Source organism: Pleionea sediminis, from assembly GCF_007570825.1.
Classification (GTDB): Bacteria; Pseudomonadota; Gammaproteobacteria; order Enterobacterales; family Kangiellaceae; genus Pleionea; species Pleionea sediminis.
This window is the reverse complement of sequence record NZ_SUNB01000001.1, coordinates 1,384,116-1,614,801: the sequence shown is the minus strand read 5'-3', so window position 1 is coordinate 1,614,801 and position 230,686 is coordinate 1,384,116. Positions and strand designations below refer to the sequence as shown.

The 230,686-nt window shown below is 39.4% G+C and carries 181 protein-coding genes and 1 riboswitch (2 of these 182 only partly in view); of the genes, 121 read left to right on the top strand and 60 right to left on the bottom strand.

From position 1 onward, the window contains the following. The 8 genes from FAX86_RS06495 to FAX86_RS06460 all read left to right on the top strand — a co-directional run. Positions 1-797 carry the 3' portion of a cobyric acid synthase gene (locus tag FAX86_RS06495; RefSeq protein WP_144392525.1) on the top strand. Its footprint begins 661 nt before the window's first position, so the window shows 797 of its 1,458 coding nt (coding positions 662-1,458); its start codon lies off the left edge, out of view; its stop codon occupies positions 795-797. Positions 798-864: 67 nt separating this feature from the next. Further along, positions 865-1,458 carry a cob(I)yrinic acid a,c-diamide adenosyltransferase gene (gene cobO, locus FAX86_RS06490; RefSeq protein WP_144392524.1) on the top strand — a complete coding sequence of 198 codons (594 nt, stop codon included), beginning with the start codon at positions 865-867 and terminating at the stop codon, positions 1,456-1,458. Then, positions 1,455-2,288, top strand: coding sequence for a cobalamin-binding protein (locus FAX86_RS06485; protein ID WP_144392523.1), 834 nt, complete (start codon positions 1,455-1,457; stop codon positions 2,286-2,288). Before cobO ends, FAX86_RS06485 begins: the two co-directional genes overlap by 4 nt. 57 nt (positions 2,289-2,345) lie before the next feature. Next, a riboswitch (cobalamin riboswitch) is annotated at positions 2,346-2,496 on the top strand. Positions 2,497-2,560: 64 nt separating this feature from the next. Then, the gene (locus FAX86_RS06480; protein WP_144392522.1) at positions 2,561-4,372 is read left to right on the top strand and encodes a TonB-dependent receptor domain-containing protein; all 1,812 of its coding nucleotides are present in this window, start codon (positions 2,561-2,563) and stop codon (positions 4,370-4,372) included. A gap of 42 nt (positions 4,373-4,414) precedes the next feature. Beyond that, the gene (locus FAX86_RS06475) at positions 4,415-5,002 is read left to right on the top strand and encodes a histidine phosphatase family protein (protein ID WP_144392521.1); all 588 of its coding nucleotides are present in this window, start codon (positions 4,415-4,417) and stop codon (positions 5,000-5,002) included. Between the two features lie 33 nt (positions 5,003-5,035). Continuing rightward, the gene (locus FAX86_RS06470; protein ID WP_144392520.1) at positions 5,036-5,788 is read left to right on the top strand and encodes a hypothetical protein; all 753 of its coding nucleotides are present in this window, start codon (positions 5,036-5,038) and stop codon (positions 5,786-5,788) included. 103 nt (positions 5,789-5,891) lie between these two features. Beyond that, positions 5,892-6,881 carry a serine/threonine dehydratase gene (locus FAX86_RS06465; RefSeq protein ID WP_144392519.1) on the top strand — a complete coding sequence of 330 codons (990 nt, stop codon included), beginning with the start codon at positions 5,892-5,894 and terminating at the stop codon, positions 6,879-6,881. Between the two features lie 24 nt (positions 6,882-6,905). Then, complete coding sequence (locus tag FAX86_RS06460; protein WP_144392518.1) at positions 6,906-7,229, top strand: DUF2956 domain-containing protein; 324 nt, start codon at positions 6,906-6,908, stop codon at positions 7,227-7,229. Here the strand turns inward: FAX86_RS06460 and FAX86_RS06455 are convergent. Further along, on the bottom strand, positions 7,226-8,635 hold the full coding sequence (locus FAX86_RS06455) for a tryptophan 7-halogenase (RefSeq protein ID WP_144392517.1): 1,410 nt from the start codon (positions 8,633-8,635) through the stop codon (positions 7,226-7,228). The two genes, FAX86_RS06460 and FAX86_RS06455, sit on opposite strands and share 4 nt — an antisense overlap. After that, on the bottom strand, positions 8,632-10,149 hold the full coding sequence (locus FAX86_RS06450) for a tryptophan halogenase family protein (RefSeq protein WP_144392516.1): 1,518 nt from the start codon (positions 10,147-10,149) through the stop codon (positions 8,632-8,634). Before FAX86_RS06450 ends, FAX86_RS06455 begins: the two co-directional genes overlap by 4 nt. Positions 10,150-10,358: 209 nt before the next feature. Between FAX86_RS06450 and FAX86_RS06445 the strand changes: the two genes are divergently transcribed. Then, entirely contained in the window at positions 10,359-10,766 is a 408-nt protein-coding gene (locus FAX86_RS06445) for a hypothetical protein (protein ID WP_144392515.1), read from the top strand. Positions 10,767-10,803: 37 nt separating this feature from the next. Here the strand turns inward: FAX86_RS06445 and FAX86_RS06440 are convergent, their stop codons facing one another. From FAX86_RS06440 to FAX86_RS06425, 4 genes are all read right to left on the bottom strand, one after another. Further along, on the bottom strand, positions 10,804-12,366 hold the full coding sequence (locus FAX86_RS06440) for a cation:proton antiporter family protein (RefSeq protein WP_144392514.1): 1,563 nt from the start codon (positions 12,364-12,366) through the stop codon (positions 10,804-10,806). A 3-nt stretch (positions 12,367-12,369) separates the two neighbouring features. Then, positions 12,370-13,209 carry an SDR family oxidoreductase gene (locus FAX86_RS06435; RefSeq protein ID WP_144392513.1) on the bottom strand — a complete coding sequence of 280 codons (840 nt, stop codon included), beginning with the start codon at positions 13,207-13,209 and terminating at the stop codon, positions 12,370-12,372. Between the two features lie 63 nt (positions 13,210-13,272). After that, positions 13,273-14,004, bottom strand: coding sequence for a TMEM175 family protein (locus FAX86_RS06430; protein WP_144392512.1), 732 nt, complete (start codon positions 14,002-14,004; stop codon positions 13,273-13,275). 10 nt (positions 14,005-14,014) lie between these two features. Further along, positions 14,015-14,722: an alanyl-tRNA editing protein gene (locus tag FAX86_RS06425; RefSeq protein ID WP_144392511.1), complete on the bottom strand. Its 708-nt coding sequence runs from the start codon at positions 14,720-14,722 to the stop codon at positions 14,015-14,017. Between the two features lie 254 nt (positions 14,723-14,976). On the opposite strand from FAX86_RS06425, the gene FAX86_RS06420 reads away from it, so the two are divergent. The 4 genes from FAX86_RS06420 to FAX86_RS06405 are packed head-to-tail and all read left to right on the top strand — an operon-like array spanning position 14,977 to position 17,866. Further along, entirely contained in the window at positions 14,977-15,207 is a 231-nt protein-coding gene (locus FAX86_RS06420) for a hypothetical protein (protein ID WP_144392510.1), read from the top strand. Between the two features lie 9 nt (positions 15,208-15,216). Next, complete coding sequence (locus FAX86_RS06415; RefSeq protein ID WP_144392509.1) at positions 15,217-15,609, top strand: GntR family transcriptional regulator; 393 nt, start codon at positions 15,217-15,219, stop codon at positions 15,607-15,609. Between the two features lie 2 nt (positions 15,610-15,611). Continuing rightward, on the top strand, positions 15,612-16,484 hold the full coding sequence (locus FAX86_RS06410) for an ABC transporter ATP-binding protein (protein ID WP_144392508.1): 873 nt from the start codon (positions 15,612-15,614) through the stop codon (positions 16,482-16,484). 44 nt (positions 16,485-16,528) lie between these two features. Then, entirely contained in the window at positions 16,529-17,866 is a 1,338-nt protein-coding gene (locus FAX86_RS06405; RefSeq protein WP_144392507.1) for a hypothetical protein, read from the top strand. 5 nt (positions 17,867-17,871) lie between these two features. Here FAX86_RS06405 and FAX86_RS06400 read toward each other — a convergent pair whose 3' ends face one another. From FAX86_RS06400 to FAX86_RS06390, 3 genes are read right to left on the bottom strand one after another with little or no spacing between them, the layout of a single operon-like run. Next, a complete protein-coding gene (locus FAX86_RS06400; protein ID WP_281286384.1) occupies positions 17,872-18,459 on the bottom strand; it encodes a DNA-3-methyladenine glycosylase I in 588 nt (195 codons plus the stop codon). Further along, entirely contained in the window at positions 18,440-19,129 is a 690-nt protein-coding gene (locus FAX86_RS06395; RefSeq protein WP_144392506.1) for a helix-turn-helix transcriptional regulator, read from the bottom strand. Before FAX86_RS06395 ends, FAX86_RS06400 begins: the two co-directional genes overlap by 20 nt. 29 nt (positions 19,130-19,158) lie before the next feature. Next, positions 19,159-19,518: a VOC family protein gene (locus FAX86_RS06390; protein WP_144392505.1), complete on the bottom strand. Its 360-nt coding sequence runs from the start codon at positions 19,516-19,518 to the stop codon at positions 19,159-19,161. 167 nt (positions 19,519-19,685) lie between these two features. Here FAX86_RS06390 and glyQ point away from each other — a divergent pair, with 167 nt between their 5' ends. The 3 genes from glyQ (at position 19,686) to FAX86_RS06375 (ending at position 23,871) form a co-directional block, all read left to right on the top strand. Beyond that, positions 19,686-20,621, top strand: a complete 936-nt coding sequence (gene glyQ, locus FAX86_RS06385; RefSeq protein WP_281286383.1) for a glycine--tRNA ligase subunit alpha — start codon at positions 19,686-19,688, stop codon at positions 20,619-20,621. After that, a complete protein-coding gene (gene glyS, locus FAX86_RS06380; protein ID WP_144392504.1) occupies positions 20,618-22,693 on the top strand; it encodes a glycine--tRNA ligase subunit beta in 2,076 nt (691 codons plus the stop codon). The genes glyQ and glyS overlap by 4 nt, the downstream gene beginning before the upstream one ends. Before the next feature lie 155 nt (positions 22,694-22,848). Next, entirely contained in the window at positions 22,849-23,871 is a 1,023-nt protein-coding gene (locus tag FAX86_RS06375) for a GGDEF domain-containing protein (protein WP_144392503.1), read from the top strand. A gap of 1 nt (position 23,872) precedes the next feature. Here the strand turns inward: FAX86_RS06375 and FAX86_RS06370 are convergent, their stop codons facing one another. Continuing rightward, positions 23,873-24,808, bottom strand: a complete 936-nt coding sequence (locus tag FAX86_RS06370) for a LysR family transcriptional regulator (protein ID WP_144392502.1) — start codon at positions 24,806-24,808, stop codon at positions 23,873-23,875. Positions 24,809-24,929: 121 nt separating this feature from the next. Here FAX86_RS06370 and FAX86_RS06365 point away from each other — a divergent pair, with 121 nt between their 5' ends. Continuing rightward, the gene (locus FAX86_RS06365) at positions 24,930-26,345 is read left to right on the top strand and encodes an acetyl-CoA carboxylase biotin carboxylase subunit (protein WP_144392501.1); all 1,416 of its coding nucleotides are present in this window, start codon (positions 24,930-24,932) and stop codon (positions 26,343-26,345) included. A 14-nt stretch (positions 26,346-26,359) separates the two neighbouring features. Further along, positions 26,360-28,165 (top strand): sodium-extruding oxaloacetate decarboxylase subunit alpha, encoded by a 1,806-nt coding sequence (gene oadA / locus FAX86_RS06360; protein ID WP_144392500.1) that lies wholly within the window; start codon positions 26,360-26,362, stop codon positions 28,163-28,165. A gap of 94 nt (positions 28,166-28,259) precedes the next feature. Here oadA and FAX86_RS06355 read toward each other — a convergent pair whose 3' ends face one another. After that, entirely contained in the window at positions 28,260-30,017 is a 1,758-nt protein-coding gene (locus FAX86_RS06355) for an alkaline phosphatase D family protein (protein WP_144392499.1), read from the bottom strand. A gap of 523 nt (positions 30,018-30,540) precedes the next feature. Here FAX86_RS06355 and FAX86_RS06350 point away from each other — a divergent pair. Together FAX86_RS06350 and FAX86_RS06345 are read left to right on the top strand one after the other, a co-directional pair. After that, positions 30,541-31,389 carry a hypothetical protein gene (locus FAX86_RS06350; protein WP_144392498.1) on the top strand — a complete coding sequence of 283 codons (849 nt, stop codon included), beginning with the start codon at positions 30,541-30,543 and terminating at the stop codon, positions 31,387-31,389. An 89-nt stretch (positions 31,390-31,478) separates the two neighbouring features. After that, on the top strand, positions 31,479-35,498 hold the full coding sequence (locus FAX86_RS06345) for a hybrid sensor histidine kinase/response regulator transcription factor (protein WP_164503483.1): 4,020 nt from the start codon (positions 31,479-31,481) through the stop codon (positions 35,496-35,498). A 56-nt stretch (positions 35,499-35,554) separates the two neighbouring features. Here FAX86_RS06345 and FAX86_RS06340 read toward each other — a convergent pair whose 3' ends face one another. Then, positions 35,555-38,350 carry a TonB-dependent receptor gene (locus tag FAX86_RS06340; RefSeq protein ID WP_205859110.1) on the bottom strand — a complete coding sequence of 932 codons (2,796 nt, stop codon included), beginning with the start codon at positions 38,348-38,350 and terminating at the stop codon, positions 35,555-35,557. 437 nt (positions 38,351-38,787) lie between these two features. On the opposite strand from FAX86_RS06340, the gene FAX86_RS06335 reads away from it, so the two are divergent. Together FAX86_RS06335 and FAX86_RS06330 are read left to right on the top strand one after the other, a co-directional pair. Beyond that, on the top strand, positions 38,788-39,543 hold the full coding sequence (locus FAX86_RS06335) for a response regulator transcription factor (RefSeq protein WP_144392496.1): 756 nt from the start codon (positions 38,788-38,790) through the stop codon (positions 39,541-39,543). An 84-nt stretch (positions 39,544-39,627) separates the two neighbouring features. Beyond that, the gene (locus tag FAX86_RS06330; protein WP_144392495.1) at positions 39,628-40,392 is read left to right on the top strand and encodes a CPBP family intramembrane glutamic endopeptidase; all 765 of its coding nucleotides are present in this window, start codon (positions 39,628-39,630) and stop codon (positions 40,390-40,392) included. Positions 40,393-40,428: 36 nt separating this feature from the next. Here FAX86_RS06330 and FAX86_RS06325 read toward each other — a convergent pair whose 3' ends face one another. The 7 genes from FAX86_RS06325 to dnaA all read right to left on the bottom strand — a co-directional run bounded on the left by FAX86_RS06325 (position 40,429) and on the right by dnaA (position 69,463). After that, on the bottom strand, positions 40,429-44,292 hold the full coding sequence (locus tag FAX86_RS06325; protein WP_164503482.1) for an ATP-binding protein: 3,864 nt from the start codon (positions 44,290-44,292) through the stop codon (positions 40,429-40,431). Positions 44,293-44,541: 249 nt separating this feature from the next. Next, complete coding sequence (locus tag FAX86_RS06320) at positions 44,542-45,066, bottom strand: hypothetical protein (RefSeq protein ID WP_144392493.1); 525 nt, start codon at positions 45,064-45,066, stop codon at positions 44,542-44,544. A gap of 73 nt (positions 45,067-45,139) precedes the next feature. Then, positions 45,140-63,019 (bottom strand): glycosyltransferase, encoded by a 17,880-nt coding sequence (locus FAX86_RS06315; RefSeq protein WP_144392492.1) that lies wholly within the window; start codon positions 63,017-63,019, stop codon positions 45,140-45,142. A 385-nt stretch (positions 63,020-63,404) separates the two neighbouring features. After that, positions 63,405-65,828 (bottom strand): DNA topoisomerase (ATP-hydrolyzing) subunit B, encoded by a 2,424-nt coding sequence (gyrB, locus tag FAX86_RS06310; protein WP_144392491.1) that lies wholly within the window; start codon positions 65,826-65,828, stop codon positions 63,405-63,407. Positions 65,829-65,844: 16 nt separating this feature from the next. Beyond that, complete coding sequence (gene recF / locus FAX86_RS06305) at positions 65,845-66,951, bottom strand: DNA replication/repair protein RecF (protein ID WP_144392490.1); 1,107 nt, start codon at positions 66,949-66,951, stop codon at positions 65,845-65,847. Between the two features lie 12 nt (positions 66,952-66,963). After that, a complete protein-coding gene (gene dnaN / locus FAX86_RS06300; RefSeq protein WP_144392489.1) occupies positions 66,964-68,070 on the bottom strand; it encodes a DNA polymerase III subunit beta in 1,107 nt (368 codons plus the stop codon). 16 nt (positions 68,071-68,086) lie between these two features. Beyond that, positions 68,087-69,463: a chromosomal replication initiator protein DnaA gene (dnaA, locus tag FAX86_RS06295; RefSeq protein ID WP_425467773.1), complete on the bottom strand. Its 1,377-nt coding sequence runs from the start codon at positions 69,461-69,463 to the stop codon at positions 68,087-68,089. A gap of 738 nt (positions 69,464-70,201) precedes the next feature. Between dnaA and rpmH the strand changes: the two genes are divergently transcribed. From rpmH to mnmE, 5 genes are read left to right on the top strand one after another with little or no spacing between them, the layout of a single operon-like run. After that, a complete protein-coding gene (gene rpmH / locus FAX86_RS06290; protein ID WP_109764645.1) occupies positions 70,202-70,336 on the top strand; it encodes a 50S ribosomal protein L34 in 135 nt (44 codons plus the stop codon). 42 nt (positions 70,337-70,378) lie between these two features. Continuing rightward, a complete protein-coding gene (rnpA, locus tag FAX86_RS06285; protein ID WP_144392487.1) occupies positions 70,379-70,753 on the top strand; it encodes a ribonuclease P protein component in 375 nt (124 codons plus the stop codon). Beyond that, positions 70,738-70,992, top strand: coding sequence for a membrane protein insertion efficiency factor YidD (gene yidD, locus FAX86_RS06280; protein ID WP_144392486.1), 255 nt, complete (start codon positions 70,738-70,740; stop codon positions 70,990-70,992). Before rnpA ends, yidD begins: the two co-directional genes overlap by 16 nt. A gap of 13 nt (positions 70,993-71,005) precedes the next feature. Beyond that, the gene (gene yidC, locus FAX86_RS06275; RefSeq protein ID WP_144392485.1) at positions 71,006-72,700 is read left to right on the top strand and encodes a membrane protein insertase YidC; all 1,695 of its coding nucleotides are present in this window, start codon (positions 71,006-71,008) and stop codon (positions 72,698-72,700) included. A gap of 12 nt (positions 72,701-72,712) precedes the next feature. Beyond that, positions 72,713-74,071 (top strand): tRNA uridine-5-carboxymethylaminomethyl(34) synthesis GTPase MnmE, encoded by a 1,359-nt coding sequence (gene mnmE / locus FAX86_RS06270; protein WP_144392484.1) that lies wholly within the window; start codon positions 72,713-72,715, stop codon positions 74,069-74,071. Between the two features lies 1 nt (position 74,072). On the opposite strand, the gene FAX86_RS06265 is transcribed toward mnmE, so the two are convergent. Continuing rightward, a complete protein-coding gene (locus FAX86_RS06265) occupies positions 74,073-75,308 on the bottom strand; it encodes a hypothetical protein (RefSeq protein WP_144392483.1) in 1,236 nt (411 codons plus the stop codon). 164 nt (positions 75,309-75,472) lie between these two features. Here FAX86_RS06265 and mnmG point away from each other — a divergent pair, with 164 nt between their 5' ends. From mnmG to FAX86_RS06170, 19 genes are all read left to right on the top strand, one after another. Beyond that, complete coding sequence (mnmG, locus tag FAX86_RS06260; RefSeq protein ID WP_144392482.1) at positions 75,473-77,362, top strand: tRNA uridine-5-carboxymethylaminomethyl(34) synthesis enzyme MnmG; 1,890 nt, start codon at positions 75,473-75,475, stop codon at positions 77,360-77,362. Next, on the top strand, positions 77,362-78,003 hold the full coding sequence (gene rsmG / locus FAX86_RS06255) for a 16S rRNA (guanine(527)-N(7))-methyltransferase RsmG (RefSeq protein WP_144392481.1): 642 nt from the start codon (positions 77,362-77,364) through the stop codon (positions 78,001-78,003). Before mnmG ends, rsmG begins: the two co-directional genes overlap by 1 nt. Before the next feature lie 8 nt (positions 78,004-78,011). Then, positions 78,012-78,806, top strand: coding sequence for a ParA family protein (locus FAX86_RS06250; protein WP_144392480.1), 795 nt, complete (start codon positions 78,012-78,014; stop codon positions 78,804-78,806). Between the two features lie 15 nt (positions 78,807-78,821). Beyond that, positions 78,822-79,730, top strand: a complete 909-nt coding sequence (locus FAX86_RS06245) for a ParB/RepB/Spo0J family partition protein (RefSeq protein ID WP_246128507.1) — start codon at positions 78,822-78,824, stop codon at positions 79,728-79,730. A 327-nt stretch (positions 79,731-80,057) separates the two neighbouring features. Continuing rightward, complete coding sequence (locus tag FAX86_RS06240; RefSeq protein WP_144392478.1) at positions 80,058-80,438, top strand: ATP synthase subunit I; 381 nt, start codon at positions 80,058-80,060, stop codon at positions 80,436-80,438. A 25-nt stretch (positions 80,439-80,463) separates the two neighbouring features. Continuing rightward, the gene (atpB, locus tag FAX86_RS06235) at positions 80,464-81,315 is read left to right on the top strand and encodes a F0F1 ATP synthase subunit A (RefSeq protein WP_144392477.1); all 852 of its coding nucleotides are present in this window, start codon (positions 80,464-80,466) and stop codon (positions 81,313-81,315) included. Between the two features lie 58 nt (positions 81,316-81,373). After that, the gene (atpE, locus tag FAX86_RS06230) at positions 81,374-81,634 is read left to right on the top strand and encodes a F0F1 ATP synthase subunit C (RefSeq protein ID WP_144392476.1); all 261 of its coding nucleotides are present in this window, start codon (positions 81,374-81,376) and stop codon (positions 81,632-81,634) included. 48 nt (positions 81,635-81,682) lie between these two features. Continuing rightward, positions 81,683-82,153 carry a F0F1 ATP synthase subunit B gene (locus FAX86_RS06225; RefSeq protein WP_144392475.1) on the top strand — a complete coding sequence of 157 codons (471 nt, stop codon included), beginning with the start codon at positions 81,683-81,685 and terminating at the stop codon, positions 82,151-82,153. Between the two features lie 12 nt (positions 82,154-82,165). Continuing rightward, positions 82,166-82,702: a F0F1 ATP synthase subunit delta gene (locus FAX86_RS06220; protein ID WP_144392474.1), complete on the top strand. Its 537-nt coding sequence runs from the start codon at positions 82,166-82,168 to the stop codon at positions 82,700-82,702. A 20-nt stretch (positions 82,703-82,722) separates the two neighbouring features. After that, entirely contained in the window at positions 82,723-84,264 is a 1,542-nt protein-coding gene (atpA, locus tag FAX86_RS06215) for a F0F1 ATP synthase subunit alpha (protein WP_246128552.1), read from the top strand. A gap of 63 nt (positions 84,265-84,327) precedes the next feature. Next, positions 84,328-85,188: a F0F1 ATP synthase subunit gamma gene (gene atpG, locus FAX86_RS06210; protein WP_144392472.1), complete on the top strand. Its 861-nt coding sequence runs from the start codon at positions 84,328-84,330 to the stop codon at positions 85,186-85,188. 42 nt (positions 85,189-85,230) lie between these two features. Beyond that, entirely contained in the window at positions 85,231-86,607 is a 1,377-nt protein-coding gene (gene atpD / locus FAX86_RS06205) for a F0F1 ATP synthase subunit beta (protein WP_144392471.1), read from the top strand. A 25-nt stretch (positions 86,608-86,632) separates the two neighbouring features. Next, positions 86,633-87,058, top strand: coding sequence for a F0F1 ATP synthase subunit epsilon (locus FAX86_RS06200; RefSeq protein ID WP_144392470.1), 426 nt, complete (start codon positions 86,633-86,635; stop codon positions 87,056-87,058). 159 nt (positions 87,059-87,217) lie between these two features. Further along, positions 87,218-88,582: a bifunctional UDP-N-acetylglucosamine diphosphorylase/glucosamine-1-phosphate N-acetyltransferase GlmU gene (glmU, locus tag FAX86_RS06195; RefSeq protein ID WP_144392469.1), complete on the top strand. Its 1,365-nt coding sequence runs from the start codon at positions 87,218-87,220 to the stop codon at positions 88,580-88,582. A gap of 33 nt (positions 88,583-88,615) precedes the next feature. Beyond that, the gene (gene glmS, locus FAX86_RS06190; protein ID WP_144392468.1) at positions 88,616-90,445 is read left to right on the top strand and encodes a glutamine--fructose-6-phosphate transaminase (isomerizing); all 1,830 of its coding nucleotides are present in this window, start codon (positions 88,616-88,618) and stop codon (positions 90,443-90,445) included. 3 nt (positions 90,446-90,448) lie between these two features. Further along, positions 90,449-91,057 (top strand): thiol:disulfide interchange protein DsbA/DsbL, encoded by a 609-nt coding sequence (locus tag FAX86_RS06185; RefSeq protein ID WP_144392467.1) that lies wholly within the window; start codon positions 90,449-90,451, stop codon positions 91,055-91,057. Positions 91,058-91,246: 189 nt separating this feature from the next. Beyond that, positions 91,247-92,014: a DUF2884 family protein gene (locus FAX86_RS06180; protein ID WP_144392466.1), complete on the top strand. Its 768-nt coding sequence runs from the start codon at positions 91,247-91,249 to the stop codon at positions 92,012-92,014. Positions 92,015-92,109: 95 nt separating this feature from the next. Next, positions 92,110-93,021: a lysophospholipid acyltransferase family protein gene (locus tag FAX86_RS06175; RefSeq protein WP_144392465.1), complete on the top strand. Its 912-nt coding sequence runs from the start codon at positions 92,110-92,112 to the stop codon at positions 93,019-93,021. Next, positions 93,018-93,899, top strand: coding sequence for a lysophospholipid acyltransferase family protein (locus FAX86_RS06170; protein WP_144392464.1), 882 nt, complete (start codon positions 93,018-93,020; stop codon positions 93,897-93,899). The genes FAX86_RS06175 and FAX86_RS06170 overlap by 4 nt, the downstream gene beginning before the upstream one ends. A gap of 11 nt (positions 93,900-93,910) precedes the next feature. On the opposite strand, the gene FAX86_RS06165 is transcribed toward FAX86_RS06170, so the two are convergent. The 6 genes from FAX86_RS06165 to def form a co-directional block, all read right to left on the bottom strand. Then, positions 93,911-95,359 carry a TrkH family potassium uptake protein gene (locus tag FAX86_RS06165; protein WP_144392463.1) on the bottom strand — a complete coding sequence of 483 codons (1,449 nt, stop codon included), beginning with the start codon at positions 95,357-95,359 and terminating at the stop codon, positions 93,911-93,913. A gap of 22 nt (positions 95,360-95,381) precedes the next feature. Then, complete coding sequence (gene trkA / locus FAX86_RS06160) at positions 95,382-96,755, bottom strand: Trk system potassium transporter TrkA (RefSeq protein WP_144392462.1); 1,374 nt, start codon at positions 96,753-96,755, stop codon at positions 95,382-95,384. Positions 96,756-96,900: 145 nt separating this feature from the next. Further along, a complete protein-coding gene (locus tag FAX86_RS06155) occupies positions 96,901-100,038 on the bottom strand; it encodes an ATP-binding protein (RefSeq protein ID WP_144392461.1) in 3,138 nt (1,045 codons plus the stop codon). Positions 100,039-100,252: 214 nt separating this feature from the next. Next, positions 100,253-101,554, bottom strand: a complete 1,302-nt coding sequence (rsmB, locus tag FAX86_RS06150; protein ID WP_144392460.1) for a 16S rRNA (cytosine(967)-C(5))-methyltransferase RsmB — start codon at positions 101,552-101,554, stop codon at positions 100,253-100,255. Positions 101,555-101,556: 2 nt separating this feature from the next. Continuing rightward, the gene (gene fmt, locus FAX86_RS06145) at positions 101,557-102,501 is read right to left on the bottom strand and encodes a methionyl-tRNA formyltransferase (RefSeq protein WP_144392459.1); all 945 of its coding nucleotides are present in this window, start codon (positions 102,499-102,501) and stop codon (positions 101,557-101,559) included. Positions 102,502-102,504: 3 nt separating this feature from the next. Continuing rightward, on the bottom strand, positions 102,505-103,005 hold the full coding sequence (def, locus tag FAX86_RS06140) for a peptide deformylase (protein WP_144392458.1): 501 nt from the start codon (positions 103,003-103,005) through the stop codon (positions 102,505-102,507). 177 nt (positions 103,006-103,182) lie between these two features. On the opposite strand from def, the gene FAX86_RS06135 reads away from it, so the two are divergent. The 8 genes from FAX86_RS06135 to ppk1 all read left to right on the top strand — a co-directional run bounded on the left by FAX86_RS06135 (position 103,183) and on the right by ppk1 (position 111,291). Continuing rightward, positions 103,183-104,277: a LysM peptidoglycan-binding domain-containing protein gene (locus tag FAX86_RS06135; RefSeq protein WP_144392457.1), complete on the top strand. Its 1,095-nt coding sequence runs from the start codon at positions 103,183-103,185 to the stop codon at positions 104,275-104,277. Positions 104,278-104,324: 47 nt separating this feature from the next. Beyond that, a complete protein-coding gene (gene dprA, locus FAX86_RS06130; protein WP_144392456.1) occupies positions 104,325-105,416 on the top strand; it encodes a DNA-processing protein DprA in 1,092 nt (363 codons plus the stop codon). Between the two features lie 44 nt (positions 105,417-105,460). Further along, positions 105,461-105,934 carry a Smg family protein gene (locus FAX86_RS06125; protein WP_144392455.1) on the top strand — a complete coding sequence of 158 codons (474 nt, stop codon included), beginning with the start codon at positions 105,461-105,463 and terminating at the stop codon, positions 105,932-105,934. A gap of 76 nt (positions 105,935-106,010) precedes the next feature. Continuing rightward, the gene (gene purE, locus FAX86_RS06120) at positions 106,011-106,517 is read left to right on the top strand and encodes a 5-(carboxyamino)imidazole ribonucleotide mutase (protein ID WP_144392454.1); all 507 of its coding nucleotides are present in this window, start codon (positions 106,011-106,013) and stop codon (positions 106,515-106,517) included. 6 nt (positions 106,518-106,523) lie between these two features. Then, positions 106,524-107,084, top strand: coding sequence for an L-threonylcarbamoyladenylate synthase (locus FAX86_RS06115; RefSeq protein ID WP_144392453.1), 561 nt, complete (start codon positions 106,524-106,526; stop codon positions 107,082-107,084). Between the two features lie 41 nt (positions 107,085-107,125). Beyond that, complete coding sequence (gene hemF, locus FAX86_RS06110; protein ID WP_144392452.1) at positions 107,126-108,031, top strand: oxygen-dependent coproporphyrinogen oxidase; 906 nt, start codon at positions 107,126-107,128, stop codon at positions 108,029-108,031. 52 nt (positions 108,032-108,083) lie between these two features. Next, on the top strand, positions 108,084-109,091 hold the full coding sequence (gene hemB / locus FAX86_RS06105) for a porphobilinogen synthase (protein ID WP_144392451.1): 1,008 nt from the start codon (positions 108,084-108,086) through the stop codon (positions 109,089-109,091). A gap of 19 nt (positions 109,092-109,110) precedes the next feature. Then, a complete protein-coding gene (ppk1, locus tag FAX86_RS06100; RefSeq protein WP_205859109.1) occupies positions 109,111-111,291 on the top strand; it encodes a polyphosphate kinase 1 in 2,181 nt (726 codons plus the stop codon). Between the two features lies 1 nt (position 111,292). Here ppk1 and ppx read toward each other — a convergent pair whose 3' ends face one another. Together ppx and rhlB are read right to left on the bottom strand one after the other, a co-directional pair. Further along, positions 111,293-112,789 carry an exopolyphosphatase gene (gene ppx, locus FAX86_RS06095; RefSeq protein ID WP_246128551.1) on the bottom strand — a complete coding sequence of 499 codons (1,497 nt, stop codon included), beginning with the start codon at positions 112,787-112,789 and terminating at the stop codon, positions 111,293-111,295. 18 nt (positions 112,790-112,807) lie between these two features. Continuing rightward, positions 112,808-114,058 (bottom strand): ATP-dependent RNA helicase RhlB, encoded by a 1,251-nt coding sequence (gene rhlB / locus FAX86_RS06090; protein WP_144392449.1) that lies wholly within the window; start codon positions 114,056-114,058, stop codon positions 112,808-112,810. A 281-nt stretch (positions 114,059-114,339) separates the two neighbouring features. Between rhlB and trxA the strand changes: the two genes are divergently transcribed. The 4 genes from trxA (at position 114,340) to FAX86_RS06070 (ending at position 118,418) form a co-directional block, all read left to right on the top strand. Next, positions 114,340-114,666 (top strand): thioredoxin TrxA, encoded by a 327-nt coding sequence (trxA, locus tag FAX86_RS06085; RefSeq protein ID WP_144392448.1) that lies wholly within the window; start codon positions 114,340-114,342, stop codon positions 114,664-114,666. A 234-nt stretch (positions 114,667-114,900) separates the two neighbouring features. Continuing rightward, positions 114,901-116,157, top strand: a complete 1,257-nt coding sequence (gene rho, locus FAX86_RS06080) for a transcription termination factor Rho (protein WP_144392447.1) — start codon at positions 114,901-114,903, stop codon at positions 116,155-116,157. Between the two features lie 66 nt (positions 116,158-116,223). Continuing rightward, the gene (gene ubiD, locus FAX86_RS06075) at positions 116,224-117,696 is read left to right on the top strand and encodes a 4-hydroxy-3-polyprenylbenzoate decarboxylase (protein ID WP_144392446.1); all 1,473 of its coding nucleotides are present in this window, start codon (positions 116,224-116,226) and stop codon (positions 117,694-117,696) included. Next, a complete protein-coding gene (locus FAX86_RS06070) occupies positions 117,696-118,418 on the top strand; it encodes an NAD(P)H-flavin reductase (RefSeq protein ID WP_144392445.1) in 723 nt (240 codons plus the stop codon). The genes ubiD and FAX86_RS06070 overlap by 1 nt, the downstream gene beginning before the upstream one ends. Positions 118,419-118,457: 39 nt before the next feature. On the opposite strand, the gene FAX86_RS06065 is transcribed toward FAX86_RS06070, so the two are convergent. The 5 genes from FAX86_RS06065 to ftsY all read right to left on the bottom strand — a co-directional run bounded on the left by FAX86_RS06065 (position 118,458) and on the right by ftsY (position 123,372). After that, positions 118,458-119,276: a substrate-binding periplasmic protein gene (locus FAX86_RS06065; protein WP_144392444.1), complete on the bottom strand. Its 819-nt coding sequence runs from the start codon at positions 119,274-119,276 to the stop codon at positions 118,458-118,460. A 172-nt stretch (positions 119,277-119,448) separates the two neighbouring features. Next, positions 119,449-120,315, bottom strand: coding sequence for an RNA polymerase sigma factor RpoH (rpoH, locus tag FAX86_RS06060; RefSeq protein WP_144392443.1), 867 nt, complete (start codon positions 120,313-120,315; stop codon positions 119,449-119,451). A 230-nt stretch (positions 120,316-120,545) separates the two neighbouring features. After that, complete coding sequence (ftsX, locus tag FAX86_RS06055) at positions 120,546-121,529, bottom strand: permease-like cell division protein FtsX (RefSeq protein WP_144392442.1); 984 nt, start codon at positions 121,527-121,529, stop codon at positions 120,546-120,548. Further along, complete coding sequence (gene ftsE, locus FAX86_RS06050; protein WP_144392441.1) at positions 121,529-122,209, bottom strand: cell division ATP-binding protein FtsE; 681 nt, start codon at positions 122,207-122,209, stop codon at positions 121,529-121,531. Before ftsE ends, ftsX begins: the two co-directional genes overlap by 1 nt. 14 nt (positions 122,210-122,223) lie before the next feature. Beyond that, entirely contained in the window at positions 122,224-123,372 is a 1,149-nt protein-coding gene (gene ftsY / locus FAX86_RS06045) for a signal recognition particle-docking protein FtsY (RefSeq protein WP_144392440.1), read from the bottom strand. Between the two features lie 119 nt (positions 123,373-123,491). Here ftsY and rsmD point away from each other — a divergent pair, with 119 nt between their 5' ends. After that, positions 123,492-124,082 carry a 16S rRNA (guanine(966)-N(2))-methyltransferase RsmD gene (rsmD, locus tag FAX86_RS06040; protein WP_144392439.1) on the top strand — a complete coding sequence of 197 codons (591 nt, stop codon included), beginning with the start codon at positions 123,492-123,494 and terminating at the stop codon, positions 124,080-124,082. Positions 124,083-124,119: 37 nt separating this feature from the next. Further along, the gene (locus FAX86_RS06035) at positions 124,120-125,955 is read left to right on the top strand and encodes an ABC transporter ATP-binding protein (protein ID WP_144392438.1); all 1,836 of its coding nucleotides are present in this window, start codon (positions 124,120-124,122) and stop codon (positions 125,953-125,955) included. A gap of 15 nt (positions 125,956-125,970) precedes the next feature. On the opposite strand, the gene FAX86_RS06030 is transcribed toward FAX86_RS06035, so the two are convergent. Beyond that, on the bottom strand, positions 125,971-126,696 hold the full coding sequence (locus tag FAX86_RS06030) for a pseudouridine synthase (RefSeq protein WP_144392437.1): 726 nt from the start codon (positions 126,694-126,696) through the stop codon (positions 125,971-125,973). 175 nt (positions 126,697-126,871) lie between these two features. Here FAX86_RS06030 and FAX86_RS06025 point away from each other — a divergent pair, with 175 nt between their 5' ends. From FAX86_RS06025 to FAX86_RS06005, 5 genes are read left to right on the top strand one after another with little or no spacing between them, the layout of a single operon-like run. Continuing rightward, positions 126,872-127,522: a methylamine utilization protein gene (locus FAX86_RS06025; protein ID WP_205859108.1), complete on the top strand. Its 651-nt coding sequence runs from the start codon at positions 126,872-126,874 to the stop codon at positions 127,520-127,522. After that, positions 127,519-127,956 carry a hypothetical protein gene (locus FAX86_RS06020; protein ID WP_144392436.1) on the top strand — a complete coding sequence of 146 codons (438 nt, stop codon included), beginning with the start codon at positions 127,519-127,521 and terminating at the stop codon, positions 127,954-127,956. The genes FAX86_RS06025 and FAX86_RS06020 overlap by 4 nt, the downstream gene beginning before the upstream one ends. Further along, entirely contained in the window at positions 127,931-129,805 is a 1,875-nt protein-coding gene (locus FAX86_RS06015) for a putative bifunctional diguanylate cyclase/phosphodiesterase (protein WP_164503481.1), read from the top strand. The genes FAX86_RS06020 and FAX86_RS06015 overlap by 26 nt, the downstream gene beginning before the upstream one ends. Continuing rightward, entirely contained in the window at positions 129,798-130,625 is an 828-nt protein-coding gene (locus FAX86_RS06010; protein ID WP_144392434.1) for a DUF3034 family protein, read from the top strand. The genes FAX86_RS06015 and FAX86_RS06010 overlap by 8 nt, the downstream gene beginning before the upstream one ends. After that, complete coding sequence (locus tag FAX86_RS06005) at positions 130,619-131,041, top strand: group I truncated hemoglobin (RefSeq protein WP_246128506.1); 423 nt, start codon at positions 130,619-130,621, stop codon at positions 131,039-131,041. Before FAX86_RS06010 ends, FAX86_RS06005 begins: the two co-directional genes overlap by 7 nt. Before the next feature lie 26 nt (positions 131,042-131,067). On the opposite strand, the gene FAX86_RS06000 is transcribed toward FAX86_RS06005, so the two are convergent. Beyond that, a complete protein-coding gene (locus tag FAX86_RS06000; RefSeq protein ID WP_144392433.1) occupies positions 131,068-131,829 on the bottom strand; it encodes a class I SAM-dependent methyltransferase in 762 nt (253 codons plus the stop codon). A 76-nt stretch (positions 131,830-131,905) separates the two neighbouring features. Further along, a complete protein-coding gene (locus FAX86_RS05995; protein WP_144392432.1) occupies positions 131,906-132,181 on the bottom strand; it encodes a DUF2799 domain-containing protein in 276 nt (91 codons plus the stop codon). Positions 132,182-132,468: 287 nt separating this feature from the next. On the opposite strand from FAX86_RS05995, the gene FAX86_RS05990 reads away from it, so the two are divergent. Genes FAX86_RS05990 through FAX86_RS05980 form a run of 3 tightly spaced genes read left to right on the top strand, consistent with a single transcriptional unit; the run spans position 132,469 to position 136,234 of the window. Then, on the top strand, positions 132,469-134,826 hold the full coding sequence (locus FAX86_RS05990; RefSeq protein WP_144392431.1) for an efflux RND transporter permease subunit: 2,358 nt from the start codon (positions 132,469-132,471) through the stop codon (positions 134,824-134,826). Continuing rightward, positions 134,777-135,559 (top strand): outer membrane lipoprotein-sorting protein, encoded by a 783-nt coding sequence (locus tag FAX86_RS05985; RefSeq protein WP_342778943.1) that lies wholly within the window; start codon positions 134,777-134,779, stop codon positions 135,557-135,559. Before FAX86_RS05990 ends, FAX86_RS05985 begins: the two co-directional genes overlap by 50 nt. Before the next feature lie 30 nt (positions 135,560-135,589). Continuing rightward, positions 135,590-136,234, top strand: a complete 645-nt coding sequence (locus FAX86_RS05980) for a TetR/AcrR family transcriptional regulator (protein WP_144392429.1) — start codon at positions 135,590-135,592, stop codon at positions 136,232-136,234. Positions 136,235-136,490: 256 nt separating this feature from the next. On the opposite strand, the gene FAX86_RS22850 is transcribed toward FAX86_RS05980, so the two are convergent. Next, positions 136,491-136,670 (bottom strand): DUF6316 family protein, encoded by a 180-nt coding sequence (locus FAX86_RS22850; RefSeq protein WP_425467769.1) that lies wholly within the window; start codon positions 136,668-136,670, stop codon positions 136,491-136,493. A 276-nt stretch (positions 136,671-136,946) separates the two neighbouring features. Between FAX86_RS22850 and FAX86_RS05975 the strand changes: the two genes are divergently transcribed. The 6 genes from FAX86_RS05975 to FAX86_RS05950 all read left to right on the top strand — a co-directional run bounded on the left by FAX86_RS05975 (position 136,947) and on the right by FAX86_RS05950 (position 146,317). Next, positions 136,947-141,884 (top strand): alpha-2-macroglobulin family protein, encoded by a 4,938-nt coding sequence (locus FAX86_RS05975; RefSeq protein WP_144392428.1) that lies wholly within the window; start codon positions 136,947-136,949, stop codon positions 141,882-141,884. Between the two features lie 80 nt (positions 141,885-141,964). Continuing rightward, entirely contained in the window at positions 141,965-144,289 is a 2,325-nt protein-coding gene (gene pbpC, locus FAX86_RS05970) for a penicillin-binding protein 1C (RefSeq protein ID WP_164503480.1), read from the top strand. Positions 144,290-144,478: 189 nt separating this feature from the next. Next, the gene (locus tag FAX86_RS05965) at positions 144,479-144,805 is read left to right on the top strand and encodes a hypothetical protein (protein ID WP_144392426.1); all 327 of its coding nucleotides are present in this window, start codon (positions 144,479-144,481) and stop codon (positions 144,803-144,805) included. 88 nt (positions 144,806-144,893) lie between these two features. Further along, a complete protein-coding gene (locus FAX86_RS05960; protein WP_144392425.1) occupies positions 144,894-145,481 on the top strand; it encodes a DUF1287 domain-containing protein in 588 nt (195 codons plus the stop codon). A gap of 31 nt (positions 145,482-145,512) precedes the next feature. Next, the gene (locus FAX86_RS05955) at positions 145,513-145,932 is read left to right on the top strand and encodes a DUF1801 domain-containing protein (protein ID WP_144392424.1); all 420 of its coding nucleotides are present in this window, start codon (positions 145,513-145,515) and stop codon (positions 145,930-145,932) included. A gap of 13 nt (positions 145,933-145,945) precedes the next feature. After that, positions 145,946-146,317: a hypothetical protein gene (locus tag FAX86_RS05950; RefSeq protein WP_144392423.1), complete on the top strand. Its 372-nt coding sequence runs from the start codon at positions 145,946-145,948 to the stop codon at positions 146,315-146,317. A gap of 2 nt (positions 146,318-146,319) precedes the next feature. Here FAX86_RS05950 and FAX86_RS05945 read toward each other — a convergent pair whose 3' ends face one another. After that, on the bottom strand, positions 146,320-146,649 hold the full coding sequence (locus FAX86_RS05945; RefSeq protein ID WP_144392422.1) for a hypothetical protein: 330 nt from the start codon (positions 146,647-146,649) through the stop codon (positions 146,320-146,322). A 115-nt stretch (positions 146,650-146,764) separates the two neighbouring features. On the opposite strand from FAX86_RS05945, the gene FAX86_RS05940 reads away from it, so the two are divergent. Then, positions 146,765-146,995 (top strand): DUF3820 family protein, encoded by a 231-nt coding sequence (locus FAX86_RS05940; RefSeq protein WP_144392421.1) that lies wholly within the window; start codon positions 146,765-146,767, stop codon positions 146,993-146,995. Beyond that, a complete protein-coding gene (locus FAX86_RS05935) occupies positions 146,992-147,468 on the top strand; it encodes a YaiI/YqxD family protein (RefSeq protein WP_246128505.1) in 477 nt (158 codons plus the stop codon). Before FAX86_RS05940 ends, FAX86_RS05935 begins: the two co-directional genes overlap by 4 nt. Here the strand turns inward: FAX86_RS05935 and FAX86_RS05930 are convergent, their stop codons facing one another. Beyond that, positions 147,469-149,037, bottom strand: coding sequence for an FGGY-family carbohydrate kinase (locus FAX86_RS05930; RefSeq protein ID WP_144392420.1), 1,569 nt, complete (start codon positions 149,035-149,037; stop codon positions 147,469-147,471). It abuts the gene before it with no gap. A 214-nt stretch (positions 149,038-149,251) separates the two neighbouring features. Between FAX86_RS05930 and FAX86_RS05925 the strand changes: the two genes are divergently transcribed. Next, entirely contained in the window at positions 149,252-149,671 is a 420-nt protein-coding gene (locus FAX86_RS05925; protein ID WP_144392419.1) for a hypothetical protein, read from the top strand. 2 nt (positions 149,672-149,673) lie between these two features. Here FAX86_RS05925 and prlC read toward each other — a convergent pair whose 3' ends face one another. Next, on the bottom strand, positions 149,674-151,716 hold the full coding sequence (gene prlC, locus FAX86_RS05920) for an oligopeptidase A (protein ID WP_144392418.1): 2,043 nt from the start codon (positions 151,714-151,716) through the stop codon (positions 149,674-149,676). Between the two features lie 144 nt (positions 151,717-151,860). On the opposite strand from prlC, the gene gorA reads away from it, so the two are divergent. From gorA to FAX86_RS05905, 3 genes are all read left to right on the top strand, one after another. Further along, entirely contained in the window at positions 151,861-153,210 is a 1,350-nt protein-coding gene (gene gorA, locus FAX86_RS05915) for a glutathione-disulfide reductase (RefSeq protein WP_210247471.1), read from the top strand. Positions 153,211-153,326: 116 nt separating this feature from the next. Next, on the top strand, positions 153,327-153,866 hold the full coding sequence (locus FAX86_RS05910) for a gamma carbonic anhydrase family protein (RefSeq protein ID WP_342778942.1): 540 nt from the start codon (positions 153,327-153,329) through the stop codon (positions 153,864-153,866). Between the two features lie 15 nt (positions 153,867-153,881). Beyond that, positions 153,882-154,337: an OsmC family protein gene (locus FAX86_RS05905; protein WP_144392417.1), complete on the top strand. Its 456-nt coding sequence runs from the start codon at positions 153,882-153,884 to the stop codon at positions 154,335-154,337. Between the two features lie 14 nt (positions 154,338-154,351). Here the strand turns inward: FAX86_RS05905 and aroE are convergent, their stop codons facing one another. Continuing rightward, positions 154,352-155,152: a shikimate dehydrogenase gene (aroE, locus tag FAX86_RS05900; RefSeq protein ID WP_144392416.1), complete on the bottom strand. Its 801-nt coding sequence runs from the start codon at positions 155,150-155,152 to the stop codon at positions 154,352-154,354. A 172-nt stretch (positions 155,153-155,324) separates the two neighbouring features. Here aroE and FAX86_RS05895 point away from each other — a divergent pair, with 172 nt between their 5' ends. From FAX86_RS05895 to FAX86_RS05875, 5 genes are all read left to right on the top strand, one after another. Then, entirely contained in the window at positions 155,325-155,699 is a 375-nt protein-coding gene (locus FAX86_RS05895; protein WP_144392415.1) for a DUF3192 domain-containing protein, read from the top strand. A 98-nt stretch (positions 155,700-155,797) separates the two neighbouring features. Then, the gene (locus FAX86_RS05890) at positions 155,798-157,312 is read left to right on the top strand and encodes a YifB family Mg chelatase-like AAA ATPase (RefSeq protein WP_144392414.1); all 1,515 of its coding nucleotides are present in this window, start codon (positions 155,798-155,800) and stop codon (positions 157,310-157,312) included. A gap of 251 nt (positions 157,313-157,563) precedes the next feature. Beyond that, positions 157,564-157,773 (top strand): hypothetical protein, encoded by a 210-nt coding sequence (locus FAX86_RS05885; protein ID WP_144392413.1) that lies wholly within the window; start codon positions 157,564-157,566, stop codon positions 157,771-157,773. Between the two features lie 148 nt (positions 157,774-157,921). Further along, positions 157,922-159,934 carry a DNA helicase Rep gene (gene rep / locus FAX86_RS05880; RefSeq protein WP_144392412.1) on the top strand — a complete coding sequence of 671 codons (2,013 nt, stop codon included), beginning with the start codon at positions 157,922-157,924 and terminating at the stop codon, positions 159,932-159,934. 125 nt (positions 159,935-160,059) lie between these two features. Then, positions 160,060-160,950 (top strand): GGDEF domain-containing protein, encoded by an 891-nt coding sequence (locus FAX86_RS05875; RefSeq protein ID WP_144392411.1) that lies wholly within the window; start codon positions 160,060-160,062, stop codon positions 160,948-160,950. Between the two features lie 8 nt (positions 160,951-160,958). Here FAX86_RS05875 and FAX86_RS05870 read toward each other — a convergent pair whose 3' ends face one another. After that, a complete protein-coding gene (locus FAX86_RS05870; protein ID WP_144392410.1) occupies positions 160,959-162,989 on the bottom strand; it encodes a methyl-accepting chemotaxis protein in 2,031 nt (676 codons plus the stop codon). Positions 162,990-163,054: 65 nt separating this feature from the next. Further along, the gene (locus FAX86_RS05865) at positions 163,055-166,156 is read right to left on the bottom strand and encodes an amidohydrolase family protein (protein WP_144392409.1); all 3,102 of its coding nucleotides are present in this window, start codon (positions 166,154-166,156) and stop codon (positions 163,055-163,057) included. A gap of 212 nt (positions 166,157-166,368) precedes the next feature. Here FAX86_RS05865 and FAX86_RS05860 point away from each other — a divergent pair, with 212 nt between their 5' ends. The 15 genes from FAX86_RS05860 (at position 166,369) to FAX86_RS05790 (ending at position 178,984) form a co-directional block, all read left to right on the top strand. Continuing rightward, positions 166,369-167,328, top strand: a complete 960-nt coding sequence (locus FAX86_RS05860; protein ID WP_144392408.1) for a type IV pilus biogenesis protein PilM — start codon at positions 166,369-166,371, stop codon at positions 167,326-167,328. Then, positions 167,315-167,911 carry a PilN domain-containing protein gene (locus FAX86_RS05855; RefSeq protein ID WP_144392407.1) on the top strand — a complete coding sequence of 199 codons (597 nt, stop codon included), beginning with the start codon at positions 167,315-167,317 and terminating at the stop codon, positions 167,909-167,911. The genes FAX86_RS05860 and FAX86_RS05855 overlap by 14 nt, the downstream gene beginning before the upstream one ends. After that, positions 167,904-168,590 (top strand): hypothetical protein, encoded by a 687-nt coding sequence (locus FAX86_RS05850; protein ID WP_144392406.1) that lies wholly within the window; start codon positions 167,904-167,906, stop codon positions 168,588-168,590. The genes FAX86_RS05855 and FAX86_RS05850 overlap by 8 nt, the downstream gene beginning before the upstream one ends. Continuing rightward, the gene (locus tag FAX86_RS05845) at positions 168,565-168,918 is read left to right on the top strand and encodes a hypothetical protein (protein WP_144392405.1); all 354 of its coding nucleotides are present in this window, start codon (positions 168,565-168,567) and stop codon (positions 168,916-168,918) included. Before FAX86_RS05850 ends, FAX86_RS05845 begins: the two co-directional genes overlap by 26 nt. Before the next feature lie 7 nt (positions 168,919-168,925). Further along, positions 168,926-170,569, top strand: a complete 1,644-nt coding sequence (mshL, locus tag FAX86_RS05840; protein WP_144392404.1) for a pilus (MSHA type) biogenesis protein MshL — start codon at positions 168,926-168,928, stop codon at positions 170,567-170,569. Between the two features lie 11 nt (positions 170,570-170,580). Further along, positions 170,581-171,483 (top strand): ExeA family protein, encoded by a 903-nt coding sequence (locus FAX86_RS05835; RefSeq protein WP_144392403.1) that lies wholly within the window; start codon positions 170,581-170,583, stop codon positions 171,481-171,483. Continuing rightward, positions 171,480-172,667: a tetratricopeptide repeat protein gene (locus tag FAX86_RS05830; protein ID WP_144392402.1), complete on the top strand. Its 1,188-nt coding sequence runs from the start codon at positions 171,480-171,482 to the stop codon at positions 172,665-172,667. Before FAX86_RS05835 ends, FAX86_RS05830 begins: the two co-directional genes overlap by 4 nt. Beyond that, positions 172,667-174,391: a GspE/PulE family protein gene (locus FAX86_RS05825; protein ID WP_144392401.1), complete on the top strand. Its 1,725-nt coding sequence runs from the start codon at positions 172,667-172,669 to the stop codon at positions 174,389-174,391. The genes FAX86_RS05830 and FAX86_RS05825 overlap by 1 nt, the downstream gene beginning before the upstream one ends. A 51-nt stretch (positions 174,392-174,442) precedes the next feature. Then, positions 174,443-175,672: a type II secretion system F family protein gene (locus FAX86_RS05820; protein ID WP_144392400.1), complete on the top strand. Its 1,230-nt coding sequence runs from the start codon at positions 174,443-174,445 to the stop codon at positions 175,670-175,672. Positions 175,673-175,675: 3 nt separating this feature from the next. Next, positions 175,676-176,179 (top strand): hypothetical protein, encoded by a 504-nt coding sequence (locus tag FAX86_RS05815; protein WP_144392399.1) that lies wholly within the window; start codon positions 175,676-175,678, stop codon positions 176,177-176,179. 159 nt (positions 176,180-176,338) lie between these two features. Beyond that, a complete protein-coding gene (locus FAX86_RS22730; protein WP_144392398.1) occupies positions 176,339-176,818 on the top strand; it encodes a prepilin-type N-terminal cleavage/methylation domain-containing protein in 480 nt (159 codons plus the stop codon). A 16-nt stretch (positions 176,819-176,834) separates the two neighbouring features. Next, positions 176,835-177,269, top strand: a complete 435-nt coding sequence (locus tag FAX86_RS05805; RefSeq protein WP_164503479.1) for a pilus assembly FimT family protein — start codon at positions 176,835-176,837, stop codon at positions 177,267-177,269. Next, positions 177,253-177,765, top strand: a complete 513-nt coding sequence (locus FAX86_RS05800) for a type IV pilus modification PilV family protein (RefSeq protein WP_246128504.1) — start codon at positions 177,253-177,255, stop codon at positions 177,763-177,765. Before FAX86_RS05805 ends, FAX86_RS05800 begins: the two co-directional genes overlap by 17 nt. Positions 177,766-177,779: 14 nt before the next feature. Further along, positions 177,780-178,589 carry a prepilin-type N-terminal cleavage/methylation domain-containing protein gene (locus tag FAX86_RS05795; protein ID WP_144392395.1) on the top strand — a complete coding sequence of 270 codons (810 nt, stop codon included), beginning with the start codon at positions 177,780-177,782 and terminating at the stop codon, positions 178,587-178,589. Further along, positions 178,586-178,984, top strand: coding sequence for a hypothetical protein (locus FAX86_RS05790; protein ID WP_144392394.1), 399 nt, complete (start codon positions 178,586-178,588; stop codon positions 178,982-178,984). Before FAX86_RS05795 ends, FAX86_RS05790 begins: the two co-directional genes overlap by 4 nt. Before the next feature lie 60 nt (positions 178,985-179,044). Here FAX86_RS05790 and FAX86_RS05785 read toward each other — a convergent pair whose 3' ends face one another. The 3 genes from FAX86_RS05785 to FAX86_RS22165 form a co-directional block, all read right to left on the bottom strand. Beyond that, positions 179,045-180,922, bottom strand: a complete 1,878-nt coding sequence (locus tag FAX86_RS05785) for a M4 family metallopeptidase (protein WP_144392393.1) — start codon at positions 180,920-180,922, stop codon at positions 179,045-179,047. Between the two features lie 877 nt (positions 180,923-181,799). Further along, positions 181,800-184,043, bottom strand: coding sequence for a M4 family metallopeptidase (locus FAX86_RS05780; RefSeq protein ID WP_144392392.1), 2,244 nt, complete (start codon positions 184,041-184,043; stop codon positions 181,800-181,802). 484 nt (positions 184,044-184,527) lie between these two features. Then, complete coding sequence (locus tag FAX86_RS22165) at positions 184,528-187,953, bottom strand: hypothetical protein (protein WP_164503478.1); 3,426 nt, start codon at positions 187,951-187,953, stop codon at positions 184,528-184,530. A 270-nt stretch (positions 187,954-188,223) separates the two neighbouring features. Here FAX86_RS22165 and FAX86_RS05770 point away from each other — a divergent pair, with 270 nt between their 5' ends. Beyond that, positions 188,224-188,679, top strand: a complete 456-nt coding sequence (locus FAX86_RS05770) for a thioesterase family protein (protein ID WP_144392391.1) — start codon at positions 188,224-188,226, stop codon at positions 188,677-188,679. Positions 188,680-188,683: 4 nt separating this feature from the next. Continuing rightward, the gene (gene rarD, locus FAX86_RS05765; protein WP_144392390.1) at positions 188,684-189,607 is read left to right on the top strand and encodes an EamA family transporter RarD; all 924 of its coding nucleotides are present in this window, start codon (positions 188,684-188,686) and stop codon (positions 189,605-189,607) included. Between the two features lie 19 nt (positions 189,608-189,626). Here the strand turns inward: rarD and FAX86_RS05760 are convergent, their stop codons facing one another. Next, entirely contained in the window at positions 189,627-191,960 is a 2,334-nt protein-coding gene (locus tag FAX86_RS05760) for a TonB-dependent receptor domain-containing protein (protein ID WP_144392389.1), read from the bottom strand. 608 nt (positions 191,961-192,568) lie between these two features. Between FAX86_RS05760 and FAX86_RS05755 the strand changes: the two genes are divergently transcribed. Next, positions 192,569-193,294 carry a 1-(5-phosphoribosyl)-5-[(5-phosphoribosylamino)methylideneamino]imidazole-4-carboxamide isomerase gene (locus tag FAX86_RS05755; protein ID WP_144392388.1) on the top strand — a complete coding sequence of 242 codons (726 nt, stop codon included), beginning with the start codon at positions 192,569-192,571 and terminating at the stop codon, positions 193,292-193,294. Between the two features lie 63 nt (positions 193,295-193,357). Here the strand turns inward: FAX86_RS05755 and FAX86_RS05750 are convergent, their stop codons facing one another. Beyond that, positions 193,358-194,005: a Crp/Fnr family transcriptional regulator gene (locus tag FAX86_RS05750; RefSeq protein ID WP_164503477.1), complete on the bottom strand. Its 648-nt coding sequence runs from the start codon at positions 194,003-194,005 to the stop codon at positions 193,358-193,360. A gap of 235 nt (positions 194,006-194,240) precedes the next feature. On the opposite strand from FAX86_RS05750, the gene FAX86_RS05745 reads away from it, so the two are divergent. Beyond that, positions 194,241-194,780 carry a tetratricopeptide repeat protein gene (locus FAX86_RS05745; protein ID WP_144392386.1) on the top strand — a complete coding sequence of 180 codons (540 nt, stop codon included), beginning with the start codon at positions 194,241-194,243 and terminating at the stop codon, positions 194,778-194,780. Between the two features lie 4 nt (positions 194,781-194,784). Here the strand turns inward: FAX86_RS05745 and FAX86_RS05740 are convergent, their stop codons facing one another. Then, complete coding sequence (locus FAX86_RS05740) at positions 194,785-199,224, bottom strand: two-component regulator propeller domain-containing protein (RefSeq protein WP_144392385.1); 4,440 nt, start codon at positions 199,222-199,224, stop codon at positions 194,785-194,787. Positions 199,225-199,351: 127 nt separating this feature from the next. Here FAX86_RS05740 and FAX86_RS05735 point away from each other — a divergent pair, with 127 nt between their 5' ends. Together FAX86_RS05735 and FAX86_RS05730 are read left to right on the top strand one after the other, a co-directional pair. After that, positions 199,352-200,650, top strand: a complete 1,299-nt coding sequence (locus tag FAX86_RS05735; protein WP_144392384.1) for a threonine/serine exporter family protein — start codon at positions 199,352-199,354, stop codon at positions 200,648-200,650. A gap of 8 nt (positions 200,651-200,658) precedes the next feature. Then, the gene (locus tag FAX86_RS05730; protein WP_144392383.1) at positions 200,659-200,955 is read left to right on the top strand and encodes a hypothetical protein; all 297 of its coding nucleotides are present in this window, start codon (positions 200,659-200,661) and stop codon (positions 200,953-200,955) included. 4 nt (positions 200,956-200,959) lie between these two features. On the opposite strand, the gene FAX86_RS05725 is transcribed toward FAX86_RS05730, so the two are convergent. Together FAX86_RS05725 and FAX86_RS05720 are read right to left on the bottom strand one after the other, a co-directional pair. Then, a complete protein-coding gene (locus FAX86_RS05725) occupies positions 200,960-201,112 on the bottom strand; it encodes a DUF3149 domain-containing protein (protein ID WP_144392382.1) in 153 nt (50 codons plus the stop codon). Between the two features lie 127 nt (positions 201,113-201,239). Then, complete coding sequence (locus tag FAX86_RS05720; RefSeq protein ID WP_164503476.1) at positions 201,240-203,552, bottom strand: TonB-dependent receptor plug domain-containing protein; 2,313 nt, start codon at positions 203,550-203,552, stop codon at positions 201,240-201,242. Positions 203,553-204,002: 450 nt separating this feature from the next. Here FAX86_RS05720 and FAX86_RS05715 point away from each other — a divergent pair, with 450 nt between their 5' ends. After that, positions 204,003-206,585, top strand: a complete 2,583-nt coding sequence (locus FAX86_RS05715; RefSeq protein ID WP_164503475.1) for a TonB-dependent receptor plug domain-containing protein — start codon at positions 204,003-204,005, stop codon at positions 206,583-206,585. A gap of 131 nt (positions 206,586-206,716) precedes the next feature. On the opposite strand, the gene FAX86_RS05710 is transcribed toward FAX86_RS05715, so the two are convergent. Both FAX86_RS05710 and FAX86_RS05705 read right to left on the bottom strand, forming a co-directional pair. After that, complete coding sequence (locus FAX86_RS05710; RefSeq protein ID WP_144392379.1) at positions 206,717-206,908, bottom strand: helix-turn-helix transcriptional regulator; 192 nt, start codon at positions 206,906-206,908, stop codon at positions 206,717-206,719. Beyond that, the gene (locus FAX86_RS05705; protein WP_144392378.1) at positions 206,905-207,318 is read right to left on the bottom strand and encodes a hypothetical protein; all 414 of its coding nucleotides are present in this window, start codon (positions 207,316-207,318) and stop codon (positions 206,905-206,907) included. The genes FAX86_RS05710 and FAX86_RS05705 overlap by 4 nt, the downstream gene beginning before the upstream one ends. Before the next feature lie 241 nt (positions 207,319-207,559). Between FAX86_RS05705 and FAX86_RS05700 the strand changes: the two genes are divergently transcribed. From FAX86_RS05700 to FAX86_RS05685, 4 genes are all read left to right on the top strand, one after another. Then, positions 207,560-209,257 carry a DUF4856 domain-containing protein gene (locus tag FAX86_RS05700; RefSeq protein WP_144392377.1) on the top strand — a complete coding sequence of 566 codons (1,698 nt, stop codon included), beginning with the start codon at positions 207,560-207,562 and terminating at the stop codon, positions 209,255-209,257. A gap of 116 nt (positions 209,258-209,373) precedes the next feature. Beyond that, complete coding sequence (locus FAX86_RS05695; RefSeq protein WP_164503474.1) at positions 209,374-210,642, top strand: imelysin family protein; 1,269 nt, start codon at positions 209,374-209,376, stop codon at positions 210,640-210,642. Between the two features lie 80 nt (positions 210,643-210,722). Continuing rightward, complete coding sequence (locus FAX86_RS05690; RefSeq protein WP_144392375.1) at positions 210,723-212,945, top strand: TonB-dependent receptor family protein; 2,223 nt, start codon at positions 210,723-210,725, stop codon at positions 212,943-212,945. 291 nt (positions 212,946-213,236) lie between these two features. Beyond that, the gene (locus FAX86_RS05685; protein ID WP_205859106.1) at positions 213,237-214,043 is read left to right on the top strand and encodes a sterol desaturase family protein; all 807 of its coding nucleotides are present in this window, start codon (positions 213,237-213,239) and stop codon (positions 214,041-214,043) included. 4 nt (positions 214,044-214,047) lie between these two features. On the opposite strand, the gene FAX86_RS05680 is transcribed toward FAX86_RS05685, so the two are convergent. Together FAX86_RS05680 and rpe are read right to left on the bottom strand one after the other, a co-directional pair. Next, positions 214,048-214,626: an anthranilate synthase component II gene (locus tag FAX86_RS05680; RefSeq protein WP_144392373.1), complete on the bottom strand. Its 579-nt coding sequence runs from the start codon at positions 214,624-214,626 to the stop codon at positions 214,048-214,050. 55 nt (positions 214,627-214,681) lie between these two features. Beyond that, on the bottom strand, positions 214,682-215,362 hold the full coding sequence (gene rpe / locus FAX86_RS05675; RefSeq protein ID WP_144392372.1) for a ribulose-phosphate 3-epimerase: 681 nt from the start codon (positions 215,360-215,362) through the stop codon (positions 214,682-214,684). A gap of 74 nt (positions 215,363-215,436) precedes the next feature. Here rpe and FAX86_RS05670 point away from each other — a divergent pair, with 74 nt between their 5' ends. The 5 genes from FAX86_RS05670 to FAX86_RS05650 all read left to right on the top strand — a co-directional run bounded on the left by FAX86_RS05670 (position 215,437) and on the right by FAX86_RS05650 (position 220,280). Then, on the top strand, positions 215,437-216,435 hold the full coding sequence (locus tag FAX86_RS05670) for a zinc metalloprotease (RefSeq protein WP_144392371.1): 999 nt from the start codon (positions 215,437-215,439) through the stop codon (positions 216,433-216,435). Positions 216,436-216,588: 153 nt separating this feature from the next. Further along, complete coding sequence (locus tag FAX86_RS05665) at positions 216,589-217,404, top strand: TatD family hydrolase (protein WP_144392370.1); 816 nt, start codon at positions 216,589-216,591, stop codon at positions 217,402-217,404. Next, positions 217,404-217,838, top strand: coding sequence for a GFA family protein (locus tag FAX86_RS05660; RefSeq protein WP_144392369.1), 435 nt, complete (start codon positions 217,404-217,406; stop codon positions 217,836-217,838). The genes FAX86_RS05665 and FAX86_RS05660 overlap by 1 nt, the downstream gene beginning before the upstream one ends. Before the next feature lie 17 nt (positions 217,839-217,855). Beyond that, a complete protein-coding gene (locus tag FAX86_RS05655) occupies positions 217,856-219,736 on the top strand; it encodes an MFS transporter (RefSeq protein WP_144392368.1) in 1,881 nt (626 codons plus the stop codon). A gap of 10 nt (positions 219,737-219,746) precedes the next feature. Next, entirely contained in the window at positions 219,747-220,280 is a 534-nt protein-coding gene (locus tag FAX86_RS05650; RefSeq protein ID WP_144392367.1) for an SRPBCC family protein, read from the top strand. 2 nt (positions 220,281-220,282) lie between these two features. On the opposite strand, the gene FAX86_RS05645 is transcribed toward FAX86_RS05650, so the two are convergent. From FAX86_RS05645 to typA, 5 genes are all read right to left on the bottom strand, one after another. Next, positions 220,283-221,101 (bottom strand): DUF805 domain-containing protein, encoded by an 819-nt coding sequence (locus FAX86_RS05645; protein WP_144392366.1) that lies wholly within the window; start codon positions 221,099-221,101, stop codon positions 220,283-220,285. Between the two features lie 74 nt (positions 221,102-221,175). Beyond that, complete coding sequence (gene dtd / locus FAX86_RS05640) at positions 221,176-221,622, bottom strand: D-aminoacyl-tRNA deacylase (RefSeq protein WP_144392365.1); 447 nt, start codon at positions 221,620-221,622, stop codon at positions 221,176-221,178. After that, entirely contained in the window at positions 221,594-222,571 is a 978-nt protein-coding gene (gene pip, locus FAX86_RS05635; protein WP_144392364.1) for a prolyl aminopeptidase, read from the bottom strand. Before pip ends, dtd begins: the two co-directional genes overlap by 29 nt. Positions 222,572-222,885: 314 nt before the next feature. Beyond that, on the bottom strand, positions 222,886-223,224 hold the full coding sequence (locus FAX86_RS05630) for a hypothetical protein (RefSeq protein ID WP_144392363.1): 339 nt from the start codon (positions 223,222-223,224) through the stop codon (positions 222,886-222,888). Positions 223,225-223,234: 10 nt separating this feature from the next. After that, positions 223,235-225,049, bottom strand: a complete 1,815-nt coding sequence (gene typA, locus FAX86_RS05625; protein WP_205859105.1) for a translational GTPase TypA — start codon at positions 225,047-225,049, stop codon at positions 223,235-223,237. A gap of 187 nt (positions 225,050-225,236) precedes the next feature. Here typA and FAX86_RS05620 point away from each other — a divergent pair, with 187 nt between their 5' ends. The 5 genes from FAX86_RS05620 to FAX86_RS05600 all read left to right on the top strand — a co-directional run. Continuing rightward, positions 225,237-225,701 carry a hypothetical protein gene (locus FAX86_RS05620; RefSeq protein ID WP_144392361.1) on the top strand — a complete coding sequence of 155 codons (465 nt, stop codon included), beginning with the start codon at positions 225,237-225,239 and terminating at the stop codon, positions 225,699-225,701. 178 nt (positions 225,702-225,879) lie between these two features. Beyond that, on the top strand, positions 225,880-227,775 hold the full coding sequence (locus FAX86_RS05615) for a sensor histidine kinase (RefSeq protein ID WP_164503473.1): 1,896 nt from the start codon (positions 225,880-225,882) through the stop codon (positions 227,773-227,775). 39 nt (positions 227,776-227,814) lie between these two features. Next, on the top strand, positions 227,815-228,246 hold the full coding sequence (locus FAX86_RS05610; RefSeq protein ID WP_246128503.1) for a response regulator: 432 nt from the start codon (positions 227,815-227,817) through the stop codon (positions 228,244-228,246). Positions 228,247-228,248: 2 nt separating this feature from the next. Beyond that, a complete protein-coding gene (locus tag FAX86_RS05605; RefSeq protein ID WP_144392358.1) occupies positions 228,249-229,994 on the top strand; it encodes a two-component system response regulator in 1,746 nt (581 codons plus the stop codon). A 98-nt stretch (positions 229,995-230,092) separates the two neighbouring features. After that, a protein-coding gene (locus tag FAX86_RS05600) for an efflux RND transporter periplasmic adaptor subunit (RefSeq protein WP_144392357.1) crosses the window boundary here: on the top strand, positions 230,093-230,686 show its 5' portion. Its footprint extends 537 nt past the window's final position; only the first 594 of its 1,131 coding nucleotides appear in the window; it begins with the start codon at positions 230,093-230,095; its stop codon lies off the right edge, out of view.

The following is a 230,686-nucleotide window of genomic DNA, read 5'->3' as shown; positions in this document are numbered from 1 at the left end:
TTTTCGGTGTTCTACCTTATTTGAAACATCTAAAACTGGATGCAGAAGATGCGATTAATAATGAATCTTATTCAGGCTCGACTCGAATCAAAGTACCTGTTTTACCTCGAATTAGTAATCATACCGATTTTGATCCCTTGCGTTGGCATTCCAATGTCAACTTAGAATTTGTAGGTGCTGGAGAACCTCTTAACAATGCCGATCTTATTATTATTCCGGGCAGTAAAAATGTTCGCGATGATTTAACCTTTTTAAAACAGAATGGTTGGGACAAAGATATTCAGCAACACTTACGCTATGGCGGTAAGCTTATTGGTATTTGTGGTGGTTTTCAGATGTTAGGAAAAAGCATTAGTGATCCTGAAGGAATAGAAAGCACAGCAGGTACAACTGAGGGACTGGCCTTACTCAATTTTACAACCCGAATGTACCAGGAAAAACAGTTAAAACAAGTTGCAGGTGAGTTTCAATTTGGTTGTCATCAAGGTTCAATAACAGGATATGAAATTCATTGTGGAGTCTCCAACGGCCCAGCATTAGAAAATTATTTTGCTAGTTTAACGGATCAAAAAGGTCATCAATATAAAGATGGTGTTGTTTCACAAGACAATCAAATTATTGGCAGTTATTTACACGGACTTTTTGAACATCCTGATGTTCTACAACAACTATTGTTCTGGGTAAGTGGAAAAGAGCAAACAAGCATCGACTGGAATACAGTAAGAGACACCGAACTCGACCGACTCGCCGATTGCTTTGAAGAGCACTTAAATATTGAAAATATTTTGAAATTATAACATTCCAAAAGTTAAATTTTCAGTTGATACATTCAACAATAACGACAATTCATTTTAAGAGGTTTAAGTGGATAAAAACGAGAAACATAAAATTAAAGCACAGAAACAAAAAGAACGAGTCGATGCGAACGTTGCGAAAGCGCAAATAGAACGTGGAATAGTCATTGTAATTACAGGCAACGGAAAAGGAAAAACGACTTCCGGTTTCGGTACCGTTGCTCGCTGTGTAGGGCATGGTTATAAAGCCGCTGTCGTTCAGTTTATTAAAGGTCAATGGGATTGCGGTGAGCGAGAGCTTTTAGAAAGCCATAGCGTTCCATTTGCAGTCATGGGAACAGGCTTTACCTGGAACACTCAAGATCGAGAATCCGATATAAAAGCCGCTACCGAAGTATGGCAAGAAGCTAAAAAGTTTTTAGCCAACCCAGACTATCATTTAGTGTTACTCGATGAAATTACCTACATGTTAGGCTACGACTACCTGCCAAAAGATGAAGTGTTAACAGCCATCAAGAATCGTCCTTTAAATCAATCAGTCGTTGTCACCGGTAGAGGCGCAATTACTGAGTTGCGCGATTTAGCCGATACAGTCAGCGAAATTAAAGATGTTAAACACGCTTTTAAAGCAGGAGTTAAAGCGCGAAAAGGAGTTGATTGGTGAGACCATTAATTACAGTTACTTTGTTGTGCCTATTTTCAACTAGCTACGCTTTCGCCGCTAAAAATAAATCCGCTCAACGAATCGTTGCATTGTCGCCACACGCTGTCGAAATGCTTTTCGCTATTGGTGCAGGAGATCGAATCATTGGTGTCGTAGAACATTCTGATTTCCCAAAAGAAGCATTAGTTATTGAGAGAGTTGGTAATTACACCGGAGTTCAAATTGAGCGGATTATTGAGCTAGATCCAGATTTAGTCGTTGTTTGGAGCAGTGGTAATCAAACACAAGATATAAAAAAGCTTCGTTCTCTGGGCCTTAATTTATTTGACAGTCATCCTCAGAATTTAGCTGACATTGGCAATGAAATCATTGCACTAGGAAAACTAACAGGGTTAGAGAAGCAAGCTAATACACTCTCCAAAACATTGGCTGAGCGATATCAAGAGATAAAAGATAAATATAAAAGCAAAAATTTAGTTAAAGTATTTTATCAGTTATGGCACGACCCTTTTCGCACACTTGGGCCAGAAAGCTGGATTTCAAAAATGATTGAAGATTGCCGTGGTAAAAATATCTTTTTTGATGCACATGTCGATTATCCGGTGGTATCTCTTGAATCAATACTTGTAAAAAATCCAGAAGTCATTATCATTCCGGATCATTCGAAAAACGCGAAAGCTCATCGAGGCATTTGGGAGTCATGGCAGCAAATTTCTGCTGTTAAGAACAATCAGTTTTATGCATTAGATGGTGATTTGCTACATCGCTTTTCACCGCGAGCTATCGATGGACTTGAGCAGCTTTGTCAGGCAATTGACAAAGCTCGCTAATTTAAACCCATTCAGCCATGGGTGTTGAGTTTCAACAAAAGACGCTGAAAAACAGGGATGTCAAATCAAGTACTGAGTGTTTTGAACAGTGAATATACTGCAATCGAAAGTCAACGGGAAGTTGGTGAAAGTCCAACACTGCCCCCGCAACGGTAATGGGTAATTTACCACTCTAAGTCCGGAGACCGGCTCAGTCAGTTTTTATCAATTTAGAGAGTATTAAACTCTCAAAGCGCGCGGCGGGCGCATTAATAAATATTTTAGGGGAACCAATGAATCACTCAAGAATTGCTACGTCTGTAGCAACAGCATTACTATTGTCTTCAATATCCACTCAAGCTGAGAATAATACCAACACATTAATCGTTACTGCTAACAAAGTTGAGCAAAATATTAACGATACCTTGGCAATTGTAGAAGTTGTATCAAGGGAAGATATTGAACGATTACAACCACAGTCAATTACTGAGTTACTTAAAACAATTGCGGGTATCGATGTTGCAAATACTGGCGGACATGGACAAACCAGCTCTCTTTTTACTCGCGGTGCAAATTCAAATCAAACACTTATTTTGGTTGACGGTATTCGAGTTGGTTCAGCAACCCTTGGCGGAAAAGAACTGAATGTTGTTCCTATTGCGCAGATAGAACGAATTGAAATTGTTAAAGGTCCACGAGCAGCGCTATGGGGATCAGACGCAATTGGTGGTGTCATTCAAATATTTACTCGACGTCTTGATCATGGCAATGTTCATGCAGGCTTGACTCTAGGTAGTAATGATACTTTAAGTGGACATTCTAGTATTGGTTTTGGTAATGACAAAATTACCAATACTTTGACAATCGCAAATGCTTACAGCAAAGGATTTAATGTCCGAGAAGAAACTGACTTTTTTGACCTTCAACCTGATCGTGATGGTTATCGTAAATTGTCTGCTGCGCTTCGTGGTGATTATCAATTGGCAGATGACTTACTGTTAGATTGGGTTGCACAAAAAGAAGAAGGGAATCGCGAATTTGATTCGAGTTTCGGCGGTAATGAAAGCGATTTTACTAATGAAATGTTTAATATCCGCTATAGCTATACTAGTGATAAGTGGTTTTCACAGTTAGCAGTAAAACACAGCTTGGATTCAACGGTCGACTACGGAAATGGATTACAAATTTCGGACGGCAGTGTCTTCGAAACTCGACGAAAGCAAATCAACGGTTTGCTAAAACACCAAACAACCAGTGATCTGAGCATAACAGGTGCACTGGAGTGGTATGAAGATAACGTTGCTTACTCGACAACAGAATATGAGCAACAAGAAAGAGAAACTCAAAGTGCCTTTTTGAATGGAATTTACAATGATGGAACCTTCATTAGCGAATTAGCCATACGTCACGATGATATCGAGTCGGTAGATAGAGTGAATACATTTAACGCTAGTTTTGGTTATCAATTAAATGAAACAATAACTTTCGCTGTGAATCGGGCAAAAGGCTTTAAAGCCCCCAGCTTTAATGATCTTTATTTTCCTTTTGGTGGAAATTCGGAGCTTAAACCCGAAAAAGCTTATAACACTGAATTTAATATCAAAGCTTATTTTGAAGGGCTTTCATTAGTATTCAGTCATTATGAGTCTAACGTTACGGATCTCATTCAATGGACACCAGACAGTAATGGAAACTGGTCACCACAAAATGTTAACGAAGTGGAAATTAAAGGCCAAGAACTGACTGTATTCTACAAAGATGATTATTTAAATCACAAGTGGACTGCGACGTATAATGACGCCCGAGATAAAGCAACTGACAGTCAATTGATTCGTCGCGCAAAACAATATGGTAGTTATGAACTGTCTACAAATTACAGCGTGCTGAATAGCTTTGTTAGAGCTTATTATACAGGAAGCCGTATCGACGGCGGTACAAAACTAAAAGGATATACATCTATTGATTTAGGCTTGATCTATACTGTAAATAACAATATCGATATCAATCTCAATATTAATGACTTCTTTGACGATCAAAAGCCAACAGCATCGGGATACTTTGTACCCGGAAGAGAGTTTTATTTAACCGTAACTTATCGGCACTAACTAACGAATTGCCCCGTTTAATGACGGGGCTTATTATCTATTATGTATACAAACTTCTATTTAGCTCGTCATGGTGAAACCGAATGGAATACCGTAAAACGCCTGCAAGGACAACTCAACAGCCCATTAACCTCACAAGGTCTGGAACAAGCAAACCAATTAGCACTGAAGCTATCTGAGCAATCAATCACTCATATTATCTCCTCTCCATTGCAACGAGCTTACCAAACGGCAAAGATTTGCTCGAACCTACTTAACTTGGAACTAGAGACAGATGATGCATTAATGGAGAGACATTTTGGTCATTGGCAAGGTAAATTGTTTGATGAACTGAATAACCAACCTTACTTTGAAAAGATATTTTTCGAAGTAACAGAACATAGACCACCTGATGGGGAATCGGCAATAGAATTACAAGAAAGATTAACAATCGCTCTAAAAGGCTTGGCGAACAAGTATCAAAACGGCTCTATTTTAATCGTTAGTCATGGTGATTTAATAAGGTGCTTTCTTGCAAAGCTCCGAAATAAGAACTTTTGTGATGCGTATAGCCAATATGGAAATGGCAGCTACTTTTCTCTTAAGTACGATCATAAAATGGATAAATTTAAATTGGATCTAGATGTTTAAAATTGAAGCTTTGTGTATTTTTAACGGTGAGGTATGAAAAAAGTAGTTTCAGAACAGAACAAATTTGAACATTTAGATTTTACCTCCGTAGGCTTTTCGGAAGTCGGCTTGAATATGCATCATATTTTTTCAATACCTGCTCTATCCGGAGATTTGTTAAAACCAGTAAAAGAACTGAACATTAATATTAATGATTACAGTCAATTAATCATGATAGGCCATTCTGGGAATAAATTATGGCGTTCAATTCCTGAAAACTACAAGAACAATCAGCACCCTGTTGACTCATTTTGTGTTGATTTTTTTTCGGAACAATTTAAAAAACATTATCCCAAAATAAAATTTAAAGTTCTTTATCCCAGACATACAAATCCTTTAGTTCACTTTAATCTTCAGAAGTTCGGTGACTTAGCGGGCTGGCATCACACGTCACCGATGCGAATTGGGATTAACGAGAGTTTGGGTACCTGGTTTGCTTATCGATTGCTAGTTATTGCTCAATCTGACTTTTTGATATCTCAAAAAATTAAAACGCAATCTCCTTGTGAGAGCTGTGAAGACATACCTTGTGAAAAAGCATGTCCGGTACAAGCGGTGACTCGGAACGGAAATTACGATTGGCGAAGGTGTTTTGAATATCGAGCTAGCGCCAACTCTCAGTGCAACAATCGTTGCTTGGCCAGAATGAGTTGTCCCATCGCACAGAATAACCAATATTCACTTGAACAAATTCAATATCATTACAACTTATCTCTGAGCCATCTCGGCGTTACACCTAAAAAGTAAGTTTTATCAAAAACTGTACTGGTGTACTGTATTTAAACGCCATGAATATTTTATTGAATATTGTGCTAGGCTAGGAACAGATTGATTTTATGGACTGTTAGAAATGTTAGAGTTTAATGACATCGTCGAAAGTTACGAAAGAATTGCGCCTTATATTCATAAAACACCGATATTCAGCTCCCAAGTTCTCAATCAATGGCTAGGCCATAATATTTTATTTAAAGCAGAATGTTTGCAGAAAGTTGGAGCTTTTAAAGCACGCGGAGGATGTAATGCCGTCGCCAAAATAGCTGCCGGTTCCGTTCATGCAGAACGCATTATTGCGCAAAGCTCGGGTAACCATGCTCAAGCGGTTGCTTGGGCCGCTCAACGTTTTAACTTACCAGCAACGATATTTATGCCAGAAAATGTTTCCCAGGTGAAAGCTCAAGCGACAAAAGCTTATGGTGCAGAAGTTGTTTTTAAGAAAGATCGTAAAGCCATTGACGATGCAGTTGAAGCAAAAGCGAAAAAGTCAGGCACTGTCTGGATTCATCCTTACAACGATGAAAGAGTTATTGCGGGTCAGGGAACCGTTGCATTGGAAATTTTTGATCAAGTTAATGAAGTCGATGCAATCGTAGCGCCTTGCGGCGGTGGAGGGCTTTTATCGGGTTCGTCAATTGTTAGTCGACATTTATCGCCGTCGACAAAGATGATAGGAGTTGAACCGCTCGAAGCGAATGACGCCGCTCAATCTTTGCGGACGGGAAATATTGTATCGTTACCGGCACCACCTACAACACTGGCAGATGGAGCGCGAACTCTATCGGTTGGGCACTTAACTTTTCCCTATTTACAACAACTGGATAGTTTTTTTGAGGCAAGTGAAAAGTCTATAGCTTACTGGACGCAATGGCTCACTCATTTACTAAAACTAACGATCGAACCAACCAGTGCTATGGCAATGTTCGGAGTTTGTGAGTGGTTAAAAGTCCAGCAAACTCAGAAAACGGTTGTTGTTATTTTATCTGGCGGTAATATTGATAAACCGAGTCGTGATAAAATTTGGTCGACAGACAATTTGAGTCAACCTCCGTCTTTACACGATTAAATAAAATACACAAATAATAAAGTTATGGCTAAAAATAAAACTTCAGATAAAACAATTGAGGAAGCAATGGCTGCCGCAAAAGCAACTCAACGTCCCGGACAAACAAAAGAGCAAACTAAGCTTATTGCGCAAGGGGTGCAAAAAGGCATTGAACATTATAAGAAGCAACATAAAGCAAAGCTCAGAGAACAAGACAAGCGAAAAAAATCTAAGCAGAGACAGCAAGGCGATACAGCACAGCCCGAACAGCAATCACATTTACCTTCTCCACAACCACTTCCTTGGGTTCTTTTGGGGCTAAGTTGGTTTGTTTTTGCATCATATTTCGTTTTTAATAATTTTTTCTAGCGTTTAGGTATTAAATCACCTTTGTTATTTGTGAACTGTAACGCTATTTCAATTTGATTTTGAAGTCCCTTTACCTCAGCTTTTATTTGATTCGCATCTAATTCGTCGAGTAATGGATGATAACTCTTAGGTAATAAATGATTACCAATAAGAACACTAAAATAATAATGTGCTTTTACGGGCTCAATAGGCGACAATGAAAACCGACCGTGCGTTTTATAGAGCTCTATCATCTTTTTAATTTTCGAAGAGACTCCAGTAGAAGGAGTTAGTTTGGAACTTGCTTGATATAGTATGAGATGGTGTAAATCATCAATTGATTTCTGACGTTGATTTACCAACCGATTAAATTCTTTCGCATTGACTGTATTATTTTTCTCAACAGTAAACAGCCGAATAAAATCGGCTAACGAAGCTGCAAAATGTTCCAGTTCACAAACAACCAGTGGTGGTGTCTCTAAATTTGATAACGAAATATTAAGTTTATTGGCGCTCCATTCAATCGTGTCGCTAATAACATCCTCAATAATCGCAATCGTTTTATTATCTGCGGAATATATCGCTTCTATTTGCTGCATTGAAAGATATATCGGGTGATACCCTTTAATAAACTGCTTACCCATCAACTTCTGTTTTTTAATAATACTTTCTTCATCTAACGACCATTGCAGTGCTATATCACTATAGTCAGATTCTTGATTTACTATTTCGACCGTTCTATAAGATGCCTTAGAGGACTTTTTATTAGGCTGAGAATCAAAGTTGACTAAGGTATTAATAACATGTGAGATATTTTTAATCTTTTCTTCATCGACAGTCAGTTCATTAATAGTTCCATTAGCATCAGTTTTGAGCTGATAATTTGTAGATTGAATATACTGAACTCCCATAGACAAGGCGATAGATTTTATTTTCTCATGATACCGAGATGAATTTACCACGAATGAATAGTCAGGTATTGGACCTCGGTAACTTTGACTTGGCACTTTATTATTTTTTTCGAGTGCGAAATTTATGCTGTAACTTTCATTATAGTTTTTAAAGTTTTCATTTATTCGAGATAACAATTGATGAAAATGGAAAAAGCCTTTTTCAAATCCACTCGAGCTATATGGAATAAAAAATGATTTACTTTTATCACCAATTGAGTAATAACTTTGCCCAAAATGAATTTTGCCTTCGCAAAAATTAATCATATCGTTTTGAGTTAAGCCCAGAATTTTGTGAAATAAATGGGTCGTTGATCCTAAATTAATGTACTGTGCAATAGGATTACTTTGACCATTATCAACAATGGTAATTTCCACCAGATGATTCATCTTACGCTTGATGTAAGCTGCAGCCAACCAAGCTTCCAAGGTATTACCTAAAACAATTAATCGGTAAAGTTTATTGCTCGTTATCATAGATTTGACTCACTCGCCGAGCTGCAGTAATTCTGTATGGTTTGCTGATGCGTAGGGCATTGACTAACAGCATTACCAATCGCTATTTTCATTTGATTTAAAATATTGATGAGTTGTTCATTAGGAATTGTATCTGTTAAAGGATGATATGAATTTGGTTTAACCTTTTGTCCGATATAGACAGCCAGCCAATTGGGATCGACAAATATTTCAGAAGAACATTCTTGAATGTGGCCTGACGATTGAAATAAATTAAGACGCTCTTTTAGACTGTCAGGAATCGCCATAGTACGGCATTCGTCCCAAAATGGGATATCTTTTCGACCATTTTTAAAGTAATGAAGAATCAAAAAATCTTTAACTTGATCGAATTGCGAACACATTTGCTGGTTATAATCGTCTATGTCTTCTTGTGCAAATTGGTTATCAGGGAAATGAGTAATCAACTTCATAATCGCGGTTTGAATCAAATGGATACTGGTTGACTCAAGTGGCTCTAAAAACCCACTGGAAAGTCCGACAGAAACACAATTTTTCTCCCAAATTTTATCGCGCCGCCCTGTCGTAAACTTTAGAAAATTAGGCTCAGTTAATTGTTTACCTGGAACATTAGCATTGAGTGTCTGCCACGCTTCATCATCGCTGATTTGCTTATCGCAATAAACATAACCATTACCAACTCGATGCTGCAGCGGGATACGCCACTGCCATCCTGCATCTCGAGCGATCGCCCGAGTATAAGGAAGAGGCTCTTCAAGCGACTCAGATTGCACTGCAACAGCGCGATTACAGGGTAACCAGTGACTCCAATCTTGGTAACCAACTCCTAACGCTTTTTCTATCAACAGACCTCGAAATCCGGAGCAGTCAATAAATAAGTCACCTTTAATTTGAGTTCGGTCGTCCAAAGTAACAGAATCAATAAAGCCTGACTCGGGATTAAGATTTACAGTATCCACTTTACCCTCGGTACGCAAAACACCACGATTCTCAGCATATTTTCGCAAAAACACAGCATAACGAGACGCATCAAGATGAAAAGCATAGAAAAAAGTAGAGAAGATCGACTTAGGATCATTGTTTGGAAGCTTGAATTTATTATTGATTGCGAGTTGATAGGCCAAAGAAAATTCTTCGAGTTCAAATTTATGGCTTAATTGTTGTGATTTAAGCCAGTAGTGATGAAAAGGCACACCATTTAACTCATGACCGAAAAATCCAAAGGGATGCATATATTTATCATCGCCGCCGTTCCATCCTTCGAATTGAATTCCTAATTTGAAAGTAGCATGAGTGGCTCGCATGAAGTCGTTTTCATTTATGCCGAGTTTTTGGTTGAAGTCTCGAATTCCTGGAATAGTCGCTTCGCCAACACCCACAGTCCCAATCTGCTCAGATTCTATTAGACGAATGTGATAGTGCCCAGAAAACAGATATCGAGATAAAGCCGCGGCAGCCATCCAGCCTGCTGTTCCGCCACCAACAATTACGATTGTTTTTATGCGATTTGACATGCTTTCCTTTTAATTAGTACGAACAACCAACTAGTTAGTGTTTCTGTTATACCTTAACGGAGATCCGAAATGAACCAAGGAAGGGTGGTAATTCAGTTAAAATTTAAAATTGTTATTCAACAACTTTAGACTTTCATCTCATTTCTGAAATTGAACGGATATTTGAAATCGTTTATATTAAAGCCAGCTTTTATTGCGAAGGGATTCTAATGAAATTAATAGCCATAAGTTCCAGCATACTGATTCTTATATCTGGTCTTGTACTCAGAACTTTAGATGAGAACTGTTATGAGCGACGCTTAACTAGTAACGGAGAGTTTACTGTAAGCTTGGTTCAATGCTCATCTCATTCTGGTGAGAAAGAAGGCTCTCTCGAGTTGAAAGACCGTTTTGGTGACACGACAACATTATTAAGCTTTGATGGTTCCAGCGACTTATTCCAATTTCAATTCAACTGGAATCAACGCCGCTCACTCACTATTTCATATACAGATTATAAAAATGCCTTGAATGTTGAAGATGCACAAAAAAGTGTGCTCTCCAAACAAATCGCAGTGCGGCTAATTGAACGCAATTATCTGGCTTCTCAAGGGAAAAAAGGGCAGTCTTCCCTTTAGTAATCACAACATTTAAGAAATGATTAAGTTTATTTGACTACTTTATTAGCAACATACTCTCTTCAGCAAAACCTACACCCGCTTCATTATAAAAATTAAAGATCTTATCAATTCCGCATTGGGACAACCGTTCTACTTGGTCTTCATAACGAGCGATCGCCGCAACTTTGCCCTGATAATTCGCATTTTTTAGCTGTTCTTGAATGTTTATAATGTCTTGAATATAAGGCAATGCTATTAAAACCAATCGGGTATTCGACAGATCGAGACTTTTCCATAAGTCAAAATCTTCGGCATCACCAAATAATACTCGAAATCCCTCTTCCTTAAGTTTTTGGATTCGATCTTCATCAGCATCAATTCCCCACACTCGATTATCGGTCAATTGAACTAATGAATGATAAGTGCCTTTACCCACACGGCCCATACCAATGACCAAAACGTCGGCATCGTTAGGCATAACGAATACACCTTCTTTTCGTTTTCCTTTCTTTTCAAAACGCGTAATCAATTGCTGGCGATTTCGATAAATGGTGTGTGCCGAACGATATAAAATACTTGTGATAACAAATGAAAAAGAAACCGCTATGGCCAAAATGACAAGCCAATCTTGAGATAACCAACCTAAGCTCGTGCATAAAGCAATAACGATTAAGCCAAATTCACTGTAATTGGAAAGTATCAATGATGATAGGAATGCGGTTCGCGCTCTTAAATTAAGTAAAGTGAAAATGGCAAAGAAGAATATCGCTTTAATGGGTATGAAAATAGACAGCAACGCTGCAACGGCTAACATATCAACCGTTGGCAATGCCGTAAATCCAATGGATAAGAAAAATCCAATTAAGAATAAGTCTTTGAAACTCATTAATGACTTATAAAGCTCTGTCGACTTAGCATGCCCGGCTAACAAAACGCCAACGATTAGCGCGCCCAAGTCACCTTTAATATCAACTAAGGAGAATAGCTCATAGCCTCCAAAGGCAAGAAAAAATCCCATTAATGGCAGTAGCTCACCATGACCAACTTTTTCTAACAATTTGCCAATAATCGGTTTCAGAAAAATTAGGCCGATAAGTGCCGTCGCCCAGATTCCTGGAATTTTTCCAGTAGCAAACACCATAAAAACAACGGCAACGATATCTTGCATAACCAAAATAGCAACCGCAAGTTTTCCATGGCGCGTTTTTAATTCTCCGCTTTCCTCTAAGATTTTGACAATGCAAACCGTACTGCTAAAGCTTAATGCAAAGCCGACCAAAGCCGACGTTTGTAAACTAAGCTCTGCAAAATAACCAAGAGCCAGTACCGATAATCCGGTAAAAATTAATGTGCACAAAACAATCCATATCACCATATGTCCCAAAGTACTTACCCAAACATCTGTTTTTAACAAGTCTTTAATATTGAGTTTAAGACCAATGGTGAACAACATCAGGGTAATACCTAAATCAGACAGCAAAGTTAAACTATCGCTCGATTCCATGCCCATAAAATTGAGCAAAAAGCCAGCCAGGAGATAACCAATGAGTGGCGGCATGGCGATAGCCCGCGCAATAAAACCGCACAAAAACGCAAATAAGATCCAGATAAATTCCACGTTTTATCCTTTCGCTAATAAGTTATCGAGCCAACGAGTTGGTAATATTCTTTTTAGTACAGCAAAGAGTTTAGTAGGAAAAGTCACAAAATATCGAGCTTTCGGTCGCTTAGATTCTAGTGCATGAATTAAACGATTAGTCACTGAATCTGGCGACAAAGTAAATTTATTTCCTATATCTCTTCCTAGTCGATTCAATTGCTCTTGATAAGCCTCTTTATAGTGCGACTCTTCAATATTGATGTGTTGCTTAAATTTACTCAACGCATTTTCACGAAATCGACTTTCGATTGGACCTGGTTCGATTAAAGAGACGTCGATTCCACTCCCCATCAATTCGATCCTTAAAGTATCGGTCAATCCTTCAAGAGCATATTTGCTTGCATTATAAGCACCTCGAAACGGCATACAGACAAATCCCAATATGGACGAGTTTTGAATAATACGTCCATAACCTTGCGCTCTCATGACAGGAATAACCTGCCGCGTTAATTCATGCCAACCAAATAAATTAGTTTCAAATTGTTCTTTCAACACTTCCGTTGTTAAATCCTCAACAGCGCCCGGTTGTCCATAAGCACCATTATTGAATAGTGCGTAAAGTTGATTGTTAGTTTTTTTAAGAACAGTCGCCAGTGCCTGCTTGATACTCTCAGAGTCTGTAACATCCAATTGCAAGGCTTCTAATCCTTGATCAGATAGCTTATCAACATCATTCCTATCACGCGCTGTGGCAAATACACGATACCCTCTCTTCTGCAAAGTTAGAGCAGCATTAAGTCCAATGCCCGATGAACAGCCAGTAATCAGTATTGTGCGTTTTTCATTTTCTAAAGTTGCCAAAAATTATGATCCCTAATTGTTTAATACCGTATTTTCAATTTTATTTTATGGATGGCATTTTAATTATTTTTTTGAAAGTTTCTCCCAGTTTTTTCGCCGTTTCCAAGAAATGAGTGGATCAACCACCCCCAATAAAGCATATACAAAGCCAGTTATGGAAACCCATTTGTCAAGAACTAAATAAGGGAGTACCAACGCAATAACTCCTACACCAAGCATTCCCAAAGCTAAAAGGCAATTTGTTTCTGTCAAATAAACTTCATGTTTAGTGAGTTTCAATCCATCTTTTAATCTTAATGCGTAGTGATACATCAATAAAAATACAGTTCCAATCGCAATAAAACCAATCGCGAAAAAAGTGAATAAGTAGCGCAGTTCTTGATACGTTTTAAGCACAAACTCCGTCGGGAAAAATCCATCACTTAAAAAACTAAACATGCCCGCAAACATCATTTTAAGAGGATAAATATAGACCAAAACAATGATCAATAAAGCCGCTGACATTAAAACGGTTCGTCCATCCTCTAACCCAAAGCGTTTACTCCATAAACTGTGTCCATGCCAGATCCACATTAATTGAATAACGCTCGCTATAAATGCAGGTATTAGCTTCGAAGCTTGCATCAATTCATCCATGCTTCTTGGAATTTGATCGATGGATATAACTAACATGGTGACGGCAAAGGCAAAAGCAGCATCAACAAAGACTTCAATGCGAGTCATACCTTCTCCACGAAGTTTGTAACCATGCTCTTCGCGACAGCCATCGACAAATTCTTGTGTCAGATTAATCATTTAATGCAGCTCACTCTTCTAAAATAAGATGAATTCTTTTGTTTTGCTTTCCTTTGTTTTCAATTTTGGAGATCTTTACACGACCTATTTCTGATGTATTTTTGACGTGAGTTCCTCCGCAGGGTTGTAAGTCTATGCCCGGAATTTCTACCAGACGGACTTTGCCAAATCCCATAGGTGGTTTAACCGACATGGTTTTTACTAAATCCATATTGGCTAACATTTCTTCATCAGTGATCCAACGGTAATTCAGATCAACTGCTTCAGCAATTTTTTGATTCAATAATTCAGTCAGCTCATCTTTGTTGGGTTTGTCGGGAATATCAAAATCCAACCGACCTTTTTCCAAACTGATATTACCGCCAGTCACAGGGTAATCAAGAAGAGAACAGAAGACATGCATACAGGTGTGCGTGCGCATGTAGCGATAACGATTCTCCCAGTTAATTTTTAAAGTTACCGAATCACCAGGGCTCACTCCGGCAAGCTCTTCTCCTAAATGGTGCTCAATAGCTCCCGGAGTCGATTTCGACTTAGACGTATTAATAATGGGAAAATGACGCTCACCGATAATAACCTCACCAGTATCGCCAGGCTGGCCACCACCCAGAGGATAAAATACAGATTGATCCACAATCAGTTTATCAACCTCGAGGGCAACGACCGTTGCTGAACATTCTTTTAGATACGAATCGTCCTGAAAGAGTGGAATTGTCATTTTTTAGGCCTTTATTATTCTTTTAAAGAGGTTACCTAGAATAATACACCCTTATCTTTACCCTTGAAAATTATCACATAATTCATCTCACACAATATTTTTAACCTTATCTAAAGCATTAAAAAGTCAATATTTTCAAAAAGATAGTAAAAATCAAAGCTTGCAACGAGTGATTTTCGATCAAAAAATACTTGATCGCGTGTATGTGTGTATTATAGTATTAATACACTAGATTAAAGGAAGGAGTTAATTCAATGAAAGAATTAATAAGTCGAGCGAAGCAGAATTTGCAGATTAAAAAACGTGTCAGCCAGGTGAGCGAATGGCTTTTAGGTCCTGTAATTATCGTAAACCTGATCTCATTGACCATGGTCATCAATCTTTCAGACTTAAGCCAACATTACCGTGAAACTGGATTTTGGGAAGCTACGGGAAAAACCATCATGGTCGTGCTAGAAGCCATCGGTATTAAGGTAATCCTTTAGGAATTAATTATGACAAATCCCGAATTTGTATCATTGGAAATATCTCCTTCTTCAGGGGTTCCTATTTACCGACAACTCATGGAGCAAATTAGACGTATGATAGCTAGCAACCAATTATCACCGGGCGACGGCTTACCTTCGGTTCGACAGATTGCAACACAATTGTCTGTTAATCCTATGACGATCTCGAAAAGTTACAGTTTGCTCGAAGCCGAGGGATTGTTAGAAAGACAACGCGGTAAAGGAATGATTGTATCCAAGCAAAATACAACAACTCGTACATTAGAAGAGCGAATAGACTTGTTAAGTCCCGCCATTGATGAACTTATAAACGAAGCAAAACAACTAGACATCAATTCTGAAATAGTTATTTCGGAATTAAAGAAACGATTGGGTGATTAATTATGGAAAATATTATAGAAGTAAAGAATCTTCAAAAATCTTTTAAAAAGAATGTAGTTATTTCAAATTTAAGTTTTTCCGTTAAACAAGGAAGTGTACTTGGTTTGTTGGGAACTAATGGAGCAGGTAAAACTACGTTATTGCAAACCATGTTAGGTTTCGAGTCAAAAGACGAAGGTATTTGCACCATATTAGGAAGTGACTCACCAAACTTATCAGCAAAAGTAAAACAAAAAATTAGTTTCGTCCCGCAAGAACCTGGTTTACTTGAATGGATGAAAGTTAAACAAATTATCGCATACACAAAAAGCTTTTATTGTGAGTGGGACGATAGTCTTGTTGATCAGCTATTAAAAGAATGGTCAATCGACTCAGAGCAAGTTATCGATAAAATGTCAGTCGGTCAAAAGCAAAAATTAGCGATTATCTTAGCACTGGCTAATAAACCAGAGATTTTAATTTTAGATGAGCCTGTCGCAAGCTTAGATCCTGTTTCTCGTAGAAATTTTATTAAGAAACTCATCGAACTCAACTTGGATGAAAACCGCAGTATTCTCTTTTCTACTCATATCACATCAGACTTAGAACGAGTGGCCGCGGAAGTTATGATATTGAAAGACGGAGCTAACTTTTTTCAGGGTGAAATCGATCAACTCAAAGATAAAGTAGTGCGCTTACATGTTAAAAGCAAATCTCCCCTGCCTGAACACTTGGACTTCACGACAGTAAAATATGAGAGGTCGGGAAACACTGCACAAATCATTACCATGAACTTTAACGAATTAGATGTCGAACAATTAAAGCTCTCTCTCGACGCGGATATTCAAGTCGAGTATTTAAGCTTGGAAGACATATTTGTGGAGGTTCATTCATGAAAGCGACTCTGACACTTTTACTTCAAATCGTAAGAATGAATTGGATGCCAATTGCTTTAGGAAGCTTGTTAAATTTTATAACCGTTGCACTTATCGCTCTAACAATTTTTTTAGGAAAAGCACCTAATGAAGGCTTAATCAACAGCGTATACATTTTAATTTTACTGACTCAATCTGTTTTATTACTCGGTTTTTCAAGTCAAATAAAGTTGATGATAGAGTCCAAATATAACTTTTTACTTCCGGGATTTAACCGATCGATTATATTCATAATTCTCGGCATTTTATTTAGCTCTACATTGTTACCATTGATTATGTTACATGCGATTTCATCCATCGATGTAGCGATAATGTTTAATATTTTATTGTCAGGTATCGTATGTTGTGTGCTAAGCCTCTATTCACAAGGACTATCAGCACTAACCTTTCTGTTCTTAATTTCCTGGTTCTCTGTTGAAACGGTTCATGCACAAACCGACTCAAATTATCAACCATTCGATAATTTAGGATTCAACGTTAATATATTAGTTGGATTCCTAATTGCATTCTTGGTTTTATTGACTTACATGAAACTTTATGTTCGTCAATTAAGGCTAAAATCTGAAGTACTTAAACCTAGCACTTTACAATTAAAGCAAAAGAAAAAGCAGCGCTTTTATTTTGCGCCTCAAATAATGCTTTGGATCTCTAGTAAACTTGGTATAGAAAATAATTTAAAGGTTGATATTGCGTTCTTGAGTAAAAGCATCTCTACCAATGATAAAATCAAGATAATTCTTTTCACCTTTTTTTCTATAGATTACCTATTTGAACTGCAATTAACTTACAATTTCTTTTATGATTTTGTAGAAGGATTAGGCGCAAAACATCAATCTGTCCAAAGTATTTTTATGGCTGCATTACTAGTAATAGCGGCAAGTTTCGATATTAACTATTTCGAGCGTATGAGTTCAGCAAAACGCTTTTGCTGGCTTAGATTACCAGTTTCAGGAATAAGTCAGTTTAATTCAACCCTTGGTAAAAAATTCTTCAGAGCTATTACAGTAGAGTTAATTGTGACTACGCTAATTATTTTTATGGCTGTAAAGATGTTAAAGCTTAGTGACGATCAAATTATTTATTGCATGCTTAGCTTTTTCGTGATTAAGCTCTATTCCTTGCTATGGGCAGTACTAGCCAGTCATTTACCCGTTGGAAAAATAGGAATAGCAATATATATTCTGATATTAATGATTGCTACCTTCTTCTGGGTGATCAAACCGATAGCACTCACAATTCATTCAATTGTATTGTTTTTATCGCTAATAAGCCTATTCATCATATCCACAAGTTATGCAGTTAAAGTGATGATATTCAGCAATACAAAAATGTACATCAAGTGATGATATTAGTATCGTTTAAAAAACAAAAAGCAATCGGTGGTGTGATCATTCACCATTCCGGTAGCTTGCATAAATGCATAACAAATGGTTGAGCCAACAAAAGTAAATCCTTTTTTCTTTAGTGCTTTACTCATTTTATCGGATGTTTCAGTCTTTGCTGGAATTTCCGATAAACTTTTCCATGAATTAACAACCGGCTCATGATCAACAAAGCTCCATAGAAAATCAGAGAATTCTTTCGCATTCTTAAAATGATAATTTAGTGCCTGCGCATTTTTACGAAATCCATAGACTTTTAAACGATTACGAATAATGCCGGGATCTTGTAATAGTTTCTCCAGTTCACTATCTGTCATAGATGCAACTTTATTGATATTGAACTTATGATATACCTTTCGGTAATGCGCGCGCTTTTTTAATACTGTTATCCAACTGAGGCCCGCTTGAGCACCTTCAAGACACAGCATTTCAAAAAGCTTTTGCCCTTTAAACTCAGGTTTTCCCCATTCAGTATCGTGATACTTAACATACAAGGGATCATTGCCACACCAGGAGCATCGAGTTTTTGTAGTACTACCCACCATTTGAATCATTTCTTTCTCGCTCAATATAATCTGCCAGTCTTTGCCCCTTTTCTTGCTGAAAAGGTTCTATTGTTGGGTGTAAATTCTGAATCCGGTCGAGACGGAAGTTACGAAAGTCATCTCTTTTTTCACACCATGCCACCAATGTCCACACTTGCCCCCAAAACACCAAACCCAAAGGGCGCACTTTGCGCTCACTGACTTTATCTTTCAGGTCAATATAAACCAGTTCAACTTTTTGGTGACGATTAATCGAACTTCTTAACTGTGCCATTGATGTCACCATTGCTTCAGGAACATGAAAATCTGGCGCAAGCAATGTGTTGGCTTTTATTTGCTTTTTCAGTTGTTCCGGTAAGATTTTCTCAATTTTGCTTATCGCAGCATCGGCATCTGCCCTTAATTCACTATCCATCCAGGCTTTTGCTAATTTAATTCCGCTTAACAACGCCTCTAACTCGGCAGAGTTAAACATTAATGGCGCTAAGTCGTAATAACGAAGTCGGTAACCAATACCAGCTTCGCCTTCAACATCGACACCAGATTTTTGCAAATCGGCAATATCACGATAAATAGTGCGAACACTGACCTCGAGCTTGTCTGCAAGATACGCAGCCGTCGTTAACTGCCGACTGCGTAAGAGTTCAATAATTTGAAACAAGCGATCAGCGCGTCGCATAGTTTAAAGATGGTGTCCGCAATTTTTCATTAAATTTCCGGTTTAAAGTGGGGATTCTCAATCATCCCAATGTAGTTTCCAAATGGATCAGCCAGAGCAGCAACGCGTATGCCATCACCCACATCTTCAACGGGTTCAGCAAGTTCTGCGCCACGCTCTTTATAAAGTGCGACCGCCTCATCAATATTATCGACACGCCAATAAGACACTGAGTTGTTATCTTGTTTTCGCTCTCCAGGAAGCAACCCCAGCTCAAAGCCACTGATGTTGTAACCCACATAAAATGGCTCATCAAAATACGGCTCTAAATCTAGAACCTCTTTAACCCACTGCTTTGCTTGTTCTATATCGTTTACATAAAGTACGTTGGTTGCCAATTGTTTAAGCATTATTGTTCTCCTTTGCGTTAGTCTGAAATCAGTATACTGACGCCCTACTGACAACCTTATGTCAGCATTATCAACGTCTCAAGTGTTTTCAGCATAGGATCACCTGACCAGCCCTGATATAATCCCGCCTTTGCTCAAATTACAGACTGTTTACTGGGAGGCCTGGTTTGTCTGGGAAAAACCGAATCGAAGGTGCGCCACAAACCTTTCAAGGGTTAATAATGACCCTTCAACAATATTGGTCAGAAAAAGGCTGCGTTATCGTTCAACCACTCGATTTAGAAGTGGGCGCAGGAACTTTTCATCCTGCTACTTTTTTACGAGCCATTGGGCCCGAGCCATGGAACTCGGCTTACGTTCAGCCTTGCCGACGTCCAACTGATGGACGTTACGGCGAAAACCCGAATCGCTTGCAACACTACTACCAATATCAGGTTGTATTGAAACCATCTCCTAAAAATATCCAAGAGTTGTACTTGGGTTCGTTAAAAGCACTGGGTATTGATCCGCTCGAACACGACATTCGTTTCGTTGAAGATAACTGGGAGTCACCAACTCTAGGTGCTTGGGGTCTAGGCTGGGAGATCTGGCTTAACGGAATGGAAGTCACCCAATTTACTTACTTCCAACAAGTGGGCGGTTTAGAATGTAAACCTGTCACTGGCGAACTCACTTATGGCCTTGAACGAATTGCAATGTATCTGCAAGGTGTCGACAGCATTTACGATCTTGTTTGGACCGAAGGCCCCCAAGGAGTCGTCACATATCGCGACGTATTCCATCAAAACGAAGTAGAACAATCGACTTACAACTTCGAATGCGCCGATGTCGACTTCTTATTCAAACAATTTGATAACTGCGAAAAGCAAAGCCAGGAACTTATCGAAAAAGGCTTGCCACTGCCTGCTTATGAACAAGCATTAAAAGCCTCTCATGCTTTCAACTTATTAGATGCGCGTCATGCAATTTCAGTTACCGAACGACAAAGATACATTCTTCGAGTACGCGGTCTGGCAAGAGCGGTTGCAGAAAGCTATTACGCTGTAAGAGAACAACTCGGATTTCCAATTTGTCAGCAAAATAAACAAGGAGATGCCCAGTGAGCCAGACTAAAGATTTCCTGGTGGAATTAGGCACCGAAGAACTTCCACCTAAAGCGTTGGCGACACTTGCCAAAGCATTTCACCAAAATATTGTTGAGCGACTGGAAGCCGCAGAACTGACTTTTGCCAAAAGTGAATGGTTTGCGACACCGCGTCGTCTGACCGTTCGAGTGACTGAATTAAAAACTCAACAAGAAGATAAAGTGGTAGAGCGGCAAGGTCCTGCGGTGGCAGCCGCTTTCGATGGCGATGGAAATCCTAAACCTGCAGCCATTGGTTTTGCCAAATCTTGTGGTACTGAAGTCGATAAGCTTGAGCGCATTGAAACACCAAAAGGCGAAAGACTGGCGTTTAAAGCAGAAGTTAAAGGTGCAACAGCCAAAGAGTTGCTGCCTGAAATTATTGAATCTTCTCTTGGTAAACTCCCGATCCCAAAAGCCATGCGTTGGGGTGACAGTACGGCAGAATTTATTCGCCCACCACATTGGCTGCTTATTTTGCTGGGTGAAAACATTGTTGATGCGAATATTCTCGAATTAACTTCTGGTAATCAGTCATTCGGCCACCGTTTTCATGCGCCAGAAGCCATTACCATCACACAGCCTTCTAAATACGAAGATGCATTGCGAGAAGCGAAAGTTGATGTCGACTTTGAAAGCCGTAAAAGAACTATCACCAATCAGGTTAATGCCATCGCTGAGAAACACCAGGCAACAGCCGTTATTGAAGACGACTTACTGAATGAAGTTGCAGCTTTGGTTGAATGGCCCGTGGCACTCGATGGTCAGTTTGATGATGCCTTCCTGGAAGTACCGGCAGAAGCACTCATCGCAACTATGCAAGCGGATCAAAAATACTTTCACCTCGTAGATGGCAACAATAAATTGTTGCCAAGATTCATCACGGTTTCCAATATCGAAAGCAAACACCCGCAATCCGTAGTATCTGGTAACGAGCGTGTTATTCGGCCTCGTTTGGCCGATGCTAAATTCTTCTTTGATAGCGATAAAAAATCACCGCTTGATAGTTATCAGGACAAGCTTAAAAACGTTGTTTTCCAAAAGCAACTGGGAACCTTGTTCGATAAGTCGCAGCGAATTAAGCAACTAGCAGGCTTTATAGCCAACCAGCTTAATACGGATGTTGCTTCAGCAGAACGCGCAGCAGACATCTGTAAGTGCGACTTGATGAGTAGCATGGTGTACGAGTTTCCAGAACTGCAAGGCATTATGGGGCGCTACTACGCTGATTTACATGGCGAAAATGCTCAAGTATCAGCAGCGATGGACGAAATCTACATGCCACGCTTTGCTGGTGATAACTTGCCTCAATCTGACGCAGGTGTTGCACTAGCGCTGGCCGACAGAATGGATACTTTGGTAGGTATATTTGGTATTGGCCAGGCTCCGACGGGCGCAAAAGATCCTTTTGCATTGCGACGTGCAGCTCTTGGTGTTATACGCATCATCGTTGAAAAGGAATTGCCGCTTGACCTGGGTGAACTGATCGATGAGTCGGTTAAAGCTTTAGCGAACATTGAGCTAGATGCTTCAACGAAAACCCAATTGTTAGAGTTCTTTGCCGCTCGAAGCCACGCCTGGTATCAAGAGCAGTCCTTCTCTGCCCAAGTGATTCAGTCAGTAACCGCCCTCAACTTGACTCAACCCTTTGATCTTTCAAAGAGAATCAAAGCGGTTGCCGAGTTTAATGAAATGGAAGAAAGCGAAGCTTTAGCGGCTGCAAATAAACGAGTCGGGAACATCCTGTCCAAAAGTGATGTCGATGTAAATCAATTCACCATTCAAGATAGCTTGTTTGAGTTAACGGAAGAAAAATCTCTTCATCAACAGATCACGTCAATTCATGAACAAGTTGCTGAAAAAGTTAATGGGAAACACTACGACGAAGCACTGAAACTACTTGCAAGCTTGCGTCAGCCGGTTGATGCTTTCTTTGACAAAGTAATGGTTAACACCGACGATGAAGCTGTGAAAAATAACCGTTTAGCTCTGCTAAAATCTCTAAGAGATATGTTCCTTTCTATTGCAGATATCTCACTTCTGCAAAAATAAGTTTTAAGGAGCTCCCAACTTGGGAGCTCTGTTCACCTTTATTGACAAAGATCACTAATATCATCCGATAAATTGTCTAAACTGTAATCAGAAACCAAGTTTTTTAACGATAACTTTGACGAGTAAGGCGTCTTTAAGAGCCTTAATGGTATCCCTTGGCAAAATCTCAAAACGCGAAAACAAATCCAAAATTTGTCGGTAGAATATCTCTGCAGGCTCTAACTTGGTTGCGTGATAAAAACATTCCCGCCCAACCCCTCGCTTACGCTGTGAGTTACGAATACGTTCAAAAGCAGCTAACTGACTTAGTTGAACATATCGACGAGCATGAAAGTGAGGGAAATACTTTAGATGAAAACACGCTTTTTCAATTGTTCAGAGAATTTGTACTGCCCAATTACATTGATTTTGAAGGATTCAATCAATGCGTAAACGATATCGTTACAGAAACCGATCTGGCAATTGTTAATACTCGAGGTCAATTAAAAAGCTATTCGGGATTTTTAAATGAGACAAAATTAAAATTAGCGAAATCGAAAGAATTAGACACCGAAAATATTGTCGGGTTGCTTACCCAAAATACAGAAACGACTGAACTTACAATTAAGCAACTAGAATCTCAACTCCTAAAAATCTCTGAAGATGTCAGAATGCTCGAAAAGAAATTCAGTAGCATCATGCGTGAAGCAAGACAAGACCCTTTAACCAAGTTACTTAATCGCACAGCTTTACACGATCAGTTCGAACAATTAATAAGAGATCCAAAAGTCGATGAAATATCACTTTGCGTCGCAGATATCGATTTATTCAAAAACTTCAATGATCAGCACGGGCATCTGATAGGCGACAGAGTTTTAAAAGTGGTCGCAAAAACACTAAAATCAAGCTTGAAAGGCTCTGACGTTGTCAGTCGCTATGGCGGCGAAGAGTTTGTCATTTTACTACCGAATACCAACACGGCTGATGCTGTTAAATTAATGAACGCGATCCGCCGCGAAATATCCCAAAAAGAATTGAAAGTAGCAAAATCTGAAGAGCTTATTAACAGTATTACCATGTCATTTGGTGTCGCCGAGCTAGCAGAAGACGATAATTTCTTGAGTTTATTTGATCGCGCCGACCGCGCACTTTATCGCTCCAAACAAAATGGACGCAACCGCGTTTGTAGCGAATATTAATTTAGAATAGACGCTCTTTTATTACCGACAAACTGCTCTGAATATAATCGATGAACTGCAGAGCGGCGGGTGACAAACTCTTTGCTGTTGGATGCACCAAACACCAGGAGCGTTTTATCGGAAATCCTTGAATATCTCTCGTTTTTACTCGACCTAACTGCAACTCAGATTGCACACTCAACTTGGGAAGTACAGCCACTCCCAACCCAGAAATCACCGCATGTTTTAATGCTTCATTCGACCCCAATTCAATGCTTGGCGATAAATCAATTCGACTATGCGAACAATGTTGCTCCAAAGCTAATCGACTACCTGAGCCAACTTCACGAATTAATAAAGGCTGAGCGAAAAACTCTTCAGGTTGAATGTGCTCTTGCTTTAACAAGGGGTAATCACCAGGGAAAACTGGAATAAGGGCATTATCTAAAAAAGGAATGGATGACAAAGGTCGATTCACTGGAACGATATCCATTATGGTCAAGTCGTCTACATTGTTAGACAGTCTCTCAAGTGCTTCCGAGCGATTAACGAAATTAAGTCGCAATATAACTTGCGGAAATTGCTCACGAAATTCTTTGATCAAATAAGGAACAACGTATTGCGCTGTATTAACCGCTGCGATAGTTAACTCACCAGACACTTGACCTTTAATCGATGCCAAAGTGTTCTGCAAAGTTTCGAGCTCTTCAAATATTTTCTCAATGGTCGACGCAAGACTGTTTCCCGCGGATGTGTCGTACACTTTACGACCAATATACTCGAACAGCTTATGGTCGAGTATATCTTCAAGTTGACGTATCTGAGAGCTAACCGCAGGTTGAGTAAGTCCTAACTTATCGGCAGCTTTACCATATGCCTTTTCTTCATACACAGCTCGGAATACTTCCAGCTGTCGTAAAGTCAGTCGGTGAATTAATTGCTTAATGGCTAGCGGCATAAAGGGGCAATTTGATTATCATTCATAAGGTTAATCTTATCAAAAATATAAAAAACATTAATTATTAATTATATATCTTTTGCGGTAACGTAATTGCGACCTTATCCAACGGAGAATTCATGTGATCAAAAAAGTGCTCATTGCGAATCGAGGTGAAATCGCCGTTCGTATCATACGCGCTTGCGCCGAGCTCAAAATTCGCTCCGTCGCCATTTATACCGAGCCTGATCGCTATGGTTTACATGTTAAGCGTGCCGATGAAGCCTACTCACTGGGAAAAGATCCCATCAAAGGTTATCTCGAACCATCACGTATCGTTAATCTAGCGGTTGAAACCGGTTGTGATGCCATCCACCCCGGATACGGATTTCTATCGGAAAATGCCGAATTTGCGTCACTTTGCGAGAAGAAAGGACTCACTTTTATTGGCCCAAAATCTTCCGTTATCGCAAAAATGGGTGATAAAACCGCCGCACGAAAAACCATGATTGAAGCAGGCGTTCCTGTCACACCGGGTTCAGAAGGCAATCTAGAAAATTTGGAACAGGCAATAACACTGGCCGATGACATTGGTTATCCAGTGATGCTGAAAGCAACTTCAGGGGGCGGCGGACGAGGTATTCGTCGGTGTGACACTCCCGAAGAGTTAAAAACACAATATCCACGTGTCATATCAGAAGCCACCAAAGCTTTTGGCTCTGCCGAAGTCTTTATGGAGAAGTGCATTGTTGATCCGCTTCATATTGAAGCACAAATTCTAGGCGATGCAGATGGCAATGTGATTCATCTTTATGAGCGAGACTGTTCAATTCAAAGACGTAATCAAAAACTTATCGAAATTGCTCCCAGCCCACAAATCACTCCCGAACAACGCCAATACATTGGTGACCTGGCTGTTCGAGCAGCAAAAGCGGTAGGGTATGAAAGTGCCGGAACGGTTGAGTTTTTGCTGACCGGCAACGAAGTTTATTTCATGGAAATGAACACCCGAATCCAAGTAGAACATACCATCACAGAGCAAATCACTGGCGTCGATATTGTTCAAGAGCAACTACGAATCGCATCCGGACAATCGCTCCGCTACAAACAACAAGACATTAGCTTTCAAGGTTTTGCCTTACAGTTTCGGATAAATGCCGAAGACCCCAAGAATGACTTTCTACCGAGTTTTGGTCGTGTGACCCACTATTACGCGCCAGGTGGCCCAGGCGTTCGTGTCGATACTGCCATTTTTACTGGGTACGACATCCCGCCTTACTACGACTCCATGTGTCTTAAATTAATCGTGTGGGCATTGAATTGGGAAGATGCGCTCGAACGAGGCAAACGAGCTCTGGATGACATGCGACTCCACGGCGTTCGTACCACCGCTCAGTACTATCAGCAAATACTCGATCACCCTGAATTTCGAGAAGCCAAATTTAATACAAGTTTCGTGGCAACACACCCCGAACTCTTAAAATATTCCATTAAACGACATCCAAGCGAAATCGCGCTGGCGCTCGCCGCTGCCATTGCCGCGCACACCAACGCCTGATTAAGGAGATTTTTGTGAAGAAAATTGAAGTCACCGACGTTACTTTGCGCGATGCCCATCAATCATTATTGGCCACACGCATGCGCACCGAAGACATGCTCCCAATTTGCGACAAGCTCGATAAGGTCGGCTTTTGGTCCCTCGAAGTCTGGGGCGGCGCTACCTTTGATGCTTGCGTACGTTTTTTAAAAGAAGATCCCTGGGAGCGACTTCGTCAATTAAAACAAGCACTGCCTAACACACGATTGCAAATGTTACTGCGAGGTCAAAACCTGCTCGGTTATCGACATTATGCCGATGACGTCGTTCGAGAATTTGTTGCAGCCAGTGCCGAAAACGGAATCGATGTTTTCCGAGTATTTGATGCGCTTAATGATTTACGCAATATTTCCATTGCCATGGAAGCAGTAAAAAAATCAGGTAAGCATGCTCAAGGCACCATTTGCTACACGACCAGCCCCGTTCACACACTAGAGCTTTTTGTAAAACAAGCAAAAGATATGCGAGACATGGGCGCAGATTCAATTGCCATTAAAGACATGGCCGGTTTGTTAACACCTTATGCGACATTCGATTTAACTCAGGCGATTAAAAGTGAAGTCGATTTGCCCTTAGTTATTCACAGTCATTCTACTTCGGGTCTCGCACCAATGTGTCAATTAAAAGCCATCGAAGCTGGAGCCGATCGCATTGATACTGCTTCCTCTTGCTTCGCGGGAGGCACCAGTCATCCATCGACCGAAGCACAAGTTGCTGCACTCAAAGATACCGACTATGACACTGGCTTGGATCTCAATTTATTATCAGAAATAAATGATTACTTCAAAGAAGTCAGAAAGAAGTATCATCAATTCGAAAGTGAATTCACGAAAGAAGATATCTCGGTACAAATCAATCAAGTGCCCGGCGGTATGATGTCGAACTTGGCGAATCAACTAAAAGAACAAAACGCGCTGGATAAAATAAATCAAGTATTCAAAGAAATACCGGAAGTGAGAAAAGATCTTGGTTATCCACCACTCGTAACACCATCGTCACAAATTGTTGGTACGCAAGCCGTTTACAATGTACTTGCTGGAGAGCGTTATAAAACAATCACCAATGAAGTAAAACGATATTTACAAGGCGGCTATGGTAAACCTCCTGCCGAAGTTGATGAGGCTTTGCAAAAGAAAGCCATTGGCAGCGGTACCATTATGGAAGGTCGACCAGCCGAAGATCTCGATCCAGAAATGCAAAAGCTTACCGATGAAATTGGCGACTTAGCGCAAACGAAAGAAGATGTGTTGATCTACGCGATGTTTCCCGACTTAGGAAAAGAGTTTCTACAGCAGCGTAAAGATGGAACATTAACGCCTGAAGTATTGCTACCACCTAGCGCAGCCAATTCCGGTGGCTCACCCGTCGCCAGCGCTTCAGAGTTTAAAATAGATGTTCACGGTGAGACTTATGATGTCGTTATTACCGGTGTTGGTGATCATGGTAGCGGTAAACGTAAATTCTATATTTCTTTAGACGGTATGCCCGAGGAAGTTGTTTTCGAGCCTCTCAACGAGTTTTCAAAAGAAGCCGGACCCAACGGCCGTAAAAAAGTGGAAGGTCCCGGCGATGTATCGGCTGCCATGCCAGGTAACATTATTGATGTACTAGTGAAAGAAGGCGACACAGTGTCTGCCGGTGATGCATTACTGATTGCTGAAGCCATGAAAATGGAAACGGAAATTAATGCTGACATCGACGGTACGATAAAAGCCATTCATGTTGCTAAGGGCGATCGAGTTACTCCAGGTGAAACATTAGTAGAAATTGAAGGAAGTTAATAGAAAATCTGGATATTAACAAAATTGATAGTGCTACCTAACAAAGGCTCAAGCAAACGCTTGAGCCTTTGTTAAATTTTAATCAGATAAATAGTTAATACCCTAAATCACTACCACGAATAATCACATCATTAATTCTTACGTTATCATCCAGCGGATAAGTCGCATCGACAGCATCGGCTTTATTCATCTGTTTATAATAAGTGACCTTGATAAAGTTGTTTCTCGGATTACTATCCGTTGTATCAACATCGATCATGGTCCACGACCCATTGTTTCGATTACCGACTCCTGAGGAAATAATTTCTTGAACATCGTAACCGACTCTAAAGTCTGAACCTCTTCGGGCACCATGATTTGCGTACCGATTTTGATGCACATCGCCAGCATGAAATAGCACGCCTTTTATTCGATTCGCTCGAATAAAATCAAAAAGACTAAAGAGCTCCTCTCGTGCATGTATCCAACCTTCGGAACCACTCATAAGTGTCTGTCCGTTCGCGACAACCTTGAAAACGGCATCTGACTTACGTAATCCATTTTTCAGCCAATTCAGCTGCTTTTGACCAATAAAGACTCGAGGATTACTGTCTTTATTTTTAAAATATCGACCATCAAGCATAAAATACTCCACCGCGCCCCAACGAAATGAGTGGTAAACACCATCACCGTTTTCTCCATACGATGAATTTGCCCACACATCCATGAAAGCTTGGCGAGACCGTTCTCTTGCAGGATGCTCAGATACCGGACCACCTTGAGAATTATTATTGCCAAAATCGTGATCGTCCCAAACTGCGTAAGTAGGAGTATTGGCAATAAAATTCGCGAAATTCTGAATATCTCTTTGTTTTTTATGGTGAATATTTAGTCGCGCGTTTCGATCAACAGTATGAGCATAAACATTATCACCGAGCATTAAAGAGAAGCTTGGCCGTAGATCTAAAGCTTTACGATAACCCAACTGAACGGTGTCGTGCTGATAGCGGGAACAAGAAAATACCGCATATTTAAATCGATTATTTTTATTTGCCGGTGCCGTAGTAAACGCTCCTGAAGCGGCAATACGACCATCGACTAAGACATCGTATTGGTAACGTGTATTTGCATTTAATCCGGTCAACTTAGCCAGTGACGTGTTTTGTCGTTCTCGCCGTGGTTGCATTGAAACTGATTTACAATCGTCAATGTTATCGTTTTCTATTTTATATTGAAGCTCGACGTCTCGACCGGCTCCAGCGTAGGCATAAATTTCAGCTGTCGTTGCAGTCGTGTGACCAACCAACGCTTTGTGTTGAGGATATCTTAAAATACCACCATCATTTTCTATACATTGAGTTACCGGTGGTGGCTCATCACCATTTAGTTCAATAACAAAAGTTTCATACGATCGTAACCAGTCTCTATCAGCTTTAACGGTTAGATCAGACTCAGCGACCATGTATTTATCTTTGTGACTCAGAAATCCAAATCCATTTTCTTTCCGATTACTTGTATAGACTTCAAAGCGTTCCCAACTCCTCGCTTCTTGCCTATCGGCAAGCAAATCTTGATCGTTAACCGCAACGACATATCGATTCAAATAAGTTTTGAGGGCAACTTTATTATCGGACAAACACTCAATAAGAAACTTGGTTGAATTACTTTTTCCGCGTTTCGCTTCTAATCGAAAATCGGAGGTTGCTGAAATATAAAATCCATTGAAACCGTTATTATGGGTTTTTAAATGGATTGTCTTTCCACAATATCTCCAGTTCTTGATATTTACGGGGTCTGCTTTTACAGACTTTGAAAAACCAGATAGAAATAAAAGAAAAGACAGAATTAATATCATAGCTCTAATTAACTTCATCAACTCACCTCACAATCATGTTTTTTAAAATGCCTGCTTAAACTTAGTTGAGGTTTATTGAAAGACTATGGATATAAATAAAGATTAAGTTATCGATAGGGGAATAAAATTTGTATCTATTGAATGGTTCATCAACTTATATAAATCATCTCAGAATTTTGAACTTAAAAATATATCTATTTGAGAACGTACTGACTTAAGAAAGTTGTATAGCCTAAAGACCTAGATTAAAAACGGTACAATTTACATTGTTTTACAACGAGCAAGACCATAGTATCGACACCGATGAAGAGAAAGCCATGAAAAGCACACAAGCTATAAATTCCCAAGAGTAAGCATCACTTCTGCGAATCGATCATTTTACACTCAATTTATGCGCGTGTTTAATCTTACGAAAGCTTTTACTCAGTTAGTGCACTAGCTGAAATAGCCACAGCTAGAAACAATTGTTTAATTCTTCTCCACTAAAATCGATTACAAATTTCGACTTTAAGTTAAAAAATCAACAAGGATAAAAATAAAAATGAATGCAACAAAATTGTCTTTGAGCTTAGTAATTTTGCTACTCATCAGTACACCAAAATTATCGACAGCAGATGATCTTTTTAATTTTAGTTATTGTCAGTTTAACTTATACGATATTCCCGGATTGTTGATGTGTTACCAATACAATACCGAGCCAGAGTATGAGTGCCCATTAAATACGCCTTTTCAGTCTTTGGTTACATTAGATGGAAAAAAGAACGTATGTTACCTGGATTATAATAATAATTTGCCTATTAACTGTTCAGAGAATTCTGAACATCCACTTTGTGATAAGCCATTAGTGACTACTCATGGTTGTCCAGTTGGAAGTGCTTTCATATGGGGATTTTCAACACGCAATTACTGTGCATATCCAGATAATGAACCCGGCTTTGATATAAATGGAGCTGAAATTTGTGAGACAAAAGGCGGATTTGGCGCACTCGAATACAATGCCGACGGTTCGCGAACGTTATATTGTGAAGATGATTATACCCAAGAAGTTATTACTATTACCGAAACTGAAGACTGTGATGATGAAGTTTGCACTATAGACTTAATCTTAGAAGGCCAAGACTTTCTTCAATGTCCAGAAGGAACCATTTCTGTTCATAACAATTTTCGAAATTATTGTGCAAACAGTGAGGAAGATATCTTGTTAGATCTAAACGGATTTAACGTCTGCTATTTCGGTCAAAATAGAACTCGCTTTGATTCATGCCCTCCTTCAGAGTTAAACAGTAACCTTTCTAGTAATGAAAATATTTATTTCTCAATATGTTCTACTTCTTGCGGTCATGAAAGGCCAAGGAGCTCTGGTTTTAAAGGTGCGACTCTTGGGAATTAGTTGAAAATCTGTTCCAAATGAATTTAATTATTCAAAGGTCGATAATACTATTTATTGCGATTTCATTTGATCTGGCTCACGCGATCAATATGCTCCCTGTTCAGTTTCACTTTAAAAGTGTTCACAAAGAACAGGGGCTTTCTCATAATACGGTTAAAGCAATTGCGGAAGATTCCTACGGGTATATTTGGTTTGCTACAGAAAATGGCATAGGTCGATTCGATGGTTATAGAGTCAAAACCTACGATCATTTTTACAAAGATGATGAAAAGTCATCTGCTCAAAAAAATAATGCTCTCTATCTAGATTCAAAAAATAACCTTTGGGTAGGTAATGCTCAGGGGCTATTTTTTTACAATCAAAGCGAAGACAAATTTTTTCAAGTCAAACTCGACAATAGCGAAAATACAAGCATTTTTGCAATAGCAGAGAACTCAGAAAAAGATTTATTAATAGGCAGTCAAAATGCGGGTTTATTTATCCTAAAATATGATATCTCTTTAACTACATTTAAAGTCTTAAATATCAATGATAAATTAGATATTAATGCAATCGAAAAGGGCCGAAATGGTGATGTTTTTATTGGAGCAAATGATGGATTATACAGTCTGCAAAAAAATACTGTATTGCCAATAAAGACGATTAACTCTTTACGCAACAAAAAGAAGAAAGATATTCAGTCTATTTATTCTGTTAGTAGCGATTTAGTTCTTTTAGGTACTCGCGATGGATTAATCGAGTACCATAGAGATAACAAAAAGTTAATTTTTCATAATAAAATAGATGGAGAAAAGCACTCACTATCAAACAATCTAATAACTAGTATCATACAAGACAGTGATAATGAATTTTGGATAACCACCCAAAATGGTTTGAATTATTTTAACTTAAATAAAGCCCATTTTTATACAATAGATGAAAAACCAGGCGTTAGTGATAGTTTATCATCAAGCATCATTATAACCAGCTTTCAAGATTCAAATGGAATTATTTGGTTGGGAACATCAGATAAAGGCGTTAATTTTTTTAATCCAAAGCAACGCGACTTTGGTTTAATCCAAGAAACAACAAGCTATAGCGATTGTTTAAGTAAAAACTCAGTCTATTCAGTTTCTATGGATAGAAGCGGTAAAATATGGAGTGCTGCTTTTGGTTCCGGACTTCATAAGTTAGATCCTCAAACAGGTGAATGTCACTGGTACAAAAAAAGTAAAGGCCAAAATAACCTACATAGCAATGACATCATTAGTACCTATATTGATAGTAAGAATAACTTGTTCGTAGGTACCCTAAATAACGGCGTTAATGAACTTAATATAGATGAAAATCAATGGAACCATTATTCAATTGATTCCCAAAATGGAAATTCTTTAATTGACGGTTCTATAAATCATATTTCTGAGGATCCCGATGGCAATGTCTGGTTTAGTCAAGACGGCGGCGTTTCGATTTTAGATAGAGAATCCAAACAATTTAGTTACTTACTTAAAGAAAAGGATAACCCGAATTCTCTGAGTGATAATCTAATAAATTCAACTTTTCATGACAGAGATACTAGTTGGATTTCATCGCAAACGGGACCATTAGATAGCTACCAAAGATCTAGTAAACGATCATTTAAATTGCTTGCTTTAGATAATATTTTAACTGATGTATCAGCGCCAATTTACGCCATGACACAAGACAATTTGGGCAACCTTTGGTTAGGCACAACTGGTCAAGGTCTTGTCAAATATGACTTAAGTAGTTTGGAATTAGAAGTTTTCTCTTTGGCGACGGGATTTCCGAGTAATTTCATTTACAATGTTGTTATCGATAATAAAGATTATCTATGGTTGGCAACTGACATAGGACTAATTAAGTTTAATGCAGAAACAAAGACATTTGATGTATTTAAGAAGTCAGATGGATTACAAGATGATGAATTTGGTCCTGGCTTATTCTATGATAACTTATCAGACACCATTATTGCAGCCGGCTCTAACGGAATTAACATTTTTAATGCTAGCAATGTTAATAAACAAGCGTTTGATGCAAATCCAGTTATTCAAAGTCTATTTTTATTCAACGACGTAGACAATAAAGTATCACTAGCGCCACTATTTTTAACGGATGGTGTTCAGCTTCAGTCTAGTCAAAACGTATTTACATTTGAATTTTCAAATTTGAATTCTACAATTTCTAGCGGAAAATTTCAGTTTAAGTTAGATGGCTTCGACGTAGATTGGTCAACAACCCCGGAGAACTTAAGGCGCGCAACTTATACAAATTTAGACCCTGGCAATTATACCTTTCTGGTGAGAGTCCTAAATGAGGATGGTCTTCCATCTGGGAGCACATCAATAAATTTAACGATCGAGCCTCCTCTATGGTTAACCTGGTGGGCTAAGATTTTGTATGCTTTCCTTGCTATTGCGTTTCTTTTTATTGGTCACAAATTACGTATAAACCAATTAAGGAAAAGGTCAATCGATCTCGAATCAACCGTATCTGAGCGAACAAAGGAATTGGAAGCGGCTCATTCCAAAGTGGAAAAACTTTTAGATAGAAAAAACTCCATTTTCGCGAATGTGTCACACGAGTTTAGGACGCCATTAACGTTAATTCTCGGAGCTTTAGAAGGACTTGGTAAAGATTTCGAAAAAAAAGAGCAAGATAAACTCTTAATATCCGCCCTAAATAATTCACATCGACTCGCCAAAATGGTCGATCAATTAATCGATTTCTCTCGATTAGATTTAGAACCTAATGATAAAAATCATTCCTCGGATGTCAATAAAGCCATAAGTCAGCTAGTTGCCAATATGCATTCAGTTTTCGGAGGAAGAGAAATTAGACTGGACTTATCTGAAGATAAATTGACGGCAAATATTTCACACGATTCACTTTATAAGGTATTAATTAACTTGTTATCAAATGCCGTAAAGTACACTAGCGATACAGGATTAATTACTATAATAACAGCACAGAAAGGAGATTTAGCGCTAATCGAAATCAATGATAATGGAATCGGAATATCGGAAGAGGAACAAGGAAAGGTCTTTGATAAGTTTTACAGATCCAGTCAACAGAATTCGCGAAATATACCCGGCACAGGTATTGGTCTCTCATTAGTTAAAGAAACGATCAAATATTATGGGGGAAAAATAGAGCTTAGTAGTGAATTAAATAGTGGCTCGACTTTTTCAGTATTATTACCATTAAGTACGTTAGTATCACTCGAAGAGGATTCACACCAAGGGCAAGTACCGGCATTAAATTACGAAGTTAATGCCTTAAATTCTGATGAAATATCCAACACGGCAATTAGCAAGTCTAGTACTACAGGAAGTACTTCAGTAAACTCAGACAATAAGACAATACTGATCGTCGAAGATCACCCCGAAATGCAGCGGTTTATAGCACAATCATTAGCTGATGATTTCAAAGTTATCATCGCAAATAATGGTCAAGAAGGTATTGAATACGCATTGGCAGAGATTCCAGATCTTATTATCACTGATCTAATGATGCCGAAAAAAAATGGATATGAAGTCGCAAAGGCTATACGTGAGGATATAAAGACATCCCACATTCCTTTGATTTTATTAACGGCACGCTGCGATGAGGACGCCAGAATTTTAGCATGGCAATCGGATATTGATGAATTTATGGAAAAACCGTTTAATCACAATGAATTAAATATCCGAGTGAGTAATTTACTCAGTATTCGACAAATTATTAGTTCAAAGGTCAAAGATTCTTTAACCGACTTAGGTCGCTCGAAAATAAGCGGGTTAGACCAAAAAGACCAACAGTTTATTGAATTATTCAGAAAACTGGTAAGTGAAAATTTCTCTAATGCGGATTTAAATTCAAAAATACTCGCCTCTCAGTTAGCAATGACTGAACGTCAGCTACAACGAAAAGTAAAAGCTTTATTGGAACAAACTGTAACTGAATACATTCGAATCATTAGGCTAGAAAAAGCAAAGGCAATACTTCAATCTCAGGGCGACAACATTAGTAGTTTAAAAGAGCTGGCTTTTGATTGTGGCTTTTCTTCACAAGCGTATTTCAACAAATGTTTTAAAGCTTATTTTGGGAGCCCTCCTAGCGAGCTTTCATAAATTACGACATGGGTAAATAGTGAGCCACACCTTTAAAGATGTGGCTCAATAAACTACTAGAATCGATAGTCGCCTGATAAGTAGTAAGTTCTACCAAAGGCATCGGCATAACGAGGATCAAATCCAACTTGATGGCCAGCTCCGCCAGAACGAAGTGACAGATCAGGTTTACGATCAAGAATATTATTAATACCAAAAGAGACACGAATGTCGTCGGTTAAGTCGTATTGTGTTAACCAGTCAGATTTAACAAACGCAGAGACGCGTAATTGAACATCCACACAATCACCAAAAGCATCGTCGTAAGTTACCGCGCAAGTTTCAGCATCTTGCAACTGGTCTTGATAACCCGAGCGATAGAAAATCGTAAAAGTATGGGTGAATTTATCGTGAGTCAGTTCGTTGGTTATTTGAGCAATATTACGGAAGGTAACTTCTTGGTTATCTCCAAAACGCCCCATGCTTGAAACCCACTCATCGTCAGTACCCGGCAAGGTGTATTGACTGTCGATCATGTAAGTACCAGCGAAAGTTGTTTTAAGTTCACCAATTCCCAGCTCATTATCGATTTCAAATTTCCAATCTAAACCGCTGTTTTCAGATTTACCGACATTAACGGATGCTTGAATGATCGCCAGTTCATTTTCACCGGTCGCATTATTCATTCTTGTTGTAAATAAATCACGGTACAACTTGGGATTCGAGAAGATCTGCGATTCTGAAAGCGAAGTCACCTGATCTTCCATATCGACCGACCAGTAATCAACCGTCATTGAGAAATCGGTAGTTGGAGAATAAACTAAGCCTAGTGTTTTTTGCTCAGAAGTTTCTGGTTTTAGTTTGCTGTAACCTTGTAGATACACAGCATATTGTGAGTTACCCGATAAACAATATTGCTCCAAAGGATCGGTAGCGTCAAATGGACAAGCAAAGTTACCGCTGGTAACACCAAAATCACTTCTTGGTCGAGCAATCTCTAACATGTCAGGTGCTTTAAAGCCGGTACCCAATGATGCGCGCACACTCATGCTGTCAGTCGCTTTCCACAATGCACCTATTTTGTAGGTCACATCACTTTCCGATTTATTAACATCTGTCTGTCCCGATTTAATCGCACCAATGTTGTCGTAACGAATCGAAGCTGACACATCAAATGTTTCGGTAAACGGTAACGCCATTTCTGCAAACAAACCATAGGTATTTCGACGTAGATCGTATGGTGTATCCGCTGACATGAAGAGAACTTCTTCATTTAAGTTTGCATTAGATATCGTTTGTTCATAACTGGTAGAACGGAATTCGAATCCAGTTGCAATAATCGCTTCACCACCGGTCATCGCAAATAAAGGCTTTTGAGCAACAAAGTTTGCTGCATCAACCCAAGTTTTTGAGTTGTCCCAGTTGCCAATGTACTCCAAACCTTGAACATCATTACTGGTCACAACACCTTGAGGCGCAAAAATATTAATATCACCCGTTTCTACGGCACTGATAAATTCGTCCGCTAATAACCAACCTTTTGTATAGTTTTGATCCGTGTCGTTTTGTGAGCGAGTAAGCGTTGCTGTGTAATCGATGTCAGTTCCAATGTACCCCTCTAAACCAACAACAATGTGAGTCGCTTTGGTATTCCAGGTTGTCGTTCGATTACCAACAGGTAGTGCACGCCAGCGACCATCAACCGATACTAAATTATCAATTTGAACTTGTGTTAAATGAGGAAAAACTTCGTCAGTCACCAACCCAGGTATTCCCGAATTCGTTAATCGAACCCAACCCGTAGGAAACGGCGCTATACGAGTGGTCATTTCATAATCGGAATACAACAACTCGGCAAACAGCGTCATGTCTTCAGATAGTTGAAACTCAGCCTGTGTAATAAAACTATCTCGAGTAGACTCAGGATATATTTCGATAGTTGATGTGTAATCGAACCAACACTCGTCAACAATTGCTGATGTTTGCTCTGGACAAGAAACGTCGCCAAACGCACCTTGAGAAACACCGTATGGGTTAAAAATAATTTCTTCTTCTTCACCTGAAACAGGATCATTCCAACGAACTCGAGTATTCCCTGGAATGGAGTTTCCAGAACCATTAAAGAAATAAAGATCTCTTCCTTCGTTTCGGAATGAGATGATTCCGGTTTCGGCAAAGTCACGATCGACTGCAGCTAACTGCTCTTGTCTATCGTGTGCGTAAGAGAAAAGGAAGTTATATCCATCACCATGAATGTCGCCAAAACCACTACTGATATTAAAATTCCAGCTCTTACCACCTTCTTCCTGTGGTGAAGAATAACGAGCGTTAACGTGAGTTTCTTGTAAATCACGTTTTAAAATAAAGTTAACAACACCAGCAATGGCATCCGAACCATAAGTCGCCGAGGCTCCATCAGTAAGCACTTCAATACGTTCAATAGCCGCTAAAGGTATGCTGTTTAAATCAATGGTATTACCGTCACCTCTTGGCGCCATGCGACGACCATTTAACAATACCAATGTGTATGTGTCTCCAAGATCATGAATAGAAGCAGAAACGACACCGCCGCCGCCGCCGCCTACTGAATCCGTTGCATGAGTATAGCCCTGCATAACAGGCAGCTCTTGAATAAGTTCTCCGACCGATGCAACACCACTTCTATCAATATCTTCTCGATCAATCACTTGAACCGGTAATTCGCCTTCAACATCAGAACGCTTAATAGACGATCCCGTGATAACTAACTTTTCTGCTTTTTTACTGGCATCATCCTCTGCAGCAAAAGCTGATGAATTAAACGCTAAAGCGGCAGTACCGATTATTAGTGCCGATCGCACCGCCCTAGTAACTTTGTTTTCTTTGATTTTCACTTTGATTTCCCCGCAAAAATGAATACTTAATGATTTAGTTTTATTGTTTTGATAATTCGCCATTTGTTTTAGTCGATTGCTGACAAATTAGCGGGGCTGATCTTATCTAAACGATGGTTATATAATTGAGATTTTTATAACTAGAATACGTAACAAGATCATCTAATTGCATTTCAATTTGGAATTTACAGGACACCATTTAATCAAAAAGTACGAACGTACCATTAAATTTTGGGTAGGTCATAAGGCGTTCTTTGAACGCCGATAAAAAGCCAATAGAGAGTTATTAAATTATCTAAAGTGACAGACTCTAGTGCATTGAAGTCATCAAAGGGGCAAAGATCGTCATCTTTATGGTCTCACCAGAGACTTTTCGCTTATATCATTTACAACAAGTGCAGTTATTCTTTTGTTAAAGGAGAGACAATTTTCATTCGGTGATAGAATTAAATTATATTGAACCCTTAATAAAAAGTATGGTTAAAGCTTACGACTCAGAGTTTAAACAAAAGCGAATTCAGCAACTAAACGCAAAACTAAAACGAGGATATATTGCTTTATTCCTGTTAGGTTTAGTCGTTATAGGAGTGTTGGTCATCGCCTTGTTAGTTCCCTCAACATTTCCGCAAGACCAGCATTTCATTATTATCCCACTCTTATTTTTTTGGATGTTTTTGCTAAGAAATTACCCGAGACAATATTATCTGCTCAAGAAAGATCTAAATAGAGAAAACACAAGCCAGGTTACAGGACTGAGCTTTGTTCATAATAAGCCAGGCTTTCGAGTTCTTTTTTCACCACCACTCCAGTTAAGTGTTGAAGGTCATTCATTTGATCTAGATGAATATCCAGCCAATCAGCTTTTTATTGGTCAAACCGTGTGTGTGGAATACTTTGAGCAATCTAATATCTTGCTTTCTGTAACCCTTTTTGATCCTAAACAGGACTCGAGTTCTTCCGATACATCTAGTCCCAACTCGACCGCAAATGCACTATTGCTCTCTGACTTGGAAGTCTCGATCATTCGGCTTATGACGGCTGGACTTGCCGATAAGTTGATTGCACGAGAATTGGAACTGGAGCCAGCAACGGTTCGTACTTACAACTCAACCATCTACCGTAAACTTGGTGTCAAAAACCGTAAAGAAGCCAGCCAAAAGGCACAAGAACTCGGGCTTTTCGATGTCAATTGACATCAACTAACATATTAATTACAGCAACTTAGCAACAACGACATTAAGCTTGAATCTTACCAGTAGTTGTTTGAGGAGTTGCTCATGTTTCATTATCGCTTATCCAGTCCTTGGAATTTTAAGCAAGGATTCTTAATTCTTATTTCATTTATTTTGCTCTATTTCGGCCTCTCCGCAGCTCATATGATCTGGGTAAAAAGCACCCTTGGATTTGAGGAATATTTAAAAAACGATACTGACTTTTACACCAAAGTTTTAATTTTCAGCCAATTGACGAAAGCAATTGCCATTGCTATCGCAATTACTTTTGTTGGATTAAAAAGGTATCAACTCAATTGGGAGGTGTTAGGATTCCGCAGTACAACCCGAAGCTGGATTACCATTGCGATCTTACTCGCAATAGCTGGTTTCATCTGTCGTTTCTTATTAATGAAGTGGCTCTCGGTCGAAGTTCCAGCATGGGTTAAATTTATGCAGCCGCCTCTGCAAGATCTGAATATTAGCAGCGTTACGTTATTCTTCTTTTTAATACTGACTGTCGTGATTACCCCGGTTGTGGAAGAAACGTTTTTTCGCGGTTTCCTGTTTCAGTGGATGACTCAAAAACGACCCGTGTGGATAGCTGCGGTCATTAGTTCACTCATGTTTGGCGCATCTCACATTGTTCCACCACAAGCCATTGCAGCAGTAATTATGTCGTTTATATTCATCTTTTTATTTGTCGCCAGTCGATCAATTTGGCCTCCGATCATTGCACATGTAATTAACAATGCATTGTCGATAGGCGGCAATATGCTTGCGAGCGCTCAGTTACTACCAGAATACCTAATGCCGCCGGTAATTAGTTAATCCTCCCTAGACTCAATACCTATATTTCCAGGGATATTAAACATCTTGAGAGTTTTTATACTCTGACGGTGTCATATTGTATTGAGCTTTAAAACAATTCGAAAAATAAGTAGGTGATGAAAAACCTACTTGTTCAAAAACCTGACCGACCGGTTGACCCTGAATAAGAAGCTCGGTAGATTTTTTAAGGCGATATGCGCGTATAAATTCTGCTGGCGTTAAGCCCGATATAGCTTTGAGCTTCCTTTGTAATTGTCGCTCACTCATAGCAGTTTCAGAATATAGGTTCTTCGCGCTAAAACTTTCTTCTGTGTAATGTCGTTCAACAATCGTTTCTATTTTACTAATAAACAATTGCTCTTTATCAGATTGTACCTTGTTTGCCTTATCTTGATTAGTCTCAGGTCCAGAAAGCTTTTCTTTTGTTTGATAAATTATATCGTTACCCAAACGGGTTTGAAGTATACGTCGTATTGCTAGAATATTTTCTACCCTAGAAACTAACTCATGTTTATTGAAAGGCTTTGTTAAAAATTCATCAGCGAGATTCTCAAATCCTTTTATTCGGGAGTCACTATCACTCAAAGCCGTTAACAAAATAATTGGGATATGGCTGGTTTCATCATTATTCTTTATTGTTCTGCAGAACTCGTAGCCGTCCATTTCAGGCATCATGACATCACTAATAATAATATCCGGTATATTCTTACTGGCTTTAATTAACCCTTCTTTCCCATTAAATGCAAAGGATACTTGATAATTTGGTCCGAGTGACTGAGCAATATGAGCGCAAAGATCCTTATTGTCCTCAACGATTAAAACTTGAGTTTTATGATCTACTTCTTCATCATCCTTAAGACTTTTGTCACCGATAGAAAGCGAGTTTTCTAACTCTATCTGTAGTAACTGTTCGTTTACCTGTACTTCTTTTATATTCTCAGCGGAATTTATATTTGCTGGTAATGTAATCTTAAAGGTAGAACCTTCTCCGACAGTACTCTCAACGGTAATAGAACCATCCGATTGCTCTACTAGATGTTTAACAAGCGATAAGCCAATACCTGCACCAGACACTTTTTCAAATTGACTTTGTGAAATGCGATTAAATCGCTCGAATATAGCGTCCTTATCTCTCTCATTAATACCCATTCCTGTATCGGAAACTGAAATGATCAATTGGTCGTCTTGATACCGACATTCGATATCAATCGTACCATTTTTCTTATTATATTTAATTGCGTTTGATATAAGATTGGAAATGACTTTTTCAAAAGATTCTTCAGACATTTGCAATTCAATCACATTCGAACATTTAGAATACGAAAGCGACAAACCTTTTGACGCAGCCAATGTTTTAAATGGCTCAGTGATAAGCTCCATTAAGCCATTAACATCTTGTACTTTTTCTTCTGAGTGATGAGTTTTCGAGAAATCTAATAAGTGCTCAACCAAGCGAAGCAAACGTAGTGCATTTCTTTGAATTATTGATAATTCGTTATTATTCGTTTTAATCGAATTCTTTAAGTTCTCTATCGGACCGAGAATTAAAGTGAGCGGCGTTTTAAACTCATGAGTAATATTGGCTATAAATCGATCTTTTGTTTCCAATAAATCTTCTACTTGTTGATTTCTTTCGGTTAATTCCGCAGTACGCAAATTAACGGTTTCTTCCAGTTGTTTTTGCTTTGCAATAAGTGAACGATTGCGCCATTTCTGCAGTAGATATAAAAAGTAGATACCTAATACAAGTAAAGAAACCTTAAACCACATTGTTTCCCACCATTTAGGTAGCGCTTCTATTGCGATAGTAATCGATTGTTTATTCCAAACTCTAGCACCATTAGTTGATTTAAGTTCAAGTAGGTAATTACCATTCGGTATTTCATTTAATTGGATTACTCGATTATCGCTATCTATTTGACGCCATTTATCAATTAAATTTTTCACTCGATATTGGTACCGTATATTTTCACTGTTGTTGTAATCAATTGCTGAAACTTTGAAAGATAAATTTCGGTTATTAGAGGGTAATTGTAATTTAGTTGACTTTGCTTGATAGGATGATAGGTAGTTCACCGGAACATTGCCTATGGGTGAGTCTATATTTACGCTTGTTAATATTACCTTTGGTTCAAACTGTCGCACTTTAGGATGATGCTGATTTATTTTTACAAAGCCATTAATGGTCCCAAAAAAGATATTTTTATTCTCATCCATGTGGGAAGCTTTTAAAATATAACCCGCAGATTTAAACGCAGGGGTTACTTTAGAAACTTGATCATTTTTAACTGAAAAAAGTTGCTGTTCTGTTGCTACCCAAAGAGTGTCATTTTTATCCAACTCTAAGCTGACCGGTTTAAGCTCAATATCCTGATAAGTCAATAGATCATAGTTTCCTGTTTCAATATCTAACTCATAAAGATTATCAGAGTAGAAATATAAGGAATTCGACTTTGGGCCTTTAAGAATTCCTCTAACTTCAAAAGGGATCTGATAATCATACATTCCATCTTTATCGAAACGAAAGATTCCCTTACGAGACGCCATAAAGAGCTGTTTGTTTATATAAGATACATCGCGAACTGAAAGGTTTTCAAAAGCTTTCGGAAACTTTTCCGAGAGTAAATCATACTGTTGATTCTCTACATTATAAGATGCAAGAAATTCATAGCTCCCTAACCAGATCGTATTTTCATTTCTTGTTGATGAGATAAAAGGATTACTATACTTGGGCAATGGCCAATCAGACTGCTTACTGTCAGAAATGATTTTTTTCGTCGATTTATCAATTACAAAATGTCCCGTCTCCGTACTGAGTAAGACTGAGTTCTTGTCAAACTCGACAATTTTATGAATTGATGCTTTATGAATATAGGCACTACTACCATGAAAAAACTCATAGTGTTTTAGAAAATCACCCCGCTCATTGAAAATATAAAGCCCCTTTCCTCCACCAATCCAAATTTCTTCATTAAAAGTACTGATATGATACGCGTGATCAGAACTCGTTTGTTCCGTCGATAATGGTACAAACTGAAAGTTTATGTCTTCGGGCTGTAGTTTATTGAGTCCAGTACCAGTGCCAATCCAGATAGTATTATCCATTGTCTGTAGTATGGAAAAAACGCTATCGCTATATAATTGGGAATTGTTCGTATCAAAAAATTGGCTCTGGTTGGACTCTATATCGCATAAATAAAAGCCATTTCCCGATGCTATGAATATTGTTTTATCCTTTAGCGGATGAATTTTGGCGATAGCATTTTCAATATTGGGCAGGTTACATTCGACTGTCGATAATGTATTTTCTTGTAAGTTTAATGTATAAACTTGATTTGAAGTGTGTGCATATAAACCGTCAGATAATGAAAGCCAAAGAAGGTCGGATCTATTAATATTTGAGTCACGGAAGTTTAAATCGCTAACTAATGAGACTCGCTCGGTTTTGTAGTCGAAACTAAATATTCCTCCACAATAAATAAAATGAATCTTACCTTCTTTATCTTCTAATATACCGGCAATATAATTTTCTAAGGGTCGCTGACACTCATCTTGGATATTTGTTTTAACTTCTTTTACCTCAAGAGAACTATTAGTTCGATAAAGCGTTCTATTTTTAAAGTTAAACCATACGTTCCCTCTTGAATCGACAAATGACGGAGTTGAAACAAACTCATCATCACCAACTATTATGTCAGTCTCTCCCGATGAAATGGAATATCGCCTTACCCCTTTACCATAAATCCAAATGTAGCCACCTTCTTGATATTCCATATCATAGATATAGCGACTATGGATAAATTCATCGCTACTCTTAGCTTTATTGAGTTCAGTGCCGTTGTAATAATAAAGCCCTTGATAGTTACTAAGCCATAAAACACCATTTTCATCTTGAACCATTGCCCTAACGCGTCCAAGCCCATAGCTGTCTTGAACCTTACTAATAAAGACAGACTCTGCGTTGAGGCTTATTAACAGGCAAAGTAACAATAGATATCGAAACATAAGCTATAAGATGGATTCTTTTGGTCTGAATAGTATGGCATAGACCCGATGTTTTATCCTACTGGATGAATTATTACTAGAAGTGAAACGTAAGCACTTATTCAATCGACTATTAATAATAGGCGCTCTTTCTTGAACAAGGGATTACGGCTTTCTCGAATTTCTTGTTAGATTCAACTGCGCGGCTTTTAATAAACGAGCGGCATACCATTTGTGGAAAATCAATAACAGTTTAAAAAATAAGGTGAGTTTTGATTTTCCACTTTTATCTTTAGCAGAAGCAACTATGACCGTACCGAAATAGAGTTGAGTCTTAATTCCTGTATCTGTCTTTAAAGGAGTAACCATAAACCAGGAGCGAGTTTTTGATAAAAAATCGCACATTATCCATTGGTCATCAGTGTTTTTTTCGACTGACCAAGCCGAAAATTTTTGTCTCTCTCCCTTTAGTAATTGCTCTAACTGTTTGTCAGTGGAAGGTTTTAAAACCGTAAATGTGATAAATAGGCGTTCTAGTTTGAAAAACCAGCTTGTATAAAAGGCTCTTACAAACTCTTTGCAACTGTAATCTCCGTCAACCACGATAGATAAACAATCAACGTAGTTGTTATTTACCACATAATTCTGTAACAAACTTACTCTCGGAATTTCTGTTATTAATACTGACATACTGTTTCAAAGAATCTGGTAAAAAATTTAAGAAGCCTGATATAAATAAAACACAGGCTTCTCACTTATCTACTTACTCATCTGTAACTCTACTATCGGCAGTTAGGTGCTCTATGTCTAACAAATATGGTGGGACTGTATATTGTGAATCGATATCAAAATTCCCTGTGGGGCTAACAACATTTGACATAGCTACCATTCCTGTGACTGTGTTTGATCCTTGTTCAGAGAGTTCTATCATTTTACTAATACCACGATCAATGCTTGGATTCTGAGGCCTTGTGGCTATTTGAGCATTGAACATGCTTGAACCGGTAATTGCTCCTTCGATCATATAATTGGCATTATCTATATCGCTTCGTAAATTTCTAGAAAATGGCAAGTTTTCATTATTATAAGCTCTAAATGAATTTATTGCTTCGATCATTCTAGTTTCCCCTCTCTCATCACGAATTAATGTGCCTGTTAGAGGTATATCATCATGATTGTGTCGTAAAGTTAAACTCCCTAAATCAACTCTTTCCAGTCCCATATCTATATCTGCGTATAATCCTCCATCCTGCTTTAGAGCGGCCAACCTAACAAAGTCAGAATATTCTTTAACCTGTACCCACTGATTTTCTTTAGCCGCTTTCGCAGCGACTAAAGACATATTTTTAATTGTCTCGTTAAATCCGTCAATATTATTCTTTAGATCATCAGCATTTCGAATTTCATATCCAGCTGCTTTGAGTTCAGCAAATTGTTTATCCCTAACTTTACCCATTTCGCTTTTACTGGTTGTTAACCAACTTAAACCTTTTGGCGCGGCTTCTGAACCATAATCCACAGTATTATTTACTTTCTTAGATGTCCATAATATGTTATTCCACGTATTTTCTGGATTAGCTTTTGATGCTTCTGCTGTTCTTAGTAGGCTTCTCATAGCAGTATCACTTAGTTTTCCTCCAGCCCAAAAACGATGAATATTACGAGGAATTTCACTTCCACTCCAAGCATTAAATGCTTCATTGTTTGTCACGAGTCTAATTTTCTCTGTAATCTTTTCTTTCAAAAACTCACGATTAACAAGTGCTTTTACATCGGGGTCACCTAACGCTTGACTAATATTGTACTGATCATCATTAGCTACTATTTTAGCTTTTCTCGACAATACTGAGTTATCGCCTTTATTGGCACTGGTAACTATGACTTTATCGGCGTGAAAAACTTTATTGTTTTGTGCATCAGTCATTACCTTCCGGCTATCGGCAAGCACCGATAACTCATTGGTACGCGCATTAATTCTGTTAACTTGAATTCCTTTTTTACTTAAAGCGCCATAAAGATCATTAGCAAATGTGCTTCCTTTTAAATTGTGGCTACCCGCACTGCAACTCGCAAGACTTAACGTACCGATGCGATTTCCACCTGAATTCGCCATGTCAGGCTTCATGGCAAATGCTATGTCAGCCGCCAACTCTTTTGCTGTTCTACCACCTACTGTAAATTCACCTTTGTTTAAATCAAATCCACCATGATCGGTAATCACCAAGCGAGAAATGGATCCATTAAACTTGCCTAACTCACTCGGCTTAACTGCTTTAACACCTATTTCACGAGATAAATTTCTTACGGCATCATTTACGTTGCCACCAAAACTGGTCACTACATTTTTGCGACCATGCTTAGCATAGTTGTAAAAACCTTTAGCTATTCGATTGAATCCATTGGTAACAGACTTGTAACCTGTACCACTTTCGCGAGAAAACGCTCGTGCTGCAGCGACACCTCCACCAATAGCATCGAGGGTTGCATTTAATGCATCGAATTTTTTACCGTATACGGCCGATCTAACACCTTCTGCAATATAAGCTGAACCAATTGCTGCTACTCCAGCGGTTGCTCCCGCTTGAATTTTTGCTGATACGCTTACTCCTTTAAAGTTAATAGATTTGTTTCTAACCGCGAGCTTTCCTGCTATTCCACCGCCCGCTTCACCAACACCGCCTTGAATTGCTCCATACAACACCATGTCGGCATCAAAGCGACGATTTCCACCTCGGGCGGCATCATATGCTTCTCCTGCTGTTGCGCTAAAGGCACCTACTGCAGCTCCTCTCGCAAAGTTATTGGCAACACCAATGGACTTTGAGGCTATTTTTACGGCAGTTGATCCAAGTTTGGCGGCTTTAGCGACTTGAGTGCCCATACGCGAAGCCGCCGCTGCTACCTTAGCAAATTTGGCTGTTTGAGCAGCTAGCGTAAAACCACTCGATAAAAATCCGCCGGCTGCGCCCATGATGGCTGACTTGGCAAGTTCGTCCAGGTCGAACTTTTCCTGAACTCCACCAGCAATCATAATGCCCTGGGAAATAGAACTTGCTATAGCACCGACTCCTGCAGCAATTACGGATCCAACCACTACCGTTGTGGCAACAGTAGCAACGGTACCAGCGATACCTGTTCCAACTGCAGCCCCTGCAGCTGCACCAGCGGCAGTTGCAACACCAGCTGTTGCAAAAGTAATCAGTGCAGCAACAATTACGGCAGCAATCACCGCGGTAATCATGATGACGATGTCTTTACACGATTTTTCTGGAGGAGGTGCAGAGGGCAAGTAAGGATCGGTATTGCCAATTGCTTCATTGGCATCGTATGGTTTAAACGAGTCGAATTTATTCGATTGATTATCGTTTAATTGGGGAATTAAAACTTCACGACCTGCAGAAACAGATTCTGATTCTAAGCCATTCGCATTTGCAATAACGTACCATAAACTTGCATCGCCATAAGTTTGTTCTGCAATGGTTCTTAGGGATTCACCCGAGGTCACTTTTCGATAGTAACTTAGTACGCTCTGCTCGGTAGGACGATAAGTTAAATCGAAAGTTGCCTTATTCGATGTTAAATCTATTTTTCCAACTTGCTCACTTTTAAAGTAAAAGAATTTAGCCGGTGGTGTATAAGCATCGCCTCTAAGCGCTTTAACGCGCTTCTCAAAGTCACCATTTTTTGCAGCTTTTGCTTCATTAAAGTTATCTAATGCAACTTTGTATTGCTGTAAAGCAAAGTCATAAGCGTCTTTAGCGGCTTTTATTTCTTCTTCAGTTGATTCATCATTGTTTTTAACCTCTTGCCAATGGTTATAAGCATTGTCTTTACCTGTCTCTTTTGTATCATGTTCTTCTTCAATAGCGTTAAAAACATCGTTCCACTTTTCTTTATCTGCTAATTCGGTATTTTCAGTCTTTGAATAACGATCGATTATTTGACCATTGACATCATAGGTGTATCTCAATGTTTCCTGTCGTTGTCCACCTGTACTAGCACCACGACTGACATCGTGTTTTGTAACCTTAGTTAAAGAACCATCAGTCGCATACTCAAACTTTGAAATTCCGTCATTCCATTCGGAATTATTAATTCGTTCTCGATTAGTACTTCCTCGCATACGAACAAGAGTTTTTTGCCAAGAATCCCCTTTAATTTCAAACAATGTAGTTTGTGTATAGGTATCAACATCGCCATCGCCAAGTACTGTTCGAGTGACAACTCGATCGATATTTCCCTGGTCATCGTATTGCATACCAACGCGTTTATCGTATTCGTCTCCTTTCCTAACATCATGATCTTCATGAATAATTCGACCATAGATATCATATGAGAGTGTCTTTATTTTCTCATTATCGCCATCGTTAGTTCGTGTGAATGTATTTTTACCTAATGCATTGTAATCATGATCAACCAACAACTGACCACTTTGATAAACTTTGTCTAATTGTCCATCATAGGTATAAAGATAACTTAAGTTTTTAGAATCTGTCGTTTCGGATAATCTGAGACCACGTGCATCGTATTTGATATCAGTATTACCGACTCGCTCCATACGGTTCATTCCATCATAAATATACTTACGATCATTGATGCTAACTCTATTGCCCATCGCATCAAAGTTATATTCCGCTTTAGTAGATACGTTATTATCGACAGTATCATCATCCACTATGATACGTTTAATCCAATTTTGACTATTGTATTGGTACTCTTGAACACGTGTGTTCGATGATGAACTCGTTTGCTTTATTGTTTCCTTTGTTAAGTTACCATTCTTATCGTATTCATAATCTGTCACCGCTTTAAGAGTTCGATTTAGCATTTTTGTTTTGCGGCCGTAACGGTCGTACTGGTATTCGATATCCGTTCCTCCGCCAAGTTTACTGTCAACTATTCCAAATCCATTATATTTAATGACAATTTTATTTGGCGTGCTTGATGTATCGGATAGTAAGCCTTTCTTGACCATACGATCATGATAATCAGTCCACTCTGCTCTATAAGAAATTCCACCACCAGGGTTACTAAGAGTACTTAATTTTTTAAAGCCTCCTTGATAGTAACTGTATCCATTAGTAGTAACGCTACCATCAAATTTTCGAGCGGTCGCAACTCGACCTAATGCATCAAGTCTTTGATAACTCTGCAAAGTGTGAGTACCCGCTGACAATAAGCCAGTATCTCCCGATAGTCGATGAGCAATAAAAGACGTTGTTTCACTTCGCAACCAATTACCCGACCGTGAAAGAATACTCGTGGTATTTTGTTGCTGATGATTATTTTTATCGATATACCAAGAGTTTACTTTAGTACGACCCTGTATAAACTGTCCTTCATCAACTGTAAAATTATAGTTGGTTATTTTTTCGCTAGACTTGCTATAATCACGAACATATTGGCGTCTAAAATCAACAATTCCTGCTTCATGATCGTTTTCGGCTTTTCGCTGTTTGATCTCTTCTCGCAATTCACCCAATGCATCGTATCGATAAATAAATTTTGAACCATCAGCATTATCAACTTGTATAACTTTATCAAGAGCCCAAGTTTTCTGCGTTAAATTATTACGGGCATCGCGCATCGCGACTTGTCGGCCCTGACCATCGTAATAATAATGAGTTGTCGGAGAACTAACTATTTTTTCATCGACATTGAGAAAGCTAGCTTTCTTTTCTGTTAAAACTTCATTTAATGCATTAAAAGTCCACTCAGTCGTGTTCCCATTCGCATCGGTTCTCGATATGACGTTACCAAAACTATCGTACTGTTGATTAATTTTTGTTTGAGTCGATGTCGAAGCATTTTCTAAAATGGATTTCCAATTACTATTGGATGAAGTTAGTGACTTTTTCACTTCCTTCACATCGATTAATCGATTGTCTTGATCATAGGCAAATAAAGTGGCTTTTATTGATTCAAAATTAATCGAGTTACTATCCAGCGCTGCATAAAGGTCATTTAAGTCATTGATAGATGACCATTTACTATTTTCCTTAATTTGAATTTCAAGTGTTTTGTTATCGGCGGAATCATAACCATACAGTCGATAAACTCCATCGCCTTGATTTGAACGAATCATTCGGCCGGCATTGTCGTAAATACTCTGCTCAACAAGCACCCCGTTGCCATAAACCTCGGTTACTTCATTAAACGCATTGTATGCCATACGCTGCTTTTTCAGCTCTGATCCACGTGAGGCTATACCGTTAGAAACTGAATTTATTTGATAGGTTACTTTGTCTTTTAATAATCCATTATCATAATAACTGAAAGTTGAATCAGCCATTTTTCCGAAATCAACTTCTCGAGAAATATTACCGTCTTTATCGTATTCATAAGCGATATTCTTTTGGTAACCATAACTTTCGTCCAGTCGTGATCCGATATAATCATAGGACTGAGTAAGAACTGCCGAACCATCTGTATCGAGTTTTTGCTCTTTCGTTATTTGATTAAAGTAGTTGTACTTGAATTTAGTAGACTGCTGTATTTTTCCGGTTGCCCAACCATTGACACTAGTGAAACCGTTATGAGAATTAGAAGTTACGAGTATTTTTCTTCCCAGAGCATCATATTCTATTGTATTTATTTCTAAAGAACTCTCTCGTTTAACTTTCTCGGTTGTCCAATCGAATGAAGTGCCTTTCGAGTCTGTCACTTTATACGCAGCAACTGTCGTTTGAGTTACCATATTCATACCCGAATCGCGCAAATCACCATCAATGTCTTCTTTATAGTCGTAATGCGTAATTTGAATAGCATTAGCGCTTCTATTGATATTGGTATTTGAACGATCGTCGTAATGATAATTTTCGACCACTTTCATAGTTTGTCGATTTAGATTATCAAAAACCCAACGTGTTGATTGATCATTGCTGCTATAACTCAGCGCAATATCATTTAACCGTGATTCATCGGTTAACGTTGCCGATATTGGTGTTGCCAATTTAACCAAACGTGTTTGGTTACCAAAAGCATCGTACTCAAAAGCAGTGGCTAATCCTTCAGCAGTAACAACCAATGCTAATTGATTATTACTATTAAAAAAGTAACGAATATCATTACCCAAGGCATCGGTGCGTCGAATCACATTGCCTAAACTATCATAAACAAAGGTTCTCGCATTGTTTTGTGCTTCTTTTCCATTTTCAAACGAATAATTTGTAATTGTATGAGCTGAACTTGTTTCTATGACGCGTTGATTTGCATCGTATACAGAATAAAATTCTCGATAATCACTAACATTAGTGAAACCAAACGTAGACACCAAATCGCTCATTGATGATTTATCAAATAACGATTCTCGTAATTGTGAAGAGACTGCAGTGAACTGCGTATTGACAGTTCGCTCTTTCGTCACATTACCTAGTGAATCTCGCTCCATTAATGTAACGTAGCCTTCACCATCAATAGTTGCTACCTGTTGATTCAGTGCATTGTAGAAAAAGTATTTTGTATGCCCGAGCGGCGTCTTTTCTGCTATTAGGTTCCCTCGACCATCGAACTCTCTTTGAATACCGAGTGAATCAATCCTTAATTGATTAACATCTATCGATTCTGATCTTAAGTTATTCGAACTTCCTGATAGTCCTAACATTAAGTTATTGATAGATACGTATTGTCTACCTAAAGAATCCAGAAATTTCGCTTCAGCAGCTAGTTCGCCTACTTCACCGATCTGAGTTTGACGATTAAATGAATCGTAATCTTTAATAGTTTTGTAAGGACTCTCGCTACTATCAACGGGTTGAATCACACCCACTTCACGGCCGGCTGCATCGAACAAGTAGTAAGTTTGATGTCCGCGCGAATCCGTCATAGATACTTGTTGACCAAGCGCATTGTAAGTGTAGGTCTGCTTAACTTGCGCATCCAAGCTTACCGTGGAGTCATAGTTAAGAACTTTAACCGTCATCTGACCCAAACTGTTATATTCTTGATAAGTTATTTGATTGGAAGAATTACCTTGTAAATTATTTTCTATTAAAGTTTTAACTTGCGTGAAAGATTTATTATTTAAATCACTCGTTAAAGGCTGAGCATAAACAATAGTTAGTTCCAATAAGTCATCACTGTTGTATCGATATTCAGTCACAACTTTATTTGGCTCTATCGAAAAACGCAGCTGATTTTGATTGTCATAATAAAAACGCGACTCGTTACCTTCTGCATCAACGGCCAATGTAATATTGCCAAACGCATCATATTCAGTCCGTGTGACGGCACCTTCAGAATCAACATTAGCAATAACGAGCCCGCGCTGATTAGTTACTTGGTAAGTTGTTTGTCCTTTTGCATTCTCTATTGACTGTAAACGGTAACCAGGCTGCCAAAGTGAAGCTAAGGGTTCTTGATCTAATATTGGATCACGTTGTGGACCATGCGCTGCATGATAGTAATGTTTCGTAGTAGCCGCTAAATCAGTACCATACGCTTCTGTTTTACTTATCAACCGTTGATTAGTATCGTACGTCATATGTGTCACAGACGTTAACGATGAATTATTATTTGGATCAATATAGACAGTAACCGTCTCTTCATTGCCAAAGGCATCGTAGGTATACGATTCTTTCTTAAGAATACTATTCGTTAAGGTACCATTTTGATCAATGAACTGCTCTGTCACCGTCATTAGTACAACTTGACGATTCGCGTCGTATTCGTAATCCGTAATCCGGCGACGCCCCTGTGCCGGCATACCGTCAAGATATTTAGTTTCCGTTAATTGAACGGTTTCTTTGATAATATTATCAAACTCATCGTACTCATAAGCGGTAAAGAAACCGTATAATTCAACGATATTGGCATTTTGATCTTCTTCATAAACAGAAGCATCCGAAACAAAAACGCTGCCCGAGGTGTCTGTTGTTGTGGAAGTAAATTTTTGCTCAACTCGTCCTTGGTTATCATAAGTCATTATAGAATGTTGATATTTCGCCCCTACCGGAGAGTTAAAGTCGACTTTACCGTCCACGTCTAAATTAAATCGTTGGACATAAGTCTCTTCTAGATAACCTTGAGCGTTATAGTTATTCACATTCACTTGTGCAGCAACTCTGTCACCCGAGTCATTCAGTAAGAACCGAATATCATGCACAACATTACCTAACTGATCCAAATGTTGTTCTTGCGTCTGGCTCGCAGAAAGGCTTTGTGTACTTGAGTTTACAGAAACGCGAGATGCGAAGGCTTGAGTTGATAGCGACTGCCAGTCATTACCCAAATCAATAGCATCAGAAAAGCTATTCTTAGTAACAATCAAGCTTGCCGAACTTAGATTCACAGAGCTCACCGAATATTGGTGTTCAGTAATAAATGGATTTCCAAGATCGTCATACGCTGAAATTTCAAACCGAACACGACCTTTCGCATCGTAGAAAATAACTCCTGAACGCTCTTGCGCCAATGCTTCAGTTGTCGTCCAGTCTTCACGAACTTTTTCAATCGAAGCTTCACCATTAAATTCTAGAGGTAAAGTTAAACGAGTGGTTTTTTCTAGAGCATCGTTCAAACCATAACTGTGGCGCTTAACAAATCCTTGACCATCAATCTCAAATTCAAGCAAATCACGTTCGTTATAAACTTTATATTTAATATGGTCTTTTGTTTGATCAAAAGTTAACTCTTCCAACTTTGCTTCGAGTGGAGCTGTATCCATTACACGATTAACCAGAAAATCAGTGTTATCTGAATAACCGAGTAAATGATTAACATCTAAGTTAAGGTTTTCTGCGTATCGAACAGTTTGTGTTACTTTTTGATTATCACTGTAAATCCACTGCTCAACAAATCCCTGACCATCTATAACAAACTCAACGTTATTGCGCTCATTAAACGCAGTAAAGGTTACAGCGTCTTTTGCAGCTACCGAGCTATAGGTTTGTAAAATATTTTGTAGTGATTTTTCTCCCGTTAATGGTTGATAGTAATCGACTTGGGCAACATTGTTGCCTTGTGCATCATACCAAAAACGAGAGACACTGCCGGTTGGCGACAATTTAGCAACTAATTGATTCGCTTCATCATAGAACTGATAAGTTGTAGCGCCAGTAGAATCAATAATTTGAGTTACATTATCGTTTTTATCGTAAACATAAGAAGCGACAACTTGTTGGTCAATGATTTCCGCCACTCGTCGATTTAGCGAGTCAAACTGTGTCTCTTTAGTAAGTACAACAACTTTAAGGCTATTAATCGTATCTCGGTTTATTTCTGAGATGGAGGCTTGATTAAGATAGCCCGTTTCCTCTTTCGCTTTATTGCCCTGAGCATCGTATGATAAGTGAGTAAACTGTGCTTTCCTTTCACCGGCGCCATCCGGATCGATTACCGTCCAAGTTAATCGGTTATTTTTGTCATAACTCAATAGTGTCGTCGTTCCATCCGAGTCAGTACGGCGTATTTCATTACCTTTCGCATCAAATGATGTTGTCGTTACAAAGGCTTCACCACTTGCATCAATAGTTTCGCGAATGAGGCGTCGCGCTGAGTCGTATTCAAAAGTCGTGTCATAACCATCTTTTGTGGACGAAATAATTAGGTTTCGTGAATCAAACTCATTTTCAATAACACGTTCAACTTCTGTTCCAAGCGCATTCGTTTCTTTAATCAAATTACCACGACGATCGTATTCATAAACATGAGTTGCTCCATTATTATCGATGACTTTAACCGTCTCACCCTGTCGGTTAGAAAAAGATGTCATCTCAGAACCATCGGCAAATTTAACTGTTTGAGTTCTTGCATCATCGTTAAAAACAAACTCGGTAGTATTGCCGAGACCGTCGTGTTCTTTAATCACTCGATTAAAGGCATCAAACTCCGTAGTTTTCTTTCGTCCTAACGGATCGGTGACATCGGTCACGCGACCTAAAGCATCGTAAGTCGTTGTACTAACATTGCCATTACCATCAATGGTATTAACACTACGCCCAAATGCATCGTAGACTTGGCTTGTTTTAACTTTAGCAATCCATTGAGATTGATTATTTAGCGATGCATCAAATAATCGATGACGTTGTAGACCACGCTTATCGTATTCGTAAACGGCTGTTGTTGTCGCGGATAACGATGGATTACTCTCAATTTCACTTTGTGGTCGTTGCGCAATAAATTGGCTCACTTCACCAAAAGCATTGTATACCGAGTTCACAGTCTGGTTTTCTGCATCTTTGCTCGATATCTGATAACCATTGTTGTTAAATGTTTTAACAATGGTTGTATCGTTGTCTGAAGCAATTATTCGATTATTTTGTAATGCGCTATTTAAGCCACCGGTTAAGTCAGAAACATCAATTCGATTGACATAACGAGTTTCAGTCTTTTGCTCTCCAAAAATACTGTAGGTCCACTCGGTTACCTCTCCAAGATATAAATTAGATGAATTATTATTTGTGGTTGGATTACCGTTGTCATCAACTTTAATAAGGGAAACTTCGTGTGTTAAACGATTACTACCCGATTCATAGAAATAAAGTGTTCTGTCACCGTTATTATTTTTCTCTATTAATCGTCCAACATCGTCATAAAGATAATTGATGGTTGAAGCGATGTACTCCACATCGAGACCATTTTCTTCTCTAACATCAAAACTCGTTTCGGATAAAACCCGACCTTCACTATCATAGGTGCGCTTAACTTTTTGTGCATCTTTCGCCAAAGCGAAAGCTTGATCAAGGCCATCTTGCCCGGTGATATGTTGAGTTAAATTGCCCAGCGAATCGTATTGCCACTGGGTAACGCTATCTTCATGATTTATTTCAGAAGTGAGACGATTCGCTGCGTCATATCCATAGGTTTTGTTTTGATCGTCTTCAGTGCGATTGGTTTCAGCAGCTGTTATTAAATCATCGACTGAATTAAGAATAAAACTAGAAGCAATCCATTGATTGAATTTCTCCTCGCCCATTGATGTTGATAAGCGTGTCGATGTTTCTTGATTACCCTCACCATCGTATTCCATCAAATCGATATAGCCTAAACTATCTATTGAGCCAGTTAATCGACCCGCTGCATCATAATAAAAGAAGTTGTGCAGATCCTTTTTAATCGTATTTGTATTGTTTTTTATTGAATCTTCTTTGATAGCTTCAACAATTGATTTAACTTTATCTTTTGTACTTAAGGCTCCATCGTTATAAATCGTTTGGTAATGACTCCAGTTAATATCACTACCGTACTGAATGGTATGAGTGATATTACCTTCGCTATCGTATTCAAACGCTTTTAAGAATCCCTCACCATCAATAGATAGAACACTTCGGTTAAGACCATCATACAAATTAATGGTATGACGATCATTGTCTGATGTTGTTAGGTTAGTAGCATCTATAAGTTCAACAATTTGCTGATAGGTTGATGCATCTATTGTATGGCCAGTATCGATAAGGGCATTTAATGAGTTGTGCAAACCGTTATGGAAGGTTGCAAATTCTTGGGTCTCAATAAGATTATTATTTGCATCGTATATAAACTTATTAACTGCAGCTTCAGGATCTAGCGTTAACGTTAATCGGTTATCTTGATCGTATAAGTAAAAGGTTGTTCGATCGTATTCTGTATTGGCAATCGGAGTTTCTAAATTACTGGCTTGATCGTATTGAGCTGGCGTATGGTGAATCGTTTTTCTAATAAGATTACGATTATTATCGTAACTCATTGTTTTAACAAGTCCAGTGCTATCCCATTGAACTATAATATCGCCGCGATCGTTATATTGATAATAAATTGACTCACCATCAGAGCGCGTCATAGACAGCAATTGATTTTTATTATCGTATTCAAAGTTCGTACGATCGACAACTTGACCATTACTATGATTAGAAATAACTTCTTGTTGTTTTAGGCGACTTAATGCGTCGTATTGTAAGGTCGTTATTTTCTTTGCAATAAAAGGATCTTGACTGGTAATAGAGGCATCATTGTGACCTTCTTCTTGCCGAATTATATTACCAAGACCATCGTACTCGTAGCGCTTAACTAGAGCTAGACCATTAGGATCAACTGTTTCCTGAACTAAACGGCTATTTTTATCGTACTCAAATGTAGTTTCTACATTATTGGCATTAATTTGTGAGACAACTTCACCCTTAGCATTAAATACATAAGTTTGCGTTATATTTAATCCAATATAACCTGTCTTATTAGTATCAATGATTGTTTTTTCGAGCCGACTAGCATCATCATAAAAATATCTCGTTGTTACACCACGGCTGTCGGTTGATGTTTTTAATCGGTTTTCAGAATCAAAAAGATAGGACTGCTCGCCGCCTTCTGCATCACGAACTAAAATTAAGTTGCCTTGTTTGTCGTAGCTGTATTCCGTTTTACCTAGGTTTCCATCAATGCGTTTAATCACTTCACCATAAGCATTACTGAGCACCGAGTTTTCATTGCCTTCGGCAGTAATAGTTATGACTTCACGGAATTTTTGAAGGTAGTTGGTAACACGATTGAGCCCATCAATACTCGATGTTAAACGAGAAAAGCCATCATAATCGTAGCCATTGATTAATCGGCCATTAACGATTTGTTCTTTAACATTGCCGCGACGATCGTAAATATATTCACGAAGTTCATTTTCGCCGTTCGTGTGATTTTTTATTTGGCCAAAAGCGGTGATGCTCCATTGTTGATCAGTCGCCAAGGTAGAGTCTACGATACTATCTTTTGTTAATTCACCTAAATCTGCCAACGCACTCGCTTGGTGATTACTAACATGCCGAATAAGTTCGCTGCGTTTGTTATAAGCAAAAAGTTGATGCGCGAACAGCTGATCGGCTTTATGTTCACTGAGTTGGATTTTTTCACCAAAAATATTGTAACGGTGGTGAGTCGTATTTTGTTCTGCATCGGTTTGAGTAAATAAAAGACCACGTCGATCAAATGTCTGCTCATTAATACTCGCATTATTGGTAATGAGCGTATTAAATAGCTCTTTCACTTCTTGCGTGATCAAACCGCCTTTGAAAAGGTGCGTTGGAGCCTCATTCGCATTAACGGATAATCGCTCATCAGGAACAATCGATTTTGTCATTTCACCAAAAGCGTTGTACTCATAAAACTTAACTTCACCCAGTTCATTCATTTGATGAGTAATGCGATTCATCTTATCGTAGAAATTCCACGTTGATAATCCGTTACTATCGACCGACTGAATAAAACGGCCTGCTGCATCGTAAAAGAAGTTATCTTTTTGATCCGGACGCGAGTCGAGTGGCGACTGCTGATGAATAAGGCGACCTTGCACATCGTATTCATTAATCGTCTCTCGAATTAAATTTGAGTCATCTTGAATGTGTTTGTCAAAGCTTTTAGTAATTATTACTCGACCGCGCGAATCGTATTGGTATTGCGTAACCAATCCATCTTCACTCGTCGATTGTTTTAATTGTTTTCGAGCTGTGTAAGTAAATTCTGAAGTTCGAACTTTGGTTTGATCTATCATTAATAATAGGTTTTCCAAAGTCTCTGTTCGGGAAGCTTCTGCGATTTGATCGGCATAACGTTCAACCGACTTGATTTCGCCAATTCCGTTATAAGTGGTAAGAGACAAATAACCGTCGGCATCAAGATGGCCGACTTGTTGTCCATTATTGTTGTAATAGAAACGATCGATGCGATCGTCTTCAGACGACATTGGTGCGATGACCGATAAGTCTTCTGTGGTTAATAACTCATTATCAAAATAGTCATCACTGATTGGATTAGCAAATTGTATTGTTTGTATTAACTGACCGGCTGTATCGTACTCTGAAACCGTTAAATAATGCTCGGTATCAACAAATGCTGTTAACAGCCCACTGTCATCGTACAAATAGTGATTTATTCGATTTCCTGATGAGAGCCAATCTTCCGCGATGACCGGATCTTTGGGTAAACCTAGTAACTGCTGCTTCGAAACTTGATGCCCTTCGGCATTGATCGCCGTCCAGTTGATTACTGCACGATTGCCAAATAATGATTCGATCGTAATATCGGTTAATGTTGTATCCGTGTCGGTAATCGTAAAGGTGTCATGACGCTTTAAGCCCTGGGCATCTAAGTGTTGAACTCGAATGGAGGTTTCACCATCAACCTGTGATTGCCAAACGACGATTAAGCTTCCATCATCAAATTCAGTAACTTTGGGTAACGATTCCTGTGTTAAGCCTTCGTCGACAGCAAGCGTATATTCATTAAATGTTTCAAATCGATCGGCGCCATAGCGTCTCGCCTTAATAACGGACTCACCACTTTCATTGACTGACTGCCAAACACTAAAAAACTCTCCGCCTTTTAGCTGAATAACAGATGAGTCGCTTTGAACACCGTAAGTGTCTTGATTAATAAAGAAATCATCATCGATGAAAGTTTCATTATCGATACCATCTTTATAAAAGCGCTTTCCTTTAATGCCTGTTTCATCACCATCGGTTGCTTGCCAAGTCATGACAAAGCCACCATTATCAAGTGCTGATACATCCACTTTGGTTTCGTGGCCTTCATCAAAGCTGACAATACCATAAGTCAAGTTGGGGCTTATCGTTCCGAGTTCATTCGTTTCGCTGTCCCAATCGAGTCTCACCGCATGAACATCCCAACCAAAGCGGTCGAAATTACTTTGACGACGATACATTTGTTGAACCACGACCACCGAACCATCTTCTAATGTTGCAACGGATGGTAAGCGACCTTCTTCATAGAATGGAAATCCTGTGATGTAATTATTGTGACGTTTTTTGGAGCCATCAGCATAGAATCGTTGCCATTCTAATCTAGGTTTTGGATCCCACTCGTAACTATCGGGCGATTCCCAAAAAACAGCAAATCCACCATCAGCAAGATGAGTTACCACAGGGTCGCTTGCAGGTTCCCAGCCATTATCATCATCATGAACAAGAATAGCGTCGCCTTGATTGTTTCCATCTGCGGTAAACATTTGCGCATAAATTTTTCCGCCTTGCTCCCACACACTTACATAGCGACCATCGATAAGTTGAGAAGTTTCTACCGCGGCGGCATCAACTTCGTTAGGAACGGATATAACCGTAGAACTGCCTTGCAATTCTAATTCTGGATTCAGTAGTTCACGGACGGCTGCAACACCTTGTTTATCTTTGAACGCAATTTCATTAATGAGTTGCCCGGCACCATCGTAAATATTTTTGGTAATTCCGCCTTCAGGATCGACCGTATAAGTCAGTCGATCAGATGCATCGTAAAAATAGAATTGGTGTCGATCCGTTTGCGCATTTACGGTAGGACGCAAGTCAGTCAGTAAATCATCCCACTGAGTTTGCTTTTCCGGGTGATTAACATCAACGATATTTCCATCAGCGTCTTTAACGATTAAGTTTTGTATTTGCTCAGCGTTTAAGAAGTCACTGTATTCAATTTGTTCAACGATTAGATTATTTTCGTTGTACTTATATTCAATGAGCGCACCAGTTCCGTCAATTGATGCAATTACTCGTCCCACATCGTCGAAAATGGTTTGACTGAGTACACCGGTTGGATCCAAAACGCCAATTTGTCGGCCAAGCTCATCATAGAAATATCGAGTTTCACTGAGTGTCGTGTAATGGCTGTTTGCTTGCGACTGCTCTAAGCGTTGAACAATTTCACCAGCAGAGTTAGTCACGGTTAATACTCGTAAACCATCAGCATGTGTCACAGCAATGGTGCCACGTTGTAATTCTTCACCAACACCGTAAAAGTATTGTGTCGAGTTATGCTCGGCATCAGTGGTTACTAATAATCGTCCCATACCATCGTAGGCGTACCTGACTTCTTGAAACTCCAAACCACTTGGCCAGGCGCCACTAATAATGGTGTGTTTTAACTCATCGCTGCTTTCATCCCAATTAACGGTGTTAGCAAGGTCAAACGAGCTAAGTAAGCGCCCACTATCATCATAGATATACCGTTGCAATGTTGCATGACCACTACCTTCACCAGTAACTGCATCGGTATGAGAGAAAGAAATTATCTGGCTAATTTGATCGCGGAAATCGAAATAGCGATCAATTCTCTGCACGCCCGAATAATCACTTAAACCATTGACCCAACTTTCGAGTTGAGCGAGTGTAAGATCAGAATTTTCATCTAAGGCTGACACGTCGAATGCATTACTACTGTAAATATAATCACTGTGCTTTCCCGGTGTGACTTCGTTATCGGCATAACGCGTTTCAGTCACTCGGCCTTCACCATCGATCGAAAAACGCACTCGATGTTTTTCGTCATAAATAAAGCGTGAAGTATTGGGTTCGGAGGGTGCATTTGGGCCTAATCCGTCAGGATCGGCCGTTCGGTAAACTGTCGAACGAATTAATTGATTGTGTTGATCGTAAGCATAGGTTTCGGTATTGCCCGAGGCATCCATTCTACTTAGCACATTGCCATTATCATCGTAAGTCATGTAGGTCGTTTGATTACGGCCATCAGTTACCGAGCGAACGTTATCGTCTTCATCGTAGTGATAACTGGTGACTAATCGTTGGCCATTTTCATCGGCAGGCGAAATAACACGGTACAAACGTTCTTTATCATCATAAATATACGATGTCGTAATGCCTTGACCGACATTTTGTCCCGAAACTAAATCATTATCGTCTGCTGCAATGTAATTAAGATCGAGCACTTGAGTGACATCGGTGCGACGCTCGTGGTAATCAAAATGCATGACTTGCTTGTCGTCGCCTTCTCCTATTTGAGTCGACTTAACGCGCCAACCATCGTTACTGGCTACGTAATGAACCGATAATAAAGTGCCGTCGGATTGGCGCATCGATTTGATAAGATCATCGTGTTGATGAACGCGAACACCACCGATTTTTTCGCCCGGCTGATAATAGTGAAATTCGGTAATGTAAATAGCATCGCTTTGGTCATTTAAAATGCCGTCACCATTATCATCAAGGCGTGCGTTACTCGTATCCAAATCGATAATGACTTTGGTCATTCGCTTTAAGTCATCGTATTCGTAATGTGTAGCGTTCTGTAATGTTCCATTAGTAAATGACATTACGTTCGCTAACATGCGTCTGTTGCCATTACCTTGATAATCAAACTCGACTCGTTGACCGCCACTGTTTTGAATTGACTGAATATCACCCCAATTGGTGTATTCGATATCAGTTCGAGAACCTTCTTTATCAAGTATTGCTATGAGTTTTCGGTTAGAAGCAGAGCGATTACCAAAGACGTATTCGGTTTGAGTAGACCCATCAGTCATGGTCCATTGCCGGTTGGCGTAAGTTAAAGTTTCGTGTGCACCATCACCATCGGTTGAAACAAAATGCTTACCATGAGAGTCTTCATGACTTTTGCGAAAAACTGAATAAGAACCGTCACCATGATAAACCACTACATTGCGATCATTTTGCGTACCTTCGATACGCTTTTCCCAGTTGTATTTAAAGGCATCGTTTTGTTGAAAACGTCCCAAACTGTTGTACGTTCTTAATAGGTTTATATCCGTGCCTAAACCAACTTGGATCATATCTTGATGTTGCAACACCAAGTTACCCGAAGCAGCATTAATATGAACTTGTCCCTGATTTTGGCCTAAGGCTGGATCGCCATTTTGAACACCTAAGTTATTAAGAGACGAATGCAACAAACCAAGTTGTTGACCGGAAATAATAGACGGCATGAAGCCTCCACAAACAAATGAAAGTTTATTTTAAGAATGATCTGATTAACGGGCTCTTAGGGAGGGTTTAAAATTCGGTTTGATAAGAATCTTAAAAAGGACCTGCTAATATCCAGAAATTATATTTATTATGTATATGTATAGCTATATTATATCAGGAAAAGAGATTGTGAATATTGTGAGGATTTTAATCTTTAAATCTCCAAATTTAATACGCCCATTTGAAAATCGAAACGAAAATGATTAGGATAAAGTAACTTTGTGAGTACTTACTATCTTATGAGTGGTTTTTTTGGATGCTTTATGTTTGTTTATGAAAAAAGGTAATATAAATACAAGAGAAAACAGAACTCTCATACTAAAGATGAGAGCTCAAGATGATATATCAAACGTCTAGATTAGCTACCGCCAAAGCGTTCGTTTCGATAAACTCTCTACGCGGCTCTACATGATCACCCATCAAACAAGTGAATAGTTGATCAGCAGCAACTGCATCTTCAATAGTAACGCGAAGCATCCGGCGAGTTTCAGGATCCATTGTTGTTTCCCAAAGTTGGTCTGGATTCATCTCACCTAGACCTTTGTAACGTTGAACCGCTAATCCACGGCGAGATTGTTGCATTAACCAGTTAATAGCATCTTCAAAATTATCAACTTCATGTTGGCGCTCACCACGTTTAACAAACGCGCCAGGTTCAATAAGACCGATTAACTTCTTTCCGATTGCAATTAATTTTGCATAATCGTTAGAACCAAAGAATTCATGATCAAAGGTATAGGGATGCTCTAAACCATGGTGGATTACATTAACGATAGGGACATAAATATGTCGTTCAGTATTTTCTTTAATGGTAACTTCATATCTAACTGCGCCTGCAGTTTTGTCTTTATTAATTGAATTAAGTAAAGAATCGCACCAAACTTGTACTTTTTCTTTATCTTTCAAATCTTCATCTGTTAATTCAGGCAAGTAAATTAAGTTCTTCATTACCGCTGACGGATAAAGTTGAGCAAGTCGATTTATTAACTTTTCAACCTCACGATATTGATTAACCAATTCTTCAAGCGCTGCACCTTGGATGGCTGGAGCATCTTGATTGACATGAAGCGATGCGTCAGTTAAAGCCAAATTTGTTAGGTAAACTTCTAATGCTGGATCATCTTTAAGATAAGTTTCTTGCTTTCCTTTCTTTATTTTGTAAAGAGGAGGTTGAGCAATGTAAATGTACCCATTTTCTATAAATTCAGGCATTTGACGATAGAAGAAGGTTAGTAACAGAGTACGAATATGAGCACCGTCCACATCAGCATCGGTCATGATAATTATGCGATGGTATCGAACTTTCGCCGCATCAAATTCATCCCGCCCAATTCCGCAACCCAATGCGGTAATTAAGGTACCAACTTCAGCAGATGAAAGCATTTTGTCGAAACGAGCTTTTTCTACATTAAGGATTTTACCTTTAAGCGGTAAAATGGCTTGATTCTTACGGTTCCTACCCTGTTTGGCGGACCCTCCCGCAGAATCACCCTCCACTATATACAGTTCAGAAAGAGCTGGGTCTTTCTCTTGGCAGTCGGCTAATTTGCCAGGCAAACCAGCGATATCAAGAGCACCTTTACGTCTTGTCATTTCTCGAGCTTTACGTGCGGCCTCTCTCGCTCGAGCAGCTTCGACCATTTTATTAACAATCATTTTTGCTTCGCTAGGGTTTTCTAGCAGATAGTCTGAGAGTTTTTCACCCATTGCTTGCTCGACAGCACTTTTTACTTCTGAGGAAACCAGCTTGTCTTTCGTTTGTGAGGAGAATTTTGGATCTGGAACTTTTACTGATATTACAGCTGTTAGGCCTTCTCTCGCATCGTCTCCAGCCGTGTTTACTTTGCCTTTATTAAGCCCTTCTTTCTCGATAAAGGAATTTAATGTTCGAGTTAGAGCGGCTCGAAAACCGGCTAAATGAGTTCCACCGTCTCTCTGAGGAATGTTATTGGTAAAGCAATATATATTTTCTTGATAACCATCATTCCATTGCATTGAGACTTCTACGCCTATATCGTCTTCTTCACGTTGAGTCATAAAGTGAAATACATTGTTATGAATGGCAGTTTTATTTTGATTTAGGTATTCAACAAAGGCTTTTGTACCACCATCATACTTGAAATGGTCTTCTTTCCCAGAACGCTCATCTTTCAAAAATATGGAAACGCCAGAATTTAGAAATGAAAGCTCTCGTAGACGTTTAGCAAGAATGTCGTAGTGGAATTCGATGTTTGTGAATATTTCTTCACTGGGCTTAAATCGAAGCTCTGTACCCGTTTGTTCTGTTTCCCCAACAACTTTAAGGTCAGACTGGGGTTCTCCAAGAACATATTTTTGTTCGTAAACATTGCCTTGTCGTCGAATTGTAAGTTTCAGTTCTTCGGAAAGCGCATTAACTACAGAAACACCAACACCATGTAGCCCACCAGAAACTTTGTAGGAATTGTCGTCGAATTTACCGCCGGCATGCAACACAGTCATAATAACTTGAGCTGCGGAAACCCCCTCTTCTTCGTGAATGTCGACAGGAATTCCACGTCCGTCATCGGACACAGTAATTGAATTGTCCGTATGAATGGTAACTCGTATGTCATTACAGTGACCCGCTAATGCTTCATCGATAGAATTATCGACTACTTCAAACACCATGTGATGAAGACCAGTTCCATCATCAGTGTCTCCGATATACATTCCAGGACGCTTTCTAACAGCATCGAGTCCTTTGAGAACTTTAATACTTGAAGAGCCGTATTCTGTATTATCTGACATACAATTACCTTTGTTGTTATGAATCTTTTAACACTTGAAACACGCCATGTTCCACGTGAAACACGTCCCTATTATACCCCGAAATGGTCGCTGGCAGGGAGTCTTCTGTGATGGCTGTAACGATTATTTGTGTATTCTTAAGTCGCTGTAAAGCCTCTAGTAATTGGGCTTGATGTACCTTATCCAATTCAGACGGAAGGTCATCAACGCACACGACACATTCCTTATTTGTATTCTGTGAAAAGACTTTAATAACGCCTAACATGACAGCATTTATCAAAACCTTTTGCTGACCTCTAGAAACAAAATCGAAAGCATTTCCTTTCTCTGACCGAATGACAAGATCACCTCTATGAGGTCCTACTTGAGTAAATCCGCGCTTGATATCTGAGTCTAAAGTTTCTTCTAAGGATTCCCTAAGAGACTTATCACTGGAGTGTCCAAATCTGTACTTCAATGAATAATTAGAAAGCTGTTCTTCAAATGCCTCATTATTAGAATGAAAAGATTTCTGTAATAACTCCAAATAGGCCGTACGAAATCTATTGAGTTGATCGCCTAATTCTATGAGTTTTGTAGTCCAAAATTCTAAATCTCTAATGTCTGCTCTATTCTTTCCAATGAGCTTTAGCAAGGCATTTCTTTGCTTCAACGAACTTTTGTAGTTTTTCCAAACGTCAAAAAACGAATGTTCCACGTGGAACACTCCCCAATCTAAAATTCGTAATCTAGCAGACCTTTTTGCAGCCAACTCATCATAAAAACCTGGAACAATGATGAAAATAGGTAATAACTCCGACAGCTTATATTGGCCCTTTACTAACTCAGAATTTATCTTGGCGCGTGATAAGCCAGAAAGAGACTTTTGTATTCCCGCTGAAAATAGACTGTCATCGAACTGACCATTTACAAAAACAGTGAGATCGCTTGTGTCTCGCTTTACTAAGGACCTAACGTTATTGGACCGAAAAGACTTTCCATTAGACAAAAGGGAAAGCGCTTCTAAAATTGACGATTTCCCGGCACCATTGGCACCGGTAATAACAGAAAAACGATTTTCAAAAACTAGATGAGCTTGAGAAATATTTCGAACATTTCTCACCTTCAACTGACGTATTAACATTAAGAAGGCTGCTTACAGCCTCATCGGCATTATTACGTAAACACTTGAAGAACCGTCTATTTCTTCGACCAACAAACTACTATTGGCATCGGAGAAAGTTAACTTAACGTTATCGCTTGATACGGCATTCAACACATCGAGCATATAGTTTACATTAAACCCGATCTCTAGCTCTGTACCGTTATAATCTACTTCAAGTTCGATTTCAGCTTCTTCTTGCTCAGGATTATTTGAGTGTATTTTTACAAGACCGCTTTGCAAATTGAACCTAACGCCTCTAAATTTCTCATTACATAAAATAGACGCTTTTTGTAGAGCATCCCTTAGATTTCCCCTATCTGCCACTACAAGCTTATCTCCGCCCTTTGGTAATACCTTTTCATAATCAGGATACTTACCGTCAACAAGCTTTGAAGTAAAAGAAAAGTGAGTACTAGAGGCTTTTATATGATTTCCACTAATTTGCAGCTGTATCTCTTCATCGACGCTTGATAAAAATCGGTTTAACTCTATTACACCTTTGCGAGGAATTATCGCTTGTTGTCTTTCAGATATTTCAGACTCTATATCTGTCGATGACATCGCTAACCTGTGACCATCAGTAGCTACAGCTATTAACTTTTGCTCTGGGCTAAAGTCAAACAACATTCCATTTAGATAGTAACGCACGTCTTGCTGCGCCATAGCGAACTGAGTATCGCCAATTACTGAACGTAAGCTTGCTACATCTAACTTTACATCAGCCAGTCCTAGAGACTCTTCAAGGCTTGGAAACTCATTGGCAGCTAAAGTTGATAATGTAAACTTACTCTTGTGAGTCATTAACTTCACTTTATTTTCTTGAAGCTCGAATACAATTCGATCGTCACTTCCCAAGCTTTTGACAATATCTAATAATTTTTTAGCTGGTACCGTCGTTTCGCCCACTTCTGAAGGCTCGGAGAGAGGGATACTAGCTACCATTTCGACTTCTAAATCAGTACCAGTAATGGACAAGACACTATCTTCTACTTGCAACAAAACGTTAGCTAGTACAGGTAATGTTTGGCGTTTTTCTACCGCACCACTTACCAACTGAAGAGGACCGTACAAGGCTTGTTGCTCCAGCGCGAATCTCATATTTTTACCTTAGTTATCAACTAGTTAGGATTCTTAGAAGGTTTGTATAATCTTCTTCGATATCCATATTTTGTTCTTTTAATTCCTTTATTTTACGACATGCGTGCAAAACTGTCGTGTGGTCTTTTCCACCAAATGAATCGCCAATTTCAGGAAGACTCCGATTTGTTAGTTCTTTTGCCAAGCTCATAGCAACTTGTCGAGGTCGAGCAACTGATCGACTTCTTCTTTTAGATAGAAGATCTGCCACTTTTATCTTGTAATATTCAGCGACAGTCTTTTGTATATTATCAATGCTTATTTGTTTATCTTGTGCTGCAATTAAGTCTCTGAGGGCTTCTTTAACAAATTCGATGGTTATTGGTTTACCCGTAAACTGAGCATTTGCGATAACCCTCTTTAAAGCTCCCTCGAGTTCTCGCACATTAGAGCGGATTCTCTTTGCTATAAAAAATGCAACTTCATTTGCTAAAGTGATCCCAGAAGCTTCAGCTTTGGAGATTAAAATGGCTACACGCGTTTCCAATTCGGGAGGTTCAATTGCTACAGTTAAACCCCAACCAAAACGTGACTTTAATCTTTCTTCTACACCGTCTATTTCTTTTGGATATCGATCGCAAGTTAATATAACTTGCTGATTACCTTCTAGCAATGCATTAAATGTATGGAAAAACTCTTCTTGTGACCGTTCTTTATTCGCAAAGAATTGTATATCATCGATTAAAAGAGCATCAACCGAACGGTAATATCGTTTAAATTCGTCTATCGTGTTTGTTTGTAGAGCTTTAACCATGTCTGCAACAAAACGTTCTGAATGAAGATAAATCACTTTACCATTCGGTTTTTTATTCAGAATTAAATTTCCAACCGCGTGCATCAAGTGAGTTTTGCCTAGACCAACGCCCCCGTAAATAAACAACGGATTGTAAGCAGTACCTGGATTTTCAGAGACTTGTTTTGCAGCTGCAGTCGCTAATTGATTTGATTTTCCTTCTACAAACTTTTTAAAGCTAAAACTAGGGTTCAAGTTAGAACGGTGTTCAATTTCTACCTTTTTAGGTTCGTTGGCTCGAATGCTTCTATTTTGAACTCTTGCTGGTTTTGCAACTTGAGTCGTTTGATTTTGCGAAAATTGTGGAGCCCTAGAATTACCGTTAATTACTAACTTGATTCTTTTAGGGTCATTGTTGTTATCAATATCTTCTAGTAAATTATTGATTTTATTCAAATAGTTTTCACGCACCCAATCTAAAACAAACCTATTCGGAGCGCTTACTGTAATTAACTCTTGATCTTCTGAGACTTTTAAAGGACGGATCCATGTATTGAATTGAGTCGGTGCTAACTCGTCTTTTAATTTTTTTGCACAATATTGCCAGTGCTCAAGTTCCAAAATGATATGCCTCGAATGAACGATTTTTTCTTTTTCTGTGTGGACTGGGAAGTGTAGATCGAAATCTTGAGTTGATCCAACACTTTTCCACAATTTATTTTTTCCTATTGATCTTTTTTCAAGAAAATGGATCAGGATGATTTTTAAACACTTATAGCAAAAAGAAGCTGAATTTTTATTAAATTGATCAACTTTATGTAGTTTTGTTGTGTATAAATATAGATTCTTTTCTAATGATCTATTTATCCAAGTTTTATACATTTTTTATAAGCGACTTATTGGGTCTTTATTCATATACTTACTAAGTGCATAACTTACTATTTTAAATACCTTTTATTGAGTTATTAACAGATATTAGGAAGACTAATAATAGATCTTATAAGATCTTTTTATATTTATTATATTTTTAAATATAAAGTGGGCTGTGAATTGTTTGTGTGTAGTACTTGATTTTCCTTTTTGTATTGATTGGATCATATTTTGTGAAATTGACGTTATTTCGACTATTTTGGTGTTGATCAGCATTTTTTTTTATCCACAGTATTTGTGATATACCCCAACATTTTGGGGTTCTAAGAATTTGTTTTAGGCTATATAGTGATCTATTGAATTGTGATTGCGTAGGTAGTTCTTAATTGATCATTATTTGATTGATCTACGCCCGTGGTTCAGATAAAATTTCGCACCCTCTTTTGAGAGTAAACTTAAGTTTTAATTTTGTAACCGCGGGTTTTTACGATGAAACGTACATTTCAACCAAGTAACTTAAAGCGTAAGCGTACACACGGTTTTCGTGCGCGAATGGCGACTAAAAATGGACGGGCTGTTCTAGCGCGTCGGCGTGCCAAAGGTCGTAAGGTCCTTAGCGCTTAAGCCAGTCGAAAGTCAGAATAAACGTAGGCTCTTGCAAAACATATGGTGAGTTCAAACTCGGACTCATTATCGTTTTCGCGAGAGCTTCGTCTTTTAAAAGCGTCTGATTTTTCTTTTGTCTTTGATAAACCAGTAAGAATCGGCAATCGGGCCTTTACTGTCCTTTCAAGAGCAAACTTATCTTCTTCTCCTAGATTAGGATTGGCTATCGCCAAAAAGCAGGTCAAACTTGCCGTTGATCGCAATCTAATTAAGCGTAAAATTCGAGAGTCATTCCGTACTAACCAACATAACTTACCCAATTGTGATTTTGTTGTGATGGTTAAAAGAGCAATTAATGATATGAGTCGGGCAGAAATTGATTCTGCTTTACAACATGTCTGGCGAAAAGCGCGTAAATTATGCGAAAATTGCTGATTCTTATCATTCGACTGTACCAGAAAACTTTAAGCGTTTTACTTGGACAAAATTGTCGATTCAGTCCAAGTTGTTCTGAGTACGCTATTACGGCTTTAGAACGTTTTGGTATCCTAAAAGGAAGCTGGCTGTCGATAAGGCGGATATTACGCTGCCACCCTCTTAATGAGGGAGGAACTGATCCTGTGCCTGAAACATTTCACTGGCATAGTGATAAACAACAAAAGAATTCAGAATAGAGAAAGAAAAAATATGGAATCTTCACGCGGCATTCTACTTTTAGCCTTAGCATTTATTACTTTTTTACTTTACCAACAATGGCAAACTGATTTTCCTCCCAAGCAATTACCTTCTCAAGAAGTTTCTCAGCAAGAAATTGACAATAGTGGTATCCCTGATATTGAGCCTAATGGCGGTATTACAGAGACATCACAATCCGTAGATGCTTCTGATATACCCGAGGTGAAGCATGGGCAAAAGTCTCCTCAAAGCTCAACTAAGGGAGAGTTAATCAAAATTGCGAATGATGTCCTTGAGATACAAGTGGATACCCATGGTGGGGATGTTGTATTTGCGAAATTATTGAAATTTAACAAAAAGCTTAAAGATGAGTCCGACAAAGTAACTCTATTAACTAAAGAAAACGGACGCACGTTTTTTGCGAAAAGCGCACTTTTAGGTGAAGATTCTCCGGATCAAAAATCTTTTCGAGCCGTTTATAAAGTTAAAGAAATAGCTGACACTGATTCTGGAACTCAACTTACTTTACTGTGGACAAATGAGTCTGGGGTGGAGTTCTCTAAAATATTTACTCTTAATAATGGTGCTTACGACATTGATGTCCGTTATGTCGTTAACAATACGAGTCAGAATAAATTGTATTTCAAAATGATGAATGAGCTGATTCGAGATCAGTATGTCAGCAATTCTGAGAGTAGTGGTTTTGGAATTCAAGCCTATACTGGGGCCGCTTTCTCTAATGATGAGAGTAATTACGTCAAACATGATTTTGACGATATGGTTGATTCACCTGTCTCAGAAAAGGCTACAGGAGGTTGGATTGCGTTTTTACAACATTACTTTGTAGCGGCCTGGGTTCCTGAGCAAACCAAAGTTAATGAAATAAGAACGTTTATCAAATCGGGTACCAATTTGGCTGTGGTTCGTGTTTTACAAGATTGGGTTAAAGTTGGGCCAGGTGAAAAAGCAGAGATTTCTGGAAAGTTATTTGTTGGACCGAAAGATCAAGATGACTTGGCCCAATTGGCTGAAGGCCTTGATTTAACTGTCGACTATTGGATTTTTTGGTGGATTGGTCAGCCAATTTTTTGGTTACTTACTATGTTTCACGGATTGGTTGGTAACTGGGGTGTATCGATTATTTTGGTCACTATTTTCGTCAAAGTTCTACTTTATCCTCTAGCCAGCGCTCAGTACCGCTCTTTTGCCAAAATGAGAATGCTTGCTCCAAAGCTCCAACAACTCAAAGAACGTTATGGTGAAGATCGCCAGAAAATGTCAATGGCGATGATGGAACTGTACAAAAAGGAAAAAGTAAATCCAATGGGCGGCTGCTTGCCTCTCTTAATTCAAATGCCAGTATTTTTGGCATTGTATTGGGTTCTTTTAGAAAGTTACGAAATTAGACACGCTCCTTTCATGCTATGGATAACGGATCTTTCTGCAAAAGATCCGTTTTATATTTTACCAATCCTAATGGGTGCTTCAATGTGGGCAATGCAAAAACTTCAACCTACTGCTGCTACAATGGATCCAATGCAGCAGAAAATTATGCAGTTTTTGCCGCTCATGATGACTGTATTTTTCATGTTTTTCCCTGCTGGTCTTGTCCTTTATTGGCTTGTTAATAACTTGTTGTCGATCGCACAACAGCTTTATATTACAAACAAAATCGAAAAAGAATACGCGACCAAAAAGAAGGTCTAACGGAATACGTTTGTGAGTCAAGATACTATCGTCGCATTATCAACTCCACCTGGTCGAGGTGGAGTTGGAATTATTCGTGTTTCTGGTCCTCTTTCTTTATCCATCGCACAATCAATAGCCGGATTTCAACCGAAGCCAAGAAAAGCGCATTATTGTGACTTTTTGCTAGACAATAATGAGGTTATTGATCAGGGAATAGTGATCTTTTTTGAAAATCCACACTCATTTACGGGTGAGGATGTTGTCGAGTTTCAAGGACATGGTGGCCCTGTTGTTCTTGATATTTTAATTCGACAGATTGTTAAACTGGGTGCTCGTATTGCGCGACCAGGAGAATTTTCTGAACGTGCTTTTTTGAATGATAAAATCGACTTAGCTCAAGCTGAAGCCATTAGCGATCTGATAGAAGCGTCTTCGGAACAGGCCGCTAAAAGTGCTCTTAAAAGTCTCCAGGGAGATTTCTCCAAGCGAGTTAATGCTTTAGTGGAGGAATTGATACAGCTTAGATTGTATGTTGAAGCCGCCATTGATTTTCCGGAAGAGGAAATTGATTTTTTATCCGATGGAAAAGTTGAGGCTGACCTTCGAGCAATGCACTCCTCCATTTCTGAATTACAGAAGCAAGCACAACAAGGTGCTTTATTGCGTGATGGAATGAGTGTCGTACTTGCGGGAAAACCTAACGCTGGAAAATCGAGTCTATTAAATGCTTTGGCAGAAAAAGAAAGTGCGATCGTTACCGACATTCCTGGCACGACAAGGGATGTTTTGCGAGAACATATTCACATTGACGGGATGCCACTACATATTATCGATACGGCTGGATTACGTGAGTCAGGCGATAAAGTAGAGAAGATTGGAATTGAAAGGGCTTGGCGAGAAATCGAGCAAGCCGATCGTTTGTTATTAGTGATTGATATTACTGAAAGCGACGTTAATGATATTGGTGCTAATGTAATTAATCATTTGTCATCTAACATCAGTCGTGTTCCCCCGATTACTTTAATAATTAATAAATGTGATATTGCCGAAAAGTCGATTAATATTTCTTCGGACTTCGAAGCTGCAATAAAAATTAGCGCAAAAACGGGTGAAGGTATATCTGAGCTTAAGCAGCACTTGAAGGAATGTATGGGTTTTGAATCGACGGGCAATAATATATTTATTGCACGGCGTAGACACTTAGAAGCGATTTCGAAAGCTGAGCAACATACCAATCAAGCTATCAGCCAACTGGTAGACGCGAATGCTGGTGAATTGGTCGCTGAAGAGCTACGGAGCGCACAAAACGCCCTAGCAGAAATCACCGGGGAGTTTACCGCCGATGATTTACTGGGACGCATTTTTTCGAGTTTCTGTATTGGTAAATAGTTTACTTCTTTAATTTCTCTACGGCTTTTACTTGAGATGGTCTAAACCGAACTTCAGCAAAACCACCAGACTCTCTTATTTCTAGTTTTACCGTATATCGAGAGACAGATTTAATTTTTCCTATGAACTCTTTTCTATTTTCATCCATTAACATTATGCGTTCGCCAATAAGTGCTCTTAACTGTGATAACGATGGCGAATAAATAATATCTCTTTTGGGCTTTGAATCTTCAATAACTTCCGATTCATTCTTTGAAGCTTCTTCCAAATCCGTTTTACTTCGGTCGATGATCGATTCGACGGCTCGACCATTGATATTTATCGAAACACCTAATTTGTCAATGAAGGCTGCTAGATTTAAATCCTGGTATTCATTAAGTCTTATTCCAGTTAAAGGGTTCAGTGTAAAAGCTAAATTTTCAGGTGTTTGAATAAACTGCTGATATTTCTCTTTTAGTTCCTCACTCGCAACAATCTTCCTTTCTTTGAATAACTCCAGTAGTGACTGATAGTGTTGCTTTTTATAAAGCTCTATGGGTTGATCGTTCAAATACGCACAATACTTGTCCCTTATGGATAAAAACTTAGGATTAAAAATAATCCACTGACCGTAAACTAGATAAGGAGATTTATCACTGGTAGGTCTCACATCGTTAAACTCAAACTGCCATTCAAAGGAAGCAAAGTCGTGTAACTTCAAGCTACTTTGAACCTCCAGATTTTCAGCAATAGAATCAAAGTCGAACTTTAACTCTAGTTCACCATTTAACTCTGTAATATCGTTATAAAGTAGGTCACTAAATTTAAAGTCGTTTTTATCTCCACAACCTGCTGCAAAAATTTGCAGCAGTCTCAATTGACTGGGAGCTCGTAGGGTATTTGCAAGAGAACTTACAGGTATCGTTACTCCAGACAGTTGAAAATCGCCTTTAGGTAGGTATAAGCTAAGAATGATATTTTCTTCTAAATCCAACAGTGAAGTTAGTTTATCCGGCGTAAACTCGAGTTTATCGGCAGTCATTAATTGGCCGTACTGGCCATGACTCAATTTAATGTTCGTTAGAACAACATTTCCTTTGGAATTAAGAAAGTGCTCTTCATGAGTAAAGAGATATTCTGGTGGTAATTCTTTAACTGCGGTGTTGATCAGGCTGCCCAATTGTTGCAATCCTAAGTAACCAGCGAGAAATATTATCAACGCAATTAAAAGCAGTACCTTAAACAGCTTTTTGAACATCTACCTGATCCTAATTTAATTATTTTCTGAGTTAATATACGATATAAAAATCAATAGCTTATCCTACTTTATAGCAGATAAACGCATTAAATGTTTAGACGACGTTCAAAATTTAGGCAAAGTCAGGTAAAATCGGCGCCCCTCTTATTGAAGTGAGCAGTTAAATGCGATTCGCAGAGCAGTTTGATGTGATTGTTATAGGTGGTGGCCATGCTGGTACTGAAGCCGCACTGGCTGCTGCTCGCATGGGATCTAAAACACTCCTTTTGACACATAATATCGAAACATTAGGTCAAATGAGTTGTAATCCCGCTATTGGTGGTATTGGTAAAGGCCATTTAGTAAAAGAAGTGGATGCATTAGGTGGAATAATGGCGACAGCCATCGATAAAGGTGGCATCCAATTTCGAACCTTAAATGCTTCTAAAGGCCCAGCTGTAAGAGCGACACGTGGTCAGGCTGATAGAGCCTTGTACAAAGCTGCTATTCGTGAAGCGCTTGAAAATCAGCAGAATTTGAAAATATTCCAACAAGCTGCCGATGATATTATTATCGAGAATGATCGAGTCGTGGGTGTAAAAACCCAAATGGGGCTAGATTTTTACGCTCGGTCAGTTGTTCTGACGACGGGAACTTTTCTTGGCGGAGTTATTCACATTGGATTGCAAAATCACAGTGGCGGTCGAGCTGGAGATCCACCATCGATTGCTCTGGCTAACAGACTGAGAGAATTACCCTTTCGCGTTGATCGCCTAAAAACCGGTACTCCACCGCGAATTGATGCGAAAAGTATCGATTTTACGCAATTAGAAGCTCAGCCAGGTGATGAGCCAACTCCAGTATTCTCTTTTATCGGTTCGCAATCTGATCACCCTAAGCAAGTGAATTGCTGGATAACTCACACAAACGAAAAAACTCACGATGTTATCCGAGGTGGTTTAGATCGATCGCCTATGTATTCAGGTGAAATAGAGGGCGTTGGTCCCAGGTATTGTCCCTCTATAGAAGATAAAATCATGCGATTTGCTGATAAATCATCTCATCAAATATTTGTAGAACCTGAAGGACTGAGTACTCATGAGGTGTATCCCAATGGTATCTCAACAAGTTTACCTTTTGATGTTCAGTTAGACTTTGTGCGTTCAATTAAAGGATTTGAAAATGCTTTCATAACTCGACCTGGTTACGCCATTGAATATGACTTTTTTGATCCTCGAGACTTAAAGAATACGCTCGAAACCAAGTTTGTCTCCGGGTTATTTTTTGCCGGACAAATCAATGGAACTACCGGGTACGAAGAAGCTGCAGCGCAAGGTTTACTTGCGGGTCTTAATGCTTCGTTGCAAGCGCAGGAAAAAGACGCTTGGTCACCGCGTCGCGATCAAGCCTATCTAGGTGTTTTAGTTGACGATTTAATCACTTCTGGTACCAAAGAGCCTTACCGAATGTTCACCTCGAGAGCAGAATATCGACTGCTTTTGAGAGAGGATAATGCGGATCAAAGATTGACTGAAATCGGTCGTAACCTTGGTTTAGTCGATGATCATCGTTGGTCTTTGTTTAGTGAAAAGATCGACAACATAAAATCTGAAAAAGAACGATTTAATAAACAATTTATTCAAGTTGGAAGCGAACAGGCGAAAGCGCTAGAGCAACATATTGAAAAGCCTTTGAGTCGTGAAGCCCGCCTAATGGATCTATTAAAGCGACCGGAGCTTACTTACTCTGACTTGGTTGCAATTGAAGGGATTGGACCTGGCGTGCAAGATCCACAAGTGGCATTTCAGGTTGAAGTTGATGCGAAATATGCGGGTTATATTTCACGTCAAAAAGAAGAAATCGACCGCAGTTTGCGCTACGAAAATGCGCCTTTAGCTGACAATTTAGATTACAGTGATATTAAAGGTTTATCGTCTGAAGTGGTGCAAAAGTTACAGCAGTTTAAGCCAGAAACGGTTGGCCAGGCTTCACGTATATCAGGGGTTACTCCGGCAGCGATTTCTTTAATACTGGTTTATTTGAAAAAACGTAATTTGCTGAGAAAATCTGCTTGATGAATTTGCAAGAAAAAATCGCCCAAGGTGTAAAAACTTTGGGTTTGAGTGTTAGTGAGCACCAATTATCACAGTTTTATCAGATTATTGAAATGCTCATCAAATGGAATAAAGCTTATAACTTAACAGCGATTCGAGAGCCTGAACAAATGGTGATTACTCACCTGCTCGATTCGCTTTCCATTGCGAACCATTTAAATCCTGGTGTTGTTTTAGATGTTGGCACCGGACCTGGGTTTCCTGGTATTCCTCTGTCGATTTTATTTCCGGAAAGAGACTTTTTTTTACTCGATAGTAACGGAAAAAAAACGCGTTACCTCAAACAGTTAGTGTTTGAGATGGATTTTAAGCGAGTGTCAGTGCTAGACAGTCGAGTAGAAGAATGGCAACCTGAAAGACCATTCGATGTAATAGTTAGCCGAGCATTCGCTAGTTTGGATAAAATGATTGGATTGACGGACCATCTTCTTGCTAAAAATGGTGTTTGGCAGGCTATGAAAGGCGAAGATCCTGTTGAGGAGCTAGCCAAATTACCTGAAAATATAGAGGTGGTTTCGATTGATCGGTTGGATGTTCCTAACTTAAGAGCCGAGCGACACTTGGTGACATTAAAGAAAAAAGATAGCATCAGCGAATATTGAGGTTCATAGTGGCAAGAATCATAGCAATCACCAATCAAAAAGGCGGCGTTGGTAAGACAACGACTAGCATTAATTTAGCTGCATCCCTGGTTGCGACTAAACGTAACGTGCTACTGGTTGATTTAGATCCTCAAGGTAATGCTACGAGTGGTTGTGGTGTCGATAAAAACCAACAAGAGAAGAATGTTTTGGATGTTTTGTTGGGCGATTTAAAAGCAACCGATGTCGTTCAACGAGCGGAAAACGGTGGCTTTGATTTGTTAGCCGCAAATGGCGATTTATCGGCAGCTGATGTTCACCTCATGGAACTGGAAGATAAAGAATCCAGATTGAAAAAAGCGTTATCTGAAATTTCCAGTCGCTACGATTATATTTTTATTGACTGTCCTCCTTCGTTGAATATGTTAACGGTGAATGCTCTAGTGGCTGCGAATTCAGTTCTGATACCAATGCAATGCGAATATTACGCATTGGAGGGGATTTCGTCTTTAATGGAAACGATTCAGCAGATTATCGAACATGTAAATCCCGAATTAGAAATCGAAGGAATCTTACGTACCATGTATGATCCCCGAAACCGACTAGCGACAGAGGTTTCAAATCAACTTCACGAATATTTCGGTGAGAAAGTTTATCGCAGTGTAATCCCAAGGAACGTTAGATTAGCTGAAGCACCGAGTTATGGGATGCCTGCTTTGCAATATGATCGCTTGTCTTCTGGAGCAAAGTGTTATCTGGCACTTGCTGGAGAAATGATTCGACGACAAGAACAAAAAACTCCCCCTGCGGTTGCAGCTCAATAATTTTAGGAAATCATCATGAGTAAAAGACTCGGTCGTGGTTTGGACGCTTTTATCAGTAAAAAGATAGCCGAAAACAAATCATCAGATTCTTCGAGTAACACTGAAGCGGCAACTGAAAAGGATGACATAAAGGGAGAATTAAGAAAACTTCCTATTGAGTTTTTGCAGCCTGGACAATACCAGCCTCGAAAGATTATGACCGATGAGGCCCTTGAGGAATTAGCTGAGTCTATTAAAGCGCAAGGTGTTATTCAGCCCATAGTCGTCCGAGCGGTAGGCTCGAATAAATTTGAAATAATTGCTGGAGAACGACGTTGGCGTGCGGCTCAAATAGCCAAGTTAGATAGTGTTCCTGCTCTCGTTAAAGATGTTCCTGATGAAGCCGCAATAGCGATGGCGCTTATCGAAAATATTCAGCGTGAAGATTTAAATGCCATCGAAGAAGCTACAGCATTACAAAGGTTGATGGATGAGTTCGGTTTAACCCATCAACAAGCGGCGGATGCGGTTGGAAAAAGTCGAACAACAGTTACCAATTTATTACGATTACTGCACTTGAATGAGCAATGTAAAACGCTACTTGAACGTGGCGACATAGAAATGGGACATGCCCGTTCGCTACTCTCTTTGGATAAACAACAACAGTCTGATATTGCGAGAGTAGTTGTCGCTAAAGGTCTCACTGTTCGAGAAACTGAAAAGTTAGTACGTAAAACACTCAATCCTATTAAGGTTAATAATCCTGTCAAAGAAGAAGATCCTCATATTTCTTCACTTGAACAAAAAATTACGGACAAGTTTGGAGCTCCAGCAACGTTGCAGCATTCTCCGAAAGGTAAAGGTAAATTGGTTTTAAGCTATAACAGCCTTGATGAGCTCGATGGAATACTTGAGCAAATGGGCTTAAAAGAAGAATTTTCTTAGCTCACCAAATTTTACTGTATAAACTTTAGGCATTTGTTGATTGGATTTTTGATTTAGGTACTCTTGTTCCAGAAAAAGTTTAGTTGTTCAACGAACCTACATCTCGAGTACAACTCGATCAGAAACACCACATGTTGATATGTTATCGATGTATCTCAGTTTGACTCTAGTCACATCGTGCATAATCGCCTGTTACTTTAATACCCCTTTCCTTTTTCGGTTGAACTGGCGTCTTTAAAAATCTATAATTTGCCGGAATTTTTATAATCAATTGAGAATTATTCTCAGTTGATAAAGCGATAAACAAATAATAAGCAGGCCGATTGAATGTCGCAATCGATGACAAAAAAAGGACAATCAATCGCCTATCGAGCCTTAGCTTTTCAGTTTGCTCTAGTAGTTCTGGCATCGATAATCGCTTTGTTTTGGGGGTTAAAAATATCTTTATCGATATTTGCTGGTGGAATGATCAGCATTATCCCATCTCTATTGTTTGTTTATATCGTTTTTCAACACTCTGGTGCTCAGCAATCTCGTAAGGTTTTGCATGGGTTTTATAAAGGAGAAGCCATTAAAATTCTCCTGGCAGTGGTGTTGTTTGTGGTTGTATTAAAAACGTTGCCTGTATCGGCAGCAGCAAGTCTTATCGGTTTTATGGTCGCTGTCACAGGTCAAATGATAGCGCCCTTTCTAGTTAAGACGACGTAACTAAACTTCGAATGCGGAAGAGAATATGAGCGCAGAAAGCAGTTCAGGTTATATCAAGCACCATTTGCAAAATCTTCAAGTGTGCTCAACTGAAAATGGTTGGGTATGGAACACCATGGAAAACATGGAATGCAAAGGTAACTTTTGGACTTTTAACATTGATACCATTTTCTTCTCAGTTTTCCTTGGTATCTTATTCTTATGGCTGTTCCGCAGTGTTGCAAAGAAAGCGACTCAAGGCGTTCCTGGAAAATGGCAGTCCTTTGTTGAAATTGTTTACGATTTCGTAGATTCAAACGTTAAAGATACTTTTCATGGCAAAAGCAACCTGATAGCACCTTTGGGTATGGCAATTTTTGTCTGGGTATTTTTAATGAACTTTATGGATTTAATTCCGGTTGACTGGTTGCCCGGATTGGCCGGTTTAATGGGTATCGATTACTTGAAGGTTGTACCGACAACCGATGTTAATGCTACTTTCGCAATGTCCATTTCAGTCTTTATTTTGATTGTCTTCTTCAGCATAAAAATTAAAGGCATCGGTGGTTTTACTAAAGAGTTGACTCTTAACCCATTCAATCACCCGATTGCGATTCCTTTTAACTTCATATTAGAAGGTGTTGCTCTTCTGGCAAAACCTGTTTCTTTATCACTTCGATTGTTCGGTAACATGTACGCAGGCGAGTTAATCTTCATTTTGATTGCTTTGATGTATGCAGGAACTTTCGATGGGTTCGGTGGTGCTTCTCTAGGTATCTTCGGTGCACTGCTTCATTTTGTCTGGGCTGTTTTCCATATTTTGGTAATTACGCTTCAGGCTTTCATATTCATGATGCTAACTATCGTTTACTTAAGCTTGGCACACGAAGATCACTAGGTTTTTAGATTTTACTTTTAGTTTTAAACATCAATATACCTTTTAGTAGGAGAAAATAATGGAAACAGTAATCGGCTTTACCGCAATCGCAGTAGCTATCCTGATCGGTTTAGGCGCATTAGGCGTTGGTATCGGTATGGGTCTTTTAGGTGGTAAATTCCTAGAGAGTGCTGCTCGTCAGCCAGAGCTTGCACCTATGCTTCAAGTTAAAATGTTCATCGTCGTTGGTCTTCTTGATGCGGTAGCGATGATCGGTGTTGGTATTGCGTTGTTCTTCACCTTCGCTAATCCCTTCATTGCTCAATTCCAAGGTGCCTAAGCGATAACTCCGCAGTCCGTTGAATAAGACATATATAGGAGTTTTATAGTGGAACCGAATGCAACGATAATCGTACAAACAATCGCTTTTATTGCGTTTGTTTGGTTCACAATGAAATTCGTTTGGCCTTTGCTAGAAACAGCGATCACTGAGCGTCAAGGTAAAATCGCAGAGGGCTTAGCAGCCTCTGAAAAAGGCGCTCATGATTTAGAACTTGCGAAAGAAAAAGCTGCGCAAATTCTTAAAGATGCAAAGGCAGAAGCTGCTGAGCTGATTGATCAGGCTAAGAAACGTCATTCTGAAGTTGTTGAGACTGCTAAAGATGACGCACGTTCTGAAGCCGAGAAAATCAAAAAAGGCGCTCAAGCCGAAATCGAACAAGAAGTTAATCGAGCGCGTGAACACTTACGTGCGCAGTTAGCAACTCTTGCAGTTGCTGGTGCTGAGAAGATTCTTGAACGTAACATTGATGCTGCAGCTCAAAACGACATTGTTGAAAAGCTGGTCGCAGAACTTTAATAAGGGTGGACCATGGCTGAATTTACCACAGTAGCGAGACCTTATGCCAAAGCGGCATTTGAGCATGCTATGGCGGGCAATGCGTTAACCAATTGGTCCGATATGATTGGTTTTGCAGCCGCTGTTGTTGCCGACGAGCAAATGCAGATGCTATTGAATAGCCCGCATTTAACGAAAGAGCAACAACGTGACGCCATGTTGAAAGTTTGTGAAAGCAAACTGGATGCTCAAGGGCAAAATTTCTTAAAAATCTTGTCCGAAAATAACCGCTTATTGGCGTTGCCACAAATCGCAGAAATATATGAGTTCTTGAAAGCTGAGTTTGAAAAAACGATTGAAGCTCATGTAACTTCTGCTGCTGAACTGACAGCTGAGCAACAAGATAAGTTAAAACAGAAGCTGGCTTCAAAATTAGGGCGACAGGTCAATATCGACGTTACAGTTGATTCTGATTTACTGGGTGGCCTGGTCATCGAAGCTGAAGATATGGTCATTGACGGTTCGGTACGCGGTAAGCTTGCCAAATTGTCAGAGACGCTGAAAGTATAAAAGGAATCCAGAGCATGAGTATGCAACTGAATCCATCTGAAATTAGCGAGTTAATTAAACAACGGATTAATGAATTTGAAGTTGTTTCTGAAGCTCGTAATGAAGGCACTATCGTCAGCGTTTCTGACGGTATTTTAAAAATTCATGGCCTTGCGGATGCTATGCAAGGCGAAATGATCGAATTACCTGGCGGCAAATATGGTCTTGCTCTTAACCTTGAGCGAGATTCAGTCGGTGCCGTTGTGCTAGGCGATTATTCAGGAATTTCTGAAGGTCAAAAAGCGAAATGTACAGGTCGTATTCTTGAAGTTCCGACCGGAGAATGCATGTTAGGTCGTGTTGTCGATGCATTGGGTAATCCAATTGACGGCAAAGGCCCTATCGAAGGTGCAACGAATTCTCCAGTAGAGAAAGTTGCTCCCGGTGTTATTTCACGTCAGTCAGTTGATCAACCTGTTCAAACAGGTATTAAGTCTATCGATGCGATGATTCCAGTTGGCCGAGGCCAGCGAGAGTTAATCATTGGTGACCGTCAAACTGGTAAAACGGCTATCGCCATCGATGCGATCATTAATCAGAAAGGTACAGGTGTTAAATGTATCTACGTTGCTGTTGGTCAAAAAGCATCAACAATTTCTGGTATCGTTCGTAAGCTAGAAGAACATGGAGCAATGGAACATACCGTTGTTGTAGCGGCCGGTGCATCTGATGCAGCTGCTTTACAATATATTGCTCCATTTGCAGGTTGTTCGATGGGTGAGTATTTCCGGGACCGAGGTGAAGATGCGTTAATCGTATATGATGATTTAACGAAGCAAGCTTGGGCTTATCGACAAATTTCATTGTTACTTCGTCGTCCTCCTGGTCGAGAAGCTTATCCTGGTGATGTTTTCTATTTGCACTCTCGTTTACTTGAGCGAGCTGCTCGAATTAACGCCGAGCACGTCGAGAAAATTACTAACGGTGAAGTTAAAGGACAAACAGGTTCATTAACCGCCCTACCAATTATCGAAACGCAAGCTGGTGATGTATCTGCATTCGTACCGACAAACGTAATTTCGATTACTGATGGACAAATATTCCTTGAAACTGACTTGTTTAACTCAGGCATACGTCCTGCGGTTAATGCCGGTCTATCTGTTTCTCGTGTTGGTGGTGCAGCTCAAACAAAAATCATCAAAAAGCTTGGTGGCGGTATTCGTCTTGCGCTAGCCCAGTATCGTGAACTTGCAGCATTTGCTCAATTCGCTTCTGATCTTGATGAAGCGACTCGAGCTCAGTTAGAGCATGGTCAACGTGTTACTGAATTGATGAAACAAGCTCAGTACTCTCCTATGTCTGTCGCTGAAATGGGTGTTTCTCTATACTCTGCGGAAAAAGGCCACTTGAAAGATGTTGAGTTGGACAAGATTGGCGATTTTGAGTCAGCGTTGATTGATTATATGAATAATCAACATAAAGACTTGATGGACAAGATTAATGACACTGCTGGTTTTGATGATGAGATCGCAGCGGCATTAGAAGAAGCTGTCACTAAGTTCAAATCAACTCAAACTTGGTAATTGAATTGTCGGAGGCCTATTTGCCTCCTTTAATTTATTGTTTGAGAGATATAGGAAAAGATTATGGCCGGCGCTAAAGAGATTAGAACGAAAATTGGGAGTATCAAAAACACCCAAAAAATCACCAGTGCCATGGAAATGGTAGCTGCCAGTAAAATGCGTAAAGCACAAGATCGCATGGCCGCTACTCGTCCTTACGCCAAACGTATTCGCAGTGTAATTGGCCATTTGGCTCATGGTAATACTGAGTACCAGCACGCGTTTATGACAGAAAGAGAAGCTAAACGAGTCGGCTTCATTATTGTTTCGACAGACCGAGGTCTTTGTGGTGGCTTGAACATTAACCTGTTCAAAAAAGCCATGACGGAAATGAAACAATGGCATGATCAAGGTGTAGAAATTGATTTGTGTTTGATTGGCTCAAAAGCATTAAGCTTCTTTAAGCGGTTTGGCGGTAATGTAGTTGCTCAAGCGACTACATTAGGCGACGCACCTCAAGTGAGTGATTTAATTGGTGCAGTTAAAGTGATGTTGGATGCCTACAATGAAGGTCGAATTGATCGGATATTTATGGCCCAAAATGACTTTGTAAATACCATGACTCAGCAACCTGAGGTCAACCAATTGCTACCGATTGTCCCAAGTGAAGATGATGAGTTAAAGCATCATTGGGATTACATTTATGAACCTGATGCAAAAGCTTTATTAGAAGTTTTATTAACGCGGTACATTGAGTCTCAGGTTTACCAAGGTGTTGTTGACAACATTGCATGTGAGCAAGCAGCACGAATGGTAGCAATGAAAGCAGCATCAGATAATGCTGGTGATTTGATAGACGAATTGCAACTGGTTTACAACAAAGCGCGTCAAGCAGCGATCACTCAAGAGCTTTCTGAGATCGTTGCCGGTGCAGCAGCAGTTTAGTAGGTCAGCAGAAGAATTAAATTTGGTTAAGAGGACTGTGATATGAGCAGTGGTAACATTGTTGAAATTATCGGTGCGGTAATCGACGTGGAATTTCCACGTGACAATGTACCCAAAGTATATGACGCGTTGAATGTGGGCGGTAGTGAGATCGTTCTTGAAGTTCAACAGCAACTCGGTGACGGTGTTGTACGTTGTATTGCGATGGGTTCATCAGACGGTATGAAGCGCGGAATGGAAGTTTCAAATACAGGTGCTCCAATTCAGGTACCAGTAGGAAAAGAAACTCTTGGACGCATTATGGATGTTCTTGGTAATCCTATCGATGAAAAAGGCGATATTGGTGAACAAGAGCGTATGTCTATTCATCGGAAAGCGCCTTCTTATGAAGAGCAAGCCGCTACCAACGAACTTTTGGAAACAGGTATCAAAGTTATTGACTTAGTATGTCCGTTTGCGAAAGGTGGTAAAGTCGGTCTATTCGGTGGAGCTGGTGTTGGTAAAACCGTAAACATGATGGAATTAATCCGTAATATTGCGATTGAGCATTCGGGTTATTCTGTATTTGCCGGTGTTGGTGAGCGTACTCGTGAAGGAAACGACTTCTATCACGAAATGACCGATTCTAACGTAATCGACAAAGTATCTTTGGTTTATGGTCAGATGAATGAACCACCCGGAAATAGATTGCGAGTTGCCTTAACGGGTTTGACCATGGCTGAAAAATTCCGTGACGAAGGTAGAGACGTATTATTGTTCATCGATAACATCTATCGTTACACTCTAGCAGGAACAGAGGTATCGGCTCTTCTTGGTCGTATGCCTTCTGCGGTCGGATATCAGCCAACACTTGCTGAAGAAATGGGTGTTCTTCAGGAACGTATTACCTCGACTAAAACGGGATCGATCACCTCGATTCAAGCGGTATATGTACCTGCAGATGACTTAACGGATCCATCTCCAGCAACTACATTTGCTCACTTAGATGCAACTGTTGTACTTTCTCGTCAAATTGCTGAGTTAGGTATTTATCCTGCGGTTGACCCACTTGATTCTACATCTCGTCAACTTGACCCACTTGTTATTGGTCAAGAGCATTATGACGTAGCTCGTGGCGTTCAGTCAGTTCTTCAGCGTTACAAAGAATTGAAAGACATCATCGCCATTTTGGGTATGGATGAGTTAAGTGAAGAAGACAAGCAAGTGGTTGCGCGTGCTCGTAAGATTCAACGTTTCCTATCTCAACCATTCTTCGTTGCCGAAGTATTTACTGGTGCACCAGGAAAATACGTACCACTGAAAGAAACTATCAGTGGCTTTAAAGGCATCTTAAATGGTGAATACGATCATCTGCCAGAACAGGCTTTCTACATGGTAGGAAGTATTGAAGAAGCAGTTGAAAAAGCGAAAAGTCTTTAAGACTTAATTTGAAGGGATGAAGAAAATGCCATATACGTTTCATCTCGATATCGTCAGTGCCGAAGAAGAAATTTTCTCCGGCACGGTGGACATGCTTGTTGCGCAAGGGGAATTGGGTGAACTGGGTATTGCACCTGGTCACGCTCCTCTTTTAACTACCCTGAAACCAGGGCCGGTGAAAGTAACAAAGCATGGTGGCGACGAAGAGTTTTATTATGTTTCCGGCGGCATGCTGGAGGTGCAGCCTCATGTAGTGACTGTACTAGCGGATACTGCTGTCCGTGCGAACGACGTCGACGAAGCTGCTGCTCTTGACGCACAAAAAGCTGCTCGCCAAGCGTTGAGCGATCAATCCGCTGAGATTGAGTACTCTAAAGCTGCAGCAGAACTTGCTGAAGCCGCGGCACAGTTACGTACTTTGCAAGCTATTCGCAAAAAAGCAGGTAAATAAAGGATATATATATCTTTTCACAGTCCAATTTAAGGGAGGCTCGCCTCCCTTTTTTGGTTGTCTTGCTTGTGCCCTATTCCATTTATTTGAGGGATGAGGCAAGATAACGAACCAATTTTAAAGTCTTCTATTAATCACCGAACTTAAAAGGGATACTGTATGGGATTAAGCGTCATTATACTTGCCGCGGGCCAAGGAACTCGAATGCGATCGAGTCTACCAAAAGTGCTTCACCCTATTGCTGCCAAACCCATGCTGCAGCATGTTATTGAAACGTCTCAAAGCCTAAATGCCGATAGTATTTATGTCGTTTATGGTCATGGCGGAGATACTGTTAAAACAGCGATGTCTGATTTTCCAGTCAAATGGGTAGAACAAAAAGAGCAGCTTGGTACAGGGCATGCGGTTGATCAAGTAAGTGAGTACTTAAATGATGAAGACGACGTACTGATTTTATACGGCGACGTTCCCTTAATTCATCACGACACTTTATTTGAATTACTGTCGATAAAAGATGCCTCCGGTGTAGGCTTGTTAACTAATATTATGGTGGACCCTACCGGCTATGGAAGAATCGTACGTAATGGTGATAATAAAGTAACCGGAATTGTTGAGCAAAAAGACGCATCTGAAGAGCAACTTGCCATTACCGAAATAAATACAGGTATTATGGCTGCGAATGCTAAAGACATGAAAAACTGGTTGTCTCGTCTTAGTGATGATAATGCTCAGAAAGAATTTTATTTAACGGACATTATTGGTTTTGCCTCGTCTGATGGTCGCGATATTGTGACGGCTATGCCTAATGATTCCAGTGAGGTTGAAGGCGTAAATAACCGTTCTCAGTTGGCACAGCTAGAACGTACCTACCAACTTACTCGTGCTAAAGAATTACTTGAAGGTGGCGTTACTCTAATCGACCCACAACGCTTTGATATTCGTGGAAAAATAACGGTGGCTCCAGATGTAACTATTGACGTTAACGTTATCATTGAAGGCGAAGTAGTCATTGAAACTGGCGCTTATATTGGCGCGAATACCATTCTGAAAGATTGTACTATTGGAGCCAACTCGGAGATTAAAGCGAATTCCATCATTGATTCTGCGAAGGTTGGTTCCTCATGCACAGTAGGTCCTTTTGCTCGTTTGAGACCTGGAACAGAATTAAAGAACGATGCTCATATCGGTAATTTCGTTGAAGTGAAAAAATCGGTACTGGGTAGTGGAAGTAAAGCCAATCATTTGGCTTATATTGGTGATGCGGAAATTGGTGAAAAAGTAAATGTTGGCGCTGGAACGATCACCTGTAATTACGACGGTGTCAACAAACACAAAACGATAATCGGCGATAATGCATTTATTGGAAGTGATACACAGTTAGTTGCGCCTGTGACTATCGGTAAAAATGCGACGATCGGAGCAGGCAGTACAATTTCGAAAGATGTGTCGGACGACGTTTTGTGTATCTCTCGTGTTAAACAGAAAGAAATAGCAGACTGGAAACGACCGGTCAAAAAGAAGTAAGCAAAGTAGAACATTTGATGGAGTAATCAAACCATGTGTGGAATTGTGGGTGCAGTAGCACAACGGGATGTGGCAGAAATATTAATTGAAGGGTTACGTCGACTTGAATATCGTGGATACGATTCAGCAGGCGTAGCTATTTTGAATAACAATGATATTCAACGAGTTAGACGATTAGGCAAAGTTAAAGAGCTTTCTGATGCTTTAGAGGTATCTCCTCTTCCTGGTAGTACAGGCATTGCTCACACTCGTTGGGCAACTCATGGTGAGCCCAGTGAAGTTAATGCCCATCCTCATATTTCTGGTAGTGACTTCGCAGTTGTTCACAACGGAATCATTGAAAACCATGAGGAGTTAAAAGAGCAGTTAAAAACAAAGGGATATGAGTTTGTTAGCGCGACAGACACTGAAGTTATTGCCCACCTAATCGCCGAAGAGTATAAAAATTTTAAAGATTTATTAAAAGCTGTCCAATCTGCTGTTAAACAACTTGAAGGCGCTTATGGCGCCGTTGTTATGAACCGTAATAACCCAGAAGAGTTAATCGTCGCTCGATCGGGCAGTCCTTTAGTTGTCGGAAAAGGTATAGGAGAGATGTTTGTAGCTTCTGACCAACTGGCTCTGCTACCTGTAACACGTCAGTTTCTATATCTCGAAGAAGGCGAGGTTGCCAGAGTAACGCGAACTACTCTCGATATCTATGATACTGATGAAAAATTAATCGAGCGCGATTTCGAAGAATCTTCTGTTCAACATGACGCTGGTGATAAAGGTCCATATCGTCATTTTATGATGAAAGAAATTCATGAACAGCCAGAGTCAATCGCTAGTACGCTTGAAGGTCGAATAATTAACGGCGAAATAACGAGCGAAATTTTTGGCGTTAAAGCCAAGGAGATATTTGACGAAGTCGAAGCCATTCAAATAGTTGCTTGTGGCACCTCTTTTCACGCTGCCATGGTTACAAAATACTGGTGTGAATCATTAGCGAATATACCCTGCCATGTCGAAATTGCCAGTGAGTACCGTTATCGAAAAAGCTTCACTCCACAAAAAGCGCTTTTTATTACCATTTCTCAATCTGGTGAGACCGCAGATACTTTGGCGGCCTTAAGACTCGCAAAAGAAAAAGGATTTATGGCGTCGCTCACAGTATGTAATGTGCCTGGATCTTCGCTTGTTCGTGAGTCAGATCTAGCATTTATGACGCGAGCCGGAGCAGAAATAGGTGTAGCGAGTACAAAAGCTTTTACAACTCAACTGGCAGGATTACTCATGCTAGTTGGCTGTATTGCTAAACACAAAGGATTAAGTGAATCTGAGCAAGCTGATATTGTTCATGCGATAGAAGCCATTCCACGCGAGATACAAAAAGCATTAGAGCAAGATTCCCTCATTGAGCAGCTTGCTGAAGATTTTTCAGAGAAGCACCACAGCTTATTTCTCGGACGCGGTGAACAGTATCCGATTGCAATGGAAGGAGCTCTTAAGCTTAAGGAGATTTCCTACATTCATGCTGAAGCTTATGCCGCTGGCGAACTCAAACATGGTCCACTTGCTTTGATTGACCATGAAATGCCCATCGTCGTTGTTGCACCCAAAAATGAACTTTTGGAAAAATTGAAATCTAATATGGAAGAAGTGCGTGCGCGTGGCGGTCAGCTTTATGTATTTGCTGACAAAGATGCGCCGTTTAAAGAGGAAGATGGTGTAAAAGTTGTACGTGTTGAATCAGCTCATGATATTACAGCACCGATTATTTATACTATCCCATTACAATTATTGAGCTATCACGTCGCTGTCATTAAAGGTACCGACGTTGATCAACCAAGAAACCTGGCTAAATCAGTCACTGTGGAGTAATACATGCCAAAAATAAATGCACTCTTCGTATTGATCTTATCTTCATTTGCTTTAATGAGCGTTAATAGCTATTCCATCGATTTGGAAGAAGGTGTTCATTACGATGTTGTTAGCGCAGGAAAAAGCGCGAAAAAACAGGTTAAAGAATATTTTAATTATGGATGCGGAGGTTGCTATAAATCAGAAGCTCTTGCAGACATGATTAAAGTCGCTATTCCGAAAGATGCAAAGTTTAATTACGTGCCTTTTGAGAATCATCCTAGTTGGAAGATTTATGTCGAAGCTTACTATATCGCCGACATGCTAGGAATCACGAAAGAAGCACACAAAGCGATTTTTCATCAAGTTCATGTAGAAAAAAAGGCCATCCCTAATAAAGATGCGTTGAAAGAACTTTTTGTTAAGTTAGGAGCTGATGAGAAACGATTTGATCAAGCTGCCAACTCTTTTATGCTTAACTCTAAAGTGAGTAAAGCAAGAGAAGAAGCGAAGCAACATAAAATCTTATCGACTCCAACCTTTGTTGTTAACGATCATTACAGAATTAATAGTCGTGCTTTCAAAACTAACAATGAATTAATTGATGCCGTAAACGAACTAATCAATCGATAAGTGACTCAGGCCTCGCTTTCTATGGGGCATTTATACCTATTATAAGATTGATAACTTTTTCTTTTCTAGTTCTTTAAAAGGGCTCCTTTAGGAGCCTTTTTACATATTCTGTTACATTCCACTATTTATTTCCTCAAACTTTATGAGCCCCCTTTTCGACTAAGAGAATAATCACTACAGGAGGGTTTTATGAAACATACGATTAACAAAGTTATTTTCTGTACGGCAAGTTTGTTTGCGGGTTTTGCTAGCGCATCAAACATAAATTGTAATATGGATATGCCTTTTGACATTGAAATCGATGAGCGCGAAGTCTCTATCTCCAAAGAATCTAAAGAAATTTTATTAATTGATGATAGCAATCAATTATTTATTCATGGGAAAAAACAGTCGCTTAATACTGAACAAGAGCAACTCGTGACTGAAATGGGTGATGGTTATCGAAACCTATTACCTGCAATTGCTGCCGTTGCAGCAGAAGGAGCTGAGATTGGGGTGAAAGCAGCCACCATGACATTGAATGCATTGTTTGTGGATGATCCGGAGTTTAATGGCCAAATGCTAAAAAAGCTTGATGGTATCAGTGAGACAATTAAGGAAAATATCAACGCAACTCAATTCAACGGTACTTTGATTAGCCATGACAGCTTGGGAGACAAACTGGACAACGAAATCGGCGCGTTAGTTGAAGAGGCTGTATCCAAAGCAAGCGCAAAGACTATATTAACTGCAGTATCACAAGTATTTAGCGGTGATGAGGAAGAACTTAATGACTTAGAGTTTCGAATGGAAATGTTTTCTGCCGATATGGAGGCTGAAATAGAAGCCAGCGCTGTCCATCTTGAGCTGGAGGCTGAAAGGCTTTGTTTAGAAGTTGCTAACCTGGATCTGATAGAAACTAAACTTCAAGCGGCATTACCAGCCTATCAATCGATCGATTTAATTCACTCGAATTAGTCGCAATTTATCGGTCTTAGCCTGACTGTCGTTGGTAGTCAGGCTTGAGTTGGCTTAAAATAAGCGTTTATGCATATTAAGAACAACTGAATTGAATGACCGAATCTAACCAACCGTCTACGTCTTTCAAATTAATCATTGTCATTTTTATCATTCGAATGATAGCGAGTCTCCCGTTTTCTGTTGCGCGAGGATTAGGAAAAGTCATTGGGTTTTTAACCTGGATTTCGAAATCTCGTGATGTTCGTGTGACGATTCGCAATATTGAAATATGTTACCCCGATAAAGACGCTTCTTGGGTGAAGAAACTGGCCAAAAGAAGTTGCATTCATTCTGGTATGGTGTTTTTTGAATCTTGCTGGATATGGCAGCGTCCCAATAAAAAAGTGGCTGACAAAATTGTCGACGTTGAGGGATTCGAACTGATTGAACAAGCACAAAAAAACGGGCAAGGATTGATTTTGACCGGGCCTCACTTAGGAAACTGGGAAGCGCTTTTGGCTTGGGGTGGTATGAACTTGCCTTCTTCTTGTATGTACCGACGTCCCAAAATCGATGCGCTCGACCCTTTAATACGGAAAGCCCGATCAAAATCAGGTGTTGAGTTGATTATCGGTGAGCGTTCTAGTGTGCGTCAGATGCTTAAAACATTAAAGTCAGGACAATGTTTTTTGTTACTGTCTGATCAGAACCCAGCGAAGAACGCTGGCGTCTTTGCGCCCTTTTTTGAGCGCCAAGCATACACGATGGTTTTAATTCAGCGATTGATAGAAAAGACCGAATCAAGCTTACTGTTTTTTTACGCCAAGCGAGTCAAAAATGGATTTAAAATAATTATTGAGCCCGCAAACTTTACTACTCAAGGACTGTCTCAAGAAGAGTTCGCGACTTATTTAAATCAGGGCCTTGCAGGTCAAATCAACCAATGTCCAGAACAGTTCGAATGGTCTTATCGTCGTTTTCGTCCTCAGCCTGAGGGAATAAAGCCTGTCTATAAAGATTTATGAAAAATTTCTTTGTTAAGTCTGTTGCAAGATTAGTCGCTATTCTTCCATTTAATTTTGTGAGGTGGCTTGGATGGCAGTTTGGGCGCTTACTCTATTGGACTCGCTCTCGCCATTTCCGAACGACGATTAAAAACTTAGATTATTGTCATTTACCAGAACTAGCTGATAGCCAGCAGGTTATCGCCCGCGAAAGCTGCCGGCATACTGGTGCAATGGTCTTGGAGTCTTTATGGATTTGGCAAAGATCCAATCAGGATACTTTAAAGCTGGTTGTTGAGGTTGAGGGTGAAGCTTTGTTGAAACAGGCAATTTCACAGAATAATGGCGTAATTCTTACTGGCCCTCACTTTGGTAACTGGGAGCTGATTACCTTGTGGGTTGCTCAGTTCTACGAAACATCAGCGATTTACCGAGCTGCAAAACTTGAATCGATTGATCAAATAATTCGTAAGGGTCGTTCAAAGACCGGTGCAAAGCTTATTACTGGCGAACGCAAAAACGCTCGAAAGATTCTCACGGCACTTAAGAGAAATGAAGTTTTTGTTGTTCTTTCTGATCAGGAGCCAGAAAAAGGAAGCGGTGTGTATGCACCTTTTTTTGGGCGTCCGGCTTATACAATGACTTTACCGGCCAAGTTAATACAAAAAACCGGTGCGGCATTACTCACGTTTGATTTTAAGCGTGTCAAAGGGGGATTTAAATTAACCATTGGTCCGGCTGACTTTGCAAGTATCCATCAATTGGATGAGCTAACGTTTTGTCGTGAATTAAATGCCACGATAGAGCAGATTATCAAAAAGGATTTAGCCCAATTTGAATGGGGATACAAGAGATTTAAAACGCCGCCTGATGGCGATTATGATTTTTATCCTGAGTAATATTTAAAAAGTCATCGACGCCAAAATGCTGGTGTTAATAAAACGAGAAGAGTGAATATTTCCAATCGTCCAAATAACATGGCAAGGCTCAATAACCATTTTGCGAGATCTGAAATATTAGAATAGTTTTGAGCTACCTCTCCTAGGCCTGGACCGAGGTTATTCATACAGGCGGCTACAGCAGAAAATGCTGTTACTTGATCCATTCCATCAGCAATGAGTATCAACATAATAATAACGAAGATTGCAACATAAGTAGCGAAAAATCCCCAAACGGCATCGGACACTTTTTCGGACAGAATTTGCTTTCCTAACTTGACGCGAAAAATAGCATTAGGATGTATTAATTTACGTATTTCTCGCATTCCTTGTTTGAATAGTAATAGGAAACGAATGACCTTGATTCCTCCGCCAGTTGATCCGGCACAACCACCAACAAAACTTAAAAAGATTAATAACAAAGGAAGGCTTCCTGGCCAGGCAGAAAAATCACTGCTGGCAAAGCCTGTTGTCGTTCCTATTGAGATCGTGTGAAAAATGGATTTATAAATAGACTCTTTAAAGTTAAATTGCTGTGAAGCAAAAAGCCCAATAAAACAAATAACCGCCACGGCAACCATCAAGGTTATATAGGTTTTAAATTCTGGATCTCGACTGTAGGGTTGTATGCTGAGTTGTCGATATGCGACAAAATGTAATGAAAAGTTAACTCCGGAAATAAGCATGAAAATACTGCAAATAACTTCTATATTTGAGCTTTGAAACCATCCTATACTGGCATCGTGCGTTGAAAATCCGCCAATCGCGACAGTAGAAAAGCTGTGGCTGATAGCATCAAAAGGTGTCATTCCTGCTAACCAATAACTAACACCACAGGCGATGGTTAAACCTAAATAAATAAACCAAAGTGCTTTTGCAGTACCTGCTATTCTGGGGGTAAGCTTTGCGTCTTTAACTGGGCCTGGTGTTTCAGCTCGATAAAGCTGCATACCTCCGATACCGAGCATTGGTAGAATCGCTACTGCCAAAACGATAATCCCCATACCGCCTAACCATTGCAGTTGTTGACGATAAAATAATATGGATTTTGGTAAATTATCTAAGCCAGATATTACGGTGGCGCCCGTTGTGGTTAATCCTGAAAATGACTCAAAGACAGCATCAACCAAATGAAAGTTTTTGATATCTGCCAGATAAAGCGGAATAGCACCAAAAAAACTCAGTACAGTCCAAAACATAACAACAATTAGGAATCCATCGCGAGTTTTTAATTCTGCTTTAACTTTACGGTTAGGCCAAAATAAGAGTAAGCCGGTGATAAGACTCATGAATAAAGCAGTAACGAAATTAGAAGACGAGGTGTCGTGATAAATGACAGAAATGATGATCGGAGGAACCATGGTGGAACTGAATAGAACCAGCAAGATACCTAATATTCTTATAACGACACGACGTTGCATAGATTAATTGTCACGTAACAAATTAGAAGAACGCAAAGTCGACTTGGAACAGCTGTTCGACATCGCTAATGTATTTTTTGTCTACCAAAAACAAAATGACATGGTCATCAGATTGTATGACGATGTTATCGTGAGCGATAAGTACTTGCTCGTCACGAACAATCGCACCGATACTAGTTCCGGGTGGTAAATTGATCTCGCCGATTGCTCGACCAACCACTTGCGATGTCTGTTCATCGCCGTGAGCTATTGCTTCAATAGCTTCAGCAGCACCTCTTCTCAGCGAGTAAACATTAGCAACATCACCACGGCGGATATGCGTTAACAAACTACCGACAGTCGCTTGTTGTGGTGAAACTGCTATATCGATTTCTTGTCCTTGCATTAGATCGACGTAGGCCGAACGGCTAATCAACACCATTGTTTTTCGCGCGCCCATTTTCTTTGCCAAAATCGCAGAGAGAATATTTACTTCGTCGTTGTTGGTAACGGCAACAAAAACATCAATATCTTCAATATTCTCATCGCTTAGCATGTCTTGATTTGCTGCGTCGCCTTGTAAGATCAAGGTGTCATCTAGTTGCTCAGAAATGAGTTGAGCCCGTTTTACGCTGTGTTCGATAATTTTTACCTGATAGTCTTCCTCTAGCAGCTTTGCCAGACCAAGTCCGATATTACCTCCACCGGCAATCATGATGCGTTTGTATGGTCGTTCAAGCCGTTGCAGTTCGCCCATCACCGAACGGATATGATTTCTCGCAGCAATGAAGAATACTTCGTCGTCAGCTTCGATAACCGTACCACCGGTGGGCATAATAGCTTGGCCTTGACGAAAAATCGCAGCGACTCGAGTATCTATGGTTGGCATGTGCTCCTTTAAAGCAGACAATGCGTTACCAACCAACGGGCCGCCATAATAGGCCTTTACGGCAACCATTCTGACTTTACCGCCTGCAAAATCAACAACCTGAAGTGCGCCAGGATTTTCTATCAAACGATAGATCGACTGAACAACCAATTGTTCGGGACTGATTACAACATCAACTGGAATCGCATCAGTTTGGAAAAGATCTTTTTCTGAAAGGTAATTAGCCGATCTGACCCGTGCTATTTTGCGTGGTGTGTGAAATAAAGAATAAGCGACCTGGCAGGCAATCATATTGGTTTCATCACTATTCGTGACAGCAATAAGCATATCAGCATCTTCTGCCCCGGCTTGTCGTAATATATGGGGAAAAGAGCCGCAGCCGACTATGGTTCTAAGATCCAGATGATCTTGCAGCTCTCGCAAGCGTTTCGCGTTGGTATCAACAACGGTTACGTCGTTGTCTTCACCTGCAAGGTTGACTGCCAATGTGCCGCCGACTTGTCCAGCACCCAGTATTATGATTTTCATTGCGCTCGTTGGATTTTAGGCAAATTGTTTTATAAGACAAAGGCTTATGTGCATTGTTATGCATTATGCGCTATTTGGTATGATTTTCCAGTAAAAATCCTGATTATTGGTGATAATCACTTAGTAGTGCTTGAGTAAACTTAGGTTAGAAAACCAAAGCAGGAAGAATGCTGTCGCTATTCAGAGTGATTTGAGTGCAAAATCCTCGAAAATCGTCTAATTCTTGGCCGTTAGTTAGCTTTACTTCAATCGTCCCGTCGGAATCTTCGACAAAGCGTTTTACTGCGTCCATACCGACTCCGCGACCTGAAATTTCGGTAACTTCAGAGGCTGTAGAAAAGCCGGAGGAGAAAATTAGATTTGCTATTTCTTGATCTGACGGCTTCGGCTGATCGGCATCGATGATGCCTTTGTTGATAGCACTTTGGTAAATTTTATTTAACGCAAGACCACGGCCATCGTCTTCTATTGTAATAATGACTTTTCCTTCTCTACTTGAAACTTTGAGATCAATTTGTCCCTTAATTGGTTTGCCCTTGGCTTTACGTTCTTCGCCGCGCTCGATACCGTGATCGATGGCATTACGCATAATATGCATAAATACATTACCCAACATGGCGTGATTTTCCTTGCGTATAAAAACGTTCCCATCATCAATGTAAATATCTGGCTTGTCCTTTCCAAGCTGCTCTGCCAGCGAGTAAACAGATTCAGTGACGGTAGTAATTATTTCACTGAGTGGTTTAGCTTGCGTTTGTGCCAATACATCATAACTGTCTTTGATCCAGTTTTTCACATCCTTTGTGCTTGCGGAAAAATCGAGCTTTATCGCTTCATCGATTAAACGTTTGAGTTCATCCACATTTTTAATTTGACTATCACCCGTTGCACTACGAATTTTTAATTTATTTTTTGCAATATCTTTGTAGCGTTGAATATCTTTTTCTGCTTGCGTAAGTTCGTTTAATAACAAATCGGGCTCCCATTGGGAGTCGTCATTTTTGCGCAGCTCATCGTAGTGATGCTCAACTTGATGTACTGTATCCGTTAAATAACTGAATCCCATTGTTCGAGCGTTGCCTTTTACGGTATGCATGTTTCGGAACAATCTAGCTATCAACTCATGATCTTTACTATCTGACGATTTAATAAGTTCGCGACAATTGTTTACAAAGCCAAGCGAGGTGCTTAGAAACTCATTAAACTTCTCATCTTCCACGGATAAGATCTGCCCGATTATTTCCAACTCTTTGCGCTGTTGTTCAGCAGCTTCTTGAAGTTCTTTTAATTCTGTAACGTCACGAACGGTCACTAATAATTTATCCGTTTCATCGGTTTCTTGATTTACAATTGGGACCCATTCAATTTCTAGCAAGCGTTTTTCTCCGCTCGGGTTCGTTCGGGTTACCTCGTTCGCCAATAGGTGAGAGTTAAAGTCAAACATCATTTCTTCAACGCCAATCATCGCGTCTACGGCCGTTGAAATTTGATCGAGAGCGTTACTACCGAGATTGGTATTGGAGAATAGAACGTCCATAAAGTTTCTATTGGCGATATTCTCAGTTTCCAAAATCTTTTCTAAATACTTAGAGTATTCATTATGGATAACTCCACCCTCAGTAATCGTGAAGACACCTTGATGTAAATTGGCCATCATGGTTGCGATATCTTTATTTTTGCGTCTTAGTTCGGCTGTTCGCTCTTTAACTTTTTGTTCGAGCGTTCGGTTTTGTTCTTCGATGACTTCGCGCATACGAATGTTTTTGATTGTTGTGACCAGAAGTCGCGCGATGGACTCGGCAAACTCGTAATCACTGTCTTCAAACCGTACATTACCCACTGTTCCTGAAAAGTTCATAACGCCAATAAGGACATCCTTATCGACTAATGGAATGCATAGTAATGCTTTATCTGGCATGCCTTCTTGCTTAACGAAATCCGATTCACTGCCAGTATTTGGTACAAACTTAATCTTTTTATTCTCTGCAGCCTTTCCGAGAATACCTTCACCTAAAGAAAACTGAGCCGCTTTAGTATCGGAATCAATTTGTTTGGGTGGGTAGGAGGCTTTAACTTCTAGCTTCTCATCTTTATTCATCAAAAATACAGAGCCATAAGCAACGCCCGTTTGTTCGTGCATAGTACTTAAAACAGCCTCTAGAGCTCGACTTTGATCTTGAGTTGCTGCGAGTTCTTCTCCTGTAGAGTTTAGTTTTGCAAGATCAGCCATTTTCTTTTTGATGGATTTACGCATTGAATTAAAGTTTTGCCAAGCTAAGAGAATCAATACGATCCAGGCGATAATGACACTTTGACTTGAAAGTTTTACAGTGTCCATTACTTGTTGTTGACGCGAGTTAAAAAGTGTATCAGCTTTTAAGAGTAAGGCGTCAAACGTAGCGACAATGCTTTGTAGCGCTTTTTGTGACAGCTCTAGTTGTTGACGAGCGTTTAATGTCTGCTCAATTTGATTGACTTTGAAGTCAACGATTGAGTTTTCTCCGATAGATTGTTCTTTTAATTTTTCGAGTGTTGATAAGTATTCTTTCCATAGTGCCTTATCTTCTAATCCTGGTAAGTTTACTTCTGCATTTCGGTTTCTTACTTGAATACCATTAATTGAGTCTTCAACATTAAACTTTCCTTTTTTTAAAAATTCAATGTCACTACTATTATTAATGTCTTCAAGTACATTATAAAGTCCTATAACAAGACCATCGAGGCGCCCCGCTATGCCCTCAAACATCTCTCTTTTTTCTGAGTCATTCTCGTAGATTATCCATGGTATATCCAGCAAGTAGGCACCTGCATCATCAACCATATTACTGAGCTTGTTTAATTCTTCATTAGCATTGCTTTCTGCTTTAATGATTTCCTTTTTTGCTGTCAGCATAACGGTGACAGATTGAGTATATTCTTCATAAGTTTTTATAGCGGATGTGAGCTGTTCGAGCATGTCTGGATAACTTGACACCGTATCTTTCAGATTGTTGTACTGTTGTTTGAATTCTTTGTCTCCCTGCTCAAACTGGTTACTTACTTGAAGAATTTGTTCCAGAGTGTCAGCGTTATAACCTGAAGCACTAAGTTTACCGAGCTTGAGCAAACTTATTTGTAATTGATTACTTTGTTTTTCAATGGGAACTGCTGTTTCATTAACTTCCTGGGTTGCTTCGCTAATATCTAATAGATTGTAGAGGGCTACACCGCTAGACAAGGTGAGCAACGCAATAATAACTGCAAATCCAAGCCAAATTTTTTGTGAGAAGTTCAGTTTCAACATTGAGTGCAGCCAATAGAAATTAAAAAGCGTGTGGCAACGACTATTGGAATAGCTATTGCTTAATTAGATAGCTATTAATGACGTTTAACTCTTAAAAGTATGGCTTAAAAACAGGATTTTGCTAGAAATTACAACAGTGAATAGCAATTTTAATACCTTCGTCAAAATTAATTGGAATCAAAGGGATATGGTACGAAGTGATGACTTTGCCCGATCAATTACTTTTGGTTTTTCGCAATAAAGAGTAGAAAAAGCCATCATTATCTTGAGCTGGAAGTAATTGCATTCCAAAAGGTGTTTTCATGTGGTGGATGCTCGTTGGTATTTCCAGTGATACCAACTCTGCATCGTGAAATTGTTTTAAAAATCTTTTTATTTGCTTGTGATTCTCATCGGGCAAGATTGAGCAAGTCGCATAAAGAAAATAGCCATCGGGTTTCAAATTATCCCATAGGTTGGTAAGAATGTTTTGCTGAAGTTGAACGGTAGGGTAAATATCTTCATCTGTTCGGTGAAGTTTAATATCCGGTTGCCGTCTTATAACGCCAGTTGCAGAGCATGGAGCGTCCAATAAAATAGCATCGTATTTTTCGGGTTCAATAAATGAAGCGGCATCGACAATCTCGACCTTACAATTGAGACCAAGACGATTTAAATTTTCGTGAATCTTTTGAGCCCGCTTTTCGTCAAGCTCAATAGCGGTTAAATGAATGTCTTTGTGTTTTTCTAATATGTGAGCTGTCTTGCCGCCGGGGGCGGCACAAGCGTCAAGTACGCAATCGCCAGGTTGAATGGGAAGCAAATCTGCAGCCAGCTGAGCAGCACTGTCCTGAACTGAAAATCGACCTGTGGAAAACTCTGGAATTTCCTGAATTGGTCGTGCCTCTTTGAGAACAAATGCTGTTGGAAAATTATCAATAGACCGATAGTCGATGTTTGCTTGCTCCAGTAGATTAGCTGATTCATCAAGCGAGAATTGTTGATTCGCTCTAAGAATCAACGGGGCCTTTCTATTGGATTCTGAACAAATTTGCTGCCAGTTTTTGGGCCAAGCATTTTTGAGTCTTTTTAATAACCATTCGGGCACTTCATGTTTAACCCAATCCGGTTGTTTATCGTTATTGAGTAATGATTGTTTTTCTCTTAGTGCTGAACGTAAAACGCCATTGATTAGCCCACTCGCCCATTCTCTTTGCAGTATGCGAGTGGCTTCGACCGACTCTGATAATACGGCATGATCAGGAGTATCGAGATACAGCAATTGATAAAGAGCGGTAATGAGTAGTCCTTTAAGCTCCTTTTCCCGGGCTTTGAGGGGACGCTTCAGTAGTTGCTGAGCAATCCAGTTTAATTTTTCGAAATGTCGTGCACTGCCAAAAAGGCATTCTCGCGCGAAGGCTATTTCTCGCGTATCTGACAATTCTTGGTGTAAAGTCTGGTTTACTGCGTTGGCCGACAAGCCTTTATAAGCGATTTCGGCAAACCAACGAGCGATATTGACCCGTAAATTGGACATGTTTATTCACCGATAATCGAGCTAACTTCAAATAAGCTGGCTCGTGAATTTAACAAATCGGCAGCTGACATGGCTCTTTTTCCAGGAGGTTGTACGCTCTTAACTGTAAGACAACCCTCCCCGCAAGCAATAGTAATTCCATTTTTATCTGCGCTCAAAATTGTGCCTGGTTTTTCGTTGGTTAGTGCTTCTGAACTACAAGCTTCCCAAACTCTGTATGGTTGATTATCTATTTTGAAAAAAGCAACCGGCCATGAGTTAAACGCTCTGACTTTTCGCTCGAGATTTTTTGCCGATTGCGACCAATCCAATAGCGCTTCTGATTTATTTAATTTGTGAGCATAAATTGCTCCATCACTTTGGGGGGTCGGTTCACCTTTTTCGGATAAAATAGTAGGTAGTGTTTGAATCAGTGTTTTTCCACCTAAAGTGGCGAGCTTATCGTGTAAACTACTACCTGTCTCATTTTCTGTAATTTCGCAGCGAGCTTCTGCCCACAGAGGTCCTGTATCTAGTCCGGCCTCCATTTGCATGATTCCAACACCCGTTTCACTATCTCCCGCTTCTATTGCGCGTTGAATTGGCGCTGCACCGCGCCATTTGGGGAGCAGTGACGCGTGAATGTTAATACATCCAAGCTTAGGAATGTCCAACACAGCCTGAGGGAGAAGTAATCCATACGCGACGACGATCATGAGATCGGGCTGGTAGTCATTAAGTCTTTGAATATCTTGAGGATTTTTGAAATTTAATGGTTGTTCAACAGAAATTCCGTGAGTTTGGGCCAGTTTTTTAACTGGCGAAGGTTGCAGCTTCTTACCTCGGCCTGCAGGCCTGTCAGGTTGTGTGTAAGTGGCGACTATGTTGTAGCCTGCATCAAGCAAGTGCTGGAAACACGTTGCAGCAAAATCAGGCGTACCGGCGAATACGATACGAGGTTGTGGCATGCGTTAGCGGCTCTTTTGGAGTTTTTTAAGTTTCTTTTTTATTCGTTCGCGCTTTAGTGGCGATAAATAATCGACAAATAAACGTCCTTCAATGTGGTCTATTTCGTGCTGAATACACACAGCGAGCAAATCATCAGCATCTATCTTTATTGCTTCACCCTCGCGATTCAAGGCCTCTACGGTAACTTCATCGGCTCTCTCTACCTTTGCGTAAACACCCGGAAAGGATAAACAGCCCTCCTCCCGCTCTTCAACGCCTCTTTTATCAGTAATTTTAGGGTTTATTAGCACTAATGGACTATCTTGTTCATTAGATATGTCGATTACAATGAGCTGTTTGTGGTAATCCACTTGGGTTGCTGCGAGGCCGATTCCAGGCGCCTGATACATGGTTTCAAACATGTTATCGATTTGGCGCTGTAAATCGGGACCAAAATCCTCCACAGGCTCTGCTTTTGTGCGAAGTCTGGGGTCTGGGTATTCAAGAATTTCTAATATCGGCATATCTGTGATCTAAGTTCTAGTAAAAAAGTAACTTTTGCTGCTAAGATTATGATCATACTGAATAAGTCTGTGTTGAGATAGCGCTTTTCAAGTCTAAAGTTAACTTAAGAACTTGACGCTTTCGAAACAGAAGTTCAGTAGCGTAAACCCGATAGTATAAATTAAGGGATGGCTATTATGAAAAAGTTTATTGTCGGAATCGTGGCGATGGCGACATTTTTCGGTGGAGCTTGGGCTCAAGCTGCCGAATTAAAGCCGAATCATCCAGAGTTCCATGTTGTTCAACCTGGTGACACACTTTGGGACATTTCAGCTGCGTTTCTCGAAGATCCATGGCTTTGGCCGGAAATCTGGCACGTTAACGAGCAGGTCGATAACCCGCATTTAATTTTTCCTGGCGATGTTCTGGCGTTAGTTTACGTTGATGGCCAACCGCGGATTATCAAAACGGATCGTTTACCTGACGGAACGGTTAAGTTATCTCCGCAAATTCGAGAGGTCAGTCGAGGTCAGGCAATATCCACTATCCCTCTTGACGCGATCTTACCATTTTTGGTTAGCGCACGTGTTGTTTCTGAAGAAGACTTAGAAAACGCGCCTTATGTTTTGGCCGGAGATGAAGGCCGACTGGCGAATGCTGTTGATAATAAAGTTTATGTTCGTGGGATTACAACGCCAGAAGCGTCAAAATATACTTTTTATCGAGAAGGCGATGTATATGTTGACCCAGATACTGATGAAGAGTTAGGTGTAGAAGCTATTCATTTGGGAGCCGGTTTGAAAGTTCGGGCAGGTGACCCATCGACCATTCGAATTGAAACCTCGGTTTCGGAAATTTTAAAGGGTGACCGTCTCTGGCCGACAAATGATGCTCAGTTGAGACCCAATTACTTTCCGCATGCGCCAAATAAACAGGTGGATGCGACCATTATTTCGGTTTACGACGGTGTCGTTCAAATTGGTCAATATGATGTGGTAGTTATCAATCGCGGTGAGCGAGATGGTATGGAAGTTGGCCATGTTCTAGCTGTGCATCAGCGTGGTGAAACCGTTGAAGATCCTTACGCGAGAGATAATAAAAATGTGAATACCGATGGTGCGCTGGTTACCTTTTTTAAAGACATGACTTTGCAGAAAGAAGAAGTGACCTTACCTGATGAAGAAGCGGGATTATTAATGGTATTTCGCACCTTTGAAAAAGTTAGTCTTGGCCTTATACTCAAAGCTCAACGACCGTTGCACGTGCTTGATAAGGCTAAAACACCTTATTAATCTTAGCAGCCGTTTTTTATTAAAGAATACAATTAGGAGGTTCAAGGATGAGCCCAAAAAGACTTCAGTTATGGATTACTTTATCTAAAATCAATCGTATCGGTTGGTCCACCAGTAAGAAGCTACTGTCTCACTTCGAATCTATTGAACATTTATTTGATGCAACGGAAGAAGAGTTGGAGGCGACCGGCGCCTCGAATGAACTCGTGAAGAACATCTTAAGTGCCAAGCTGGAAGATATCAGCAAGCAATTGTCTTGGCTCGAAGAGTCCCAGGATCATTTCATAATTTATCCTGACCATCGAGATTACCCTCGCTTGCTAAAAGAATCTCCTGGAGCGCCCATTCTTTTGTACGCAAAAGGAAAGCTGGACCTTATTCATTCGCCGCAAATAGCCGTTGTTGGAACACGTAACCCAACCGTCGGAGGTAAAAACGCAACATCAGATTTTGCGGGAACCTTTGCCAAAAATGGTTTGGTCGTTACTTCTGGATTAGCGCTTGGCATTGACGGCTTTGCACATCAAGCGGCATTAAGGTCTGGAGGATACACGATTGCTGTAGCTGGAACGGGCTTAGACCGAGTATACCCTGCACGACATAAATCGTTAGCCTATGACATTGCCGAGCAAGGTTTGTTACTCTCTGAGTTTGAGCTGGGTACCGGTGTGAGAGGCACGAATTTTCCGCGACGTAATCGGATTATTAGTGGGTTAAGCTTGGGTGTGTTGGTGGTTGAAGCAGCGATCAAAAGTGGTTCGTTAATTACAGCTCAATATGCTTTGGAGCAAGGCAGAGATGTTTTTGCTATTCCCGGGTCTATTCATAATCCAATGGCGAAAGGCTGTCACTGGTTGATTAAAGAAGGAGCCCATCTCGTCGAAGACGCAGATGATATTTTGCAGCATTTAGGTTGGTTAGCAGAAGTAAATTCTGAATCAATGAAAGAAAGAACTGCTGAAAAATTGTCGCCTGAGCAAAATGAGTTGCTCAACCAGATTGATTTTTCACCAACGCCTTTGGATGATTTAGTAGAACGTTGTAAAAAATCGGTGGCTGAGCTTCATACAAACTTGTTAACATTAGAACTTGAAGGTTGGATCGTTAGCTCGGCTGGCGGTTTTCAACGACAAAAATAACCAAGACTACTGGCTATCATGTGTAGCTAGAATTAGGGGAATCCATGAAGAACGACGTTTTAGACGTCCTGATGTATATTTTTGAACGCTTTCAAGATCAGGAATTTGTCGTTATTGATGAGGCAAATAAACTGGCACCGGAACTAACAGAAGTTGGTTTTTCCGATCTAGAAATTGATTCAGCTCTTAGCTGGATCGATGAATTGAGTGATCTTCGAGAGAACTCCGAGCATCAGACTCCAAACACGCAAACGCAACAAATCTCAACCCGTGTATTTTCCGATGAGGAAATGGATGTTTTTTCAGTTTCGGCGCGAGGATTTTTATATCATCTCGAGTCATTAGGCGTTCTTGATTCGATGACCCGTGAGCTTGTTATCGAACGTATTATGGCTCTTGAGATGAAAGACGTTGATATTGAGCAAGTAAAATGGATATCTATGATGGTGCTGTTTAATTTACCTGGTCAGGAAAGCGCTTGCGCCTGGTTTGAAAATATTGACCATCATATTCATTAATATTTACCAGTTGAGGTGTGTGTTTGCTAAAATCTGCGCACACTAAACAACAGCCAATCGAAAATTAGGGTTAACCATGTCTGACAAATTTGTTGCAATTCTCATGGGTTCTGATTCAGACCTTCCCGTTATGCAGTCGACGTACGATACTTTGAAAAAGTTGGGTATCAGCGTAGAAATGAAAATCACTTCGGCACATAGAACTCCAGCCGCGACGCATGAATATGTGAAAGATGCTGAATCTAGAGGCTGTCAGATTTTCATCTGTGCGGCCGGTTTAGCAGCGCATTTAGCCGGCGCAGTGGCGGGAATCACTACCAGACCTGTTATTGGTGTGCCGATGGATGGTGGGCCCTTACAGGGTGAAGATGCTCTTTTATCAACTGTGCAGATGCCTGGTGGCGTTCCTGTCGCGACGGTTGCTATTGGTAAAGCTGGTGCGAAAAACGCTGCTTATCTTGCCGCGCAAATTATGGCGTTATCGGATAATACAATTGATAAAACTGTGCGTGAAGACCGCGAAGCTAATGCTCAAGCGGTTATTCAAAAAGACAAAGACCTTCAAGCAAAACTCAACGCCTAATATTCTATGGTCTCCAGTAAACCCCTTTGGCGTATTCAACACGCATCACATTGGGTGCGAGCTGGAGGCGTAATTGCCTACCCGACAGAAACAGTTTGGGGGTTAGGTTGTGATCCCTTTTGCCAAACTGCAGTTGACCGAATTTTAGCAGTTAAACAACGTGCGCCTGAAAAAGGCTTTATTATTATTGCTAGTGAAATCAATCAGTTGAGGTTACTAACTTCCACTTTGTCTTCAGAAAATATTCAAAAGCTAACAAGTCAGCCACGTCCGACAACTTGGATAATGAGAGCGCATGAAAGAGTTCCTTCCTGGGTGACTGGCGGCCGAGCAACCATTGCTGTCAGGCTAACTCAAGATCCTTTCTGCCAACAACTTTGCAATAGTGTTGGAGCGATTATTTCTACCAGCGCGAACCGATCCGGGAAAGATCCAGCAAGTTCTCGATGGGACTGTATCAGACAGTTTTATCATGAAGTAGACTGGGTTGTTCCCGGAGAAACACCGGAAAATTCAAAACCCTCTAGAATTATTGATATGCAAACGGGTGCGATTATTCGCGAATAATTCAACCATGATTGGCTGAATCTTCAAACTTTGAGAATCTCATGATAGATAAAAAGTCTGTAAAACAATTCTTGATGTCACTTCAAGATCGAATTTGTAATGAGCTTTCGGATATAGATGGACAATCTTTTCTGGAAGAAAGTTGGGAACGAGAAGCTGGTGGTGGTGGCCGTACCAGGGTTATTGAAAACGGTAATGTAATTGAAAAGGGAGGCGTCAACTTTTCGCATGTGATGGGTGAACAACTACCCGCTTCTGCGACCCAACATCGTCCAGAACTTGCCGGTAGAAACTTTGAGGCGATGGGCGTCTCATTAGTTATTCATCCCAAAAATCCAATGGTTCCAACCTCACACATGAATGTACGCTTCTTTATTGCCGAAAAACCGGGAGAAGATCCTGTTTGGTGGTTTGGTGGCGGTTTTGATCTTACGCCTTACTATGGCTTTGAAGAAGATTGCCGACACTGGCACCAAATTGCTTATGACGCTTGCCAGCCATTTGGTGAGGGTGTCTACGAAGAATTTAAAAATTGGTGCGATGACTATTTCTTTATTAAACATAGAAACGAACCTCGTGGAGTTGGAGGCCTGTTTTTCGATGACTTAAATCGATGGGATTTTGATACTTGCTTCCGGTTTATGCAGGCTGTCGGAAATGCATATCTCGATGCTTATACCCCAATAGTGAAGCGAAGAAAAGATATGCCCTACTCTGACAAGCAAGTGGCATTTCAGCATTATCGACGTGGCCGTTACGTTGAATTTAATCTGGTGTATGACCGAGGAACTTTATTTGGTTTGCAAACTGGTGGTCGAACCGAGTCTATACTTATGTCAATGCCTGCAAAAGTTAGCTGGGTATATAACTGGCATCCAGAAGAAGATACGGAAGAGCATCGATTGTATAGTGATTTTCTGCAACCCAGAAATTGGATCGAAAATTAGTCATACTTCCTTCAAATATAAAGAATAAGCGCAGGCTGTTAAGGAATAATCTATGAGTGGTTTTACATTTGGTTTTTATCCATCAACTCGCAAACGACGTAATCGAACGGACGACTTTGTACGCCGTCTGGTTGCTGAAAATACAGTTACAACAAATGACTTAATTTATCCTGTGTTTGTTCTACCGGGATCCAATCAGGAACAAACAATCGACTCTATGCCCGGAATTACCAGAAAGTCCGTGGACAATTTATTGACTGAGGTTGAAGAGCTTCTTGATCTTAATGTTCCTGCGATTGCGCTTTTTCCTGTCATTGAATCCGATAAAAAGTCGTTAATGGCCGAAGAGTCGTTCAATGAGAATGGGCTTGTACAAACCGCGGTAAAGGAAATAAAGCAACGGTTTCCAGAAATGGGAGTAATCACCGATATTGCACTCGATCCTTACACCAGCCATGGTCAAGATGGAATTATCAACGATGATGGCTATGTTATTAACGATGAAACAGTTGCTGTTTTAATCAAGCAGGCATTGTCTCATGCGAGTGCTGGCGCTGATATTGTTGCGCCATCAGACATGATGGACGGTCGAATAGGAGCTGTTCGTGAGTCATTAGAAGTCGATGGTCACATAAATACCAAAATACTCGCGTATTCTGCTAAGTACGCGTCTGCTTATTACGGTCCATTTCGTGATGCTGTTGGTTCTTCAGGCAATCTGGGGAAAGCTGACAAAAAAACGTATCAAATGGATCCTGCGAATAGGGATGAGGCGTTACATGAAATTGCACTAGATATCGAAGAAGGTGCTGATATGGTCATGGTAAAACCAGGCATGCCTTACTTGGATATCATTCATCAAACAAAAAACCAATTTAAAGTGCCAGTTTTTGCTTATCATGTAAGTGGTGAATACGCGATGCTTAAAGCGGCTTCTCAAAATGGATGGCTCGATGAGCAAGCTGTCGTGATGGAGGCAATGACAAGTTTTAAGCGAGCTGGTACAGATGCTGTGCTCACTTATTATGCGAAAACAATAGCACAATGGTTGAAACGTTAAAGAGTAAACCAAGAAAATTATGGCCAGTGAATCTGTAACAGAAGAGAATAACTCTGATGTGAGTAATCAGCCAATAGAGGAAATTAAATCTCTTCCAAGTTATTTGGAAGAGATGGAACCTCCCTTAAAGAAATCCGAAGTCGACCTTAAAAATCCAGAACTGTATATCAATCGAGAGCTTTCTTTTTTGCAGTTTAATTGGCGGGTACTTCAACTTGCCCTAGATGAAGATTTACCTATTCTTGAACGAATTAAATTTATTTTTATATTTAGCAATAATCTCGATGAGTTTTTTGAAGTAAGGGTTGCGGCTCATGTGCACACTGCAATTCATGATGAAGATCGCCGCGGTCCAGATGGTCTTACATCAAATCAGGTACTCAGTGAAATCAGCAAAACTTGCCACGAAATGGTTGAGGAACAATATCGGATATTTAATGATGTTCTTCTACCAAAATTATCAGAGAATGGAATCCACTTTTTGCGGCGAGCTCAATGGAGTGACAGTCAGTCAGAATGGATTAAAAATTATTTTATCGATGAGGTTGCACCTGTTATCAGTCCCATCGGTTTAGATTTGGCGCATCCGTTTCCTCGTTTAATCAATAAAAGCTTGCATTTCATCGTTGCGCTTGAAGGCAAAGACGCATTTGGCAGAAACAGTGGTTATGCAGTCGTTCATATGCCACGGTCATTACCAAGAATTATACAGTTGCCTGATGAAATATCGGGCAGTGGTGAAAGCTTTGTTTTTCTATCTGCTATTATTCATGCTAATGCTGAAGAACTTTTTCCCGGAATGACTGTTAAAGGTTGCTACCAGTTTCGTTTAACAAGAGACAGTGATCTTTTTGTTGATGAAGAAGATATCGAAGATTTAGCTCATGCATTAAAACAAGAGTTGCAAAGTCGTGATTTTGGCACGTCTGTTAGATTGGAAATTGCAGACAACTGCCCTGACAAAATTGCGGCATTTCTATTGCAAAAATGTAATCTCACTGAAGCCGAGCTTTATCGAGTTAATGGTCCTGTAAACTTAAATCGACTATTAAGTCTTACGGATATGGTTGATCGGCCTGATCTAAAGTTCCGTCCTTTTCGAGCAGCAACTCCAAAAGAATTTGATGAAGAGAATATTTTTGAAATATTAAAAGAGAAAGATATTTTGGTTCATCACCCTTTCGAAAACTTTGACTCTGTAATCAACTTTATTAAAAGTGCCGCTTCTGACCCTAATGTATTAGCCATTAAGCAAACGCTTTATCGAACTGGCTCGAGCTCTCCTGTTGTTGATGCACTCATTGATGCCGCACGTGCTGGCAAAGAGGTTACTGCCGTTGTTGAGCTGCGAGCTCGTTTTGATGAAAAGGCAAATATAGAATTGGCGAATAAACTACAAGATGCAGGAGCCCTAGTTGTCTATGGTGTTGTTGGCCATAAGACTCACGCTAAACTGTGTGTTGTTACTCGGCGAGAGAAGAAAAAACTTCGACATTATGCTCATTTAGGAACTGGCAACTATCACGCAAATACTGCAAAGTTGTACACTGATTTAGGTCTTTTTACGGCAAATAAAAAACTCTGTGAAGATGCGCAAAAAGTGTTTTTGCAGCTTACAGGCATGGGCAAAGCTTATGATATGAAGTTGATCCTTCAGTCCCCTTTTACTTTGCAAAGCGGACTTTTTGAGTTAATCGACAAAGAAATAGCAAATAAGCACTTAGGTAAAAAAGCGTATATCAAAGCCAGAATGAACTCTTTGACTGAAGCTAAAATAATTGAAAAATTATATGAAGCTTCTCAAGCAGGTGTTCAAATCGATTTGATTATTCGTGGTATTTGTTGTTTGAGACCTGGCCTTAAGAATATTTCTGAAAACATTCGTGTTGTATCAATCGTTGGCCGATTTTTAGAGCATTCTAGAGTTTTTTGTTTTGCAAATGATGGTAATGAAATGGTTTTTGCCTCAAGCGCCGACTGGATGGATCGGAACTTGTACCACCGAGTGGAAGTTTGTTTTCCAATAACCGATCCAAGACTTGCAAAAAGAGTGCGGCAAGAATGTTTAGACTATTACTTAAAAGATAACTCTCAAAGCTGGGAATTATCTAGTGACGGAAGGTATTTTAAGATGGTTCCAGGAGACGCTAAACCATTTAGGGTACAACGTAAATTACTCGAAAAGCTTAGTAATTACTAAGTTACTTAAAATTTAAGACCAAGTTTACTTTAGCAAGATAGTCTTGCTCTTGCTCTAAATCGGCATTCAATAGTGAGTGTTCTGCCAAGTAATCTTTTTTGAATGTTAAGCTTAATTGGTTGTCACTTACTGAAATATCAAATTTGGGCGCGTCAAAATCACGACGTCGATGATTTAATAATACTGCCAGGCGTAATATCTGAGCCAATCGAATCAGCTTTTCTTTGAATAGATCATCATCGATTATATCGTAATGCCCTAAGGGAAATTTACGCCTAAAGCTTCGAACTAATAATGCTAAGATTTGTTGTTGTTGAACACTGAATCCATTGATATCAGTATTTAGAAGAATGTACTGACCGTGCTTTTGCTGTTTGCTAAAATTAATGTTTAAACCAAGCTCATGACATTTTGCAGCCCAACTCAACATTTGTCGAAAATATTCACTATTTAAATCCCAAGCATTATCAACCTTACTCAAAATAGATAGTGCAGTTTGATTTACTCTTCTAGCTTGGTCAAGATCAACATGATGTTTATCCAGCAATCCCTTAATTGCCCTTTCTCGAATATCAAACACTTTTTCGATACCCGCTACTTCAAAAAGTACACCTTCTCGTAAAGCTGCTGGAGAAACTTCCATAGTTTCAATTTTAAGTGTTCGAAAAATAGCGATTAGAATGGCTAAGCCTGCGGGTAAAATTTCTCTTCGATTCTCAGCGAGCCCTTCTAGTTCTATATTTTCGAAGTTCTCCATGGTTATCAGTTGTTCTTTCAGATTCACTAAACAATCTAAAGAAACTGATTGAGAATTAATATTATTTTTTTCGCAAATGGTTTGTATTGATTCGATAGTTCCTGATGTACCGATAGAGATGTCCCAGCCTTCACGCAGGTATAGATCTTGAATCGTAATGAGTTCTAAGCGTGCTGCAGTGATTGCCTTTTTGAAATTGTTTTTTGTTAATTTATTATCGTTAAAATATTTTTGGCTGTATGAGATACAACCCATCTGAAGACTGTCGGTAAGTACTGGCTCGAAAGCTTCGCCAATGGCGAACTCAGTACTGCCACCGCCAATATCCACCACCAATTGTTTTTTCTGACTAAGTTGAAAGTGAGCTACGCCCTCATAAATTAAGCGTGACTCCTCTTTTCCAGAGATGATTTCGATTGGGTAACCTAGAGCATCTTGTGCTTTTAGTATAAATTCCCGAGAATTTTTGGCTTTGCGTAATGCGTAGGTTCCTACCGCTCGTACTTGAGTTTGAGGCATGTTCTCAAGCCGTTGTTTAAATTGCTTTAAACAGTCGAGCGCTCGTTGTTGTGCTTCTTGTGTTAAGTAATTACTTTCATCGAGACCTTCTGCCAGGCGAACTTTTTCTTTTAGTCGTCCGATTATACTAAGATTGTTATGTTGTACTTTTGCTAGTGTTAAGTGAAAGCTATTTGAACCTAAATCAACTGCAGCTACGATCGGAGATTCCTTATCTTGCATCACTGACACACTCCTCACTTATTTGGGTCGATTACTCGGTTTTCGCTTTCTGTTTTGATTAGCTTTATTACCTGGACGCTGTCTGCGAAATGGTTTTACCTCGGCAAGTAGCTCGGGATTAATTTCTGCTTTAGGAATTTCATGCTCGATATAGTGTTCAATTCCCGGTAACGAAAAAGCACTGTCTTCGCAGGCAAAGGATATTGCATCTCCTTCAGCTCCAGCACGAGCGGTTCGTCCAATTCTGTGAACATAATCTTCGGGATCTTCAGGGAGGTCATAATTGAAGACATGAGTGACATTGTCGATATGCAAACCTCGTGCTGCAACATCAGTTGCAATTAAAGCAGGTATAGAATCAGATTTAAATCGGTCCAACAAAGCCATTCTTTTCTTTTGCGGAACATCGCCTGTGAGCAATCCTACATTCCAATCATTTGCGCGTAGCATCGAGAAAATAGTTTCTGCATCACGTTTGGTGTTCACAAATATCATTGATTTTTCTGGACTGTACTTATTGAGCAAACCCAAAAGCAATGAAAGTTTGTCTGGGTTACTTGGATAGAATAAAACTTCACGGACTTTTTTAGCGGTAACCTGTTCTGGTTCTATTTGAACATGTTGCGGCGAATTCATATGTTCGTAAGCAAGCTCTTTGACGCGGTGCGACAGTGTTGCAGAAAATAACATGTTTAACCGTTCTGTCGGCGGTGGCATGCGTCGGAATAAATATCGAATATCAGCGATAAAGCCAAGGTCAAACATTCGATCTGCCTCATCGAGTACAACGACATCGATAGCGTCCAAACGATAAATACCTTGCTTAAAATAATCGATTAGGCGACCTGTAGTGCCAATGAGAATATCAACACCATTGATTAGCATCTCTTTTTGCTCTTCGTATCCCGTCCCACCATAAACCGCTCCGACGCGGAGGCCTGTGTATTTAATAAGTTGTTTTGCTTCTTCAAATATTTGAACGACCAACTCTCTCGTTGGCGCCATTATAATGGCACGAGGTTCATTTTGAAGGCGGTTTGGATCTGCGGGTAGAGTCAGCATTTCATCTAAAGTTGCCAATAGAAAAGCTATAGTTTTGCCTGTGCCTGTTTGAGCTTGTCCGGCAACATCTTGACCCTCGAGAGCGAGTGGAAGGCTCAAAGATTGAATAGGTGTGCAATATTCAAAATTCATTGAGTTGAGGGCTTTAACGAGACGAGGATCTAGGCCGAGGCTTGCGAAAGGTATATCGGTGAGGTGTTTTGCCATACAGATTTCTTCAGAGTTTATGCAGTTAACCGTCGCTAATTAAATTGGTAGTACAAGCAAATTAATTATAAATCAATTAGTTATAGGGTAAATGCAAGATTGTTTATAAAAGGGTTTTTGACTACTATGCGCCCAGTTTAATGGGGAAAACCTCGTTTGGAAACCGATTGTTTTGATATATGACTTGAAATTTGCCAAACTGAGCCCTAAATAGGGTTATTCAACGGCTCTTTGATTGGCCGTAACAATCAGTTGATAATTTTCATAGGAGATATCCGCTAATGAGCGACAAGATTGTCCAATTAAGTGACGATAGTTTTGAATCAGAAGTACTTCAATCGGATTTACCAGTGTTGGTTGATTATTGGGCAGAGTGGTGCGGTCCCTGTAAAATGATTGCGCCGATCCTTGATGAGATTGCAGCTGAGTATGACGGCAAAGTTAAAGTTGCCAAATTGAATATTGATGAAAACAGCGCAACGCCTCCAAAATATGGTATTCGTGGAATACCAACGTTGATGCTTTTTAAGAACGGTTCGGCAGAAGCAACGCAAGTTGGAGCCGTTAATAAGTCCCAGTTGGTCGCGTTTTTAGATTCAAATATCTAAGTTTAGCTTCGTTGGTGGCAAGGAATTGCCACCAACGAATTATAAGTCTTTACAGCGCACATTTTTAATGCTAACTTTCTGATTAGCTTTCCTGTGGGGCCTCCCAAGCAAAAATAATTTTCAGGCAAAAGCATTTTCACCTAAAGCGATTTAACTTTTATCAGAGTTATCGAATGTTTTCTGTATGTGAACATCAATCTACTTAAACTGTAATCACTCATAAAAAATCCAGCCATGAATCTAACGGAACTAAAACAAAAATCTGCTACGGAGCTGACAGAGCTCGCATCCACCATGGGCGTTGACAACATTGCCCGTAATCGTAAACAAGACATTATATTCGCTATTCTGAAAGCTCATGCTAAGTCAGGAGAAGATATTTTTGGCGATGGTGTTTTAGAAATCTTGCCTGATGGTTTCGGCTTCTTAAGAAGTGCCGACTCTTCGTACTTAGCGGGGCCTGATGATATTTACGTTTCACCCAGTCAAATACGTCGTTTTAGTCTGCGAACGGGTGATACGATTTCTGGAAAAATTCGTCCGCCAAAAGACGGCGAACGTTATTTTGCGCTGCTTAAGGTTAGAGAAATAAATTTTGATAGTCCGGAAAATGCCCGGAACAAGATTCTTTTCGAAAACTTAACGCCACTGCATCCTGATGAAAGAATGCGTATGGAGCGTGGTAACGGAAGTAGTGAAGATATTACCGCGCGTGTAATCGATTTAGCTGCACCAATCGGTAAAGGTCAAAGAGCCTTAGTGGTATCGCCGCCTAAAGCCGGTAAAACAATGATGATGCAGAATATTGCGCAATCAATAACAGGGAATAACCCTGATTGTACGCTGATTGTCTTGTTGATTGATGAACGCCCGGAAGAAGTAACCGAAATGCAACGTTCTGTGAGAGGCGAAGTTGTTGCTTCAACTTTCGATGAGCCAGCAAGCCGACATGTTCAAGTTGCTGAAATGGTTATTGAGAAAGCAAAGCGACTGGTAGAACACAAGAAAGACGTTGTGATATTGCTCGATTCTATCACTCGTTTAGCGAGAGCTTACAACACAGTAATTCCTTCGTCAGGAAAAGTGTTAACTGGTGGTGTTGATGCAAATGCTTTGCAGCGCCCTAAACGATTTTTTGGTGCAGCACGGAATATCGAAGAAGGTGGCAGCTTAACAATTATCGCAACCGCGTTGATTGATACTGGCTCGAAAATGGATGAGGTTATCTACGAAGAATTTAAAGGTACCGGTAATATGGAATTGCACTTAGATCGTAAGATTGCCGAAAAGCGCGTATTTCCTGCCATCAATATTAATCGCTCTGGTACTCGTAAAGAAGATCTATTAACGTCGCCAGATGAACTGCAAAAGATGTGGATATTACGAAAGATTGTCCATCCTATGCAGGAAATCGAAGCAATGGAGTTCCTTGTCGATAAGTTGGCGTTGACCAAAACGAACGACGAATTCTTTGAATCGATGAAACGCTAAACTCACTTCTGATAGGCGAAAGTTAGCGTATAATTATCAACGCTAACTTTCGCAGTACGGAATTTTATGAAATATCGAGACTTAAGGGATTTTATTGATCAGCTCGAAGCTCAGGGAGAGCTTAAAAGAATTACTCATCCGATAGATCCCAATTTGGAAATGACTGAGATTGCCGATCGCACTTTACGAGCTGGTGGTCCTGCGTTGCTATTTGAAAATCCAAAGGGCTCTGACATTCCAGTTTTGGCAAATTTGTTTGGAACGACCAAACGTGTTGCCATGGGAATGGGACATAATGACATTTCTGCGCTTAGAGAAATTGGTGAATTACTGGCATTTCTAAAACAGCCAGAGCCTCCTAAAGGAATAAAAGAAGCTTGGTCGCAGCTGCCTATTTTTAAGCAAGTTTTAAATATGGGGCCGAAAGTCGTTAAGAAGGCTCCGTGCCAAGAGCAAGTTTTGGAAGGTGATGCAGTCGATCTATCGAAATTACCGATTCAAACTTGCTGGCCAGGTGACGCGGCACCTTTAATAACATGGGGCCTCGTGATTACTCAAGGGCCGGAAAAGTCTCGTCAAAACCTTGGGATTTATCGGCAGCAAGTTATTGCTAAAAATAAAGTCATCATGCGTTGGTTATCACATCGTGGTGGCGCATTAGATTTTCATGAATGGAAATTAAAGAATCCTGGTAAGCCTTTCCCCGTTTCGGTTGCTTTGGGAGCAGATCCTGCGACGATATTAGGCGCAGTTACTCCAATACCTGATAACTTGAGTGAGTACGCTTTCGCTGGATTGTTACGTGGCAAAAAAACGGAACTTGTTAAATCTATTGGCAACGAACTACAGGTGCCTGCGAGCGCTGAAATTGTTTTGGAGGGCGTGATTCATCCCGATGAAATGGCTCCAGAGGGTCCTTTTGGTGATCATACCGGATATTACAATGAAGTGGATGAGTTTCCAGTTTTTACTATCGAGCGCATTACGATGCGGCAAAAGCCTATTTACCACAGCACTTACACGGGACGCCCACCGGATGAGCCTGCGATTTTAGGAGTGGCTTTGAATGAGGTTTTTGTGCCTATTCTTAAACGTCAGTTTCCCGAGATAGTTGATTTCTACTTACCACCTGAAGGGTGTTCCTATCGTATGGCTGTGGTAACCATGAAAAAGCAATATCCTGGTCACGCTAAACGAGTTATGCTCGGTGTTTGGTCGTTCTTGCGCCAGTTTATGTACACCAAGTTTGTATTGGTTACTGACGATGATGTTAATGCGAGAGATTGGCAAGATGTTATTTGGGCGCTCACGACGCGCGTTGATCCAGCTCGTGACACGACCATGATTGAAAACACACCCATCGACTATCTGGATTTTGCATCACCTGTTTCTGGTTTAGGGTCGAAAATGGGCATCGATGCGACAAATAAATGGCCTGGAGAAACCGATCGCGAATGGGGAGAAGTGATTGCCATGAGCGATGACGTTAAACAAAGGGTCGATACTTTATGGGATGAACTCAACATTTTGGAGTCATAATGGAAGAACTATTTTGTGAAGTTAAAGCAATTGATTTATTGGGTAAAGATGTACATCGTGTACGCCTGCACTCAGAAGCATTATCGAAGGTTGATTATCAGGGTGGACAATATCTGACACTGCAGGCTGATGGTGGACGATGGATTCCTTTTTCTATTGGTAATGCGCCTGAGGAAAAAGAATTCCTTGAGCTTCATATTAAATTAGTTCCAGGGCATGAACTTGCTGAGAATATTATGTCGCAATTGCGAAAAACTCGTAAGGCGCACGTTCAAATTCCAATGGGTAAATGTACATTACGTTCTGGTAAAAGGGATGTTGTACTAATTGTTGGTGGAACAGGGTTTTCTCCGGCAAAGGCAATTATTGAGTCAGCATTTGCAAAAAATGATTCGCGTCACTTCAGTTTATTTTGGGGGGCTCAATCGGCTGAGGATTTATATTTAGACGACTTACCTAAATCTTGGGAAACTAAAGAGTCTAATTTTACTTACGTCCCGGTGATTTCTGGTAATGACTCAAACTGGAATGGCGCAACTGGGTTTGCACACCATGCTGCAATGAATCATTTTAATAACTTACTCGAAATGGATTTTTATATATCGGGTTCTGAGGCCATGGTAATGGCGGTTTATCACGATCTAATGGATAAAGGTGTTCCAAAGGATCAAATTTTTGCCGATATTCTCGATATTAAGCGAGAGATGGGTGATGATGTATAAGTTTTTATGTTAGAGAGGGAGTCATAGCTCCCTCTTATTTCAAAGTAAGTACTTATCTAAAATTTCTTTGTACTTTCCTGAATTTTTGATTGAGCTGATAGCTTCATTGAAGCGAGAAACAATTTTGTGATCGACGGATTTCATACTAAACATCAAATGTACATTGCCACTATGTATGGTAAGTTCAAGTTGCTCTATTTGATCTTCCATCCCTTTTCTTTTCAGATTATAAGCACCAACAAAAGGGTCTTCGATAATAACATCGACATTATGCTGTAAGAGATTGTAGTAATTGGCCTCTCCTACAGTTGAATAGACAAATTGGTCTGAGTAATCATTAGAGTCTTGTAAATTTGCGACTTTTTCTCCGTAAATATAATCAGTAGTCACGCCAACTTTGTGCCCTGCAGTAATAATTTTATTAATATCAGCATCAAATTTATCAACTTCACCGGTTCGAACATAGAGTACGAAGTTTTCTGAGCGATAAGGATCAGAGAACATAGCAAACTCTTTTCGTTTTTCGGTTATTGATGCTCCTGCTACTAAATCAACTTCGCCTTTGCGAATCATCTCTAAAAGAGTCATCCAGTCGTGCTGCACAAATTTCAGGGAACAGCTCGCTTCTTCTGCCATAGCTTCGATTAACTCTATATCCAGACCTGACACATTATTGCCAGGTGTCAGGTACAAATAGGGCTCCCAAGGATCCCATCCCATAGTGAGTTGGCAATCGTTTTGAACAGACTGCTGGCTGGCTTTACTGACAGTTTTTTGTTTTGTTTCTTTATTTGGAGGTTCTCCACAAGCTGTAAGCAGTATCAAACTGATGAAGAACACAATAACTTGCCTTGACATAACCTTCTCCTGTTGGGAAGTTTTCTTATGAGCGAAAAGACTGTTATTAAAATTGTAGTTTAATTTCTAAAAGTTTATGTGAGGTCAGATAAGACTATTGAAGTAAAATAGTAAAAATTTTTTAACAGGCATAAAAAAAAGCGCCCTTCGGCGCTTTTTTTATTTATGAGATTTACGCAAGAATTGATGCTTTTAATTTTTTCATGGCGTTCTTTTCTAGTTGGCGAACACGTTCAGCAGAAACACTATATTGATCAGCCAATTCTTGAAGAGTTGCTTTCTCTTCATCAAGCCAACGCCGCTTTACGATATCTTGACTTCGTTCATCAAGTCCTTTCATTGCATTAAGCAATTTTGTTTCATGGTGGCTTTGCCAGTTATCTTTCTCGTATACAGATGCTGGGTCAGCTGAATGATCTTCTAAAAACTGTGAAGGAGCAAAGTTTGCACTGTCATCATCGTCACTACTGCTCGATGGTGCATCAAAGGCCATGTCTCTAGCGTTGAGTCTTCCTTCCATTCGTCGAACTTCAGCTTCGCTAACACCTAAATCTTTTGCTACCGCCTCAATCTCGCTATTGCTGAACCAACCAAGACGCTTTTTTGAGCCGCGTAGATTAAAAAATAATTTTCGCTGTGCTTTGGTGGTCGCTACTTTTACGATGCGCCAATTTTTTAAGACAAACTCGTGAATCTCGGCTTTTATCCAGTGGACGGCGAATGAAATTAAACGCACGCCAACATCTGGGTCAAAGCGTTTAACGGCTTTCATCAAGCCAACATTTCCTTCTTGAATCAAGTCTGCCTGTTGTAGGCCGTATCCACTATAGCTTCGTGCTATATGAACAACAAACCGAAGGTGGGATAGAACAAGCTGGCGAGCAGCTTCTAGGTCTTCGTTGTCTCGAAAACGCCGCGCTAGCTCTTGTTCATCTTCCGCACTAAGTACTGGAATGGCATTGACTGCGTGTACGTAAGCTTCAATGCTACCCTGAGGTACCGATAGAGCAAAATTTTGATTCGAAAGCTGAGTGTTCATGGTTCTCCTAATCTCCTGGAATTAGCGACTACATCCAGATTTTTGGACCGCGAATTTTAGCACAATCATATTATTAATGGCTAATATTAGCAGTCTTATTTATAGAGTGCTAATTCTCTTAAAAGTTTCATCCGTAAATGAAAATCGACCTACTTTATATGCCAGCGAACCTGCATATTTCAAGGCATTCTTACAATTGGTTACATCTGACATAACTTAAAAATATGGAGTTAGGTTGGTTCTATATCCTTTAAATGCCGCCCAACCGATATCCAAGACCCTAATAGTCCTAAAAACGAAGCAATTACAATAAGTTGCAAAGCCTCGACGAAAGCCAGGCCAGATAAACGAAATTGACTTTCGTAAAGGCCAGCTAGGTTTCTGACGGGGTCTTTTAGCCATAGTACACTGCTATTCACTAAAATCCATGCCAGAATTCCGGCAAAAATACCAAACCAAAGGCCGCTGTAAAGAAAAGGTCGCCTGATGAATGCATCAGTGGCTCCAACAAGCTTAATTATTTGAATTTCCTCACGTTTATTTTGTATCGCAAGCCTTATGGTGTTACCAACAATGAGTAGAACCGACAGGCCCAAGATAACGCCTAAGGCTGAAACAGCTTTTTGCGCAATGGCCATCATACTGTAAAGCTTGCGTACCCATTGCAAATCTAGCTGAGCAAGTTCAACTTCCGGTATTTCCTGTAGCTCAATAAGCAAAGCTTCTGATGCTTCTGGCGAACTGTGAGCAACTGTTGGCGTAATTACGAGAGTATCTGGCAAAGGATTTGAGTCCAGAAAGGATAATGCTTCACCGAATCCAGACAGTTCACTAAATTCTTTGAGCCCCTGATCTTTTGGAATCAAGCTGACATCAGCGATTTTCACCGAGTTTTTAAGCTCATTTTGAACTTTTTCAACTTCCTCTGCAGAAATTTCCATTTTTAGAAACAGGGATATTTGAGTCGCGTTATCCCATCCACTGGACACCATTTGGGCGTTTTTCAGAAAAACGTGGAATCCTGCAGGAAGAGCAAGTGCAATTGCTAAAACAGCAATAGTCATAAAACTTGAAATAGGAGCTCTGAATATCTCATGTAAACCCTTACTGCATTCTTGACCGTGATGCCTGATTCCCATTTTAAACCGAGAAATAAATGTGCTTCCGGAAGAGAACTGTGCTCCTTTAGGTCCGCCCAATTCTGATTGACTCATTAGGCGCCTCCTGTAACTTCATTATTGTCTTCAAGTAGTCGCCCTTCTTTGAGCGAAATAACCCGGTGGGGTAGTCGAGCAATTAAGCTTAAGTCATGCGAGGCAATGAGTACGCTTACACCCACTTGATTAAATTGCTCAAACAACGACATTATTTCTGCCGATAGCTCAGGGTCTAAATTTCCGGTTGGCTCATCCGCAAGAAGTAATGGCGGCTTATTAACCACTGCTCGAGCGATACCGACACGTTGTTGTTCTCCGCCCGATAGCATAATTGGATGCAGCTTTTCTTTTGACAGTAATCCAACTTTATCGAGCGCTGCCCTTACGCGCCGCCCTATTTCTCGGTGTGGATATCCTGCAATTATGAGTGGTAGAGCAACGTTATCGAATACAGTGCGATCAAAAAGCAAACGGTGATCTTGGAAGATCATTCCTATGTTTCGACGAATATAAGGAATTTTCCGACGTCCTACTCGCCCAACGTTTCGATTATCAATGATGACTTGCCCAGAAGTCGGCTTTTCCATGACACAAATCAGTTTTAGCAATGTACTTTTTCCAGCACCTGAGTGCCCTGTCAAAAACGACATTTCCCCACTATCGAGAGTGAAACTTATATTTCTTAGCGCTTCATGTCCGTTGGGATAACGCTTGGAAACCTCATTAAACTGAATCATATCGTCTGCTTTAATTATTCTTCTGAGGCATTTTCGTTCTGATCAAATAGCGCATCAATAAACTCGTGAGCATGGAATGGCCTTAAATCTTCCAAACCTTCGCCTACGCCAATGAATCGAATTGAAGTCTTTGCCTTTTGCGCAAGAGCAAAGACTACACCACCTTTGGCAGTACCGTCGAGTTTCGTCAGTGTTACGCCAGTTAGCTCTATGGCATTATTGAATTGTTCGGCTTGGTTTAATGCGTTTTGACCTGTTCCTGCGTCAACAACCAGCATCACTTCGTGCGGAGCAGAAACATCAAGCTTTTGCATAACACGTTTAACTTTTTTAAGTTCTTCCATGAGGTTGTCTTTAGTATGTAGACGGCCTGCTGTGTCAGCTATAACGACATCAACACCCTTTGACTGCGCCGACTGCAGTGCGTCATAGATGACAGAAGCGGAATCAGCTCCTTCATGCTGAGCGACGACGGGAATTTCATTCCGTTGACCCCAAACTTGTAACTGTTCAACTGCTGCAGCACGAAAAGTGTCCCCGGCAGCTAACATTACAGATAGGCCTTGACCTTTTAATTGCTTAGCAAGTTTACCAATGGTCGTGGTTTTGCCAACGCCGTTGACCCCAACCATTAAAATTACAAAAGGTTTGTGAGCTTCCAAGTCAATGGTTAGTGGATTAGCAACGGGTTCAATCATGTTGGCCAGTAACTCTTTGAGTCGAGCCATTAATGCTTCAGGATCAGTGAGCTCTTTTCTTGCTGTTTTTTCGGTCAAATCTTGAATGATGTGTGATGTGGCTTCAACACCAACGTCAGCCATTAGAAGTTGTGTTTCTATTTCTTCTAATAAGTCATCATCAATTGTTTTCTTTCCCAAAACTAAGCTTGCAATGCCTTCTGAGAAGTTGGAACGGGTTTTACTCAACCCCGATTTAAGCCGCGCAAAAAATCCCCTTTTCTTTTCAGTTCCGGGCTTTTCTCGAGTCTCCTCGATGAGTTCTGTTTTCGGCTCTTCGGTTTCTGTTTGCACAGATAAGTCGGCTTGTACCGGTTCCGTTGAGGCTTCCTGTGGTTCAGCCGGGGTCTCTGATTTGTCCTTTTTGAACCAGCCAAAAAGACCGCCGGACTTTTTCTTTGTGTTAGAATGTTCTTTGTCTGACATAAAACTCATTCTTTCGTTAAATTCAGTAAGTCGGTCTTTGGATAGTATTTAACCGACCGGGCTGGGAAATTGCTCGCTATCCTACCATTTTAAGCTCTAAAGCCATAGTGAGACAGTGCATGATTCACCAAACCAGGCGTAAGCCGACCAAAGGTTCTAAATTAGGTCACGTAAGAATTATTGGTGGTCGTTGGAAAGGACGTCGCCTTAAGTTTATAGAGGTAGCGGGACTTAGACCTACTCTCGATAGAGTACGAGAAACTTTATTTAATTGGTTAATGCATGACATTCACGGTGCTCGGTGTCTCGACCTATTCGCTGGAAGTGCTGCTTTGGGAATAGAGGCTCTTTCTCGTGGTGCCAAAGAAGTGGTTTTTGTGGAAAAAAACAAAAAGGCTGCAGATTTCATACACAAAAACCTTCAAGATTTAGAATTCTCTAATTACAAAGTTTTTAATACCAGCGCAGAAGTGGTTATTAAAAAAAATGAGACACCTTACGATATTATTTTTGTTGACCCGCCCTTTTTTCAAGAATATTTGCAAACGACGCTCAAATCGATCAACAACGAAAAGTTTGTTACGCCTGGTACATTAGTTTACGTTGAGCGTGAAAAACATTCTGATGAAATAGAATTTCCTGAAAATTGGGAACGCTTAAAGGAAAAGCAAGTGGGTGGATTAGAATTTTATTTATTTAGCATTAAATAGCCACTCAAGAACTCAGTAACCCAAGATTTCGTTATCCATGAAAACGTTATATAAATTTTTTGAAAGCTTAACTCAACCTTTTCCCCCAACCAGTGCAGAGCAACCACCTAAAGGACTCTATGCCTTTTGTCGTTACTATACTCGCGGAATGGAAAAGCCGATTGTTGTAATGTCGATTACAACAGTTTTCATTGCTGTACTTGAAGTATCATTGTTTGGATTTATGGGTAACTTAGTTGACCTATTGTCAGCTAATGAGCCAGAATCATTTTTCGCTGCTAATAAAAATTTATTAATATGGATTTGCGTTTTATTAATTATCGCGCTACCGGTGCTTTCTATTATTCATGCGAATCTTACACATCAGTCGTTGCTCGGAAATTTTCCTATGAGTATTCGCTGGAAAGCACATCGTTACTTGTTAGGACAAAGCGTTTCTTTTTTTCAAAATGACTTTGCTGGGCGCGTTGCTACAAAAGTAATGCAAACGTCTTTATCTGTTCGAGAAACAGTTATGAAGTTACTCGATGTTATCCTATATATTACGGTTTATTTTACTAGCGCAGTTGTTTTGATATCGCAATCAGACTATCGATTAATGCTAGTCGTTTTGAGCTGGTTTTTGCTTTATGCGATTGCTCTTGTCTATTTTATCCCGCGCTTAAAACAATTATCTGCGGCACAAGCGGATGCTCGTTCATTAATGACGGGGCGAATCGTAGATAGCTATAGCAATATATCAACAGTCAAGCTCTTTGCACACAGTCAACAAGAGGCTAATTATGCGAAAGATAGCATGGAAGAGTTTCTGAGAACTGTGTATCGACAGATGAGAAAAGTAACAGGCTTAATCGTCAGCGTTCAAATTCTAAATTATTTGTTGGTGTTTGCGATTGGAGCGGTATCTATATATCTGTGGTCGTTAAGTGCGGTAACCGTGGGCGCGATCGCGATTGCAGTCAGTATAGCTCTTCGTTTAAATGGTATGTCTCAATGGGTCATGTGGGAAATAAGTGGATTATTCGAACATCTAGGAACGGTTAGTGATGGTGTTTCAACCTTATCTCGGCCGCAATCGATAGTTGATAAAACGGGTGCAAAACAGCTTAAAGTGATTGAGGGAAAAATAGATTTTGAAAATGTCACTTTTCATTATGGAAAAGGTGGTGGTGTCATTGAAAACCTAAACTTATCGATACAACCTGGCGAAAAGATCGGTCTTGTAGGGAGAAGCGGAGCTGGAAAATCGACGCTAGTGAACTTATTGCTTCGCTTTTATGATGTCGAAGAAGGCAAGGTTCTTATTGATGGTTCAGATATCAAAGATGTCACTCAAGAATCATTGCGATCACAAATTGGTATGGTGACTCAAGATACCGCATTGCTTCACCGATCGGTTAGAGAAAATGTTTTGTATGGAAGTCCACAATCCAGTGAAGAAGATTTACTAGCCGCGATTGATAAAGCTGAAGCCAATCTTTTTATAGAAGACCTGGTTGATATGAATGGACGTGAGGGATTAGATGCTCATGTTGGTGAACGTGGTGTCAAATTATCGGGAGGTCAACGTCAAAGAATCGCTATTGCCCGAGTTTTATTAAAAGACGCCCCAATCCTTATTTTAGACGAGGCAACGTCTGCCCTTGACTCAGAAGTAGAAGCTGCGATTCAGGAGAGTCTTTACAATCTTATGGAAGGTAAAACGGTGATTGCCATTGCACATAGACTGTCAACGATTGCAGCAATGGATCGGCTGATTGTCCTGGATGATGGAAAAATAGTTGAACAAGGAACTCATAGAGAACTCGTTGATAATGGAGGACTTTATTCGCAATTATGGAGTCATCAAACGGGTGGATTTCTTGGTGAGTAGTCAAATACTCGCGAATTAATTAGTCCAAGAATTTAATTTCCGAAGATTCCATAAAGCTGATTCAAATTGCTCGTCGAGATCTGCTGTAACTGTCAAAATATCTCCATTTGGCTGAGCAATTTCCAGCTTTTGAGCATGAAGCAATAACCGATGACAATTTAACTTATTTCTAAAATATTGATTGTGTGGGGTTTTTCCGTAAGAGGTATCGCCAATTATTGGATGTGAAATATGCTTCATGTGCCGTCTCAACTGGTGGCGTCGTCCGGTTTGTGGGGATAGCTCAACCAGTGAATAGCGCGTTTTAGGGTAGCGATCAACAGGCTCATCAATTTCGAAATTATGTAAAGTTTTTAGGCTTGTTAATGCATTTTTGGTTTTTAGCAACTCTGAATCTTGGCTTTTGAATACAGCTTTCTCTTTGAGAGGATGGTCAATATCTAGTTGCGCGGGTGTTAAACCTCGAACAATAGCCCAATAGCATTTTCTTACTTTATTCTCTTCAAACTGTCGACTCAAAAAAACAAGTGCATCTTTACTCAGCGCAAAAAGAATTACGCCTGAGGTGGGTTTGTCTAATCGATGCGCGGGATAAACCTTTTGTCCAATAGCATCTCGTAATTGTTGAATCAAAAATTCTGTTTCATATTTGTCAATTTCGCTTTTATGAACGAGTAAACCAGCAGGTTTGTTGACCGCTATAAGATTGGAATCATGGTATAAAATAGAAAAGCGTGACATTTAAAAGTTTACTCTAGTCGCTTTAAGCCGCCGATTAGTTATTTTAACATGAAAAGTAACGTTTCCATCAGTTTCAAGGAAAGGAATTCTTTACAACTTAACTGGCTGAATTTACGGTTCTTTTCTATTATTAAATGACGCGACGCTATACTTCGAACAATAATACTTAAATTCTATGACAAGTCTTCGGACAATATGCTTATCACTATTTTTTACTGGATATTTATCACTGAACTTTGCGGAAGAAACTCACTTCAAAGTCATTGATCAAAATGGTAAACCGATCATTAACGCGGTGTTAGAACTTGATATTAAGTCGAGTGATTCAACGCATCAGAAAAATAAGAAAACCCATATAATCGATCAGGTTAATAAAGCGTTCAAGCCTAAGGTGGTTATCATCAATCAGGGTGGTAAAGTCGATTTTCCAAACAGTGACAATATACGGCACCATGTTTATTCTTTTTCTCCGACTAAAACCTTTGAACTCAAGCTCTATGCGGATAAACCAAAGGCGCCAATAGAGTTTCCTAAGTCGGGCGTTGTTATTCTCGGATGCAATATACATGATTCAATGGTGGGTTATATCTATGTTGCTAAATCAAATCTTCATGCACTTACAGACGAATTTGGATTAGCGGAATTTAATACCCAACTACCGTTTGATAATGTGCGTGTTTGGCATGCTCTTAAAGCCACTGGACCAGATTCTTACAACTCTTATTCTCTTAGAAAACTCGAGATACAAGGTAATCATTACGTTATTACTTTAAGCTTACAAAATCCTGAACCTCGAAATACTTTTGAAGATGTTTTTGGACAATGATTCAAAGTAGCTTAAAAACGCAAATAATCTCCCTGTGTGTCATCCTTGTCTGTCTAACAAGTTTTTCTCTTATCTCAATCTTTTGGTGGAACATAAGTTATTTTAACGATGATGTTATTAATGAAAAAATAGAGAATGCAGAAAATGTACTAAAAGAATATCTTTATGCGAAAGAAGAACTACTCCGAACAGCCGCTATCGTTCTGACATCTGATTTTGGCTTCAAACAAGCTGTCGCTACTAAAGACTCGGAAACGATTAAAAGTGTACTTGTCAATCATGGATCAAGAATTAATTCTGATATTATGGTTTTAATATCACGAAGCGGTGAAATTATTTCATCAACCATTAGCAGTAATAATGACAATATTGACTTCTCTAGAAATATCATTTCCAGTGATCAACAAAATGAAATTACAGTTTTTGGTTTTTAATCAAGAGTTATATGAAATTATCATTTTACCTGTCAAAGCGCCACGAATAATTGGTTACTCAATTATTGGCTTTAAATTTAATGATAAAGTAATGTCGGAACTAAAACGACTAACTTCTGTGGATGTTTCATTCCTCTTAGAAAATAGAATAATTATTAGTTCGTTTGACAAAAATAATGATTATTCGCTTTTTAATCAAGAACAACCCTATTTTTTTATTTTTAAACGTGATTCATATAAAAATAAAATTATTGAATATTCGAAAGCACCTTATAATATTTCTGCCCAATTATCTGCAAGTTTAAATTCTTCTTATAAAGCATTTGATTCTCTAATATTTTCAAGTATTGGATTCTCATTACTAATTTTGTTTATTGGCATATTAACTAGTAGGTTTATGGCCGGTAGTCTTACAAAACCGTTGAAAGCACTTGTATCGATGACCAAAGAGTTTGCTAAAGGTAATTACTTATCAGAAGACTTGAAAAATAAAGCTTCTGTGGAAGTTGAACGACTTTTTCGTAGGTTCAAAACTATGGGAACAGAAATTGCCTCTAGAGAAAGAGAGATAAAGTTTCAAGCCGAGCATGACATACTAACAGGCCTATACAATAGGTACTCGTTAATTTCTAAATTAGGCATAATTTTAAACCGCTATCGTCAAATTCTACTAATATCGATTGACATTCGAGGATTTAAGGGAATTAACGATTCTTTAGGTGCTACTGTTGGGGACAAGTGTTTAAAGGCCGTTGCCGATAGACTCTCTTCGTTCAGTGATTGCGATGACGCGCTACACGGTAGATTAAGTGGAGATGAGTTTCTATCAATCCTTGCTATTAAAGATAAACAGACAATAGAGGATGTTGCTAAGGAATTTTTAGATTCACTTAAAGAACCATTTAATATTGATGATTTAAAGTTTTCTATGAATTTCTTTATCGGAGCGGCTGTATATCCAAGAGATGGATTATCAGCAAGAGATCTCATTCGTCGCACGACTATAGCTCTTGACGCAGCATCTCAAGAAGAAGTTGCTCTTCGTTATTACAAAGAAGGTGAAGACGAAGCCCATCTAACCAGGCTAAAAACCATAGAACAGCTACGATCGGTATTATCCGATGATGATGGATCACTGTTTATGGCTTATCAACCAAAACTTAATTTAAACTCGTCAACTATTGATAAGGTAGAGTGTCTTATTCGATGGAATAATAATGGAGAGTGGATTTCTCCAGAATTTTTTGTCGACCTTGCTGAAAAGTCCGGTCTAATCGTTGAGTTAACTCACTGGGTAATTCGTAAGGTATTTCAACAAGTAACACAATGGAAAGAAGAAGGTATTTCAGTACACGTAGCTATTAATGTTTCAGCGCAAGACTTGTCGCATCCTGACTTTCTTGAGTTCCTACTTGAGCAACTCGAGGAGCATGAAATAAAGGCTAATCAAGTTACATTAGAGTTAACTGAAAGAGACATAATGAATAATGAAGATAGAATAATTACGCGACTTAACCATCTCAAGACGATTGGTATTTCTGTGTCTGTCGATGACTATGGAATAGGACAGTCATCTCTTAATAAACTTAAACAGTTACCCGTTGATGAATTAAAAATTGATAAGAGCTTTATCATGACTCTGAGTGAATCAGAGGTCGACCAAAAGATCGTTGAATCTACGATTAATCTCGGGCATCGTTTAGGAATGCACGTTGTAGCTGAAGGTGTTGAGAATGAGGAAAGTCTAAAAATTCTAGAAACTATGAAGTGCGATCATATACAAGGTTACTTTTTGTCACGACCACTCAACGCGGAAGATTTTAGCCAATGGTATAAAAAATATGAGTAAGTACATTTTTCTATTTACAATATTATTTTTGAACATTAATAGTCTTTACTCTAAAGGAAAGTTGATAGCAGCTCCCGGTGTTTCCCAAATTGAAGGTTCGGCTGGAGGCGGATTGGTTCCCTGGTCGGGAGTCGCGGGATATGCGACAGATAATGAATATTCCGCTAATGCTTTCTGTTCTCGTGCGATTGTTGAAGACTTTGCATTAACCTCTTGTGGTATTCAATTTAGTGCATATGACCAAATTGAATTGTCTTATGCAAAGCAGCTTTTTAGAGTACATCCACTGGCTTTAGATTTAGAGCAGAATATAACAGGCGCCAAAATAAAACTTACGGGTGATTTAATCTATTCAAAATGGCCAATGTTGAGTCTTGGAGTTCAGTTTAAAAAACTAGATGATCCAACTGTACCTTTCGCGTTAGGTGCTGCAAAAAGAAGCGGGACTGATTTTTATATTGCGGCGAGCAAACTTCATTTAGGTGCGCTAGGTGGTTATAACTGGCTTTGGAATACTACTTTACGACGCACCAAAGCTAATGAGATGGGATTGCTAGGTTTTGGTAGCGGAACTAAAGAGGCTAAATGGATGGCCGAAATTTCTACGGCAATAATTCTAGATCCTGAATTAGCATTAGGTATAGAGTTTCGTGAAAAACCAGATAACTTGCAGTTAGATGAATCAAACTGGTCGGATATATTCATTGCTTGGTTTCCCAATAAAAACGTAAGCGCCACACTGGCTTATGTCGACCTCGGAAAAATCGCAACTATAAAAGGCCAAACAGGCTGGTACATGTCATTTACAGGATATTGGTAGATGAAAATATTTATTTTAACAGTTATCCTATTTTTTTATCAAGTTGTGCTACGACAAAAAAAGAGACGCTATACAAAAGACTTGGCGGAAAGGAAGGTATTGAAAAAATCACTGATAATTTAATTAAAAATATTGGTAAAGATAAAGAAATATTTCATTATTTTGCTAAGACCAATATTTCTCACTTTAGGCGAGGTTTGAATTTACATTTGTGTGATGTGAGTGATGGGCCGTGTCGATATGATGGTGATTCGATGGTTGATATTCATACGGGAATGAATATTAATAAATCGGATTTTAATCACTTAGTCGAACTATTGATTAATGCTATGGAAGAAGCGAATGTTAATATCAGAACACAAAATCAATTATTGGCCCGTTTGGCACCTTTGCGAGAACAAGTCATTCATCATTAGGAATCTATAAACAATAATATAGAAACTTATTTTGCAGTGACATACACATCAAATCGGTGCTTTTTCGAGAGGATTTGGTGATCTGGTTTCATATTATTAATAAATGGTGCTTGACCTGGACGCTTAACGACGACTCTTTTTAGAGCTGCACCTAGAGATGCTTTTAGAAGCTGTGCATCGTCTTCATCATTGCCTGCTAGTTGTTTAAAAATGCGCATTTCCTTTTTTACCGCTGCAGACTTTGTTCTTTCTGGAAACATCGGATCAAGATACACGACATCTGGTTTAAGGGGTACAGTTAGGTTCCCTAGTGTATCGATGCTATTACAGTGCTTGACTTGTAAGCTGACTTTTTTAATTTGGAAGTCACCGTTATTTTCGAGTCTTCTAACAGCATCTTTCAGTAAAAAATAAATGATTGGATTGCGTTCATAAGCAGTTACTTGACATCCCATCGATGCTAATAAAAACGCTTCTCTGCCCATCCCGGCAGTAGCATCGATAACGGTAGGCGTTGCATTATTTTTTAAACCAATCGCTTTTGCTAATGGTTCTTTACGCCCGCCTCCATGTTGCGTTCGGTATTTCAAGTTACCCGATAAAAAATTAAAGCTTAGAGAAAAAAAATCGTTTAAAAGAAGTCCGTTTAGTGACAGACAATCATCTTTTTTCACTAAAAACCAGTTTTCATCAGATAGAGAAACATCGTCTACCAATTGAATTTTTCCATAGGGCTGAAATTCATTGGCGAGTTCTAAGGAAGTCGTGTAGAGCTGAGAAAAGGCCATAAAACAAATGTTAATCGAGAATGGCCTTAGTCTATCGCTTTAAGTGGGTTTTAGGAATGCTAAATATCTAAACTATTTATGACTCATCGGCTAGAACTTCTTTTTGATTACAGTCTGTTTGTTGGCACTGCTCGTTTTTTCCTGCTTTAAAGCCCTTAGAGTATTGTTCAGAATCAAAATTTTCGGGCGCTTCGACCACTTTGTGATAATTATTGCGCCAATTTGCCGTATAACCGTTGAGTGCTTCTTGGTAACCTATTTTATACCAATCAGTACTAACGGTATTGCTAGAAGACCAATTCGCGCACCCTCCCAAAATAAGTGCAGAAAGAATAGTTAGTGCCCACTTCATATCTGTTGTCCTAGATTTATTATTGTTGCTATTAATGTAAGTGCAGATAATCTGAAAAATCAAATGGCTTTTGAAATCGAGACTTATCTAAAGCATATCTTATCTATATCACAAAAATATTATGATTCGTATCACAACTTTATAATTTCTGTGTTCAATGTATATTTGACAAACCAACTAGTCTGTTTATATACTCGCTGAAGTCTAAAAATCAACCTAAATCTACTGAACGTTATTTCTAACTGTGCTTTATAACATGTATAGCTCAGTCTGAGGGAGAGACATAAATGTCTAAAACAAAAACAGTTAAGTTTGCTGAGTGGATTATTCGCTGGCGATGGATTGTATTAATTTTATCGGTTTTATCTGTTGCCGGTATGATGACTGGATTTTCTAAGTTCGATTTTAAGAGTGATTATCGAATATTTTTCTCTAAAGAAAATCCAGAATTATTAGCTTTTGAAGAAATGCAAGACACTTATTCGAAAGCTGATAATGTCATGTTTGTTATTTCACCGAAAGATGGAAAAGTTTTCAGTAAGGAAACATTATCAACGATTAAATGGTTAACTGAAGAAGCTTGGCAAACTCCTAGGTCTACCCGCGTCGATTCAATTACTAATTATCAATATACCTATGCTGAAGGCGACGATATGATCGTCGAAGATTTAGTTCTTGATCCAGAAAACTTATCGCAAGCTGATCTCGAGCGAATTGGAAATATTGCTGTTAGTGAACCCCAACTTATTAATCGATTAATTTCTGAAAATAAACAAGTTACTGCCGTTAACGTTACTATCGAAATGCCTGATGATCCTCAAACTAAAGAGGAGAAAGAGGCTGTTATAATTATCGCTAATTTTGTACGTGATTTGGCTGCTCAAGTTGAAGAGAGAAATCCGAACTTAGATGTTCGATTGACAGGCATGATCATGATGAACGTGTCTTTTCCTGAGGCTACCTTGGGGGATTTACAGACTCTTGTACCTATTATGGCTTTGGCTGTTATTCCTTTGTTTATGTGGTTTATGGTTCGAAGTGTTTCAGGTGTTATTACTTCTGTCATTTTAAATGGATTTTCAATTATTGGTGCCTGGGGAATATTTTTCATGTTTGGCGGGTATATGTCGGGTCCTGCTATGAGTACTCCGATCGTTATATTAACGATGGGGGTTGCTGATGCAGTCCATATTCTAGTGACGTTTACCCAACGCATGCGCCAAGGAGATTCGAAATCAGAGGCGATGATAGAATCACTTCGCATCAATATGGCACCTGTTTTTCTAACCAGCTTAACTACGGTTATTGGTTTCTTAAGTATGAATGCTTCAGATGTACCTCCATTACATGATTTTGGAAACATTGTTGCAATAGGTGTTGCTTTAGCATTTGTTTACTCGGTAACTTTTTTACCTGCACTGATTATGGTTTTGCCAGTAAAAGTGAGCGCAAAGGAGCCAAAAGCTTATCACTGGATGGATCACTTCGGTGATTGGGTGATTGCGAAACGTAAAGTTTTATTGCCCGTTGTCGCCATCACAAGCATCGGAGTGATTCTTTTTATTCCGAATAACCAATTGAATGATGAATTTGTTAAATACTTTAGTAAGGAAGTTCCTTTCCGAGCTGATACGGATTATACCAGTGATAATCTGACCGGTATTTATAATATATTTGTCGACGTGAAGACTGGAGAATCGAATGGTATTAGTGATCCAGAGTTCTTAAAAGACATCGAAAATTTTTCAAATGAAGCTAAAACTTGGCCTGAAGTTATTCACGTTGAAACAATTACTAATATTATGAAAAGGCTTAACAAAAACATGCATGGTGACGATCCTGATTGGTACAAGCTTCCTGATCAGAAAGATTTAGCCGCACAATATTTGTTGTTGTATGAAATGTCATTACCTCAGGGGCTTGATTTAACCAATCAGATAAATTTAGACAAATCCTCTACTAGAGTTGGACTAACATTACATAACTTATCTTCTAATGAGCTTTTGGTACTAGAAGACAAGGTTTATGATTGGTTTAAGGAAAATGCACCACAATATGACATTGGTGCTGCAAGTTCTAATATGATGTTTGCACACATAGGTGAGCGAAATATTAAAAGTTCGCTTTCCGGTACTATGATTGCACTAATCTTAATTTCAGTGATTCTCATGTTTGCACTGCGTTCATTTAAGCTTGGTGTATTAAGTTTAATTCCTAACTTGTTACCTGCCGCCTTAGCATTTGGTATTTGGGGAATGTTTGTTGCTAATGTTGGTATGGGACTTTCTGTTGTTGTCGGGATGACACTAGGTATTGTCGTCGATGACACAGTACATTTTTTAAGTAAGTATTTGAGAGCTCGTCGAGAAAAAGGACTCAGTCCTGAAGATGCGGTTCGATATGCTTTTCAAACAGTGGGTATGGCACTCACCGTTACCACAATTGTGTTAGTCGCTGGTTTTTACATAATGACATTATCCGATTTTACTATGAACAGTGAGATGGGAATGATGACAGCGATGACGATTGCTATCGCATTGATAGTCGATTTTTTACTTTTACCACCGTTGCTAATTAAATTAGAGGAAAATGAAAATGCGGAAACTCGTTCTGATTCTAAGCTTGCTGAGTCTACTACCGTTTAATGCTATTGCAGAGACTGCAGAAGAGAAAGGAACTGCAATTGCGAAAGAGGCTGAGCGCCGTAACACGGGTTGGGAAAACTCGAAAGCTAAAATGGTGATGACGCTTATTAGTAAATCGGGTGATAAAAGCGTTCGACAAATTCGAGTCCGCTCGCTTGAAGTTGAAAATGATGGTGACAAAAGCCTAACTATTTTTGATGAACCGAAAGATGTTGAAGGTACTGCATTCTTATCTTTTTCTCATGCAACTGTGCCTGATGAACAGTGGTTATATTTACCTGCTTTAAAAAGAGTTAAAAGAATATCTTCATCTAATAAGTCAGGTCCCTTTATGGGGAGTGAATTCGCATTTGAAGATTTGTCTTCATTTGAAGTTGATAAGTACACTTACAAATATCTGCGTGATGATAAATTAGGAGAGCACGAGGTTTATGTTGTCGAGAGTTATCCAACATATGAACATTCTGGTTATACTCGATTAATCAATTATATTGATAAAAAAGAATATCGTATTATGAAAATAGAGTTTTATGACCGTAAAAATGCATTGTTAAAAGTATTGGAAAATACTGATTACAAAAAGTTTTTAGACCAGTTTTGGCGCGCGACAACAATGACTATGGATAATGTTCAGAAGGGAAAGAAAACAGTCCTGAATTGGAGTGACTATGAATTTAAAACAGGTGTTGATGAAAGCGATTTCAGCAGAAATGCTTTAAAACGTATTCGTTAAATTATAGATGTTTACTTGAGGTACAAAGTAGTGGTAGTTAGAAATCCTGATGAAACTCGAACTAAAATTCTTGATGCTGCATTAGATGAAATTCATTTGCGTGGATTTCAAGGAATGCGTGTCGACCATATTTTAAAACGGACAGGTTTAACGAAAGGTGCTTTGTACCATCACTTTACTAATAAGCAGGCTATAGGGTACGCCATAGTTGATGAAATATTAGGGCAAGACATTATGGAGCGCTGGGTTGGGCCATTAGAAAAATCGGCTAATCCTGTGGTTACATTTATTGAAATCTGTGAAAATGAGCGTGCCGGTAAAAATGCGAGTCAGATAGAAAAAGGTTGTCCAGTCAATAACTTAACTCAAGAAATGTCGCCTATTGATGAAGGATTTCGGGAACGCTTAGAAAAGGTCTATCAGACTTGGACAGGCGCTATTGCTGAATCTTTAGAGCGCGGCATTAATAATGGAGTTGTTCGAGATGACATTCATCCAGAAAAAGTCGCCAAATTTCTTTTAGCGTCATTGCAAGGGATTATAGGCGTTGCCAAGTGCTGTAAAGAAGAGTCGGTACTCGATGATATGGCGGAATGTATGCGGGATTATTTGATTAGTCTTTTATCTCAAGAAGGGCTAAGTCAGGTGGATTTAGATATTCTAAAAGCCTCATAGTATAAAAAAAGCCCCATTTGAAAATGGGGCAATATCGTAAAACCAAAGAGTAATGCTATCTAACTTTGAACAATCGCTGTTCTTACTTTAAACATGAATTGGAGTAAAATTCTGATATCACTCCTACTTCAAGTTTTCAGTATTTGAAAAGGTAACCAGCCTTTTCAATCACGTCTAACAACCAAGGAAATCATTAAACTTACGTTTGTAGACATACAAGAGTTCAGAAAAGTTCAAATAAATCTGAAAAATCTTTTTATCTCACTCCTTTATGCTGGAAATGAGGATTCATGCTTTTAACGTAATTCACCATCTCTAGCTCGGCACTTGTCTGGTCTGGAAAGGGCCCCATGTCGATGCCTTCTCGTGTAGCGAAGAACCAGCTCTTTCCGTGCTTAAAAATTCGATCCCTTTTTACAAGCCTGGTTCTGGACATATAAAAGCCTTAATGTGTTTGTGTGGTGTGGAGCTACTAGACTTCAAAATAATAAATAATCTTATTACTGTCGTCTGTAATCTGTGTCGCAAATTGCTTGTGAGATATTGACGGAAGGAGTGAGACTTAGTTCAGATTCATTTTGTAAAGTAAGCTGAATTAGGTTGGTATTAGGCTCTCGGTGCCAAAACATCAGATTTCTGCCATATTTATTCATCATGAATGCCTATTTTATGGCTAATATGAACAAACTAAACATGAGATAGCGAGTTGCATATGCGTTGGTTAGGAATCCTTTTATTTAGCTTATTAACTGTTGTGAGTTGTAATCAAGAGGGTGAAAAGGACTCTTCTACACCAAATAAAGCAGAGTCACGAATAAAAGGAGTAAATGTCGAGGAGTCTGAGCAATCGAATTTAATGAGTCTTGACGTTTCTAAGTCAGAACTAGACGCTTTAAAAGAAGATTTTTCGACAACACCCTTTCGGGTATTACGAATTGGCGAGCAAATATTTGATGGCGGGCCTGCTTTGGCAGTTACCTTCTCAGTTCCCGTTGATCCTAAGCTTCAGCTAAAACGGTATATTTCGATTAGTACTGACAAACGTGAGCCAGTAAGTGGTGATTGGATTTTAGGTGAAAATCTTAATGTAGCTTACTTTCCTTTTATTCAGCCTGAAACTCGATACCAAGTAAATGTGCAGTCTGGACTGCCCGCGCTAAACGGTAGAATATTGCAACAAGAAGCTCGTCAAACTGTTCTTACATCGAGAAAGCAAGTGCAAGTCCGGTTTGTGAGTCAGGGCGCGCAATTGTCGCCAAAGCTTTCTGATGGCCTGACAGTAGAGGCGATTAATGTTGAAGCGATTGATATCGATTTTCATCAGGTTAAACCTGAACAATTAAATCAATTTCTGCAGGATTATTTAGGAAATTCCTATTATGAGCTCAATCGAATAAAGCAGTACTCGTCATTGGTTTACTCGGCAAGATATGATTTAAATTATCAAAATAACAAGAAGCGTCGCTCTCTTCTACCTTTAAACACCATTCAAGCACTGCAAAATCCGGGTATATTCATTGCGGTTATGAAGCCAGCTGGAGATTATCCTTATAATTATCAGGTTACCTGGTTTTCCGTAAGTGACATTGGATTTCAATTACGCGAATATTCCAGGCAGGTAATTGGTTTTACTCATCAGGTTGAAACTGCCGAGCCTTCCTCAGGTGTGAAAGTCAGTATGTACGATAAAGATGGTCGTATACTGCATGAAAAAAAATCTAATGAGCAAGGATTTGTCACTTTTGATGCCATTAATTTAAAAGCGACAATTGCAACCGCAGAGCGGGACGGACAGTTATCGATTATTAAAATGAGTGCTCCGGCTATGGATTTATCGGAGTTTAAACTGCCCTCTCGCGAACAAAATCCAATGGAGCTATTTCTATATTCACCTCGGGATTTATATCGCCCGGGTGAAGAGGCAGTCGTCAATGGTATTTTAAGAGATAATGACGGACGCCTAATTGAACCACAAGATATTAATGTCGAAATAAAAATGCCCGATGGAAGAAATCACAGCTCTTTAGTATGGCGAGGTGATGCTGCTGCTTTTTATTCTTATCAATTTAGCATTCCAACTTCGGCTGCTACAGGTGACTGGACATTTCGGGCAACGCTCGGTAATGACGATGTGTTTAATTACACAATAAAGGTTGAGGAGTTTTTACCTGAGCGAATGAAGTTATTGGTTACTTCCGAAGAAAAATTTGTCGACAAAAAATCATCCATTAAAATTGACCTCCAAGGTGATTATTTGTACGGTGCGCCTGCCGCAGGCAATCGAGTTCAAGCCACAATCATATCTCGCCAGGCAAGAACAATTTTTGATGAATGGGAAGGATTTCGTTTCGGTATTCATGATTATCGTGACTTTGATTTTGAAAAAGATTTAGATCCTTTTGAATTAGATAACCAGGGTAAAGCGTCGCTAAGCATTGATAACTTATGGTCCAAAGTAACTCAACCAATGCGCGTAACTACACGTGTTAGTTTATTTGAATCGGGCGGGCGTCCCGTTGCCCGGTCGATTAATCACATTGTTTGGCCAAATAAGACACTTATTGGTATAAGGCCAACTTGGGATGGGCCCGTTGCTTCTCCAAACAGCGAGGTATCCTTCGAGCTCATTAATGTCAATCCGGAGGGTAAGTTAGAAAACATTAGTGATATCGATATAACCCTAATACGTGAAGATGCGCAATATTATTGGCAATGGAATGATGGTTGGAACTATCAACAAAGTAGTCGCAATATTCCGGTTTACAATCGAGTTATCAATTTGGAAGAAGATAGTCGTTCGATAGTAAATGTTCCCGTTGACTACGGAAATTATCGGATAGAAGCACGAAATAAAAACAATACCTTACTCGCAAGTTACCGCTTTTTCTCTGGTTGGCGCTGGGATCGTACAAAAGATGGAACGATGGGACGTCCTGATAGAGTTACTTTACGTTGGGATAAGGAGAATTATAAGGGTGATGAAAATGCTAGATTAAAGATTGAGTCTCCTTACGATGGTTTGGCAATTGTTACGGTTGAAGCAAATGAGTTACTTTGGTTTGGTAACGTAGAAGTAAAAGACTCGATTGCTGAAATAAATATACCTATTAATTCGCAGTGGAATCGGCATGATATTTATACGTCCGTTAATGTTATTCGAGCAGGCGATGCGAAACGAAAATACTTACCCAAAAGAGCCGTTGGCTTATTACATTTACCGCTTAATCGAAGTGAGAGAAAGTTAGATGTCGTTATTGAGGCTCCTGAAAAAATATTACCCGAATCTGAATTAGAAACTAAAGTGTCTGTCCCCAATGCTGCGGGTAAAAGTATTAATGTTACTTTAGCCGCTGTTGACACAGGCGTTTTAAGTTTAAGTGCATTTGAAACTCCCAAGCCGCATGATTGGTTTTTCGCTCCCCGAGGTTATAACACAGAAATAAGAGACACATGGGGAGCCTTAATAGAACAGCTATCAGATAAAAGAGCTCGACAACGGTTTGGTGGTGATAGTGATGAACTCAGTCGTGGCGGTGATGCACCACAGAGTGATGTTCAGGTGATTAGTTTATATTCTGGGAAGGTAACGCTCGACAATAATGGCATTGCCACTATTAAACTTAATGTGCCTTACTTTAATGGTGAGTTGAGACTCATGGCTTTAGCATTTTCGGATGAATCATTTGGCCATCAAGAAAAGAAAGTCAAAGTAGCGGCTCCATTGATCGCTGAAGTGGGTATGCCCCGCTTCTTGGCGTTAGGCGATACGTCCAATGCAACTTTTGATGTTCAAAATTTAACTGACGTGAGTCAGACCCTTAAAGTGATAGTGAGTGCTAGTGAGGCACTCGGTGAATCAACTCAGGAGTCTGAAGTGACATTAGAACCACAACAAAAAAAGGTCATTCAATTACCTATCGCAGCTAAGCGTTCATCGGGTAATGGTCAAGTGTCTATTTCAATTACCGATCAAAATGAAAATGCTGATAGCGAGCTCAATTTAAATAGAGAATGGAACCTGGGTTTACGTTCGCCCTATCCCGCTGAACTCCGTCAATGGAATCGCGTGATTCAGCCTGATAAGAAAACTGAACTTCCAAAAGATTTCAATAAAGGCTTACATATCGACTCTCAACATCTTGTCGTAACGATGTCGCCGAAGCCTCCTCTAGATCCTAGTGAACATTTGGCACAACTCATTCAATATCCATACGGATGTTTAGAACAAACATCGTCCCGAGCATGGCCGTTACTTCTGGTAAAAGATGAACAATTAAATCGATTAGATACGTCAAAAGATAAAAAAATCTTAAGAAACAGAAAGAAGTACGTCAATGATGGAATTAGTCGAATATTAAGCATGCAAAGAAGTGATGGTGGCTTTGGTCTATGGAGTAATCAAAGTCCAGAAAGTCATTGGCTTACTGTATTTGCAACAGATTTTTTATTAAAAGCAAAAGACTATGGTTATTCTGTTGATGAAAGTGCAATCGACAAAGCGATGGAAAGATTGCAGCAGTATTTAACAACACAAAGAAAACTATGGTCTGAGAATAATCATTACAGCCAATGGCCGGATCATTATCATGTATCTTATAGAGCGTACGCGGCGTTAGTATTAGCTGAGAGACAGCAGGCAAAACTCAGTGATGTACGTAATTTGTTTGATAAATATCACAAAGATGCAAAGACTCGTTTACCGCTAGCGCAACTGGCGCTTGCTTTGGAGTTAACGGGGGATGTTCGCCGTAGTAATTTGGCTTGGCAAACTACCTTTTCTATGGGTAATCGACCTGAAGGATACCCGGGAGATTATGGTTCGAAAGTCAGAGATATGGCAAAAACGATGACATTGGCCTCTCAGAGCAAACTTGTCAAAGATCCTTGGCAACTGATATTTGATTTACGTGATGAATTAATAGATAGACGTTGGTTATCAACACAAGAGAGATTTTCATTATTCGAATTATCGGAGCAATTAAATCAATCGCCACAATCTACATGGACGGCCATTGTTAATGAATCAAATGAAGAGGAATATTCTCTTAATCAAACGACCGATTGGTTGCAGCACTACATAGCTGAGGAAATTCCAGAAAGCATAACCTTAACGAACACTTCAAATAAAAATATATTTTTATCAATGGCAGTACAAGGCTATCCAATAAAGCCACCAAAGCCCATTCAGGCAGGGATTATGTTGGAACGCTCATTCTATAATACATCGGGAAAAAAGCTGAAACTTGCATCATTAAAAACAGGGGATTTGCTATTAGTTCGAATCGATGTAAGGAGCGAACGCAATCGAAGAATTCCGGATGGCTTGATTGTCGATCTATTGCCTGCAGGTTGGGAGCTAGAAAATCAAAATTTAGAGTCGGCCGTTAAAATGGATACATTGAAAATTGATAACAAAGAAGTAGCGCAATGGATGGCTCAGTCGGAAATTAAGCATCAAGAGTATCGAGATGATCGATTTGTGGCAGCTGTAGACATTCAAGCCAATCGTACAACAACGGTGTTTTATTTAGCTCGAGCTGTGACTCCTGGTATTTATAATATTCCTCCAACATTAGTGGAAGATATGTATCGTCCTTATTTAAGAGCGATTGGAAAGTCAGAGAATGATATGAATATTCAGGAAAATTAAGTTTTACTTCGATGTTTTCATTTTATAAAGAGAACCGTCAATTTATTTATTGCTCTAAATTGATAAAGAGCAATAAACTTTTGGCTTTTTGTGTTTTTTCATTGGTTGCTTTATCTGTAACTTTATTTATCTTAGACAAGCTTCATCCATTAAGGCTTCCTTCGGACAGTGATAGTTTCGCTCAGGTTGTTACCGATGAGTATGGACGTCCATTAAGAGCCTTCGCTGATCGCAACGGAGTGTGGCGTTATCCAGTTACCGTACAAGATGTATCGCCGATTTACTTACAGTCTTTAGTCAATTATGAAGACCGTTGGTTTTATTTACATCATGGTGTTAATGCTGGAGCTTTGGTGCGCGCTATAGGGCAATGGCTGTATTACGGAAAACCGGTTTCAGGCGGTTCTACTATTACAATGCAAGTTGCTCGTATTCTCTATCCACATAAAAAATCGATATCAGGGAAACTTCATCAAATTTTAAGAGCAATGCAATTAGAGTGGTATCTGACAAAACAAGAAATATTGGAGCTCTACTTAAACTATGCGCCTTTTGGTGGTCCCATTGAAGGTGTTCAAGCTGCAAGCTTTACTTATTTAGGTAAGTCGGTAAAAGAGCTTACCCATGCAGAAGCCGCTTTGCTAACCGTGTTACCTCAAGCGCCTTCGCGTTATCGTCCGGATCGACATGTTGATAGTGCGAAATTGGCGCGGGATAAAGTCATTAAACGAATGTATGAATTAAATGTATGGAATCAGCGAACGGTTGAAGAAAGTTTTATAGAGCCGGTAATTGCCCAATACAACTCTGCGCCACGTTTTGCTCCGTTATTTTCGCAACGTATGATACAAAAGTTTCCAAATCAACAGTTGATTCAAACTTATATTGATCGAGATTTACAAAGATCCTTAGAACATTTGCTTAGAAATTACATAACAAGTTTTCCAAAAAAAACCTCTGCGTCTCTGGTTCTACTTGATAATGATTCTATGGCAGTAAAAGCCTATCTTGGTACGGCTGATTTTGCCAATCGCGATCGATTTGGACACATTGATATGGTGCAAGCAGTCCGATCACCTGGCTCGACTTTAAAACCATTTCTTTACGGATTAGCAATTGATGAGGGATTAATTCATGAACAATCCATGTTGTTGGATGTTCCGCTCGACTTTAACGGTTATCAACCTGAAAATTTTACTCGAGGTTTTTCTGGTGTAGTGTCAGCACGACAAGCTCTACAGCGCTCGTTAAATGTTCCTGCAGTACAGATATTGGATGCCTATACGCCAAAGTTATTTTATTCGCATGTACTAAATGCTGGTATGTCGCTTCAATTGCCCAACATGGCAGAACCAAATTTATCGATGATTCTCGGTGGTGTCGGTGGGCGGTTAGATAATTTAACCCAAATGTACGCAAGCTTTGGTCGAGAAGGAAAAACAAAAGATATTCAATGGATAAAAAATCAGAAAGAAAACTTTAACATTGAAAGAAAAATGATGAGTCAGTCCGCAGCATGGATAATCGGTAATATCATGCGCGAAGTACCACTTGATATATCAAGCCGCCATGCTGTTTTTGAGTCGCCAATTAAACGAAAAATAGCTTTTAAAACAGGAACGAGTTTTGGTTTTAGAGACGCCTGGGTTTTTGCGGTAAGTGATAAACTTACATTAGGTATTTGGATCGGGCGTCCTGACGGTACGCCTTTGAATGACAACTATGGTCGAAGAAACGCTGTGCCCTTGTTGAGACAGGTTTTGCAAATTTTGCCTCAGTCGAAATTAACGGTAGTGAAAAAGCCACAGTCTGTTACTCAACATTCCGTTTGTTGGCCGCTTGGGACGCTGGAGCAGTTACAAAATAAAAGTTGGTGCTTAAAAAAACTATCAGCCTGGCTCAAGAATGACCAAGCTCCAATGAGTTTGCCTGAACCAGGTAGGCGGAAATCGGCATCAATTATAAAAAAAATTCAACTTAATAGCCATAATCGGCGAGTCAGTGCGCAATGCAATGATGTTGTTAAATCAATGCAAGAAATTGCTCTTTGGCCAGATAGAGCCGAGCCTTGGTTACCGCTTCATTGGCGTCGCGAAGTGATGCTTCCGCCTCTTTCAAAGGCTTGTTCTTCCTATGATCGTGATCATCAGCTCCAAATTCTGGGGGTTGATAACGATAATATTCTCTACCCGACGCCGGGTGCTGACACTGTCATTGCTCTGAACGTAAAGTTACTCGGTGGGCGTGGTTATGCTAATTGGTTTTTGAATGGCAAGTGGGTTGGCAAAACGAACTCTCCGGAAGACGAGTTAAAAATGACGTTGTCATTAGCGGGAGAGCAGCATTTAAGCGTTATGGATGAGAGTGGTCAACAAGCATCCGTCCATTTTGATGTTGGTCGATAGCAATATTTGAGATATAGATTTATTGCTCTGCAACAATATCCTTTTTATCTATAAGGGAATAAGTTGTTGAATATTAAGACCATTTTTTCTGAGCTGAGGTATCGCAATATTTCTATTTGTGATCGATAGTAAGTTTGTTATGTTCAAAGGACGTTCAGTTAAAAATATTAAAGTAAATGAGGACTGATAATGATTGAAGTAGTAGTTGCAGTTGCAATCGCAGCCACAATTATGGCGCTCTACCAAGGGTTTCGCGGTGGTTTTGACTATGTCAATCAGGCACGACTTGAAGCAAAAGTAAATGTCGTTATGGCGCCTCGTTGGTTGCAAGCTTTTATGGTACTAGCGTTGACTGTACTTGCAGCCGAAATTATTTACTTATGGTCGACTCAAGTTTGGTTGGTGGCATTAGCGATTACAGTCGGTACATTTATGATTTCTGTTTCGATTAAAATGCTGTTTATGCCTCGCAGCGAAAGCAAATTTTATGAGCGCGTTTTCAGCGAGTCGAATTAAATGGTTTAAATTGATAATAATAACTATATTGAGATATTAAGGCGGGCAATCCCCGCCTTTTTTATTGTTATCTGAAAGAGGTTTTATTGTGAAAAGGAGAATACTGCTAATAGGACTGTTTTTAAATACGGTTGTAGCAGATACAACTGCTTCCTCACGTTTAAGCGATCAACTTGTGCAAGCGGCTTACGAGCGATTGAATCATCAGGTTACTTATGATGGAAAATATATTGCGATCGATTATCCTGGCGGCGATGTACCAAAAAATATTGGCGTTTGTACTGATGTTGTTATTCGTGCTTTTCGTCAATTGGGAATTGATTTACAGAAAGAAGTTCACGAAGACATGGAAAAGCATTTTGATGAATATCCTGATATTTGGGGACTGACTAAACCTGATTCAAATATAGATCATCGGAGAGTACCTAATTTGCAGGTCTATTTTGCACGTCATGGAAAATCTTTGCCCATAACCCAAAATGCTGACCATTATTTACCTGGAGATTTGGTGACTTGGATGTTGCCAGGGAACTTACCCCATATAGGAATTGTCGTTAGTAAAGAGACAGATGATGGAGAGCGTCCTTTAATCGTCCATAATATTGGTCGTGGTCCTCAATTAGAAGATATTTTGTTTTCTTATCCGATAACTGGACATTATCGATATCTGAACTAAACCAATTATCCATCAATCCAGGAAGAGCAATTTGACTAATAAAACTCAGCCAAGACCTGAACAGAGTGTACAAGCATATTTGGATGCTGTTGAGCCAAAACAGCGTCGTGACGATGCCCTGCTTGTTTTGAATATGATGAAAAAAGTGACAGGTGACGAACCTAAAATGTGGGGTGATTCGATCGTTGGGTTTGGAAGTTATCATTACAAGTATGCGAGTGGGCGTGAGGGAGACTGGATGAGGATTGGCTTTTCGCCAAGAAAAACATCGCTGTCGATTTACATAATGTCTGGATTTGACCATGTCGATTCGTTAATGGATAAATTAGGTAAGTTCACGACAGGGAAATCTTGTTTGTATGTAAAAAAGCTGACCGATATTGACTCAGACATTTTAATTAAAATAATGAAAGCATCTCTTAATTATATGAAGAAAAATTATCCTGAGTAATAGAGGAAAAAGCATGACTCAACTTAAATCGATTTTAATTATTTTAGGGCTGGTATTTATGTCAACGGAGAGTTACTCAAAAGACGATGCGATACAGTTTTTCAAAGAGCATCCTAAGGTCAAAAGTTATCTTGAAAATAAGCCGCATGCAAAATATTGGGTAAAGTATGATGAAATTGAATTAGGCGAAATTTGTGGATTTGCCGGCTGTCAGTGGCGAAAATTAGTAGCAATGACAGTCACCTCTAAAAGTGCCAATGCCCCTTCAGATACTTTTTTTGCGATTGTTGAGGGACCCGTTCCAGTGGCAAAAGATGCTGAGCCAACGATTCGATTTGTGGATTTAACGGATATGCCACCGAGTAAATGGAGCAAGCCACTGTAGCGCTAGTGCGTGTACATCACTGAATAAGCATAATAAGCAATGGGCGTACATATCATCAATACCAACCAGTTAATCCAGATGACGGGCTTTTTCCATTGCTTATAACAATAGAATGCGACCATAGGTAGCATTAGCACGACAGCTATTGCAGAGAGTAAATAGTATTTGGCCGCTTTCCCAATACCTGCCAGTGCAAATGCAATGACCACCGAGATCCCCGCTCGTTTATCTTGTAGCATTGAATAAAATACAAGGATACCAAGGGCTAGAGCGGCTGCTGCTGCCGAAATAGCAAAAATAATTCCCCACTGGCTAAATTCTTCTGCGGTCATTTTTTACTGACTAACCCTATTTGAAAATGCGTTTGGGCGGTATTATACGGATTAATCTTAGAATTATCGAAATTTACCTTTGACCTGAGTCAATTGTGATTAAAGTCTGTTATTAATGAATGAAGCTGAATTAAAAGACGCAATTAACCAAGTTATGCCGTTCGGTAAATATCGTGGTCGTAAATTGCTCGAGTTGCCTGAACCTTATTTAGTTTGGTTTTCCAAACAAGGTTTTCCTGAGTCAAAGTTAGGTCGTCAATTAGCATTAATGTATGAAGTTAAGTTGAATGGTCTGGAGTCATTGCTCAAACCATTGTTGGAAAATACGACGGAGCACAAACGATGAGCGAAAAAAGAAACGCGATGATCTGGGTTGATGCGGATGCCTGTCCAAAAGTTGTGAGGGACATCTTATTTAAAGCAGCTAATAGAACCCAGACAATGACGAGACTACTTGCTAATCAGATGATTGCGACTCCGTCTGGTGACTTAATAACGTGCATTCAAGTTGAGCAAGGATATGACGTTGCAGATAATGAAATTGTTCGTCGTTGCGAAAAAGGCGATTTGGTAATCACCCAAGACATTCCTTTGGCATCAGAAGTCATTGATAAAGGTGCTGTTGCATTGAGTCCCCGAGGTCAGCTGTTCACTCGTGAAAACATAAAGAGTCGATTGAATATGCGTGACTTTATGGACACTCTTCGTGGCAGTGGAATTCATACTGGTGGTGCAAAGCCTTTGGGAGATAAGGATAAAATGGCTTTTGCAAATCAACTCGATCGCTGGTTGGCTAAAAACGCTAAACCAGGCAAATAGTTAAACTAGTTCAGCTATGGTTTTGTACAGCGGCGATAATCGATTATATAGTTTTCGGTAAATGTCTTTATATAGTTTGGCGTAGAACTGTACGTTTTCAGGAATGGGGTCGACAGTTTTTTCGATATGACACATGCCCTCTACTGCGGATTCGTAATCTTTATAAAATCCTTGATTTACCGCAATACAGATTGCTGCACCCAGTCCGGAAGTCTCGTGAGTTTTGGGTAGCTTTACTGGTAAGTTAAAAATATCTGCAGTAATTTGTCGTGCGCATTCGCTTTGAGAACCCCCTCCCGATAAATACAACTCGTTGATTTTTGAGTGACCTCGTTTTTGCATTTTTTCCTTTCCTTCATACAGCCCGAGTGCAATACCTTCAAGCAGAGCTCGATAGATATGAGCTTTAGTATGAGTGTCATTAAAGCCAACTATAGCTCCTCTGGCTTCCGGACCAGGATAACGAACACCGGGACTCCAGAAGGGTTGGAGAATGAGTCCCTCGGCACCTGGCTTAATGCTTTTAGCCTGTTCATCTAACAGAGATTCTGTCGAAGTACCGACTTCGTTTGCTTGAAGCTTCTCTTTGTGTGCAAACTGTTCTTTAAACCAATTTACCATCCAGTAGCCACGGTAAATTTGGTACTCGCAGGTGAATCTATCTGGCATGGCCGCGGGATAAGGAGGAAGGTATCGGAGGGGTTCTATGTAAGATGAGTGTACTGTGTTAAAGGTCGCCGTGGTGCCGTAACTAATTTGACCTTGATTGGGTTGGATGGCGCCACAACCGAGAGTTTCACAGGCTTTATCTGCAGCGGAGGCGATCACTGGTAAGCCTTCCGGTATACCGGTTTGTTGGTGAGCAGATTGAGTGATGTGTCCGATAGTTTCTCCCACTTTTACTAATTCGGGAAGGCATTCTTTTTCAATCGGGCAGGCTTGCCATTTCCAATCAAAGGGTTTTGCCCATTGATGGCGTTTATAGTCAAAAGGAATGTACCCAACCTGATTACCAATACTGTCTTTATACTTTCCAGTTAATCGATAATTGTAATAACCAGAAAGTAATAGATAGTGTTTTGTTTTCTGTATATTTTCAGGCTCAAATTGTTTAAGCCAATTAACTTCCGTATTGGTAATGAATTGAGCCACTGTATTATCCACACCCGTGATTTTAAAAGCTAACTTCCACCAAGCTTTCAGTTTGGGTAAGCGTGATGCTTGGCGTTGATCCATCCACACAATTGCTGGGCGAACCGGATCGCCATTTGAATCCAGACAAACGACAGTGGCACGCTGTGTCGTAATACTCAGTCCCGAGATATTTTCCGGTCGGATGTTACTTTCATCCCAAAGTTTATGGCATACGCGACACAGCGAATCAAAAAAATAATTTGCGTGTTGTTCGAACCAACCTTCTTTTACTTGCAAATATTGATCGATAGATACTTGCGACTTTGCAATTAGAGTTCCACTGATATCAAAAACTAATGCTCTAATACTTTGGGTACCGCAATCGATCGCTAAGAGCTGCTTTTTCTCATAATTTTGATTAGATGAATTTTGCATAAATTAGGAAGCTCTTAGTTTTTATTGTTCGAAATTTGAAAGAGTTTTGTTAATTATAACCCATCTAAAGTAACAATAACCTCGTCTTGAGTTTTATATAGAAATAAATGGTTAAATTGTATTCGCTAGTATCATCTATATGTTCTTTAATACCGTAATAACAATTTAATAACAAACCAATACAGGTTTGTAATCTGCTGGTGGAGAGTGGTAAATGTTAAACGAAGCAATTAAAGAGGTCTCTGATTTTTCGTATCGGCTGGTGCCCTATTCTGAGACAAAAACGATGGTGATCCGATGTTCAGGATTTATTTCTCTTAGAGATTTTTTGCGATTATTGCGCTCGTTATCAATTTTTGATTTAGGTAAAGAAAAACTGAATCAATTGTTTGATTTTACTAACACGGACTTATCTGATATTTCAGTCAGTCAGTTTGAAATCGTTCAAGCCTATATGGAAAAAATAATGGGACAACATCCACCAGTTAAAAAAATTGCTTTATATTCCAATGACCCAGTTGCATACAGTAGAGTGCTTGTCTTTCGTGGAATGTGTTATGGCACCCGCCTTCCCGAGATTCAATTGTTTAATAATATTGTTGAGGCAAAGCATTGGCTTGCCTCAACAGATTAGCATTAGGCTTGAATTCCTGAATGTCGAAGTAAAGGTTCGACATCGGGCTCTCTACCACGAAACTTCTTAAATAAATTCATCGCAGGTTCTGAGCCGCCTTTTTCTAATATGTTTTCTTTAAAGGCTAGACCTGTAGCAGGATCGAAAATACCTTCCTCTTCAAACTTGCTAAATGCATCGGCACTAAGAACTTCTGCCCATTTATAACTGTAATAGCCAGCAGAATACCCTCCAGCAAAAATGTGAGAGAAGCTATTTTGAAATCGATTCCAATCGGGTGGAATCACTACTGCGACTTCTTGGCGAACATCATTTAATGTTTTTTGTATATCGACATTACTATCCGTTGAATACTCTGCATGAATGCGAAAATCGAAGAGAGAAAACTCTAACTGTCGAACCATAAACATAGCCGATTGAAAGTTTTTGGCTCTTTGGAGTTTTTCTCTTAATTCTGATGGCAGTGGTTCGCCTGTTTCGTAGTGTCCGGAAATTTTATTCAAACCTTCATCTTCATAGCAAAAGTTCTCCATAAATTGGCTAGGTAGTTCAACAGCATCCCATTCAACGCCGTGTATTCCACTCGCACTTAAGTATTCAACTTTCGTTAACATATGATGCAGGCCATGACCAAATTCATGGAATAACGTAACGACTTCGTCATGAGTTAATAGTGCAGGCTTGTTTTCGATAGGTGGATTGAAATTACAAGTAAGAAAAGCTACAGGCTTTTGCAAATGCCCATCATCGAATCTGAAGCGACTGCAATAGTCTGCCATCCAGGCTCCACCCCGCTTATTTGCTCGAGCAAATAAATCAATGTAAAAGCGTGCAGTGAGATCTTCATTGGCATCATAAACTTCAAATAGACGAGCGCTTTCATGCCACTTGTCAAAATCTTGTTGTGTTTCTTTAATGGTTACTGAAAATAAAGTTTCAGTAATTTTAAATAAGCCTTCAAGAACTTTGTTTACTGGAAAATAGGGCCTAAGTTGCTCTTGAGAAACGGCGTAGCGGTGCTCTTTTAATTTTTCGCCAGCATAGAGGACATCCCAAGCGTTGAGTGAATCTAACGATAGATTTTCTTTGGCAAAATCGGATAGTTCAACAAGCTCTTTTTCGGCCTGAGGTTTTGATTTTTTTGCCAGGTCGAGCAGGAACTCTAGCACTTGATCAGTAGACTCTGCCATTTTAGAGGCGAGTGACAGTTCCCCAAAGTGATTAAAACCTAATAGCAGAGCTAGCTCATGTCTGAGAGATAATATTTCGTCCATTAAGGGCGCATTATTAAACTTTCCTTCATCACTCAATTCAGAAGCTCGTGTTGAATAAGCTCGATAAACTTCTTCTCGCAAATTTTGATCATTTGCATAAGTCATCACTGCGTAATAACAAGGAAATTCAAGATTGATTAGAAAACCTGATTTATCGTCGGCCTGGGCGTTTTGCTTAGCCAAACCGAGAGCCGACTCGGGCAATCCTGCCAACGCATTTTCGTCGGCAAAATGCTTACTCCATGACATGGTTGCATCGAGAATGTTTTGCTCATATTTTGACGATAATTCAGACAGACGCTTTTGAATTTCGCCGTAACGCTTTTTCTTATCATCTGGTAATGAGACTCCCGCCAACTTAAAATCTCTTAACTCATCTTTTAATATTTTGATTTGTACCTCGTCCAGATTGAGCTGCGCTTTTTTTTCATCCAGTTTTTTAACCGCTTGAAATAGCTCCTGATTTTGACCTATCCAGGTGCTGTATTCTGACAGTAGCGGTAAGCATTCATCGTAAGCCTTTCTTAATTCATCTGAATTGACCACTGAGTTCATATGCGAAACGGGAGACCAACGTTTATCCAGTGTGTTGCCAAATTGTTCTAGAGGTTGCATTAAGCTTTCCCAAGTAGGATCTTTTTGGTCCTCAAGTAACGCGATAATCGCCTGTTTAAATTCGTTCAGTGATTGCTCAATGGCAGGCTTGATATGCTCAGGCTTTATTGAGCGAAAGGGTGCTAAATCATAATTTTCTAATAGCGGGTTACTCATAACATTGTCCTGTCGTTAGGCAAATTTCTATCGAAAATATCATTGTAATAATCGATTAAACTCATGTGATATTCTAAAGTGTAACATTTAAACTAACAGTCAACTCAATAGTGTTGAACTTCATTCGAATTACAGGAATATTTTGTGAGTATTTACGATTATGATTATATAGCGATAGGTGGCGGAAGTGGTGGAATTGCCTCTGCGAATCGGGCCGCGATGTATGGCAAAAAATGTGCGGTGATCGAATCGAATGCAGTTGGTGGCACTTGTGTGAATGTTGGCTGTGTTCCCAAAAAAGTGATGTGGTTTGGGGCACATATCGCAGAGGCGATTAAATTATCTGCCGATTATGGTTTTTCACTGACTGATAACGGCCTTGACTGGCAAAAGCTTGTATCCAGCAGAGATGCTTATATTCAGCGTATCCACCAATCTTATGAGAATACATTTGCAAAAAATAATGTGACCTTTATTCAAGGATTTGCCAAATTTATCGATGACCATACGGTTGAAGTTGATGGTCAACAAATAACCGCTGAAAATATTTTAATCGCAACTGGAGGTCGTCCAACCTATCCAGATATTCCAGGTGCTTATTTGGGAACCGATTCCGATGGTTTTTTCGCGATGTTAGAACAACCCAAACGTGTTGCGGTTGTGGGTGCAGGTTACATTGCTGTAGAAATTGCTGGTGTTTTAAATGAATTGGGAAGCGAAACTCATTTGGTCATTCGCAAAGAAAAACCTTTGAGACAATTTGATCCTCTTATTTCAGATACTCTGATGGAAATTATTGCTGAGTCCAGTATGCATTTGCATACGCAAAGTACGCCGATTGGTGTTGTAGAAACGACAGAAGGATTGGTATTGGAGCTAGCCGATCAAAGTCAGGTGGGGCCTGTTGATGAAATAATCTGGGCGATTGGCCGAGAGCCGGTAACTGATAACTTAAATATTGAAGCTGCTGGTGTTGAGCTGGATGAATCTGGTTATATCAAAACGGATAAATACCAAAATACTAATGTCCCTCATATTTTCGCTGTTGGTGATAACACAGGACGTATTGCTCTAACTCCTGTAGCTGTAGCAGCTGGACGACGATTGTCAGAACGATTATTTAATAATAAACCCGAAGAGCATCTCGACTATGAAAATGTTCCAACGGTGGTTTTCAGTCATCCGACAATAGGTACCGTTGGCATGACGGAACCTGAAGCTCGAGAAAAATACGGTGCCGAGGTTAAGGTTTACACGTCAAACTTTACAGCAATGTACACCGCAGTAACCAGTCATCGGCAACCGACTAGAATGAAACTTGTGTGTGTTGGCCAGGATGAAAAGATTGTTGGAATCCATGTAATTGGTATGGGAGCTGATGAGATGTTGCAGGGGTTTGCTGTGGCTTTAAAAATGGGTGCGACAAAAGCAGATTTTGACAATACCGTCGCGATTCACCCCTCTTCTGCGGAAGAGTTTGTGACCATGAGATAGCTCAGTAGATTAATTTTTGAGATACTTTGACATAACAAAACGGTGTGTATTTGCACTTGCTGTTTTGCAACAAAGCGTTAAAATCGCGCAATGCCTTTTAATCTGAGTCGTTGTAAATGATGAACATTCGTTCTTTTGAAAATTATACCCCTAAATTGGGTCAACGTGTTTTTGTTGATCCAACGGCTTTAGTTGTCGGTCAGGTCACGATTGGCGACGATAGCTCTATATGGCCGATGGCGGTATTGCGTGGCGATGTTCATAAAATTAAATTGGGTGCTCGAAGTAGTATTCAAGACGGCGCAGTGTGCCATGTCACTCACGCCAGTCATTATAATCCCGAAGGCCACAACTTAGTGATCGGCGATGATGTTACTGTTGGCCACAAAGCTATGCTTCATGGTTGTCAAATCGATAATGAAGTATTGATAGGTATGGGATCGGTTGTAATGGATGATGCGATTATTCATTCTAATGTGGTTTTAGGTGCTAACAGTGTTGTGCCTCCTGGTAGAGTTCTTGAAAGTGGCTACCTTTGGGTCGGTTCCCCTGCTCGAAAAATTAGAGAACTTACCGAGAAAGAAATCGAGTTTTTTAAGTATTCAGCAGATAATTATGTGAAATTAAAGGATCGTTATCTGAACAAGACTCAATAACAAAAAGGTAAATCGATGTCAGAATATTTGGCGAACATTTATTGGGAGCGAAAAGCAGACGAGAGATTTACCGATAACTGTTATAGCCGAGCTCATAAATGGAGCTTTGATGGAGGGCAAGTTATAGAAGCTTCTGCGTCTCCATCAATTGTCCCTCTTCCCTACTCAGTTGAAAGTCATGTTGATCCAGAAGAAGCTTTTGTTGCTTCTCTCTCCAGCTGTCATATGCTCTTTTTCTTATCTATTGCCGCGAAGCGACAATTCATTGTTAATAGCTATCGCGATGCTGCCATTGGTACTTTAGCTAAAGATGATAGTGGCCAGCTTGCAATGACTCGCGTTGTATTGCGACCAGAAATTAAATTTTCGGGCAATCAACCCGATGCTGCAACAATTCAGCGAATGCACCATCAGGCTCATAATCTTTGCTTTATCGCTAATTCAGTGAAAACTAAGGTGGTTATCGAATAACCATTACCTGCTTTTTAAAAAGGTCCGTTGGCAATTAGAGTTTTTGTATCTGGTTGAACACCATGCCAAATTTTAAAAGATAATGCTGCCTGCTCGACTAACATACCCCAGCCATCGATCGTTTTTCTCACGCCACAACTTTCGCAGTGATTTAAAAATTTTTCTGCGCGAGCTCCATAGCTTATATCGTAAATGACCTGTCTATCTGATAGAGGAACATCAAGTTTGGTTAACCAGTTTTCGCCGTCTTGAGGCATGGTATTGATAATTAAGTCAGGAGTTATTGTGTTGCAGTTTTTCCAAAGTTGAATTGAGCCTAAACCAGAAAATTGTTCGATAAGCGTTAAAGCAGTTTGCTCGGTTCTATTTATTAAATAAACTCTCGCAGAATGATTTAATAACTCAGGAATAATAGATAATGCAGCACCACCAGCGCCAAGCATGAGAACTGTTTTGTCTTTTAGGTTAAAAGCGTGGTGCGTGAGACTATTGATAAAACCAAGACCATCAGTAGTGCTACCAACCAGTTGATTTTGTTCATTCTTCCATAATGTGTTTACGGACCGAGAAGTTTTCGCTGCCTCTGAGAGATACTCAGTAATTGCAAAGGCTTTATGCTTAAACGGGATTGTAACGTTAAGGCCTTGTCCTCCACGGGTGAAAAAATCATCAACGATTTCTGAAAACGTTTGTTCATCAGAAAAAATTTTCTCATAGGTTAAATCAATACCAAATTGATCGGCAAATGATAGGTGAATTAATGGTGAGAGGCTGTGGTCAACGGGATTGCCAATAACTGCAAACCGGCGTGTCATAGTTAGAATTCCTAGGCTAGAGTTTCTCACAGTTTATCAATTTGCGAGAAAGTCTACATCTAGCAAGAGCTTTTATGCCGCCAGAATATGTTTTGTTACTTTTGGCCAACGATTTGTTGCACTTTTTTCGATAAGATTTTAGATGTCATAATAATTGGAAAGGAAAAATTGAATGAGAGTTGTAAAACTTATCAGTGCCGCAGTCATTACATCCACACTGTTATCGGGCTGTGTGATCGCGATTCATGATGACGAGGTTCAAGCCGATTCTGTTTGGAAAACTCGTCAGAGTGAAAACCAAAAATACATTAATCAACTTTCTCTTGGCAGATCGATCACTGAAGTAACTGAAGAACTGGGTGGTGCTGATGATTCCGAAGGCTTTGAAAAGGACGGAAAATCTTATGTCGTGTTGTATTATCGTACGCGTCATCGTCACTCAGATGGTCAGACTTCAAGAGATGAGACAACACCTTTAATTTTCGAAAATGGCAAACTGATTGGTTGGGGAAGCTCGGTTTTACCCAAATATTTGAACGAGAGATGAGCGATCTCTCACACACAAGTAAGAGAATAGCTACTTAAGACATCTCAGTCTTGCGTTAAACTGCGAGTTATCAGGAATTAATTGGCATTCAAGGAAGAATGAATTTATCTCATACCTATTCTCGAGCTGGCGTTGGCATTGAAGCGCCGCTCGTAACTATCGAAACACATTTATCTAATGGCTTACCAGCGTTAAGTATCGTTGGTCTTCCAGAGGCTGCAGTACGTGAAAGTAAAGATCGTGTTCGTAGCGCACTGATGAACTCAAATTTGGAGTTTCCATCTCGCCGAACAACGATTAATCTCGCTCCAGCAGATCTTCCAAAAGATGGTTGTCGCTTTGATTTACCTATCGCGCTAGGAATGTTGTCAGCCAGTGGTCAGATTCCTTTAGATAAAATGAGTCAGTATGAGTTTGTTGGTGAGCTTGCGCTTTCGGGAGAATTGCGACCCATCCATGGGGTATTACCCGTTGCTCTAGCTGCAAAAAGAGCCAGACGTATTTTAGTCGTACCCGCTCAAAATGCTGAAGAAGCGGCGCTTGCCGGTGGAGAACAATTAGTTGCTAGGCATTTGTTGGATGTTATTGCTCATCTTCTAGGTCAGGAGCGATTACCTTTTAATGAGAGTGTATCGAGTGACCAAGAATCTATAAATGCCCCCGATTTAAGAGATGTAAAAGGCCAATATGCTGCAAAACGAGCATTGGAAATAGCGGCTGGTGGAAAACACAATCTTCTATTTATTGGGCCTCCTGGCACAGGAAAGACAATGTTAGCAAGCCGTCTTTCTGGAATATTACCTCAACTAACGGATGATGAAGCCGTCGACTGCGCTGCTATTGCTTCTATTTCGGGCAAGCAAGTTAGTCCAAAAACCTGGAAGCTACGCCCTTTTAGGGTTCCGCATCATACGGCTTCGGCCGTTGCTCTAATTGGTGGAGGAAGTCATCCAAGGCCAGGCGAAGTTTCGTTAGCGCATCATGGCGTTCTATTTCTCGACGAGCTTCCTGAGTTCGATAGAAAAGTCTTAGAGGTATTGAGAGAGCCACTCGAATCGGGTGCTGTGACGATATCTCGAGCCGCTCGTCAGGCGGAGTATCCTGCAAAATTCCAATTAATAGCAGCAATGAATCCGTGTCCTTGCGGTCACTTTGGTAATAGCCGTGGTCGTTGTCGGTGTACACCGGATCAGATCCGACGTTATTTATTGAAACTGTCAGGGCCTTTTTTAGATCGCGTTGATTTGCATGTTGAAGTGCCTTTGATGACCAAGCAAGAATTTCAATCCGAGCCAGCCGCAGATGTAGAAACGACAAAAGATGTCAGGCATCGAGTCGAGCGAGCCCATCGCCAGCAGAGAAATCGACAAGGAAAACTCAATGGTGAACTTCAAGCTGCTGAACTTGAGAAGGGATTTGATATAGAACCGAAAGCCAAACAATTTACCTTGGACGTTATGGAGAAACTTGGGCTATCAGCGAGGGCTTACCATCGAATACTAAGAGTATCGAGGACGATAGCCGATCTTGATGAAAAGATTCAGGTCAGCCAATCGCATGTGGCGGAAGCGATTGGTTATCGAAAAATAGAACGTATGATGCAGCAAGTATAAAATTTACAATAATGAGAACCAGTTAATTAAAAAAGTCAAAATATTAATAAGGGTTTATGGGTATAATTTACCGCGATATTGGCAGTATAGCTTATGAAAATATTTAACTGGCAATCTCATGAACCTGTATTAGAATTGTTTATGGTAACTAGTTCACATTTTTGCTCTAGTTATAGGTAGTGGCAGGTGACGGGATGCCATTGGTTTAGAAAACAACTTGAATAAAACGGACCTCTACGATGGAGCGTGGTATGAAGGATAAATTACATCAGCACCCTTTTCCTGGAACTCCAGGTAAATATAATTTGAAAGTTGCACCTTGGTTGCCGAAAGTCCAAGTTCGCGTCTTTAAAAACTCGCTTCAACAGCAAGATAGCTGGCGTTGTCGATTCGTTGGATTGGTTTTCAATCCAGACAAGTATCTTTCCAAATGCCTGTGGGAAGGCCCACTGAATTCTTAAGAATGGAAAGACCTCTTAAAAACGTCGGCTTATTAGTAGCTTTTTAAAAACCCTTCTAATTTTAGAAGGGTTTTTTTATTGCCTATCCACATCAAATTGATCGCAGGTATAATAGGCGCGAATTCAATTTTTGTTGTATTGAGGGTACATGTCCCATCAGCTTAATGAACGGCAACGAGAAGCCGTTAATACCGTCAGTTCTCCTATGCTGGTTCTAGCTGGTGCTGGAAGCGGCAAAACAAGCGTTATAACGACAAAAATAGCTCATTTGATAACTCAATGCGGCTATAAAGCATCTCAAATTGCGGCTGTTACGTTTACCAACAAAGCGGCTCGTGAAATGAAGGAGCGAGTTACTCGACTACTAGCCGGTCAGGGTGGTCGTGGCCTGACGGTTTCCACTTTTCATAACTTAGGATTAAACATTATTCGTCGAGAGCATAAGTCACTCGGATTCAAAAGTAATTTCACGATATTTGATGATCAAGATACGTTAACTTTATTGCGTGATCTTTGTAATAAGAATGCCGAAGCAGATAAGTCTGAACTTGTTGTTTTTCAGCAAAAAATTTCCTCGTGGAAGAATGATTTGAAGTCACCACAAGAAGTAATTAACGCTATTTCGAATCAAGACGATCTTGCTGCAGCCAAAGTGTATGAGGCTTACGATCGCAGTATGAGAGCTTACAACGCGGTCGACTTTGATGATTTGATTCGATATCCGGTTGAGCTTTTCCGAGCCCATCCTGATGTTTTAGAACGCTGGCAAAATAAGATTCGATATTTGCTTGTCGACGAATACCAAGACACGAATACCTGCCAATATGAATTGGTAAAGCTCATATGTGGGCGTTTTGGTCTATTTACTGTAGTTGGTGATGATGATCAGTCCATTTATTCCTGGCGTGGTGCACAACCAGAAAACTTGGCCTTGCTTAAAGAAGATTTTCCTAACTTGAAGATTGTTAAGTTAGAGCAAAACTATCGTTCGTATGGCAGAATTTTAAAAGTAGCTAATGAAGTCATCGCCCATAATCCTCACGTTTTTGATAAAAAGTTATGGTCGGATAAAAATTATGGTGACCCTATACGAGTATTAGCGACCGATGATGATTTAAATGAGTCAGAGCGTATAGCCAACGAATTGCTCGCTCATAAATTACGTAATACTACACAGTATTCTGACTATGCAATTTTGTATCGCGGAAATCATCAGTCGCGTTTTATTGAAAAAGCGCTTTTGGAAAAGCAAATTCCTTATAAAGTGAGTGGAAGCACATCTTTTTTTGCGAGAACGGAAATAAAAGATGTTATGGCTTACTTACGATTGCTGGTTAATCAAGATGATGACAATGCTTTTTTACGTATTGTTAATGTTCCGCGACGAGAAATTGGCCCTAATACACTTGAAAAGCTAGGGCTTTATGCTCAGCGACGACATATCAGTTTATATGAATCGTGTTTCGAACTTGGCTTAGAACAAGAGCTACCCGCAAAAGGTTACGCAGCCATTCAGAGGTTTGCAAATTTGATTTCTAGAGCTGAAGATAACGCTAAACGCGGAGACACGATTGCTGTTATCAATGAACTTTTTGCATATATCGGTTATCACGGATTCTTATATGATAATTCAAGTAGCCCTAAAGCTGCTGAATTTCGATGGGCTAATGTACAACAGTTATTGGAATGGGTTGAAAGGGAATTAGAAAACTTTGAAGATGAAGAATTTCCTTTAGCACGAGCGATTAACAAGTTGATTTTAAGAGAAATGCTCGACAGAAATGAAGAAGATTCAGACAATAATGAAGTTCAACTTATGACCCTACACGCGTCAAAAGGACTTGAGTTTAATCATGTTTTTCTCGTTGGCATGGAAGAAGAGTTGTTGCCACATCGCTCTAGCATAGAAGAGGATAATATAGAGGAAGAGCGTCGTCTCGCTTATGTTGGTATAACTCGAGCACAAAAAACATTAACTCTTTCGTATGCTCGGCAGCGAAAACGATATGGAGAAACGGTTGATACAGAACCGAGTCGCTTTTTATTTGAAATGCCTCAAGATGAGCTTATTTGGGAAGAACAGCAGCTGCCTATGTCGGAAGAAGAGAGACAAGAAAAAGGAAGGCGAAATATGGAGCAGTTGAGAGCTATGTTAACCTAGTTTTTAGAAGAAGATGACTTAAAAAAATACCTTTATATTGCTCAACTTAAGATTTAAATGTTTTTCTTTCGGTGGCGTTTAAATCTTCTATAATTCTAGAATGAGTTTCTCAAGTAGTCAGTCAAATGTTGTGTGAACGTAGTTGTCGTTATACCAATTTGCTAAAGCTCACCAATGAGTTTGACCTTCAGTCTTTAAATAACCGTCTAATTGAAGTTAGTAGCGAGTTTGTGCCTAATTTAGATCTCAAGTGGGATTTTCATGGAAGTTTACTTGCGTACCGAACAGACAACAATATCCAGCTAACAGTGAGAGAGCTACCAAGAAAATCAATTATTGATATTGTTAGCAAAGAAAAAACTCTAGCTTCTGCAACGAGTAATCGTTGCCCTAATCAAGATGAACTCAATGAGCTAAAACATATTACTGAAGTTTATTGTCATCTTCTGAATCATTTAGCAAATTCAAATATTGATCCTCTTACCAGCGTCATGAACCGTCAGGCATTCAGTAAAGATTTAAGTGATTTAAGTAATACGCTCGTCTATGATGGCCGACGTCGAATAGAATTGCCTAAATATTTAGCGCTGATTGATATCGATAATTTCAAACAAATCAATGACAATTATGGCCATCTGCTTGGAGACGAAGTGCTAGTGACTTTTGGTCAAAGAATGTTGAAAACCTTTCGAGACTACGATACATGTTACCGATATGGTGGCGAAGAGTTTGCAGTAATCATGAATGATGTAGAGCATAAAGATGCAGTCAATGTGTTAGAGCGTTTTCGTGAAATTATTGCTGATCAAAACTTTCCCCAAGTAGGTCAGGTCACCGTGAGTGTTGGATTTAGTTATATTGAGCCTGATTTTTTGCCCAGTGAATTAATGGGGAAGGCTGATAAAGCGCTGTACTATGCCAAAAATAATGGTAAGAATCAGGTGCAAGAATATCAGGTATTGTTAAATGAAGGAAAGGTATCTAAAAGCCATCACTCTGATATTGAGTTTTGGTAATCACTTAATTATTGCTTAAACTCTTCTACAAGTTCTTTCATTCTATTTGCTAGTTCTGTCATTTGCTGTCCAGCAATTATTGTTTGCTTAGAGTTCTCCTCCGTTGAATTAGAAATATCTTGAATTTCTTTCAAGAGCCGCTCTATATTTTGTGCAAATTGCTGCTGTTTTTCAGACGTTGATTGAGTGGCTTGGTTTTTCGCGGCTATTTCATTGATCGATTGTTTTATTGTATTAAGGGCTTGCTCTAATTTTTGGGTGTCTTGAGCAGATTTTTCTGTTTTATCGGAGCTAGTGTTCATTGACTCTACCGTCTTTTTAACTCCTTCCTGCAAAGCAAGAACCGTAGACTCGATTTGTTGTGTCGAGTCTTGTGTTCGCTTAGCTAAAGTTCTAACTTCATCTGCGACAACTGCAAAACCGCGTCCTTGATCTCCTGCGCGTGCTGCTTCAATAGCTGCATTCAATGCAAGCAAATTTGTTTGTTCTGCAATGTTCTTAATAACTTCCAATACTTGACTTATATCGTTGCTTTTTGATTCTAAGTCACTGATAACGGACATGGATTTCTGAATTTCACTCGAAAGTTCATCACTGCTGGCTCGAGCATTTCTCATTATAGCTTCACTCTGTTGTGATTGTTCATTTGATGCGTCTACGGCTTTTTGAACACTATCCGTATTCTCGGAAATTTCTACGACAGACTGTAAGAAATGTTGAGTTTCCATAACGATATTTTCAGTTGATTTTTTCTGATGATCAATTGCCTCTCCTGTTTGAGCAGCGATTTTTTCAACATTTTGAGACTGTGATGCAACTTCACTGGAGTTCTTATCAATAGCGACTAATAGACTTCCAATTTTCTCTATCATCCAATTAAAGGTGTCTTTCAACGAATTCATTTCATCTTTGGTTTTAAAGTTTGCCTTTGCTGTAGTATCTCCGGAAGAAAAGCGTTTCGCAGTTTTAATCAGTGTTCCGATACTCATACCTATAGAGAGCGACATTCCTAAAAACAAATAGCCGGAAAGAAGCATGGAAATAATTAAGATACTGAGTAATGTCCAGAGTGATTTTCTCTCATTGTGAATTCTAGATTCATAGAGGGATTTTAGTAGCTCCAATCCTTTGTAAAACGAATCATCGAATACGCGTCTTGTTTCTGAAAATTTCTGACTCAATTGGCTTTGTGTTGTATTTATATCGACAGCTATTAAAAATTGTTGATCTATAAAGTCTATTAAATCGCTATAAGATTTACTCTGTTGCTCTAATAAGTTTGATATGGGACTAAGCTTTTTTGATACGGACATTAAATAGGCTTGTCTTTTCTCAATCAAAGTAACCTGCTGAGTTAAATCATCAAACTGGGATGCAATATCATCGTAAAGTGTCGGTGATGGTGGAGAAGATATTAGTCCTGCATAACCAATGCTTTCAGTGATATCGATAGGTTCGAGGTCATTGTATAGATAGGTAGTTAGCCATTGACCTAAATAGAATGAAGCCAGCTCAGGGTCATTTGTTATTCCGGACTGATTTGCTAATACACGGTAAAGCTGGAGCACTTCTGTACGAGTGATAGAAAATGCAGAGTAACGTTCAGAAGCCGGAGATCGAGCATCAAAAGTTATGCTTACAGTAGATTCAACTGATTTTTTTATTGCATCAATTTGACTTTTAAAGTTTGGATCAGTTTTGAAATTGTTTTGTTGCTGTGCAATATTGTTCAGTTCACGGAGTAATGTTGATTTAGACTTCTCAAATTTCTCTGCCTGCTGCTCTCCTAAATCGTTTTGATAAGCAATGGCTTCCTGAATGTATCTTTGATTTGTTAGATAAAGTTTATGAATACTGGGAAAAAGCTCCAAGGCCCGAATCTCTTGCTTTGTCCTTTCTATAGATGAGGTAACTTGGGATAGATAGCCGAAACCGAGAATTCCTAGAGGCAGCAAAAATATAGTAACAACGAGCAAAAATTTCCGACTGTATTTTAAGCGGTTCATTAGTAGAACAGCTGGTCTAAACAGTTTTTTCATTGTCACTCTGCTAATAAATTGTTTTATAAGTCAAAATAACTATAGAACAAATCGTAGTTAATTTCTTATTGTTCGAAAAATAAGGGCTCTCTAGTCTTTGGATGATTTCCAATTTGATTCATTGTTGAGCTGTTATAAAGTCTTCCGTTTAACATGACCATATCAACTTGATCACTGTCCGTAATCTGGTCAATTGGATTGGAGTTGAGTATGACCAAATCTGCAAGTTTTCCTGGTTCAATCGAACCGATATTCTTTTGCAGTCCTAAATATGAAGCGCTATCAATTGTTGCAGCTTTAAGCGCACTGTGTGGTGTCATTCCTCCTCGAGTTAGCATCCATAGTTCCCAGTGGGTGCTAAGGCCTTCTCGTTTTCCATACGAACCAAGGTTAATTGAGACGCCGAGAGAATGTAATTTCGCAGCGATTTTAGCTGCACTGATATGACTGTATTCATTGTCTGGTGCCATAATTCTTCGCGTGGATTGCGCTTTTAATTGATCGTTTGGAACAAATTTTATTAATAATGGATGTTGCCAGACATTCGTGTATTGATACCAGTAGTCTTCACCCGTTAGCCCACCATCTGAAATATTAAGAATAGGAGTGTAAGCAACTTGTGTTTGTGACCAAAGCTGCTCAATATCGTTATATATTTCTGCTACAGAAATAGAATGCTCTATTCCAGTATAACCATCGATTATCATCGTTAAGCTGTGTTGTAATGAAGACCTTCCTTCGGGAATGACACTTTGTCCCGAAAGCCGAGCATTTTGAATAACTTCTTGTCGTTTCTTGCGATTTAATTGATAAACACCTTTTTCCCAATTTCGATTTGAATATGAGTGCTTTCGGTTTTCTGTGAAAATTGTCTGGTCAAAAATATTTTTAGACACAAATATTCGGGGAGAAACTATATGCCCTATCTTCGCAAGCTCACTTGTTGCAGAGTTTGATGAAGTATCGGAAGAAAAACTATGTACGGTTGTTACACCAAAAGCTAAAGTCGCCAAATTCAGCCAATTTTGTTGTGGAATGATCCCACTAGTGGCTTGCTTACCATGCCAATGAACATCAATAAGTCCGGGGATTATTGTTTTCCCCGCTAAATTAATTCGCTTCGTGCCTCTCGGAACCGAGAGGGAACCCGTTTTACCGACAGCTTGAATTTTATTTCCGTCAATAACAATATCCCCTTGTTCGATAATTTCTTTTCCTTTCATTGTTATTATTCGAGCGCCAGATAACAAATAATTTCCTCTGGGAATATCCAGACTTTTAATAAATGACAGATCGTATGACTTTTGATTCGATACACTATTATTAGTCTCTTTAAAATTCGCAATAAACATTTTGCTTTCATGTAACCAATATAAGCTATTGTTGTTTGCCCAGTTGAAATAATTACCCGATAATATAAAAGGATTTTCTTCTATTAGCTTTGTCTCTACTTCTTTGTCTTTTGTTATAAAAATAGAATTATTAGATGCATCTGTAAAAGCAATTAACGAGCCGTCAGGAGATCGTTTAAACGAACCTTTTATAGGCTTTTTTGCTACTATTTTTTTCTTTTTTGTTTCTAAGTTTATTTCAAAAAGTACTGTTGATATGTGTCTTAAAGAATCTTCATAATCATTAATTAAGAGTCCATCGCTATTATTATTGAACATCGGATTGAAACCGCTTTGAGCTACTTTTTTATGTGTTTTCCCTTCGGTATCTGTTACAAAAATTCCAATATTCTCCGATTTTATCGAATCAGTAATTTGTCCTCCTTTTATCTTCCGGTAAGTTATCAACTGGTTATTAGGAGAAAATACTGGTTCAATGTAGTGCCCTGGTTCTTGACTTATTATTTCTTCACTATTTCCGTTTGGCTTTATTTTCCGAATGCTACCAAGATTATTATCATTCCAAGTCGTATAGACTATCCAGCGACCGTCTTCGGAAAAAGATGGGTACAGTTCGAAATGTTCTTTTTGACGAGTAAGGCGTTTTGGTTTTCCATTGGGAAGCTGTTTGATGTATAGATAACCGAGTGCTTGAAATACGATATTTTTTTTGTCAGGCGACAAACTGATCCAGCGAAGCGCTGAAACTGTAAAATTATCAATGGCAATTTCGTTATGATACGTTAACGCTCTACGTATCTCTCGCTTATCAGAGATTTGAAAAGGGATGTTCTTAACGGCAAGAGATTGGGTATTTATTCGTTTAATTTTCCCACCGGCCCAGAATATTATATCTCTACTGTCTGGCGTCCAACTAAATGATGGATAATTGCCATGAATATTTTCAGTTTCTTGCCTATCAAGATCTAATTTCTGATAAATGGGAGAAAGCCGTCCTGATTTTAGCTCCTTTATGACCAGACTAGAGTGACCAGCTATGCGCTTAACGTACGCAATTTTTTTGCCGTCGGGCGACGGTGTTGGATTGACCGCACCGCCATATCTAGCGATCTCCTCTCGAATTTCTCCGGTACGAAGCATGGTACTAAAGATTGTATAGATTTGTTCATTAGCATTTTTTCTGCCATATATCAAAGATTGGTCGTTAGTGTTTCTACTAAAATAAACTTTTTCACCATCGATAGAATAAGTTGGCTCTCCGTCATTAACGAATTCGGTTTCATAATTTAAAAGCGGACGACCGTCACCATTTTTTATTGAGTATTGCCAAATTTGTCCGATGCCATCAACGTGACCTTGGAGAAAATACTTTCGTGCAATGATAAAGTTTCCATCAGGAGACCAAGCGGGATTCGTTAAAATTTGATTTGAACTTGTGAGAATTCGCTGATTCGAGCCGGTGCGACTCATGAGCCATATATTATCTTGACCACCTTTATCGGACGTATAGGCAATAGATTTTCCATTTGGGCTGTATTTCGGCTGTATATCCCAAGCCATACCGGAAGTTAAACGCTTTGCAGTTCCTCCTTGTATGGGTAATTCATAAATATCTCCTAATAGATCAAAAACTATCGATTGACCGTCAGGATTAACATCAATGTTCATCCAGGTCCCCTCATCCACTTTTATATCGACAAATTCTTGTACTCCAGGTGGCCTGTCTACTGTCCAGCTACTATTTGAGGCACTATATGTTGCAGCGCATAAAAGGCTGAAAAGTCCAGCAAATAAGCAACTTAGGAAATGCCTCATTCATTTCTCCTAAACAATTTTTGTTGTTAGGTTGGCTTTTTACCACCTAACAGGTAATGTTAGCTGAAGGTCGTTTCCACATCTTTCAGTAAAATTGAACTAAAACTAGTCTAGATTGGTTAAAAATTAACTGAAATTTCAAACATTTGCTGGGATTTTTTAAAAAATATATTAAAATGTGAACTAATTCGTCGATAAAAAGAAGGTAGAGCGTGAATTGGCTTAGCAAGCTACTGAAAAAGAATAAAAAACGCTTAGGGTTGCAACTTGACGGTGACACTTTGAGCTATTGCTTGCTGAATCCTCTCTCCACCACACCTTTCATTGAGTTATCGGGTCAACTTGCTCTTACTGAAGAAGCCCTCAAAACAGACTTTAAATCGAGTTTGGCTAAACTTGATGTGAAAGGAAGCGATGCTTATTGGATACTAGCTTCTGAACATTACCGAATTATGACTCTCGATAAGCCAAATGTTCCTTCGAACGAAATGGACGATGCAATTCGTTGGCAAGTAAAAGATCATATCGACGTTCCCATCAATGAAGCCGTGTTAACTCACTTCGACTATCCAGAAGCTTTACCATCGAAGAATAAAATAAATGTCGTAGTAGCTCGCCGCGATGCTGTGGAATCGATTATTAAACTCAGTGAGCTCGTTGATATCAATTTAATAGCCATTGATATTGCGGAATTAGCAATGGGCAACTTGATGACGCCTTGGTTACAAGAGGGACAATCGATAGCGCTCATTGCAGAAAGTCTGCGCGGGGTTGTTGTTAATTGTTATATTGGGCATCAATTTTCTTTTACCCGTGAGTTACCCGGAGTATTTCTTCCCAGAGATAAATCTGAAGACGAATTATCACTGGATGAAAATATAGAGCAAGATAGCAACGATCAACTCCTTCTGGAAATTCAACGAACGCTTGATTATTACGAAAGCCAAATATCGAAACGAGCTGTAACTAAAGTTGTAATTCCTAATGTAGGGAGTCAATTGGAGGAATTAGAAACTGCTCTCAAGCGTGATCTCGGACTCGCCGTTGAATTGTTAAATCTTGAGTCACTCTATCAATGGCAACCACCGATTATTGAAACTGAATTGATTCGAAATTTGAGTGTTTGTGGCGGAGCCCTGAGAGAGCTCGGAGGTGCCCATGCAGCAAATTAATCTTTATCTTCCAGAGTTTCGACCTCAAAAAGATATTCTTTCAATTAATCAATTGCTGTTGGTTTTAGTCACTGCTGTATTGATATTCGCTGGTTTAGGTTGGTACTTAGATAATCAAACAGAATTAATGAAATTACAAATTGCTCGAGAAGAAAGAATGCTGGAACCCTTGAGAATTCAAAAAGCTGAGCTTGATAAAGTGGTTTCTGCTCGCCCTGATTGGGAAGGTTTGGATAATTTATTGCTCAATGCTCAAACAAATATCCAAAATAAAAGCTTGGCACTGCAAACATTAAAAACAAGCGATATTGGTGCCGGCAAAGGTTTTAGTGAGTTTTTGCGGCAGTTAGCTAAACAAAGTGAGCGTCGAATTTGGTTAACGGATATTAAAATGGAAAGTGATATTCTTGCATTGAAAGGTCAAACAGTGGATCCAAAACTGATTTCCATTTGGATTGACAATGTCGTTCAGAAATCAACAATGGCGAGACAGTTTTCGGCTGTTTCAATCACTCAAAATGAAACCGATCAACGAGTCTTTGATTTTGAGCTAAAAGATGGAGTCTTGCTGAACGATGAGTGAAACTGGATTAGCAAAAATTCGTAATAGATACGAATCACTCGAAACCAAGCATCGAATTATGGTTTTAAGTGTTGCTGTCGTTGTTCTACTAGTCATCTTCGATTTTTTTTGGTACCAATCTGATGACGCTGAACAGAAAAAATTGAAACGCCAGCTGACAAATATTACTCAAGAGAGAAAAGAGTTATCGGGAGCGATTGAACAACGCCAGCAGGAACTCATGGGTTCGGCATTCAATGAAAAGCGTCAGCAGGTCGACCTATTAAAGAAACAAGAAAAAGAACTCGATAACCAGCTGTCTAGATATGCACAGTTGGTTTCCCCTCGCCAAATGCCTGGCTTGTTGAAAAATATTTTCGAAAAAAGCCGTTCTTTAGATTTAATTGGATTAGAAAAACACCCTGTTCAGCCGGCGTTCAAGAATTTAACTGCAAAAAAAAATAAGGGATCTGGAGAATCTAAAAGTACGGGTAGTGATGTCAACTTTTATCGTCATGACTTTACCGTTACTTTGGAAGGTCGTTATTTTGAGTTGATTAAAAGTTTAGAATCACTAGAAGCAATGAATTTAAAGATATACTGGCATGCTTTAGATTATAAAGTTAAACAATATCCTGAAGCTGAAATTAAACTTACCATATACACTTTTAGTTATGATAAAGATTGGATTGGCGCTTAGCTTTATTATTGCAGCTTCGGTGTCAGCTAGTGAAACTGATAAGCTGACTGATCCGACGCGCCCTTATATTAACTTAACCACACAAGTACAAAAGGAATCAACAGATAAGGAAGCTCCTAAAAAAAAGGTAAATCAACTAAAAGCGATTATTCGCGATGAGTTTAATTACAAAGCAATTATAGATACTAAAACGGTTGCAGTGGGCGATCGCATTAATGGTTATAGAGTACACCAAATTAAAGAAAATAAAGTAATTCTAAGAAAAGGCAGTCAATACAAAACACTCAGTCTTGTCAAACGGGTAAAAGTTACAAAAGCAAAAGGTTAGCACTCTAATGAGAAAGCGAAAAATAGTTATCGTCTTGTTTAGCGCGTTTTATATAGTATCTTGCGCAACAACAAGCGATACGCAACAATCTGATTCAGTTCAACAAGACTCTCTTGTTGAACAAACCTTTTCAAGCGCGAATGAGAAAGCAGATTCAGAAAACGTTCCAGACTCTAATGCTGTACTTGATACATTGATGCCAAAGGTTACTTTGGGTAATGATCAACGAAAAGAAGCCGTGCGTTTTGATATCAAAGCAGATAATTTACCGTTAAATCAATTTTTGATGGGCCTTGTTGATAATACTGATATGAATATCTTGGTCGATCCGAATCTAGAAGAGCCAGTAACCTTACAGCTGAAAAACGTAACGATTAATGAAGTTTTAAGTGTCCTAGAGCAAACACATGATATAAGTGTTCAAAAACAGGGAAATATTTATTACGTAGGTGGTTCAAAGGTACAAACTGCAGTATACCCACTTGATTATTTAAATCTTAGACGTAAAGGTAATTCACAAACGCAAGTTAGCTCTGGTCAAATATATTCATCAGGTGGTCAAGGACAACAAAATCAATCTTCTGGAAATAATCAAAGTTCAGGCGGGCAAGGAGTCTCTACCATAAACTCATCAAGAATTGAGACGTCATCAGAAACAAATCTATGGGAAGAAGTTCAAAAAACTCTTGAAGCTATTGCATCACAGGATAAAGAAAGTTTTGTGATGGTTAGTCCACAAACTGGCACGGTACTTGTTAAAGCACGCCCTTCAGTTCAACGACAAGTTGCTGAATACTTAGGTGTTGCGCAAGCAAATCTAGGTCGGCAAGTTATTCTAGAAGCTAAAATCTTAGAAGTGAGTTTAAGTGATGACTTTCAAGCTGGAATTGATTGGTCGAAGGTTCATGTAAATGGTGCTGGCAATATCATTGCACTAGGGCAGCTAGGACAAGTAATTGATACACCTGCAGAAGCTAATCCAATTAATGGAGTATTCAACTTATTGTACGAGACTGAAGAAGGTGACTCGGATCCATTTAGTGCTACTGTTAATTTATTAGAACAACAAGGTGATGTTCAAGTTCTTTCGAGTCCAAGAATTTCTACCATAAACAATCAAAAAGCTGTTATTAAAGTCGGTAATGATGAATTTTATGTAACTGATATTAGTACAACAACAACGTCAGGTATTAGCTCGACAACGACACCTGATGTCACTCTAACACCATTCTTTTCAGGTATTGCATTAGATGTAATGCCACAAGTAAGTGCAGACGGTAGTATCATTTTGCACGTGCATCCTTCCGTGAGTGAAGTAAATGATCAAACAAAACGTATTCAGATTGGTGATCAAGATCTTACTTTACCTTTAGCACTTAGTAGCATTAGAGAATCGGATTCAATTGTTAAGTTAAAAAGCGGTCAGGTCGTTGTAATTGGAGGACTAATGCAGAATCAAGTCGTTAAGCGAGATTCTGGTACACCATTTTTAAGCAGCATTCCTGTTATTGGAAATATTTTCAAACAGCAAAGAGATAAAGTTGTAAAAAGTGAGCTTGTTTTATTATTAAAAGCGACTGTGGTTAATGATGATATGTGGGGGAACGAAGTGGATAGAACACGTCAAAGATTTGAGCGGTTTAATCCATAGGGATAAGTAATATGTACTTGTATCATTTTGGCTTCCGCCAGTTGCCTTTTGCATTGACACCGGACACCAATTTGTTTTGTGCATTACCATCACATTTAGAAGCATTTAATACATTAAAATTTTCGCTATTATCTGGTGAAGCATTTTGTAAAATTACAGGTGAAGTCGGCTCAGGCAAAACATTACTTTGCCGTCTACTGATCAATAAAATTCATAAAAAGCGGAAAGTCGCTTACATTCCAAATCCAGTTTTATCTTCAAAGGAGCTTAAACTCGCTCTTGCTAATGAGTTAAATATTAGGATCACTAAAAACACAGGTGAAGAACAGATCATTCCAAAAATTCAGAAAAAGCTTGTTGAAATCAATGAAAAATCAGGTTCAGTAATTCTAATTATTGATGAAGCACAAGCGATGCCTGAAGAAACACTTGAAACATTAAGGTTGTTTACGAATTTAGAGACTGAAAAAAGTAAGCTTATTCAAATAGTTTTGTTTGGGCAGCCTGAGTTAAATGAAAAGTTAGAAAAGAAAAGCTTGAGGCAGTTAAGACAGCGAATTGCCTTCTCATATCAGCTAAAACCATTAAATTATAACCAAACGAAAGCTTATATAATTCACCGGCTAAAATCTGTGAGTAATGGTATGCCAAAAATTAGTTTTTCTGTAGGGGCGTATTTCTTTATTCATTATGCTAGTCGTGGAATACCACGTTTAGTGAATGTATTAAGTCACAAATCTATTATGCTTGCTTATGGCAAAAGTCAGAAAAAAATAAACGTTAGAAGTGTTTTTCAAGCGATTCGAGATACAGAAGATACCTGGAGTATGTCAAAAGCTCGCAGATGGATTTATACATCTTTGGCTTTTGGATTATTTAGCGGTGGAGCTTTTGCTTTTTGGGGGATTTCATGAGTGTCGTAAATAGAATGCTCAAAGATTTGGAGAAGCAAAACAATAATCACTCACCAATTTTTTCTGAAGATGATGATAGACCAACCGCAGTTGTTTGTGAGAATTCGAGTAACATTACAAAAGTTATTTTTATATTCATTTTATTAATAGCGATATCGCTCATTATTTTTTTTAATTCAATGGGTAACAATGTTCCGAAAGATTATCTGATAGCGGATAGTAAAGCAGAGGTAGTAAAAAGCAAAAGTAAAGAATTTAATATAAATCAAGATAAGAAAACTAATGTTCACGAGCCAAAAGAACTAATTGCTAATGTTGAGACGAAAGATATAGATTCTGATAATCCGTTGAAAGCAGCTTTTATTGTTAAAAAAGATATCAACAGCTCCTCTAAAAAGTTAACAGAAAATAAGAATAATAAAGTTCAACTTAAAGTGGTAGAACATCAAGTAATGAGTTCAACCCCCGAAGAAAATAATAATGAATCAGATAACCGAAGAGCGTTAGATAATAGAAAAATACACGTTAAAACTGTAGTGACACCAAAGAGTAATTTGAAAGCTAATGACTCTCAAGCTAAAGGAATAGATAAAGAAAACGTTAAATCATATTCTCAAAAAGAGCTGAAAAAGTTGAAGTTGGAGAAAGCTACGGCTCTTATTGAACAGGGTTTATTAGGTAAGGCTGAAGAAGCTTTGCGAGAAATAGTTGATGAATTTCCGGCTTTTCATCAGGCAAATGAGCATTTAGCATATGTCTACTTAGAAACTTCTAATGATTCAAGTCTAGAGCGTTTTCTTGAAGAAAAAATCACTCAATATCCTTCACACAGAAATTACAGGGCTTTGTTAATTCGACATTTTGCAGAGAAGAAACAATGGACCCGAGTTATAGCTTTAGCAAACGATAGTGAGATTAATAATGAGGATATTCGACTGATGAAGGCAATAGCCTTTCAACAGTTAAATCAACATGATGAAGCCATCGATGTATATGTTGACTTACTAAAGAGTAATAAAGAACGTGGTGATTGGTGGCTGGGATTAAGCATTTCATTAGAGTCCAAGAAGAGATTTAGAGATGCTTATCAAGCTCTCTCTAAAGCGTCAGGAGATCCAAGAATTAATCAGCAACAGCATCGATATTTAAAACAGAAATTACGCTATTTAGAAGGTCTACTTTAATGTTAAGAAAGAAGATAAGGCTTGGTGATCTGTTAGTAGAAGGCAATGTTATCACTGAAGAACAGTTGATGGATGCTCTAAAGCAACAGAAATCAACGGGTCAGCGTTTGGGTTCGATGCTTGTTAATTTGGGATATGTTGGCGAAGAGCAGCTATTAAAGTTTTTGGCTCAACAATTGGAAATTGATTACATAGATTTGCCTAACTTTAAAGTCAACGAAGCCGCAGTACCATTACTTTCAGAGATTCAAGCACGCCGTTTCCGAACTTTGGTTATTGATGAAAAGGAAGACTCGATATTAATTGCGATGGCTGATCCAACCGATTTGAATCGTTATGATCAAATTCAAGCCATATTAAAGAAACCTGTTAAAGCCAGTGTTGCAAAAGAAGCCGACATTATTCGTAATATCGATCTATTTTATCGAAAAACAAATGAAATTAGTTCTTTGGCGGAAGAGCTTGAGGGTGAATTAGGTACCGAAGAGTTTGAGCTACCTACACTTGCAGATACGACCGATTCTGATGAAGCTCCAGTCGCCAAGTTGCTTCAAAGTGTTTTTGAAGAAGCTGTTCAGCTGCAAGCGTCAGATGTACATATTGAGCCCGATAAAGACGTCTTAAGAATTCGGCTTCGAGTTGATGGCTCATTGCAAGAACAAGTAATGAAAGAAAAGAGAATTGCATCGGCATTAGTATTACGGTTGAAGCTGATGTGTGGTCTCGATATTTCAGAGAAACGTAAACCGCAAGACGGCCGCTTCAATGTTAAAGTACGAGGCCATAATGTTGATGTCCGTTTATCGACCATGCCTGTACAATATGGAGAATCTGTCGTAATGCGTTTGCTTGATCAAACGAGTGGTATTATTCGACTAGATGATATTGGAATGGACCCCGGAGTTCTAGCTCAATTCCGTCAGTTATTACGATCGCAACATGGCATGATTTTGGTAACAGGACCAACTGGTTCTGGTAAAACGACAACGTTATACTCTGCGTTAAGTGAATTAAATCAGCCCGAAAAAAAGATAATAACTATCGAAGATCCTGTTGAATATTATTTATCACGGGTAAATCAGGTACAGGTTAATAATAAAATCGGTCTCGACTTCGCGAAAGTATTGCGTTCAGTTTTAAGACAAGATCCTGATATTGTACTAGTTGGTGAAATGCGTGATCAAGAAACCGCTGAAATTGGCCTTAGAGCGGCTATGACCGGTCACTTAGTTCTATCCACTCTTCACACAAATGATTCTATCTCTTCTGCATTACGTTTGGCTGACATGGGTGCTGAACCTTACTTGGTTGCCAGTGCATTGCGTGGTGTTATCGCTCAACGACTTGTAAAAAAAGTGTGTCTACACTGTGCTAAAGATATAGCAGCTGATCCACAAGAGCATGCATGGCTTGAGTCTATTAAAGGTGTAAAGCTTGCCGACTCTACTTTTAAAATGGGAGATGGATGCACGCAGTGTAATAACACTGGATATAGAGGTCGAATAGCAATTCAGGAAATGCTGGTTCTTGATGATTCTATGTTAAGTGCTTTACGCAGACACGATGTTGACGAGTTTAATAAAGCCGCTAAAGCATCTCCTTTTTACAGTTCTTTGTTAGACAGTGTCGTCAAGCTTGCTTTGAAAGGTTCCACTTCATTAGAAGAAGTATATCGTATAGGCGAAACCGTTGAAGAAACTGATTTATTGCCGGGAGGTGAATAATGATTTTCAACGAGTCATATATTTGTCAGGCAAAACTAATTGGGGCAAGTTATGCCGATTTATGACTATAAAGCTCGTCGAATTAACGGTGATGCTGTTACTGGAACGCTGGAAGCGAATAGCACGGATGCAATTGCAGAGCGGTTACAATCTCAAGGTTTGATTCCGGTAGATATTTCTGAACAGAAAGGTAGTTCTTTTGATGTTGGAGAAACACTGAAAGAATTATTACGATCCAAAACTGTGAACAACAGTGACTTGGTAATGTTTTCCAGGCAAATGTACAGTTTGACAAAGGCAGGTGTCCCGCTTAATCGTTCGATTACAGGGCTTATCGAAACGGCACAAAGTATTCCTCTAAAAGAAGCATTAAAAGACATTCTTGATGGTTTAACTGCCGGTAATGATTTGGCAACTTGTTTTGCCAGACATCCAAAAGTTTTTAATTCATTTTACGTAAGCTTAATTCATGTTGGTGAGAACTCAGGAAATCTAGAAGAAGCATTTAATCGGCTTTCACATTACTTAGAGCTAGAGGAAGAAAACAGAAATCGTGTTAAGTCAGCAATGAGATATCCCGTCATTGTAATCACTATCGTTATAGTCGCGTTTTTTGGTATTAACTGGTTTGTTATTCCAAAGCTAGCTGCACTATTTCGCTCGATGTCGACTAATGAATTACCAATCTTTACTCAAATATTAATTGGTACATCGGATTTCTTTGTTAATTATTGGTATTTAATTATTGGCGTTTCAATGTTAGCGGTTATTGCCTTTTATCAATGGATAAATACGGATTCCGGACGGTTAAAATGGGACCGAAAAAAACTCAACTTCCCAATTTTTGGTAGCATTATTTATCGAGCTCTGTTGGCAAGGTTCGCTCGCGCATTTGCAATGATGTCTCGTGCGGGTGTCTCGGTAACACATGCGTTAGGGGTTGTTTCATTTGTTGTTGATAATAAATATGTTGGTAATCATGTTATTGAAATGCGCTCTGCAGTTGAACGAGGTGAGTCCATTACGCAAGCTGCTGCGAAGTCAAAAATGTTTTCTTCACTCGTGATGCAAATGTTACAGGTTGGAGAAGATACTGGCCAAGTGGATGAAATGTTAGAAGAGGTAGCGGAGTTTTACGAGCGCGAAGTTGATTATGATATCAAAAAAATAGGAGACTACATTGAACCGATAATGATCGTGATCGTTGGCGCAATGATTCTTGTTTTAGCTTTAGGGGTATTTTTACCAGTATGGGATCTTGCAGCAAATGCTGTGAGGTAATCGATGAGACTTGCGATTTCTCGCTTAATAACTTGGTCGCTTGTTATAGGCTTTTTTATTTCTTCTCTACTCTGGTCGGTACTTAGCCCAAATGAGAGAGAGTCACGGAAAGCTGATCAGCAAATTCTGACTGTTACGACCAGTGCATTGCAACAAGCAGTGATATTCTCTCATATGAAGTTTCACGCAGTATCAGCAAATAAGCTGAATTATATAGATTTAGTCAAGATTAATGATTTCGGTTTGGATTTTAATAAGCAAGGTTTTCCCATAGGAACCAGTCACTCAGAAAACTCGATTACGTTACCGGTAACAACCAATAATTGTCGAGAAATTTGGAATGCATTATTAGTCGTTATGCAACCTATGCTAGAGCCTGAAGCCCAAGCTAAGATTCGAGTTAAAAGTCTGAGCGGTGTTTGTCATTTTAGGTCGATTAAGTTTCCGGAGCACTCGATTTTATACAATCCAAAGTCTGGCAAGGTAAGTTTAAAAATTAGAAGTTAATGAATAATCAAGAAAAATGGCTTAACTTCCTGAAATTATAATGAAATAACAAAGGTTATTTTTGCTTATTGAAGTCAATTCTGCTAAATTTTGAGAATCTATTTCGGAACGGATTGCCCAAAATAAGCGTTTTTTATTAATTGTATATCGGAGGAATCCATGAAAGCGGGTGCGAAAGGTTTTACGCTCATTGAGTTAGTTGTTGTAATTACAATCATAGGTATCTTGGCTGCTGTAGCGGCACCTCGATTTATTGGTGTTCAGTCAGATGCAAGAGCATCTGTTCTATCCGGCATAGAGGCTTCTATGCGCTCAGCTGCTAGTTTAGTTTATGCCAAAGCATTAATTCAGGGCCAAGAAGCGGCTGATACAGGCGCCGATAACATTGATACCACAGGCGATGGTTCTGCAGACTTAACCGGAGCTTTTGGCTATCCTGCCGTCGAAGAAATAGAAGGTTTGGTTGATTTAGATGGTGGTAGTGACGACTTGATAACAGGCGTGCTAACTGATGGCGTAGTTGGTTTCGATAGAAATGGTGACGGTGATCCAACAAATGACAGTTGTCAGGTTGCTTATTCAGAATCTACGGGTGCAGGTATCCCACCCACAGTAGCTCTAACTGTAAGTGGATGCTAATTTACATCTGTTATTTATGCATTTGGATATAAGAAAGCCGCCTGCCAAGCAGGCGGCTTTTTCGTTATTCGAGCTTGTAATAGTCATTATTATTGTTGGTATACTCGCTGCTGTTGTTGCACCTCGCTTTGGTTCCGATCAGTCATTTGAGTCGCGAGCTGCTGGAGCCGAGTTGGTTAATCGACTCAGGTTTGCTCAGCAACTCGCTTTAAGTAATACATCACGCACAGTCTCTGTTGCTATTTCTGCTACTTCCCTTAATATTCAACAAGATGGAACAAGTTTGTCGGGATATCCATTCGATTTTTCAAATAGCTATGACGTTGAATTTTCTGCTTCAAACTTGGTTTATAATTCCTTAGGGGAAACAACGTCGACTACAATTTCCATAACCCCAAGTGCTGGGTTAAGTGTTTGTGTGGAGACTTCTGGTTTTGCGTGGCTTTGTTAATTCAGGATTCACCTTAATTGAAATTGTAATAGCAATAGTTGTATTTGCTGTTGCTCTCACTGTTTTAGTCGTTGCGTTTAACCCCTCAACTTCTGCTACTTCCGATCCTGTGCTTCAAGCTCGAGCCGCTGAATTGGGCCAGGCCTATTTGGAAGAAATTCGTGGAAAAAGATTCGACGAAAATAATGGAATCGGCTCTCAAATAAGATGTGGTGATGGTGTGGCACCTGCTTGTTCAACAACACTTGGACCTGAAAGCGAATCTCGTGAAAATTATGATGATGTTGATGATTACAATGGGTTAACAGAAAGTCCAACGGATGCTTTAGGAAACCAAAAAACAAATTACAGTGCTTCTTATAGTGTATCGATTACCGTTTCGTATGCCGGTACCGAATTAGGATTAAGTAATCAAAATGCAAAGCGTATTGATGTTACTGTTAATGCGCCAAACAATGCCATCTACTTTTTCTCAACCTACCGAACCAACTTTTAGTAATTAAATTGAACATGGAAACGACACAAAAAACTAATGGTTTCTCGCTTATTGAACTTGTAATTGTGATTGTTTTGCTTTCCGTCGTGACTTTGACGGTTACTACAATATTTACAGACACCACTGAAAATTATTTGCAATCGGAAGAAAGACTAAGCATGGCGTCTTCATCGCGTTTAGCTGTTGAGCGTATTTCACGAGAAATACGTGAGGCTATGCCTAATAGCGTTCGGGTGAGTTCTAATAACTTATGTGTCGAGTTTGTACCCATACTTGCAGCTACACAATATGAAACATTACCAACATCGACTGCTGACACAAGTTTAAGAATTATTGAGGCTGATGCTAGTACAGAGCTAAGTGGTCTCTCAACTTCTTCTCTATTTGTTATGGTAATCCCTCTTAATTCTAGTGAAGTTTACGATACATCTTCGGGACATGTTGCTACAGTGAGTGCATTTTCAAAGCTTGGAAGTAATATTACAGAAGTGACAATTTCATCAACTCAATTCTTACGAGAATCTCCTCAGCGACGAATATTTTTCGTTTCTGAACCCGTGAGCTTTTGTGTAGATGGTAGTAATTTAAATAGATATGAATCTTATGGCTTTAGTTTGTCACAACCATTTCCCTCTGCAATGGGAGCTGCGAATTTAATTATTAATAAAGTTTTGTCATCTAATAATGGTAACCCTGTATCTGTATTTACTTATAGTTCAGGAGCGTTAAATCGTTCAGGAATTTTGTTAATGAACTTACTATTTCAGGGTAGAAATGAGGTTATTCAACTGGATCATGAAGTTCATATAAGGAACTTTCCATGAATTTATATTCTAATAAGATTAGTGGATTTAGTTTACTCGCAGCTCTATTCATAATCGTTGTTTTAGGGTTGTTAGCAGCAGCATTATTTCGAATGACACAAACTGCTAACCTAGCAGTGGCTCAGGAAGTATTAACGATTCGCGCATTTTTTGCCGCTGAAAGTGGTGCGCAAGCATCCGCTATGTCACTTTTCCCAATTGGAGGGACAGGAAGTTGTAATAATCAAACAATAAACTTTTCTATTAATGGTTTAACAGGTTGTAGAGCAATTATTACATGTACTAATTTTATTGCCGATGGTGAAACCTTTTATCGAATAACGAGCGAAGGACAGTGCGGTAGTGGAGAACTTCAAGCAAGTCGAACGGTAGAAGGTTTATTGAAAGATTTATAGTTCGATTAATAAAACTATGAAATGTAAAAAAAGGGAGCTTAAAACTCCCTTTTTTCATGATTATGGTCTTGCTTCGAAAGTAATGGTAATTCCAGAGCTGTATTCGTAGCCATAAATTCCAATACTCCAAGTACCGCTAGAAGGATTATCAATGATACATTCTTCATCATTTCCATAATTATATGAGCGACAGTCAAAAGATCGAGTTGTTGGTTGTCCGTTCCGTTTAAGATAAAGATCGGCATCACCTCTACCACCTGAAAGACGTACAATCATTGTCGAATAACCTGTTGGTAGATCGACGCTGTATCTTTTCCAGTCACCTCTTGAAATTGTGATATTTGATTCAGAACCACTCATTGGCTCGTTATTATTTTCTCCTTCATCTCCTTCTGATGGACACGAGCCTACGCCTACTGCACACCAAGCTGTTTCAACTGCCGTTTTCGCGGCTTGCCCATATAAATCTAGCGCAGCTTGTGCTGTACCTGTGCGAGCAGCAGCAAAGTCTGTACTTGGACTAAAATAAGTGGTTAAAGCGCGATAAAAAATTTGTTCTGCTTGACTTAAGCCAATACCAGGTACAACTACAGAAGTTTTATTGCGCGGATGGGTGCCGCCATCAACCAATAAAGTATAAGCTAAATTGGCAATACCTGAGTTAATGTGAACACCACCTTTGTCTCCTGTGCCTCTATAGCGATCAGGGTAATAGTCTCTAGAAAAACCGTCTTTTGCCGGATCATCCATATAACGTAACGCATCATTTGGAGTTCGAGGTGTGTATACGGCATCGCCAATTTTCCAATTCGGCGTTGAGCCGTTGTGAAATGCTTCTACCGATGCGCCCATTATGTCTGACATTGCTTCATTAATAGCGCCCGACTCTCCGTAATAAATTAGTCCTGCGGTATTTTGTGTAACTCCGTGAGTTAACTCATGACCAATAACATCTAAATCACCCGTTAAGTCACCGAATTCTGTTCCGTCACCATCGCCATACATCATTTGATCAATATACCAAACGGCATTATTCCAATTGTATCCAGTATGAACACTTGAAATAATTTTCATACCATTATCATCAATACTGTCACGATCATGAACTTGAAAATAATAATCATAAACAATTGATGCTCCATCATGTGCATTTTGAGCCGAAGCATCAGGACATGAGCGGCCAGTCGTACAAAGCAAACGACCTGGTTTGGAATAATGATCGTAAACCTCATTTTCCATAGTGTAAGTATCGTAAGATTTTGCTCGATGAACTAGAGGATGACGAATTAACTCCACTGCACTATGAGCATCAAAAAATATAATATCGTGTTCAAATCCCTGCTCTGTATCGTACTTTACGTCGATTTTCCAAGATAGCTTCGCTTTCTCTAATTCAGGCAGATAAACGTAAGCGAGTTCAGGTTTGCTAGAAACTTTACCAATATTTTCAGCAGCAGCTAATGCGAGTTTACTACTAATGCGAGTCGCTCGTTTACTTGTTAATAAACTTGCATCATCGGCTACTGCTAAAACACCAGAAATGGCGTAAACATCACTTGAAATCTTTACGTTTTTCAATGTATTTGACGTTACGTTCAAATGCATTGTCATGTTTGAACCATACACTTTTAAACCGTCAATAGTTTGTTCGAATGTTATATGCTTTTTACCTAACGAATCGGTCCATTGTCGGCGAATTGAAAAGTCTTCAGATCCATTAACATCATAAGAGGTCATAGATTTAAGTAGACCTTTAAACGTTTGGTTTTCTGACTTAGAGTTAACAGAGCTAATTTTCTCTGTTAAAAACTTCATTTGGCCAGCAATGTTTTTATTTTCGATTGATAAATCCGTTTTAGCATGTGAATTTAATGGAATTGTTGTGGCAAAAATTCCAAAGAAGAGTGATGCTGTTTTGAGTTTGAATTTATTTTTCATTTTATTTTTACTCCTGACAACTCTTGTATATATAAGTTAAGTGTCGGTCTCACTTAAGTTATTAGTTTTGTATGCGCGAGAGTTCCTATCTTTCATTTTTAATTATCGAAACAGCGAATTAACAAAAAAGTTAAATATCGACTTTTATTATTATGAAATTACCTTAACAGTGTTTTATGCGCTTTAATTATTATTGGGGCGCGTTTTGATACTAGGTCTGTGAAAACAAATGTTCAATGGTGAATAATACCGGTTAGAATTTTATGTACTAATAAGATAAGTTGATTTATAAAAGTATTTTGATGAATTTTTAGGGGACTATGAAACTCTCGAAGGAAACATCAGGTATTAAAATTTTAGGTACACGTCGAGTTATGGAGTCATATCCTTAAACCCGATATTTATTAAGATATGAGTAACAAAGGAATTAAGTTACTAGGTAAATATTGCTTTAGCAAGATTGTTATTGAAGTAACGACTCAATATTGATGAGCGATAAATATGAGTTCCAATTTTTACTTTTTTTAAATTTTCGCTACTGAAGAAATCATAAAATCAATTAAATACCAATTAACTTTTCATTTTATACAAAATAAAAGCATCATAGAGCCGATACCTTATTGTCGCTTTCCTAAATGTATCCGTAGCAAATTTACTTTTAAATCTTCTGCGTATAGCTGAACGGGGATCAATAGAATCGATTGTTTAATTAATTTAACCGAAAAAGGCATACCTAAATTTAAGATTCTATTTGCTTAGTTGTTTTATTGAGTAGTTAGAGGAATTGATTTTGAAGTGCTTATTTGATCTCGATTGGTTGGACAGGATGAAAAAAGGGAGCTAAAGCTCCCTTTTTTAAACAACACAGTTCTTTTTATTATGGCTGTGCTTGTAGCCTAATGGTGATTCCCGAGCTAGCTCTATAGCCACGGATGTCTAAATACCATGTTCCAACTTGAGGGTTGTTGAAGTTACAAACTTCATTGTTGCCACTCTTATAAGGTCTGCAATCGTAATTAGATGTTGTTGATTGTGAGCCATAGTTAACATAGAGGTCTGCATCACCAGAGCCACCAGAGATAGATACTGTCATAGACGAATAACCATCAGGTAATGCATACTCGAAACGTTGCCATTCGCCTCTACCCACTGAGATGTCAGATGCAGAAACATCAATTGGCTCTAGGTCACTACTGCCATCATCGCCGCTGCCGCCGTCGTCTGCTGTGTAACTACCGACAAGGCTCACACCTGAGAAAGAGCTGTAAGCTTTGATGCGAACATAGTATGTACCGCCAGAATCTTCGCCAGTACAAGACTCAGAGTTTCCGCTTTTGTATGGACGACAGTCATAGCTAGAGTCAGTCGGAGCTGATCCAAACTTCACGTAGAGGTCTGCATCACCTGAGCCACCACTCATTGCAAAGTTGATGTCAGTTGCGCCAGCTGGTACTTCCATAGTGAATTCGATGTCTTGTCCACGACTTGCAGAAAGCTGAGTTTTCGCAGCGCCATTTTCGAGTACATTATCACCAGAGTTGTCGCCGTCGCCGTTATCACCATCACCCGATGGGCAGCTACCAACACCAACAGCACACCATGCTGTTTCAACCGCAGTTTTCTCAGCTTGGCCGTATAAGTCTAATGCTGCTTGAGCAGTACCGGTTCGAGCTGCAGAAAAGTTAGTGCTTTGATTGAAATAAGTTGTAAGCGCGCGATAGAAAATTTTCTCCGCTTTACCTAATCCAATGCCAGGTACATTAACTGTTGTCTTGTTGCGAGGGTGAGTACCACCGTCAACAAGAAGAACGTAAGCTAAGTTGGCGATACCTGAGTTCCAATGAACACCGCCATTGTCTTGTGTGCCAACGTATCTTTCTGGATAGTAATCGTAAGAGCTGCCGTCTTCAGTTGGATCATCCATATAGCGCAACGCGTCGCCGGATTGACTTGGTGTGAAAACTTCATCCCCGATTTTCCATGCTGGTGACGAGCTACCGTTCTTATAAGCTTCTGCTGATATACCCATGATGTCAGACATTGCTTCATTTAGCGCGCCTGACTCATTTTGGTAAATTAAGCCAGCAGTGAACTGAGTAACTCCGTGAGTTAACTCATGAGCGATAACATCAAAGTCGCCGGTTAAGTCACTGAAGTAGTTACCGTCACCATCACCATACATCATTTGGTTTTGGTACCAAACTGCATTATTCCAGTTGCTTCCAGTATGAACACTAGAAATCATATTCATGCCGTTTCCATCAACACCATCACGGCCATGTTTTTCTAAGTAGTAGTCATAAACGATTGAAGCACCATCGTGTGCATTTTGAGCAGAAGTGTCTCCACAAGATTCATTATTTGAGCAAAGTAATGTACCCGGACGTGAATAGTGATTGTAATTATTATTATTCATCGTGTACGTATAGTGACGTTTAGCTCTGTGAACTTGGGGGTGTCTTGCTAACTCTTCTGAGCTGTTTACGTCGAAGAAAATAACGTCGTGTTCAAAACCTTGATTTGAATTGTATTTAACATCAATTTTCCAAGCTAATTTAGCTTTGCCAAGCTCAGGAACGTAAATGTAAGCAAGTTCAGGTTTTCCTGAAACGTTACCAACTTTATTAGCTGCTGCGAGAGCTGATTTAGGATTGCTAGTATCAACACGTCTTTTTGATAAGCTATCTGTCTTATCTTCGAGAGCTAATGCACCTGTTACAGCATAAACTTCACCGATATTGTCGCCACTTTTCAGAGAACTTTGAGTAACGTTGGCATGAAGGATCATGCTAGTACCGTAAACTTTGATACCGTTTATTGTTTGGTCGAAGTGAGTATGCATTTTTCCTAAAGCATCAAGCCATTGGCGCTTAACAGAAAAGTCTTCTTTTCCAGTAAATCCGTAAGATGCTTTAGTTCTTAGAATATTTTTTAAAGTATCCCCTGCTGATTTATTTTGTACTTTGCCCAATTTTCCTGTTGCAAACGATGGCGCACCAGCTTTGTTGGTTGTTTTTATTGAGAACTCATTTGAAGATTCAGCATTGATTCCCATAGATGCAGCAGCGAAAGACGCTCCAACTACAAGTGATGCCGTTTTGAGTTTTAAGTTATTTTTCATTTATAGCTCCTGACAACTCGTTTTTATTGTAATCAGTTAAGAGTTCTTCTCACGGAGATTATTATTATTCTTTAAGGCGAGAGTCCCTATCTTTCATCCCAACTTGTCGATACTGCTTACTTGAGCGACCACTTAAACTTAATCAAGTTTCGACTTTTATTATTATTAATGAAAATGTCTTAACAGTGATTTTTGTGCTGCTTTTTTAATAAGCACACTTCGATACTAGGTGTGTAAAAATTACAGGTCAATTGTGAATAATACCAAGGTTTCATTCAGTAATAACATTGACACAAAAGTGTGATTTATATAAAGAAAGTGCGTGTTTTGAGCTGTTTTGGACGTGATGTGTACAGTTTGGTTGATAGTTGGTTATATCTTGGTTGGTTTTTATTCTGATGATGTACGAAAAATTTTTTTTGAATTATACAAGATGTGAAATTGATCAAATTTATGTGGTCTGATCTGGTTGGTGTTTGAGCAATTAAAGTCCCAACAATTTGGTTTTTAGGTCGTCAAGTGACTTTTTATCGTCTTCCGATAACTCTGATCGTAACATACGACCACCCAATACAACTGCTAGTTCTTTTACGCCCATTTTGGCAATCTTGTCTTGAACTTGCATCTCAACATAAGACTCTTGCAATTGGAGTTGTCTTTGTCGCTCTGCTTCTTGCGCTTTTAGTTCGGCTACTTTTTCCTCCTTAATGTAGGCAGCTTCTTCTGCTTGCTTACGTGCTATTGCTTTTTTCTTCTCCTCTAATGCTCTGAGTCGAGCTTCTTTTTGTTTGATTAATTCCATTTGTTCTTTTTTAAGCAAGGCTTCTGCTTTTTCTTTTTCGAGGCGTTTTGCTTCAAGCTTCTGATCGTTTTCTCTGTTTGCTAATTTTTCTCGCTCTACTCGCTTTAATTCATCGAGAACTTTGCTTAATTCTTTGTACATTCTAAATACCTCTTTTCGAACATAATCCAATCGATATTTGTGGCAGAACTCTTCGGAGTTCGCGATGAATCGTAACTGGTTTTGTAACTTTTGTAGCGTTGAACGTTCTGGCTTTTTACCCGCTTTAAGCGAGGTGATTAGCTGAACAATCTTTTGGTGAGCTTCATCAAACCATTTAAGTTTATTAATATCTTCCGATCGGAGAGTGAACTCAGAAAGTGTTGACCAGATTTTATCCAAGGTAAAGTTTTCATTTTGTGATTCTCGTGAAAGTTTGAGAATAGCTTCTTGCAATCCGGCTTGTTCGTTGAATGTTTTAAGCCACCAAACAACCGCTCCCTTGGGTTCCTCTTTATAGCAATCAGTGAAATAGCGAACACCTGCGCTGGTTTTTAAAGAAATATCTTTGAGTTTGTTGCCAGCCTTTTTAAGTTTGTCGCCAAAGGAAGGTCCCTCTTTGACTACCGGTGGAGAAGCTTTTTTGGGTGGTTTCGCTTTAACCGGCTTGGGTCTTACACGCTTTTTTGTTTCAAGTTTACCTTTTGGTTTTTCAGGTTTTTCTTTTGACTCAGGAATAACTCGAGGTTTTACTTTTTTGGCTTCTGCGGCTTCTGCGGCTTCTGCGGCTTCTGCGGCTTCTGCGGCTTCTGCGGCTTCTGCGGCTTCTGCGGCTTCTGCGGCTTCTGCGGCTTCTGCGGCTTCTGCGGCTTCTGCGGCTTCTGCGGCTTCTGCGGCTTCTACCGTTTCCGACGGAATTGGGCTTGGATGAGCATCGCTGTCAAATAACGATTCATCTGTTGGTGCAGTCCCGACATGTTGTTCAGGTTGTTTTTTTTCTTTTTGCTCAAAGGCCATTGCTCCTTCTGAATCAGAAGTAAGCTTGGTTATTTCTTGTTGATTATCCAGCTTTTCGAGTGTGGACAAGGCTTTCTTTGCTGACTCAGTAGTGGCGTCTTTGGATGCATCCTTTCCTTTATTCTTCGGTACCAGAGGTAAGTCAGAGGGCTCTTTAGGCTTATCAGATGTTAGTGATCTTATTTCGGTTTGCTTTTCCAGACCTGCTTCTCGAAGCTGCTGGATAATCGATTGAATCGAAGGTCTTTTGCTATTGTCTACCTTTCTGGGATCGAAGGGTTTTGCTAGTTTCGATAAAATTATTCTATTGACTTGCTCTTCGCTCAGCTCATCGTCTTCAGATTTATTCTTGTGCTCAAAAGCTGCCGTGGTCGACTGATTGCTATTTTCTTTCTCCGTTTTTACGGATTCGTTAGAGTCATCAAGGTATTTTGCAAAAGGCGATTCTTTCGCGGGTTTATCCTTTACCGACTGATTGGGGGAAGCTGTCTCTATTCCAGAAACCTTTTCATTTTTTTCGGCGTGAACAGGGCGCGACTCATCCTCTGGTTTCAACTCATTAGGTTGTTCTGGTTCAGGATTTTCTTCTTCTGGTTGAAGAGAAACCGATTTTGTATCAATGAGCGCAGATGTCGCGTCTGCGTCTTCCGAAAGTTCTACAGATTCAGTCGGATCTTCAGTCTCTTCTGGTCGGTCCAAAGATTCGGCTGAAGGTTCAGCATCAATCGGTTCAACCGACTCGTTTGATTCGTTGGTTACTTTGTCTGGAGCTTGTTCAAAATCTTCATCGGGTCTAATGGTCTCAGTCTTTCTTTGAGCGTCAAGGTCCGTTTCACTTGCTTCATCCGATTCTGTCTTCTGCTCGGGTTCGAGTGATACGGGTTCCATCTCCGCGAGACTGGGTTCGTCAGTCAATGATGTTGCGGCTTCATCGGGCTCTTCAGTCTGTTCTGGTTGGTCCAAAGATTCGGTTGAAGGTTCAGGATAAATCGGTTCAACCGACTCGTTTGATTCGTTGGTTACTTTGTCTGGAGCTTGTCCAAAATCTTCATCGTGCCTAATGGTCTCAGTCTTTCTTTGAGCGTCAAGGTCCGTTTCACTTGCTTCATCCGGTTCTTTCGTCTGCTCGGGTTCGAGCGATACGGGTTCCATCTCCGCGAGACTGGGTTCGTCAGTCAATGATGTTGCGGCTTCATCGTGCTCTTCAGTCTGTTCTGGTTGGTCCAAAGATTCGGCTGAAGGTTCAGGATAAATCGGTTCAACCGACTCGTTTGATTCGTTGGTTACTTCGTCTGGAGCTTGTTCCAAATCTTGGTCAGGGCTATTGGCCTCAGACGTTGTTTGATCGTCAAGGTCCGTTTCACTCGCTTCATCCGTTTCTGTCGTCTGCTCGGATTCGAGCGATACGGGTTCCATCTCTTCTATACTGGCGGCATCTTCATCATGAGACGTTTCTGACTCTAAAGTTGATGTCTGGTCTGTTAGAGCTGATGCCTCGGTTGCTTCATCGAGGGGTTCCTCTGATTCAGCTGTATATTCGGCTGAAGATGTATTTTCGGGAACGATATCAGCGGGAGCAATGTGGCCGTCAGATTCTGGATCTTTGTCTTCAGTTAAGATTTCTCCAAGCGGTGATTGATCCGGTGCTGAACCATACTGTTTTGGCTCAACTTCTTCTGCGGAATTTTCTTTTGACTTCGGCTCAGTTAAGGCTGACTCCGAATTAGCAGGGTCAGACTTATCTTCAATAAAATTGTTACTTTCATCCTCGGCTTCTTCTTGCTGCTCTGCTGAACCAGTGGGAGCTTCTGACTTCTCGTCCTCGTCGACTTCATTCTTCGACGCGTCTGGGACCTCGCCATCTGGGAGCAAGTTGGATAACGCTGAAGCTAGCTGATTAACTGCTTCTACAGGATCGCTAGGAGATGTTGAGCCTTTAGACTCGGGTGTTTCATTTTGTGTTCCTTCATTCAGTTCTTCTGTTACCGGGTTTTGGGCATCTAGATTAGTTCTAAATTGACGATTACCTTTTCTATCCTTGAAATGCTTCTTACCTACGGCCGTTCGCCGTAGATTTTTCCTGTTATTTTTTCCCGGTTTATTTTTTCTCATGATACGACTTTTTTGACTTAGTACTTTGTTTCTAGAGAAAAAATCCCGTTTTGTCAAGCAGTTAGCTATTTGTTCCCAAATTTTTAGAATTCATACGATTAAAGCGATAGATCTAATTTCATTCACTAGAAATAGGTACTAACGTGTTATTGTTTTCCAGTGATATAAACTCAAATCTGAGTTTTTATTTCTGCCGATCATTGCAAATGAACAAATGCAACTATCGAGAGAGTAATTTCAGTTATATCCCTCAATTGCATGGATGAAAAAATGACTAAACCAGAGTTAATTAAGCAGATAGCAACAACATTTAGCGAAAAAATACCCTTTAACAAGTTAATCGGTTTGCGAATAAAACAATGTGAGAGAGAAATATGCAGTGTAGAATTCGATAACAAACCAGAGCTTGTCGGGAATTTTGTCCAAGGTATATTGCACGGCGGTGTAATTGCCAGCTCTATCGATGTCGCGGGTGGCATTATGGCGGCAATTGGATTAATGCAGAAAAACCCAGAAACACATCAACAAGAATTGCTGGATAAAATTGCGAAGTTAGGGACCATTGATTTACGTATCGATTATGTAAGACCGGGCCGGGGTTCTGTTTTTGAAGCAACGGCAAAAATTCTCCGAGCTGGAAATAAAGTAGCTGTTGTCAGAATGGAACTTCATAATGAAGAAGGGATTTTGATAGCGCTCGGAACGGGCACCTATTTGATTGGCTGATTGAATGAATAGTTTAGAACAAGAAAAACAGCGTGGATATTTTGCAGCGATCGCTGCGTTTTTATGGTGGGGGTTGATACCCGTTTACTTCAAAGCATTGACTCATGTTAATGCTTTAGAAATTCTAATGCATCGTATTGCCTGGTGTGTTCCAACGGTTTTAATTTTTATGGCATTACTCAGAGCACCAGTCGGTGTGATTGCCATTTGGAAAAACAAAAAACTTCGATGGATGTTGCTATTAAGCACGGTTCTTGTTTCAAATAACTGGTTTATCTTTACATGGGCAGTAGTCAATGACCGAGTGTTAGATACCAGTTTGGGATACTTTATCAATCCATTACTATCGATTTTATTGGGAGTAATTATTCTAAAAGAGAGAATGAGTCGACTTCAATCGATAGCTGTGTTCATTGCAGGTTTAGGAGTTCTTAATCAAATAGTATTAGTTGGTCAAATTCCCTGGTTAAGTCTGGCGTTAGCCCTTACATTTGCACTTTATGGGCTAGTAAGAAAACATACCCCTGTTGATTCAATGAATGGATTACTGACAGAAACCTTGTTTGCTTTTCCAATCGCATTCGGTGCAATTCTTTATTTTTTGTATCAAGGATCGGCAAGCTTTTTAAATCACTCTTCTGAAACCGATTTGACATTAGCTGCCGGCGGTATAATAACTGCTGTTCCTTTAATTCTTTTTGCCATTGGAGCTCGTCGATTGCCGCTTTACGCGATAGGTTTTTTGCAATTTATAGCACCGACAATGACATTTATGTTAGCGGTTGTTGTTTATCAAGAGCCTTTTGATTGGCAAAAAGGGATTACTTTTGGATTAATTTGGTTGGCTTTGAGTTTGTACTTGGCGGATAGCTTTGTAAAGCGTTACCGAAAGCAGATGGAAAAAATAAAGCTAACCGGCAGTAATTAACTGCCGGTCATTCTTTAGATTAAAACTGATAGCGAATACCCGCTAAAAAGTTTCTTCCAGCTCTTGGCGCAAGATCTTTCAAGAAAGAAGAATGATCGCGCGCTTCTTCGTCGAGTAAATTCTTTGCTCTAAAGAAAAACAAGGCTTCATGGTTCTGACTAAATAACCGATAAGATACGTCTAAATCAAGCATGTCAAATCCTTCGGTTGGTAGCTCACCTTGAGCAATATGCTCTTGATCTTCGAAACGCGTCCAGTTTAAATCCGCATTAAAATTATCTTGAGTGAACTGTAGGCTGAAGCCATATTTTAAGGGAGGAATTCTTGGAATATATTCTCCATTATCAAGCTCTGCTTCCAAATAATCTGCCATTAATCCTAAGTCTAAACCAAAACCATTAGACTCCATAATATTAGCATTTATTTGAATTTCTAAACCGCGGAAAGAAGCACTGTCTTGAGTTTGCCTTATGATAGGTAAATCTTCTTCGATAGCAACAACTTGACCATTTCTGTCGGTGATAAAACCATTATTAGCTAGAAACTCACCATAAATGAAATCATGGAACTGGTTCCAATAGACGTTTATTTCTGAGCTCATAGACTCTGAACTAAAGCGCCATGAAATATCGAGATTGTAGGATACTTCTTTATCCAGGTTTGCATTTCCTAATTCGAAAGTTTGTGTAGCTGCGTGTTCGCCAAATGAAAACAATTCCTCAGCGGTTGGCGCTCTTTCTGCTTGAGATAAGTTAATTGCAAACTTTCTGTTTTTACTAAAGTTATAAACTGAACCAATGGATAAACTCGTAGTTGCAAAATCTTTCTCTGATTCGCCATCAATTTTTACTGATTGGCTTTCTAGTCGGGCACCTAGCTCGAGCTTCCAATCTCCGAATCGCTTCTCTTCAACGAGGAATATTGCACCGGATTGTGTTTGCGAAGGCGGTACAAAAGCTTCGTCACCGATGGCCGAAAAGTCACGGTCGGAATATTGCAAGCCCCAAATTCCCTCCCAATTGTTCAAAGGCGAATGCTTCATGTAGCTTCTTAATTCCATTGCTTCATTGTCAAACATTGTGCCTATTTCTTCACCCTCAAGCTCTACGTGCTGATAATCGGTGTAAGACCAGCCGATAAACCACTCATCGATATTACTGAAAGGTTGGTTAATTTGACCTTGAATATCCCAGCGAGTTTGTTCTAAATCGATGAATACTCCTTCTTCGTGCTCTTCACCTTCATGCTCTTCTTCATGAGCCTCGCCTCCTTCGGCGTGTTCTTCTCCATGAGCGTGGCCAGGAACACCATAGAGCTTATCGATTTGATTAACAGATAAACCAAAGTACCCCCATGTACCATTCCAAGTTAAACCGATACTTGCACCATCACTTTCGGAACGACTGTTTTCTAAAACGCCGCGGCTCTCTTCTTCATGCTCTTCGCCTTCATGTTCTTCATGTTCTTCATGACCTTCTGCTTCATGCAGTGCTTCTGACTCGGCTTCTCCTGGTATTTCGATGTCGTTGAACTTTGAACTGAATGCGTCAAAATGCCAGGCAAAGCTCTCTGTTCCGCCAGTTATTGTTGCAACAATAGATTCTTCGCCTGTGGCGCTGTCGCCAAATCGTGCTTCGATGCCACCATTTGTTTCTAATGCACCCTCTGGATTGATGCGATTGTCAGTGACGTTAACTACACCACCAATTGCTCCACTTCCGTAAAGCAGAGTGGCTGGCCCTTTTAGAACTTCAATTTGATTAGCGAGCAGTGGTTCAAGCGAAACGTCGTGATCGGCGCTAGTGGTTGATGCATCTTGAACCGACATTTGATTTGTTGTCATTAAGACTCTGCCGCCAGATAAACCACGAATGATTGGACGTGAAACTGATGGTCCGAAAGATGAAACGCTCATGCCTGGTTCTAATTGCAACATATCGCCAATACTTGCGGCGCGCTTTTTAATTAGCTCATCACCCGACATTACGATGGCGGGTGCTGCCATATCGAGTTTTGTGTGTTCGAGCGGATTTGCAGTTATGACAACTTTACGTTCATGTTGCACATCAACGTGAATAACCTTTACTTCTGAATTTTCATCGACAGAAATTGATTGGTGAAAGTGGCCTTGTTGACCTGCTTTAATATCCAATGTGTATTGTCCAGGAGGCAGATCGAAAATGAATTTACCATTTGCATCTGTAGTTTGTGATAAGTCGCTGCCACGAACTTTAACTAAAGTATCAGTTAGTGGTTGATTCTGATGATTGACTAATTGACCCGAAAATTTTGCAGCGAATGCGTTTGAGCACAAAGCTGCAAGAGCTATAAGCTTTATAGTTTTATTGTACATACAAGTTACCTACGTTAAACACGAAAACAAAAATTGCCTGTTTAAAAAACAGAATATTTAAGAATAAAAAATCAAACGGATCTGCTTAATTTACAGATTATTGAATATCATTAACAAAACTAAACCGCTTAAAAGAAAGCAGACCGTAAAGAAATTTATATGAAGTTAAAAGGTAAGACTTGGTGGTGCGCGACAGTGATAAGCAATGTTCGCTGAAGAGCAATACTTATCTGAGTTATCGCTAAAGGGAGTTTCTTTTTGCTTTGAAATAGCTAAAAGATAAGGGGTATTTGTGATTGTAACATCATCATCGTTGTTCGATAGATTGAAACACCACTCACAAACTGTGTCATTGGTATGATCAGCACTGTATACATGATCAATCAATGACAGCTGAGATAGACCCCAGACTGTAATGAATAATCCTATAAACAGAGAGTTACGGAACACTTTAAAAGTACCTTATTACACGTTTCGCGGAGAGTAGTTTGCCATTAAACTTTTCTTTACGCAATTAATGTTGTTTTAGAGAATTGTTTCTACTTTTTACAGCAGACTTTTGCTCGTAATATGTCTATAGTGATTAAGAGGGTACAATTTGGGAAAATATGATGTTAGCGATTCCAGTTTTAGATATTAAATCTGGCCGCTGTGTTCATACCCAATCAAAAGCATCCAAGCAAAAATTAATTATGGACGATCCCGCTGATTTGTGTGCTGAGTTGGTTGAACATGGGGCTAAGCAAATTCAACTTGTGGATGTGGATGCGATCCGAAACAGACAACCCGAGCATCTTTCACTCGTTACCAAACTAAAACAACAATTTCCTGATTTAATTTTCCAAGTGAGTGGCGGCGTCTGTTCTTCAGAAGACATTCAAATTTGGTTAGATTCGGGAGCTGATTTAGTAACTGTGGGTGGTCGATTATTGCGTCAACCAGAGCAATTGGAATTGATACTTGTGGAAATGGGGAAAAATATTGTTATCGGTATGGATGTTCGAGCTCAGGTTTGGCGAAATGGTTATTGCCCGACTCCAGATTTATCTTTTGATGATTGGATTCAAGCGCTTGAAGATGAAGAAGTGTCTGCACTAATGTTTACGGAAATTCCTGAGAAAGGGCATGTTAATGGCCATAGTTTAATGGCTGCGGGTGAGCTAGCTTCAAAAATCAAATTACCGGTGATTGCTCATGGCGGCGTTCTTTCACGTCATGATTTATTAGGACTGGCTGGTCCAGGTTTTAAAGCGTTGCACGGTGTTACTGTTGGTAAGCCAATGTTCGAAGGACAGTTCAGTTTTCACGAGGCAATTTCAGCACTGACTCATTAACTTAATATTAACCACTCAAAAAAATAGTGTTTTTTTGAGTGGTTGTATAGTCAAGAATGAAAGCTACCAAGAGTGCGGTAAAGCCTTGTTGATCACTATATAACCATCGTCCATGGAGATATATTGACCTGTCCGTAGATCTTTCAAGATTCGGGCGACCATTTCTCGAGATGCCCCGACTCGATTAGCGATATTTTGCTGAGTTAATTTCTCTTTGATAATCCATTGTCCATCGCGTTCTTCCGCCATATTTAAAAATGTCACCACGATTCTGCGATAAACATCCATTAAACCCAGTTTTCTGATGGTCTCTGTAGCCTCACGAAGACGAGTTACCAAGTTATGCATCATCTTCATAGAAAACTGCGGATAAGATGCCATTGCTTTCTGAAAGTCTTGCTCATTAAGTATACCGAGACGCGTATCTTCGAGCGTCATGACTGACGCGGTGCGAGGTATTCCCTCGATTAATCCTAGTTCACCAAAGAATTGACCCTTTTCGTGAATATTTACCACGATCTCTTTCCCAGTTTCGTCGTCTAGGTATACTTTCACCCTGCCTTCCAAGATAAAATACATACTATGTGAGGGATCGCCCTCAACTACAATCTGGGTTTTCTTAGGAAATAAGCGGTAATGAAGCAACTGGCTTATTTCTTGAGTGATGTTTTGGTCTAAGTCGCTAAATATTGGAAATTCGTTTAGTTCCATAGATTTTATACTCTGTTTTTGACTTGATTGAATCATCAGCTTGCAGACCTTTGTTTACACATTAGTCTTAATAGGAGACTATCAAGCAATGTGTCTTGCAAGTGTGAATAGTACCAATTGATATAGAATAGTAATTATTAGTATAGATTGATAGCAATAAAATAGATTAACTTGAAAAAAAGGCGCGAGTTTTGCTCCTTAAAAGTGTCGAATAGGTAGCGTTGAAGCCGGTTGTATGGCGGTTAGAATTGTAATTTTAACAATTATATTGATGATAAACTTCGTTTATGCTGGCAGTACTAACTACCGGCAGGGCGGGACGTCGATATATTTTACTCAGCTTGGTCGCTTAAAGCATCAGGCTGAGCTTGGCGATCCTAACGCACAATTCCTATTGGGTAACTTATACTTATCTCCTCCGAGTGATACATCCATCCATCAAAATTTGCCAAAAGCTGTCGAATATTATTTTCAAGCGGCAATTCGTAACCACGCCGGTGCTCAATATAATTTGGGTGTGCTTTATTACCGAGGTAGTGGCGTTGGAGAAAGTAAAATGATGGCGGCTGTATGGTTTAAGCTCGCAGCCGAAAACTCAAGTCCTGTCGCCAGGAATGTTAAGAAAAATGCCAAATCTTCGCTTGAAGAGCTGACTAATACTCTGAATGATGAAGATAAACGGAGCGCTGAAGAATGGATTGTTAAAGTGAAACGTTGGATTGATTCTGAAAATAAACGCCTAGCAAAACTTCCTGAACCCAATCAAACCAGTTAAATAATTACGACTCACTCTGATTTATTAGTTTGTAGATTCTATGATTGTGATTGAATCCTTTAAACTTTACTTCATCAAACTCTTCAAAGTTATAAACTGATTCTCCTTGAGCAAATACTGGGTAACTTACTAATACGTCACCAGGCTCGCATAGAGCTTGAATGCGTGCAGCTAAATTTACACCGCTTCCGATAGCTCTGAAAACTATCATTTCTTCAGAGCCAAAGTTGCCCAAAGTGACGTAAGATTGATGAACTCCAATACGTAAATTAAGTTGTTGTTCCAATCCTGTTGCTCGCCATTTTTCAGAAAGAGATTCGATCGCTTTATTCATATCAATAGCTAGTTCTATAGCTTTGATCGCTTGAGACGGCTTATCGAGTTGCTCTAATGCTCCAAATAATATTACAAGTCCATCACCGAGTACTTCATTGAGCAACCCTTGGTGTTTTGCGACAATTTTGCTCATCTCTGTTAGAAATTCATTTAGCACATCAGTAACTGTTTCGGGTTCAAATCTATCTGAAAATTGAGTAAAGCCGACGAGGTCTGCAAATAGAACAGTGATGCAACGTCGTTCGGGTTGAATATCCTTCATTTCATCGCCGTCTAATATTCTTTCGACAAGAGGTCTGGGAAAGTAACGACTTAACTGATCACAAGTTTGTTCCATCGCTTTTAATTGAGCGCGCTCTTGCTGAGAGTGGTAAACCTGACGCAACATGAGCAAGTTAGATACGCGGGCCATTAATATTTTTCTATCAATTGGCTTGCTGATATAGTCGTTTGCACCTACTGATAATCCGGTATTGATGTCTTCGGGTTGATTTTTTGCCGATAGTAAAAGAATAGGCATTTCCAGCAAAGAGTATCGCTCCCTTAGCTTTTCTGTTGCCTCAAACCCGGACATGTGAGGCATCATTACATCGAGTATTACGAGATCAAAAGACTCCCTTTTTATGGCTTCTAAGGCTTGTAATCCATCCGCAGCTTCTGTAACGGAGTAATTGTGCATCGACAAAAAGTCGTTGAGCACTTGACGATTTAATGTATCGTCATCGACAACAAGTATTTTTGCATGCCCAGCGGCGGGAAGCGTTTGTTTATTACTTGTTTCCTTTACTAGAGTAATGGGAGGAAGCTCTTTGTGCTCCTCTGCAATAACGGTAGTAGTTGCAGTAGCCGGTTGCTCATTAATCGGTAATGTAAAATAGAATGAGGAGCCAACATCGGTTTGCGACTCTAACCAGATATTTCCGCCATGTAATTCAACCAACTGTCTTGTCACAGCAAGACCCAATCCGGTACCACTTTTCAAACTTTTACCTGACGTTTCGAGTTGCTCAAATGGTTTAAAAATAACGGACTTCTTATTTTCTGGAATTCCAACTCCGCTATCTTTTATACACATTTCTACAACGTCGTCGACTACTCTAGCCGTAATCTCTACAAAACCAGAGTCTGTATATTTAATCGCATTACCAATTAGGTTATATAGTATTTGTCGTAATCTATTTTCATCCGCATAGACAGGTGGTAAAAACTGAGGCAGAGAATTGGTTAGTTGTAATTGCTTCTCATCCGCTAAGGGTTTTAACAAATTAATGACAACTTTTGAAGCAACACGTAGGTCAACTAATCCTCTATTCAGCAGTAATCCATGATGGCGTAATTTTTTAAAGTCTAAAATCTCGTTGACCTGATGAGCAAGTTGTTTTCCGCTATCGATTATTAAATTCAGATGACCTAAAGTTTTATCATTTAGTTGGCCTGCAATTCCCTCTCTCAAAGATTCTGCGATGCCGATAATACCATTTAGAGGTGTGCGAAGCTCATGTGACGTATTTGCTAGAAAATCATCTTTTAGTTTGTCCACTCGTCGTAAGTGTTCATTAATGCGTTGCTGTTCGTGGAGCTTTTGGGAATGTCGGTACATGTACCAACCAATTAGTGATAAAAGTAGGAATACATAGAGAGAATAAGCCCACCATGTCGCCCAAAGAGGAGGATTGATAGTTATCTTGAGAGTTTTTATGTTTTCAAACCAAATCTGATCGCTATTTGTAGACTTAAACTCAAATGTATAAATGCCAGGTGATAAATTTCCATATTGAACGCTATTTTTCCCTTGTACTTCTTTCCACTCTGTTTCATAAGGATCTAAACGATAAGCATATTTAATTCTCTCAGGAATTTGAAAGTCTAATGCGCTAAATTTTAGTTGTATATTATTTTGATCGTATTCTAAAACAACCTCGGATAGAGGCGACCAACGATTGTTCTCAAAATAATTGTTTCCGTTAATGCTGAGTTGAGTAAATACTTGCGGAGGTCGGTATTGGCTCGACGTTATTCCATTTGGATTAATAACTGCAACACCGGACACACTACCAAAATACAGTAAACCGTCATTCGACTTTAAAACGGAGTTACCATTAAATTCTGCTGCAGGTAAACCGTCCACAATACTAAAGTTTTTAAACTCTTTGGTACTTGGTTGAAATCGACTTAATCCACGATTCGTTCCGACCCAAAGATATCCTGAGTCATCCGTAGTGATACTGTAAATAGAATTATTGGGTAAACCATCGTTTTCTGTGAAAGAGTAAAATCGGAAATTTCCTTTAATTCGGTCTTCGCTATTTAATAAATTGAGACCATTATGCGTACCTATCCATAAGTTACCTTGATTGTCTTGATGAATAGAGCGCACGGTATTATCACTAAGACTAAACTGGTTATTCGTTTGGCTCTGAAAAGTACGTGTTTGCCTAAATTCAGGATCGTATCTTTGTAGACCACTATCCCATGTTCCAAACCACATTATGCCCTGATCGTCTTGAAAAATTGTATAGACGACGGATGTCCCCAGCTCACCCATTGAGGCTTCACGAAAATCCTCGATGATTTCACCACTTTCAGAGGAAAGTACAGCGAGTCCTTCATCCGTTGAAACCCATATATTATTCATACGATCGCGCATCATAAGTCGAATGCGATTATTACTAAATCGGCCAGGAATAAAACTATCAGTACTTCCCCGGTCAAAGGTTTCAGCTCTGCCACTTTCGGATGGATTAAAACGTACAACTTGTCCTTGCTGTGTGCCAAACCAAATATAACCATCCTGGGTTGTGGTTAGCGCTGTTATTCGATTACTAATTTCTCTTCCATCTTGATCATAGAGAGTTTGAAAATGCTCGAAGTTTTGAGTTTCGGGAGTATAACGATTAATGCCACTTAAAGTTGCAAACCAGATATCATCGTTCTTATCCTGTTTAATATTCCACACGAAGTTATGAGACAAGCTATTTGTATCAAAGGGAGAATGTTGAAGCCTGGAAAAATTCTGAAAGTGAGGCGTTGTTTTGTTAATGCCTCCTCCAGCTGTCCCTATCCAAATTTGTCCACTCTTATCTTCAGTCACCGTTAGTATATCGTTGATAGAAATACTGTGGATATCGGCAGCATTTTTTTGAAAATGATAAAACTGTTTTCTTGCGCGAGGTTTTAAGTTAAGTCCACCTTGTTCGGTTCCAATCCATAAATTTCCTTTGGAGTCGCGAAGAATAGTTTGAATGTAATTTGAACTAATCGTCGTTTTATCGTTCGGATTATGAATGTACTGCTTAAACCGATTATTTCTTTGATTTAAGTGGAATAGTCCTTGTAATTGGGTGCCAATCCATAACGTATTATCTTCATCTAAAAATAACTCTGTAATTCGGCTTGGTGAGTCTGGCTCAGAAAATCGTTTAAATGTCATTTGTTGGGTATCGAACCAACTAAGCATTTCTGTTGTAGCGACAAACAAATTATTTTGCCCATCACTACTAATTGCAGTTACGCTACCTCGAGGAATTGTTTGATCATCAAGGGGGTTGTAGTAGATGTATACAAAATTTTCTTCTTTTTCTTGGTAAAGATTTAACCCATTGGACGTACCAATCCACAATCGATTTTGCTTATCAATGTGTAAGGCGTTAATGTGATTATGACTTATACTGTCAAAATCACTTGCTGACGCGGTGTAGCGAGTAAACTTACCCGTTTCAGGATCAAATTTATTGAGCCCTTTTTGTGCCGTACCAACCCAAATTTTTCCATCGGGCGCTTCAAGTATTGCTGTTATTACATTACTCGATATTGAATTTTCGTCACGTGGATCATAATTGTAAGAAATAAACTCGTAGCCATCGTAACGATGTAATCCATAATGTGTCCCTATCCAAAGAAAACCGTGCCGATCTTGGATAATGCTAGTGACGGTATTTTGAGGTAAACCTTCTGCGCTGGTGATGTGGTTGAAACTAAGTTTTTCTAAATAGCTGTTTGAATGAGCAGTTTGAATTCCTGTAAGCACGAGCAGGCAAAAGAAAAGCAAATATGAGGCTTTTCTCAGTCTGAAAACTGTACTGGAAAATAAAGAAAATTTTAACTTCATTCAAAGAGTTACATTTTATATTCTATTATTAGTTTAACTCATTCTTGCTATAAAGAAACGCAGTATATTCGTATTTCTTTTGGCATCCAATTTCAAGTGCTTTAGACATACTAGTTGGAGTGAAACCATGGCGCAAATGCCTCAAGCAAATGTTGATGAGCGATCATTGGACGATGTTCCAAATGCGCCAGAAAGACATCAACCAGTGGGTTTTATCCTTAGATTAGCTAAGGCATTGCACACTTATGGTGTACCTGCGTACGAGTTAGAAACAACCCTTTCAGCTTGTGCTGAGCGATTAGGGTTTGGTCTGCAATGTTTATCATTGCCCACCAGCATAACAATGACATTGATGGATAAAGATGATGTACCTCAAACATTTGTAATTCGCGTAGCTCCAGGAGAAGTTAATCTGGAAAAACTACGGCTTGTCAGTGACATAGCTCATGAAGTAATGAAAGGAAAGGTGGCGACCGCAGATGGTGCTGATCAGCTAAAAGTCATTAATGAAGCCTCTCCAACCTATCCTATATGGCTGGTAATTTTGGCTTTTACTTTTGTGTCTGGGTCAGTGGCACGTCTTTTTGGAGGGGGCATATCTGAAATTCTTGGTGGACTTGCGGCTGGTTTTGGACTTGGATTACTAACAATTTTAAGTGCCAGAGTCACACTATTAGCGCATCTATTGCCAGCAACGGCTGCATTATTATCGACCTTAGTTGGTTATACAACGGCCCATTTTTTACCGGGGTCAGAAGCTTTTATTATGGTTGTTTCTGGCCTAATCGTCCTATTACCAGGTTTGTCTTTGACGATTGCTATGGCTGAGTTAGCCACTCAAAATTTAATGTCTGGTACTGCGCGTATTTTTGGTGCAGGAAGTGTATTTATTCTAATGGCCTTTGGAGTTGTAATTGGTAATCATTTGGCGGAGTTATTACCTTTAACTGGGCCCACGCATTCTGTTGTTCTTGAGTCCTTGCCTGCGTGGACGGATTGGTTAGCAGCTTTAGTTGGCTCAATGGCGTTAGTTGTGCTCTTTCAGGCACGAGTCAGAGATGCCGGATTCGTTATTTTAGGAGGTATGGTTTCTTTTGCATCTGTTAAATACGCTTCTTTGTATTTCGATAACGCGATGACTGCATTTTGTGGTGCGATTGCTGTTGGCGTTTGTGCTAATTTAGTTTCAAGGTTTACCGGTGTTCCGGGTGCGACTATGGTAGTTCCTGGGTTTATTATACTTGTTCCTGGTTCTGTCGGGTTTCGAAGTTTAACTGCGCTAGTAGAACATGACGTTGTAAGAGGTTTGGATACAGCGTTTGATATGACGTTGGTCGGAATTTCGCTAGTTTCAGGATTGTTAATTTCGTCTTTGGTGACATTGCCAAAAGCAAGTTCACTACAAGATCTTGATACCCGATTATAGGAGTATTAATGAAAATTTATGGTGCAATCGTGCTTGCTATTGCAATTGTATTTTCTTACATGGCTTATACGACGAATCGAGCCGAAACATTGACATACGAGTTTTGCAGCCAGTTTTCTCCTGGTAATCAGCTAACTCTCTTTTACCAGTTAGCTGAAGAACAGGGATATGAAAAACTTGAAACTGATTCAGAAAATATTGAGGAATTTAAGCTTACAAATTCTACATTTAGCCTTCAAACATACGCTTGCCAAATTAGCTTTGAGCAAGGAAAAATTACCGAGTTAGCAGTAGTAAAACTGTAAATCATTAATGAGCTTTTTTCTCTTCGTCTTTTTTGGGTGCTAGTGCATTTTTTACAAACATACGAGTATAAAATCCGCCCATTATTAGAACGACTATAATTACTGCTAAGCTCAACTGACCTTCATATGTGCCTAATAATTCTTTCCAGATTTCCATCGCTCAAACCTCTTCTTTAGATGATGAGCTTTATATTAATTAATTTTGGTGAGGGGTTACTGATCTTGATCAAGAAATGAGCCGACAAAAAAAAGGGCCCTTAGGCCCTTAGTGAAATTTTAATATTTTAGAATTGATAACTTACATTAAGCCACCAAGTTCTCGGCTCGATGGTAGGAGCTCCATCTGCGCCTGCTAAATTTCCCGTTCCATTGATAGGATAGAGTTCATCAGCATCGAGAATATTTTTCAATATTAGGCTCGTAGTCAGCTTTGGCATACTTGAAGGTTTTAACGAAGCTCCAAAGTTTATTAAGTGAGCACCGTCTGGAGACGCTCCTGTTGGTGCATCGTATTCCCAAAACCATAGGTCGTTGATGCTCATAGAGACTTGTCCAAAACTTGTCGAGTTATTGTAGTTAACGTGCAGTCGAGTAACGTTTTCAGGATACGCCGCTGTTTTCTCACCAGGCAGTACATAAACACCTATAGTGCCAGGATCGGCTGACGCAACTTGAACATTGGCATGACTGGCTCCAAGGATCCAATTACCAATTTGATAATCGAACTCGATTTCTATGCCTTGTTGTTTTAACTTGCCATCTTGATTTTGATAGTACCAGTTACCATTCCAGGTACCGACTGCATCGGTTCCGATTGTGTCGCCGAAAGCAAGGCCATCGTACCCGTGAGCTTGAGCAGTCAATATATCTTCAACAGTATTAAAGAAAAGTACGCCAGTAAATCTTAGGCTTTCCGTCTGTTTTGAATACGCAATTTCTATTGACTCAATGGTTTCTGGTTTCACACTGCTTAATTGTCCAGTATCGTTAGAGCCATCGCCATCAAAATCAAAGTCAGCAATAGTATCGGCTATTGCGTTTACGTCATCGAAGTTTTCCTCGGCAAGAAAACCATCTTGCACGAAACCACCTGCGTATTGAACTCCAACGGCACCACGGAACCCGGTTTGATAAGTAAAGCGTAATAGTTGATCGTTTCCAAGGTCAAAAAAGCCACCTACTCGAGGACTAACTTGAGACCCCCAATCTGGATGCGAGTCCCAACGGAAAGCACCGAATACATCGAGCTTGTCATTAACGGTCCAAAAGTCCTCAAAAAAGATACTTTTTATAGAAAAGTTATTAGGTTTAACCCAGGCATTATTATCGTTAGCACTGCCAGTCGCAATGAAGCCTCCTGCACCATCACTAGCAAGACCGAGTCGTTGTATTTCTTCGTTTATGATGAAGTTATTGCCACGGCTGTCTTTTTGTCCTGACTTATACGTGTTGTACTCAACACCGAACGCTGCTTTATTATTTTCACTGATTTCCCAATTGAATAGTGCTTTGAAGCCGTTTCGTGTTTCTCTTGTTCCACCCATAGTCAAACCTGGTTCGACAGCGCTATCGGCTAGACCAGGAACAGAACTAATTATTGATGAAAAACCGCTTCCTGTAAGTTCGTATGAAAGACGGGATACCACTTCTTCGTTATTACCATGGGCAAACAAGCCATAATCATCTTTCATGTACTTTGCGGCCAAGGTCAGCTTTACTGAATCGGAAATATCAGTTTTATAAGTTAAGCTCGCACCTTCTAAGTCCTGTGCAACGGATTCCCGATCTCTAAAGAAGTTATACAAGTCACGCTGTTGTTCAAACCGAAAAATGTTAGCCTCAAATCCAGAATGCGAAATGTTAGCTAAAAAGTTCGTGTAGGCAGCACGTTTAAGATGATGGTTACGTTCAAATACAGTTAAACCTTGATCACTTCGAGCGGCTGCCCAGCCTATATTTTCTAGAGGTTCGCTATCATACTCACCGAAACTCGCATAGATGTATGCGCTGGTATCTTCATTTTCAAATCGGGCACTGACTGTCCGTTTGGTCAGGCCATCTGCACCAGAATCATAAGACAGCATGCCTTGCTCGGAAGCTCCCTTCTTAGTAACAATATTTACTACGCCCAAGAGCGCACCTTGACCCAGCGTTACTGAACCAGGTCCTCTTATAACTTCGATACGATCGATAAAGGCGAGATCAAGTCCGTTGAGTACAGCGTCTGGCGGACCCCAGAACCACTCGGTATTCAGATTGGTGCCATTAAGAAGAAGCATTACTTTTGAGTTGTTGTCAGGAACGAGACCGCGAAAGCCGGCTATGGTGTCGTCCTGATCCTCTACCAAAAAATATCCCGGAACAAACATTGTGAGCAATTCGCTAACCGTTCGTGCGCCACTCAGTCTGATTTTGTCAGCAGTGATTGTACTTACAGATACTGGCTGCTTCCGCGCATCTGTTATTACATTTGACGCTACTGAAACATCGATGTTCAGCAAATCTTCAAGTGAAATGCTGGACAACTCATCAGAAGCAAATGACTGAAATGATAATGCCCCGGCTGCTAGAGTCAGGCACGTCGCCTTTCTGTTCATGATCCTACCTCTTCTTAGTTGTGACTTGTACTTATGCACCAGAATGGTATTTATAGTTATAGACCATAAATTCAGCTTTAGCATAATTGGTTATTAACCGGCTAGAGACTGCTACTAAAGGTTAAATCTCTATATGATATTTTTAAAAATGATGAGAATAATTTGTTTACTTTAATTTGTATTGACCTATCGAGAGTTAAGAATCATGAATAACTCGTAATTTGTAACTACAATAATATGAGAGCTCACTTAAATAAGTGAGCCCAACCTAGGGCTGTTTTATCTCTTAATGAAATTTTATTTTGGGGTCTTTATCAATTTTTTTTTATAAACTGAAACCATAACAGCTATAAATCTAATTATTCGACTTCAACAGACTTTGTGGAAATCTACTGCTCTTCTAAAAATTAAACTCATTTAATGAAAAGTAAAATCTTAGTTGCCTTCTTAATGTGCTTAAAAATCTCGCTAATTAAAGCCGAGGATTTAAACGTAGATTTACAGAAAGTGAGTTCTGATGATTTATTTGAAATGAGTTTGGACGACTTATTGAAACTCAAGTTTGTTGGTTCGAGAAAAATTTCAGCTGGTTTTACTTCAGATAGTGTTGCTCCTTATGACTTAATTGGTGAGAAAGAACTCGATACTCAATTTAGTATTGACGTTACTGAAAGACTTCGAAAGCTTATACCCTCGTTTAATTTAACTACGCATTCAAACTCGGATGAAGCAGGCTTGATTCGTCCTTTTAATATTAGAGGGCTTGCACCTGATCAAACGTTAGTATTGGTTAATGGTAAAAGACGTCATCGCGGTGGTGCTATTTCGTATATTGGCAATGGAGTTTCAGATGGCTCTCAAGGACCTGATATTTCCTCAATTCCCGTTAGCGCGATCAGTAGTATCCAATTCCTTCGTGATGGTGCTGCCGCACAGTATGGCTCGGATGCGATTGCTGGTGTCATTAACTTTAACTTAAAAAATGGAAAAGGAGATGATTCAATTCAGCTCTTAACCGGCAGAACATCGAAAGGTGACGGTGAACTATATCAACTATCAGCGAGTTTTGGAGGGCATACCCAAGAAGGCTTTAATTATCATTTCGCATTCGAATCCTCTGATGAAAAACGAACGGAAAGACAAGAGCAAAGAGCTGATGCAGCGTTAATTCAAATCGTTAATCCGAATATTCCAGATCCAGCTCAAACTTGGGGGCGACCTGATATAAAAGACAACTACAAGGCACTATTAAATTTTGATTATGAAATTGGTTCTAAAAGCAACTTTTATGGTTACTTAAATTTAAGTAATAAATATATTGATACTGTTTTTTATTATCGAACTCCGAATGGAGCCGATCGAACAGGTCGTTACTCAAATGATGATGGTATGACAGTATTAGTTGGAGATTTAAATCCTGAAAATAACATAGATTGTCCCGTTATAAATATTATTCAAAATAATCCGTTAACGAGTCCTGGGTTTGAATTAATTTCTAATGGAGGTGCGCTAGATAATGAGTGTTACGCACTTGCAGAAAAGCTACCAAATGGTTACACACCAATTTTTTCGGGCGATGTTGAAGATAAGGGAGCATTAGTTGGGTTTGAATCTGAAACTAGTAATGGTTTACGATATGACCTGAGTGCTTACATGGGCGCTTCTTCTGTTAGATACTATTTTTTAAATAGTTTGAATCCATCTAACCCAGACTCTAATCCCAACAGAAGAATTACTCCAGGTAAAAATAAGCAAAGAGATATTAATATAAACATAGATACATCTTATGGTATTGATGTTGGACTAGCATCTGAGCTTGTGTTATCTGGAGGTTTAGAGTGGCGTCGAGAAGAGTTTTTTATTTTGCAAGGAGAAAAAGATAGTTATCAACCGGGAATATTAGCCGATCAAGGATTTTTAAGTGCCGTTGATGGATATTCCGGATTTACACCTCAAGCTGCTGGTCGATTTAAAAGAGAAAACCGAGCTATTTATTTGGAGGCTGAAACTGACTGGACCGAAAACTTTGTTATGCAAGCCGCAATACGTAGTGAAGAGTTCGACGGATTTGGTAGTTCAAATAATTATAAGATTGGTGGTTTATACAAATTAAGCAACAACATACGATTACGAGCTACTGTTAGTTCAGGCTTCCGAGCGCCAACACCCGCTCAATTAAATAGTCGAAGAACATCAACCTTGGTAACACCTCAAGGTATTCTTGAGTCTGGAGTATTACCTCCTAGTTCTCTTTTGGCTCAAGCTTTATCGGACGCTATTCCTAACTCACCGACAGCAAAGTCGTTAAAACCAGAAGAATCTAAGAATGTATCTTTGGGAATTCTTTTTGATAGTGATTTTGGGAAAATAACAGCAGATCTCTATCGAATAGATTTGTCAGATAGAATCACTTTAAGCCCAACAATTATTGTTGATCGCTCAATTCCTGAAGTCGAAAGTATTATTCAAGAATTGATTGAACAAGGTGTAGCCAGTGCGAACAGCATTAATAGTTTTCAGTTTTTTGTTAATGATTTTGAAACATTAACCAAAGGAATTGACATTGGATATAATTATTCTTTTGAATCCATATTTGGGGTGAGCCACATATCATTTGACTATAACTATACACATACAAGGTTAAAGCCAGGAAGTGAAGCTATTAATGAGTTACGAGAGATAGCACTAGAAAATGTATTGCCAAAGTGGCGGTATGTTTTAAGTTTTGACCATAAAATTAATAAGTGGACAACGAACTTAAGAATGTCTCATTTTGGAAAATTTATAGTAGCAAATGATATTTCTACAAGTTTTGATGGAGAGTATAGTGATCGTGTTCTTACGGATTTGTCAGTAAAGTATCAATATAATGACAATCATTCATTATCATTTGGAGTAGAAAATATATTCGATATCACCCCTGAACGACATCCTTCGCCACCAACAAATGATGGTGAAATTTACCCATTTCAGTCTCCCTATCCAATAGATGGTCGATATTATTATTTAAAGTATCAGCAAAATTTTGATTAAATTTAGCAAAGATTTTATAAAGCAGTAAAATATGAATCTAAGTTAATGAGTTATTGTGCTCGATTTTTTTGATAAGGAACTTGATATGTCTCAAAAAAGTTTGAATATTGCACTTGCCCAGGTTAGTCTGCTTATTCTTCTAAGAATATATCTTCAATTGTGAGCCCGAAAAGTCGTGCTGCTTTAAAAGCTAGCGGTAAACTGGGATCAAACTTTCCTTTCTCAATCGCATTAATCGTTTGTCTCGAAACATCCAGTTTTTCAGCCAGGTCAGCTTGCGTCCAGTCTCGCTCAGCTCGCAAAACTTTAAGCCGATTCTTCATCGATATCTCCTCGTTCCAAGAATAACCGCGATTAAGTAAGACAAACCCATAAAGATCACTAGAAAACTAATTTTTGCATCAAAAGGAATTACGTTAGTGATATCTAGAGTGGTGTATGCAATACCTACAATTAAAGTTAACCCTAAAGTTATGCCCATTGCTTCCAATTGAATTTTCTGGTGTAACTCATCTAATCCTTTTACATGCATAATATTTGCTCTAATCATTCCCAAGCCAATAACCAAGTTAGTTACAATAGTGATTAAAGAAACGATAACGCTATTATCCCAAAAATACTTTGGCCCGAAGGTCGCTAGAGCTAGAGACAACACCCAAGCCAAATTCCAGTAAAATAATCGTCGAGTACTGTTTTTGGTTCGCTCATTGAGAGAAGTTTTGGAAACAGTCATATGTCTACTCCTTTTGTCATTAAGTAAAGCTTACTTTACTTAAGCTACTCCGGGAACGCCTCAATGTCAAATGTAATTTACATAAAGTAATCAACACTAGACCTTTTTTTCTATGAATTGATCGTGATCAATAAATATTCATTATTTTCTATCCACAACACTGAATGAGATTGATTTTCATTAGCATTTTATTTAACATTCAGCCATCGAAATAAAACAAACAGAGAAAATCATGAGAAATATGCCTAAAAAACTTCTGATTTCGTCAGCAATAACAACAACTTTACTTGCTGTAACCGCATGTGGCGGCTCTTCTAGCAGTTCAAATAAAGCACCTACCGATATTCAGATATCAGCAAACCAAATCGATGAAAATACGGCTGGTGCTATTGTCGGTACTTTAACAGCCGTTGATCCTAACTCTAACGATACATTTACCTTCACTACTACCCACGATAGTTTTGAGATCATTAATTCAACATTAAAGCTCAAAACCGGAATTGCTCTGAATTATGAAAAAACTTCAGCATTAGAAGTTCCTCTGACCGTATTCGATCAAGATGGACTTAATTTTTCAAAATTAGTCACCATCGAAGTTAACGATTTACTCGATACTTACAAGTTTACGAACTCAGAAGGAGAGTCAACCGTATCCTACTCTGGACAGATTACGAGAATGGTTTTAATTGAAGAATTAAACCAGTTTATCGGAAGTGAACTACAATCGCAGTTAGAGACAGGAGCTCTCACTTCTCGCCAAGAGGTTATGAATAAACTGAACTCTTTCTATGAAATTTCAAGTGAAGACTACGATCTGGTTGCCGACACTTTTATGGTTGACTTTATTGAAGCTGCTGAACAAACCAATTTACGCCAGCTGTCGTCCTCTAAAAAAGATTTATTCGGCAAAATTGCTGGCAATGACCCTGTTGGACAACATAAAGATTGGAATAACGGCGATTTTGAAGGCTGGGGCATCGCAGGCTCAACAACGCCTCACGAATTAGTACAAACTTTTTTCGGTATGTTGGCTGACAATGCACAAACTTATCTGGATGGAAATACACGAACTGATTTTAATGGCAATGAAATCACTCAAATTTATTTGACTGAAGACGGCCGCGATCTTAAACAACTAATTCAAAAGTTTCTTCTCGGTGCAGTCGCTTTTTCTCAAGGTACCGATGACTACTTAGATGATGGTACTGACGGTAAGGGCTTAGAAACTACCAATATTTTGGGCGACGATATATACACGACTCTCGAACATCAATGGGATGAGGGATATGGCTACTTTGGTGCTGCTCGCGATTATCTTGAGTACACAGATGACGAAATCGCCGGCAAAGGAGGTCGAGAAGAATACAGCTCTGGCCGACACGATAGTGATGGTAATGGTGAGTTCGATTTAAACTCAGAAGTAAACTTTGGAAACTCAGTGAATGCAGCCAAACGAGATCGAGGGACTTCTGAACTAACTGTTCCTACTGATTTCAGTACGAATGCATTTAACGCACTACTTAATGGCCGAAAAATCATTAACGACAACGTCGGCGCGGAGTTAACGAATGAGCAAATGACAGAGCTGCAAGCGCAACGAGACATTGTTGTCGAGTATTGGGAAAAGTCAATTTCTGCAACGGTCATTCATTATATTAACGATACATTAGCAGACCTCAACAGTTTGGAAACAGCAGAATTTGACTATTCAAATCTTGCGAAACACTGGTCAGAAATGAAAGGTTTTGCATTGAATCTACAGTTCAATCCGCATTCTCCTTTAACAGACGCTCAGTTCACCGAATTGCACTCTTTGTTGCAAGACGCACCTGTCGTATCAGAGGCAGATATTGAACAGTACAAAACTGACCTTATGACTGCACGCGGTATTCTTGAATCAGCTTACGGCTTTGATAGTGAGAATGTTGCTAACTGGTAAATTTGAAAGAAATAACCAATAAAGATGAGTTAAACCATAAAGGTCAGGCTTAAATTTTGCTTGACCTTTTCTGTTTAACAATAATGAAAAACTCTAGATATAAAAGCATGAATAACATGAAAATACGTAAGCTCATCCAATCTATTGCAATTGCTTTGTCCACTTCTTTATTAATTACAGCTTGCAGTGACAATATAAGCAGTACTCAAGGTGACGATTTTAATTCTGGAAATGATAACGACGGTGGACCATCTAGTTTCAACGAAAGTGCTTTATTGTCGCATTTAACAAATAACATCATTACGCCAACGTTTCTCGATTTTGAAGTTACAGCCAATCAGCTCAATGAATCGGTAAACCAATACTGCACTATTGAAAAGCAATTTAATGCGGGTAATGCAACTCAGCAAGAACGCGATAATCAATTATTAGAAACTCGCGATATCTGGCGCCAGTCGATGGTAAAGTGGCAACGTATCGAAGTCATGCAACTAGGTCCTTTGGTTGAAAATCAGAATTTACTGCGTAATAAAATTTATTCTTGGCCAGTTACCAGTACCTGCGCGGTTGATCAAGATATTGTTTTTTTCAATCAAGGAAATATCAACGGCGAAGACTACAATATTGCAAACCGAGTCGCCACGCGGCGTGGACTCGACGCATTAGAGTACCTACTTTTCAATACTAACTTAAATCACTCCTGCTCTGAAACTACCGCACCACAAGGCTGGGAAGGTTTATCGGACAATACCAAAAGGGAGCAGCGTTGCGAGTTTGCTACAGAAGTAGCAAACGATATTGCCAATAACACACAAATATTATTGGATGCCTGGAGCGGAGAGAATGGATATGCAAACTCACTATTAAATGCAGCCGATCAACCTGGCAGCGATTTTAATAATGTTCATGAAGCGGTCAATCGTGTTTCTGATGCCATGTTTTATATTGATAGTTTTACAAAAGACGCAAAACTTGCAAAACCTTTAGGTGTTTTTGAAAACAGTTGTCAACAGAATATCTGCCCAGAAAACCTTGAGTCACAACATGCTCAGCACTCATTAGAAAATATTCACAGCAACTTGCTCGCTTTAAAAGCCCTTTTTACGGGTGAAGTGACAACTCATGAAACAACCACAGGGTTCGACGATTACTTAATCGAAGAAGGAGCCTCTTTAACGGCTAATAATTTACGAACCGCAATAGATGCAGCCATTGCTGATGTAGAAGCCTATCAGGCAACATTGAAAGAGTCACTTGAAAATAACGATGTTCAAGTGAGAGACACGCATCAAAAAGTTAAAACAATTACCGATCAATTAAAAACAGATTTCATCAATCAGCTCGCACTGGAACTACCTGCTACATCAGCGGGTGATAATGACTAATTAAATAGGTTTATGTATTTAAAGAGCCTTCTGCCTAAAAGGCAGGAGAATTACTCACAATTTTTTCAAAGTTTAGAAATATGAATAGTTCATCAAGTACGTTACAAATTTGTTTTCTTACCGCTGGATTGCTGACTTTTAACTATGGTTACTCAAGTGAATCAGAGGATACTCAAAAGACCAAAGATGACGAATACAACCAACGTATGTTGATTGTTGGAAAAAAAGTAGCACTTAGTACCGAAGCAGGCTCAGCTACAGTTTTAGATGAAGAGCAATTGGAAAAATTTGAGTTTGATGACATTCATCGAATTCTAGCTGAAGTTCCAGGAGTTAATATTAGACAAGAAGATGGTTATGGCTTAAGACCAAACATCGGATTTCGAGGAGTAACCCCCGAACGAAGCAAAAAAATCAATATTCTTGAGGACGGTGTGCTAATAGGTCCTGCACCTTATTCTGCTCCGGCCGCATATTACTTTCCAATGGTAAGTCGATTAACATCCATCGAGGTTTTTAAAGGTCCTGCCGCGATTTTATATGGTCCAAATACTATCGCAGGAACGTTAAACATGCAGACACGACAAGTATCCAGTTTAAATGAAGGTATGTTCGACCTATCTTTGGGACCAGATAATTACCAAAAAACTCATGCTTACATAAATAACAGTATTGGGGACTTAGGACTTCTATTAGAGGGACTATCAGTAGAAAGTGACGGTTTTAAAAATCTGGATGGCGGCGGAAATACTGGATTTGATAAAAATGATATTATCGCCAAGGCCAGATACAACCTAGATACAGCAGAGTATTCTCAAGTCATAGAGTTAAAGCTTGGTTATGCCGATGAAGTCTCCGACGAGACTTATTTGGGCTTAACCGATAATGACTTTGCAGCCACTCCATACAGACGCTATGCAGCTACCCAATTAGCAAAAATGGACTGGGAACACGAGCAAGCACAAATAAACCATTTTATTAGTAACGCAAAGTTCGACTTAACGACTCGAATCTATCGCAATAACTTCGAACGAGGCTGGCGAAAATTAAATAACTTTCAAGATTCGCAAGTAAGCTTACAACAAATATTAAATTCACCCGACAATGCTATTAATGCCGCATACTATGATATTTTGAATGGTCAAGCCGACAGCGAAGTTAACTTTGGAAAGTTATTAATAGGTACTAATTTTCGAGAGTTTTACTCACAAGGAGTTCAGTCAGATTTACGCTTTCAATCTCAAACATTTGAAATTGAAAATAACTGGAAACTTGGCTTACGTTATCACGAAGATGAAATAGAGCGTTATCATACTGAAGATACTTATAATATGCGCTCGGGTGTACTTGAATTTTCAGGCAACCAAACTCAAGTAACTACAGCCAATACAGAGCGTTCTGAAGTTTGGTCTTTATACGTGCAAGATACGTTAAAATTCAATAAGTGGGAAGTAACGTTGGGGGTTCGAGGCGAATTTATTGACTCGTATTACCAAAATAATCTTCCTGAACAAGAGGAAAACTGGCTTAAGAAATCTACTGAAGTGTGGCTTCCAGGTGCCAGTGCATTTTATAACTTGAATGAAAACTCAGGTGCTTTTATTGGTGTACACAGGGGTTTTATTCCAACCAGCCCAAAACAAGATCCTGAAATTGATATCGAGGAAAGTGTTAATCTTGAATTTGGATACCGATATTTTAATAGTGGCACTCGACTAGAACTGGTAGGTTTTGCCAGTGACTTTGAAAATTTAAAAGAAAGCTGTACGGCATCAACCTCTTCTGCTTGCTTTGACAATATCGATCAGGAGTATAATGCTGGCGAAGCTGAAGTAATTGGCGTTGAATTTAGCTACAGTGATCGAACATCCATATCTTCAGCAATTGATCTGCCATTTTCTATTATTTACACGCATACGCAAGCTGAGTTTGGAGAGACGTTTAGTTCCGATTTCGCATTATGGGGCGATGTTGAGTCGGGCGATCCAATTCCTTACATGCCTGAAAATCAGCTTACCCTCACTGTTGGATTAGAATCCAGTGACTGGCGGAGTAATTTATTAGTTCGGTACACTGACTCAATGTATGAAGCAGCCGGAGATAATGTAACGCTTTCTGGAGTTACAACTGAACCACTTTGGGTATTAGACTTTTCAGCAGCTTATGACTTTATAAATTACGGTACTTTGTACTTCAAAATTGACAACCTTCTGGATGAAACTGAAATTATTAGCCGGCGTCCTTTTGGAGCTCGCCCGGGCAAACCCAGACAGTTATTCGCTGGTTATAAATACCGTTGGTAAATAAACTTTTTGCCCAGCGCTACAATATAAGTGTTGGGCAAAGAAAAAATTTGAATTGTCATGGCGGTATACATTGAATCAAAGTAACATTGACCAGTTTTTAAACATGCAATTAAATTATCCATGCCGTTTTTGGACCCTCTGATAAACACCTTTGAGCAATTGAGTCTGTATCTTTTTGATGCCGGACAGCGTATCTATTTTCCGTATTTAATAAGCTCAGTCATTATTGCTTTTATAGTTTATTTCTTGGCGAAACGCTCCAGGTCAGTAGTAGGATTTATTAAGTACTTGTTTCCTAGAAAGATTTGGCTCGCTTCCTCTGCTAAGCAAGATTATATCTTACTTATAGTCAACAAGTTAATTCGTGGCGTATTACTTACTCCTATTATACTAACGATGGTCCCCATCGCCTTAACGCTAACTGATTTACTGGAATGGATGCTCGGTCCAATTACACCGGTATCAGAAACACAATGGATAGTAATGTCCAGCTTTACTATTTTATTATTCTTGTTCGACGATTTATCCCGTTTCGTTTTACATTGGTTATTGCACAAAGTTCCCTTTTTGTGGGAAATACATAAAGTTCACCACTCAGCCAAAGTATTAACTCCCTTTACAATTTATCGCTCTCACCCAGTAGAAAACTATTTATTTGCCTGTCGATTAGCACTCGCACAAGGAGCTGCTGTTGGCATTGGATTCTATTTATTTGGAACTCAATTGTCGGTAATTGAGCTGGCAGGAGCTAATATTTTCGTATTTATATTCAATGTAATGGGCTCTAATTTACGGCACTCACATATTTGGCTCTCATGGGGCGAGAAATTTGAACATTGGTTTATTAGTCCAGCACAACATCAAATTCACCATAGCGACAATCCAATACACTTCGACAGCAACCTGGGTTCAGCACTGGCCATTTGGGATCGCATGGCAGGAACTTTAATTACCGCTAAAAACTGCCCTCGTATTCGCTTTGGAGTCGGAAAAGATTTTACCGAGCACGACACTCTCGTGGGAATTTATTGGAGTCCTTTAAAAGCTTCTTTCAGAAAATTTACCGAGATTTTTTACAAGAATCAAAGTAGGTAAAAAATTAGCTCTGTAAAAAATTACTTAATAGAGCATGTCCCTGTTCTGTTAACACAGACTCCGGATGAAATTGCACGCCTTCCAAAGGAAGCTCTTTATGCCGAAGACCCATAATATATTCAAACTCACCTTGCTCATTCTCAGTCCATGCTGTGATATTAAAGCAGTCCGGTAACGTATTTCTCTTTACCACAAGCGAGTGATAGCGAGTCGCCACCAATGGATTGTTAAGTCCTTTGAATACACCGTCATTGTTATGAAATACGGAAGAGGTTTTGCCATGCATTACTTTTTCGGCCCTAACAACATTGCCACCAAATACTTGCGCAATTGCCTGATGGCCAAGGCAAACACCCAAAATAGGGATTTTTCCAGCAAATTTCTCGATAACGTTTAAAGAAATTCCAGCTTCGTCAGGACTGCATGGACCAGGAGAAATGACTATTCGCTGAGGATCCAGCTTCTCAATATCTCTTATGCTCAACGCATCGTTTCGTTCTACTAAAATATCGACTTCGAGTTGTTGAAAATATTGAACCAGATTAAAAGTAAAAGAGTCGTAATTATCAATCATTAAAATCATATTACGACCCCGAACTACTCGATTTGGTTCTTTTAAGAACTGAGCACATATAAAATTAAGCAGACTGCTGAGCAGCAATTTGATCACGCATTTGTTGAATGGTTGCTTGATAGTCATCCGTATTAAATATTGCAGAACCAGCAACAAAGGTATCAGCACCTGCAGCATATATTTCACCGATGTTATCGACTTTTACCCCGCCATCAACTTCTAAACGAATGTCGTAACCGCTGTTATCGATTATATCTCTAACTTGCTTGAGTTTATCGAGAGTCCCATCAATAAATTTCTGTCCACCGAAGCCTGGATTAACCGACATCAATAAAATCATATCCAGTTTGTCCAGCACATGATCCAGATAATGCAATGGCGTCGCCGGGTTAAAAACTAATCCTGCTTTACAACCCGATTCTTTAATCAAGCTGATGCTTCTATCGATATGCTCAGAGGCTTCGGGATGAAAAGAAATTAAACTTGCTCCCGCATCAACAAAGTCGGGAATAATTCTATCAACAGGCTTAACCATTAAATGAACATCAATTGGTGCTTCAATACCATGATCTCGCAGAGCTCTGCACACCATCGGCCCAATAGTCAAATTAGGAACATAGTGATTATCCATTACATCAAAATGAACCCAATCTGCGCCAGCCGCCAATACATTGGATACTTCTTCACCTAATCGAGCAAAATCAGCCGATAAAATAGAAGGCGCTATAACAGGAGCTTGTTGCATAGTTTCATCTCGTTTATTGTCTAAGGTTGATATATTCTACTGCAATTAAGTCGTTTACCCAAAGACGTCTATTTATGCACTATTTGCTTCTGGGGTTAATTAGCCTGCTCACAATGCATTGCTCATCTGCAGTGCTAATCCCTGATAAAAGATGGCCACCTGGCTCTCAGTTAACGGTTTGGTTTCTCGAAGGTGAACCACATTGGCATGAGCTCGTGAAAGCGACTGCCAGAGAGTGGAGCCGATTCGGGAACATTTCATTTAACTTTACCGCCGAGAAACCGCTGTCAGGAAGCCACATTCGAATCTCTTTTAATGGCTACGACGGGACTCAACTTGGGAAACATGAAAGTTTGACATCCACTGAACCGACAATGCGATTAGCCAGTGTTTCGAAGCCGAAGCTACCTCTAAAGTATAAAAAAAGAATCATACTGCATGAATTCGGCCATGCCTTAGGATTTGAGCACGAGTATCGCCATCCACAATGGCCGTATGGCCCAGCCTGGATTGAGTACCAAACTCAAAGGTGCATTAATAAATTGGGAACAGATAATAACCATGTAAACGGACACTGCCAGACTATTAATCGAACTCTAAAGGAAGATGATGTTTGGCAATTCCCTTATGACGATCAATCAATTATGAACTATCCGGTCTCGGCAAACTGGCTCGATAATCGACCCTTAGATATAAAACCTTCATATTCCTTGAGTAAGCTGGACAAAATTGCCATGTCCATGAGTTATCCTTTTGAAGTCGATTCAAGCATAACGAATAAAAGCGAATCTCTAACAAGATCGATCGATGCAACATTCACAAATCATTGCACATCGGAAATCGAAATAAGAGTTCTATACTCTAAAAGACAATCCTTAAGCCATCGTATTACTATCCCACCAACACGAAAAAGCGCTCCCATAGGTGTGGACAGCAATACATTAGCATTTAAGGCAATTACACAAATGGGCGATATTCAGTGGTATTCTCAAACACGTTCTAACGGATATTTAATCTATCCTCAAGTTGGTTTAGAAACGAACAGTGTAAATATCCCTTTGTATTGTCACTAATTTTTTCTATGCTCTTATTTGAATTGGGCGACACAGTAGGGTAAAGGAGCTCAATAATCAAAAGTTGCAATTAAAGCTACTCATTGTTGCGATACAAGATACATTGGAAAACCAGCTAGCTAACACTTCTGAATAAAGTAGGATGACAAAAGAATGAAAATTTGGACTGATATTTGTGTCAATCTCACAAGTAGTCGTTTTGATAAAGATCGAGATGATGTATTGGCACGCGCTATTGATGCTGGAGTTACACGTATGATTATCGTTGCTACCGATCTAGAACATTCAATGGCTGCTGTTGAGTTATGCGAAAAATACCCCCAGCACTTAAGATGCACGGTGGGATGTCACCCACACGATGCCAAAACAATGAATGAAGAGAAATTTACTTTACTTGATGCTTTATTACAATCACCTTTCGCTGTTGCGGTGGGTGAGTGTGGTCTCGATTTTAATAGAAATTTTTCAGAGCCCAATCAACAAATCGATATCTTTCTTCAACAAATTGAATTGGCAATAAAACATGGATTACCACTTTATTTGCATGAGCGAGATGCCTTTCGCGAAATGATAAGCATCCTTCATCAGTACCGAGGCAAACTCAATAAATGCCTGATTCATTGTTTTACCGGTGACGAGCAGCAAGTGACTGGATACCTTCAGTTAGATACTTACATCGGAATTACTGGTTGGATTTGCGATGAACGTAGAAACAATGATCTTTTAAAAGCTATAAATTTAATACCTAATGACCGTTTAATGATAGAAACCGATGCTCCTTATCTTATGCCTCGTACTTTAAAGAAAAAAAATAATAGAAACGAGCCCTGCTATTTACCTGAAATAGGAGAAGCGGTAGCTAATTCAAGAAATATTAACGCTGATATCATTGCTGCTATATCAACGCTCAATAGCGCAACATTCTTTGATTGGCCTGTAGATATGAATGCCATTCAAGGTGCAGTTTAATGAAAACTCAAATTAAGCAACATTTTGCTAGCTGCCTTTGTCAATCTGTTCAACTCTCATTTGCCGAGCCAGTCAATTGGATAGCACATTGCCACTGTACTATGTGCCAAAAAGCAAATGGTGCTGCTTTTGTCACATGGCTTGGTATCAATAAAGAAAAGTTTGAAATTACTAAAGGCAAATCGTACTTAAGTTGGTATCAATCATCTGCCGATGCATCACGCGCTCACTGCAAAAATTGCGGAACACCGATGCTATTTACCTCTAGTCGATGGAAAGATGAAGTTCATGTATCAAGAGCTCTAGTCGATACAACTCTTTCACATCCTGTTGATTGCCACGCTTTTTATGACACACATGTCAATTGGAGTACAACCGATCCTGATTTACCAAAGCGTGGTGGTCAGTCGGGAACAGAGCCTTTAAATGAGTGACCCTATAGGAATTTTTTATGTCAGGTAATCAATTTGATCTATTAAAACAACGTCGTTTTCTGCCGTTTTTTATTACTCAGGCATTAGGGGCACTCAATGATAATATCTTTAAAAATGCATTTATAACGCTTCTGACATTCAAAGTTGTTAGCGATAATGCGACAGAGTCAGGTTTGCTGGTTAATTTCGCAGCCGTTGTTTTTATTCTTCCTTTCTTTCTTTTCTCAGGAACAGCAGGACAACTTGCTGAAAAATACCAGAAACATTTGAGTATAAGAAAAATTAAAATATTTGAAATTTTAGTAATGGCCTTAGCATGTATTGGGTTTTACTTTTCAAATGTCAATTTTTTAATGTTTGTTTTATTTCTAATGGGTTTACAGTCGACACTATTCGGACCAATTAAGTATGGAATATTACCTCAACACCTAGAGAATAAGGAACTCGTTGGAGGTAACGGCTTAGTCGAGATGGGTACATTTGTTGCTATTTTAATTGGACAAATTATCGGTGTTGAATTCGTTCGAAACTTTGACCATGGAGTAGAAATTGTTTGTGGTATCGTACTATTCGTAGCATTGCTTGGCTACTTGAGTTCTAGAACAATTCCTCTAACACCATCCGTAGAGCCCGACCTAAAAATAAACTGGAATCCAATTACTGAAACATTTAAAAACTTCAAGTTTATGAAGACTAACCGTACGGTATTTCTATCTGTTTTAGGCATTTCATGGTTTTGGTTTTTTGGTGCAACGATACTAACTCAGCTACCTAATTATGCAAAGCATACATTAGGAGGACAAGCAGGCGTCTACACGTTATTACTAACCTTCTTTTCAATTGGAATTGGCATAGGATCAATACTTTGTGAAAAGATGAGTGGGCGAAAAGTTGAAATAGGCTTGGTACCCTTCGGTGCAATAGGAATGACATTATTTACCGTCGACTTGTACTTCAATAATAATATCTCTGATGCTGAGCCTTTATTGACAAATATGGAATTTCTTAAAACATGGCAGAACTGGAGGACTTTGATAGATTCAGCTTTAATTGGTGTTTTTAGTGGCTTTTATATCGTTCCAATGTATGCACTCATTCAACAACGTAGTGAAAAACACCATGTCTCACGAATAATTGCTGGGAATAATATTCTTAATGCTTTATTCATGGTTCTTTCAGGAGCAATGGCTATTGGTTTAATCTCTCTTGGCTTTTCTATTCCAGAAATTATTCTAATCACAGGTGTTTTAAATGCCATAGTAACTATTTATATCTTTTCTTTAGTGCCCGAATTTTTAATGCGGTTCTTGATTTGGATTTTAGTAAACACTTTATACCGCATAAAACTTAAAGACTTAGAAAAAATTCCAGAAGAAGGACCTTGTGTATTAATATGCAACCATGTCAGCTTTATGGACGCATTAATAATTGCCGGATGTTGCCGTCGTCCAGTGAGGTTTGTAATGGATCATAGAATTTTTAAAACACCTGTGCTGAGCTTTATATTTAGAACAGCAAAGGCGATTCCCATTGCTTCAGCCAAAGAAAATCCAGAACTGATGGACAAAGCTTTTGATAAAGTTGCAGAAAATTTAGAACAAGGAGAAGTTGTATGTATTTTCCCTGAGGGTAAAATTACAGCCGATGGCAAAATCAATCCATTTCGACCTGGTATTGAAAAGATCGTAAAGAGAACACCGGTTCCGGTAATACCTATGGCCCTTAGTGGTCTATGGGGTAGTTTCTTTAGCAGAAAAGACGGGCCTGCTATGGGAAGTATACCCAAAAGATTTTGGTCAAAAATCAAGTTTTCAGTCGGCGATAAAGTTGCCGCGGAAGATGTAACAGCAGACGATCTTTTTGAAAAAGTTACAAAGCTACGTGGAACAGAAGCATAAGAATTTCAAAATGAAACTATTAATACGATCTATACAGATAATTACAGCTCTGATCTTGGTATTTTTAAGCATTGGTATGCTGAAGCCTAACTATGATTCTAAGTCTGAAATTGTTTTAGACAAGCCAATTGAAGAGAGTTTTAATTACATAATAAGTGAAGATAAATTAAAAACTTGGCTCCCCAACCTTAAAAGTATCGATAAAAAAAATGCGCGGTGGCTTTCGCTAAATGAAGATACTATTTTAAACTTCACGAATAAAGAATCTTTGAAAACTTTAGCTTTAAGAATTGATAAGCTTGAAATACATGAAGAAATTTTATTCTCTTTAATTGACAAAAAACAAACCTCACAGGTTCGGATTACTTTTGAAGAGTTAGAAAATAAAACAAAACTCACTGTGAACCAAAAGATCACACCTAAAGGCTTATTTTGGAAGTCAGTGATGTTTTTCAATCAATCGTCAATAAGAGAGCAAGCTGAAAACCTCCTTTTAAAATTTAAGCAGCAATTAGAAAAAGAGGATCAATTCAATGTAAGTTAATTTTATTCTTCTGGATAACCAAAACGATTGGAGCCAGGTGTTCCAGGAATAAAACCGTTCATTATCAATACAGCCAGTCCGCCACCGGGAATAAAGTTGAGTAAGTACCACCAGCCAACAAAGTCTATATCATGCAGCCGCTTGATTGAAACAGCAATGGATATCCATATTAGTGCTATTGAAATAGGGAGAGCTAAGATTGACATGAAAGTAGGAGCAATAGCAAACAAGATTCCAAAAACAATAAAAAGGCCTATACTAGGTAAAAAATATTTCAACCAAAATGTACTTCGATTAATTCTACCATCAAATGAGAAATAGACGTCCCTTAGTGACATTTGGCCTGCTACTCTGTCCTCAGTAACGATTTCACTTTCGGGAGTTGCATAATAATTGTCAGCCTCTACATCTGGAGTCCTTTGTTTAGGCTCTGTAAGGGCCTGCTCTTGCTCAATATCTTTTACCGCAAAGTTAGCTTTCCCAGTTAGTGGAGCCGGCTCTGTACTTTGCGCCGTCTGATTATCTTGCTGCTCCAATTCCTCTTCTGTTGGCTCGAGCGACCAACTTGTATGCATTGGCTTTTTTTCGGGACTAAGAGGCTCGAGCTTTACAATCGCACCTTTTGCCTCAATAGCTCTTTGATATTTTTCTGCAACTTCTCTCGCTACTTTTTTCTTTATGGCAATAGGAGCTGAGCTAATGAGCTTTTCAATTTGATGCTCTTCTTTCTTGAACATTTCAGCCAAAGCTGAAATTACTTGATCTCGGTCACCCAACAGTTCGCCGGTTAACATAATGTTAAATTGGGGAGAGTCAGACATCAGGCTAGATCCTCAAAAAGTTATTAATCTTTTTTATGCGTAAAAGATTAAAAGAACCCGCTTCCAATAGCAAATTATTGTGGATCAACCTGCAACCAAAAAGTTACTGGTCCATGATTACTGAGTTTGACCATCATGTCTGCGCCAAATTGACCGGTTTGAATAGAAGGAAGTCGCTCCTGACATATCTCTACGAAACGATTGAAAAGCCTTTCACCTTCGCTTGGAGGAGCTGCAGGACTAAAACTCGGACGCATACCACTTGAAGTATCAGCTGCTAAGGTAAACTGTGGTACAAGCAATACATTACCTTCGATTTGGCTAACGGAAAGATTCATTTTGCCTTCAGCGTCCGAAAAAACACGATATCCAAGAAGCTTTTCTGACAATCTTCGCGCTTGCTTTTCAGTATCACCTTTCTGCACTCCGACTAACGCCAAAAGCCCTTCGTTAATAGATGCAATTGTTTTACCGTTTACGCAGACATTGGCTTCAGTCACTCGCTGAATCAGAGCAATCATGTGTGATGATCCTATGAATGTCCTTCGCTGCTCTTACCAATGCGTCAGTGATGCTAGGATCCAAATTCGCATGACAGGCATCTCGAATAATATGTAACTCAGCTATCGGCCAATGTTGTTGCAATAACCAAGCACAATCAAGAGGGCAGAGTAGATCGAAACGTCCATGAACCAAAATTCCAGGAATATCTTTCAGTTTATCAACGTTATTCAGCAGCTGGTTATCTTCCAGAAAACACTTATGCCTGAAATAATGTGCTTGAATACGCGCTGTTGTGCTAGCAACGTGAGGATCGTTAAACCGCTTTAACCAAGTCGTAGAATGATGCAATAAGCTACTGCGAGCGTACCAGACAGCCCAACTCTTGGCAGCGGCCATGCGGGCTAAATCATCACTACCTTCTAATCTTTGAGAAAATACATCTAACAGGTTTTTGGTACCCGAAGTGTGCAATGACTGAGCAAACTCTTCCCAGTAGTCCGGCACTAAACGAGGAACTCCGGTCTCAAATATCCAGTCAATATCTTGCTGGCGGCCAAGAAAAATGGAATGAAGGACGAGACCTAATGTTTTCTCAGGATACTTTTGAGCGTACAACAAAGCCAGAGTCGCTCCCCAACCTCCGCCAAATAACAACCACTTATCAATACCCAACTTCTCACGGATTGTTTCCATATCCTGTACTAAGTGATCCGTTGTATTATCTTTTAGCGCATCATCAGCTTTGGACTGCCCACAACCACGCTGATCGACTAGAATAATGCGATATTTTTCTGGATCGAAAAACCGGCGATGGTAAGAAATAGAGCCAGTTCCAGGGCCCCCATGCACGTAAACGACTGGAGTACCGTGTTCTACCCCGCTCTCTTCATAATAAATGTGGTGGCCACTACCTACATCAATATGATGCTTCGCATAAGCTTTAATTTCTGGAAACAAAACTTGCATATTTCTACGTCACCGGCGGTTGTTAGAATCATTCTAATAGTTTAACGCTATCTATTCAGCGTCTCACTAATGGTAGCACTTGGGGATAGGAAGTCAGCTATGTTTAAGCAAAATATCTCTAGCTGCGAATGGTCATTATCTTACAGGCAATTACGAGTCGACTTACATCGAACCCTCGCACACCATTCTAAACTTAAAAACGTCAATCTCCTACCTGCAAAATATTGACACTTCTAACCGGCCACCCCTGGCCGGTTCTTTTATTTTTGTACTCAATAAAATTTTAAATTTAGAAAGAATCTGAAACCTTCAAATTACTCAGGATCGCTTTCAGACTCCTCAGTACTGGCTGGCTTATTCATTTCCTCTTGAACAATGACCACATAACCTTTGGGAATTGGCTTTGGATCCAGGCCCTGAGTCACTCGAACTTTATCATAAGCGATCTGGACACAATCTCGGTCACTATCAATGGCAAGACAGCGATTATACTCACGTTTCATCGAATCCATCACCGATTCGGCTTTCGGTGGCTCAATGTATCCAAATAGCATGCGTGTAACATCTAATGCAGACTGATTTGCACAGCCTGCCAGAATTAATACGCCGAACATGCTCGACAGAAAGAAATTTGCCCGTAAAGTCATCTTCATTAAAGCTCCATTAGGCTTGTCGTGATGCTCTCTTTCGCTCATGTTCTTTCAAGAACTTTTTACGAACACGGATATTCTTTGGCGTCACTTCAACAAGCTCATCATCATCAATAAACTCAAGGGCTTGCTCCAACGTAAACACGATCGGCGGAGTGAGTACTAAATTCTCATCAGTTCCTGCAGCTCGAACGTTTGTTAATTGTTTGCCCTTAAGTGGATTTACCGTCAGGTCATTGTCCCGAGAATGTATACCGATCACCATACCCTCGTAAACTTCAACACCATGACCGATAAATAAGCGTCCTCGCTCCTGCAAGCTGAACAAAGCATATCCTAAAGACTTACCTTGCCCATTACTAATAAGAACACCGTTATGCCGTTGTGCTAAAGCACCTGGAACAGCAACATCGTATCTTTCAAACGTGTGATAAATCAATCCTGAACCAGAGGTTGCAGTAAGAAACTCTGTTTGGAAACCAATCAATCCACGTGCAGGAATGATAAAGTCGATTCGAACACGACCTTTACCGTCAGGCACCATGTCTTGTAATTCAGCTTTTCGTAATCCCAACTTTTCCATGATCGAACCTTGATGATTTTCTTCAATATCAATCGTCAAGTTTTCATAAGGTTCCATCATCTGGCCATCAACTTCTTTCATGATAACCTCAGGACGAGAAACCGCGAGCTCAAATCCTTCTCGTCTCATATTTTCAATTAATACAGATAAATGAAGCTCACCTCGACCTGAAACCCGGAATTTATCAGGGTCATCAGTTTGCTCAACTCTAAGAGCAACGTTATGAATTAACTCTTGTTCAAGGCGCTCTAATATCTGGCGAGACGTTAAAAATTTGCCATCTTTACCAGCAAATGGAGAGGTGTTGACCTGAAACGTCATGGTAACGGTTGGCTCATCAACCGTTAAGGCGGGCAATGCTTCCACAGCATCTTGAGAACAGATGGTATCGGAAATTTTGGGCGCTTCTATACCAGTAATAGCAATGATATCTCCAGCGGAAGCCTCTTCAACTTCAGTTCGCTCGAGCCCCATATAACCTAAAACTTGGCCGATTTTTGCTTTCCGCGTTTTGCCGTCTCTATCAACAACACTGACCTGCATGTTCGGCTTTACGCGACCTCGTTTAACTCGGCCTACCGCTATTGCACCAACATAACTGGAATAATCAAGTTGCGACACCTGCATTTGGAATGGGCCATCCATATCAACTTCAGGTGGCTGAACCATATCAACAATCGACTGAAATAAAGGCGTCATGTCGCCTTCTGTGACGGTTGGATCATCGCTGGCAAAACCATTGAGTGCAGACGCATAAATGACAGGAAAATCGAGCTGCTCATCGGTCGCACCTAAACGGTCAAATAAATCAAATACTTGATCCATTACCCAATCGGGACGAGCTCCAGGTCGATCAATTTTGTTAATTACAACAATAGGCTTCAAACCTTGAGCAAAAGCTTTTTGGGTAACAAACCGAGTTTGTGGCATTGGCCCGTCAACGGCGTCGACCAACAATAAGACCGAATCAACCATCGACATAATTCGCTCTACTTCGCCACCGAAGTCGGCATGTCCGGGCGTATCAACAATGTTAATTCGATAGTCATTCCAAGTTATCGCAGTATTTTTCGCTAAAATTGTAATGCCTCGTTCTTTTTCAAGATCATTCGAGTCCATGACTCGATCCGTAGGCTCAGCACGGTCTGACAAAGTGCCAGATTGCTGCAATAACTTATCAACTAGTGTGGTTTTGCCATGGTCAACGTGGGCGATAATGGCGATATTTCTCAACTTCTCAATCACAGGTATTCTCTCTCATCTTTCGAGGCGCGACATTATACGTGTTTCAGACCCGAAAGATGACTTTTTATTCGATTAATTTGCAGATATTAAATATTTATCCATAATCACGATCAAGTCTCGTTCTTAACTTGACAATTTTAGTCGAATTTTTAACCCTTAACTGATTGTTTACAAAAGAGATATGCAAATGAAAACCTTTATTATTGCAACTATCGCTGTTTTGGGCCTCTCTGTTGGGTTTGCTTCAGAAAAGTGGGATAGTGGAGATAAACAATTGGACCGCTGGCTCATAAACATCAATCACGTAGCGCAAGGCAATTGGTTAGAGGCGATCAAAGAGCAAGCAAAGACATTCAATGTGCCTGAAGAACGTCTCATCGAGACCTTTGAGATGTACGAATTCAGCCCAGCTGACTTTTACCTGGCACTATCAATCGAAAAAGTAACTAAAACTAAATGGGAAGATGTGGTTGAAAGCTTTCGAGTTCACCGAAGCTCAGGTGTCGATAAATTGCGTGAAATATATGGTTTAACAGCCAATAGCCCACAATTTAAAGAGGTACGAGCCCTAATTCAAAAAGGCGCTCCAGAAGAAGATTTGGCCGCTGAACAAGAAAATATATTTTTCAAAAAAGAAACGAAAAACAACTAATCAAACTTTTAATCTCGTAATGCTAAGTATATTAACTATAGTTAATATACTTAGTTACTACGGGCGGTAGCCCAGGTATTCTGAATCGAAAATGTTGGGTAACTGGTCTTTACGGACAAAATTTTTTCTAACTACTATTTTGCTGGTCGTCGTTACCTCAACGACCATCGTAGTTGTCATGTCTCGTCAACTTTCAGAATCTCTCACCGAAGAAAAATACATTCAATTACGGCAAGACTTGAGATTTATTAACAGAAGTTTAGAGAAAGAAATTCAGCAACTACGTACTGATGCTCAAATAATAGCTCGCTCTAGAATTATCAAAGGGTTAATTGAAAGTACAAATAGTTCATCATCCAATATTCTCGATGTAATTGAAGAAGAAGAGTGGAAAGAAAGTTTGACCGTTCTATTCAATCAAACTCTTGCTGCTTCACCACCTTATTTTAAAGTGAGACTCATTAAGTACAAAAAAGATAAACAATCAGAAAGTGCTATCGAAAAAATAACTGCTTGGAAAAGAAATAACAAGATAACTCTGTTACCTCCCGATAAGCTGCAAGAAAAAATTCACAGGCCGTATATAAAAAACTCTACCTCTTTAAGTCCCGATGAAGTTTTATTATCTAAGTTATCTTTGGATAGAGAAGAAGGGAAGATTTATACCCCCACAATAGCAACTTTGAGGTCGGTCGCGCCTATTTTTGACCGGGAAATACTCTATGGATTCATCGTAATCAGTATGGATATTACTCATACTTTCGAGGATGCAGCAGAAATTTTAACTCAAGACATTAACTTATATGCGACACAAGATGATGGACAATTTATCTATCATCCAGAAAAAGAAAAAACGTTCACTTTCGAATTCCCTGAAAAAGCTCAACATATTATGGAAAATGAATTTTACGGAAGTGACAAAATTTTTAATGACAATAAACTGCAATATGGCACAGTTAGAGATAAAGCTAATGAAGAATATTCACTTGTTCACGAAAAATTTCATTTTGATCCTTTAAACCCCGATCGATATATAAGAATTTCACTTATTCAACCCTACTCAAAAATAGAATCTATCACTGATCAATTAAACCGTAGTTTAATTTATACGAGTTTAATTATTGTAACCATCGCTATTATTCTAACAACATTAGCTCTCAGAGCTTTAGCCATTCCAATTCAACAACTACTGGCCAGCATTAAAAAATTTGGTCGTACACAAAAAATAGATACATTGCCAACAGAAAGAAATGACGAGCTGGGTACACTCGCACAACAGTTTCGTTTGATGTCCACTAGAGTTATCGAACAGACAAACTTACTTAATCAAGAAGTTCTAATACGTCGCCTAACAGACAAACAACTTCGTGCTCGCGAAGAGGAGCTCAAGCGCTCCAACGAAGAGTTAGAAAAATTCGCATACGTAGCTTCTCACGATCTACAAGAGCCACTTCGCAAAGTACAAGCTTTTGGCGATCGACTTATCGCTCGAAGCTATGATGATCTCGATGATAAGTCAAAGGACTATTTAAAGAGAATGCAGCAAGCAGCTAGTAGAATGAGCCAGTTAATTAGCGATCTACTCTCATTTTCGAGAGTAGCGACTCGGGGACGTCCATTTCAATCAACCAATATGAATGAAATAGTAAATGGGGTAATTTCCGATCTAGAAATTGCAATAGAGCAATCCGGTGCTATTGTCGAAGTTAATGATTTACCGGTCGTTGAAGGTGATGAATTGCAACTACGTCAATTGATGCAAAATTTAATTGGGAACTCATTAAAATTTAGAAGAGCAGATGTTCAGCATCATGTGAAAATTTGGTCTAAAGTTAATGATGACGATACTCAAATTGAAATACATATTCAAGACAATGGTATAGGCATGGATAGCAAGTATTCAGAACGAATTTTTGAGGTTTTTCAAAGACTTCATGCTAGAAATGAATATGAGGGAACAGGTATTGGCTTAGCAATATGTAAGAAAATTGTAGAGCGACATAATGGAAAAATTGAAGTTAAAAGTACTCTCGGCGAAGGTTCAGAGTTCATCGTTTTCTTGCCGCTTAATTAGTTATTGAGAGCACCTGTTAGTATGGAGAGTAAAAGCTCAATGATTCAGATTCATATGTGTGATGATGATCCCGATGACTGTTTGCTTTTTAAAGACGCTATCGAAGAAGCTAATGTACTTAATAACATTAGCTTTACACAAGATGGACAAGACTTAATTGACTTCTTAAAAAGAGAAGGAGAGTACCAAAACCTAAAGAATACAGCTTTGCCAGATATCATATTACTCGACTTAAATATGCCAAGAAAAGATGGCCGAGAGGCTCTAAAAGAAATTAAAGGCAATCAGAGTCTTAAGCATATACCGATAATAATCTTGACAACTTCTAAAGAAGAAGAGGATATATTAAAAAGCTACAACTTAGGAGCTAGCTCTTATATCACGAAGCCAGTTACATTTGAAAAACTAGTCGAATTAGTTCACAAGTTTTCAGACTACTGGTTTAAAATAGTGAAACTACCTGAAACTTAATAATGAAAAAATCTCTTCTCGACACATCTCCAGTAAACGAACAAGATACTCTTAGAATTCTTGTGATTGAAGATGATGAAGACGATTTTATACTTGCTGAAGATTATCTTGAAGAAGCTTACGGGAAAAAAGCAAAAGTAACTTGGGCCTCAACTTATAACGATGCAGTCAATCTAATTGATAATAATAGCTATGATGTTTATTTAATTGATTACATGCTAGGTGAGCATACAGGCATCGAACTTACAAAAGAAATTACTTCAAGTACTTATCAAGTATATGCGGTAATTCTTTTAACAGGTATGGATAATCGAGAAGTTGATATAGAAGCGACAAATGCAGGAGCAATGGACTATCTTGTCAAACAAGAGCTCAATGCGGCTTTACTTGAGCGCTCAATTAGATATGCACTAAAAAGAAAACATATTGAAGAGAAGCTCGTTTCTTTAGCACAACACGACCCACTAACAGGTTTAGCAAATCGGACTAAATTTAACTTAGCGTTAAATGAAAAAATAGAGCAAGCCAAAAGAAAAAATAATTCGTTTGCCGTAATTTTATTGGATCTAGATAACTTTAAAGAAGTCAACGATACATTAGGACACTCCACGGGCGATACTTTATTAAAAATCACAGCAAAAAGAATCAATTTTTCAACTCGAAACATAGATATCATCGCCCGTCTCGGAGGTGATGAGTTTGCAATTATCGCAGAGTTCGAAAACATAGGTGAGGGTTCATCAAGATTCGCTGAAAGAATTCTGGAAGAGCTGTCCAAGCCACTAGAACTTGATTATCAACATGTAAATACTGGCGCAAGTATCGGCATTGCTGTTTACCCTCATGACGGAGTAACTCCTGAAAGCTTATTAAAAAACTCCGACCTAGCTATGTACAAATCGAAGCGAAGTGGCCGCAATACTTATAGATTTTATGACCCAGAATTTGAACTTGAGCTTACTCAGAGTAAAAAGTTGCATGATGAATTACAAGTAGCCATAGACGACAACCAATTCATTTTGATGTATCAGCCAATTGTCGATACTCAACGAAATAAAGTCGTTAAAGCAGAAGCCTTAATTCGTTGGCAACATCCAGAAAAAGGCTTGCTATCTCCAGTTTATTTTATAGAGGCTGCTGAGCGAAATGCAAAAATAATTCAAATAGGTCAATGGGTGATGCAGCAAGCATTTAAAGATTGTTTAGAATGGCAGAAACAAGAAGAACTCAAAGATGTTGGCGTAGCAGTCAACTTATCTCCTCACCAATTTTGTAGCGAACATTTAATTGATGACATAAAAAATGCATTAAATAATTTAAATTTACATCACAGATCAATAACACTGGAAATTACAGAAACAACGTTAATGGAAATTGGCGAAGATATGATTGAACGCCTTAACTTACTCGACGACCTGGGCGTAAATTTGGCAATCGATGATTTTGGCACAGGTTATTCCTCTTTAGCTTATTTAAAGCGATTCCCTGTTTCTACTTTAAAAATCGATCGGTCTTTTGTTTCAGATATTGAGCATGACTCCGATGATAATATAATTACCAAAACAATCGTTAACCTGGGACAATCATTGAACAAGAAAGTCATCGCCGAAGGGATAGAAACGAAACATCAACTGGATATTGTTAATGCTTTTGGGTGTCATCTCATTCAAGGATACCATTTCGCAAAACCGATGCCTGTTAATGAACTACTCATTTGGGTAAAGCAATTTAGTAGTCAAGGCGGATAAAGCTTCTAATATTCTATTCGAGATTGATTAAAATCAATATAATAAATATCGCGTAAGCTACAATCATACGAACGATCAAAGTCAGGGATCTCGGTACGATGACTAAAAAAATATTCTTTGGCGCTGCAGTTGCTGTTCTTATTGTAATAATTTTTACCTTTTCTAAAGAAGATTCGATATCAGTAGAAACCTATATTGTTGATACGGGCGCAGTTGAAGCAACCGTAGCCAACACCCGAAGTGGAACAGTAAACGCCTGTAAAAGATCGAAAATTGCACCATTAACCAGCGGTCAAATTTCTGCGATTTATGTCACAGAAGGAGATTCTGTTAAAGCCGGAGATTTACTCATTGAATTGTGGAATGAGAATATTAAGGCGCAAGTTAAAAGGGCAGAAGCAGCACTACAAGCGCATCGTTTACAACAGCATAGTATTTGTATTGGCGCAGCTAGTGACGAACGCGATGCCAAGAGACTTGATGTTCTGGCAAAAAAAGAGCTCGCCGCAGAAGACATCGTAGATCGAGCTACTTCCAAAGCAAGTGCAAGTGAAGCAACATGCTTAGCAGCGAAGTCACAAGAAAAAGAATTTGAGGCACAGCTCGAATTACAAAATGCGTTTTTGGAACAAACCTACATTCGAGCTCCTTTTCCTGGAACGGTTGCTAATATCAGTGGAGAAGTTGGAGAG

What these genes read in the sequence shown, in the direction of transcription:
- FAX86_RS06480 (WP_144392522.1), top strand. Translation starts at nt 2,561, where the DNA reads ATGAATCACTCAAGAATTGCTACGTCTGTAGCAACAGCATTACTATTG.
- FAX86_RS06475 (WP_144392521.1), top strand. Translation starts at nt 4,415, where the DNA reads ATGTATACAAACTTCTATTTAGCTCGTCATGGTGAAACCGAATGGAAT.
- FAX86_RS06470 (WP_144392520.1), top strand. Translation starts at nt 5,036, where the DNA reads ATGAAAAAAGTAGTTTCAGAACAGAACAAATTTGAACATTTAGATTTT.
- FAX86_RS06465 (WP_144392519.1), top strand. Translation starts at nt 5,892, where the DNA reads ATGTTAGAGTTTAATGACATCGTCGAAAGTTACGAAAGAATTGCGCCT.
- FAX86_RS06460 (WP_144392518.1), top strand. Translation starts at nt 6,906, where the DNA reads ATGGCTAAAAATAAAACTTCAGATAAAACAATTGAGGAAGCAATGGCT.
- FAX86_RS06455 (WP_144392517.1), bottom strand. Translation starts at nt 8,635, where the DNA reads ATGATAACGAGCAATAAACTTTACCGATTAATTGTTTTAGGTAATACC.
- FAX86_RS06450 (WP_144392516.1), bottom strand. Translation starts at nt 10,149, where the DNA reads ATGTCAAATCGCATAAAAACAATCGTAATTGTTGGTGGCGGAACAGCA.
- FAX86_RS06445 (WP_144392515.1), top strand. Translation starts at nt 10,359, where the DNA reads ATGAAATTAATAGCCATAAGTTCCAGCATACTGATTCTTATATCTGGT.
- FAX86_RS06430 (WP_144392512.1), bottom strand. Translation starts at nt 14,004, where the DNA reads ATGATTAATCTGACACAAGAATTTGTCGATGGCTGTCGCGAAGAGCAT.
- FAX86_RS06425 (WP_144392511.1), bottom strand. Translation starts at nt 14,722, where the DNA reads ATGACAATTCCACTCTTTCAGGACGATTCGTATCTAAAAGAATGTTCA.
- FAX86_RS06420 (WP_144392510.1), top strand. Translation starts at nt 14,977, where the DNA reads ATGAAAGAATTAATAAGTCGAGCGAAGCAGAATTTGCAGATTAAAAAA.
- FAX86_RS06415 (WP_144392509.1), top strand. Translation starts at nt 15,217, where the DNA reads ATGACAAATCCCGAATTTGTATCATTGGAAATATCTCCTTCTTCAGGG.
- FAX86_RS06410 (WP_144392508.1), top strand. Translation starts at nt 15,612, where the DNA reads ATGGAAAATATTATAGAAGTAAAGAATCTTCAAAAATCTTTTAAAAAG.
- FAX86_RS06405 (WP_144392507.1), top strand. Translation starts at nt 16,529, where the DNA reads ATGCCAATTGCTTTAGGAAGCTTGTTAAATTTTATAACCGTTGCACTT.
- FAX86_RS06400 (WP_281286384.1), bottom strand. Translation starts at nt 18,459, where the DNA reads ATGATTCAAATGGTGGGTAGTACTACAAAAACTCGATGCTCCTGGTGT.
- FAX86_RS06395 (WP_144392506.1), bottom strand. Translation starts at nt 19,129, where the DNA reads ATGCGACGCGCTGATCGCTTGTTTCAAATTATTGAACTCTTACGCAGT.
- FAX86_RS06390 (WP_144392505.1), bottom strand. Translation starts at nt 19,518, where the DNA reads ATGCTTAAACAATTGGCAACCAACGTACTTTATGTAAACGATATAGAA.
- FAX86_RS06370 (WP_144392502.1), bottom strand. Translation starts at nt 24,808, where the DNA reads ATGCCGCTAGCCATTAAGCAATTAATTCACCGACTGACTTTACGACAG.
- FAX86_RS06355 (WP_144392499.1), bottom strand. Translation starts at nt 30,017, where the DNA reads ATGAAGTTAATTAGAGCTATGATATTAATTCTGTCTTTTCTTTTATTT.
- FAX86_RS06350 (WP_144392498.1), top strand. Translation starts at nt 30,541, where the DNA reads ATGAATGCAACAAAATTGTCTTTGAGCTTAGTAATTTTGCTACTCATC.
- FAX86_RS06345 (WP_164503483.1), top strand. Translation starts at nt 31,479, where the DNA reads ATGCTCCCTGTTCAGTTTCACTTTAAAAGTGTTCACAAAGAACAGGGG.
- FAX86_RS06330 (WP_144392495.1), top strand. Translation starts at nt 39,628, where the DNA reads ATGTTTCATTATCGCTTATCCAGTCCTTGGAATTTTAAGCAAGGATTC.
- FAX86_RS06325 (WP_164503482.1), bottom strand. Translation starts at nt 44,292, where the DNA reads ATGGTTCAAGATGAAAATGGTGTTTTATGGCTTAGTAACTATCAAGGG.
- FAX86_RS06320 (WP_144392493.1), bottom strand. Translation starts at nt 45,066, where the DNA reads ATGTCAGTATTAATAACAGAAATTCCGAGAGTAAGTTTGTTACAGAAT.
- FAX86_RS06315 (WP_144392492.1), bottom strand. Translation starts at nt 63,019, where the DNA reads ATGCCGTCTATTATTTCCGGTCAACAACTTGGTTTGTTGCATTCGTCT.
- gyrB (WP_144392491.1), bottom strand. Translation starts at nt 65,828, where the DNA reads ATGTCAGATAATACAGAATACGGCTCTTCAAGTATTAAAGTTCTCAAA.
- recF (WP_144392490.1), bottom strand. Translation starts at nt 66,951, where the DNA reads ATGTTAATACGTCAGTTGAAGGTGAGAAATGTTCGAAATATTTCTCAA.
- dnaN (WP_144392489.1), bottom strand. Translation starts at nt 68,070, where the DNA reads ATGAGATTCGCGCTGGAGCAACAAGCCTTGTACGGTCCTCTTCAGTTG.
- rpmH (WP_109764645.1), top strand. Translation starts at nt 70,202, where the DNA reads ATGAAACGTACATTTCAACCAAGTAACTTAAAGCGTAAGCGTACACAC.
- rnpA (WP_144392487.1), top strand. Translation starts at nt 70,379, where the DNA reads ATGGTGAGTTCAAACTCGGACTCATTATCGTTTTCGCGAGAGCTTCGT.
- yidD (WP_144392486.1), top strand. Translation starts at nt 70,738, where the DNA reads ATGCGAAAATTGCTGATTCTTATCATTCGACTGTACCAGAAAACTTTA.
- yidC (WP_144392485.1), top strand. Translation starts at nt 71,006, where the DNA reads ATGGAATCTTCACGCGGCATTCTACTTTTAGCCTTAGCATTTATTACT.
- FAX86_RS06265 (WP_144392483.1), bottom strand. Translation starts at nt 75,308, where the DNA reads ATGTTCAAAAAGCTGTTTAAGGTACTGCTTTTAATTGCGTTGATAATA.
- mnmG (WP_144392482.1), top strand. Translation starts at nt 75,473, where the DNA reads ATGCGATTCGCAGAGCAGTTTGATGTGATTGTTATAGGTGGTGGCCAT.
- rsmG (WP_144392481.1), top strand. Translation starts at nt 77,362, where the DNA reads ATGAATTTGCAAGAAAAAATCGCCCAAGGTGTAAAAACTTTGGGTTTG.
- FAX86_RS06245 (WP_246128507.1), top strand. Translation starts at nt 78,822, where the DNA reads ATGAGTAAAAGACTCGGTCGTGGTTTGGACGCTTTTATCAGTAAAAAG.
- FAX86_RS06240 (WP_144392478.1), top strand. Translation starts at nt 80,058, where the DNA reads ATGTCGCAATCGATGACAAAAAAAGGACAATCAATCGCCTATCGAGCC.
- atpB (WP_144392477.1), top strand. Translation starts at nt 80,464, where the DNA reads ATGAGCGCAGAAAGCAGTTCAGGTTATATCAAGCACCATTTGCAAAAT.
- atpE (WP_144392476.1), top strand. Translation starts at nt 81,374, where the DNA reads ATGGAAACAGTAATCGGCTTTACCGCAATCGCAGTAGCTATCCTGATC.
- FAX86_RS06220 (WP_144392474.1), top strand. Translation starts at nt 82,166, where the DNA reads ATGGCTGAATTTACCACAGTAGCGAGACCTTATGCCAAAGCGGCATTT.
- atpA (WP_246128552.1), top strand. Translation starts at nt 82,723, where the DNA reads ATGCAACTGAATCCATCTGAAATTAGCGAGTTAATTAAACAACGGATT.
- atpG (WP_144392472.1), top strand. Translation starts at nt 84,328, where the DNA reads ATGGCCGGCGCTAAAGAGATTAGAACGAAAATTGGGAGTATCAAAAAC.
- atpD (WP_144392471.1), top strand. Translation starts at nt 85,231, where the DNA reads ATGAGCAGTGGTAACATTGTTGAAATTATCGGTGCGGTAATCGACGTG.
- FAX86_RS06200 (WP_144392470.1), top strand. Translation starts at nt 86,633, where the DNA reads ATGCCATATACGTTTCATCTCGATATCGTCAGTGCCGAAGAAGAAATT.
- glmU (WP_144392469.1), top strand. Translation starts at nt 87,218, where the DNA reads ATGGGATTAAGCGTCATTATACTTGCCGCGGGCCAAGGAACTCGAATG.
- glmS (WP_144392468.1), top strand. Translation starts at nt 88,616, where the DNA reads ATGTGTGGAATTGTGGGTGCAGTAGCACAACGGGATGTGGCAGAAATA.
- FAX86_RS06185 (WP_144392467.1), top strand. Translation starts at nt 90,449, where the DNA reads ATGCCAAAAATAAATGCACTCTTCGTATTGATCTTATCTTCATTTGCT.
- FAX86_RS06180 (WP_144392466.1), top strand. Translation starts at nt 91,247, where the DNA reads ATGAAACATACGATTAACAAAGTTATTTTCTGTACGGCAAGTTTGTTT.
- FAX86_RS06175 (WP_144392465.1), top strand. Translation starts at nt 92,110, where the DNA reads ATGACCGAATCTAACCAACCGTCTACGTCTTTCAAATTAATCATTGTC.
- FAX86_RS06170 (WP_144392464.1), top strand. Translation starts at nt 93,018, where the DNA reads ATGAAAAATTTCTTTGTTAAGTCTGTTGCAAGATTAGTCGCTATTCTT.
- FAX86_RS06165 (WP_144392463.1), bottom strand. Translation starts at nt 95,359, where the DNA reads ATGCAACGTCGTGTCGTTATAAGAATATTAGGTATCTTGCTGGTTCTA.
- trkA (WP_144392462.1), bottom strand. Translation starts at nt 96,755, where the DNA reads ATGAAAATCATAATACTGGGTGCTGGACAAGTCGGCGGCACATTGGCA.
- FAX86_RS06155 (WP_144392461.1), bottom strand. Translation starts at nt 100,038, where the DNA reads ATGTTGAAACTGAACTTCTCACAAAAAATTTGGCTTGGATTTGCAGTT.
- rsmB (WP_144392460.1), bottom strand. Translation starts at nt 101,554, where the DNA reads ATGTCCAATTTACGGGTCAATATCGCTCGTTGGTTTGCCGAAATCGCT.
- fmt (WP_144392459.1), bottom strand. Translation starts at nt 102,501, where the DNA reads ATGCCACAACCTCGTATCGTATTCGCCGGTACGCCTGATTTTGCTGCA.
- def (WP_144392458.1), bottom strand. Translation starts at nt 103,005, where the DNA reads ATGCCGATATTAGAAATTCTTGAATACCCAGACCCCAGACTTCGCACA.
- FAX86_RS06135 (WP_144392457.1), top strand. Translation starts at nt 103,183, where the DNA reads ATGAAAAAGTTTATTGTCGGAATCGTGGCGATGGCGACATTTTTCGGT.
- dprA (WP_144392456.1), top strand. Translation starts at nt 104,325, where the DNA reads ATGAGCCCAAAAAGACTTCAGTTATGGATTACTTTATCTAAAATCAAT.
- FAX86_RS06125 (WP_144392455.1), top strand. Translation starts at nt 105,461, where the DNA reads ATGAAGAACGACGTTTTAGACGTCCTGATGTATATTTTTGAACGCTTT.
- purE (WP_144392454.1), top strand. Translation starts at nt 106,011, where the DNA reads ATGTCTGACAAATTTGTTGCAATTCTCATGGGTTCTGATTCAGACCTT.
- FAX86_RS06115 (WP_144392453.1), top strand. Translation starts at nt 106,524, where the DNA reads ATGGTCTCCAGTAAACCCCTTTGGCGTATTCAACACGCATCACATTGG.
- hemF (WP_144392452.1), top strand. Translation starts at nt 107,126, where the DNA reads ATGATAGATAAAAAGTCTGTAAAACAATTCTTGATGTCACTTCAAGAT.
- hemB (WP_144392451.1), top strand. Translation starts at nt 108,084, where the DNA reads ATGAGTGGTTTTACATTTGGTTTTTATCCATCAACTCGCAAACGACGT.
- ppk1 (WP_205859109.1), top strand. Translation starts at nt 109,111, where the DNA reads ATGGCCAGTGAATCTGTAACAGAAGAGAATAACTCTGATGTGAGTAAT.
- ppx (WP_246128551.1), bottom strand. Translation starts at nt 112,789, where the DNA reads ATGCAAGATAAGGAATCTCCGATCGTAGCTGCAGTTGATTTAGGTTCA.
- rhlB (WP_144392449.1), bottom strand. Translation starts at nt 114,058, where the DNA reads ATGGCAAAACACCTCACCGATATACCTTTCGCAAGCCTCGGCCTAGAT.
- trxA (WP_144392448.1), top strand. Translation starts at nt 114,340, where the DNA reads ATGAGCGACAAGATTGTCCAATTAAGTGACGATAGTTTTGAATCAGAA.
- rho (WP_144392447.1), top strand. Translation starts at nt 114,901, where the DNA reads ATGAATCTAACGGAACTAAAACAAAAATCTGCTACGGAGCTGACAGAG.
- ubiD (WP_144392446.1), top strand. Translation starts at nt 116,224, where the DNA reads ATGAAATATCGAGACTTAAGGGATTTTATTGATCAGCTCGAAGCTCAG.
- FAX86_RS06070 (WP_144392445.1), top strand. Translation starts at nt 117,696, where the DNA reads ATGGAAGAACTATTTTGTGAAGTTAAAGCAATTGATTTATTGGGTAAA.
- FAX86_RS06065 (WP_144392444.1), bottom strand. Translation starts at nt 119,276, where the DNA reads ATGTCAAGGCAAGTTATTGTGTTCTTCATCAGTTTGATACTGCTTACA.
- rpoH (WP_144392443.1), bottom strand. Translation starts at nt 120,315, where the DNA reads ATGAACACTCAGCTTTCGAATCAAAATTTTGCTCTATCGGTACCTCAG.
- ftsX (WP_144392442.1), bottom strand. Translation starts at nt 121,529, where the DNA reads ATGAGTCAATCAGAATTGGGCGGACCTAAAGGAGCACAGTTCTCTTCC.
- ftsE (WP_144392441.1), bottom strand. Translation starts at nt 122,209, where the DNA reads ATGATTCAGTTTAATGAGGTTTCCAAGCGTTATCCCAACGGACATGAA.
- ftsY (WP_144392440.1), bottom strand. Translation starts at nt 123,372, where the DNA reads ATGTCAGACAAAGAACATTCTAACACAAAGAAAAAGTCCGGCGGTCTT.
- rsmD (WP_144392439.1), top strand. Translation starts at nt 123,492, where the DNA reads ATGATTCACCAAACCAGGCGTAAGCCGACCAAAGGTTCTAAATTAGGT.
- FAX86_RS06035 (WP_144392438.1), top strand. Translation starts at nt 124,120, where the DNA reads ATGAAAACGTTATATAAATTTTTTGAAAGCTTAACTCAACCTTTTCCC.
- FAX86_RS06030 (WP_144392437.1), bottom strand. Translation starts at nt 126,696, where the DNA reads ATGTCACGCTTTTCTATTTTATACCATGATTCCAATCTTATAGCGGTC.
- FAX86_RS06025 (WP_205859108.1), top strand. Translation starts at nt 126,872, where the DNA reads ATGACAAGTCTTCGGACAATATGCTTATCACTATTTTTTACTGGATAT.
- FAX86_RS06020 (WP_144392436.1), top strand. Translation starts at nt 127,519, where the DNA reads ATGATTCAAAGTAGCTTAAAAACGCAAATAATCTCCCTGTGTGTCATC.
- FAX86_RS06015 (WP_164503481.1), top strand. Translation starts at nt 127,931, where the DNA reads ATGAAATTACAGTTTTTGGTTTTTAATCAAGAGTTATATGAAATTATC.
- FAX86_RS06010 (WP_144392434.1), top strand. Translation starts at nt 129,798, where the DNA reads ATGAGTAAGTACATTTTTCTATTTACAATATTATTTTTGAACATTAAT.
- FAX86_RS06000 (WP_144392433.1), bottom strand. Translation starts at nt 131,829, where the DNA reads ATGGCCTTTTCTCAGCTCTACACGACTTCCTTAGAACTCGCCAATGAA.
- FAX86_RS05995 (WP_144392432.1), bottom strand. Translation starts at nt 132,181, where the DNA reads ATGAAGTGGGCACTAACTATTCTTTCTGCACTTATTTTGGGAGGGTGC.
- FAX86_RS05990 (WP_144392431.1), top strand. Translation starts at nt 132,469, where the DNA reads ATGTCTAAAACAAAAACAGTTAAGTTTGCTGAGTGGATTATTCGCTGG.
- FAX86_RS05985 (WP_342778943.1), top strand. Translation starts at nt 134,777, where the DNA reads ATGCGGAAACTCGTTCTGATTCTAAGCTTGCTGAGTCTACTACCGTTT.
- FAX86_RS22850 (WP_425467769.1), bottom strand. Translation starts at nt 136,670, where the DNA reads ATGTCCAGAACCAGGCTTGTAAAAAGGGATCGAATTTTTAAGCACGGA.
- FAX86_RS05975 (WP_144392428.1), top strand. Translation starts at nt 136,947, where the DNA reads ATGCGTTGGTTAGGAATCCTTTTATTTAGCTTATTAACTGTTGTGAGT.
- FAX86_RS05965 (WP_144392426.1), top strand. Translation starts at nt 144,479, where the DNA reads ATGATTGAAGTAGTAGTTGCAGTTGCAATCGCAGCCACAATTATGGCG.
- FAX86_RS05950 (WP_144392423.1), top strand. Translation starts at nt 145,946, where the DNA reads ATGACTCAACTTAAATCGATTTTAATTATTTTAGGGCTGGTATTTATG.
- FAX86_RS05945 (WP_144392422.1), bottom strand. Translation starts at nt 146,649, where the DNA reads ATGACCGCAGAAGAATTTAGCCAGTGGGGAATTATTTTTGCTATTTCG.
- FAX86_RS05940 (WP_144392421.1), top strand. Translation starts at nt 146,765, where the DNA reads ATGAATGAAGCTGAATTAAAAGACGCAATTAACCAAGTTATGCCGTTC.
- FAX86_RS05935 (WP_246128505.1), top strand. Translation starts at nt 146,992, where the DNA reads ATGAGCGAAAAAAGAAACGCGATGATCTGGGTTGATGCGGATGCCTGT.
- FAX86_RS05930 (WP_144392420.1), bottom strand. Translation starts at nt 149,037, where the DNA reads ATGCAAAATTCATCTAATCAAAATTATGAGAAAAAGCAGCTCTTAGCG.
- FAX86_RS05925 (WP_144392419.1), top strand. Translation starts at nt 149,252, where the DNA reads ATGTTAAACGAAGCAATTAAAGAGGTCTCTGATTTTTCGTATCGGCTG.
- prlC (WP_144392418.1), bottom strand. Translation starts at nt 151,716, where the DNA reads ATGAGTAACCCGCTATTAGAAAATTATGATTTAGCACCCTTTCGCTCA.
- FAX86_RS05910 (WP_342778942.1), top strand. Translation starts at nt 153,327, where the DNA reads ATGATGAACATTCGTTCTTTTGAAAATTATACCCCTAAATTGGGTCAA.
- FAX86_RS05905 (WP_144392417.1), top strand. Translation starts at nt 153,882, where the DNA reads ATGTCAGAATATTTGGCGAACATTTATTGGGAGCGAAAAGCAGACGAG.
- aroE (WP_144392416.1), bottom strand. Translation starts at nt 155,152, where the DNA reads ATGACACGCCGGTTTGCAGTTATTGGCAATCCCGTTGACCACAGCCTC.
- FAX86_RS05895 (WP_144392415.1), top strand. Translation starts at nt 155,325, where the DNA reads ATGAGAGTTGTAAAACTTATCAGTGCCGCAGTCATTACATCCACACTG.
- FAX86_RS05890 (WP_144392414.1), top strand. Translation starts at nt 155,798, where the DNA reads ATGAATTTATCTCATACCTATTCTCGAGCTGGCGTTGGCATTGAAGCG.
- FAX86_RS05885 (WP_144392413.1), top strand. Translation starts at nt 157,564, where the DNA reads ATGAAGGATAAATTACATCAGCACCCTTTTCCTGGAACTCCAGGTAAA.
- rep (WP_144392412.1), top strand. Translation starts at nt 157,922, where the DNA reads ATGTCCCATCAGCTTAATGAACGGCAACGAGAAGCCGTTAATACCGTC.
- FAX86_RS05875 (WP_144392411.1), top strand. Translation starts at nt 160,060, where the DNA reads ATGTTGTGTGAACGTAGTTGTCGTTATACCAATTTGCTAAAGCTCACC.
- FAX86_RS05870 (WP_144392410.1), bottom strand. Translation starts at nt 162,989, where the DNA reads ATGAAAAAACTGTTTAGACCAGCTGTTCTACTAATGAACCGCTTAAAA.
- FAX86_RS05865 (WP_144392409.1), bottom strand. Translation starts at nt 166,156, where the DNA reads ATGAGGCATTTCCTAAGTTGCTTATTTGCTGGACTTTTCAGCCTTTTA.
- FAX86_RS05855 (WP_144392407.1), top strand. Translation starts at nt 167,315, where the DNA reads ATGCAGCAAATTAATCTTTATCTTCCAGAGTTTCGACCTCAAAAAGAT.
- FAX86_RS05850 (WP_144392406.1), top strand. Translation starts at nt 167,904, where the DNA reads ATGAGTGAAACTGGATTAGCAAAAATTCGTAATAGATACGAATCACTC.
- FAX86_RS05845 (WP_144392405.1), top strand. Translation starts at nt 168,565, where the DNA reads ATGATAAAGATTGGATTGGCGCTTAGCTTTATTATTGCAGCTTCGGTG.
- mshL (WP_144392404.1), top strand. Translation starts at nt 168,926, where the DNA reads ATGAGAAAGCGAAAAATAGTTATCGTCTTGTTTAGCGCGTTTTATATA.
- FAX86_RS05835 (WP_144392403.1), top strand. Translation starts at nt 170,581, where the DNA reads ATGTACTTGTATCATTTTGGCTTCCGCCAGTTGCCTTTTGCATTGACA.
- FAX86_RS05830 (WP_144392402.1), top strand. Translation starts at nt 171,480, where the DNA reads ATGAGTGTCGTAAATAGAATGCTCAAAGATTTGGAGAAGCAAAACAAT.
- FAX86_RS05825 (WP_144392401.1), top strand. Translation starts at nt 172,667, where the DNA reads ATGTTAAGAAAGAAGATAAGGCTTGGTGATCTGTTAGTAGAAGGCAAT.
- FAX86_RS05820 (WP_144392400.1), top strand. Translation starts at nt 174,443, where the DNA reads ATGCCGATTTATGACTATAAAGCTCGTCGAATTAACGGTGATGCTGTT.
- FAX86_RS05815 (WP_144392399.1), top strand. Translation starts at nt 175,676, where the DNA reads ATGAGACTTGCGATTTCTCGCTTAATAACTTGGTCGCTTGTTATAGGC.
- FAX86_RS22730 (WP_144392398.1), top strand. Translation starts at nt 176,339, where the DNA reads ATGAAAGCGGGTGCGAAAGGTTTTACGCTCATTGAGTTAGTTGTTGTA.
- FAX86_RS05805 (WP_164503479.1), top strand. Translation starts at nt 176,835, where the DNA reads ATGCATTTGGATATAAGAAAGCCGCCTGCCAAGCAGGCGGCTTTTTCG.
- FAX86_RS05795 (WP_144392395.1), top strand. Translation starts at nt 177,780, where the DNA reads ATGGAAACGACACAAAAAACTAATGGTTTCTCGCTTATTGAACTTGTA.
- FAX86_RS05790 (WP_144392394.1), top strand. Translation starts at nt 178,586, where the DNA reads ATGAATTTATATTCTAATAAGATTAGTGGATTTAGTTTACTCGCAGCT.
- FAX86_RS05785 (WP_144392393.1), bottom strand. Translation starts at nt 180,922, where the DNA reads ATGAAAAATAAATTCAAACTCAAAACAGCATCACTCTTCTTTGGAATT.
- FAX86_RS05780 (WP_144392392.1), bottom strand. Translation starts at nt 184,043, where the DNA reads ATGAAAAATAACTTAAAACTCAAAACGGCATCACTTGTAGTTGGAGCG.
- FAX86_RS22165 (WP_164503478.1), bottom strand. Translation starts at nt 187,953, where the DNA reads ATGAGAAAAAATAAACCGGGAAAAAATAACAGGAAAAATCTACGGCGA.
- FAX86_RS05770 (WP_144392391.1), top strand. Translation starts at nt 188,224, where the DNA reads ATGACTAAACCAGAGTTAATTAAGCAGATAGCAACAACATTTAGCGAA.
- rarD (WP_144392390.1), top strand. Translation starts at nt 188,684, where the DNA reads ATGAATAGTTTAGAACAAGAAAAACAGCGTGGATATTTTGCAGCGATC.
- FAX86_RS05760 (WP_144392389.1), bottom strand. Translation starts at nt 191,960, where the DNA reads ATGTACAATAAAACTATAAAGCTTATAGCTCTTGCAGCTTTGTGCTCA.
- FAX86_RS05755 (WP_144392388.1), top strand. Translation starts at nt 192,569, where the DNA reads ATGATGTTAGCGATTCCAGTTTTAGATATTAAATCTGGCCGCTGTGTT.
- FAX86_RS05750 (WP_164503477.1), bottom strand. Translation starts at nt 194,005, where the DNA reads ATGGAACTAAACGAATTTCCAATATTTAGCGACTTAGACCAAAACATC.
- FAX86_RS05745 (WP_144392386.1), top strand. Translation starts at nt 194,241, where the DNA reads ATGGCGGTTAGAATTGTAATTTTAACAATTATATTGATGATAAACTTC.
- FAX86_RS05740 (WP_144392385.1), bottom strand. Translation starts at nt 199,224, where the DNA reads ATGAAGTTAAAATTTTCTTTATTTTCCAGTACAGTTTTCAGACTGAGA.
- FAX86_RS05735 (WP_144392384.1), top strand. Translation starts at nt 199,352, where the DNA reads ATGGCGCAAATGCCTCAAGCAAATGTTGATGAGCGATCATTGGACGAT.
- FAX86_RS05730 (WP_144392383.1), top strand. Translation starts at nt 200,659, where the DNA reads ATGAAAATTTATGGTGCAATCGTGCTTGCTATTGCAATTGTATTTTCT.
- FAX86_RS05725 (WP_144392382.1), bottom strand. Translation starts at nt 201,112, where the DNA reads ATGGAAATCTGGAAAGAATTATTAGGCACATATGAAGGTCAGTTGAGC.
- FAX86_RS05720 (WP_164503476.1), bottom strand. Translation starts at nt 203,552, where the DNA reads ATGAACAGAAAGGCGACGTGCCTGACTCTAGCAGCCGGGGCATTATCA.
- FAX86_RS05715 (WP_164503475.1), top strand. Translation starts at nt 204,003, where the DNA reads ATGTGCTTAAAAATCTCGCTAATTAAAGCCGAGGATTTAAACGTAGAT.
- FAX86_RS05710 (WP_144392379.1), bottom strand. Translation starts at nt 206,908, where the DNA reads ATGAAGAATCGGCTTAAAGTTTTGCGAGCTGAGCGAGACTGGACGCAA.
- FAX86_RS05705 (WP_144392378.1), bottom strand. Translation starts at nt 207,318, where the DNA reads ATGACTGTTTCCAAAACTTCTCTCAATGAGCGAACCAAAAACAGTACT.
- FAX86_RS05700 (WP_144392377.1), top strand. Translation starts at nt 207,560, where the DNA reads ATGCCTAAAAAACTTCTGATTTCGTCAGCAATAACAACAACTTTACTT.
- FAX86_RS05695 (WP_164503474.1), top strand. Translation starts at nt 209,374, where the DNA reads ATGAAAATACGTAAGCTCATCCAATCTATTGCAATTGCTTTGTCCACT.
- FAX86_RS05690 (WP_144392375.1), top strand. Translation starts at nt 210,723, where the DNA reads ATGAATAGTTCATCAAGTACGTTACAAATTTGTTTTCTTACCGCTGGA.
- FAX86_RS05680 (WP_144392373.1), bottom strand. Translation starts at nt 214,626, where the DNA reads ATGATTTTAATGATTGATAATTACGACTCTTTTACTTTTAATCTGGTT.
- rpe (WP_144392372.1), bottom strand. Translation starts at nt 215,362, where the DNA reads ATGCAACAAGCTCCTGTTATAGCGCCTTCTATTTTATCGGCTGATTTT.
- FAX86_RS05670 (WP_144392371.1), top strand. Translation starts at nt 215,437, where the DNA reads ATGCACTATTTGCTTCTGGGGTTAATTAGCCTGCTCACAATGCATTGC.
- FAX86_RS05665 (WP_144392370.1), top strand. Translation starts at nt 216,589, where the DNA reads ATGAAAATTTGGACTGATATTTGTGTCAATCTCACAAGTAGTCGTTTT.
- FAX86_RS05660 (WP_144392369.1), top strand. Translation starts at nt 217,404, where the DNA reads ATGAAAACTCAAATTAAGCAACATTTTGCTAGCTGCCTTTGTCAATCT.
- FAX86_RS05655 (WP_144392368.1), top strand. Translation starts at nt 217,856, where the DNA reads ATGTCAGGTAATCAATTTGATCTATTAAAACAACGTCGTTTTCTGCCG.
- FAX86_RS05650 (WP_144392367.1), top strand. Translation starts at nt 219,747, where the DNA reads ATGAAACTATTAATACGATCTATACAGATAATTACAGCTCTGATCTTG.
- FAX86_RS05645 (WP_144392366.1), bottom strand. Translation starts at nt 221,101, where the DNA reads ATGTCTGACTCTCCCCAATTTAACATTATGTTAACCGGCGAACTGTTG.
- dtd (WP_144392365.1), bottom strand. Translation starts at nt 221,622, where the DNA reads ATGATTGCTCTGATTCAGCGAGTGACTGAAGCCAATGTCTGCGTAAAC.
- pip (WP_144392364.1), bottom strand. Translation starts at nt 222,571, where the DNA reads ATGCAAGTTTTGTTTCCAGAAATTAAAGCTTATGCGAAGCATCATATT.
- FAX86_RS05630 (WP_144392363.1), bottom strand. Translation starts at nt 223,224, where the DNA reads ATGAAGATGACTTTACGGGCAAATTTCTTTCTGTCGAGCATGTTCGGC.
- FAX86_RS05620 (WP_144392361.1), top strand. Translation starts at nt 225,237, where the DNA reads ATGAAAACCTTTATTATTGCAACTATCGCTGTTTTGGGCCTCTCTGTT.
- FAX86_RS05615 (WP_164503473.1), top strand. Translation starts at nt 225,880, where the DNA reads ATGTCTCGTCAACTTTCAGAATCTCTCACCGAAGAAAAATACATTCAA.
- FAX86_RS05610 (WP_246128503.1), top strand. Translation starts at nt 227,815, where the DNA reads ATGATTCAGATTCATATGTGTGATGATGATCCCGATGACTGTTTGCTT.
- FAX86_RS05605 (WP_144392358.1), top strand. Translation starts at nt 228,249, where the DNA reads ATGAAAAAATCTCTTCTCGACACATCTCCAGTAAACGAACAAGATACT.